General features: G+C 67.3%; 206 protein-coding genes, 1 tRNA gene, 1 other RNA gene and 1 pseudogene (2 of these 209 only partly in view). 85 read left to right on the top strand and 124 right to left on the bottom strand.

The features are described from left to right. The 5 genes from R9B84_RS03660 to grpE all read right to left on the bottom strand — a co-directional run. Positions 1-747, bottom strand: the 5' end (the start) of a protein-coding gene (locus R9B84_RS03660) for a chorismate-binding protein (RefSeq protein ID WP_423759241.1). It extends 1203 nt beyond the left edge of the window; 747 of the gene's 1950 nt are visible here — the first part of the coding sequence; the start codon lies at positions 745-747; its stop codon lies off the left edge, out of view. A 4-nt stretch (positions 748-751) separates the two neighbouring features. Next, a complete protein-coding gene (gene dnaJ, locus R9B84_RS03655; protein ID WP_423759240.1) occupies positions 752-1888 on the bottom strand; it encodes a molecular chaperone DnaJ in 1137 nt (378 codons plus the stop codon). Between the two features lie 264 nt (positions 1889-2152). Further along, entirely contained in the window at positions 2153-4108 is a 1956-nt protein-coding gene (gene dnaK / locus R9B84_RS03650) for a molecular chaperone DnaK (protein WP_423759239.1), read from the bottom strand. A 147-nt stretch (positions 4109-4255) separates the two neighbouring features. Then, positions 4256-4726 (bottom strand): thioredoxin family protein, encoded by a 471-nt coding sequence (locus R9B84_RS03645; RefSeq protein WP_423759238.1) that lies wholly within the window; start codon positions 4724-4726, stop codon positions 4256-4258. A 10-nt stretch (positions 4727-4736) separates the two neighbouring features. Further along, positions 4737-5282: a nucleotide exchange factor GrpE gene (gene grpE / locus R9B84_RS03640; RefSeq protein ID WP_423759237.1), complete on the bottom strand. Its 546-nt coding sequence runs from the start codon at positions 5280-5282 to the stop codon at positions 4737-4739. A 354-nt stretch (positions 5283-5636) separates the two neighbouring features. On the opposite strand from grpE, the gene R9B84_RS03635 reads away from it, so the two are divergent. Then, on the top strand, positions 5637-5798 hold the full coding sequence (locus tag R9B84_RS03635; RefSeq protein ID WP_006476841.1) for a hypothetical protein: 162 nt from the start codon (positions 5637-5639) through the stop codon (positions 5796-5798). Here the strand turns inward: R9B84_RS03635 and R9B84_RS03630 are convergent. The 3 genes from R9B84_RS03630 to hrcA all read right to left on the bottom strand — a co-directional run bounded on the left by R9B84_RS03630 (position 5770) and on the right by hrcA (position 8588). Further along, entirely contained in the window at positions 5770-6177 is a 408-nt protein-coding gene (locus tag R9B84_RS03630) for an RNA-binding S4 domain-containing protein (protein ID WP_423759236.1), read from the bottom strand. The genes R9B84_RS03635 and R9B84_RS03630 overlap by 29 nt on opposite strands. Before the next feature lie 188 nt (positions 6178-6365). Beyond that, the gene (hemH, locus tag R9B84_RS03625; RefSeq protein WP_423759235.1) at positions 6366-7430 is read right to left on the bottom strand and encodes a ferrochelatase; all 1065 of its coding nucleotides are present in this window, start codon (positions 7428-7430) and stop codon (positions 6366-6368) included. Positions 7431-7565: 135 nt separating this feature from the next. Then, a complete protein-coding gene (gene hrcA / locus R9B84_RS03620) occupies positions 7566-8588 on the bottom strand; it encodes a heat-inducible transcriptional repressor HrcA (protein WP_096472512.1) in 1023 nt (340 codons plus the stop codon). A 131-nt stretch (positions 8589-8719) separates the two neighbouring features. Here hrcA and R9B84_RS03615 point away from each other — a divergent pair, with 131 nt between their 5' ends. Together R9B84_RS03615 and recN are read left to right on the top strand one after the other, a co-directional pair. Beyond that, positions 8720-9622, top strand: coding sequence for an NAD kinase (locus R9B84_RS03615; RefSeq protein WP_423759234.1), 903 nt, complete (start codon positions 8720-8722; stop codon positions 9620-9622). An 18-nt stretch (positions 9623-9640) separates the two neighbouring features. Further along, the gene (gene recN, locus R9B84_RS03610) at positions 9641-11290 is read left to right on the top strand and encodes a DNA repair protein RecN (RefSeq protein ID WP_423759233.1); all 1650 of its coding nucleotides are present in this window, start codon (positions 9641-9643) and stop codon (positions 11288-11290) included. Between the two features lie 104 nt (positions 11291-11394). Here recN and glnE read toward each other — a convergent pair whose 3' ends face one another. Further along, positions 11395-14196 (bottom strand): bifunctional [glutamate--ammonia ligase]-adenylyl-L-tyrosine phosphorylase/[glutamate--ammonia-ligase] adenylyltransferase, encoded by a 2802-nt coding sequence (glnE, locus tag R9B84_RS03605; RefSeq protein WP_423759232.1) that lies wholly within the window; start codon positions 14194-14196, stop codon positions 11395-11397. 230 nt (positions 14197-14426) lie between these two features. On the opposite strand from glnE, the gene R9B84_RS03600 reads away from it, so the two are divergent. The 6 genes from R9B84_RS03600 to R9B84_RS03575 all read left to right on the top strand — a co-directional run bounded on the left by R9B84_RS03600 (position 14427) and on the right by R9B84_RS03575 (position 23311). Beyond that, a complete protein-coding gene (locus tag R9B84_RS03600; RefSeq protein ID WP_423759231.1) occupies positions 14427-18629 on the top strand; it encodes a YhdP family protein in 4203 nt (1400 codons plus the stop codon). 51 nt (positions 18630-18680) lie between these two features. Continuing rightward, positions 18681-19508 carry a carbon-nitrogen hydrolase family protein gene (locus R9B84_RS03595; RefSeq protein WP_423759230.1) on the top strand — a complete coding sequence of 276 codons (828 nt, stop codon included), beginning with the start codon at positions 18681-18683 and terminating at the stop codon, positions 19506-19508. Between the two features lie 85 nt (positions 19509-19593). Next, on the top strand, positions 19594-21060 hold the full coding sequence (gene tldD / locus R9B84_RS03590) for a metalloprotease TldD (protein WP_048242939.1): 1467 nt from the start codon (positions 19594-19596) through the stop codon (positions 21058-21060). 397 nt (positions 21061-21457) lie between these two features. Next, positions 21458-22531 (top strand): 3-deoxy-7-phosphoheptulonate synthase AroG, encoded by a 1074-nt coding sequence (aroG, locus tag R9B84_RS03585; protein WP_047899858.1) that lies wholly within the window; start codon positions 21458-21460, stop codon positions 22529-22531. A gap of 124 nt (positions 22532-22655) precedes the next feature. Next, positions 22656-22925 (top strand): type II toxin-antitoxin system Phd/YefM family antitoxin, encoded by a 270-nt coding sequence (locus R9B84_RS03580; RefSeq protein ID WP_423759229.1) that lies wholly within the window; start codon positions 22656-22658, stop codon positions 22923-22925. Continuing rightward, entirely contained in the window at positions 22922-23311 is a 390-nt protein-coding gene (locus R9B84_RS03575) for a type II toxin-antitoxin system VapC family toxin (protein ID WP_423759228.1), read from the top strand. Before R9B84_RS03580 ends, R9B84_RS03575 begins: the two co-directional genes overlap by 4 nt. Before the next feature lie 85 nt (positions 23312-23396). Here the strand turns inward: R9B84_RS03575 and hmpA are convergent, their stop codons facing one another. Both hmpA and R9B84_RS03565 read right to left on the bottom strand, forming a co-directional pair. Then, positions 23397-24605, bottom strand: coding sequence for an NO-inducible flavohemoprotein (gene hmpA, locus R9B84_RS03570; RefSeq protein ID WP_423759227.1), 1209 nt, complete (start codon positions 24603-24605; stop codon positions 23397-23399). A 94-nt stretch (positions 24606-24699) separates the two neighbouring features. Beyond that, entirely contained in the window at positions 24700-25251 is a 552-nt protein-coding gene (locus R9B84_RS03565) for a cob(I)yrinic acid a,c-diamide adenosyltransferase (protein WP_423759226.1), read from the bottom strand. Between the two features lie 137 nt (positions 25252-25388). On the opposite strand from R9B84_RS03565, the gene R9B84_RS03560 reads away from it, so the two are divergent. From R9B84_RS03560 to proC, 6 genes are all read left to right on the top strand, one after another. Further along, on the top strand, positions 25389-26798 hold the full coding sequence (locus R9B84_RS03560; RefSeq protein ID WP_423759225.1) for an FAD-binding oxidoreductase: 1410 nt from the start codon (positions 25389-25391) through the stop codon (positions 26796-26798). Positions 26799-26839: 41 nt separating this feature from the next. Further along, the gene (locus tag R9B84_RS03555) at positions 26840-28333 is read left to right on the top strand and encodes an FAD-linked oxidase C-terminal domain-containing protein (protein WP_423759224.1); all 1494 of its coding nucleotides are present in this window, start codon (positions 26840-26842) and stop codon (positions 28331-28333) included. A 183-nt stretch (positions 28334-28516) separates the two neighbouring features. After that, positions 28517-29605: a glycolate oxidase subunit GlcE gene (gene glcE, locus R9B84_RS03550; RefSeq protein WP_423759223.1), complete on the top strand. Its 1089-nt coding sequence runs from the start codon at positions 28517-28519 to the stop codon at positions 29603-29605. Between the two features lie 312 nt (positions 29606-29917). Beyond that, a complete protein-coding gene (gene glcF, locus R9B84_RS03545) occupies positions 29918-31144 on the top strand; it encodes a glycolate oxidase subunit GlcF (protein WP_423759222.1) in 1227 nt (408 codons plus the stop codon). 103 nt (positions 31145-31247) lie between these two features. Further along, positions 31248-31946 carry a YggS family pyridoxal phosphate-dependent enzyme gene (locus tag R9B84_RS03540; protein ID WP_423759221.1) on the top strand — a complete coding sequence of 233 codons (699 nt, stop codon included), beginning with the start codon at positions 31248-31250 and terminating at the stop codon, positions 31944-31946. Between the two features lie 51 nt (positions 31947-31997). Then, positions 31998-32810 (top strand): pyrroline-5-carboxylate reductase, encoded by an 813-nt coding sequence (gene proC / locus R9B84_RS03535; protein WP_423759220.1) that lies wholly within the window; start codon positions 31998-32000, stop codon positions 32808-32810. A 97-nt stretch (positions 32811-32907) separates the two neighbouring features. Here the strand turns inward: proC and ubiA are convergent, their stop codons facing one another. From ubiA to recG, 8 genes and pseudogenes are all read right to left on the bottom strand, one after another. Then, a complete protein-coding gene (gene ubiA, locus R9B84_RS03530; RefSeq protein ID WP_423759219.1) occupies positions 32908-33771 on the bottom strand; it encodes a 4-hydroxybenzoate octaprenyltransferase in 864 nt (287 codons plus the stop codon). Between the two features lie 253 nt (positions 33772-34024). Then, entirely contained in the window at positions 34025-34933 is a 909-nt protein-coding gene (locus R9B84_RS03525) for a patatin-like phospholipase family protein (protein WP_423759218.1), read from the bottom strand. Positions 34934-35286: 353 nt separating this feature from the next. Next, positions 35287-35475, bottom strand: a pseudogene (locus tag R9B84_RS03520) (DNA starvation/stationary phase protection protein); the annotation flags it as partial. Positions 35476-35529: 54 nt separating this feature from the next. Next, positions 35530-35694, bottom strand: a complete 165-nt coding sequence (locus tag R9B84_RS03515) for a hypothetical protein (RefSeq protein ID WP_423759217.1) — start codon at positions 35692-35694, stop codon at positions 35530-35532. A gap of 110 nt (positions 35695-35804) precedes the next feature. Next, the gene (gene katG / locus R9B84_RS03510) at positions 35805-37991 is read right to left on the bottom strand and encodes a catalase/peroxidase HPI (protein WP_423759216.1); all 2187 of its coding nucleotides are present in this window, start codon (positions 37989-37991) and stop codon (positions 35805-35807) included. A gap of 118 nt (positions 37992-38109) precedes the next feature. Beyond that, a complete protein-coding gene (locus R9B84_RS03505) occupies positions 38110-38238 on the bottom strand; it encodes a hypothetical protein (RefSeq protein ID WP_423759215.1) in 129 nt (42 codons plus the stop codon). Positions 38239-38632: 394 nt separating this feature from the next. Continuing rightward, positions 38633-39592 (bottom strand): hydrogen peroxide-inducible genes activator, encoded by a 960-nt coding sequence (locus R9B84_RS03500; protein ID WP_423759214.1) that lies wholly within the window; start codon positions 39590-39592, stop codon positions 38633-38635. A gap of 135 nt (positions 39593-39727) precedes the next feature. Further along, positions 39728-42073, bottom strand: coding sequence for an ATP-dependent DNA helicase RecG (gene recG / locus R9B84_RS03495; protein ID WP_423759213.1), 2346 nt, complete (start codon positions 42071-42073; stop codon positions 39728-39730). Positions 42074-42240: 167 nt separating this feature from the next. Between recG and queA the strand changes: the two genes are divergently transcribed. The 6 genes from queA to R9B84_RS03465 all read left to right on the top strand — a co-directional run bounded on the left by queA (position 42241) and on the right by R9B84_RS03465 (position 50096). Next, positions 42241-43308 (top strand): tRNA preQ1(34) S-adenosylmethionine ribosyltransferase-isomerase QueA, encoded by a 1068-nt coding sequence (gene queA, locus R9B84_RS03490; RefSeq protein WP_423759212.1) that lies wholly within the window; start codon positions 42241-42243, stop codon positions 43306-43308. A 176-nt stretch (positions 43309-43484) separates the two neighbouring features. Then, positions 43485-44672 (top strand): tRNA guanosine(34) transglycosylase Tgt, encoded by a 1188-nt coding sequence (gene tgt / locus R9B84_RS03485; RefSeq protein WP_423759211.1) that lies wholly within the window; start codon positions 43485-43487, stop codon positions 44670-44672. Positions 44673-44905: 233 nt separating this feature from the next. Next, positions 44906-45229, top strand: coding sequence for a preprotein translocase subunit YajC (gene yajC, locus R9B84_RS03480; protein ID WP_423759210.1), 324 nt, complete (start codon positions 44906-44908; stop codon positions 45227-45229). A gap of 106 nt (positions 45230-45335) precedes the next feature. Further along, complete coding sequence (secD, locus tag R9B84_RS03475) at positions 45336-47357, top strand: protein translocase subunit SecD (protein ID WP_047899843.1); 2022 nt, start codon at positions 45336-45338, stop codon at positions 47355-47357. A gap of 18 nt (positions 47358-47375) precedes the next feature. Continuing rightward, positions 47376-48326, top strand: a complete 951-nt coding sequence (gene secF / locus R9B84_RS03470) for a protein translocase subunit SecF (protein WP_059236052.1) — start codon at positions 47376-47378, stop codon at positions 48324-48326. Between the two features lie 219 nt (positions 48327-48545). Beyond that, positions 48546-50096 (top strand): S41 family peptidase, encoded by a 1551-nt coding sequence (locus tag R9B84_RS03465; RefSeq protein WP_423759209.1) that lies wholly within the window; start codon positions 48546-48548, stop codon positions 50094-50096. A gap of 19 nt (positions 50097-50115) precedes the next feature. Here R9B84_RS03465 and R9B84_RS03460 read toward each other — a convergent pair whose 3' ends face one another. The 4 genes from R9B84_RS03460 to R9B84_RS03445 form a co-directional block, all read right to left on the bottom strand. Continuing rightward, on the bottom strand, positions 50116-51393 hold the full coding sequence (locus R9B84_RS03460; protein WP_423759208.1) for an MFS transporter: 1278 nt from the start codon (positions 51391-51393) through the stop codon (positions 50116-50118). A 193-nt stretch (positions 51394-51586) separates the two neighbouring features. Next, entirely contained in the window at positions 51587-52168 is a 582-nt protein-coding gene (locus R9B84_RS03455; protein ID WP_047899840.1) for a YceI family protein, read from the bottom strand. 64 nt (positions 52169-52232) lie between these two features. Beyond that, entirely contained in the window at positions 52233-52793 is a 561-nt protein-coding gene (locus tag R9B84_RS03450) for a YceI family protein (RefSeq protein WP_423759207.1), read from the bottom strand. Between the two features lie 8 nt (positions 52794-52801). Continuing rightward, positions 52802-53362 carry a cytochrome b gene (locus tag R9B84_RS03445; protein ID WP_423759206.1) on the bottom strand — a complete coding sequence of 187 codons (561 nt, stop codon included), beginning with the start codon at positions 53360-53362 and terminating at the stop codon, positions 52802-52804. Between the two features lie 257 nt (positions 53363-53619). Here R9B84_RS03445 and R9B84_RS03440 point away from each other — a divergent pair, with 257 nt between their 5' ends. The 6 genes from R9B84_RS03440 (at position 53620) to R9B84_RS03415 (ending at position 61301) form a co-directional block, all read left to right on the top strand. Next, positions 53620-54294: a paraquat-inducible protein A gene (locus R9B84_RS03440; RefSeq protein ID WP_423759205.1), complete on the top strand. Its 675-nt coding sequence runs from the start codon at positions 53620-53622 to the stop codon at positions 54292-54294. Next, a complete protein-coding gene (locus tag R9B84_RS03435; protein WP_423759204.1) occupies positions 54291-54920 on the top strand; it encodes a paraquat-inducible protein A in 630 nt (209 codons plus the stop codon). The genes R9B84_RS03440 and R9B84_RS03435 overlap by 4 nt, the downstream gene beginning before the upstream one ends. Then, entirely contained in the window at positions 54913-56532 is a 1620-nt protein-coding gene (locus R9B84_RS03430) for an intermembrane transport protein PqiB (protein WP_423759203.1), read from the top strand. The genes R9B84_RS03435 and R9B84_RS03430 overlap by 8 nt, the downstream gene beginning before the upstream one ends. Then, positions 56529-57242, top strand: coding sequence for a PqiC family protein (locus tag R9B84_RS03425; RefSeq protein WP_423759202.1), 714 nt, complete (start codon positions 56529-56531; stop codon positions 57240-57242). The genes R9B84_RS03430 and R9B84_RS03425 overlap by 4 nt, the downstream gene beginning before the upstream one ends. A 479-nt stretch (positions 57243-57721) precedes the next feature. After that, positions 57722-59845 (top strand): site-specific recombinase, encoded by a 2124-nt coding sequence (locus R9B84_RS03420; RefSeq protein ID WP_423759201.1) that lies wholly within the window; start codon positions 57722-57724, stop codon positions 59843-59845. A gap of 154 nt (positions 59846-59999) precedes the next feature. Further along, a complete protein-coding gene (locus R9B84_RS03415; protein ID WP_423759200.1) occupies positions 60000-61301 on the top strand; it encodes a THUMP domain-containing class I SAM-dependent RNA methyltransferase in 1302 nt (433 codons plus the stop codon). 59 nt (positions 61302-61360) lie between these two features. Here R9B84_RS03415 and R9B84_RS03410 read toward each other — a convergent pair whose 3' ends face one another. Next, the gene (locus R9B84_RS03410; protein WP_423759199.1) at positions 61361-61825 is read right to left on the bottom strand and encodes an SRPBCC family protein; all 465 of its coding nucleotides are present in this window, start codon (positions 61823-61825) and stop codon (positions 61361-61363) included. Beyond that, positions 61818-62150 (bottom strand): ArsR/SmtB family transcription factor, encoded by a 333-nt coding sequence (locus tag R9B84_RS03405; RefSeq protein WP_423759198.1) that lies wholly within the window; start codon positions 62148-62150, stop codon positions 61818-61820. The genes R9B84_RS03410 and R9B84_RS03405 overlap by 8 nt, the downstream gene beginning before the upstream one ends. A gap of 169 nt (positions 62151-62319) precedes the next feature. On the opposite strand from R9B84_RS03405, the gene R9B84_RS03400 reads away from it, so the two are divergent. Continuing rightward, the gene (locus R9B84_RS03400; protein ID WP_423759197.1) at positions 62320-62724 is read left to right on the top strand and encodes a VOC family protein; all 405 of its coding nucleotides are present in this window, start codon (positions 62320-62322) and stop codon (positions 62722-62724) included. 73 nt (positions 62725-62797) lie between these two features. Further along, positions 62798-63484, top strand: coding sequence for a helix-turn-helix transcriptional regulator (locus tag R9B84_RS03395; protein WP_034182756.1), 687 nt, complete (start codon positions 62798-62800; stop codon positions 63482-63484). A gap of 91 nt (positions 63485-63575) precedes the next feature. Here the strand turns inward: R9B84_RS03395 and R9B84_RS03390 are convergent, their stop codons facing one another. Further along, the gene (locus R9B84_RS03390; protein WP_423759196.1) at positions 63576-64499 is read right to left on the bottom strand and encodes a carbon-nitrogen hydrolase family protein; all 924 of its coding nucleotides are present in this window, start codon (positions 64497-64499) and stop codon (positions 63576-63578) included. An 80-nt stretch (positions 64500-64579) separates the two neighbouring features. Between R9B84_RS03390 and R9B84_RS03385 the strand changes: the two genes are divergently transcribed. Then, positions 64580-65500: a LysR family transcriptional regulator gene (locus tag R9B84_RS03385; protein ID WP_423759195.1), complete on the top strand. Its 921-nt coding sequence runs from the start codon at positions 64580-64582 to the stop codon at positions 65498-65500. Positions 65501-65588: 88 nt separating this feature from the next. Here the strand turns inward: R9B84_RS03385 and R9B84_RS03380 are convergent, their stop codons facing one another. Genes R9B84_RS03380 through R9B84_RS03370 form a run of 3 tightly spaced genes read right to left on the bottom strand, consistent with a single transcriptional unit; the run spans position 65589 to position 68517 of the window. Next, positions 65589-67043 (bottom strand): NAD(P)(+) transhydrogenase (Re/Si-specific) subunit beta, encoded by a 1455-nt coding sequence (locus tag R9B84_RS03380; RefSeq protein ID WP_423759194.1) that lies wholly within the window; start codon positions 67041-67043, stop codon positions 65589-65591. Next, the gene (locus R9B84_RS03375) at positions 67040-67366 is read right to left on the bottom strand and encodes an NAD(P) transhydrogenase subunit alpha (protein WP_034182754.1); all 327 of its coding nucleotides are present in this window, start codon (positions 67364-67366) and stop codon (positions 67040-67042) included. Before R9B84_RS03375 ends, R9B84_RS03380 begins: the two co-directional genes overlap by 4 nt. An 11-nt stretch (positions 67367-67377) precedes the next feature. Then, positions 67378-68517, bottom strand: a complete 1140-nt coding sequence (locus tag R9B84_RS03370) for a Re/Si-specific NAD(P)(+) transhydrogenase subunit alpha (RefSeq protein ID WP_047899826.1) — start codon at positions 68515-68517, stop codon at positions 67378-67380. 286 nt (positions 68518-68803) lie between these two features. Here R9B84_RS03370 and R9B84_RS03365 point away from each other — a divergent pair, with 286 nt between their 5' ends. Continuing rightward, positions 68804-69313, top strand: a complete 510-nt coding sequence (locus tag R9B84_RS03365) for an NUDIX hydrolase (RefSeq protein ID WP_423759193.1) — start codon at positions 68804-68806, stop codon at positions 69311-69313. Then, on the top strand, positions 69310-70458 hold the full coding sequence (gene mnmA, locus R9B84_RS03360; RefSeq protein WP_423759192.1) for a tRNA 2-thiouridine(34) synthase MnmA: 1149 nt from the start codon (positions 69310-69312) through the stop codon (positions 70456-70458). Before R9B84_RS03365 ends, mnmA begins: the two co-directional genes overlap by 4 nt. Before the next feature lie 65 nt (positions 70459-70523). On the opposite strand, the gene R9B84_RS03355 is transcribed toward mnmA, so the two are convergent. Continuing rightward, positions 70524-70898 (bottom strand): winged helix-turn-helix transcriptional regulator, encoded by a 375-nt coding sequence (locus R9B84_RS03355; RefSeq protein WP_423759191.1) that lies wholly within the window; start codon positions 70896-70898, stop codon positions 70524-70526. A gap of 74 nt (positions 70899-70972) precedes the next feature. Between R9B84_RS03355 and R9B84_RS03350 the strand changes: the two genes are divergently transcribed. After that, a complete protein-coding gene (locus R9B84_RS03350; RefSeq protein ID WP_423759190.1) occupies positions 70973-71743 on the top strand; it encodes an NAD(P)H-dependent oxidoreductase in 771 nt (256 codons plus the stop codon). A gap of 191 nt (positions 71744-71934) precedes the next feature. Further along, positions 71935-73554 (top strand): FMN-binding glutamate synthase family protein, encoded by a 1620-nt coding sequence (locus tag R9B84_RS03345; RefSeq protein WP_423759189.1) that lies wholly within the window; start codon positions 71935-71937, stop codon positions 73552-73554. Positions 73555-73659: 105 nt separating this feature from the next. On the opposite strand, the gene R9B84_RS03340 is transcribed toward R9B84_RS03345, so the two are convergent. Continuing rightward, positions 73660-74271: a glutathione S-transferase family protein gene (locus R9B84_RS03340; protein WP_423759952.1), complete on the bottom strand. Its 612-nt coding sequence runs from the start codon at positions 74269-74271 to the stop codon at positions 73660-73662. A 185-nt stretch (positions 74272-74456) separates the two neighbouring features. Here R9B84_RS03340 and R9B84_RS03335 point away from each other — a divergent pair, with 185 nt between their 5' ends. The 9 genes from R9B84_RS03335 (at position 74457) to R9B84_RS03295 (ending at position 83705) form a co-directional block, all read left to right on the top strand. Next, entirely contained in the window at positions 74457-75842 is a 1386-nt protein-coding gene (locus R9B84_RS03335; protein ID WP_423759188.1) for an aminopeptidase P N-terminal domain-containing protein, read from the top strand. Between the two features lie 40 nt (positions 75843-75882). Continuing rightward, complete coding sequence (locus R9B84_RS03330) at positions 75883-77070, top strand: UbiH/UbiF/VisC/COQ6 family ubiquinone biosynthesis hydroxylase (protein WP_423759187.1); 1188 nt, start codon at positions 75883-75885, stop codon at positions 77068-77070. 136 nt (positions 77071-77206) lie between these two features. Continuing rightward, positions 77207-78274 carry a tRNA dihydrouridine synthase DusB gene (gene dusB, locus R9B84_RS03325; protein WP_096472471.1) on the top strand — a complete coding sequence of 356 codons (1068 nt, stop codon included), beginning with the start codon at positions 77207-77209 and terminating at the stop codon, positions 78272-78274. Then, entirely contained in the window at positions 78271-78504 is a 234-nt protein-coding gene (locus R9B84_RS03320) for a Fis family transcriptional regulator (RefSeq protein ID WP_006476892.1), read from the top strand. Before dusB ends, R9B84_RS03320 begins: the two co-directional genes overlap by 4 nt. A gap of 44 nt (positions 78505-78548) precedes the next feature. Next, positions 78549-80114 (top strand): bifunctional phosphoribosylaminoimidazolecarboxamide formyltransferase/IMP cyclohydrolase, encoded by a 1566-nt coding sequence (gene purH, locus R9B84_RS03315; protein WP_047899820.1) that lies wholly within the window; start codon positions 78549-78551, stop codon positions 80112-80114. Between the two features lie 151 nt (positions 80115-80265). Then, the gene (ruvC, locus tag R9B84_RS03310; RefSeq protein ID WP_034182746.1) at positions 80266-80808 is read left to right on the top strand and encodes a crossover junction endodeoxyribonuclease RuvC; all 543 of its coding nucleotides are present in this window, start codon (positions 80266-80268) and stop codon (positions 80806-80808) included. A gap of 158 nt (positions 80809-80966) precedes the next feature. Further along, complete coding sequence (gene ruvA / locus R9B84_RS03305) at positions 80967-81548, top strand: Holliday junction branch migration protein RuvA (RefSeq protein ID WP_423759186.1); 582 nt, start codon at positions 80967-80969, stop codon at positions 81546-81548. A 108-nt stretch (positions 81549-81656) separates the two neighbouring features. Next, on the top strand, positions 81657-82727 hold the full coding sequence (ruvB, locus tag R9B84_RS03300; RefSeq protein ID WP_262540982.1) for a Holliday junction branch migration DNA helicase RuvB: 1071 nt from the start codon (positions 81657-81659) through the stop codon (positions 82725-82727). Positions 82728-82751: 24 nt separating this feature from the next. Beyond that, positions 82752-83705: an oxygenase MpaB family protein gene (locus tag R9B84_RS03295; RefSeq protein ID WP_423759185.1), complete on the top strand. Its 954-nt coding sequence runs from the start codon at positions 82752-82754 to the stop codon at positions 83703-83705. 65 nt (positions 83706-83770) lie between these two features. Here the strand turns inward: R9B84_RS03295 and R9B84_RS03290 are convergent, their stop codons facing one another. Genes R9B84_RS03290 through tyrS form a run of 3 tightly spaced genes read right to left on the bottom strand, consistent with a single transcriptional unit; the run spans position 83771 to position 86153 of the window. After that, positions 83771-84433: a histidine phosphatase family protein gene (locus R9B84_RS03290; protein ID WP_423759184.1), complete on the bottom strand. Its 663-nt coding sequence runs from the start codon at positions 84431-84433 to the stop codon at positions 83771-83773. Positions 84434-84456: 23 nt separating this feature from the next. Further along, entirely contained in the window at positions 84457-84915 is a 459-nt protein-coding gene (dtd, locus tag R9B84_RS03285) for a D-aminoacyl-tRNA deacylase (RefSeq protein ID WP_011350959.1), read from the bottom strand. Then, positions 84912-86153, bottom strand: coding sequence for a tyrosine--tRNA ligase (gene tyrS / locus R9B84_RS03280; RefSeq protein ID WP_423759183.1), 1242 nt, complete (start codon positions 86151-86153; stop codon positions 84912-84914). The genes dtd and tyrS overlap by 4 nt, the downstream gene beginning before the upstream one ends. Positions 86154-86295: 142 nt before the next feature. On the opposite strand from tyrS, the gene R9B84_RS03275 reads away from it, so the two are divergent. After that, entirely contained in the window at positions 86296-87444 is a 1149-nt protein-coding gene (locus tag R9B84_RS03275; protein ID WP_423759182.1) for an anhydro-N-acetylmuramic acid kinase, read from the top strand. Positions 87445-87546: 102 nt separating this feature from the next. On the opposite strand, the gene erpA is transcribed toward R9B84_RS03275, so the two are convergent. The 3 genes from erpA to rplM all read right to left on the bottom strand — a co-directional run bounded on the left by erpA (position 87547) and on the right by rplM (position 88969). Then, positions 87547-87918: an iron-sulfur cluster insertion protein ErpA gene (erpA, locus tag R9B84_RS03270; RefSeq protein ID WP_034182738.1), complete on the bottom strand. Its 372-nt coding sequence runs from the start codon at positions 87916-87918 to the stop codon at positions 87547-87549. A gap of 219 nt (positions 87919-88137) precedes the next feature. Continuing rightward, positions 88138-88530, bottom strand: coding sequence for a 30S ribosomal protein S9 (gene rpsI, locus R9B84_RS03265; RefSeq protein WP_006476904.1), 393 nt, complete (start codon positions 88528-88530; stop codon positions 88138-88140). A gap of 10 nt (positions 88531-88540) precedes the next feature. Beyond that, on the bottom strand, positions 88541-88969 hold the full coding sequence (gene rplM / locus R9B84_RS03260) for a 50S ribosomal protein L13 (RefSeq protein ID WP_041490553.1): 429 nt from the start codon (positions 88967-88969) through the stop codon (positions 88541-88543). Between the two features lie 311 nt (positions 88970-89280). On the opposite strand from rplM, the gene R9B84_RS03255 reads away from it, so the two are divergent. Together R9B84_RS03255 and R9B84_RS03250 are read left to right on the top strand one after the other, a co-directional pair. Beyond that, entirely contained in the window at positions 89281-89586 is a 306-nt protein-coding gene (locus R9B84_RS03255) for a hypothetical protein (RefSeq protein ID WP_423759181.1), read from the top strand. A gap of 421 nt (positions 89587-90007) precedes the next feature. Beyond that, positions 90008-90472, top strand: coding sequence for an OsmC family protein (locus tag R9B84_RS03250; protein ID WP_072436316.1), 465 nt, complete (start codon positions 90008-90010; stop codon positions 90470-90472). A gap of 68 nt (positions 90473-90540) precedes the next feature. Here the strand turns inward: R9B84_RS03250 and rnpB are convergent. The 3 genes from rnpB to pyrC all read right to left on the bottom strand — a co-directional run bounded on the left by rnpB (position 90541) and on the right by pyrC (position 92904). Next, positions 90541-90952: RNase P RNA component class A (rnpB, locus tag R9B84_RS03245), an RNA gene on the bottom strand. Positions 90953-90964: 12 nt separating this feature from the next. Further along, the gene (locus R9B84_RS03240) at positions 90965-91843 is read right to left on the bottom strand and encodes a DUF3025 domain-containing protein (protein WP_423759180.1); all 879 of its coding nucleotides are present in this window, start codon (positions 91841-91843) and stop codon (positions 90965-90967) included. Beyond that, positions 91840-92904 carry a dihydroorotase gene (gene pyrC / locus R9B84_RS03235; protein ID WP_034182734.1) on the bottom strand — a complete coding sequence of 355 codons (1065 nt, stop codon included), beginning with the start codon at positions 92902-92904 and terminating at the stop codon, positions 91840-91842. The genes R9B84_RS03240 and pyrC overlap by 4 nt, the downstream gene beginning before the upstream one ends. Positions 92905-93117: 213 nt before the next feature. On the opposite strand from pyrC, the gene R9B84_RS03230 reads away from it, so the two are divergent. Beyond that, positions 93118-94029 carry a class II glutamine amidotransferase gene (locus R9B84_RS03230; protein ID WP_423759179.1) on the top strand — a complete coding sequence of 304 codons (912 nt, stop codon included), beginning with the start codon at positions 93118-93120 and terminating at the stop codon, positions 94027-94029. Positions 94030-94660: 631 nt separating this feature from the next. Then, positions 94661-99919, top strand: a complete 5259-nt coding sequence (locus R9B84_RS03225; RefSeq protein WP_423759178.1) for an autotransporter outer membrane beta-barrel domain-containing protein — start codon at positions 94661-94663, stop codon at positions 99917-99919. A gap of 82 nt (positions 99920-100001) precedes the next feature. On the opposite strand, the gene R9B84_RS03220 is transcribed toward R9B84_RS03225, so the two are convergent. The 6 genes from R9B84_RS03220 to R9B84_RS03195 form a co-directional block, all read right to left on the bottom strand. Continuing rightward, positions 100002-100727 carry an amino acid ABC transporter ATP-binding protein gene (locus R9B84_RS03220; protein ID WP_423759177.1) on the bottom strand — a complete coding sequence of 242 codons (726 nt, stop codon included), beginning with the start codon at positions 100725-100727 and terminating at the stop codon, positions 100002-100004. Further along, positions 100724-101401: a glutamate/aspartate ABC transporter permease GltK gene (gltK, locus tag R9B84_RS03215; RefSeq protein ID WP_111015304.1), complete on the bottom strand. Its 678-nt coding sequence runs from the start codon at positions 101399-101401 to the stop codon at positions 100724-100726. The genes R9B84_RS03220 and gltK overlap by 4 nt, the downstream gene beginning before the upstream one ends. Then, a complete protein-coding gene (locus R9B84_RS03210) occupies positions 101401-102141 on the bottom strand; it encodes an amino acid ABC transporter permease (RefSeq protein WP_423759176.1) in 741 nt (246 codons plus the stop codon). Before R9B84_RS03210 ends, gltK begins: the two co-directional genes overlap by 1 nt. 84 nt (positions 102142-102225) lie before the next feature. Beyond that, complete coding sequence (locus R9B84_RS03205) at positions 102226-103119, bottom strand: glutamate/aspartate ABC transporter substrate-binding protein (protein ID WP_423759175.1); 894 nt, start codon at positions 103117-103119, stop codon at positions 102226-102228. Positions 103120-103348: 229 nt separating this feature from the next. Next, positions 103349-104635, bottom strand: a complete 1287-nt coding sequence (locus R9B84_RS03200; protein ID WP_423759174.1) for a Glu/Leu/Phe/Val family dehydrogenase — start codon at positions 104633-104635, stop codon at positions 103349-103351. Between the two features lie 264 nt (positions 104636-104899). After that, positions 104900-105853, bottom strand: a complete 954-nt coding sequence (locus R9B84_RS03195; RefSeq protein ID WP_423759173.1) for a LysR substrate-binding domain-containing protein — start codon at positions 105851-105853, stop codon at positions 104900-104902. A gap of 231 nt (positions 105854-106084) precedes the next feature. On the opposite strand from R9B84_RS03195, the gene purB reads away from it, so the two are divergent. Further along, positions 106085-107473 (top strand): adenylosuccinate lyase, encoded by a 1389-nt coding sequence (gene purB / locus R9B84_RS03190; protein WP_423759172.1) that lies wholly within the window; start codon positions 106085-106087, stop codon positions 107471-107473. 69 nt (positions 107474-107542) lie between these two features. Here the strand turns inward: purB and R9B84_RS03185 are convergent, their stop codons facing one another. Continuing rightward, positions 107543-108964 carry an NAD(P)/FAD-dependent oxidoreductase gene (locus tag R9B84_RS03185; protein WP_423759171.1) on the bottom strand — a complete coding sequence of 474 codons (1422 nt, stop codon included), beginning with the start codon at positions 108962-108964 and terminating at the stop codon, positions 107543-107545. Between the two features lie 276 nt (positions 108965-109240). Between R9B84_RS03185 and R9B84_RS03180 the strand changes: the two genes are divergently transcribed. Beyond that, on the top strand, positions 109241-109888 hold the full coding sequence (locus R9B84_RS03180) for a TetR/AcrR family transcriptional regulator (protein WP_423759170.1): 648 nt from the start codon (positions 109241-109243) through the stop codon (positions 109886-109888). A 73-nt stretch (positions 109889-109961) separates the two neighbouring features. On the opposite strand, the gene R9B84_RS03175 is transcribed toward R9B84_RS03180, so the two are convergent. From R9B84_RS03175 to edd, 4 genes are all read right to left on the bottom strand, one after another. After that, positions 109962-110465 (bottom strand): gluconokinase, encoded by a 504-nt coding sequence (locus R9B84_RS03175; RefSeq protein ID WP_065500789.1) that lies wholly within the window; start codon positions 110463-110465, stop codon positions 109962-109964. 13 nt (positions 110466-110478) lie between these two features. Continuing rightward, positions 110479-111840: a GntP family permease gene (locus tag R9B84_RS03170; RefSeq protein ID WP_059687156.1), complete on the bottom strand. Its 1362-nt coding sequence runs from the start codon at positions 111838-111840 to the stop codon at positions 110479-110481. 220 nt (positions 111841-112060) lie between these two features. Further along, positions 112061-112687, bottom strand: a complete 627-nt coding sequence (gene eda / locus R9B84_RS03165) for a bifunctional 4-hydroxy-2-oxoglutarate aldolase/2-dehydro-3-deoxy-phosphogluconate aldolase (protein WP_423759169.1) — start codon at positions 112685-112687, stop codon at positions 112061-112063. A gap of 19 nt (positions 112688-112706) precedes the next feature. Beyond that, positions 112707-114563, bottom strand: coding sequence for a phosphogluconate dehydratase (edd, locus tag R9B84_RS03160; RefSeq protein ID WP_423759168.1), 1857 nt, complete (start codon positions 114561-114563; stop codon positions 112707-112709). 293 nt (positions 114564-114856) lie between these two features. Between edd and R9B84_RS03155 the strand changes: the two genes are divergently transcribed. Then, positions 114857-115705, top strand: a complete 849-nt coding sequence (locus R9B84_RS03155) for a MurR/RpiR family transcriptional regulator (RefSeq protein ID WP_423759167.1) — start codon at positions 114857-114859, stop codon at positions 115703-115705. A gap of 110 nt (positions 115706-115815) precedes the next feature. On the opposite strand, the gene R9B84_RS03150 is transcribed toward R9B84_RS03155, so the two are convergent. From R9B84_RS03150 to R9B84_RS03110, 9 genes are all read right to left on the bottom strand, one after another. Beyond that, positions 115816-116238, bottom strand: coding sequence for a CopD family protein (locus tag R9B84_RS03150; protein ID WP_006760213.1), 423 nt, complete (start codon positions 116236-116238; stop codon positions 115816-115818). A gap of 17 nt (positions 116239-116255) precedes the next feature. Continuing rightward, on the bottom strand, positions 116256-117527 hold the full coding sequence (locus R9B84_RS03145; RefSeq protein ID WP_423759166.1) for a glutamate-5-semialdehyde dehydrogenase: 1272 nt from the start codon (positions 117525-117527) through the stop codon (positions 116256-116258). A gap of 165 nt (positions 117528-117692) precedes the next feature. Continuing rightward, positions 117693-118787 (bottom strand): DNA polymerase III subunit delta, encoded by a 1095-nt coding sequence (gene holA, locus R9B84_RS03140; protein WP_047899794.1) that lies wholly within the window; start codon positions 118785-118787, stop codon positions 117693-117695. A gap of 18 nt (positions 118788-118805) precedes the next feature. After that, positions 118806-119357, bottom strand: a complete 552-nt coding sequence (lptE, locus tag R9B84_RS03135; RefSeq protein WP_423759165.1) for an LPS assembly lipoprotein LptE — start codon at positions 119355-119357, stop codon at positions 118806-118808. A 38-nt stretch (positions 119358-119395) separates the two neighbouring features. Further along, entirely contained in the window at positions 119396-121990 is a 2595-nt protein-coding gene (gene leuS / locus R9B84_RS03130) for a leucine--tRNA ligase (RefSeq protein WP_423759164.1), read from the bottom strand. 292 nt (positions 121991-122282) lie between these two features. After that, the gene (locus R9B84_RS03125) at positions 122283-122744 is read right to left on the bottom strand and encodes an ExbD/TolR family protein (RefSeq protein ID WP_423759163.1); all 462 of its coding nucleotides are present in this window, start codon (positions 122742-122744) and stop codon (positions 122283-122285) included. A gap of 24 nt (positions 122745-122768) precedes the next feature. Then, complete coding sequence (locus R9B84_RS03120) at positions 122769-123437, bottom strand: MotA/TolQ/ExbB proton channel family protein (RefSeq protein ID WP_262540904.1); 669 nt, start codon at positions 123435-123437, stop codon at positions 122769-122771. Positions 123438-123455: 18 nt separating this feature from the next. Further along, positions 123456-124253, bottom strand: a complete 798-nt coding sequence (gene dapB, locus R9B84_RS03115) for a 4-hydroxy-tetrahydrodipicolinate reductase (protein WP_321792922.1) — start codon at positions 124251-124253, stop codon at positions 123456-123458. A gap of 65 nt (positions 124254-124318) precedes the next feature. Beyond that, a complete protein-coding gene (locus R9B84_RS03110; RefSeq protein ID WP_423759162.1) occupies positions 124319-125137 on the bottom strand; it encodes an outer membrane protein assembly factor BamE in 819 nt (272 codons plus the stop codon). 142 nt (positions 125138-125279) lie between these two features. Here R9B84_RS03110 and fur point away from each other — a divergent pair, with 142 nt between their 5' ends. Next, positions 125280-125708, top strand: a complete 429-nt coding sequence (gene fur, locus R9B84_RS03105) for a ferric iron uptake transcriptional regulator (RefSeq protein WP_011350926.1) — start codon at positions 125280-125282, stop codon at positions 125706-125708. 172 nt (positions 125709-125880) lie between these two features. Here the strand turns inward: fur and R9B84_RS03100 are convergent, their stop codons facing one another. The 3 genes from R9B84_RS03100 to R9B84_RS03090 form a co-directional block, all read right to left on the bottom strand. Continuing rightward, a complete protein-coding gene (locus R9B84_RS03100) occupies positions 125881-126405 on the bottom strand; it encodes an ureidoglycolate lyase (protein ID WP_047899787.1) in 525 nt (174 codons plus the stop codon). Positions 126406-126419: 14 nt separating this feature from the next. Next, entirely contained in the window at positions 126420-127427 is a 1008-nt protein-coding gene (gene alc, locus R9B84_RS03095; protein ID WP_034182710.1) for an allantoicase, read from the bottom strand. A 155-nt stretch (positions 127428-127582) separates the two neighbouring features. Next, positions 127583-128905, bottom strand: coding sequence for a C4-dicarboxylate transporter DctA (locus R9B84_RS03090; RefSeq protein ID WP_047901131.1), 1323 nt, complete (start codon positions 128903-128905; stop codon positions 127583-127585). A gap of 216 nt (positions 128906-129121) precedes the next feature. Here R9B84_RS03090 and R9B84_RS03085 point away from each other — a divergent pair, with 216 nt between their 5' ends. Continuing rightward, a complete protein-coding gene (locus R9B84_RS03085) occupies positions 129122-129844 on the top strand; it encodes a FadR/GntR family transcriptional regulator (RefSeq protein WP_082146073.1) in 723 nt (240 codons plus the stop codon). A 90-nt stretch (positions 129845-129934) separates the two neighbouring features. Here R9B84_RS03085 and R9B84_RS03080 read toward each other — a convergent pair whose 3' ends face one another. Next, on the bottom strand, positions 129935-130993 hold the full coding sequence (locus R9B84_RS03080) for an L-idonate 5-dehydrogenase (RefSeq protein WP_423759161.1): 1059 nt from the start codon (positions 130991-130993) through the stop codon (positions 129935-129937). 10 nt (positions 130994-131003) lie between these two features. Further along, on the bottom strand, positions 131004-131777 hold the full coding sequence (locus tag R9B84_RS03075) for an SDR family NAD(P)-dependent oxidoreductase (protein ID WP_423759160.1): 774 nt from the start codon (positions 131775-131777) through the stop codon (positions 131004-131006). A 151-nt stretch (positions 131778-131928) separates the two neighbouring features. Here R9B84_RS03075 and R9B84_RS03070 point away from each other — a divergent pair, with 151 nt between their 5' ends. After that, positions 131929-132813 (top strand): LysR substrate-binding domain-containing protein, encoded by an 885-nt coding sequence (locus R9B84_RS03070; protein WP_423759159.1) that lies wholly within the window; start codon positions 131929-131931, stop codon positions 132811-132813. Between the two features lie 96 nt (positions 132814-132909). On the opposite strand, the gene gap is transcribed toward R9B84_RS03070, so the two are convergent. Both gap and tkt read right to left on the bottom strand, forming a co-directional pair. Beyond that, the gene (gene gap / locus R9B84_RS03065) at positions 132910-133920 is read right to left on the bottom strand and encodes a type I glyceraldehyde-3-phosphate dehydrogenase (RefSeq protein ID WP_006485712.1); all 1011 of its coding nucleotides are present in this window, start codon (positions 133918-133920) and stop codon (positions 132910-132912) included. 87 nt (positions 133921-134007) lie between these two features. Continuing rightward, positions 134008-136080, bottom strand: a complete 2073-nt coding sequence (tkt, locus tag R9B84_RS03060; RefSeq protein ID WP_423759158.1) for a transketolase — start codon at positions 136078-136080, stop codon at positions 134008-134010. Between the two features lie 216 nt (positions 136081-136296). Between tkt and speE the strand changes: the two genes are divergently transcribed. From speE to R9B84_RS03045, 3 genes are all read left to right on the top strand, one after another. After that, on the top strand, positions 136297-137154 hold the full coding sequence (speE, locus tag R9B84_RS03055) for a polyamine aminopropyltransferase (protein WP_423759157.1): 858 nt from the start codon (positions 136297-136299) through the stop codon (positions 137152-137154). A gap of 217 nt (positions 137155-137371) precedes the next feature. Beyond that, positions 137372-137788: a VOC family protein gene (locus R9B84_RS03050; RefSeq protein ID WP_047899779.1), complete on the top strand. Its 417-nt coding sequence runs from the start codon at positions 137372-137374 to the stop codon at positions 137786-137788. Positions 137789-137805: 17 nt separating this feature from the next. Continuing rightward, on the top strand, positions 137806-138573 hold the full coding sequence (locus R9B84_RS03045) for a 16S rRNA (uracil(1498)-N(3))-methyltransferase (protein WP_423759156.1): 768 nt from the start codon (positions 137806-137808) through the stop codon (positions 138571-138573). A gap of 118 nt (positions 138574-138691) precedes the next feature. Here the strand turns inward: R9B84_RS03045 and R9B84_RS03040 are convergent, their stop codons facing one another. The 4 genes from R9B84_RS03040 to R9B84_RS03025 all read right to left on the bottom strand — a co-directional run bounded on the left by R9B84_RS03040 (position 138692) and on the right by R9B84_RS03025 (position 143380). Beyond that, positions 138692-139369, bottom strand: a complete 678-nt coding sequence (locus R9B84_RS03040; RefSeq protein ID WP_423759155.1) for a hypothetical protein — start codon at positions 139367-139369, stop codon at positions 138692-138694. Between the two features lie 279 nt (positions 139370-139648). Beyond that, on the bottom strand, positions 139649-140212 hold the full coding sequence (locus tag R9B84_RS03035; RefSeq protein ID WP_047899777.1) for a barstar family protein: 564 nt from the start codon (positions 140210-140212) through the stop codon (positions 139649-139651). A gap of 16 nt (positions 140213-140228) precedes the next feature. Continuing rightward, positions 140229-140660 carry a ribonuclease domain-containing protein gene (locus R9B84_RS03030; RefSeq protein WP_034182701.1) on the bottom strand — a complete coding sequence of 144 codons (432 nt, stop codon included), beginning with the start codon at positions 140658-140660 and terminating at the stop codon, positions 140229-140231. Between the two features lie 377 nt (positions 140661-141037). Continuing rightward, positions 141038-143380 carry an NADP-dependent malic enzyme gene (locus tag R9B84_RS03025; RefSeq protein WP_423759951.1) on the bottom strand — a complete coding sequence of 781 codons (2343 nt, stop codon included), beginning with the start codon at positions 143378-143380 and terminating at the stop codon, positions 141038-141040. A 136-nt stretch (positions 143381-143516) separates the two neighbouring features. On the opposite strand from R9B84_RS03025, the gene thiL reads away from it, so the two are divergent. Genes thiL through R9B84_RS03010 form a run of 3 tightly spaced genes read left to right on the top strand, consistent with a single transcriptional unit; the run spans position 143517 to position 145588 of the window. Then, complete coding sequence (gene thiL, locus R9B84_RS03020; protein WP_423759154.1) at positions 143517-144515, top strand: thiamine-phosphate kinase; 999 nt, start codon at positions 143517-143519, stop codon at positions 144513-144515. Further along, a complete protein-coding gene (locus tag R9B84_RS03015) occupies positions 144505-145056 on the top strand; it encodes a phosphatidylglycerophosphatase A family protein (RefSeq protein ID WP_047899775.1) in 552 nt (183 codons plus the stop codon). Before thiL ends, R9B84_RS03015 begins: the two co-directional genes overlap by 11 nt. A 31-nt stretch (positions 145057-145087) precedes the next feature. After that, the gene (locus R9B84_RS03010) at positions 145088-145588 is read left to right on the top strand and encodes a CinA family protein (RefSeq protein ID WP_047899774.1); all 501 of its coding nucleotides are present in this window, start codon (positions 145088-145090) and stop codon (positions 145586-145588) included. A 101-nt stretch (positions 145589-145689) separates the two neighbouring features. Here the strand turns inward: R9B84_RS03010 and pyrF are convergent, their stop codons facing one another. From pyrF to mpl, 17 genes are all read right to left on the bottom strand, one after another. Next, positions 145690-146517: an orotidine-5'-phosphate decarboxylase gene (gene pyrF / locus R9B84_RS03005; protein WP_423759153.1), complete on the bottom strand. Its 828-nt coding sequence runs from the start codon at positions 146515-146517 to the stop codon at positions 145690-145692. A gap of 39 nt (positions 146518-146556) precedes the next feature. Further along, on the bottom strand, positions 146557-147618 hold the full coding sequence (locus R9B84_RS03000) for an aldose 1-epimerase (protein ID WP_423759152.1): 1062 nt from the start codon (positions 147616-147618) through the stop codon (positions 146557-146559). Between the two features lie 50 nt (positions 147619-147668). Next, positions 147669-148484: an SDR family NAD(P)-dependent oxidoreductase gene (locus tag R9B84_RS02995; protein ID WP_423759151.1), complete on the bottom strand. Its 816-nt coding sequence runs from the start codon at positions 148482-148484 to the stop codon at positions 147669-147671. Between the two features lie 24 nt (positions 148485-148508). After that, positions 148509-149525, bottom strand: a complete 1017-nt coding sequence (araH, locus tag R9B84_RS02990) for an L-arabinose ABC transporter permease AraH (RefSeq protein ID WP_072436350.1) — start codon at positions 149523-149525, stop codon at positions 148509-148511. A gap of 70 nt (positions 149526-149595) precedes the next feature. Next, the gene (gene araG, locus R9B84_RS02985; protein WP_423759150.1) at positions 149596-151107 is read right to left on the bottom strand and encodes an L-arabinose ABC transporter ATP-binding protein AraG; all 1512 of its coding nucleotides are present in this window, start codon (positions 151105-151107) and stop codon (positions 149596-149598) included. Between the two features lie 67 nt (positions 151108-151174). Then, positions 151175-152170 (bottom strand): arabinose ABC transporter substrate-binding protein, encoded by a 996-nt coding sequence (locus tag R9B84_RS02980; RefSeq protein ID WP_423759149.1) that lies wholly within the window; start codon positions 152168-152170, stop codon positions 151175-151177. A gap of 102 nt (positions 152171-152272) precedes the next feature. Continuing rightward, positions 152273-153052, bottom strand: a complete 780-nt coding sequence (locus R9B84_RS02975; protein WP_423759950.1) for an SDR family oxidoreductase — start codon at positions 153050-153052, stop codon at positions 152273-152275. After that, positions 153052-153729: a 2-dehydro-3-deoxy-6-phosphogalactonate aldolase gene (locus R9B84_RS02970; RefSeq protein WP_423759148.1), complete on the bottom strand. Its 678-nt coding sequence runs from the start codon at positions 153727-153729 to the stop codon at positions 153052-153054. Before R9B84_RS02970 ends, R9B84_RS02975 begins: the two co-directional genes overlap by 1 nt. A gap of 23 nt (positions 153730-153752) precedes the next feature. Further along, complete coding sequence (locus R9B84_RS02965; protein ID WP_423759147.1) at positions 153753-154778, bottom strand: 2-dehydro-3-deoxygalactonokinase; 1026 nt, start codon at positions 154776-154778, stop codon at positions 153753-153755. Next, positions 154775-155674 carry an IclR family transcriptional regulator gene (locus R9B84_RS02960; RefSeq protein ID WP_047899765.1) on the bottom strand — a complete coding sequence of 300 codons (900 nt, stop codon included), beginning with the start codon at positions 155672-155674 and terminating at the stop codon, positions 154775-154777. Before R9B84_RS02960 ends, R9B84_RS02965 begins: the two co-directional genes overlap by 4 nt. 349 nt (positions 155675-156023) lie before the next feature. Further along, positions 156024-156428, bottom strand: a complete 405-nt coding sequence (locus tag R9B84_RS02955) for an EF-hand domain-containing protein (RefSeq protein WP_423759146.1) — start codon at positions 156426-156428, stop codon at positions 156024-156026. 80 nt (positions 156429-156508) lie between these two features. Beyond that, a complete protein-coding gene (locus R9B84_RS02950) occupies positions 156509-158119 on the bottom strand; it encodes a S10 family peptidase (protein WP_423759145.1) in 1611 nt (536 codons plus the stop codon). Between the two features lie 426 nt (positions 158120-158545). After that, the gene (gene mtgA / locus R9B84_RS02945) at positions 158546-159283 is read right to left on the bottom strand and encodes a monofunctional biosynthetic peptidoglycan transglycosylase (RefSeq protein ID WP_423759144.1); all 738 of its coding nucleotides are present in this window, start codon (positions 159281-159283) and stop codon (positions 158546-158548) included. 14 nt (positions 159284-159297) lie between these two features. Continuing rightward, positions 159298-160164, bottom strand: a complete 867-nt coding sequence (gene aroE, locus R9B84_RS02940; RefSeq protein ID WP_423759143.1) for a shikimate dehydrogenase — start codon at positions 160162-160164, stop codon at positions 159298-159300. After that, positions 160161-162248: an RNB domain-containing ribonuclease gene (locus tag R9B84_RS02935; protein WP_423759142.1), complete on the bottom strand. Its 2088-nt coding sequence runs from the start codon at positions 162246-162248 to the stop codon at positions 160161-160163. The genes aroE and R9B84_RS02935 overlap by 4 nt, the downstream gene beginning before the upstream one ends. An 80-nt stretch (positions 162249-162328) precedes the next feature. Then, a complete protein-coding gene (locus R9B84_RS02930) occupies positions 162329-162898 on the bottom strand; it encodes a YqiA/YcfP family alpha/beta fold hydrolase (RefSeq protein ID WP_423759141.1) in 570 nt (189 codons plus the stop codon). Then, entirely contained in the window at positions 162895-164280 is a 1386-nt protein-coding gene (gene mpl, locus R9B84_RS02925; protein WP_423759140.1) for a UDP-N-acetylmuramate:L-alanyl-gamma-D-glutamyl-meso-diaminopimelate ligase, read from the bottom strand. The genes R9B84_RS02930 and mpl overlap by 4 nt, the downstream gene beginning before the upstream one ends. Positions 164281-164526: 246 nt before the next feature. Here mpl and R9B84_RS02920 point away from each other — a divergent pair, with 246 nt between their 5' ends. The 10 genes from R9B84_RS02920 to R9B84_RS02875 all read left to right on the top strand — a co-directional run bounded on the left by R9B84_RS02920 (position 164527) and on the right by R9B84_RS02875 (position 172773). Beyond that, entirely contained in the window at positions 164527-165171 is a 645-nt protein-coding gene (locus R9B84_RS02920) for a UDP-N-acetylmuramate--alanine ligase (protein WP_423759139.1), read from the top strand. Positions 165172-165178: 7 nt separating this feature from the next. Continuing rightward, positions 165179-165730: a TlpA family protein disulfide reductase gene (locus R9B84_RS02915; RefSeq protein ID WP_423759138.1), complete on the top strand. Its 552-nt coding sequence runs from the start codon at positions 165179-165181 to the stop codon at positions 165728-165730. Between the two features lie 194 nt (positions 165731-165924). Further along, positions 165925-166377, top strand: coding sequence for a type II 3-dehydroquinate dehydratase (aroQ, locus tag R9B84_RS02910; RefSeq protein ID WP_011350880.1), 453 nt, complete (start codon positions 165925-165927; stop codon positions 166375-166377). 66 nt (positions 166378-166443) lie between these two features. Beyond that, positions 166444-166914, top strand: coding sequence for an acetyl-CoA carboxylase biotin carboxyl carrier protein (gene accB / locus R9B84_RS02905; protein WP_065500821.1), 471 nt, complete (start codon positions 166444-166446; stop codon positions 166912-166914). Between the two features lie 85 nt (positions 166915-166999). Further along, positions 167000-168367 (top strand): acetyl-CoA carboxylase biotin carboxylase subunit, encoded by a 1368-nt coding sequence (gene accC / locus R9B84_RS02900; RefSeq protein ID WP_048251162.1) that lies wholly within the window; start codon positions 167000-167002, stop codon positions 168365-168367. A 2-nt stretch (positions 168368-168369) separates the two neighbouring features. Then, positions 168370-169272 carry a 50S ribosomal protein L11 methyltransferase gene (gene prmA / locus R9B84_RS02895; RefSeq protein ID WP_423759137.1) on the top strand — a complete coding sequence of 301 codons (903 nt, stop codon included), beginning with the start codon at positions 168370-168372 and terminating at the stop codon, positions 169270-169272. Positions 169273-169317: 45 nt separating this feature from the next. Next, positions 169318-170670, top strand: coding sequence for a DUF3426 domain-containing protein (locus R9B84_RS02890; protein WP_423759136.1), 1353 nt, complete (start codon positions 169318-169320; stop codon positions 170668-170670). A 73-nt stretch (positions 170671-170743) separates the two neighbouring features. Continuing rightward, entirely contained in the window at positions 170744-171247 is a 504-nt protein-coding gene (tpx, locus tag R9B84_RS02885) for a thiol peroxidase (protein WP_034182673.1), read from the top strand. 94 nt (positions 171248-171341) lie between these two features. Beyond that, complete coding sequence (locus R9B84_RS02880) at positions 171342-172280, top strand: carbohydrate kinase family protein (protein ID WP_423759135.1); 939 nt, start codon at positions 171342-171344, stop codon at positions 172278-172280. A gap of 19 nt (positions 172281-172299) precedes the next feature. Further along, positions 172300-172773, top strand: a complete 474-nt coding sequence (locus tag R9B84_RS02875; protein WP_047899750.1) for a glycine zipper 2TM domain-containing protein — start codon at positions 172300-172302, stop codon at positions 172771-172773. Between the two features lie 214 nt (positions 172774-172987). Here the strand turns inward: R9B84_RS02875 and R9B84_RS02870 are convergent, their stop codons facing one another. From R9B84_RS02870 to R9B84_RS02840, 7 genes are all read right to left on the bottom strand, one after another. Then, positions 172988-173644, bottom strand: coding sequence for a histone H1-like DNA-binding protein (locus R9B84_RS02870; protein WP_047899749.1), 657 nt, complete (start codon positions 173642-173644; stop codon positions 172988-172990). 28 nt (positions 173645-173672) lie between these two features. Beyond that, on the bottom strand, positions 173673-173999 hold the full coding sequence (locus R9B84_RS02865; protein ID WP_423759134.1) for a hypothetical protein: 327 nt from the start codon (positions 173997-173999) through the stop codon (positions 173673-173675). An 82-nt stretch (positions 174000-174081) separates the two neighbouring features. Further along, complete coding sequence (locus R9B84_RS02860) at positions 174082-175293, bottom strand: ribonucleotide-diphosphate reductase subunit beta (RefSeq protein ID WP_047899748.1); 1212 nt, start codon at positions 175291-175293, stop codon at positions 174082-174084. Between the two features lie 363 nt (positions 175294-175656). Beyond that, positions 175657-178650, bottom strand: a complete 2994-nt coding sequence (locus R9B84_RS02855; RefSeq protein ID WP_423759133.1) for a ribonucleoside-diphosphate reductase subunit alpha — start codon at positions 178648-178650, stop codon at positions 175657-175659. 452 nt (positions 178651-179102) lie between these two features. Continuing rightward, positions 179103-179693 (bottom strand): 1,6-anhydro-N-acetylmuramyl-L-alanine amidase AmpD, encoded by a 591-nt coding sequence (ampD, locus tag R9B84_RS02850; protein WP_423759132.1) that lies wholly within the window; start codon positions 179691-179693, stop codon positions 179103-179105. Further along, complete coding sequence (locus R9B84_RS02845) at positions 179690-179998, bottom strand: PP0621 family protein (protein WP_423759131.1); 309 nt, start codon at positions 179996-179998, stop codon at positions 179690-179692. Before R9B84_RS02845 ends, ampD begins: the two co-directional genes overlap by 4 nt. A gap of 13 nt (positions 179999-180011) precedes the next feature. Further along, complete coding sequence (locus R9B84_RS02840) at positions 180012-180905, bottom strand: cytochrome C assembly family protein (protein WP_027788432.1); 894 nt, start codon at positions 180903-180905, stop codon at positions 180012-180014. Between the two features lie 89 nt (positions 180906-180994). Here R9B84_RS02840 and ffh point away from each other — a divergent pair, with 89 nt between their 5' ends. Further along, complete coding sequence (gene ffh, locus R9B84_RS02835; protein WP_423759130.1) at positions 180995-182362, top strand: signal recognition particle protein; 1368 nt, start codon at positions 180995-180997, stop codon at positions 182360-182362. A 94-nt stretch (positions 182363-182456) separates the two neighbouring features. Further along, a complete protein-coding gene (locus R9B84_RS02830; protein ID WP_047899742.1) occupies positions 182457-183008 on the top strand; it encodes a hypoxanthine-guanine phosphoribosyltransferase in 552 nt (183 codons plus the stop codon). Between the two features lie 80 nt (positions 183009-183088). Here the strand turns inward: R9B84_RS02830 and R9B84_RS02825 are convergent, their stop codons facing one another. Both R9B84_RS02825 and R9B84_RS02820 read right to left on the bottom strand, forming a co-directional pair. Further along, positions 183089-183691 carry a MarC family protein gene (locus R9B84_RS02825; protein WP_096472392.1) on the bottom strand — a complete coding sequence of 201 codons (603 nt, stop codon included), beginning with the start codon at positions 183689-183691 and terminating at the stop codon, positions 183089-183091. 21 nt (positions 183692-183712) lie between these two features. Then, positions 183713-185449 (bottom strand): proline--tRNA ligase, encoded by a 1737-nt coding sequence (locus R9B84_RS02820; RefSeq protein WP_423759129.1) that lies wholly within the window; start codon positions 185447-185449, stop codon positions 183713-183715. A gap of 218 nt (positions 185450-185667) precedes the next feature. On the opposite strand from R9B84_RS02820, the gene R9B84_RS02815 reads away from it, so the two are divergent. Next, on the top strand, positions 185668-186315 hold the full coding sequence (locus R9B84_RS02815; protein ID WP_047899739.1) for an RNA pyrophosphohydrolase: 648 nt from the start codon (positions 185668-185670) through the stop codon (positions 186313-186315). Between the two features lie 13 nt (positions 186316-186328). Continuing rightward, positions 186329-186937 (top strand): CNP1-like family protein, encoded by a 609-nt coding sequence (locus R9B84_RS02810; protein WP_423759128.1) that lies wholly within the window; start codon positions 186329-186331, stop codon positions 186935-186937. Between the two features lie 96 nt (positions 186938-187033). On the opposite strand, the gene proB is transcribed toward R9B84_RS02810, so the two are convergent. From proB to rplU, 4 genes are all read right to left on the bottom strand, one after another. Further along, positions 187034-188152, bottom strand: a complete 1119-nt coding sequence (proB, locus tag R9B84_RS02805; protein WP_047899737.1) for a glutamate 5-kinase — start codon at positions 188150-188152, stop codon at positions 187034-187036. A gap of 90 nt (positions 188153-188242) precedes the next feature. Beyond that, a complete protein-coding gene (gene obgE / locus R9B84_RS02800; RefSeq protein WP_423759127.1) occupies positions 188243-189355 on the bottom strand; it encodes a GTPase ObgE in 1113 nt (370 codons plus the stop codon). A gap of 191 nt (positions 189356-189546) precedes the next feature. Continuing rightward, positions 189547-189810, bottom strand: a complete 264-nt coding sequence (gene rpmA, locus R9B84_RS02795; protein ID WP_006476999.1) for a 50S ribosomal protein L27 — start codon at positions 189808-189810, stop codon at positions 189547-189549. Positions 189811-189834: 24 nt separating this feature from the next. Continuing rightward, positions 189835-190146: a 50S ribosomal protein L21 gene (rplU, locus tag R9B84_RS02790; RefSeq protein WP_006025184.1), complete on the bottom strand. Its 312-nt coding sequence runs from the start codon at positions 190144-190146 to the stop codon at positions 189835-189837. A gap of 210 nt (positions 190147-190356) precedes the next feature. Here rplU and R9B84_RS02785 point away from each other — a divergent pair, with 210 nt between their 5' ends. From R9B84_RS02785 to R9B84_RS02745, 9 genes are all read left to right on the top strand, one after another. Further along, positions 190357-191352 (top strand): polyprenyl synthetase family protein, encoded by a 996-nt coding sequence (locus tag R9B84_RS02785; protein ID WP_034182656.1) that lies wholly within the window; start codon positions 190357-190359, stop codon positions 191350-191352. 181 nt (positions 191353-191533) lie between these two features. Further along, positions 191534-191610 (top strand) — tRNA-Pro (locus R9B84_RS02780). Positions 191611-191752: 142 nt separating this feature from the next. Beyond that, positions 191753-193045: an HlyC/CorC family transporter gene (locus R9B84_RS02775; protein WP_423759126.1), complete on the top strand. Its 1293-nt coding sequence runs from the start codon at positions 191753-191755 to the stop codon at positions 193043-193045. A gap of 361 nt (positions 193046-193406) precedes the next feature. Further along, on the top strand, positions 193407-194684 hold the full coding sequence (locus R9B84_RS02770; protein WP_423759125.1) for a GspE/PulE family protein: 1278 nt from the start codon (positions 193407-193409) through the stop codon (positions 194682-194684). 2 nt (positions 194685-194686) lie between these two features. Beyond that, the gene (locus R9B84_RS02765) at positions 194687-195892 is read left to right on the top strand and encodes a type II secretion system F family protein (RefSeq protein ID WP_423759124.1); all 1206 of its coding nucleotides are present in this window, start codon (positions 194687-194689) and stop codon (positions 195890-195892) included. Positions 195893-195939: 47 nt separating this feature from the next. Beyond that, a complete protein-coding gene (locus R9B84_RS02760) occupies positions 195940-196851 on the top strand; it encodes a prepilin peptidase (RefSeq protein WP_423759123.1) in 912 nt (303 codons plus the stop codon). A 1-nt stretch (position 196852) separates the two neighbouring features. Next, positions 196853-197461: a dephospho-CoA kinase gene (coaE, locus tag R9B84_RS02755; protein WP_423759122.1), complete on the top strand. Its 609-nt coding sequence runs from the start codon at positions 196853-196855 to the stop codon at positions 197459-197461. Between the two features lie 109 nt (positions 197462-197570). Further along, positions 197571-198326, top strand: coding sequence for a cell division protein ZapD (gene zapD / locus R9B84_RS02750; RefSeq protein ID WP_047899730.1), 756 nt, complete (start codon positions 197571-197573; stop codon positions 198324-198326). A gap of 28 nt (positions 198327-198354) precedes the next feature. Further along, positions 198355-198555 (top strand): DNA gyrase inhibitor YacG, encoded by a 201-nt coding sequence (locus R9B84_RS02745; RefSeq protein ID WP_175750257.1) that lies wholly within the window; start codon positions 198355-198357, stop codon positions 198553-198555. Positions 198556-198615: 60 nt separating this feature from the next. Here R9B84_RS02745 and R9B84_RS02740 read toward each other — a convergent pair whose 3' ends face one another. From R9B84_RS02740 to secA, 4 genes are all read right to left on the bottom strand, one after another. Next, positions 198616-199059, bottom strand: a complete 444-nt coding sequence (locus R9B84_RS02740) for an NUDIX domain-containing protein (RefSeq protein ID WP_423759121.1) — start codon at positions 199057-199059, stop codon at positions 198616-198618. Then, positions 199056-199925 carry an ATP-binding protein gene (locus tag R9B84_RS02735; RefSeq protein ID WP_423759120.1) on the bottom strand — a complete coding sequence of 290 codons (870 nt, stop codon included), beginning with the start codon at positions 199923-199925 and terminating at the stop codon, positions 199056-199058. Before R9B84_RS02735 ends, R9B84_RS02740 begins: the two co-directional genes overlap by 4 nt. A gap of 18 nt (positions 199926-199943) precedes the next feature. Continuing rightward, entirely contained in the window at positions 199944-201185 is a 1242-nt protein-coding gene (argJ, locus tag R9B84_RS02730; protein ID WP_423759119.1) for a bifunctional glutamate N-acetyltransferase/amino-acid acetyltransferase ArgJ, read from the bottom strand. 144 nt (positions 201186-201329) lie between these two features. Beyond that, positions 201330-204128 (bottom strand): preprotein translocase subunit SecA, encoded by a 2799-nt coding sequence (gene secA, locus R9B84_RS02725; RefSeq protein WP_423759118.1) that lies wholly within the window; start codon positions 204126-204128, stop codon positions 201330-201332. Between the two features lie 256 nt (positions 204129-204384). Here secA and R9B84_RS02720 point away from each other — a divergent pair, with 256 nt between their 5' ends. After that, positions 204385-204864 carry a DciA family protein gene (locus tag R9B84_RS02720; RefSeq protein WP_423759117.1) on the top strand — a complete coding sequence of 160 codons (480 nt, stop codon included), beginning with the start codon at positions 204385-204387 and terminating at the stop codon, positions 204862-204864. A 75-nt stretch (positions 204865-204939) separates the two neighbouring features. On the opposite strand, the gene lpxC is transcribed toward R9B84_RS02720, so the two are convergent. From lpxC to coq7, 18 genes are all read right to left on the bottom strand, one after another. After that, complete coding sequence (gene lpxC / locus R9B84_RS02715) at positions 204940-205857, bottom strand: UDP-3-O-acyl-N-acetylglucosamine deacetylase (RefSeq protein WP_047899723.1); 918 nt, start codon at positions 205855-205857, stop codon at positions 204940-204942. A 240-nt stretch (positions 205858-206097) separates the two neighbouring features. After that, the gene (locus tag R9B84_RS02710) at positions 206098-206604 is read right to left on the bottom strand and encodes a peroxiredoxin (protein ID WP_423759116.1); all 507 of its coding nucleotides are present in this window, start codon (positions 206602-206604) and stop codon (positions 206098-206100) included. A gap of 188 nt (positions 206605-206792) precedes the next feature. After that, positions 206793-207989, bottom strand: a complete 1197-nt coding sequence (gene ftsZ, locus R9B84_RS02705; RefSeq protein ID WP_006477012.1) for a cell division protein FtsZ — start codon at positions 207987-207989, stop codon at positions 206793-206795. Between the two features lie 111 nt (positions 207990-208100). Next, positions 208101-209333 (bottom strand): cell division protein FtsA, encoded by a 1233-nt coding sequence (gene ftsA, locus R9B84_RS02700; protein ID WP_034182640.1) that lies wholly within the window; start codon positions 209331-209333, stop codon positions 208101-208103. A gap of 26 nt (positions 209334-209359) precedes the next feature. Then, positions 209360-210112 carry a cell division protein FtsQ/DivIB gene (locus tag R9B84_RS02695; protein ID WP_047899721.1) on the bottom strand — a complete coding sequence of 251 codons (753 nt, stop codon included), beginning with the start codon at positions 210110-210112 and terminating at the stop codon, positions 209360-209362. A 19-nt stretch (positions 210113-210131) separates the two neighbouring features. After that, the gene (locus R9B84_RS02690; protein WP_048251126.1) at positions 210132-211073 is read right to left on the bottom strand and encodes a D-alanine--D-alanine ligase; all 942 of its coding nucleotides are present in this window, start codon (positions 211071-211073) and stop codon (positions 210132-210134) included. Position 211074: 1 nt separating this feature from the next. Next, positions 211075-212472: a UDP-N-acetylmuramate--L-alanine ligase gene (murC, locus tag R9B84_RS02685; RefSeq protein WP_423759115.1), complete on the bottom strand. Its 1398-nt coding sequence runs from the start codon at positions 212470-212472 to the stop codon at positions 211075-211077. After that, the gene (gene murG / locus R9B84_RS02680; protein ID WP_423759114.1) at positions 212469-213572 is read right to left on the bottom strand and encodes an undecaprenyldiphospho-muramoylpentapeptide beta-N-acetylglucosaminyltransferase; all 1104 of its coding nucleotides are present in this window, start codon (positions 213570-213572) and stop codon (positions 212469-212471) included. Before murG ends, murC begins: the two co-directional genes overlap by 4 nt. Continuing rightward, on the bottom strand, positions 213569-214852 hold the full coding sequence (gene ftsW / locus R9B84_RS02675) for a putative lipid II flippase FtsW (RefSeq protein WP_047899717.1): 1284 nt from the start codon (positions 214850-214852) through the stop codon (positions 213569-213571). Before ftsW ends, murG begins: the two co-directional genes overlap by 4 nt. Continuing rightward, complete coding sequence (gene murD / locus R9B84_RS02670) at positions 214849-216360, bottom strand: UDP-N-acetylmuramoyl-L-alanine--D-glutamate ligase (RefSeq protein ID WP_423759113.1); 1512 nt, start codon at positions 216358-216360, stop codon at positions 214849-214851. Before murD ends, ftsW begins: the two co-directional genes overlap by 4 nt. A 28-nt stretch (positions 216361-216388) precedes the next feature. Then, a complete protein-coding gene (mraY, locus tag R9B84_RS02665; protein WP_047899715.1) occupies positions 216389-217558 on the bottom strand; it encodes a phospho-N-acetylmuramoyl-pentapeptide-transferase in 1170 nt (389 codons plus the stop codon). Positions 217559-217574: 16 nt separating this feature from the next. Continuing rightward, positions 217575-218981, bottom strand: a complete 1407-nt coding sequence (locus tag R9B84_RS02660) for a UDP-N-acetylmuramoyl-tripeptide--D-alanyl-D-alanine ligase (protein ID WP_423759112.1) — start codon at positions 218979-218981, stop codon at positions 217575-217577. Continuing rightward, the gene (locus R9B84_RS02655) at positions 218978-220516 is read right to left on the bottom strand and encodes a UDP-N-acetylmuramoyl-L-alanyl-D-glutamate--2,6-diaminopimelate ligase (RefSeq protein ID WP_423759111.1); all 1539 of its coding nucleotides are present in this window, start codon (positions 220514-220516) and stop codon (positions 218978-218980) included. Before R9B84_RS02655 ends, R9B84_RS02660 begins: the two co-directional genes overlap by 4 nt. Continuing rightward, positions 220513-222360: a peptidoglycan D,D-transpeptidase FtsI family protein gene (locus tag R9B84_RS02650; protein WP_423759110.1), complete on the bottom strand. Its 1848-nt coding sequence runs from the start codon at positions 222358-222360 to the stop codon at positions 220513-220515. The genes R9B84_RS02655 and R9B84_RS02650 overlap by 4 nt, the downstream gene beginning before the upstream one ends. Next, positions 222357-222698, bottom strand: coding sequence for a cell division protein FtsL (ftsL, locus tag R9B84_RS02645; RefSeq protein WP_085042299.1), 342 nt, complete (start codon positions 222696-222698; stop codon positions 222357-222359). Before ftsL ends, R9B84_RS02650 begins: the two co-directional genes overlap by 4 nt. Next, complete coding sequence (rsmH, locus tag R9B84_RS02640) at positions 222695-223636, bottom strand: 16S rRNA (cytosine(1402)-N(4))-methyltransferase RsmH (RefSeq protein ID WP_342308585.1); 942 nt, start codon at positions 223634-223636, stop codon at positions 222695-222697. Before rsmH ends, ftsL begins: the two co-directional genes overlap by 4 nt. Before the next feature lie 23 nt (positions 223637-223659). Then, complete coding sequence (gene mraZ, locus R9B84_RS02635) at positions 223660-224088, bottom strand: division/cell wall cluster transcriptional repressor MraZ (RefSeq protein WP_006487094.1); 429 nt, start codon at positions 224086-224088, stop codon at positions 223660-223662. A 386-nt stretch (positions 224089-224474) separates the two neighbouring features. After that, positions 224475-225101, bottom strand: coding sequence for a 2-polyprenyl-3-methyl-6-methoxy-1,4-benzoquinone monooxygenase (gene coq7 / locus R9B84_RS02630; protein WP_423759109.1), 627 nt, complete (start codon positions 225099-225101; stop codon positions 224475-224477). A 276-nt stretch (positions 225102-225377) separates the two neighbouring features. Between coq7 and R9B84_RS02625 the strand changes: the two genes are divergently transcribed. After that, positions 225378-226535: a porin gene (locus R9B84_RS02625; RefSeq protein ID WP_423759108.1), complete on the top strand. Its 1158-nt coding sequence runs from the start codon at positions 225378-225380 to the stop codon at positions 226533-226535. Positions 226536-226795: 260 nt separating this feature from the next. Here the strand turns inward: R9B84_RS02625 and R9B84_RS02620 are convergent, their stop codons facing one another. Continuing rightward, positions 226796-228108, bottom strand: partial view of a long-chain fatty acid--CoA ligase gene (locus R9B84_RS02620; protein WP_423759107.1) — the 3' portion only. Its footprint extends 361 nt past the window's final position; 1313 of the gene's 1674 nt are visible here — the last part of the coding sequence; the start codon falls outside the window, past its right edge — the gene reads right to left on this strand; the stop codon is at positions 226796-226798.

Genomic DNA, 228108 nt, shown 5'->3' with positions numbered 1-228108 from the left:
GTCGTTGCGCAGCAGGTCGACGATCATCACGTTTTCCGCGCGGTTCTTCGGATCGCTCGCGAGGAACGCGGCGGCGGCTGCATCGTCGCGGGGATCGGCCGAACGCGGCGCGGTGCCCTTCATCGGGCGTGCGCGCAACACGTCGCCGTGCTTCTCGACGAACAGTTCCGGCGAGCACGACACGACCCACGGGCCGCCGGGCAGCGCGATCAGCGCGCCATAACGCACGGGCTGGCGCGCGCGCAGCCGCCGATACAGCGCGAGCGGCGTGCCGAATACGTCGAAATTCAGCCGGTATGTGTAGTTGATCTGGTACGAATCGCCTGCACGCAGCGCGTCGTGCACCGCGGCGATCGCTGCGTCGAACGCATCGCGCGACACGCTCTTCGCGACATGCGCAACGCCCGCGATCGACGGCGAGCCGCCACCGTCCTGCTGCGCGAGCCACGCGTCGACTTCGTCGCGCGACAGGTGCTCGCAGCGCGCAAACAGCAAAAAGCGCAGCGGGGCAGTGCCCGGCTGCGCCCGTTGCAGGTTGCGTCCGAATTCGTAAGCGCCGACGACCACCGCATGCAGCCCGTCGCGCAGGTCCTGCGCAACCGCCGCATCGATTTCGTCGAGCCGCGCCGGATCCGTGCACACGCGTTCGCGCACGAAGCCGGAATACAAGCGACTCGACCGCGCGAACGCGGTCGAGTCGCAATCGTCCAAGAGCGCGAACGACGCGCTCTCGCTGCCTTCAGTCATGCCATTACTCGAAGAAGCTCTTCACACGGTCGAACCAGCTCTTGCTCTGCGGGCTGTGACGTGCGCCGCCCTCGGCCAGCGACTTCTCGAACTGCTTGAGCAGTTCGCGCTGGTGGTCGGTCAGCTTCACGGGCGTCTCGACCTGCACATGGACGTACAGATCGCCCGCGATGCTCGAACGCAGCCCCTTGATGCCCTTGCCGCGCAGGCGGAACGTCTTGCCCGACTGCGTGCCTTCCGGCACCGGGAACGACGCACGGCCGGCCAGCGTCGGCACCTCGATCTCTCCGCCGAGCGCGGCGGTCGTAAACGGGATCGGCATCTGGCAGTGGAGATCGTCGCCGTCGCGCTCGAATACCGAGTGCGGCTTGATGTGAATCTCGACGTACAGGTCGCCCGGCGGCCCGCCGTTGATGCCCGGCTCGCCGTTGCCGGCCGAGCGGATCCGCATCCCGTCGTCGATCCCGGCCGGGATCTTCACTTCGAGCGTCTTGGTTTCCTTCACCTTGCCCGACCCGTGGCAGTGCACGCACGGCTCGGGGATGTAGGTGCCCGTGCCGTGACACTTCGGGCAAGTCTGCTGGATGCTGAAGAAGCCCTGCGACATGCGCACCGAGCCCTGGCCGTGACAGGTCGGGCAGGTTTCCGGCTTCGTGCCGGGCTTCGCGCCCGACCCGTGGCAGACCTCGCACGACACCCAGCTCGGCACGCGGATCTGCGTGTCGTAGCCGTGTGCGGCCTGCTCCAGCGTGATTTCCATGCTGTAGCGCAGGTCGGCGCCGCGGTACACCTGCGGGCCGCCGCGGCCGCCGCGCGCGGCACCGCCCGCGGCCTGGCCGAAGATGTCGCCGAAGATATCGCCGAACGCGTCCGCGAAGCCGCCGAAGCCCTGTGCGCCCGCACCGCCCATGTTCGGATCGACGCCCGCGTGGCCGTACTGGTCGTACGCGGCCCGCTTCTGGCTGTCCGACAGCATTTCATAGGCTTCCTTCACCTCCTTGAAATGCTCTTCCGCATCCTTGTTGTCCGGATTGCGGTCAGGGTGATACTTCATCGCAAGCTTGCGATATGCCTTCTTGATTTCGTCGTCGCCCGCATTCTTCGCGACGCCCAGAACCTCGTAGTAATCCCGTTTCGCCATATCGATTCACTGTGCCGCCACGCATCGCGCACGCGGCGGCTCCTTTCGCCTGCAGTAAAGTCTCTCGACTCGTCTGGCGCTGCGCCGTCCGCGGACGGCTCGCGCAGCACCCGCCAAAAAACAAATGTGCCCGGAGGGCCGCGAAGCCCGCCAGGCGTGGAGTCGATCCGGCCATCCGGAAGGAAAGACAGACCGCTTTTCAGTCACTTGGCACCTGCGCCGCGCGCGTTTGAGCGCGCGGCGCAGGTGCCATTGCAACCCGGCTCAGTCCTTCTTCACTTCCTTGAACTCGGCGTCGACGACGTCGTCGGCAGCCTGCTGTGCGCCACCCGCGTGGGCCGCGCCTTCCGCTGCACCCGCCGCGCCGGCAGCCGCGCCCGCCTGCTGGGCCTGCATGTCGGCGTACATCTTCTCGCCGAGCTTCTGCGAAACCTTGCCGAGTTCCTCGACCTTCGCGTCGATCGCAGCCTTGTCGGCCGACGTGTCCTTCAGCGCTTCCTCGAGCGACTTCAGCGACGTTTCGATCGCTTCCTTCTCGCCCGCGTCCAGCTTGTCGCCGTACTCGGCGAGCGCCTTCTTCGTGCTGTGGACCAGCGCGTCGCCCTGGTTGCGCGAATCGGCCAGCTCGCGCAGCTTGTGGTCTTCCGCTGCGTTCGCTTCCGCGTCCTTGATCATCTGGTCGATTTCAGCCTCGGACAGACCCGAGTTGGCCTTGATCGTGATCCTGTTTTCCTTGCCGGTCGCCTTGTCCTTCGCGCCGACGTGCAGGATGCCGTTCGCGTCGATGTCGAAGCTCACTTCGATCTGCGGCACGCCGCGCGGTGCCGGCGGGATGCCTTCGAGGTTGAACTCGCCGAGCAGCTTGTTGCCGGCCGCCATTTCGCGTTCGCCCTGGAACACCTTGATCGTCACGGCGCCCTGGTTGTCGTCCGCCGTCGAATACACCTGCGCGTGCTTCGTCGGGATCGTCGTGTTCTTGCTGATCATCTTCGTCATCACGCCGCCGAGCGTCTCGATGCCGAGCGACAGCGGGGTCACGTCGAGCAGCAGCACGTCCTTGCGGTCGCCCGACAGGACCTGGCCCTGGATCGCCGCGCCAACCGCGACGGCTTCGTCCGGGTTCACGTCACGGCGCGGATCCTTGCCGAAGAACTCCTTCACCTTCTCGAGGACCTTCGGCATGCGGGTCTGGCCGCCGACCAGGATCACGTCGTCGATGTCCGACACCTTGACGCCTGCGTCCTTGATCGCGATGCGGCACGGTTCGATCGTGCGCTCGACGAGGTCTTCCACCAGCGCTTCCAGCTTCGCGCGGGTGATCTTCAGGTTCAAGTGCTTCGGGCCCGATGCGTCCGCCGTGATGTACGGCAGGTTGATTTCGGTCTGCTGGCTCGACGACAGCTCGATCTTCGCCTTTTCGGCGGCTTCCTTCAGGCGCTGCAGCGCGAGCACGTCCTTCGACAGGTCGACGCCCTGCTCCTTCTTGAACTCGCCGATGATGTAATCGATGATGCGCTGGTCGAAGTCTTCGCCGCCGAGGAACGTGTCGCCATTGGTCGACAGCACTTCGAACTGCATTTCGCCGTCGACGTCCGCGATCTCGATGATCGACACGTCGAACGTGCCGCCGCCGAGGTCATACACGGCGATCTTGCGGTCGCCCTTCTCGGCCTTGTCGAGACCGAACGCGAGCGCGGCTGCCGTCGGCTCGTTGATGATCCGCTTGACTTCGAGGCCCGCGATGCGGCCGGCGTCCTTGGTTGCCTGGCGCTGGCTGTCATTGAAGTACGCCGGCACCGTGATCACGGCTTCCGTGACCGGCTCGCCGAGGTAGTCTTCGGCCGTCTTCTTCATCTTGCGCAGCACTTCCGCCGACACCTGCGGCGGCGCGAGCTTTTCGCCATGTGCCTCGACCCATGCATCGCCGTTGTCGGCCTTGACGATGGTGTACGGCATCAGGCCGATGTCCTTCTGGACTTCCTTCTCTTCGAAGCGGCGGCCGATCAGGCGCTTCACCGCGAACAGCGTGTTCTTCGGGTTGGTCACCGACTGACGCTTGGCCGGCGCGCCGACGAGCACTTCGTTGTCGTCCATGTAGGCGATGATCGACGGCGTGGTGCGCGTGCCTTCCGAGTTCTCGATGACCTTGACCTGGTTGCCTTCCATGATGGCGACGCACGAGTTCGTGGTGCCGAGGTCAATACCGATGATCTTTCCCATTTTTCCTAATCTCCAGAAATGCCTGTTTGCTGCGCGAAACCCCGCTTTTTTGGGCGGTTTCGCGCGCCAGAATTCAACTCTGTTCCCGAAATGCGTCCGTCCGGTCCGTTTTCAAGACCCGACAGGCGATGCGGATATTAAATTTTTTCAATCGCCGCCGGCTACCGGATCGCCGGTCGCCGGATCGCCGGCCGCCGGATCGCCGGCCGCCGGATCGCTGGCCGCCGGTTCATGGCTCGCCGCCGCGATCTTCGCGCGGGCCGCCGAAACGGCCGCCTGGAACTGCGCGAGACCATGCCAGCCCGTCGCGCGGCCGAGGCGCTTGCCGCGGTGGAAGAAGAACCACGTCGGCACGCCGTGCAGCCCGAAGCGGCGCCCGAGCTGATGGTGTTCGTACACGTTGCAATGGAACCACTTCAGGTCCAGCGCGCGGATCGCGTCGGGCTGGGCGAGCATCGCCTTCTTCGCGATCTCGCAGTTGAAGCAGTCGACGCCCCAGAAGAACACCACCGCGAGCGCGTCGCCCGCGCCTTCGATCCCCGCATCGAACGTGTCGGCGGCGAGCGCCTGCATGTCGAACGCGTCGAACGCGGCCGGATCGACGCCGGCGGGAACCATCGCGGCAGCCTTACTTCGGCTGCGCGACGGTGACGAGCGCCGGACGCAGCACGCGGTCGGCGATCGTATAGCCCTTTTGCAGCACCGCGACGACGGTGTTCGGCTCCTGCTCGGCCGGCACCATCGAAATTGCCTGGTGCTGGTGCGGATCGAACTTCTCGCCGACCGGGTTGATCGCGACGACGCGGCCCTTCTCGAGCGCGCTCGTCAGTTGGCGCAACGTCAGTTCGACGCCTTCGCGGACCTTGGCGATGTCGCCGGACGTGTCGCTGACCGCCGCTTCCAGGCTGTCCAGCACGGGCAGCAGGTGCTCCGCGAAGCTCTCGATCGCAAACTTGTGCGCCTTCGAGACGTCATCCTGCGCGCGGCGGCGCACGTTCTCGGTCTCGGCCTTCGCCCGCAGGAAGCTCTCCTGCAGCTCGGCGACCTTGGCTTGAGCCTCCGCGAGCGCCGCGTCGGCGGCTTCGGCGGCGGGCGCAGCGCCTTGCGCCGTCTGCTTCTCGCTGCCGATGTCTTCGGCCGATTGGGTAGCCGGGTTCTCTTGCGTGTTTTCCATGTCGCTGAAAGTCGATTAGAGGTTGAAGCCAAATCGGCAACCGCCGGACCGAATACCCGGCGGCACCGCACATTGTTGGTGCAAATAAGGGCGAAAACTGCGATTTCAAGAGGGTTATTCGCCGGCATTCGCCAATGCCGCGAAACAACCGCGCGTCTCGCCGGTGCATGCCCCGCAGCGTTCGCCAGACGGGGCGAAACGGCCTGTAACAACGCTTACCCGGCAAGTACTAGCTCGGCACAGCGCGGCTGCACTACACTCCACTCAAGCGTCGGAAAAGCGTGTTTACCCTAGCTGACCGTCGCCTTACATCCACCTGGCGCCATTTTCACCCGTCTTCTCGAGGGGAGTACCGTGAAACTGACCTTTGCGATATCGGTGGTCGCGCTGGTACTCATTGCCGGCACCACCACCATCTGCCTGTCGGGAGCCGTCACCGACCGCACGACCGAATACGGAAGCGCGCGGGCGACATTCGACCAGATGTTCAGCTCCCACCAGAAAATCTGTCGATGATGCGCCGGTCGCGCTTCGTCGGCCGGCCGTGCAGTTCAGACGCCGGCTCGCGATACGTGCGGCGCCGCTCCAGTTCGGCGAGCCGCGCGGCCCGCCCCGCTTCCGTTTCCGCGTAAAGCGTCTGCGCGACGCTCGCAGGCCCGCGCACGTCGCACACGCCCAGCACGGCAATGTGCCAGACGATGCCGTCGATCGCAATCTCGACCTCGTCGCCGACGCGCACCTCCTTCGCCGGCTTGATCGCCGCACCGCCGATCTTCACGTGCCCCTTGTCGACCGCATCAGTCGCGAGCGAGCGCGTCTTGAAGAACCGGGCCGCCCACAGCCATTTGTCGATGCGCAGCTTCGCGCCCGGTTCCGTGGAAATCTTGTAGTTCATGTCAGCCTCCGCCGGGCCGCTCCACACGCATAGGGAGAAGCCATCGGGAGATGGGGGGACTGCGTCCCCCCAAGCGAACGAAGTAAGCGTGGGGGTCGTTTCATGTCAGCCTCCGCCGGGCCGCCGCAACGAGGCCGACCGCCTCCTCGGGGCGCAGCGAATGAAGTGAGCGCGGGAGTCGTTCCATGTCAGTTCACCGTTTCGGGCTGCGCGGCCCTGACGGGCCAGCCCTGCAGGTTCTCGGCGACGATCTCGCCGATCGCGCCGAGCCACGCGGGCGCGCCGTTCAGGCATGGAATGCGGTGGAATGCCTTGCCGCCGCCGGCGAGGAATTCGTCGCGCACTTCCATGCCGATCTCCTCGATCGTCTCCAGGCAATCGGCCGTGAAACCGGGACAGAACACGTCGGCCCGCCGCACGCCGGCCTCGCCGAACTCGCGCAGCGTCGGCGCGGTGTACGGCTGCAGCCATTCGGCCTTGCCGAAGCGCGACTGAAAGGTGACGCGGCATTCTGTCGTCGACAGCCCGAGCACGGCCATCAGCAGCGCGCCCGTCTGCTGGCACTGGTCGTGATAGGGATCGCCGAGGTCGAGCGTGCGCTTCGGCACGCCGTGAAAACTCAGCACGAGCTTGTCGCCGGCCGCGAAGTCGGGCCGGCCGTGCTGCGCCCAGTACTGGCGCACCTGCTCGGCAAGCGCGTGGATATAGGCCGGATGGTCGGCGTAGTGCCGCACCGTGCGCACCTCCGGCTGGTTGCGCATGCGCGCGAGCGCGGCGAATGCGGCATCGAACGCGGTGGCCGTGGTCGACGCCGAGTATTGCGGATACATCGGCATCAGCAGCACGCGCTCGACGCCCGAGCGCTTGAACTGCGCGAGCGCCTGCGCAATGTTCGGGCTGCCATAGCGCATCGCGTAGTCGACGAGCACGTGATAGCCGTTCGACACGAGCAGGTGCCGCACGCCGTCGGTCTGGCGCTCGGTGTGCACGCGCAGCGGCGAGCCCTCGGGCATCCAGACGGCCGCATATTTCTTCGCGGACGCGCGGCCGCGCAGCGGCAGGATCAGCGTGCGCAGCAGCACCTGCCAGACGGCCTGCGGGATCTCGACGACCCGCGGATCCGACAGGAATTCGGCCAGATAGCGCCGCACCGCGCGCGGCGTGGGGGCGTCGGGCGTGCCGAGATTGATCAGCAGCACGCCGATGCGATGGGCAGCCGCGATGCTCGAAGGCGGCTCAAGATCGAAACGCATGGACAAGTACGTGCTCGGGGCACGGGACCGGACGGCTCTCAATTATAGCGGGCCGCCCCGCGCCGTTCGGCCGACTGTCGGCACAGGCGGCGCCGCGGCACGATGACGGGGCGGGATCGGGCTGGCGATCGCAGGTTATTGCTGGCTCAGCGTGAGCGACAGCAGGCGCGCGGTGATGTCGACGATCGGTATCACGCGGTTGTACGCCATGCGGGTCGGGCCGATCACGCCGAGCGTGCCGACGATCTGCCCGTTCACCTCGTAAGGCGCGGTGACGACGCTCATTTCCTCGATCGGCACGAGCGTCGATTCGCCGCCGATGAAGATCTGCACGCCCTGGGCGTGGCTCGACACGTCGAGCAGTTGCAGGAGGCCCGTCTTTTGGTCGAACACGTCGAACAGCTTGCGCAGCCGCGCCATGTCGGAGGAAAGATCCGCCACTTCGAGCAGGTTGCGCTCGCCGGAAATCAGCACGGTGTCCTCGGTGTCGGGCACCTCGGTGCTGGCCGTCACCGCCAGATGCATCAGTGCGGTCATGTCGCCGCGCAACTGGTCGATCTCGTCGCGCAGGCGGCGGCGCACCTCGTCGAACGACAGGCCGGCGAAATGCGCGTTGATGTAATTGGACGCCTCGGTCAGCTGCGACGGCGAGTAGTCGCGCGGCGTCGCGAGCATCCGGTTCTGCACGTCGCCCTCGGGCGTGACGATGATCAGCAGGATGCGCTTGTCCGACAGGCGCATGAACTCGATCTGCTTGAACACGTGGCTGCGCCGCGGCGTCAGCACGACGCCGGCGAACTGCGACAGGTTCGACAGCACGCTCGCGGCGGCCGCGACCACCCGCTGCTGCGGCTCGCCGGCCTGCAGCGTGTTCTGCACCTGCCGCGCGACGGCCTCGGCGTCGATCGGCGCCTCGACCGTCAGCATCGTATCGACGAACAGCCGGTAGCCGCGCGGCGTCGGCACGCGGCCGGCCGACGTGTGCGGGCTCGACACAAGGCCGAGCTCCTCCAGGTCGGACATCACGTTGCGGATCGTCGCCGGGCTCAACTCGAGCCCGGAATAACGAGACAACGTGCGCGATCCGACTGGCTGACCGTCGGCGATATACCGTTCGATCAGGGTTTTCAGGAGGGTTCGTGCGCGAGGATCTAGCATGGTGGAAAATTTTAGCGCAACCGCGCGACCGCGGCGAGTGGCGTCGGCCACCATTGCGCGGGCCGGCCCGATCCGGCCCCGCCGTCGCACAGCCGGTTCTTTTCGTCAACGAGCTATGGTGTAATGCCGGCATGAAAACCGGTAATCAGTTCAACACTGTCGCGCTCGTCGGCCGGAGCAACACGCCCGGCATCGCCGAGCCGCTCGCCACGCTGGCTGCCAGCCTGGCGAAGCTGGGCTTCGAGGTCGTCTTCGAAGGCGATACCGCGCGCGAATTCGGCATCGCCGGCTATCCGGCGCTCACGCCGGCCGAAATCGGGGCGCGTGCGGACGTGGCGGTCGTGCTGGGCGGCGACGGCACGATGCTCGGCATCGGCCGCCAGCTCGCGCCGTACCGGACGCCGCTGATCGGGATCAACCACGGGCGGCTCGGCTTCATCACGGACATCGCGGCGGCCGACATGCACGCGCTCGTCCCCGTGATGCTGGCGGGCAAGTTCGAGCGCGAGGAGCGCTCGCTGCTCGAGGCCAGGATCATGCGCGACGGCGAACCGATCTACCACGCGCTCGCGTTCAACGACGTCGTCGTGAACCGCAGCGGCTTCTCCGGGATGGTCGAGCTGCGCGCGTCGGTCGACGGCCGGTACATGTACAACCAGCGTTCGGACGGCCTGATCGTCGCCACGCCGACGGGCTCGACCGCGTACGCGCTGTCGTCGGCCGGCCCGATCCTCCATCCGCAGCTCCAGGGCATCGTGCTCGTGCCGATCGCGCCGCACGCGCTGTCGAACCGGCCGATCGTGCTGCCCGACGATTCGAAGATCGCGATCCAGATCGTCGGCGGGCGCGACGTCAACGTGAACTTCGACATGCAGTCGTTCACCGCGCTCGAACTGAACGACACGATCGAGGTGCGCCGCTCGAAGCACACGGTGCCGTTCCTGCACCCGGTCGGCTACAGCTATTTCTCGACGCTGCGCAAGAAGCTGCACTGGAACGAACACGCATCGAACGAAGACGACAAGGCGTTCTGACGCCCCTCCGCCGACACCATGCTCCGCCACCTCTCGATCCGCGACTTCGTCATCGTGGCCGCGCTCGATCTCGAATTCGACAGCGGCTTTTCCGTCTTTTCCGGTGAAACCGGTGCCGGGAAATCAATCCTGATCGACGCCCTCGCCCTCGCGCTCGGCGAACGTGCCGACGCGAGCGTCGTGCGCACCGGCTGCGGCCGCGCCGACATCACCGCCGAATTCACGCCGCACGACCGCGTCGCGCGCTGGCTCGACGAACACGCGTTCGACGCGGAGGACACCGTGATGCTGCGCCGCGTGATCGACGCGAACGGCCGTTCGCGCGCGTTCATCAACGGCACCAGCGCGACGCTCGCGCAACTGCGCGAACTCGGCGAGATGCTCGTCGACATCCACGGTCAGCACGCGCACCAGTTGCTGATGCGGCCCGATGCGCAGCGCGAGCTGTTCGACACGCACGCGGGGCTCGTCGCCGATGCCGCGAACGTCGCGCGCGCGTGGCGCGTCTGGCGCGATGCGACGCAGGCGATCGATACCGCGAAGGCGCACGAGCGCGAGCTGCAGCTCGAACGCGAAAAGCTCGCGTGGCAGCTCGCCGAGCTCGACAAGCTCGCGCCGCAAGCCGGCGAATGGGACGAAGTCAGCAACGAGCACAAGCGCCTGTCGCATTCGGCGAACCTGATCGAAGGCGTGCGCGGCGCGCTCAACGCGCTGTCCGAGTCCGACGACGCGATGCTCGCGCAGCTCGGCGCGATCGTGTCGAAGCTGCGCAGCCTCGCCGACTACGACACCGCGCTCGGCGACGCGCTCGCGTCGCTCGAACCGGCCGAGATCCAGCTGCAGGAAGCCGTCTATTCGCTGTCGCACTATGCGCAGCGCGTCGATCTCGATCCCGAGCGGCTCGCGCAGGTCGAAACGCGCCTCGACGCGCTGCACTCGACCGCCCGCAAGTTCCGGCTGCCGCCCGACACGCTGCACGAAGAACACGCGGCACGCCGCGCACAGCTCGCCGCGCTCGACGCGGCCGCCGATCTCGGCGCGCTCGAGGCGACGCAGGCCAAGGCGCGGGAAGCCTATCTCGCCGACGCAAAGCACCTGTCGAAGGCACGCGCGCAGGCCGCCAAGACGCTCGGCACGGCCGTCACGGCCGGCATGCAGGAACTGTCGATGGCGGGCGGGAGTTTCGAAGTCGCGCTCGTGCCGCTCGCCGACGGCGGCCCGCACGGGCTCGAGCAGGTCGAGTTCCGGGTCGCCGGGCACCCCGGCGTGCCGCTGCGGCCGCTCGGGAAAGTCGCGTCGGGCGGCGAGCTCGCGCGGATCAGCCTCGCGCTCGCCGTGATCGCGAGCGCGGCAAGCCCGACGCCGACGCTGATCTTCGACGAAGTCGATACGGGGATCGGCGGCGGCGTCGCCGAAGTGGTCGGTCGCCTGCTGCACCAGCTCGGGCGCGACCGCCAGGTGCTGTGCGTGACGCACCTGCCGCAGGTCGCCGCGCGCGGCGACCACCACTTCCAGGTCGCGAAGGGCGCCGACGATCGCGGCGGCACGGTGTCGACGGTCGTCGCACTCGACCGGGCCAACCGGATCGAGGAAGTCGCACGGATGCTCGGCGGGCTCGAGATCACGGCGACGACGCGCAAGCACGCGAAGGAAATGCTGGCGGCCTGACGCGGCCGTGAGACTGTCCCGTCCTCGCCGAACGGGCTTGCACCGTTCGGCTTTCAGGGCGGAGCGCCTGCGGATGAAGCGCCCGCAACCCGCCCCGCCTTCGTTCAAACGCCCGTTTCAACCGCCCCGAACACACGCGTCCACAGCGCCGTCACGGCCGCCCGCTCGTCGGCCACCGCGGCCGGCTCGACGCGCGCCTTCTCCATCCCGTCGAGCCGCAGCTTGTGCTGCAGCTTCCGGTACTTGCGGTAGGCCGCACCGACGCGTTCGGCCTCGTCCTCGCCCATCAGCCCGAAGCGCGCGACCTCGCGCAGCAGCGCGATGTTGCCCGTGTTGCGGATCAGCTCGGCGTCGCTCGACGCGTGCAGCAGCACCCAGTACTGGACGATGAATTCGATGTCGACCATCCCGCCGCGATCGTGCTTCAGGTCGAACAGCTCGGTCTGGTTCGGGTGGCCGGCAAACACCTTGCCGCGCATGTCGACGATCTCCTTCGCGAGCACGCCGCCGTCGCGCGGCGTCGTCAACACCTGCTGGCGGATCGCCTCGAAGTCCGCGCCGATCTGCGCATCGCCCGCGCTGTAGCGGGCGCGCGTCAGCGCCTGGTGCTCCCACACCCATGCGGTATTCGCGGCATCGCCCTCGCGCAACTGGTAGCGGCGGAACGCGTCGAGATCGGTGACGAGCAATCCGGCCTCGCCATTCGGCCGCAGCCGCAGGTCGATGTCGAACAGCGCGCCCGCGCCGGTCGCCGTCGTGAGCCACGTGATGAGCCGCCGCGTGAAGGTCGTGTAGACGTCCGCCGAGCGCTCGTCGGGGTCGTCGTACAGGAAGATCAGGTCGAGATCCGATGCGTAGCCGAGCTCCTTGCCGCCCAGCTTGCCGTACGCGATCACCGCGAACTTCGGCACGTCGCAATGGCGCTTCGCGAGCTGCGACCAGACGACTTCGATCGTCACGTCGAGCACCGCGTCGGCCAGCTCCGACAGCCGGTCGCTCACATGCTCGACCGACAGTTGCCCGGCGAGATCGATCAGCAGGATCCGGAACACCTCCGCGTGCTGCGCATGCCGCAGCAGGTCCATCTGCTGCTCGGGGCCGTCGGCCGCCGCGAGGCGCGCGCGCAGCGCGTCCTTGAACGCGGGCCAGTCGAACGGGCTCGCGATCGCCTCGTCGTCGAGCAGTTCGTCGAGCAGCTGCGGGTGGCGGATCAGGTAGCCGCCGCCCCAGCGCGTCGCGCCGAGCACCGACAGCACGCGGTCGAGCGCGGCCGGATATTCGGTCAGCAGCGCGAGATAGACGCCGCGCCGGCTGACCGTCTCGAGCAGGTCGAACAGGCGCACGATCGTGTCGTCGCGGCGCGCGGCGTCGATCCGCGGCGCGGCCTCGAGCGCGCGCTGCGCGACGCGGTCGAAGCGGTGCCGGCTCTTTTCCGGCAGGCCCGTGTAGCGCGACGATTGCCAGACCGCGCGCAGCCGCGCGAGCACCGCTGCCGGATCGGCGAAGCCGAGGCCGTCGAGGCGGGCCGCGAGCGCGTCGTCCTCGCCGTCGTCGGCGAGCGCGCCGCTCCAGATCCACGCGGCCGCCGTCTCTTCGCCCGCGCCGCAGGGCGCGCCGTTCACCTTGTCGGCGAAGATCTGGTCGAACTGCGCCTCGACGAAGTTCCGGTACTCGTCCAGCACCGTCATCAGCGCCGCATAGTCGGCAAAACCGAGCGACGCGGCCAGCGCCGCGCGTTCGTCGGGCTCGACCGGCATCGCGTGCGTCTGCGCGTCGTTGCGGTACTGCAGCCGGTGCTCGAGCGTGCGCAGGAAGTTGTAAGCGTCGGTCAGGCCCGCGCGCACGTCCTCGCCGATCAGCCCGCGCGCCTGCGCATGGCGCAGCACCGCGAGCGTCGGCCGCACGCGGAACTCCGCGTCCTGGCCGCCGCGGATCAGCTGGAACACCTGCGCGCTGAACTCGATCTCGCGGATCCCGCCGCGCCCGAGCTTGATGTCGTCGGCCTTGTCGGGCCGCATCGACGCGCGGCGCGCGGCTTCCTGCCGGATCTGCTGGTGCAGCGAACGGATCGCGCCGATCACGCCGAAGTCGAGATAGCGGCGGTACACGAACGGCTTGACGATCGACTCGAGCTGCGACTCCAGCCGCCGCGCCGCGTCGCTGTCGCCTTCCGACACGAGCCGCCCCTTGATCCATGCATAGCGCTCCCACTCGCGCCCCTGCACGTAGAAATATTCCTCGAGCATCCCGAGGCTGCACACGAGCGGCCCCGAATCGCCGTTCGGGCGCAGCCGCATGTCGACGCGAAACACGTAGCCGTCGGCCGTGACCTCGGACAGCACGCCGATCAGGCGCCGGCCGAGCCGCGTGAAGTATTCCTGCGTCGACAGCGGCGTGCGCGCGCCGCCGGTCGTCTCGCCGTCGTCCTCGTACACGAAGATCAGGTCGATGTCCGACGACACGTTCAGCTCGCGGCCGCCGAGCTTGCCCATTCCGACCACGCCGAGCACGACGCGCTGGCCGTCGGCGCCGCGCGGCTCGCCGTACAGCGCCTCGAGCTCGGCCGACAGCAGCGCAAGCGAGCGCTGCACGGCCACCTCGGCGAGATCGGTCATCGCGCCCGTCACCTCGGCGACGTCCGCCAGCCCGCGCAGGTCGCGCTCCGCGACCGCGCCGAACGCCTCGGCACGCAGTTGCCGCAGCGCGCGCTTCAGTTGCTCCTCGGACGGCGCGGCCGCGCCGGCCGGCATCGCGAGCAGTTCGGTGAGGCGCGCATCGAGCTGCGCGCGGGCGAGCGGCGCGGCGGCCCACGCGGCGACCTGTTCGGCCAGCGCGGGCCGCGCGGCGGCCGCGCGCGCGATATAACGGGAATAGGACGTGCTGATCAGGGCGGAAGCGTCGGTCATCGAGAAGCGGGCCTGGCGGTAAGGCCGGCCGGCGCGGGCAAACGCGTGCGCGCCCCGCTGCCGGCCGGCCCCATGGACTCGGCGCGGCATCGCGGGACGCGCGTGCGTCCGCCGCGAAACCGCGCGCCGGAAAGCCCGTGCCGCGCTGCCGCAACGGCCGCCGGCACGAACCCGTGTGATACATTTCAACGTCAATCTGCAAAACTACCATATCGTCGCCCTTCCGCCGCATGTCCGACCGTCAGGAATCCGCCGTAGCAGCGCCCGAAGCGGGACCTCCGAAGCACGATCATCCGGTCCTGCGTCGCGTGTTCAAGGTGACGCTGGCAGTCGGGATCGGCACCTACTTCGTTGCGGCCGGCACGTTCCTCGGGATGCGCTATGTGCTGCTGCCCCGCATCGACGAATTCCGCCCGCGCATCGAGCGCCTCGTGTCCGACAAGCTCCACGCGCAGCTTTCGATCGGCAAGCTTTCCCCGAACTGGTCCGGCATGCAGCCGGGCGTCGAACTCACGAACCTGACGATCCGCGGCCGTGACGGCAAGGTCGCGCTGTCGGTACCGCACGCAACGGCCGCGCTGTCGTGGATGTCGCTGCTGCGGCTGTCGCCCGCGCTGTCGAGCCTGATCGTCGATCAGCCCGACCTCGTTGTCGCGCGCGCGCCCGACGGCTCGCTGAGCGTCGCGGGCGTCGGCGTCGCGACGACCACCCACGGCGGCAACGACACGTTCGGCACGTGGCTGCTGAAGCAGGAAGCGATCGTGCTGCGTGGCGGCACGCTGCGCTGGCGCGACGCGCAGCACGACGCGCCGGAGCTCGTGCTGTCCGGCATCCGGATCGCCGTGCTCAACAACGGCCGCGTGCACCGGGCCGCGCTGCAGGCGCCCGCGAACGGCACGCTGCTGCTTGGCCCGCTCGATTTCCGCGCGCGCTTCACGCACAAGGCGCTCGCGCCGGTCGGCAAGCCGTCGAACTGGACCGGCGACGCGTACCTGTCGACCGGCCCCGTCGATCTGCAGACGCTCGCCCGCTACCTCGACATACCGCTCACGATCCACGCAGGCCGAATCGACAACGCGATCTGGGCAACCTTCCGCGATGGCCGGCTGCGCTCCGCGGGCGGCGACCTGCAGGGTGCCGACGTCACGCTGCGCGTGCGGCCGACGCAGCCGCGGCTCGACGTGCCGGCGGTCGGGTTCGGCTGGGACATGGCGATGGACACGGGGCACGACTACACGCTGCACCTGTCGCGCTTCCACGCGGAACTCGGCCAGCCGCCGCTCGACGACGGCACGCCGCTCGCCCGCTCGCTCGCGCTGTCGACGCTGACGGCCCGCTACCGCGTGCCGACGGCCGGCCAGGGGCAACTGATCAGCGTCGTCGGCGACCGCGTCGATCTCGGCATCCTCAGCGAATTCATCCGCGGCTTGCCGCTGCCGGCACGCCTGCGCAACGAGCTGATCAAGCTCGACCCGCGCGGGATGGTGTCGAACTATCACATCGAGGTCGAGCGCGCGAAGCCCGCGCGCGCGGACCTCGCGGAAGAGGAGCGCCGTACCGGCGCCGCGCCGATCGTCCGCTATCGCTTCCTCGCCGACCTGCAGGGCATCAGCGTCGCCGCGCAGGAGCCGCCGCCCGGGCTGTCGCCGCGCGGCCACCCGCGCGCGGGCTGGCCCGGCATCGAGAATCTGTGGGGCCGCGTCGACGCGACCGAAACCGGCGGCACCGCGAAATTCGATACGGTCAACGCCGCCGTCACGGTGCCCGGCGAGTTCGACGAGCCGCGCCTGACGTTCGACCGGCTGCGCGGCAACGCCAAATGGGTGATCACGCCGGCGCCCGGCGACAAGCATGCGCGCGTCGACGTGACGGTGCCCGACCTGCTGGTCGTGAACCCCGATGCAGAAATCGCGGTGTCAGGCTCGTACACGAACCCCGGCCATGGCCGCGGCTCGCTCGACCTGCGCGCCGAGTTCGCACGCGCGTCGGTGGCGCGCATTCCGCGCTACCTGCCGACCGGGATGTCCGAGCACCTGCGCGACTATCTCGGCCACGCGCTGCAGGACGGCAAGGTGACCAAGGGCGCGTCGATCGTCGCCCGCGGTCCGCTCGAGAAATTCCCGTTCGAACACGAGCCGGACGCCGGCGTGTTCCACATCGTCGCGCCGTTCACCGGCGGCCGCTTCGAACCGACGCCGTATCCGCCGCGCAAGCTCGCGAACGGCACGCCGAGCGTCTGGCCGGCGCTCGACGGCATCGACGGCGTGTTCGAGCTCGCGCAGAACAAGCTGCGCTTCGACATCGACCGCGCGCACTACAAGCGCGTCGCGCTGACCAAGGTCGCGGGCCGCATCGACGATCTCGGCAATCCGTCCCACTCGCCGCTCGTCATCGACGGCCATGCGCAGGGCCCGCTCGCCGACCTGATCGACTACGCGGACAACAGTTCGCTCGGCACGATGAGCGGGCATGTCGGCCAGCGGATCGATGCGCAGGGGCCTGCGTCGCTCGCGCTCAAGATCACGATTCCGCAGCACGTCCCGCATCCGCACACGCACATCGAAGGCGCGCTCGCGTTCGGCGGCAACACGCTGTCGACCAGCGGCGTGCCGCCGTTGTCCGCGCTGCGCGGCAGCGTCCGGTTCACCGAGGCCGGCGCGGCGCTGCACGACCTGTCGGGGCGCTTCCTCGGCGGCCCGGTGCGCGCAAACGGCAACTTCCAGTCGCACGGCCCGTACGCGGTGGACGTCGACGGCAAGCTCGCGCTCGACGCCGCGCGCGGCCTGAACCTGCACGGCGCGGCCGCAGCGCTGCTCGAACACGTGATCGGCGACGCGCCGTACAAGGTCGCCGTGCGCGGCGCGCCGGGCCGCCTGCCCGACATCACCGCGCGCTCTGACCTGACGGGCGTCGCGCTGAACTTCCCGGCGCCGTTCGCGAAGGCGGCCGGCACGCCGATGCCGTTCAGCTTCACGCTGCAGCCGGCGCCGCAGGCCGACGGCAAACGCCTCGAACACGCCGACCTGACACTCGGCCCGGTGACAGCGACCTACCTGCTCGACGCGACGCGCGGCCAGCCGCTGCGCGCGGTGCGCGGCGCGATGGGCATCCACCGGATGCCCGACATGCCGCAGGACGGCGTGAGCGCGGCCGTCGACGTCGACGAACTCGATGCCGACGCGTGGCTCGCGCTCGCCCGCACGCTGAAGTCCGACACGCCGCGCGCGCCGGAGCAGCTGGCGCCGTCGCGCGTCGATCTCGCGAGTTTCGCGCCGAAGCGCTTCGCGCTCCACTTCGGCACGCTGAAGCTGCTCAAGCGCAACTGGGAAAACGTGATCGTGGGCGCGTCGCACGTCGACGAGCTGTGGCAGGCGAACATCGCTTCGAACCAGGTGTCGGGCTACCTGTCGTGGGCGCCGGGCGGCGGCCACAACGGCGCGGGCGTACTGAACGCGCGGCTCGCGAAGCTCGTGATTCCGGACAGCGCGCAGCACGACCTGGTCGGCCGCGCGATGAACCTGCCGACGCCGACCGACCGCCCGATACCGTCGGTCGACCTGATCGTCGACCAGGTCGTCGCGCGCAACCACGACATCGGCCGCCTCGTCGTCAACGCACGCAACATCGACGAGGACGGCACGCCCGTGTGGCAGCTCGACAAGCTGGAACTGTCGAACCCGGCCGCGAAGCTGACGGCGACCGGCAACTGGCGCACGTCGCGCCGCGCGCTCGCCCGCGGCGCCGACGCAAACGACGCGCCGCGCCGCACCGTGTTCGACTTCAAGCTCGACATTGACAACGCGGGCGCGCTGCTCGACCGCGTCGGCCTGCCGCGCACGCTCGCGGACGGACACGGCACGGTAACGGGCAAGGTCGGCTGGCGCGGCGGCCCGACCGCGGTCGACTTCCCGTCGCTCGGCGGCCAGGTCGCAGTCGACCTCGAACACGGGCAGATCCTGAAAGTCGATCCGGGCGCGGCGAAACTCCTCGGCGTGCTGAGCCTGCAAAGCCTCGCGCGCTTCCTGACGCTGAATTTCCGCGACGTGGTCGGCAAGGGGCTGCCGTTCGACAAGATCACGGGCACCGGCCGGATCTCGAACGGCATCGCGCGCACCGACGACTTCTCGATGACGACGGCGCCCGCGAACGTGACGGTGCGCGGCGCGGTCGACCTCGGCACCGAGACGCAGGACCTGCACGCACACGTCGCGCCGAAGATCGGTGCCGGCACGGCGGCGATCGCGGCCGCGATCATCAATCCGCTGCTCGGCGTCGGCGTGCTGGCCGCGAACTACGCGCTGTCGGAAACGCTGTCGCACGCGTTCGCGCTCGACTACGCGATCACGGGCTCGTGGGCGCACCCGCACATCGAGCGGGTGCGGGGCGATCAGGGTAAGATGAATCACGGTCCGGCCGATGCGACGAGCCACTGAGTGCCGCGCGCTGCCGGGCCGCACCCCATTTATGACGCAACCGATCCCGCGATGACCGACCACACCCGTTCCGCCACGCCCTTCCGGGTCGCCGCGCTGCAGATGGTGAGCACGCCGGACGTCGCGCGCAATCTCGCCGAAGCCGGCCGCCTGATCGCGGAAGCGGCCGGCGAAGGCGCGCAGCTCGTGCTGCTGCCCGAGTATTTCTGCTTCATGGGCCACCGCGATACCGACAAGCTCGCGCTCGCCGAACCGTACCAGGACGGCCCGATCCAGCGCTTCCTCGCGGACGCCGCGCGCCGCCACGGGATCTGGGTGATCGGCGGCACGCTGCCGCTGAAGGCGCCTGAGCCCGATCGCGTCCTGAACACGACGCTCGTGTTCGATCCGTCCGGCAACGAGGCCGCGCGCTACGACAAGATCCACCTGTTCAACTTCGAGAAAGGCGACGAGTCGTTCGACGAGGCGCGCACCATCCGCGCGGGCGATACGGTCGTCGCGTTCGACGCGCCGTTCGGGCGGGTCGGCCTGTCGGTCTGTTACGATCTGCGCTTTCCCGAGCTGTATCGCAGGATGGGCGACTGCACGCTGATCGTCGTACCGTCGGCGTTTACGTATACGACGGGCCGCGCGCACTGGGAAACGCTGCTGCGCGCGCGGGCCGTCGAGAACCAGTGCTACGTGCTCGCGGCCGCACAGGGCGGCAAGCACGAGAACGGCCGGCGCACCTGGGGCCACAGCATGCTGATCGACCCGTGGGGCGAGATCGTCGCGGTCCGCGACGTGGGCGCAAGCGTCGTGCTCGGCGCGATCGATCCGCAGCGCATCGCCGACGTGCGCCAGAGCCTGCCCGCGTGGCGACACCGCGTGCTGACCTGAATCCGCTGCCCCGCTTGAAACGCCGCGCGGCCAACCCATCTGCCCAGAAGCACCCGACAACTTTTTGAGAAACCCCGATATCCGCATGAACATCATCGAACCCGGCATCCGCAACCTCGCGCTGGCGAAGGACATCCTGCTCACGCCGTACGGCCTCGACGAAAGCCTGCTCACGCGCACGATCGCCGACATCTTCACGCATCGCGTCGACTACGCGGACCTGTACTTCCAGGCAACCCGCAGCGAAGCGTGGAGCCTCGAGGAAGGCATCGTCAAGTCGGGCAGCTTCAGCATCGACCAGGGCGTCGGCGTGCGCGCGGTCGCGGGCGACCGCACCGCGTTCGCGTACTCGGACGACCTGTCGCCCGAAGCGATCGCGCAGGCGGCTGCGGCCACCAAGGCGATCGCGGCAGCCGGCGGCGGCCGGCAGAAGATCAAGGCGGCGACGTCGCTGAAGGGCATCTCGGGCCGCGACCTGTACCTGCCGTCCGATCCGCTCGCGTCGCTCGACGCGACGGCCAAGGTCAAGCTGCTCGAGCGCATCGAGCAGATGGCTCGCGGGCGCGACCCGCGCGTCACGCAGGTGATGGCGGGCCTCGCCGGCGAATACGACGTCGTGCTCGTCGCGCGCAGCGACGGCGCGCTCGCGGCCGACATCCGCCCGCTCGTGCGCGTGTCGGTCACGGTGATCGCCGAGCAGAATGGCCGCCGCGAGATCGGCTCCGGCGGCGGCGGCGGCCGCTTCGACTACGGTTACTTCACCGATGAAGTCCTGTCGCGCTACGTCGACGACGCCGTGCACGCGGCGCTCGTCAATCTCGATGCACGCCCCGCGCCGGCCGGCGCGATGACGGTCGTGCTCGGGCCGGGCTGGCCGGGCGTGCTGCTGCACGAAGCGATCGGCCACGGCCTCGAAGGCGATTTCAACCGCAAGGGTTCGTCGGCATTCGCCGGCCGGATCGGCGAGCGGGTCGCGGCCAAGGGCGTGACCGTCGTCGACGACGGCACGCTGCCGAACCGCCGCGGGTCGCTGAACATCGACGACGAAGGCAACCCGACGCAGTGCACGACGCTGATCGAGGACGGCATCCTGAAGGGCTACATCCAGGACACGCTGAACGCGCGCCTGATGAAGATGCCGGTCACGGGCAACGCGCGGCGCGAGTCGTACGCGGCGCTGCCGATGCCGCGCATGACGAACACGTACATGCTGAACGGCGACAAGGATCCGCAGGAAATCATCGCGTCGGTGAAGAACGGCCTGTACGCGGTGAACTTCGGCGGCGGCCAGGTCGACATCACGAACGGCAAGTTCGTGTTCTCGGCATCCGAGGCGTACATGATCGAGAACGGCAAGATCACGTACCCGGTGAAGGGCGCGACGCTGATCGGCAGCGGCCCCGAATCGCTGAAGTACGTGAGCATGATCGGCAACGACATGTCGCTCGACACGGGCGTCGGCGTGTGCGGCAAGGAAGGCCAGAGCGTGCCGGTCGGCGTCGGCCAGCCGACCCTGCGGATCGACAAGATGACGGTCGGCGGTACGGCATAACCGCATCGCGACGCAGACAATCCGCGCATTTTTAAGAAACCGCGCGGATTGTCCGCATTTTTGACGTTTCCCGGTTGCCAGCCGCACGGCGACCGGGTATAAATTCCGAATCAACTTTTTTGACGAACCGAATCCCCGTCATGTCCGCCAAGTTTTACTTTTACTTTTTTTGGTATCTCAGACCGCTGGCGGATCGAGAGGGTTGATGGCGCGTAAAGCGCAACCGAAATTCCCGAAAAAACCGCCGGCGAACCCGGCGGTTTTTTTTCGCCCTTCGCCACCCGGTCGCAGCCGCCGTGTCCCGCGGCCCCGACCGAAACCACTGAATCGCTTGAATTGATGAATCTGCCGCACGCGCACTGACCGAACGGCGCCCCGGAACACTAGGAGAAACAGCATGCCCCCGCACAATACCGACGACGTCCGCATTCGCGAACTCAAGGAACTGACGCCGCCCGCCCACCTGATCCGCGAATTCGCGTGCTCCGAAGCCGCGTCGGAGCTGATCTACAACTCCCGCCAGTCGATGCACCGCATCCTGCACGGGATGGACGACCGGCTGATCGTCGTGGTCGGGCCGTGCTCGATCCACGATACGAAGGCGGCGATCGAATACGCGGGCCGGCTCGTGAAGGAGCGCGAGCGCTTCAAGGGCGAACTGGAAATCGTGATGCGCGTGTACTTCGAGAAGCCGCGCACGACGGTCGGCTGGAAGGGGCTCATCAACGATCCGTACCTCGACAACAGCTTCAAGATCAACGAAGGGCTGCGCACCGCGCGCGAGCTGCTGCTGCAGATCAACGAGATGGGGCTGCCGGCCGCGACCGAATACCTCGACATGATCAGCCCGCAGTACATCGCCGACCTGATCTCGTGGGGCGCGATCGGCGCGCGCACGACCGAGTCGCAGGTGCACCGCGAGCTCGCGTCGGGGCTGTCGTGCCCGGTCGGCTTCAAGAACGGCACCGACGGCAACGTGAAGATCGCGGTCGACGCGATCAAGGCCGCGTCGCAACCGCACCATTTCCTGTCGGTGACGAAGGGCGGCCACTCGGCGATCGTGTCGACGGCCGGCAACGAGGACTGCCACGTGATCCTGCGCGGCGGCAAGACGCCGAACTACGACGCGGACAGCGTGAACGCCGCCTGCGCGGACATCGGCAAGGCCGGCCTCGCCGCGCGCCTGATGATCGACGCAAGCCACGCGAACAGCTCGAAGAAGCACGAGAACCAGATCCCGGTGTGCGCGGACATCGGCCGCCAGATCGCGGCGGGCGACGAGCGGATCGTCGGCGTGATGATCGAGTCGCACCTTGTCGAAGGCCGTCAGGACCTGAAGGAAGGCTGCCCGCTGACCTACGGCCAGAGCATCACCGATGCGTGCATCGCGTGGGACGACAGCGTGAAAGTGCTCGAAGGGCTCGCGGAATCGGTCAAGGCGCGGCGCGTGGCGCGCGGCAGCGGCAACTGACAAGCACGAGCGGGCCGAATCGCCGTGGCCCCGCCTGCCGGCATGCTGGCCATCCGGCCAGCATGCACCCGGCGTTCGGCCCTGCTAGACTAGCTAACGTAGACTAGCTAACCAGGAGTCGATCATGCCGATCGTCAACATGCACGATGCCAAGTCACGGCTCTCAAGCCTTGTCGAAGCTCTCGAGCTGGGGCGCGAATCCGAAGTCGTCATCGCTCGCAACGGCCATCCGGTCGCCCGAATCGTTCCCTACGCGGCACCAAAGCGGATCGGGGCGGCCCGCCAGTTGCTGGCCGGCCTGAACATCCCGACCACAGTGGAGGCGTTCAACGCCGGCGACGAATCGATCACCACCGACTTCGACACCAGCGCGGAGCGGGGGCTCGCGCCGTGAAGTTGCTGCTCGATACGCATATCGCGCTCTGGGCTGCCGAAGGCGCTTCCCAGTTGTCGCCAACTGCGGTCGCGCTGATCGAAGCTCCCGAGAACACGTTGTACGTCAGCGCCGCGTCCATCTGGGAAATCGCGATCAAGTACCGCAAAGGCAACCTTCCTGTTCATCCGCGCGACGCACGCTCGGCGTTCCGGCTCGCGGGCTTCGCGGAGTTGCCGATCAGCAGCGATCACGTCGAAGCAGTCGCCGCGCTGCCCGATTTCCCGGACCACGCCGACCCGTTCGACCGCGTGATGGTCGCGCAGGCGCTCCACGAAGGCATACCGCTCGTCAGCGCCGATCCGAAGGTGTGGCGCTACCACGCGACACTGATGTTGCGCGCCTGACGTCATTCGCGCGGCGTCGCAAGCGATGAAAAAAGCCCGGCTCGCGCCGGGCTTTTTCGTTGGCCGCAGTTCATCATTCAGCGCATCACTCGAGCGCGCCCGAGCCGAAGATTTCGGTATTGATGCGTTCCGGCGCGACGCCGAGCGCGACCAGCGCATCGCGTTGCGCCTTCATAAACGCGATCGGGCCGCAGATGTAGTAGTCGGCGTCCGGCACCAGCGCGAAGTCCTTCACGCGTTCCGGCGTGAGGCGCCCTTCGAGGTCATGGTCGACGCCAGCGCGATCGTTCGGGCCGACCAGTTCGTACACCACCGTGCGCTCGACGTTCGCGTGCTCGCGCACCGTATCGTTCAGCCAGTCGCGGAACGCGTGCACCGCGCCCGAACGGCATGCATGAACGAAGCGCACATCGCGCTTGCTGCCTTCCGACACCAGCGTCGATGCCATCGACACCATCGGCGTCAGGCCGACGCCGCCGGAGATCAACACGACCGGCGTATCGACGCCGCGCTTCAGCGAGAATTCGCCCATCGGCGCGGTCACTTCGACGACCGCGCCCTCCTCCACGCCGTCATGCATCAGCGTCGACACCTTGCCGGCCGGGATCGCTTCCGGCTGGCCGGCCTCGCGCTTCACCGAGATGCGCAGCCACTTGCCGTGCGGCGCGTCGGACAGGCTGTACTGGCGCGGCTGGTCGACGCCGAGGTCGCCGACGAAGCGCTTCACCGTGACGTACTGGCCCGGCTCGAAGGTCGGCGCCGTGCCGCCGTCGGCCGGGCTCAGGTAGAACGACGTGATCTCGTCGCTCTCGCGCACCTTGCGCACCACCTTGAACGGACGGAAACCGCTCCAGGCGGCGCCCGCGTACAGGTCGGCCTCGGCACCGATCAGGATCTGCGCGAGCTGGCCATACGCGACCCGCCACGCTTCGAGCGTGTCGGCATCGACCGCGTCGCCGAGTACCTCGACGATCGACGCGAGCAGGTTCTCGCCGACGATCGGGTAGTGCTCGGGGCGGATGTTCAGGCTCGCGTGCTTGTGCGCGATGTGCGACACCGCACCGCCGAGTGCGCCGAGGTTGTCGATGTTCGCCGCATACGCATAAACCGCCTTCGCGAGCGTTTCCGGCTGGCTGCCGGTCTTCTGGTGCGTCTGGTTGAACAGGTTTTTCAGTTCCGGATGGCGCGCGAACATGCGCTGGTAGAAATGCTTCGTGATCGTCGCGCCGTGCACGGCGAGGACAGGGGCAGTGGCCTTCACGCGAGCCATCTGGTCAGCGGTGATGTGGGTCATGTTCGTTCTCCGTTAAACATGCGCATACGATACATGTTTAAAAAAACGACTTCATCGGGCAAATTGTCGCAGTGTGCAAAAGCGCCGCGGCGCGCTAGCGGACGCGCCCGCGCTCCCACAGCACGTCCGCCCCGCCGTCGGCGCGGTTCAGCACGCGCGCCAGCACGAACAACAGGTCCGACAGCCGGTTCACGTAACGCCGCGGCGTATTGTTGAGCGTTTCGTTGCGGCCGAGCGCGACGATCGAGCGCTCCGCACGGCGGCACACGGTCCGGCACACGTGCGCGAGCGACGCCGCGCGCGAGCCGGCCGGCAGGATGAATTCCTTCAGCGGCGGCAGCGTCGCGTTGTAATCGGCGAGCCACCGGTCGAGTCGCGCGAGATGCGTGTCGTCGAGCACCGCATGGCCGGGGATGCACAGCTCGCCGCCGAGATCGAACAAGTCGTGCTGGATCGTGACGAGCGCCGTGCGCACGTCGTCCGGCAGCGTCTCGGCGAGCAGCACGCCGAGATTCGAGTTCAGTTCGTCGACGTCGCCGATCGCCGCGATCCGCGCGTCGTCCTTGCCGATGCGCCGTCCGTCGCCGAGGCCGGTGGTACCGTCGTCGCCCGTGCGCGTCGCGATCTTGCTCAAGCGGTGTCCCATGCGAATGTCCTCTCGTGCGCGGCCGCGATGCGGCCCGGTTGGGTTGGAACGCGATTATCGCAGCCCGCGGCGGGGCTGGCAGCAGGCGTTACAGCGTAGAATGGACCGAAAGTCCGACAAGCAGTCAGGAGACATTCGTGAATCACCCCGCCTCGCCAGCCGCCACGCGCCGCCCGCTGCCCCCCGCCATGCTCGATGCGCTGCGCGCCGCCTTCGGCGAACGCGTGTCGACCGCCGATGCGGTCCGCGCCCACCACGGCCGCGACGAATCGCCGTTCGATCCGCAACTGCCCGACGCCGTCGTGTTCGCGCACAGCGCGGACGACGTACGCGAAGTCGTGTCGCTGTGCTCGCTCTACAGTGTGCCGCTGATCCCGTACGGCGCCGGCTCGTCGCTCGAAGGCCACCTGCTCGCGGTGCGCGGCGGCATCTCGCTCGACCTGTCGGAAATGAACCGCGTGCTGTCGATCAACGCCGAGGATCTCACCGTGACGGTCGAGCCGGGCATCACGCGCAAGGCGCTCAACGAAGCGCTGCGCGACACCGGGCTGTTCTTCCCGATCGACCCGGGCGCCGACGCCAGCATCGGCGGGATGACCGCGACCCGCGCATCGGGCACCAATGCCGTGCGCTACGGCACGATGCGCGAGAACGTGCTCGGCCTGACCGCGGTGCTCGCCGACGGCCGCGTCGTGAAAACAGGCACGCGCGCCCGCAAGTCGTCGGCAGGCTACGACCTCACGCGCCTGTTCGTCGGTTCCGAAGGCACGCTCGGCGTGATCACCGAGATCACGCTGCGCCTGCACCCGCTGCCCGAAGCCGTATCGGCCGCGATCTGCACGTTCCCGACGATGGGCGACGCGGTGCGCGCCGTGATCGAGACGATCCAGATCGGCGTGCCGATCGCGCGCGTCGAATTCGTCGATTCGCTCGCCGTGCGCTCGATCAACCGCCACTCGAACCTGACGCTCACCGAAGCGCCGACGCTGTTCTTCGAATTCCACGGCACCGAGGCCGGCGTGAAGGAACAGGCCGAACTCGTGCAGGCACTCGCCGGCCAGAACAACGGCCAGGGCTTCGAATGGGCGACGCGCCCCGAGGACCGCAGCCGGCTCTGGGCCGCGCGCCACAACGCGTACTTCGCGATGCTGCAATTGAAGCCCGGCTGCCGTGCGGTGACGACCGACGTCTGCGTGCCGATTTCGCAACTCGCCGCATGCGTCGAGGAAACCGAAGTCGACCTGCGCGCGTCGTCGCTGCCCTGCCCGATCGTCGGCCACGTCGGCGACGGCAATTTCCACGTGGCGATCCTGATCGATCCCGACAAGCCCGAGGAACTCGCCGAAGCCGAGCACATCAACGACCGGATCGTCGAGCGCGCGCTGCGCCTCGGCGGTACCTGCACGGGCGAGCACGGCGTCGGGCTGCACAAGATGCGCTTCCTGCCGAAGGAGCACGGCGACAATGCGATCGACACGATGCGCGCGATCAAGCTCGCGCTCGATCCGCGCAACCTGATGAATCCCGGCAAGATTTTCACGTGCTGAGACGGCGGCGCGAGATCGCGCCCCGTGCTGCAGGAGACCCCATGAACGCTCCCGTCGAACTGTCGAGCGCGGCACGCGCGCAGCGCCAGCGCGAAGTCGTGCAGGCGCTGATGGCCGTGCTGCCGACGCACTGCCTGCTGTACCGCGACGAAGACACGGCACCGTACGAATGCGACGGCCTGTCCGCCTACCGCCGGCTGCCGCTCGTGGTCGCGCTGCCCGAAACGGAATCGCAGGTGCAGCGGATCGTGCAGATCTGCCGCCGCATGGAAGTGCCGATCGTGCCGCGCGGCGCGGGCACGAGCCTGTCGGGCGGCGCGCTGCCGATCGCGCTCGGCGTGGTGCTGTCGCTTGCGCGCTTCACGCGCATCGTCGAAGTCGACCCGTACGCGCGCACGGCGACCGTGCAGCCCGGCGTGCGCAACCTCGCGATCTCGGAAGCCGCCGCGCCGTACGGCCTGTATTACGCGCCCGATCCGTCGTCGCAGATCGCCTGCACGATCGGCGGCAACGTCGCGGAAAATTCCGGCGGCGTCCACTGCCTGAAATACGGGCTGACCGTGCACAACGTGATGCGCGTGCGCGCGGTGACGATCGACGGCGAGATCGTCGAGTTCGGCTCGCTCGCGCTCGACATGCCGGGCCTCGACCTGCTCGCCGTGATGATCGGCAGCGAGGGGATGTTCGCGATCGTCACCGAAGTCACGGTGCGGCTGATCCCGAAGCCGCAGACCGCGCAACTCGTGATGGCAAGCTTCGACGACGTCGTCAAGGGCGGCGAGGCCGTCGCGGCGATCATCGCGTCGGGCATCATCCCGGCCGGGCTCGAGATGATGGACAAGCCGGCCACGCAAGCCGTCGAGGCGTTCACGCATGCGGGCTACGACCTCGACGCGAAGGCGATCCTGCTGTGCGAATCGGACGGCACGCCGGAAGAAGTCGCCGAAGAGATCGTGCGGATGACGGCCGTGCTGCGCGAACACGGCGCGACGCGCATCCAGGTGTCGCGCAACGAACAGGAGCGGCTGCGCTACTGGTCGGGCCGCAAGAACGCGTTCCCGGCCGCCGGCCGCATTTCCGCCGACTATTACTGCATGGACGGCACCGTGCCGCGCCGCGCGATCGGCCCGCTGCTCGCGCGCATCGAACAGCTCGAAACGCGCTACGGGCTGCGCTGCATCAACGTGTTCCATGCGGGCGACGGCAACATGCATCCGCTGATCCTGTACAACGCGAACGATCCTGACGAGCTGCACCGCGCCGAGGAGTTCGGCGCGGAAATCCTCGAATGCTGCGTGGAATTCGGCGGCAGCGTGACGGGCGAGCACGGCGTCGGCATCGAAAAGCTCAATTCGATGTGCGTACAGTTCTCGCCGCAGGAGCGCGACGCGTTCTTCGCGGTCAAGCGCGCGTTCGACCCGGCCGGGCTGCTGAATCCCGACAAGGGCATCCCGACCCGCGCGCGCTGCGCCGAGTACGGCCGCCAACACGTGCGCGGCGGGCTGTTGCCGCACCCCGACCTGCCGCGCTTCTGAGCGTCGCGCGGGGCGCGGCGCGTGCCGGCGGCCGGTCCGCACCGCGCTGCCGTGCCCGCTCGGCCCGTTCGCACGGCGGTGAGGGCATGCGGTCCGCACTACCGGGCTTAGGGATAGTCGCGATGTGGAATCGCGCCACCCCGGTACAATCGACCGAACAACAAGTCGAGGCAGCAACGGAACATGGAAGAGGACGACATCGTCGCCGGATGGGCCGAGCGCATCCGCGCGGCCAGTGCCGATGGCCGGCCGCTGCGGATTCGCGGCGGCGGCACCAAGGACTGGTACGGCCAGGCGCTCGAGGGCGACATACTCGACACGCGCGCGTTTCAGGGCATCGTGTCGTACGACCCGGCCGAACTCGTCGTCACGGTCCGCGCGGGCACGCCGCTCGCGCAGCTTGAAACCGTCCTCGCCGAGTGCGGCCAGATGCTGCCGTTCGAGCCGCCGCACTTCGGCCGCGCGGCCACCGTCGGCGGCTGCGTCGCGGCTGGCCTGGCCGGCCCGCGCCGCGCCACCTGCGGCGCACCGCGCGATTTCGTGCTCGGCGTCACGCTGATGAACGGCCGCGGCGAAATGCTGCGCTTCGGCGGGCAGGTCGTGAAGAACGTCGCCGGCTACGACGTGTCGCGGCTGATGGCCGGTGCGCTCGGCACGCTCGGGCTGATGCTCGACCTGTCGATCAAGGTGCTGCCGATGCCTGTCGCCGAAGTCACGCTGAAGTTCGAGATGACCGCGACCGACGCGGTGCGCAAGCTCAACGAATGGGGCGGTCATCCGCTGCCCGTCAGCGCGAGCGCGTGGCGCAACGGCACGCTCGTGCTGCGCCTGTCGGGCGCCGAAGCGGCCGTGAAATCCGCGAAGACGCTGCTCGGCGGCGAGGTCGTCGACGCGGTCGAAGCCGAACGCTTCTGGGCCGGCCTGCGCGAGCATACCGACCCGTTCTTCAACGGCATCCCGCCCGGCTATGCGCTGTGGCGCCTCGCGCTCCCATCGATCACCGAACCGATGCACCTGCCCGGCACCCAGTTGATGGAATGGGGCGGCGCGCAGCGCTGGTGGATCACCGACGCCGATGCGCAGACCGTGCGCATGAGCGCGAAGCAGGCCGGCGGCCACGCGACGCTGTTCCGCGCGGGCGACGCGTACGACCGCAGTGCGGGCGTGTTCACGCCGCTGCCCGCCCCGATGATGAAAATCCACCGCGGATTGAAGGCCGCGTTCGATCCCGCGCGCATCTTCAACCGCGGCCGGCTCTACCCCGATCTTTAGGGTCTGTTTACCTATGGAACGCACATGCGAATGCCCGAAATCGCTCGTCCCCCAAGGGGACTTCCTGCGGGGCGTATGGCAAGAAGTGAGGAGCGCCGTTTGGCCGAGCCAAACAAGCGACGAGCGACGCCGCCATACGGGCGATTTCGGGCATTCCCGTGGATTGAATTTTTTAATTAGGGGTTGCCACGAGAACGGCCGCTCGCCGCGTTGCGCGCCTTGGCGATACGTCAGTATTCGCGGCGTCACGCGCCTCGCGAGCGGCCGTTCTCGTGGCAACGCATGCGCGCTCCATAGGTAAACAGACCCTAAATGCAAACGAACCTCGCCGATTTCATCCGCAACACGCCCGACGGCGACGAGGCCGACGCGATCCTGCGCAAGTGCGTGCATTGCGGGTTCTGCACGGCAACCTGCCCGACCTATCAACTGCTCGGCGACGAACTCGACGGCCCCCGCGGGCGCATCTACCTGATCAAGCAGATGGTCGAAGGCGCGACCGTCACGCGCAGCACGCAGCAGCACCTCGACCGCTGCCTGACGTGCCGCAGTTGCGAGACGACCTGCCCGTCCGGCGTCCAGTACGGCCGGCTCGTCGAGATCGGCCGCAAGCACGTCGAGGCGCAGGTGCGGCGCCCCGTGCAGCAGCGTCTCGTGCGCCGCCTGCTCGCGACCCTCGTGCCGAACGCCGCGCTGTTCTCGCCGGTGATGCGGCTCGGCCAGCACGTGCGGCCGCTGCTGCCGAAGCGGCTGCGCGACAAGGTGCCGCCGCGCACGCGGCTGCTCGAATGGCCGCACCGCACGCATACGCGCAAGATGCTGATGCTTGGCGGCTGCGTGCAGCCGTCGATGCTGCCGAACATCAACATCGCGACCGCACGCGTGCTCGACGCGCTCGGCATCGAGACGGTCGTCGCGCCCGACGCGGGCTGTTGCGGCGCGATCCGCCTGCACCTGAACTATCACGACGAAGCGCTCGACGACGCGCGCCGCAACATCGACGCGTGGTGGCCCCATGTCGAGCAAGGCGCCGAGGCGATCGTGATGAACGCGTCGGGCTGCGGCGCGACGGTGCTCGAATACGCGCACCTGCTGCGCGACGACCCGGTCTACGCGGAGAAGGCGCAGCGCATCGTCGCGCTGACGCATGACATCTCCGACGTGCTGCTCCCGTTCGAGGCCGAACTCGCGACGCTCGCGCGGCGCCGCGCGATCCATACCGTCGCGTACCACCCGCCGTGCACGCTGCAGCACGGCCAGCAGTCGCGCGGCAAGGTCGAACGCCTGCTCGAGACGCTCGGCATCGACGTGCGGCTGCCGGCCGACAGCCATCTGTGCTGCGGCTCGGCCGGCACCTATTCGCTGACGCAGCCGTCGCTGTCGTACCGGTTGCGCAAGCAGAAGCTGCTGAAGCTGCAGGCGCTCGAACCGCAGATGATCGTGTCCGGCAACATCGGCTGCATCGCGCACCTGCAAAGCGGCACGCAGATTCCGGTCACGCACTGGATCCAGCTCGTCGAGCATTTGCTGTACGGCTGAGGCGAGCCGCGCACGCGGCGTCCGTATAATGGGCGGATCGAAGCGCCGCGTGCCGCGGCGCTTCGGCTTCATGCCTGCTTCCGTGCCTGTCTTCGTGCCCGTCATGTCCGATCTCGTCGCCCGTCTCGAATCCGTTCATCGCCGCATCGCCGACGCCGCCCGCGCGGCCGGCCGCGATCCCGCCACCGTGTCGCTGCTTGCCGTCTCGAAGACGTTTCCCGCCGACGACGTGCGCGCCGCGCATGCGGCCGGGCAACGCGCGTTCGGCGAAAACTACGTGCAGGAATCGATCGACAAGATCGACGCACTCGCCGACCTGCGCGCGAGCCTCGAATGGCATTTCATCGGGCCGCTGCAATCGAACAAGACGCGCCCGGTCGCCGAGCGTTTCGACTGGGTCCATTCGGTCGACCGGCTGAAGATCGCACAGCGCCTGTCGGAACAACGCCCCGCGCACCTGCCGCCGCTCAACGTGTGCGTGCAGGTGAACATCAGCGGCGAGGCGTCGAAGAGCGGCGTCGCGCCGGCCGACGTGGCCGACGTCGCGCGCGCGGTCGCCGCGCTGCCGTCGCTGCGGCTGCGCGGCCTGATGGCGATTCCCGAACCGGCCGGCGACACCGAAGCGCAACGCGCGCCGCATCGCGCACTGCGTGCGCTGTTCGACGCATTGCGTGACGGCGGCCTGCCGCTCGACACGTTGTCGATGGGCATGTCCGCCGATCTCGACGCGGCCGTGCTCGAAGGCGCGACGATCGTGCGCGTCGGCACCGCGATCTTCGGCGCGCGCGATTACGCGCACTGAACGCCGCGCCCTTTCCGCCTTTCCGTTCACTCACTCGCTCAATCCGACATCATGAAAATCGCATTCATCGGCGGCGGCAACATGGCCGCGGCCCTGATCGGCGGCCTGATCAAGCGCGGCGTCGCCGCTGACGGCCTGTATGCCATCGACATCAACGAGGACGTCCGCGCGCGCGCCGCGCAGCAATTCGGCGTGCGCACCGGCGCAGCCGTCGACGCGACGCTCGCCGATTACGACGCGGTCGTGCTCGCGGTGAAGCCGCAGGTGCTGAAGGACGTCGCGCAGGCGCTCGCGCCGCACCTGAAGTCGCAGCTCGTGATCAGCATCGCGGCCGGCATCCGCGGCACGGACCTCGCGCGCTGGCTCGGCGACTACGCCCGCGTCGTGCGCACGATGCCGAACACGCCCGCGCTCGTCGGCATGGGCGTGACGGGCCTCGCCGCGCTGCCGGGTGTCGACGCGGCGGGCCGCGAACTCGCATCGAACGTGCTCGGCGCGGTCGGCGAGATCGTGTGGTTCGACGACGAAGCGCAGCTCGATGCCGTCACGGCCATTTCGGGCAGCGGCCCCGCGTACGTGTTCTATTTCATCGAAGCGCTGCAGGAAGCCGCGCGCCGCCTCGGCATGAACGACGAACAGGGTCGCGCGCTCGCGGTCGCGACGTTCGCGGGCGCCGCGCAACTCGCCGCGCAATCGGGCGAACCGGCGAGCGTGCTGCGCGAGCGCGTGACGTCGAAGGGCGGCACGACGGCCGCCGCGCTCGCGTCGTTCGACGCGCAGGGCGTGAAGGAAGCGATCGTGCGCGGCGCGCTCGCGGCCGAGGCGCGCGCGAAGGAAATGGGCGACGAGCTCGGTCGCGCGTAAACGTGCCCGTGGTGCCGGCTGCCCTGGCACCGGACGTAAAAAAAGCGGCCATCGAGCCGCTTTTTTATTGGCAATGCGCGCCGGCGCGCGGCGTCGTTCAGTTGCCGGTCAGCAGGTAATGCACGGCGATCCCCGCGAACAGCACGCCGCCGAGCCAGTTGTTGTGCCGGAATGCCGCGAAGCACGGCATCCGCTCGCGGTCCTTGATCAGCGTGTAGTGATACAGCGCGCAGCCGACCGCCGCCGCCCAGCCGGCCCAGTACGCGAGGCCGAAGCCGAGCGTCACGCCGATCCACACGTAGATGCCGAGCGTCGCCGCATAACACGCCATCACCGCCGCGACGTCGAAGCGGCCGAACGTCAGCGCGGACGTGCGGATGCCGATCTTGATGTCGTCGTCGCGATCGACCATCGCGTATTCGGTGTCGTACGCGACCGACCAGAAAATGTTCGCGACCAGCATCACCCACGCGATCGTCGGCACCGTGTCCTGCACGGCCGCGAACGCCATCGGAATGCCGAAGCCGAACGCGATGCCGAGATACGCCTGCGGAATCGCGAAGAAGCGCTTCATGAACGGGTACGAGCCCGCGACGAACAGCGCGACGACGGACAGCTCCTTCGTCAACGTGTTCAGCGGCAGGATCAGCAGGAACGCGATGAACGACAGCCCGACCGCGATCGCGACGGCTTCCCATGCATGGATCTTGCCGGACGTCAGCGGCCGGTCGGCCGTGCGCTTCACGTGGCGGTCGAAATCGCGGTCTGCGTAGTCGTTCATCGCGCAGCCGGCCGAGCGCATCAGCAGCGTGCCGAGCGTGAAGATCACGAGCAGCGGCCAGCGCGGATGGCCGTCCGACGCGATCCACAGCGCATTGAGCGTCGGCCAGAGCAGCAGCAGGCTGCCGATCGGCTTGTCCATCCGGACGAGCCGCAGATACAGGGGAAAGCGGGCAAGCATGGCGAAGCACCGGGAAGATAACCCCGGCATTTTAGAGCCGAGCGGCGCTTCGCGTCATGTCGGTGCGGCCCGCGGCTGGCAGCCGCCGGACGCGCACGGGGCGCCGGGGCCCGCTGCACACGACCGCACCGCGATGCACGCATATCAAGGGACAGATTCGAAGCGAACGCGGATCGAGCCGTTCGGCACACCGGCCGCGGTTTGGCCCGATACGGGCGGATCGGCCAGGGCCCGTGCCCGCGTTAGGCGGCCTCTACGCACCGGCATCGCAGGTCGGCCGCTCCGCCGAGTGCGTGTGCTCGTGCAACGCCCCCGGAATGAATGTCTGTTCGAGGCCGCCATCGCCGAGCCACGCGCGGGTCCGTTCGGCCGCGAGGTCGATCAAGTCCTTGCACCGGGTGTAGTCGTACGGCGAGACGTCGAGCGGACAGAGCGGCGGCACCACGCAAATCGTGGTGCGACTTTGGTAGAACTCCAGGTCGCGCACGAGCTGGCGCGCGATCACGAGCGTCAGCGCATGCATCGCCTGCGCGATGGCGCTTCCCGGCGGCTTGCGCAGCGCGCACGCGAAGCCGGCCGGCAGCACGACGATGCGCGTCGCGCCCCGCGCGACGGCAATCGAGATCGGCGTATTGTTCGCGACGCCGCCATCGACCATCAGCCGATCGTCGATCCGCACCGGCGGGAACACGCCCGGGATCGCCGCACTGGCGAGCACGGCGTCGACGACGAGGCCCGACGAAAGCACGATTTCGTTGCCGCTGAGCATGTCGGTCGCGACGACGTGCAGCGGCAGCGACGCCTGCTCCACGTACCGATACCGCAGATGCCTTTCCAGCAGCATTCGCAGCGCGGTCGCCTCGACGAGGTGTGCGCGGTTCTGCAGAACCGTCCTTAACAGGCCGAGCATCGAAAACGGCATGATGTCGCGCCGGCGGATGCTGCACCATAGCGCTTCGAGCTTCGCGACGCCGTCGCCGTCGGGCTGCCCGGCGAAATACGCGGCGTTGATCGCGCCGGCGGACGCGCCGACCACGAAGTCGGGCCGTTCACCGTGATTGAGCAGTTCGCGCAGCATGCCCACCTCGATCGCACCGAGGCTGCCCCCGCCTGCAAAGACGAACGCGGTCCGTTCCGGACGCGCGCTTCGATCGAGGGCCATGGTTGTCTCCCGTACCGGGCCGGCAGAGAAGGATGAACGCCGAAGTCTGCGATACAGATTCGCACAAATTGGCAGGCCGCTCAATGTAGACCATGCCGGCTCCGGTCAACGGCGTGCGAAGCCGCCGAGACACGACGCTCGTACCGACGAGCAGCCGGATGACGCAATTCCGTTCCCCGAATCACGCGGGTATGGCATCGACGACAGAGCCGGTTTGATTGCGGAGGAATACGAGCGGGAAACGGTGCCGTCTTGTGCCCGGATCGTCGGAAATGGCCCTCCGGCACCGCAAACTTACGGCCGGAACGTTGTTTTGCAGCGCTCATCGGTAGCGCAATCATGGGTACCGCAAGGGTCTTCAGGTACAGCAAGAACCTATCGGCCAGCAGGCGCGGCAGGCCATCCGCGATTTTCCGGCGGTCCTTGTCGCTGATGCCGAGGTCGATCAGCGCGGCGCTGCCCTTCCCGGTCGTCTTCGGGACTCGTCATTCAAAAGCTTGCCCCGGCGAAGATGTGTCGGGCCATCCGCATGCCGCGTTGATGCGGCATCAGTTGGCAGTTCGCCCGTGGCGCGTGGCGCGCGAAGCCAGGCGCGCTCAGTTGCCCGCAACCGGCGCGAGCGCGCGCAGCGCCTGCGCGACCAGCACGGCCGCGCCGCCGCCGGCGATCGCAAAGCCGACGAAGCGCCGCACGATCGCGGCCGGCGCCCGTGTCACCGGCACCGCGAATGCGGCGCGCATGTCCAGCATCATTTGCGTCATGGTCGTCACTCCTTCGACGAGACATCGGTTCCAGAAGAAACGGCCGGTCGTTCGACCGGCCGTTTCAAGTTGCTGCGTTACCGCACTACCGCATCAGGATGCGGCCAGGTTCATGCGAGGTCGAAGCGGTCGAGGTTCATCACCTTGTTCCAGGCCGCGACGAAGTCGCGTGCGAACTTCTCCTTCGCATCCGCGCTGCCGTACACCTCGGCCAGCGCGCGCAGTTGCGCGTGCGAGCCGAAGATCAGGTCGACGCGCGTGCCCGTCCACTTGACCTTGCCCGTCGCGCGATCGCGCCCTTCGAACACGTCGTTCGCGGCCGACACCGGCTTCCATTCCGTGCCCATGTCGAGCAGGTTCACGAAGAAGTCGTTCGTCAGCGCTTCCGGACGGTCGGTGAATACGCCGTGCTTCGCATCGCCGACGTTCGTGCCAAGCACGCGCAGGCCACCGACAAGCACCGTCATCTCGGGTGCGCTCAGCGTCAGCAGTTGCGCCTTGTCGACCAGCAGCGCCTCGGCCGGCGTCTTGTACGCGCTCTTCAGGAAGTTGCGGAAACCGTCCGCCAGCGGCTCGAGCACAGCCATCGCATCGATGTCGGTCTGCTCCGGCGACGCATCCGCGCGGCCCGGTGCGAACGGCACCGTCACCGCCACGCCCGCATTCTTCGCGGCCTGCTCGACGCCGGCCGCACCGGCCAGCACGATCAGGTCGGCGAGCGACACCTTCTTGCCGCCCGTCTGCGCGTCGTTGAACGCCTTCTGCACGCCTTCGAGCGTCGCGAGCACCTTCGCGAGTTCAGCCGGCTGGTTCACTTCCCAGTCCTTCTGCGGCGCGAGGCGGATGCGCGCACCGTTCGCGCCGCCGCGCTTGTCCGAACCGCGGAACGTCGCAGCCGACGCCCAAGCGGTCGACACGAGCTGCGACACCGACAGGCCCGATGCGAGCACCTTCGCCTTCAGCGCCGCGACGTCGGCATCGTCGATCAGCTTGTGGTCGACAGCCGGAATCGGGTCCTGCCACAGCAGCTGCTCCGCCGGCACGTCCGGGCCGAGATAGCGGGCGCGCGGGCCCATGTCGCGGTGCGTGAGCTTGAACCATGCGCGCGCGAACGCGTCGGCCAACTCGGCCGGGTTCTCGTAGAAGCGGCGCGCGATCTTTTCGTATGCCGGATCGAAACGCAGCGACAGGTCGGTCGTCAGCATCGTCGGGCGGTGCTTCTTCGACGCGTCGTACGCATCCGGAATCACGTCGCCGGCATCCTTCGCGACCCACTGGTGCGCGCCGGCCGGGCTCTTCGTGAGCTCCCACTCATAGCTGAACAGGTGCTTGAGGAAGTCGTTGCTCCACTGCGTGGGCGTCGACGACCACGTGACTTCCAGGCCGCTCGTGATCGCGTCCGCGCCCTTGCCGGTGCCGAACGTGCTCTTCCAGCCGAGACCCTGCTGCTCGAGGCCCGCGGCTTCCGGCTCGGCGCCGACGTTCGATGCCGGACCGGCGCCGTGCGTCTTGCCGAACGTGTGGCCGCCGGCGATCAGCGCGACCGTCTCTTCGTCGTTCATCGCCATCCGCGCGAACGTCTCGCGGATGTCAACCGCGGCCGCGACCGGGTCGGGGTTGCCGTCCGGGCCTTCCGGGTTCACGTAGATGAGGCCCATCTGCACCGCGGCGAGCGGGCTTTCGAGGTCGCGCTTGCCCGAGTAGCGGCTGTTCGGGCCGCCGCTCAGTTCCAGCCAGATCTTTTCCGAGCCCCAGTAGACGTCGTCCGGTTCCCACGTATCGACGCGACCGCCGCCGAAACCGAAGGTCTTGAAGCCCATCGATTCGAGCGCGACGTTGCCGGTCAGGATCAGCAGGTCGGCCCACGAGATGTTGCGGCCGTACTTCTGCTTGATCGGCCACAGCAGCCGGCGCGCCTTGTCGAGGCTCACGTTGTCCGGCCAGCTGTTGAGCGGCGCGAAGCGCTGCTGCCCGCCGCCCGCGCCGCCGCGGCCGTCGGCCGTGCGGTACGTGCCGGCGCTGTGCCAGGCCATGCGGATGAACAGGCCGCCGTAGTGGCCGAAGTCGGCCGGCCACCAGTCCTGCGACGTCGTCATCAGCGCGTGCAGGTCCTGCTTCACTGCTGCGAGGTCCAGTTTCTTGAATGCCTCGGCGTAGTCGAAATCCTTGTCCATCGGATCGGACAGCGCCGAGTGCCGGTGCAGGACGTTCAGGTTCAGTTGATTCGGCCACCAGTCCTTGTTCGTCGCGCCTGCGCCGGTGGCGTGGTTGAACGGGCACTTCGTTTCGTTCGACATGCGTTTTCTCCTTGGCTTGCTCGTATGCCTCCACCTGCTCGCTCCGGCAGCGTGCCGGACGGTCCGTGGAGTGTCATTGCGGGGATAAGAAACGGAACAGGTAGGTCCTCCTGTCGTACTACGGGATGTCGTGCGGGGCCTTCGGTGCGCATTCCCGCAGCGTGGCGCCGCAGGCGGGGCGCTCGGGAAACCGGCTGCCGGCAGGCGTCGCGCCGGTGAGGCGCGTGGTGTTGAAGCTTTCGGACATGCGATGCTTCCTCATGGCTTGACGGCGGGTAAAGCGGGGGCGCACGGGACCGGCATGCGGCGACGTTCATCCACCATACACACGGTCCGCCAGGTACGCGAACGCAATCGGACGCAGGCTGCAAATCGCCACCCGGGCGCGATGTACGACCTCGTCGCGCGACGGGATGTTCCGCTGCGCGTGCTGCAATACCGATCGCATCATGACACCCTCCTTTGACGCTTGCATTCCACGTGCAAATCGAACGTCGACACGACGCCGATCCACGTAGAGGATTCTAGTCACATCTATTAATTAATTGAAATTAATTAATTTTATCTATTAGATAGACAAAAATAAACGGGGTCGCAAGGCCCCGTTCATCGTGCCGCCACATGGGCATGCCGCAGTCCGCTCAGTTCATCGTTGCCGGCATGTCGAGCTTCGCGACACCCGGTAGCACACATGCGGCAATCGCGTCGCTGATCGCGTCGATCGCGGGCATCCGCGTAAAGCTCTTGCGCCACACGAGCACCACGCGGCGATCGGGCACCGGTTCGTTGAACGGCACGTACGACAGCAACTCGGCATCGGGGCCGTTCGCGCGCGGGCCGACCTCGGCGACCGACATCCGGGGCAGCACGGTGATGCCGACGCCGCTCGCGACCATGTGGCGGATCGTCTCGAGCGACGAGCCCTCGAAGGTCTTCTGGATGCCGTCGGCCGTCTGCGAGAAGCGCATCAGTTCCGGGCACACGCCGAGTACGTGATCGCGGAAACAGTGGCCGTTGCCGAGCAGCAGCATGGTTTCCTGCTTCAGGTCCTCGGCGTCGATCTCATGGCGCTTCTCCCACGGATGGCCGGCCGGCAGCGCGACGACGAACGGCTCGTCGTACAGCGGGCGCACCATCAGGCCGGTTTCCGGGAACGGAAGCGCCATGATCGCGGCGTCGATCTCGCCCTGCTTCAGCAGTTCGAGCAGCTTCAGCGTGTAGTTCTCCTGCAGCATCAGCGGCATCTGCGGGACACGCTGGATCATCTGCTTGACGAGCGTCGGCAGCAGGTACGGCCCGATCGTGTAGATCACGCCGAGGCGGAACGGGCCGACGAGCGGGTCCTTGCCCTGCTTCGCGATCTCCTTGATCGCGAAGGTCTGCTCGAGCACGCGCTGCGCCTGCGTGACGATCTGGTCGCCGATCGGCGTGACGCTCACTTCGCTCGCGCCGCGCTCGAAAATCTGCACGTTGAGCTCGTCTTCGAGCTTCTTGATCGCCACCGACAGCGTCGGCTGGCTCACGAAGCATGCTTCGGCCGCGCGGCCGAAATGCCGCTCGCGCGCGACCGCGACGATGTATTTCAATTCAGTCAGCGTCATTGTGGGTCAATCAGGGATATACAAGCGATAGGTTTAATTTATACACCCTCTGGCACCGGTTCGCCAAGTTTCTCTGCATCGCGATGCATCGATTGACGGTTTTGGCGCTTCGGGATCCGGCGCCAAACCGGTGGATCAGGCCTTCAGGTACTGCTCGCGCGCGCCGAGCCAGCGCGCGAGATGCTGCGTGACGACGTCGGGGTACGCGGCGATCAGCCGCGTCGCGGCCTCGCGCGCCGGGTCGATCAGCCAGCCGTCCGTCTCGAGGTTCGCAAAGCGCAGCATCGCCGCGCCCGACTGGCGCGCGCCGAGGAATTCGCCGGGGCCGCGGATTTCGAGGTCGCGCCGCGCGATCTCGAAGCCGTCGGTCGTCTCGCGCATCGTCTTCAGCCGCTCGCGACCGGTAATCGACAGCGGCCCCGTGTACAGCAGCACGCATACCGACGCCGCGGTGCCGCGCCCGACGCGGCCGCGCAACTGGTGCAGCTGCGCGAGGCCGAAACGCTCCGCGTGCTCGATCACCATCAGCGACGCGTTCGGCACGTCGACGCCGACTTCGATCACGGTCGTCGCGACGAGCAGCTGCACGTCGTTGCGCGTGAACGCTTCCATCACGGCCGCCTTGTCGGCCGTCGACAGCCGGCCATGCACGAGCCCGACCGTCAGCTCGGGGAGCGCCGCGACCAGCGTCTCGTAGGTCTCGACGGCTGTCTGCAGCTGCAGCGTCTCGCTCTCCTCGATCAGCGGGCACACCCAGTACACCTGGCGCCCGGTCAGCGCGGCCTCCCGCACGCGGGCGATCACCTCCTCGCGCCGCGCATCGCCGACGAGGCGCGTCAGCACGGGCGTGCGGCCCGGCGGCAGCTCGTCGATCGTCGACACCTCGAGATCCGCGTAGTACGTCATCGCGAGCGTGCGCGGAATCGGCGTGGCCGACATCATCAGCTGGTGCGGCTGGAAATCGCGCGCGCCGTTGGCCGCGTTCGCGGCCTTCGCGCGCAGCGCGAGACGCTGCTCGACGCCGAAGCGGTGCTGCTCGTCGACGATCACGAGGCCGAGCCGCGCGAATTCGACCGTGTCCTGGATGATCGCGTGCGTGCCGATCACGAGCTGCGCGGTGCCGAGCGCGGCCGCCTCGATCGCCGCGCGCTTCTCCTTCGCCTTCAGGCTGCCCGCCAGCCACGCCACCGTGACGCCGAGCGGCTCGAGCCATGCGCGCAGCTTGCGCGCGTGCTGTTCCGCGAGGATTTCGGTGGGTGCCATCAGCGCGGCCTGGTAGCCGGCGTCGATCGCCTGCGTGGCGGCCAGCGCCGCGACGACTGTCTTGCCGCTGCCGACGTCGCCCTGCAGCAGGCGCTGCATCGGGTGCGCGAGCGTGAGGTCGTGCGCGATCTCGTCGACGACGCGCGACTGCGCGCCGGTCAGCGTGAACGGCAGCGCCGCGTAGAGGCGCGTCGTCAGCGCGTCGGCATCGCTCGCGGTGCGGCGCGGCATCGCGGGCGCCGCGCGCGTGCGGCGCTCCTCGTGCGCGCGCTTGAGCGACAGTTGCTGCGCGAGCAGCTCCTCGAACTTGATGCGCGTCCACGCCGGATGCGAGCCGTCCATCAGCGCGGCTTCGTCGGAATCGACGCGCGGGTGGTGCAGGATGCGCACGGCCTGCTCGAGCGACGGCACGCCGAGCGGCTTCAGGTACGCGCGATCGATCTCGGGCGGCAGCAGCTCGGGCAGCGGCGTACGCTCGACCGCGTTCTCGATCGCCTTGCGCAGATACGCCTGCGACACGCCGGCCGTGCTCGGATAAACGGGCGTGAGCACCTGCGGCAGCGGCGCATCCGCTTCGACGACGCGCACCGCCGGATGCACCATCTCCATCCCGAAGAAGCCGCCGCGCACGTCGCCGCGCACGCGCAGCCGCTGGCCGACGGCCATCTGCTTGACCTGCGAGCCGTAGAAATTCAGGAAGCGCAGCACGAGGTGCTCGCCGTCGTCGTCCTGGATCTTCACGACGAGCTGGCGGCGCGGCCGGTACGCGACCTCGTTGTCGAACACGACGCCTTCGGCCTGCGCGATGCCGCCCGGCAGCAGCTCGCCGATCGGCGTGAGCGTGGTTTCGTCCTCATAGCGCATCGGCAGATGCAGCACGAGATCGATCGAGCGCGTGAGGCCGAGCTTCGCGAGCTTGTCGACGGTCTTCACGGGTTTGTCGGCGACCGCCTTCTTCTTGCGCTTCGGGCCGCTTGCGCCCGCTTCGTCGCTCGCGGCGCCGCCTTCGGCATCGGGCGCGGCGGCGGCCGGCTGCGCGAGCCGCCCGTCGGCGCCGCGCTTCGGGCCGGCCCGGCGCGGCGCGGCGCGCTGCGGCTCGGCATGCTCCGCTGCACCGCGCTCCCCTGCGCCATGCGCGGGCAATGCAACATCCTCCGTATCGAACGGATCGGCGGAATCGGCAACGGTGGCGGTGGAACGGCGTGGTGACACAGGCATCGGATCGTCTGGGTGCTTCGCAAGGCAAGTACAATAGCGGCTTTCACGTCGTCCGAACGAACGACGCCGGCCAGGCCGCGCATCCCGTCATGATAGCGGCTCGCGCGCCCCATTTACGCGTTTCCGCCCTGCCGGCGACGCCCGCCGGCCGCTTCGAACCAGCCCGCATGTTCACGCTTTCCGATTTCGATTTCAATCTGCCGCCCGAGCTGATTGCGCAAACCGCGCTGCCCGACCGCACCGCGAGCCGCCTGCTCGAGGTCGACCGCGCCGTCGAGCCCGCGCGCCTCGTCGACCGCCGTTTCGCCGAGCTGCCGTCGTGCATCGCGCCCGGCGACCTGCTCGTCTTCAACGATACCAAGGTGCTGAAGGCGCGTTTCTTCGGCCAGAAGGCCAGCGGCGGCAAGATCGAGGTGCTGATCGAGCGCGTGACGGGCACGCACACGGCGCTCGCGCAGATCCGCGCGAGCAAGTCGCCGGGCGCCGGCACGACGCTGCGGCTCGCCGATGCGTTCGACGTGACCGTCGGCGAGCGCGTCGAGCCGTTCTTCACGCTGCACTTCCCCGAGCCGTGCCTCGTGCTGATCGAGCAGTACGGCCGCCTGCCGCTGCCGCCGTATATCGAGCACGATCCCGACGCGACCGACGAGACGCGCTACCAGACCGTCTACGCGAACAATCCGGGCGCGGTCGCCGCGCCGACGGCCGGGCTGCACTTCGACCAGCCGCTGCTCGATAAACTCGACGCGATGGGCGTCGAACGCGCGACGCTGACGCTGCACGTCGGCGCCGGCACGTTCCAGCCGGTGCGCGTCGACAACATCGCCGAGCACAAGATGCACAGCGAGTGGTACGACCTGCCGCAGTCGCTCGTCGACAAAATTGCCGCGACCCGCGCGCGCGGCGGCAACGTGATCGCGGTCGGCACGACGTCGATGCGCGCGCTCGAAGCCGCCGCGCGCGCGGCCGACGAAGCGGGCCGCCCGCTCGCGGCGACGCAGGCCGAGACCGACATCTTCATCACGCCCGGCTATCGTTTTCGCGTGGTCGACCGGCTCGTCACGAACTTCCACCTGCCGAAGTCGACGCTGCTGATGCTGGTGTCGGCGTTCGCGGGTGTCGAGACGATCCGCGCCGCGTACCGGCACGCGATCGACGAACGCTACCGCTTCTTCAGCTACGGCGACGCGATGCTGCTCACGCGGCGCGACACGCCGGAGGCGGCGGGCGCGTAAGCGCGTCGACACGCGACACCGCGCACGGCCGCCGCGACGCCCGTCGACGGCAGGCCACCGCTCGCCCGCACCGCGCGCTACGATGGCGCGCATCCGTTTTTTTACCGTCGCCGGCAATCCGGCGGCATTTTTCAACTTGCGCCGGACTGTTTTCCGGTGGCCAGGAGCCATCCACGATGACCGAAGGTTCATCCCACGATACGCACGAGCACACGCACGCACGCCCGGCAAACGGGCTCGAATTCGAACTGCTGACGACCGACGGCCACGCGCGCCGCGGCCGCGTGAAGCTCAACCACGGCGTGGTCGAAACGCCGATCTTCATGCCGGTCGGCACGTACGGCACCGTGAAGGCGATCCAGCCGCGCGAGCTGCACGAGATCAAGGCCCAGATCATCCTCGGCAACACGTTCCACCTGTGGCTGCGCCCGGGCCTCGACACGATCGACGCGCACGGCGGCCTGCACGGCTTCATGGGCTGGAACAAGCCGATCCTGACCGACTCGGGCGGCTTCCAGGTGTTCTCGCTCGGCGACCTGCGCAAGATCACCGAGGACGGCGTCACGTTCGCGTCGCCGATCAACGGCGACAAGCTGTTCCTGTCGCCGGAAGTGTCGATGCAGATCCAGAAGGTGCTGAACTCCGACGTCGTGATGCAGTTCGACGAATGCACGCCGTACGCGACCGACGGCGTACCGACGACGCACAAGGAAGCGGCCGACTCGATGCGCATGTCGCTGCGCTGGGCGAAGCGCTCGCTCGACGAGTTCGACCGGCTCGGCAATCCGAATGCCCTCTTCGGGATCGTCCAGGGCGGGATGTTCGAGGACCTGCGCGACGAATCGCTTGCGGGCCTGTCGGAACTCGGCTTCCACGGCCTCGCGATCGGCGGGCTGTCGGTCGGCGAGCCGAAGGAAGACATGATGCGCGTGCTGCGGCACGTGGGACCGAAGCTGCCGGCCAACAAGCCGCACTACCTGATGGGTGTCGGCACGCCGGAGGATCTGGTCGAGGGCGTCGCCAGCGGCATCGACATGTTCGACTGCGTGATGCCGACCCGCAACGCGCGCAACGGCTGGCTGTTCACGCGCTTCGGCGACGTGAAGATCCGCAACGCGACGCACAAGAACTCGTTGAAGCCGCTCGATGCGAGCTGCACGTGCTACACGTGCCAGAACTTCTCGCGCGGCTACCTGCATCACCTGCACCGCGTCGGCGAAATCCTCGGCGCGCAGCTCAACACGATCCACAACCTGCACTACTACCTGCAGCTGATGAGCGAGATCCGCGACGCGATCGAGACCCATACGTTCGACGCGTTCCGCCAGCGCTTCGCGGAGGATCGCGCAAGAGGCGTCGACTGACGGGCCGGCCGGCCGCGCGGCGGTTCGTCACATGGGACGTGTACTAAATAACGCGCCCCAACTGCCGGACCCGACCGCCAAATATTACAATTACCTTTCCAAACAAGTCGCAATGGTGCTGGTTCGCGCTTTAACAGCTTGATCCGAAAGCGCATTTGCTGCGCCGTTTGCGCATGGGGCCGGTGGTAGAATAACCGGCTTATTTTTCGATCTTCCCCTACGGAGAGACCAACGTGCCGTTCATTTCCAATGCCTTCGCTCAAGGTGCCGGTGGCGCCGAATCGAGCCTGATGAGCTTCCTGCCGCTCATCCTGATGTTCGGCGTGCTCTACTTCATCATGATCCGTCCGCAGATGAAGCGTCAGAAGGAACACCGCAACATGCTCGCGGCCATGGCCAAGGGCGACGAAGTCGTCACGAGCGGCGGCGTCGTCGGCAAGGTGACGAAGGTCACCGAAGGCTACATCGGCGTCGAGATCGCCGAAGGCACCGAAATCACGGTGCAGAAGGCTGCGGTTACGACCATTCTGCCGAAGGGCACGATCAAGTCGCTGTAAGCCCTTCACCGAGCGTCCGGCTCCCCGCGCCGTGCCCGCCTGAGAGAGCGGGCCGCCGCGGCGCCGGACGCGACGCTTTCACGCCAACCACCCGTTCGGCCCCCTCATGAATCGTTATCCACTCTGGAAATATGTCGTGATGGTCGTGGCGCTCGCCATCGGCCTTCTGTACACATTGCCCAACTTCTTCGGCGAAGCGCCGGCGGTGCAGGTGTCGAGCGGCAAGGCCACGGTCAAGCTCGACTCGACCACGCTGACCCAGGTCGAATCGGCGCTCGCATCCGCGCAGATCACGCCGGACGACGTCACCTTCGAGAACACGGCGACCAACGCGAACATCCGCGTGCGCCTGAAGGACACCGATACGCAGCTGCGCGTCAAGGACCTGCTGCAGAAGTCGCTGAACGCCGACCCGAACGATCCGCAATACGTCGTCGCACTGAACTTGCAGAGCGCGTCGCCGCGCTGGCTGACTGCGCTGCACGCGCTGCCGATGTATCTCGGCCTCGACCTGCGCGGCGGTGTCCACTTCCTGCTCCAGGTCGACATGACGGGCGCGCTCACGAAGAAGCTCGACTCCGACGCATCCGACGCGCGCTCGCTGCTGCGCGACAAGAACATCCGCGACGGCGGCGTGAGCCGCGTCGACCAGTCCGTGGTCGTCAACTTCAGCGATGCGCAGACCGCGGAAGACGCGCGCAAGGTGCTCGCACAGTCGGTCACCGAACTGCAATGGGTAACCCAGCCCGGTGGCGGCGGCACGCAGGTCGTCGGCACGTTCACGCCGGCCGTGCAGAAGTCCGTCGAGGACGCCGCGCTCAAGCAGAACCTGACGACGCTCCACAACCGCGTGAACGAACTCGGCGTGTCGGAACCGATCCTGCAGCAGCAAGGCAGCGACCGCATCGTCGTCGAACTGCCGGGCGTGCAGGACACCGCGAAGGCGAAAGACATCATCGGCCGCACCGCGACGCTCGAGGCACGCCTCGCCGACCCGATCAACACGCACCCGAACCCGAACGACCCTGTGCCGCCGGGCGAGGAGCTGTTCACGCAGGGCATCCAGGCGCCCGTGCTGCTGAAGAAGGACGTGATCTTCACCGGCGACCGCATCATCGATGCATCGGCCGGCTTCGACGAACACCAGCGTCCGTCGGTCAACATCCGCCTCGACTCGGCCGGCGGCCGCGCGGTGCGCACGGTGTCGCGCGACAACATCGGCAAGCCGATGGCGATGGTGCTGTTCGAGAAGGGCAAGGGCGAAGTGCTGACGGTCGCGACGATCCAGTCCGAACTCGGCGACCGCTTCCAGATCACGGGCCAGCCGACGCCGCAGGCCGCGGCCGACCTCGCGCTGCTGCTGCGCGCCGGTTCGCTCGCGGCGCCGATGGACATCATCGAGGAACGCACGATCGGCCCGAGCCTCGGCGCCGACAACATCAAGATGGGCGTCCACTCGGTGATCTGGGGCTTCTGCGCGATCGCCGTGTTCATGATCGCGTACTACATGCTGTTCGGCGTGGTCTCGGTGATCGGCCTGTCGGTCAACCTGCTGCTGCTCGTCGCCGTGCTGTCGCTGATGCAGGCGACGCTGACGCTGCCCGGTATCGCCGCAATCGCACTCGCGCTCGGCATGGCGATCGACTCGAACGTGCTGATCAACGAGCGCGTGCGTGAAGAACTGCGCGCGGGCCAGCCGCCGCAGCTCGCGATCCAGGCCGGCTACGCGCATGCGTGGGCGACGATTCTCGACTCGAACGTCACGACGCTGATCGCCGGCCTCGCGCTGCTCGCGTTCGGCTCGGGCCCGGTTCGCGCATTCGCGATCGTGCACTGCCTCGGTATCCTGACGTCGATGTTCTCCGCGGTGTTCTTCTCGCGCGGGATCGTCAACCTCTGGTACGGCGGCCGCAAGAAGCTGAAATCGCTCGCGATCGGCCAGGTGTGGAGGCCGGAAGGCGCCGCTGCCCCCGCGTCGTTCACCGACGCGGACGAATCGACCGACACCGCGCGCGCCGCGAAGCTCGCCGCACCCGAGAAGGGCAATGCGCCGCGCGCCGGCAAGCCGCAACTGCGCAACCGCGCGCAGCAAGGCGTGTCGCCGAAGAAACCGGGCTCGACCCAATAAGGCCCCGGAGACGAGACCATGGAATTTTTCCGCATCCGTAAAGACATTCCGTTCATGCGGCACGCGCTGGTGTTCAACGTGATCTCGCTGGTCACGTTCCTCGCCGCCGTGTTCTTCCTGTTCCACCGCGGGCTGCACCTGTCCGTCGAATTCACCGGCGGTACGGTGATCGAGGTGCAGTACCAGCAGGCCGCGGAGCTCGAACCCGTGCGCGCGACGCTCGGCAAGCTCGGCTACGCCGACGCGCAGGTGCAGAACTTCGGCACGTCGCGCAACGTGCTGATCCGGCTGCAGCTGAAGGAAGGCCTCACGTCCGCGCAGCAGAGCGACCAGGTGATGGGCGCGCTGAAGGCGCAGAACCCGGACGTCACGCTGCAGCGTGTCGAGTTCGTCGGCCCGCAGGTCGGCCGGGAACTCGCGACCGACGGCCTGCTCGCGCTCGCGTGCGTCGTGATCGGCATCGTGATCTACCTGTCGTTCCGCTTCGAATGGAAGTACGCGGTCGCCGGCATCATCGCCAACCTGCACGACGTCGTGATCATTCTCGGCTTCTTCGCGTTCTTCCAGTGGGAGTTCTCGCTGGCGGTGCTCGCGGCGATCCTCGCGGTGCTCGGCTACTCGGTCAACGAGTCGGTCGTCATCTTCGACCGGATCCGCGAGACGTTCCGCCGCGAACGCAAGATGAGCGTGCAGGAAGTGATCAACCACGCGATCACGACCACGATGTCGCGGACGATCATCACGCACACGTCGACGGAAATGATGGTGCTGTCGATGTTCTTCTTCGGCGGTCCGACGCTGCACTACTTCGCGCTCGCGCTGACGGTCGGCATCATGTTCGGTATCTACTCGTCGGTGTTCGTCGCGGGCTCGCTCGCGATGTGGCTCGGCATCAAGCGCGAAGACCTGATCAAGGACAAGAAGACCGCGCACGATCCGGACGATCCGAACGCGGGCGCGCAGGTTTAAGCGCCGCGCCGTTTCGGCAAACGCAAGAAGGCCGGTCCTGTCGGACCGGCCTTTTTTCATGCGCGGGCCGCTGCCGTGCGGCGCGCGGCCAGCCCGACAGGCGCCGTCACGAGCGTCGGCTACAATCGTGCCCGCCCTGCTCCGTTGCATGCCGGCCGCGTGCCGGCGGGCAATCACCCTCGCCACCCGTCCGAACGTGCGGTCCCGATGATGCCTCCGATGTGTGTCGTTCGTCGCCTCGCCGTCTGCGCAGCCGTCGCGGCTGCGTTGCTGCCGTGCGCGCAACCTGCCGGCGCACAGTCGGCATCCGCTGCAGCGGATGCGCCGCCTGCGTCTGCGCCTGCCTCTCCCACCGCCGCACAGCCTGCCGCCGCATCGCCGTCGCCCTGCCCGCCCGACTGGGAGCCGCAGATCTGCGAACTGAAGGCTGCCGTCGAAGTGCTGAAGAAGCAGCACCTGACCGACGTCGACATCGGCGCGCTGCTCGACGCCGCGACCCACGACGGGATCAAGACGCTGCCGTACGCGCGCTTCTTCAACGCCAAGGAGGAGCAGGAACGGCGAGACGACGAGCGACGCGCGCGCGACGGCACGCCGGGCATCGGGATCGTGTTCGAGACGCGACCCGACGGGCTGCACATCATCGACGTGATTCCCGACGCACCGGCCGAAAAAGCCGGCGTGCGTCCCGACGACCTGGTCGTCGCGATGAACGACAGGAGCGTCGTCGACATCGACAACAGCGAGCTCGTGAAACTCGCGAAGGGCGACGCGGGCGTCCCGCTGAAGCTCACGGTGCAGCGCGGCCCGCAGCATGCGGTGCTGAGCTTCGCGCCGGTGCGCGCGATCGTCAAGCCGCACCCGGCGATCGCGAAGCGGCTCGACGGCGACATCCTGTACACGCGGCTGTCGAACTTCCCGGAGCCGGCGGTCGGCGACTACATCGACGCAGTGCAGGCCGCGCGCCGTGCGGGCCCGCCGGTGAAAGGGATGATTCTCGACCTGCGCATCAACGGCGGCGGCGCGCTCAATGCGGCGATCGGCATCGCCGCGCTGTTCGTCGGACGCGACCGCACCGCGATGGTGACGGTCGAGCGCGGCGACGCCCACCGCCGCCGCTTCTCGACCAACTGGCCCGACTACGAACTGCCGGTGATGCACGGGCAGGATCCGCTCGCGTCGCTGCAGGCCGACGACTGGTGGCGCACCGTGCCGCTCGTCGTGCTCGTCGACGGACAGAGCGCGTCGGCCGCCGAAGCGACCGCGGCGGCGCTGAAGGATCTCGGCCGCGCGAAACTGCTCGGCATGCCGACCTACGGGAAGGGGCTCGCGCAGACCGGCGTCGACCTGATCGACGGCACGCGCCTGAATTTCACGTTCGCGCGCAACCTGCGGCCGAACGGCTGCCCGATGGATGGCTACGGCGTCGTGCCGGACTGGCTCGTGCCGCCGCGCCGCGACTCGGACGTCGACGGCGTCCTGCTGTGGTATCGGGAAGTCGATCTCTCGCGCGCGCCCTATGCGGACCGGCTCACGCCCGACCCGTTCGAGCACGTGCGCAAGGAGCGGCAAAAGCTGCGCGAGCAGCGTGTGCGCGCGAAAGTCGATATGTCGAAGAGCGCGGCGCTGCCGCAGCGCGCGTTCGGCACGGCCGGCGACTGGCAGTTGCAGCAGGCGCTCGCCGCGCTCGCGGGGCGGCCCGTGCGGACCGTCGACGCGCCGGCGCAATTGATGCCGACGCAGCCCGTGTGCGAACAAGGCGGCAACTGACGCGCCGCCGCCCGCCCTTCTACCGGAAGCCGAACCGCCTGCGCAGCACAACCAGCGCCGCGAGGCTCAACACGGCCGCGAACATCAGGTAGAAGCTCGGCGCGGTCTTCATCCCGGTCGCGCGGATCAGCCACGCGATGATGAACGGCCCGAAGCCGCCGAAGATCGTCACCGCGACGTTATACGCGAGCGACATCCCGGTCGTGCGCGTCTGCACCGGAAACACCTCGGACAGCAACCCCGGCAGCGCCGCGAAGTAGCCGGTCATCAGGAATGCGAGCAGCACCTGCAGCGCGATCAGCGTGCCGAAGCCCGGATGCGCGACGAGATACGCGAAGGCCGGATAGATCAGCACGAGGATGCCGATGGCCGGTGCGATCATCACGCGCACGCGGCCGTAACGATCCGACCAGTGGCCGACGAGCGGCGCGAACGCCATCTGGATCACGCCGACGACGAGGATCGCCGCGAACGCGGCAGACGGTGCGAGGCCGAGCTGCTTCACGCCGTAGGTCGGCATGAACAGCACGAGATAGGTCGCGACGGTGCCGAGCACGACCACGCCCATCGCCGCGACCAGGCGCGCCTTGTGCGATGCGAACGTGTCGCGCAGCGGGTTCGCGGTGCCTTCGGCCGCGAGGAATTCGGGCGTCTCGTCGACCTTGGTGCGGATGTAGTACGCGACGGGCCCGAGCAGCAGGCCGAAGAAGAACGGCACGCGCCAGCCCCACGCAGCCATCTGCGCGGCCGACAGCTGCGCGTTCAGCACGGTGCCGAAGCCGGCGGCGAGCAGCGTCGTGAGCCCCTGGCTCGCGACCTGCCAGCTCGCGAAGAAACCGCGCCGGCCCGGCACGTGTTCGGCAAGGAACGCGGTCGCGCTGCCGAACTCGCCGCCGGCAGAGAAGCCCTGCATCAGCCGCGCGGCGACGAGGATCACCGGCGCCGCGACGCCGATCGTCTCGTAGGTCGGCAGCACCGCGATGACCAGCGTGCCGGCCATCATCAGCAGGATCGACAGCGTGAGCGCGGCCTTGCGGCCCGCGCGGTCGGCATACGCGCCGAGCACGATCGCGCCGAGCGGCCGCATGAAGAACGACACGCCGAACGTGCCGAGCGTGAGCAGCAGCGACACGGTGTCGTTGCCGGCCGGAAAGAACAGCTTCGAGATCGTCACCGCGAAGAAGCCGTAGACGACGAGATCGAACCACTCGAGCGCATTGCCGATCGACGCGGCGACCACCGCGCGCCACACGCGCGGCGACGAGGCAATGGAACGGGACTGCGTGGCGGCATGCATCGGCGATCTCCTTGTCGTTGTACGTTCTGTTCGAAGCGGCCGCGGCCGCGCTCGCGCCGTCGGCCCGCCGGGCGCCGCGGACGGCGCTCGGGCGATTATAGGCGCGCAAAAAAAAACCGCCGCGCCCCCGGTAACGGGAACGCGGCGGTTGGCTCGCGGCGGGCCGGCGAAGCGGCAGGCCCGGCCGACGGCGTTACTGCTGCTTGACGGCTTCGGCCGAGATCAGCAGCTTCGTCTTCATCTTGAAGCCGTACTGCTTGCCGTAGTCGAGGCCGAAATCGTCGCGGCTGAATTCGCCGACCGCGTCGACGCCGCACACTTCACGCTTGAGCATCGGGTGCGGCATGCACTTGAACGAATCGATCTTCAGCGTCATCGGCTTCGTGACGCCATGCAGCGTCAGGTTGCCGACCACCGACACCGGCTTGTCGCCGTCGAACTTGATCGTGCCCTTGTAGTTCGCCTGCGGGAACTTCGCGACATCGAAGAATTCGTTCGTCTGCAGGTGCTCGTCGAGCTTTGCGCTGCCCGTCTGGATCGACGCGACGTCGGTCGTCACGTCGACGGTGCCCGTCTTCGCCGCGCGGTCGAGCGTCACGGTGCCGCTCGACTTGTCGAACTTGCCGCGCCAGACCGACAGGCCGCCGAAGTGGTCGGCCTCGAAGCTCGGGTACGTGTGGCTCGGGTCGAACTGGTACGTTGCGCTTTCGGCGAATGCCGAGAACGACAGCGACGCTGCCAGCGCGCCCGCGGCGATCATCAGATGCTTTTTCAACTCTCTCTCCTTGGAACGGCGCCGCGCCCTCGCGCGGCATTCAGGTGATGCGATAGCCCGCCGCTTACTTCGTGGCGACGAGATGGAACTTGATCTGCACTTCGTCGGCGACGATCGACGTGTCCTTCCACTCGCCGGTGCCGACGTTGAACGCCGAACGCTTGATCGGCAACACGCCGTCGAACGTCTGCGTCGCGCCGCTCTGCGCGACCGTGACGGGCACCGTGACGGTCTCGGACTTGCCCTTGATCGTCAGCTTGCCGGTCACGTTGTACTTGTTGCCGCCGGCCGGCGCGATCGCCGACGACACGAACGTCGCCTGCGGATACGCCTTCGCGTCGAACCAGTCCTTGCCCGCGACCTGGTCGTTGTACATCTTGTCGCCGAGGTCATAGCTCGCAATGTCGATCGTCATTTGCGCGCTGCCCTGCGCGGCCTTCGCCGAATCGAACTTCACCTGCGCGGAAAACTTCTTGAACGCGCCCTCGGTCGGCACGTTCATCTGCTTCGACACGGCGGACACCTTGCTCTTCGCGAGATCGACATCGGCGAGCGCCGCGCCCGACGCGACAAGTGACACCGCGGCGAACGCGGTCAGCATGGAGCGGGAGAAAGACACTTTCATGGGATCCTTCATTTGGCAAAGGGAAGCATCCGCGACAGCAGGCCGTCGCGGTCCAACAACTGGTGCTTGAGCGCCGCGAGCACGTGCAGCGACACGAGCGCAAGCAGAATGTAATTCAAAGATACGTGGAGCGTCTTGAAGGTTTCCTTGAGTACCGGATCGGGGTCGATCAGCCGCGGCAGCGGCACGATGCCGAGGTACACGACCGGGATGTTCGACGCCGAGCTGTACAGGTAGCCCGTCACCGGAATCACGAGCATCAGCACGTACAGCACGATGTGCACGCCGTGCGACGCCGCCCGCTGCCACAGCGGCGTGCCGCCCGGCAGCGGCGGCGGCACGTGCGTCGCGCGCCACAGCACGCGCACCACGGCCAGCGCGAACACCGTCACGCCGATCCACTTGTGCCACGAGAAGTACTTCAGCTTCGTCGGCGTGAAACCGGGGATGTCCGTCATCACCCAGCCCAGCGCGAAGGCGCTGACGATCAGCAGCGCGATCAGCCAGTGCAGCGCGATCGCGCTCTGCGTATAGCGTACCGGCTTGGCCGGCAGCGAATTCGATGCCATCTTGGATTCCTCAGTTCAGCGAACAGCAGCGCCGGCCATGAGTCCGACGCTTGTCAAGGGCGCCATGCTACCGCAACCTTTTGACCTGCGCGGACTCTGAGGACGGGCTTGTCAGCCCGCTGCCCGCTTCCCGCCATGTTACCGATCGGTCACCGAACATGCGATCGTTGACACAGCAAAAAAGGCGTTTTGGTAAGATTGGCGCGGGTTCCGGCCCCGTCGACGCGTCCTCCCGCCGTCGCACAACCGCTTTTTCCATGCAACGAAACGACCTGATTGCCTGTCACGAGTGCGACGCACTGTTGCACAAACCGCGCCTCGGCTGCCGCGAAATCGCGCGCTGTCCGCGCTGCGACGCACTGCTCTATCGCGACAGCACCACGCAGATCGAGCGGATCTGCGCGCTCGCGCTCGCGGCGCTGATCACGTTCACGATCGCGCAGGCGTTCCCGATCCTCGAAATGGACTTGAACGGCACCCGCGTGCAGACGACGCTGATCGGCGCGATCGACTCGCTGTGGCACCAGGACATGGCGGTCGTCGGCGTGATGGTGTTCTGCTCGACCGTGCTGTTCCCGCTCGTCGAGATGGCCGCGCTACTGTACCTGCTGCTGCCGATCCGGCGCGGCGTCGTGCCGCCCGGTTTCAACCTGGTGCTGCGCGCGATCGAGCTCGTGCGGCCATGGGGCATGATCGAGGTGTTGATGCTCGGGATCATCGTGACGATCGTGAAGATGGTAAGCCTCGCACGTGTCGTTCCCGATGCCGCGCTGTTCGCGTTCGCCGCGCTCACGCTGATGATCGCCGTCGTGCTGATGTTCGATCCGCGCACGCTGTGGGACATGGCCGACGACCTGCGCGCCGGGCGCCGGCCCGGACAGCCGGAGCCGCCCGACGACGCCGCGCCGCTGCCCGAGGCCGCCCGCCGATGACGACGCCGACCGCCGCCCGCGAGGGCTATGCGAGCTGCCACACGTGCGGACTCGTGCAGACGCTCGACCGGCCGCATGCGCACTGCGCGCGCTGCGGCAGCGCACTGCATTTCCGCATCCCGAACAGCATCATGCGCACGTGGGCACTGCTGCTCGCGGCCGCGATCCTCTACATTCCGGCGAACCTGCTGCCGATCCTGCACACCGCGTCGATCGTCGGCTCGCAGGAAGACACGATCATGAGCGGCGTCATCTATTTCTGGGTGTCGGGCGACTGGCCGCTCGCCGTCGTCGTGTTCGTCGCGAGCATCCTCGTGCCGATGCTCAAGCTCGGCGTGCTGCTGATCCTCGTGATCAGCGCGCAGCGCCGCTCGCCGTGGCGGCCGATGCAGCGCACGCGCCTGTTCCGGATCGTCGAGCGCATCGGCCGCTGGTCGATGCTCGACATCTTCGTCGTGACGCTCACCGTCGCGCTCGTCCATTTCCGTTCGCTCGCCACCATCACGGCCGGCCCCGGCGCGCTCGCGTTCGGCTCGGTCGTGATCCTGACGATGCTCGCGTCGATGCAGTTCGATCCCCGCCTGATCTGGGATCCAGTCGAAACCTCAGGGAATCACCATGAATAGTCCGCAAGGCCCGCAGCACGACCAGCCCCGGCCGCCCGATCCGACGATCTCGACGAAAAGCGGCTGGCTGCCGTCGCTCGTCTGGCTCGTGCCGCTGATCGCCGCGCTGATCGGCATCGGCCTCGTGATCAAGTCCGTGCGCGAGCGCGGCCCGGAAATCACGCTCAGCTTCCACAGCGCCGAAGGCCTCGAGCCCGGCAAGACCCAGGTCAAGTACAAGGACGTCGAGATCGGCATGGTCAAGACGATCAAGCTGTCGAAAGACCTGTCGCGCGTGCTCGTCCAGGTGCAGCTCAAGAAGGAAGCCGAGGACTTCGCGGTCAAGGGCTCGCGCTTCTGGATCGTGCGGCCGCGCATCGGCGCGACCGGCGTGTCGGGGCTCGGCACGTTGCTGTCCGGCGCGTATATCGGCGTCGACGCCGGCCACGGACAGGATACGCAGACCGACTTCATGGGCCTCGAGACGCCGCCCGCCGTCACGGGCGACCAGAAAGGCACGCAATACGTGCTGCGCGGCGATTCGCTCGGCTCGGTCGACATCGGCTCGCCCGTCTACTACCGGCGCGTGCAGGTCGGCCAGGTGGTCGGCTTCTCGCTCGACAAGGACGGTACGGGCGTCACGTTCAACGTGTTCGTCACTGCGCCGTACGACCAGTACGTCGGCGTGAACTCGCGCTGGTGGCAGGCGAGCGGCGTCGACCTGCGACTCGATTCGAGCGGCCTGAAGCTGAACACGCAGTCGCTCGCGACGGTAATCCTCGGCGGCATCGCGTTCCAGACGCCGCCGAACCAGGGCAGCGGCGCGACGGCGCCGAACAACACGACGTTCCGCCTGGGTTCCGACGAAGGCGACGCGATGCGCGACCCGGACGGCCTGCCGCTGCAGGTCGTGATGAACTTCAACCAGTCGCTGCGCGGGCTCGCCGTCGGCGCGACGGTCGACTTCCGCGGCATCGTGCTCGGCGAAGTGACGAACATCGGCATCGACTTCGATCCGAAGACGAAGAACTTCCTGATGCCGGTGACGATGAACGTGTATCCGGAGCGCCTCGGCCGCCGCTTCCGCGAGACGATCGAGAGCAAGGGCGAACCGGCCCGCCGCGAGATCGTCGAGCGGCTCGTCCAGCACGGGCTGCGCGGCCAGCTGCGCACCGGCAACCTGCTGACGAGCCAGCTGTACGTCGCGCTCGACTTCTTCCCGAAGGCGCCGGTCGTGAAGATCGACACCACGCGCCAGCCGCTCGAGCTGCCGACCGTGCCGAACACGCTCGACGAACTGCAGCTGCAGGTCGCCGACATCGCGAAGAAGCTCGACAAGGTGCCGTTCGACCAGATCGGCGCGAACCTGAACAGCGCGCTGTCGAACGCCGACAAGCTGTTCAAGCAGCTCGACACGCAGGTCGCGCCGGAAGCGCGCGACACGCTGTCGGCCGCGAAGCAGACCTTCTCGACCGCCGAGGCGACGCTGCAGCAGGATTCGCCGCTGCAGTCCGACGTGCGCGGCGCGCTGAAGGAGCTCACGCGCACGCTGCAGTCGCTGAACGCGCTCGCCGATTATCTGGAGCGTCACCCCGAATCGCTGCTCAAGGGCAAGCCAGGAGATCAACCATGACGACACGCGTGAACGGTTTCGCGAGCGGCGCGGCGGCGGCCATCGCCGCACTCGCGCTCGCCGCGTGCAGCTCGCCGCCCGCGCGGTTCTACACGCTCAGCCCGGCCGACGCCGCGGCCCCGGTGCGCACCGCGCCGGCCAACCCGGCGTTCCTGATCGAGGTGCCGTCCGTCGGCGTGCCCGAGCAGGTCGCGAAGAACCAGCTGGTCGTGCAGAAGAACGCCGCGCAGGTCGACGTGCTCGAGCAGGAACGCTGGGCGGCGCCGCCCGCCGACGAGATCCGCCGCGCGCTGTCGGACGATCTCGCCGCGCAGCTCGGCACGATCGACGTCGCGAATTCCGCGTACCCGCCGGGCGTGCCCGTGTATCGCATCAGCGTGAACGTGCAGCGCTTCGAGTCGTGGCCCGGCAAGCGTGCCGCGGTCGACGCCGTGTGGAGCGTGCGCCCGCTCGGCACGCAGGCCGTGATGACCTGCCGCACGAGCGTCGCGGAACCGGTCGCCGACGGCTACGATGCGCTCGTCGCCGGCCACCGGCGCGCGCTCGACGTGATCGCCACGCAGGCCGCGGCCGGCGTGCGCGCGATGGCCGCACGCCGCGGCACGACGCCCGCGGCCGGCAGCAAGACGGCCGCCGCGCCGGTCGTGCCGTGCCCGGCCAACCCGACGTCCGGCGGCGACGCCGGCTCGACGGGCAAGCCCGGCGCATAAACGGGCAGCGCGCAGGCGAACGTCTGAAACAGCGTTCGCCGGCGCGGCTTCGTCCGGTGCGGCTTCGTCCGGTGCGGCGCGTCCGCCGGCAGCCGCTTGCATGACGCTGCCACAGCCGATCGCACCGCGGCTTCATCGGCCGAACGGCAGCTTTGCATTGTTTGTCAAAGTCGGCCGGAACCGGCGCCATGCAACGCGGTCGGCTTGCGTTTTCCGGCCCGATTGACGATCCTACGCACTTTCACGCTCGCGCCGCTCGTCGTGCGCGCGAGCCGGCGGCGCCGGGCCGCGTTCGGCCCGACCGCCGGGCCTCCCGGCGCCCGCACGCGATCGGCGTGCACCGCAGCGGGGCAGCCGCATCGCAGGTCGCCGCGCATCGTCCGGCAACCGGCCCCGTCTCACCCGTTCTCCCCGGCGCCGCGCCGATTTCCCGGCAGGCATCCCGAACCCGCCCGTCCAGGGCTTTCGCTATTCCGTTTATGTTTCGTTCCCTGACGACCCTGATCAAGAAGTGGCGCGCGTCGCGCAATGCCGGTCACCAGCTCGATGCGCTGCTCGCGCACGCCGACGCCGATGCGTCGTACGCCGAGCGCAGCGAATGGCTGATCGAGCTCGCGCACTGGCTGCGCCGCAACGGCACGATGCAGGCCGCGCAGGACCCGGCGGCCGAGCATGACGCCGACACCCGCGCGTATCCGGCCCATGCGCGGCTGCGCTACCTGTTCCACGTGCTCGATCGCAACCCCGCATGGAAAGCGCACGCCGCGCGGATCCTGCGCGGCATCCTGCGCGAGTGCGACGGCATCTCGCTGCTGTGCGACGCCGGCATGCCCGTGCATTCGGGTTTCTTCGGCGCGCTGTTCGAGCGGATCGACTCGTCGCTGATCCCGCCCGCGCCGAACCGCCGCGAGCTGTCGGCGCTGTTCACGCTGATGTTCCCGGCACCCGGGGACGCGCAATGGATCGACGCGCTGCCCGACGACCTGCTCGCGCGCCTCGCCGAGCTGTTCTCGTTCGACGTCACCGACGAAGAGCGCCACGAACCGGGTTCGTTCTCGCGCGACCTGCTGGCCGCGCTGCACAACCTGACCTGCCAGATCAGCTCGACCGGCCTGTCGCAGACGGTGCGCAGCCGGCTGTCCGACGACGATGCGCGCCAGCCGCTGGAAACGCAGCCGTTCTACCGCCTCACGCGCGCGATGCTTGCGGTCGAGACCGCGCACGCGGCCGTCGAGGACGGCGGCGACCCGAGCAAGCTGCTGCACGAGGTGAACTACCTGCGCGTGCTGCTCGACGAATGCCGGATCGCGGTCGACAACGTGTTCTCGCACCTGTACCAAAACGGCGTGTCGGTCGACATCGTGTTCCAGGTCGAACGGATGCGCATGCGCATCCTGCGCGCCGAAATGCTGCTGAACGCGTGGATGGCACGCGACGACCTGCACGGGATGGCACGCCTGACGGCCGAGCTCGTCGACGCGAACCAGAACAGCCAGAGCGTCACGCACCTCGTGCGCAGCAACTTCTCGCTGTTCGCGCGCAAGCTCGTCGAGACCAACGCGGACACCGGCGAGCACTACATCTCGCGCGGCCGCGCCGAGTACCTGAAGATGCTGCGGATGGCCGCGGGCGGCGGCCTCGTCACGGTCGTGACCGTGTGCGTGAAGTTCGCGATCACGGGCGCGCACCTGCAGTCGATGCTCGAAGGGCTGCTCGCGGGCATCAACTACGCGGCCAGCTTCATGCTGATGCACTTCCTGCACTTCACGCTCGCGACCAAGCAGCCCGCGATGACCGCGCCGACGCTCGCGCGCGAACTCGACGACACCGGCCACGACGAAGGCGTGAAGGCGTTCGTGGCGTCGGTGATCGCGTTGATCCGCACGCAGGCGGCCGCGATTTCCGGCAACGTGCTCGTCGTGCTGCCCGTGTGCCTGCTCGTGCAACTGTTCGCGGGCAACGTGCTGCACGCGAACCTGATCTCGCCGGAAAAGGCGCACACGACGCTGCACTCGTTCTCGCTGCTCGGGCCGACGCCGCTCTACGCGGCACTGACCGGCGTGCTGCTGTGGGCGTCGAGCCTGCTCGCGGGCTGGGCCGACAACTGGTTCGTGCTGCACCGGGTCGGCGACGCGCTCACGTACAACCGCCGGCTGCGCCTGACGCTCGGCGCGGCCGGCGCGGCGAAGCTCGCGCACTTCTGCCGGTCGAACGTCGCGGGCGTAGTCGCGAACGTCGGCCTCGGCCTGATGCTCGGCCTCATTCCGGCGATCGTCACCGTGTTCATGTTCCCGTTCGAGGTGCGGCACGTGACGCTGTCGGCCGGCTCGATCGGGATCGCGCTCGGCGTGCTGGGCAAGGGCGCGCTCGGGACACCCGAGCTGTGGTGGGCCGGCGCCGGCGTGCTCAGCATGGCGATCCTCAACGTGCTCGTGAGCTTCGCGCTCGCGTTCACGATGGCCGTGCGCTCGCGCAGCCTGCGCCCGACCAAGGTGCGCGCGCTCGTCGGCGCGATCGTCCGCACGGTGCTGTCCAATCCGCTCGCGCTGTTCTGGCCGGCCGGCGGCCAGGCCGCGCGCACCGGCCAGCCGGGCGCACACTGAGCCTGCGGCGGCGTGGCGGTGCCCGGCCGGGCGCCGCTGCGCCCGCCTCCTCGCGCGAGCGCGGCCGTCACGCCGGCGTCTGCCCGCCGAAACGCCGGCCCCGGTCGCGCGCGCCGCGTACAATGGTGGACTTTTGCACGTCCTCTCCCGCCTTATGTCCTCGCCCACCCTGTACGAATTCTTCGCCCCCTGCCCGCGCGGCCTCGAAGCGGCGCTTGCCGCCGAGCTGGCCGAAATCGCCGGCCGCCACCTGAACGGCGCGCCGTTCACCGCGGGCGCGCAGGTGCCGGGCGGCGTCCATTTCAGCGGCGGCTGGGCCGCCGGCATGGCCGCGAACCTCCATTCGCGGATCGCGAGCCGAATCCTGCTGAAGATCGCGCACCGCGCGTACCGCAACGAGCAGGACGTCTATGCGCTCGCGCTTGAGCAACCGTGGGAGCGCTGGTTCGCGTCGACGCAGACGCTGCGCGTCGACATCACCGCGATCAAGTCGCCGCTGAAAAGCCTCGAATTCGCGACGTTGCGCGTGAAGGACGCGATCTGCGACCGGATGCGCGACAAGACCGGCGCGCGCCCGAGCATCGATACCGGTGCGCCGGACGTGCGCGTATTCGCGTTCCTGACGGCCAACGAGTGCACGCTGTACCTCGACACGTCGGGCGAGCCGCTGTTCAAGCGCGGCTGGCGTCTCGACAAGGGCGCGGCGCCGCTGCGCGAGAACCTCGCGGCCGGCATCCTGCGCCTGACGGGCTGGACGCCCGGCACGGCGCTGTACGACCCGATGTGCGGCAGCGGCACGTTCCTCGCGGAAGCCGCGCAGATCGCGCTCGGCGTGGCGCCCGGCGTCGAACGCCGGTTCGGCTTCGAAAAACTCAAGCAGTACGACATCACCGCGTGGCAGGGGCTGAAGGTCCCGGCGCTGGACGCGAAGCGCGCGACGCGCGGCAAGCGCGGCGACGCACTCGGCGTGTACGGCAGCGACATTTCCGGCGACATGCTCGAGAAGGCGCGCGCGAACCTCGAACGCGCGGGCGTGCCGTCGGTGTGGCTCAAGCAGGTCGACGCTCGCGGGATGACGCCGCCGTGCGACGGGCCGGGCATCATCCTCGCGAACCCGCCGTACGGCGAGCGGATCGAAGTGCGCGGCCGCAGCGCGCGCGGCGAGGTGCGCGAAACCGGCCGCAACCGCGGCAACGACGACGCGTTCCGCCGCACGCACACCGACGCGCCGGACAGCGAGTTCTTCAACGCGCTCGGCGATGCGCTGAAACAGCGCTTCACGGGCTGGCAGGCGTTCCTGCTGACGTCCGACCGTTCGCTGCCGGGCCAGTTGCGGCTGCGCGAATCGGCGAAGACGCCGCTGTTCAACGGCGCGCTCGAATGCCGGCTGTTCCGCTTCGACCTGATCGCCGGCAGCGTGAAGGCGCGCCCGGCCGCGCCGGAAGGCGACGCGTAAGCAACACCATCGCGCAGGGTCGCCATCGCGGCGCCCGCGCGCTCCTCCCCGGGCGCGGGTCAGTGCTTCGACTTCGACCAGCGCGCCATCGTGAACGGCAGTGCGTGCCCCGTCTCGAGCAGCGTCTTCAGGCTCGACAGCACGACCGGCCACCCGCCGCGAATCCCGCGATCCATCTCCGAACCCGGCACGAGCCCGTCGTGCGTGACGGTCAGCTTCACGACGCCCTCGTGCGGCTCGACGAGATAGGTCACGCGCGATTCCTCGCCCTCTCCCGACGGCGTACGCCACGTGACGACCAGCCGGCGTGGCGGATCGTGCTCGACCACTTCGCCGACGATGTCGACCCGCGACGGATCGTCGTAATCCTGATGTTCCCATCGCGAGCCCGGCCGCCAGTCGGGCGACGCGTTGCGATGCCGTACCCAGTAGTCCTTCGTCAGTTCGGCGTTGGTCAGCGCGTCGAACACGCGCTCGGGCGTCGCTGCGATGAAGGTCACGTACACAAAGGCGGGATTACCCATCGTCGTCTCCTGTGCCGCGGGCCGCTTCCAGCCCGCGCTTGAGATCCGCCAGCGCCTGCAGGCGCTGACGCTCGAATTTGCCGATCCAGCGTTCCGCGATGTCGTGGATCGGCACCGGATTCAGGTAATGCAGCTTCTCCCTGCCGTGCCACGTCGTCGCGACGAGGTTCGCGGCCTCGAGCAGCGCGAGATGCTTGCTCACGGCCTGCCGGCTCATCGCGAGTCCGTCGCACAGCCCGGACAGGGTCTGGCCGCTTTTCGCATGCAGCAGGTCGAGCAACTGACGGCGCGTGCCGTCGGCCAGCGCCTTGAAAACGAGATCCATGCCGCTCCCGGGTCAATGGCTTTATTATGCAACCAAACGGTTGCATGTCAAGGGCGACAACTCTACTGACAATACGGTGTCAGCAGGCGGCGATCACACTGCAATCCCGGCGCAATGCAACGCCGGTTTCCGCACCGAACCCGAATAACAACGCAACAAGGAGCTCGTCATGACGTCCGCAACTGCCACCGCAACCCTGGAACGCGCGATCGCGTGGTTCGACATTCCGTCCCTCGATTTCGACCGCGCGATCCGCTTTTACGAAACCGTGCTGCAAACCACGCTGCAGCGCGAAGTCATCGGCGGCGTGCCGATGGCCGTGTTCGATCACGAGACGTCGAGCACGGGCGGCAGCATCGTGTTCGATCCGCAGCAGATGAAGCCGAGCGCGAACGGCGTGCTCGTCTACCTGAACGCCGGCGACTCGGTCGTCTCGGCGCTCGAACGCGCGAAGCGCGCGGGCGGCGTCGTGCAGGGTTCGGTCGTCGAATTGCCGAACAACTACGGCTACATCGGCTACCTGATCGATACCGAAGGCAACCGCGTCGGCCTGCACGCGCCGAAATGCCACTGAGCACGTCGGCCATCGGGCCGGCGCGGCGCTATCATCGCGAAGTCCCCTTCGCCGTTGGAGTCGAGGTGCTGTCATGACGCGCCGTGCCGACCGCCTGTTCCAGATCGCCGAGCTGTTGCGCGGGCGCCGTCTCACGACCGCGCAGCAGCTGGCCGACTGGCTGTCGGTGTCGCCGCGCACGGTCTATCGCGACGTGCGCGACCTGCAACTGTCAGGGGTGCCGATCGAAGGCGAAGCCGGCATCGGCTACCGGCTGAACCGCAACGCGAGCCTGCCGCCGCTCACGTTCACGGCCGAGGAGCTCGCGGCGCTCGCCACCGGCGCGCGCATGCTCGAGACCTGGGGCGGTGCGCGCTTCGCGAGCGGCGCCCGCTCGGCGCTCGCGAAGATCGCGTCGGCGATGCCGGCCGACAAGCGCACGGCGCTCGACCGCCTGCCCGTGTTCGCGCCGTCGTTCCACATCGACGAGACGTTTTGCGCGAAGGTCGACGCGATCCACCAGGCCATCGATACGCGCCACATCGTCAGCTTCGGCTACCGCGACCGGCTCGGCGCGCATTCGCAACGCCGCGTGTGGCCGCTCGGGCTCGTCTACTGGGGCGGGCGCTGGACGATCGGCGCGTGGTGCGAGCTGCGCGACGATTTCCGCACTTTCGATATCGCGCGGATGGGCGACATCACCGTGCACGAGCAGTTTCCGGACATGGAAGGACGGCGGATCGCCGACTACATGCGGATCGCGGAAGCGCCGATGCGTTGATGCGGCACGACGGCGGGCACGCACCGCGTGTGGCTGCACGCCGCCGCCGTTCATTCCCCGGGCCACCGCGTGGCGCCCGGCCCGCCTTTCCCTATGCGCCGAACACCACCGGCCGCTTCGGCCGCTCGTCGACATGCAGCGAAAACACGTCGGCACGCGCATAGTGGCCGACGACGTCGAAGTCGTAGCGCGCCCGTACCAGCTCGTCGGTATCGATGCGCGCGGTCACTAGCCCGGCCTCGCCGATCAGCGGTTCCGTCAGCAGGTCGCCGAGCGGCCCGACGATCACGCTGCCGCCGCGGATCAGCGGCCGCTCGGGATCCCAGCCTGGCACGTCGATGCCGAGCGCGCGCGGCGACGGCTGCACCTGGCACGCGCTCACGACGAAGCAGCGCCCCTCGTGCGCGATGTGCCGCATCGAGCTCTGCCACAGGTCGCGCTCGTCGACGGTCGGCGCACACCAGATCTGCACGCCTTTCGCGTACATCGCGCAGCGCAGCAGCGGCATGTGGTTCTCCCAGCAGATCGCGGCGCCCGCGCGTCCCGCGGCCGTGTCGACGACGGGCAGCGTCGAGCCGTCGCCCTGCCCCCAGATCAGCCGTTCGGTGCCGGTCGGCATCAGCTTGCGGTGCTTCGCGACGAGCCCGTCGCGCGGATCGAAGAACAGCGCCGTGCAGTACAGCGTGCTGCCGCCGCGCTCGATCACGCCGACCACGAGGCTCGCGCCCGTGCGCTGCGACAGCGCGGCCAGCTCGTCGGTTTCGGGCCCCGGCACGTCGATCGCCTGCGCGGCGTAGCGCGCATACGCGTCGCGGCCTTCGGGCAGCCGGTAACCGAGCCGCGTGCCGAAGATTTCGCCTTTCGGATAGCCGCCGAGCACGGCCTCGGGCAGCACGACGAGCGACGCGCCGCTGTCGCGGATCGCGGTTTCGTAGCCAAGGATCGTGTCGAGCGTGGCGCGCGTGCCGGCGGGCGATGCGCCGATCTGCAGCGCGGCGATGACGGATGTGGACATGAAGGCGTCTCCGGTGAATGGGATGCCGCCATCTTTATCGATAAGATGTCATCGATCAAATCGATAAAACGATAACTGTCATGAATGCGGATGATATCGCCGGCCTCGACCTGAACCTGCTGAAGGTATTCGAGGCGCTGTACGAGGAAGGCGGCGCAAGCCGCGCGGCGCTGCGGCTCGATCTCACGCAGTCGGCCGTCAGCGCGGCACTCGCGCGGCTGCGCGTGATCTATGCCGATCCGCTGTTCGTGCGCACCGGCCGCGGGCTCGCACCGACGCCGCGCGCGGACGAGCTGAAGCCGATCCTGTCCGACGCGCTCGACCGCTGCCGCGAAAGCCTCGCGATCGCTGCCGACAGCGGCGACCGCGTCGGCCGCACGATCTCGATCGGGCTGTCGGACGACTTCGAGATCGCGCTCGGCCGCGCGCTGATCGACGCGGTCGCGCGAGAGGCCGCCGGCATCCGGCTGATCTTCCGGCAGACCCACAGCGGCATCGCCGGCGACGCGCTGTTGCGGCACGGTGTCGATCTCGCAATCGCGTCCGGCGGATTCTCGGCGAACGGGCTCAGCCGGCGCGCGGTCGCGACGGGCGGCTACGCGTGCCTGATCGATCCGGCCGCCCGTGCGCGGCCGCCACGCACGCTCACGCTCGCCGATTTCCTGCAGCGCGACCACTTGCTCGTGTCGTCGGGCGGCGTGATCGGGATCGTCGACGAGGCGCTGGCCGCGCTCGGCCACAAGCGCCGCGTCGCGGCATCGACCACGCATTTCGCCGCGTTGCCGTACCTGCTCGCCGGCTCCGACGCAGTGGCGACGATTCCCGCGCACGCGGCACGCGCGATCGCGCAATCGGCCCCGCTGCGCGCGCTCGCGTGCCCGGTCGAGCTGCCGCGCTATCCGGTGGAAATCGGCTGGCGCACGAGCACGCAGCGCGACCCGGCGATCGTGCGCGTGCGGGACACGATCGCCGCGTGCATCGCGAACCTCGTCGCGCCATGAAAAAGGCCCGGCCGGCTTGCGCCGGTCGGGCCTGTCCGGTCGGGCCGCCCCTGCATTGAAGCAGGCGCCCGGGTTGCCGGTACGCGCGTTAATCGACGGCCTTCACCATGTCCTCGATGACCTTCTTCGCATCGCCGAAGACCATCATCGTCTTGTCCATGTAGAACAGGTCGTTGTCGAGGCCCGCGTAGCCGGCCGCCATCGAACGCTTGTTGACGATCACCGTACGCGCCTTGTACGCCTCGATGATCGGCATCCCTGCGATCGGCGATTTCGGATCGTTCTTCGCGGCCGGGTTCACGACGTCGTTCGCGCCGAGCACGAGCACGACGTCGGCCTGGCCCAACTCGCCGTTGATGTCCTCCATCTCGAACACAATGTCGTACGGCACTTCCGCTTCCGCGAGCAGCACGTTCATGTGCCCCGGCATCCGCCCGGCAACCGGATGGATCGCATAGCGCACGTCGACGCCCTTCTCGATCAGCTTGTCGGTCAGCTCCTTCAGCGCGTGCTGCGCGCGGGCGACCGCGAGGCCGTAGCCCGGCACGATCACGATCGATTCCGCGTTGCCGAGCATGAACGACGCATCCTCGGCCGAGCCCGACTTCACCGGCCGCTGCTCCTGCGCGCCCGCCGCGCCGCCGGCCGACGCGTCGCCGCCGAAGCCGCCGAGGATCACGTTGAAGAACGAGCGGTTCATCGCGTGGCACATGATGTACGACAGGATCGCACCCGACGAGCCGACCAACGAGCCGGCGATGATCAGCATCGCGTTGTTCAGCGAGAAGCCGATGCCGGCTGCCGCCCAGCCCGAGTACGAGTTCAGCATCGACACGACCACCGGCATGTCCGCGCCGCCGATCGGGATGATGATCAGCACGCCGAGCACGAACGCGATCGCCGTCATGATGATGAACGGCAGCCACGCCTGCGTGATGACGAACAGGGCGCCGAAGCCGAGCATCGCGATCGCGAGCATCAGGTTGATCAGGTGCTGGCCGGCGTACACGACCGGCGCGCCCTGGAACAGCCGGAACTTGTACTTGCCCGACAGCTTGCCGAACGCGATCACCGAGCCGGAGAACGTGATCGCGCCGACGAACGTGCCGATGAACAGCTCGACGCGATTGCCGTACGGGATGAAGTTCGACGCGACGGCGTCCTGCGGCACGAGCCCGAACGCTTCCGGCTCGGACACCACCGCATACGCGATGCACACGGCCGCGAGACCGATCAGCGAGTGCATCGCCGCGACGAGTTCCGGCATCTTCGTCATCTCGACGCGCGCGGCGACGAACGCACCGACACCGCCACCGACGATCAGCGCGCCGAGCACCAGCGCGAGGCCGAGCGGCAGGTTCGCGCCGAGCCAGGCCGCCTGCTTGACGATCAGCGCGACCGTTGTGAGGATCGCGATGGCCATGCCGACCATCCCGAACAGGTTGCCGCGGCGCGCGCTCTTCGGGTTCGACAGCCCCTTCAGCGCCTGGATGAAGCACACCGATGCGACGAGGTACAGCAGCGTAACGACGTTCATGCTCATCGCGCGCCCTCCTTGCCGCCCTCGACACGCTTGGGCTCCTTCTTGCGGAACATCTCCAGCATTCGCCTCGTCACGAGAAAGCCGCCGAACACGTTGACGGCCGCGAGCGCGACCGCGAGCGTGCCGAAGAACTTGCCGGTCACGCCGACGGTGAGCGCCGCCGCGAGCATGGCACCGACGATCACGATCGCCGAGATCGCGTTGGTCACGGCCATCAGCGGCGTATGCAGCGCCGGCGTGACGTTCCAGACGACGTGGTAGCCGACGTACACCGCCAGCACGAAGATGATCACGTTGATCACCGTGTGATTGATGACTTCCATGGTCTCCTCCGTTATTTGCGCGTGACTTCGCCGTCGCGGCACAGCAGCGTCGCGGCGACGATGTCGTCGGTCAGGTCGATGTTCAGCGTGCCTTCCTTCGCGACGATCAGCTTCATGAAGTCGAGCAGGTTGCGCGCGTACAGCGCCGACGCGTCCGACGCGACCATCGATGCAAGGTTCGTGTAGCCGGCGATCGTCACGCCGTTGTGCACGATCACCTGGTCGGCGACCGTCAGCGGGCAGTTGCCGCTCTTCCTGCCGTCGAATTCCGGGCCGCGGCCGGCCGCGAGATCGACGAGCACCGAGCCCGGCTTCATCGACTGCGCGGTTTCGACCGAGATCAGCGTCGGCGCCGGGCGCCCGGGAATCAGCGCGGTGGTGATCACGATGTCGGCCTGCTTCGCGCGCTCGTGAACGAGCGCGGCCTGGCGGCCGAGCCACGACGGCGGCATCGGGCGCGCATAACCGCCGACACCCTGCGCGGCTTCGCGCTCCTCGTCGGTTTCGAACGGGACGTCGAGGAATTTCGCGCCGAGCGACTCGATCTGCTCCTTCACGGCCGGCCGCACGTCGGATGCCTCGATCACCGCGCCCAGCCGCTTCGCGGTCGCGATCGCCTGCAGACCCGCGACGCCCGCGCCGAGAATCAGCACGCGCGCGGCCTTCACCGTGCCCGCGGCCGTCATCAGCATCGGAAAGAAGCGCGGATACAGCGCCGCCGCGACGAGCACGGCCTTGTAGCCCGCGATGTTCGCCTGCGACGACAGCACGTCGAGACTCTGCGCGCGTGTCGTGCGCGGCGCGGCTTCGAGCGCGAAGCCCGTCACGCCGGCCGCCGCGAGTTTCGCCGCCTGCTCGCCGTTGAACGGCTCGAGCATGCCGACCAGCACGGAGCCGCGCTTGAGCAATGGCAGTTCGGTGTCGGTGGGCGCCTGGACCTTCAGCACGACGTCGGCATCAAAAGCAGCCGACTGGTCGGTCAATTCGGCACCGGCGGCCGCATAGGCTTCGTCGGGATAACTGGCTGCGCTGCCGGCCCCTTTCGCGATACTGACGCGATGGCCGGCAGCCGCGTATTTCTTCACGGTTTCCGGCGTCGCAGCCACACGCGCCTCGTTCGCCCGCGTCTCAGCAGGCACTCCAATATGCATCGTCAGTTCCTCCAGTCATTGTCAGTATTTCTTTTCTTGCGATTTTTACTGCACAACGAGCCGGACAGGCTGACTTACCGGCTCACGGGCAACGGCGTTCACGCTGCACTTTAACCGAAAGCGATGGTTGCGCCAGCACATTCCGCACGATCGTGCGCGAATGCGACATTAGCCTGGCCTGCACCGCCGCGCATCGGCGGGACGGATGACTTGCGAGGGTCGGATTCGTCTATCGTCTGATCGGACGACGGGCAGCGTTCGGGCGCAACCGGTAAAATGCCGAACCATGAAACCCGAAATCTGGACCCCGCATGTGACGGTCGCCGCGCTCGTCGAGCACGCCGGCCGTTTTCTCGTGATCGAGGAAGAAACCTCGACGGGCCTGCGCATCAACCAGCCGGCCGGTCATCTCGAAGCCGGCGAAACGCTGGCCGACGCCGTGATCCGCGAGACGTTCGAGGAAACCGCGCACCCGTTCACGCCCGATGCGCTCGTCGGCGTCTATCTCGCGCACTACGACCGCCCCGGCACCGCCGGTGCGACCTACCTGCGCTTCACGTTCTGCGGCACGGCCGGCGAGCCGGTCGCGGGCCACGCGCTCGACGACGGCATCGTTCGCACGCTGTGGATGACGGCCGACGAACTGCGCGCCTGCAGCGAGCGCCATCGCTCGCCCGCGGTGATGCGCTGCGTCGACGACTATCTCGCCGGGCGGCGCATTCCGCTCGATTTCGTGCACACGCATTCGGTCGCGCCGCGCCCCGAGGCATTCGAACGTCAGGCGGTCAACAAATGAGCAAGCGCCGTGTAGTGGTGGGCATGTCGGGCGGCGTCGATTCGTCGGTGACCGCGTGGCTGCTGAAGGAACAGGGCTACGACGTGGTCGGCCTGTTCATGAAGAACTGGGAAGACGACGACGACGGCGAATACTGCTCGACGCGCCAGGACTGGATCGACGTCGTGTCGGTAGCCGACCTGATCGGCATCGACGTGGAAGCCGTCAACTTCGCGGCGGAATACAAGGACCGCGTGTTCGCCGAGTTCCTGCGCGAATACTCGGCCGGCCGCACGCCGAACCCCGACGTGCTGTGCAACGCCGAGATCAAGTTCAAGGCGTTCCTCGATCACGCGATGTCGCTCGACGCGGAAATGATCGCGACCGGCCACTATGCGCGCGTGCGCGAGCGCGCCGGGCGTTTCGAACTGCTGAAGGCCTTCGATCATACGAAAGACCAGTCGTACTTCCTGCACCGGCTGAACCAGGCGCAACTGTCGAAGACGATGTTCCCGCTCGGCGAGATGCCGAAGACGAAGGTGCGCGAGATCGCCGCGCAGATCGGGCTGCCGAACGCGAAGAAGAAGGATTCGACCGGCATCTGCTTCATCGGCGAACGGCCGTTCCGCGATTTCCTGAACCGCTACCTGCCGACGAAGCCCGGCCCGATGAAGACGCCCGACGGCAAGGTCGTCGGCGAGCACATCGGCCTCGCGTTCTACACGTTCGGCCAGCGCAAGGGCATCGGCCTCGGCGGCAGCAAGAGCGGCAGCGGCGAGCCATGGTTCGTCGCCGCGAAGGACATTCCGTCGAACACGCTGTACGTCGTGCAGGGCCACGATCATCCGTGGCTGCTGTCGCGGCAGCTCGTCGCCGGCAACGTGAGCTGGGTCGCCGGCGAGCCGCCGGCCGAAGGCTTCGCATGCGGCGCGAAGACGCGCTACCGGCAGGCCGATGCGGCGTGCACGTTCGGCGGCGCCGCGCCCGGCCCGGAAGGCGAAGCACGCTTCTCGCTCGCGTTCGACGACGCGCAGTGGGCCGTCACGCCCGGCCAGTCGGCCGTGCTGTACGACGGCGAGATCTGCCTCGGCGGCGGCATCATCGAAAGCGCGACGACCGGCGACCGGCAGGTGCTCGACGCGCCCGCGCTCGCGGACGCACGCTGACGCGCCACCGGCGCCGCGCGGGCGGCGCCGACTGACAGCGGTCGCGCCCGCGGCCGCCCGCCTTTTCAACGCATGCGCTGCACGGCCGCATCGTAGCGCTCGCGCGCGGCGTCGAGCTCGGCGAAATGCCGCTCGGCCCAGCGGTCGAGCGCCACGAGCGTATCCACCAGCGATCCCGCCACCGGCGTCAGCCGGTATTCGACATGTACGCGCCGCGCGGCGATCGCGGTGCGTTCGATCAACCCGTTGCGCTCCAGCTCGCGCAGCGTCTGCGTGAGCACCTTCTGCGAGATTCCGCCGATGCGCCGCAGCAACTCGCCGTTGCGCAGCGGCCGCTCGGCCAGTGCCGGCAGGATCAGCAGCGTCCATTTGCCGGCGATCAGCGCGAGCGCGTCGCGCGCCGAGCAGTCCGCCGCATAGACGTCGCCGGGAAAAGCCATGGTTACCTCCGGGTGCGTGATTGCGCGGCCCCACCGCCGCCCGCCATCATCGTCGCACACTCACGGAGCCCGCCATGCAAGCGCTGATCGTCGTCGCCCATCCCGAACCGCAATCGTTCAACGTTGCCCTCGCCCATGCGGCGGCCGACGCATGGCGTGCGACGGGCCACGCCGCGACGGTCGCGGACCTGTACGCCGACGCGTTCGACCCGCGCGAGGCGCCGCGCCACTACGCGAGCCGGCTCGACGCGGCGCGCTTCGACGCGCAACGCGAGCAGCGCCATCACTGGGAACGCGGCATGCTCGCGCCGGAGGTCGCACATCACGTCGGCTTGCTGCAACAGGCCGACGCGCTGATCCTGCAGTTCCCGCTATGGTGGTTCGGCGCACCCGCGATCGTGAAGGGCTGGATGGATCGCGTATTCGTCTACGGCGGCCTCTACAGCAGCAGCCGGCGCCACGACCGCGGCGTGCTGCACGGGCGCCGCGCGCTGCTGAGCGTGACGACCGGATCGTCGGCCGCCGCCTGCGCGCCCGACGGCCGCGAAGGCGACACGCGCCTGCTGCTGTGGCCGATCATGTACGCGCTGCGCTACGTCGGCTTCGACGTGCTCGAACCGCACCTGATCCACGATGTCCGCGGCGATCTTGCCGGCGACACCGCGCGCCACCGCGACGCGCGCCTCGCGCAAGCGCTCGCGGACTACCGCGCGCAGCTGGGCGACTGGCACGCGTGGCCGCAGGTGCCGTTCAACCGCGACGCGGACTTCGAGGCCGGCGTCCGGCTGAAGCGCGACGCGCCCGCCTACGGCCCGTTCATCCGCCACACCGGCGCCGGACGCTGAGCGCCGGCTCGGCAACGCGAGCTTCACGGGACCCGTAGTAGACTCTCGACCATCGTGGGCGCCGGCGGCGGCCAGGCACGGCACGGGCGCCACGCCCGCCGGCCCGGCGCGACGCTGCGGGCGCCGACCTGCCAGCCGCCGGGCGACCGCTCGCGCGCGGCGGCCATCCGAATAATTACGATGGAGTCCCCATGTTTTCCCGACGCTATCTCGCGATGTGGTGCGCGGTCCTGCTGTTCGTGGCCGTCGCGGCACTCGCCGCGCGGCACGCGATCGCGTGGCTGTGGATCCTGATCCCCGCCGCCCTCGTCGCGCTCGGCCTGTACGACCTGAAACAGGACCGCCACGCGATCCTGCGCAACTACCCGCTCTGGGGCCACTTCCGCTTCCTGTTCGAGTTCATCCGCCCCGAGATCCGCCAGTACTTCGTCGAAGACGACACCGACGAGAAACCGTTCTCGCGCGCGCAGCGCAGCCTCGTCTACCAGCGCGCGAAGAACGTCACCGACAATCGCCCGTACGGCACCGAGCTGAACGTGAAGGCCGTCGCGCACGAATGGATCAGCCATTCTCTCGCGCCGACCAAGCTGCCGAACCACGATTTCCGCATCCGCGTCGGCGCGAATCGCGCGCAACCGTATGACATTTCGATCTTCAACATCTCGGCGATGAGCTTCGGCTCGCTGTCCGCGAACGCGATCCGCTCGCTGAACCTCGGCGCGAAGAAAGGCGGTTTCGCGCACGACACCGGCGAAGGCTCGCTGTCGAAGTACCATCGCGAGAACGGCGGCGACATCATCTGGGAAATCGCGTCGGGCTACTTCGGCTGCCGCAACGACGACGGCACGTTCAACCCCGACAAATTCGCGAAGCAGGCCGCCGATCCGCAGGTCAAGATGATCGAGGTGAAGCTGTCGCAGGGCGCGAAGCCCGGCCACGGCGGCGTGCTGCCGGCCGCGAAGATCACGCCGGAAATCGCCGAGACGCGCGGCGTGCCGATGGGCAAGGACTGCATCTCGCCCGCGACGCACTCGGAATTCTCGACACCGCGCGGGCTGCTCGAATTCGTCGAGCGGCTGCGCACGCTGTCGGGCGGCAAGCCGACCGGCTTCAAGCTGTGCGTCGGCCATCCGTGGGAATTCTTCGGGATCGCGAAGGCGATGATCGAGACGGGCATCGTGCCGGACTTCATCGTCGTCGACGGCGCGGAAGGCGGCACGGGCGCGGCGCCGCTCGAATTCACCGACCACGTCGGCGTGCCGCTGCAGGAAGGGCTGCTGCTCGTGCACAACACGCTCGTCGGGATCGGCGTGCGCGACCGCGTGAAGCTCGGCGCGAGCGGCAAGATCATCACCGCATTCGACGTCGCGCGCACGCTCGCGATCGGCGCGGACTGGGTGAACTCGGCGCGCGGCTTCATGTTCGCGGTCGGCTGCATCCAGGCGCAGACCTGCCACACGGGCCGCTGCCCGACCGGCGTCGCGACGCAGGATCCGGTGCGCCAGCGCGCGCTCGTCGTGCCCGACAAGGCCGACCGCGTGTACAACTTCCACCGCAATACGCTGCACGCGCTGCAGGAACTCGTGCAGGCGGCCGGCCTCGCGCATCCGTCCGAGCTGCGCGCGCATCACATCGTGCAGCGCATCGCGCCGCACGAGGTCCGGCTGATGTCGCAGTTGCTGAAGTACCTGAAGCCCGGCGCGCTGCTCGACGGCCACACCTGCGGCTTCACGCTGTACGACAAGTGGTGGCCGATCGCGCGCAGCGATTCGTTCACGCTCGGCGAGGCCGTGTACGCGTCGATCGAATAACGCTCGCGACCGCCCCGCTGCCGGGCGGCCCGGCAAAAAGAAAAGCGCCCCGCGGGGCGCTTTTCTTTCGTCTGCCGAATGCGTGAATGCGTAGCCGGCAGCGGCTCAGTTCTGCGGCAGCGTGTCGGCGAACGATTGCCGCTGCAGCAGCTTCACGAAGTGCTTGTCGAGGTTCGGGTGGCGATCGCGCCAGTTGACCTCGGGCATCCGGAAGTCGAGATAGCCGAGCGCGCAGCCGAGTGCGATGTCGGCGAGCGAGTAATGATTACCGACGCACCACGTCTTGCCACCGAGACCCTGCGACATCGCAACGAGCGCATCGTCGATCTTGCGCTGCTGGCGCGCGATCCAGCTCGCGCTGCGCTGCACCTCGTCGCGCATCGTGTGTTCGAGACGAATCGCGACCGCCGCGTCGAGCACGCCGTCGCCCAGCGCTTCCCAGCAGCGCACTTCGACGCGCTCGCGGCCCGACTGCGGAATCAGCTTGCCGACCGGCGACAGCGTATCGACGTATTCGCAGATCACGCGGGAATCGAACACCGCGGCACCATCTTCCATCACGAGGCACGGGACCTTGCCGAGCGGATTCGATGCATGAATATCCGTATCCGGCACCCACACGTTCTCGAGCTCCAGCTTGTAGTCGATCTTCTTTTCAGCGAGCACGATCCGCGCCTTTCGGACGTACGGGCTGCTGAGCGAACCGATTAATTTCATCATCTGCCTTTTTAAGGGAACCGCCGAGAGTATACGTTGTCGCCGATCATAACCGGCCAGCGTCGCGCGGTAGAAAATCGCCCGGCCGGCCTGTGGATGGTTTGCAACAGCCGCCGTGCGGGCCTTCCGGCGCGGCTTCCCGCCCCTCTCTCACGCGCCGCGTCCCGCGGCGCTACAATCGCACGATGAATGCGCCCCTCGAAACCGCCATCGCCGTCGACGTCTACCGCCAACGCCGTGAACGCGTGCTTGCCGCACTGCGCGCCGCGGGCGGCGGCGTCGCCATCGTCCCCACCGCGCCGGAACTGCTGCGCAACCGCGATACGGCCTACCCGTACCGGCACGACAGCTACTTCCACTACCTGACGGGCTTCACCGAGCCGGATGCCGTGCTCGTGCTGAACGCGGCCGCGCCGCACGGCGCGCCGGAGTCGGTCCTGTTCTGCCGCGGCAAGAATGCCGACCGCGAGATCTGGGAAGGCTTCCACTACGGGCCCGAAGCCGCGCGCGACGCGTTCGGTTTCGACGCGGCGTTCGCGGTCGACGTGATCGACACCGAAATGCCTCGCCTGCTCGCCGACGCGGGCACCGTGCACTACCGGTTCGGCGCATCGGCCGACTTCGACCGCCAGCTCGCGGGCTGGATCGACGCGGTGCGCGCGCTGGCGCGCACGGGCGTTGCCGCGCCGGACGCGATGCTCGACCTCACGCCGCTCGTCGACGACATGCGGCTCGTGAAGGACGAACACGAACTCGCGATCATGATGCGCGCCGCGCACATCTCCGCGCTCGCGCACCGCCGCGCGATGCAGGTGTGCCGCCCCGGCATCCGCGAATACGAACTCGAGGCCGAGCTGCTGTATACGTTCCGCAAGCACGGCGCGCAGGCGCCCGCGTACGGCTCGATCGTCGCGGCCGGTGCGAACGCGTGCGTGCTGCACTACCCGGCCGGCAACGCGGCCGCGCAGGACGGCGACCTGATCCTGATCGACGCCGCGTGCGAACTCGACGGCTACGCGTCGGACATCACGCGCACGTTCCCGGCCAACGGGCGCTTCTCGCCCGCGCAGCGCGCGCTGTACGACATCGTGCTCGCCGCGCAGCAGGCCGCGATCGATGCGACGCGCGCAGGTGTGCCGTTCGAGGCGCCGCACGATGCGGCCGTGCGCGTGCTCGCGCAGGGGCTGCTCGACACCGGCATCATCCCGAAAGCGCGCTTCTCGAACGTCGACGACGTGATCGCCGAGCGCGCGTACACGCGCTTCTACATGCACCGCACGGGCCACTGGATCGGCATGGACGTGCACGACTGCGGCGACTACCGCGAGCGGCTCGCCGAGCGCGACGGCAACGGCGCGCTGCCGTGGCGCACGCTGAAGCCCGGCATGACGCTGACGGTCGAGCCCGGCCTGTATGTGCGCGCCGCCGACGACGTGCCGCCCGAGTACTGGAACATCGGCATCCGCATCGAGGACGACGCGATCGTGCGCGAGCAGGGTTGCGAGCTGATTACGCGCGGCGTGCCCGTCGAAGCCGCCGAGATCGAAGCGCTGATGCGCGCGGGCGCATGACCGGCCGCCGCCGACCGTTACCTCCGTTTCACGAATCAAGATGACGACCGCTTCCTTCCCGGCCACGCCGGACTACGACCTCGCCATCGTCGGCGCGGGCCCCGTCGGGCTCGCGCTCGCCGGCTGGCTCGCGCGCCGCAGCGCAACGCAGCACGCGTCGATCGCGCTGATCGACGCGCGCGAACCGGCCGCGAGCGCGAGCGACCCGCGCGCGATCGCCGTCTCGCACGGCAGCCACGTGCTGCTCGACACGCTCGCGTGGCCTGCCGACGCGACGCCGATCGAACATATCCACGTGTCGCAGCGCGGCCATTTCGGCCGCACGCTGATCGATCGCGACGAGCACGACCTCGCCGCGCTCGGCTATGTCGTGCGCTACGGCTCGCTCGTGCAGGCACTCGCGGGCGCCGTGCGCGGCATGCGCGTCGACTGGCTCACGTCGACCACCGCGCGCGCACCGCAACAGGACGCCGACGGCGTCACGCTGACGCTCGACGGCCCGCAGGGCGAGCGTACGCTGCGCGCGCGCATCGTCATCAACGCCGAAGGCGGGCTGTTCCACGAACAGCAGGCCGATACGGCCAAGCATCGCCGCGACTACGGACAGACCGCGCTCGTCGGCACGGTCACGGTATCGGCACCGCGCCCGAACGTCGCATGGGAGCGCTTCACGCACGAAGGCCCGCTCGCGCTGCTGCCGCTCGGCGGGCCGCGCCAGGCCGACTACGCGCTCGTCTGGTGCTGCACGCCGGACGAAGCGGCGCGCCGCGCCGCGCTGCCCGACGACGCGTTCCTGCGCGAGCTCGGCAGCGCGTTCGGCGAACGCATGGGCCGGTTCGTCGCGATCGCTGGCCGCGCGTCGTTTCCGCTCGGGCTGAACGCCGCGCAGACGCTCGTCAGCGGCCGCGTCGCGATCGTCGGCAATGCCGCACAAACGCTGCACCCCGTCGCGGGCCAGGGGCTCAACCTCGGGCTGCGCGATGCACATACGCTCGTCGACACGCTGTCCGCGCAAGGCTTCGAAGCAACCGCACTCGCGACCTTCAACGCGCGCCGCGCACTCGACCGGCGCTTCACGATCGGCGCGACCGACACGCTTGCGCGGCTGTTCACGATCGACGCGGGCCCGCTCCCGCTGCTGCGCGGCGCCGCGCTCACCGCGCTCGAATTCGTGCCGCCGCTCAAGAAGGCGATCGCCCGCCAGATGATGTTCGGCCAGCGCAACTGACGCACGGCGCACCGTGCGGTGCGCCCGGCCGGACCACACAAACCGGGTCAAATCGGCGGGGCTTGGGAATACGGTAAAATGCGCGTTTCCCTCCGCCCTTTTCATGCCCGCGCCGGTCGCGGGCGGTGCCATTGCGATGCCCGTTATCGGCTCTCACGTATTGCGTAACAACCTGTTCGTCGCCCCGATGGCCGGGGTGACGGATCGTCCGTTCCGTCAGCTGTGCAAGCGGCTGGGGGCCGGTTACGCCGTGTCCGAGATGGTCGCGTCCAACGCGCAGCTGTGGAAAAGCGCGAAGACGATGCGGCGCGCGAACCACGAAGGCGAAGTGGAGCCGATCGCGGTGCAGATCGCCGGCGCCGATCCGGCGATGATGGCCGAAGCGGCCCGCTACAACGTCGACAACGGCGCGCAGATCATCGACATCAACATGGGTTGCCCGGCGAAGAAGGTCTGCAACGTCGCGGCCGGCTCCGCGCTGCTGCAGAACGAGCCGCTCGTGCAGCGGATCGTCGAGGCTGTCGTCGCGGCGGTCGGCACGGGGCCCGATGCGGTGCCCGTCACGCTGAAGATCCGCACCGGCTGGGACCGCGAGCACAAGAACGCGATCACGGTCGCGCGTCTCGCCGAAGCCGCCGGCATCTCGATGCTCACCGTGCACGGCCGCACGCGCGCCGACCTGTACCGCGGCGATGCCGAATACGACACCATCGCGGCCGTGAAGGCGGCCGTGCGGATTCCGGTGGTCGCGAACGGCGACATCACGTCGCCCGCAAAAGCGAAGGCCGTGCTCGATGCAACGGGTGCCGACGCACTGATGATCGGTCGTGCCGCGCAAGGTCGGCCGTGGTTGTTCCGTGAAATCGATCATTTCCTGCAAACCGGCGAGCTGCTGCCTCCGCCGCTGATCGACGAGATCCAGCAGGTGATGAACGAACACCTGGAAGACCACTACGCGTTCTATGGCGAATTCACGGGCGTCCGTACTGCGCGCAAGCACATCGGCTGGTACACTCGCGGCCTTTCCGGTGCCAACGGGTTCCGGCACCGGATGAACACGCTCGATTCCTCCCGCGAGCAGCTCGCCGCCGTCAATGCATTCTTCGAGGCGCAAAAAGCGCTGTCGGACCATCTCGTCTACGTCGACGACGAAGAGGAAAACGGCCAGGGCGAGTCGGACGACCATAACCAGTTAGCAGCATGAGCAAGCACAACATCGAACAATGTGTCCGCGAGAGCCTGGACGTGTATTTCCGGGATCTAGACGGCTCCAATCCGCACGACGTCTATGAAATGGTGATGTCCTGCGTCGAAAAGCCGATGCTCGAGGTCGTGCTCGTACAGGCAGGCGGCAACCAGTCGCTCGCCGCGGAGTACCTCGGCATCAACCGCAACACGCTGCGCAAGAAGCTGCAGCAGCACGGCCTGCTGTAGTCGGCCGTCCCGTCCCCGTTTCCCTGGCTATTGGTGGTTCCATCATGATCAAGCAAGCGCTCATTTCCGTTTCCGACAAGACCGGCATCGTCGACTTCGCGAAGTCGCTGTCCGACCTCGGCGTCAAGCTGCTGTCGACGGGCGGCACCGCGAAACTGCTCGCCGACGCGGGCCTGCCCGTTACCGAAGTGGCCGACTACACGGGCTTTCCGGAAATGCTCGATGGGCGCGTGAAGACGCTCCACCCGAAGGTGCACGGCGGCATCCTCGCCCGCCGCGACCTGCCCGAGCACATGCAGGCGCTGGAACAGCACGGCATCCCGACGATCGACCTGCTCGTCGTGAACCTGTATCCGTTCGTCGCGACGATCGCGAAGGACGACTGCACGCTCGCCGACGCGATCGAGAACATCGACATCGGCGGCCCGACGATGCTGCGCTCGGCCGCGAAAAACCACCGCGACGTGACGGTCGTCGTCGATCCGGCCGACTACGCGGTCGTGCTCGACGAGATGAAGGCGAACGGCAACACGGTCGGCTACCCGACCAACTTCCGCCTCGCGACGAAGGTGTTCGCGCACACCGCGCAATACGACGGCGCGATCACGAACTACTTGACGAGCCTGACCGACGAGCTGAAGCACGCATCGCGCAATGCGTACCCGGCGACGCTGAACATGGCGTTCGACAAGGTGCAGGACCTGCGCTACGGCGAAAACCCGCACCAGAGCGCGGCGTTCTACCGCGATGTCGCGCCGCAAGCCGGCGCGCTCGCGAACTACCGCCAGCTGCAGGGCAAGGAACTGTCGTACAACAACATCGCGGATTCGGACGCGGCATGGGAATGCGTGAAGACGTTCGACGCACCGGCCTGCGTGATCATCAAGCACGCGAACCCGTGCGGCGTCGCGGTCGGCAACGATTCGGCCGACGCGTACGCGAAGGCATTCCAGACCGACCCGACCTCCGCGTTCGGCGGCATCATCGCGTTCAACCGCGAAGTCGACGAAGCGGCCGCGCAGGCTGTCGCGAAGCAGTTCGTCGAAGTGCTGATCGCACCGTCGTTCTCCGACGCCGCGAAGCAGGTGTTCGCCGCGAAGCAGAACGTGCGCCTGCTCGAAATCGCACTCGGCGACGGCCATAACGCATTCGACCTGAAGCGCGTGGGCGGCGGCCTGCTCGTGCAGTCGCTCGACTCGAAGAACGTGCAGCCGCACGAACTGCGCGTCGTCACGAAGCGCCACCCGACGCCGAAGGAAATGGACGACCTGCTGTTCGCCTGGCGCGTCGCGAAGTACGTGAAGTCGAACGCGATCGTGTTCTGCGGCAACGGCATGACGCTCGGCGTCGGCGCAGGCCAGATGAGCCGCGTCGATTCCGCGCGCATCGCGAGCATCAAGGCGCAGAACGCGGGCCTGACGCTGGCCGGTTCGGCCGTCGCGTCGGATGCGTTCTTCCCGTTCCGCGACGGCCTCGACGTCGTCGTCGCCGCCGGCGCGACCTGCGTGATCCAGCCGGGCGGCTCGGTGCGCGACGACGAAGTGATCGCCGCGGCCGACGAGCACAACATCGCGATGATCCTGACGGGCGTGCGCCACTTCCGTCACTGATCGCATGCGGCCCGCGCGGCTGCAACACGAAAACCCGGCGGCGTCGCACCCGCCGGGTTTTTTATTGCGCGGCGCCCTCGCGCGCAACCGCGCGCCCGGCTCGCCGCACCGTTCGTTGTAGTATCGCTGCATCAGGCAACTCTCCTCACTCATGCGAATTCTCGGCATCGACCCCGGCCTGCGCGTCACCGGCTTCGGCGTCATCGACGTCAGCGGCCACCGGCTCGCCTATGTCACGAGCGGCGTGATCCGCACGCCGACGGCCGACCTGGCCACCCGGCTCGGCACGATCTTCCAGGGCGTGTCGACGATCGTGCGCGAACATGCGCCCGACCAGGCCGCGATCGAAAAGGTGTTCGTCAACGTGAACCCGCAGTCGACGCTGCTGCTCGGCCAGGCACGCGGCGCCGCGATCTGCGGCCTCGTCGCGGGCGGGCTGCCGGTCGCCGAATACACGGCGCTGCAGCTCAAGCAGGCCGTGGTCGGCTACGGCCGCGCGACCAAGACCCAGATGCAGGAAATGGTCACGCGACTGCTCAACCTCTCCGGACAACCGGGCTCCGACGCGGCCGACGCGCTCGGCATGGCGATCTGCCACGCGCACGGCGGCAACACGCTCAGCACGCTCGGCGGCCTCGCGCCGGCGCTCGCGAAGAAAGGGCTGCGCGTGCGGCGCGGGCGGCTGGTCGGCTGATGCCGGCGCGCGCTGTCGCCCGGCACACCGGCTCGACCGTTTTGCCCACACGCAACGCACGCATGACACGCGTCGCTTCGGCCTGACGGCCAAGGCCATCGGATTTGCGCCGCGCGTGCGCTACACTCGCGCTTTCTTCCTCGCATCCCGCCCCCCCCATGATCGGTCGCATCGCCGGCATCCTGCTCGAAAAGAACCCGCCTCACCTGCTCGTCGACTGCAACGGCGTCGGCTACGAAATCGACGTGCCGATGAGCACCTTCTACAACCTGCCGCAGACGGGCGAGCGCGTCGTGCTGCTCACGCAGCAGATCGTCCGCGAGGACGCGCACCTGCTGTACGGCTTCCTGACGGCGCAGGAGCGCACGACCTTCCGCGAGCTGCTGAAGATCACCGGCATCGGCGCACGCATGGCGCTCGCCGTGCTGTCCGGCATGAGCGTGCAGGAGCTCGCGCAGGCCGTGACGATGCAGGACGCCGCGCGCCTCACGCGCCTGCCCGGCATCGGCAAGAAGACGGCCGAGCGCCTGCTGCTCGAACTGAAGGGCAAGCTCGGCGCCGACCTCGGCGCGCTCGCCGGCGCCGCATCGGCGTCCGACCACGCGACCGACATCCTCAACGCGCTGCTCGCGCTCGGCTACTCCGAAAAGGAAGGCCTCGCCGCGATCAAGAACGTGCCGGCCGGCACCGGCGTGTCCGAGGGCATCAAGCTCGCGCTGAAGGCGCTGTCGAAGGCGTAACGCACGGTCAGACCGGCCGTTGAAGCCAGTGTCGCGCGGCCGCGCGGCGCTCGCCAGTCGGCCGTTCGGCCAGTTCGGGCGTGCAGCGTCGCGCGGTACAATGGCCGCATGATTGAAACCGACAAACTCGCCACCGAGCAGCGGATCATCGCCGCCACGCCCACCTCGTCGCACGAGGAGGTGTTCGAACGCGCGCTGCGGCCGCGCCAGCTCGACGACTACGTCGGCCAGGAAAAGGTGCGCGGCCAGCTCGAGATCTTCATCGAAGCCGCCAAGCGCCGCTCCGAGCCGCTCGACCACGTGCTGCTGTTCGGGCCGCCGGGTCTCGGCAAGACGACGCTCGCGCACATCATTGCGCGCGAGATGGGCGTGAACCTGCGTCAGACGTCGGGCCCCGTGCTCGAGCGCGCGGGCGATCTCGCCGCGCTGCTGACGAACCTCGAAGCGAACGACGTGCTGTTCATCGACGAGATCCACCGGCTGTCGCCGGTCGTCGAGGAAATCCTGTATCCGGCGCTCGAGGATTACCAGATCGACATCATGATCGGCGAAGGTCCGGCCGCGCGCAGCGTGAAGCTCGACCTGCAGCCGTTCACGCTCGTCGGCGCGACCACCCGCGCGGGGATGCTGACCAACCCGCTGCGCGACCGTTTCGGGATCGTCGCGCGCCTCGAGTTCTACGACGCCGAGCAACTGTCGCGCATCGTGCGGCGCTCCGCATCGCTGCTGAACGCACAGATCGATCCGCACGGCGCGCTGGAAATCGCAAAGCGCTCGCGCGGCACGCCGCGGATCGCGAACCGGCTGCTGCGCCGTGTGCGCGACTTCGCGGAAGTGAAGGCCGACGGCCAGATCACCGCGGCGGTGGCCGATGCCGCGCTCGCGATGCTCGACGTCGATCCGGTCGGCTTCGACCTGATGGACCGCAAGCTGCTCGAAGCGATCCTGCACAAGTTCGACGGCGGCCCGGTCGGCATCGACAACCTCGCGGCGGCGATCGGCGAGGAGCGCGACACGATCGAGGACGTGCTCGAACCGTACCTGATCCAGCAGGGCTTCCTGCAGCGCACGCCGCGCGGGCGCGTCGCGACGCTGCTGACGTACCGCCACTTCGGGCTTTCCGCGCCCGACGCCGGCAGCACCGAACGCGGCATGTGGGATACACCCGCCGGGAAGTAACCGGCCGCCCGAGCCACGCCAGCCATGACGACGCCGCCTAGCCGCCACCCCGCCGCACCCGCACCGGGCCCGCGCTGGGCCGAGCCGATCCGCAAGCGGCTCGTGGCCGGCATCACGCACCTGACGGCGGGCGGCGGCGGCCCGTCGCTCGATCTCTCTTCACCGCCCGGAGATCCGGGGCTGTTCGGCCCCGACGCCGTCTGCTGGCGCGTGCATGCCGACTTCACGTCGATGATGACCGGCGGCATCGCCGCGCTGCTGCTGCAGGCGCTTCATCCGCTCGCGCTCGCGGGCGTCTGGGATCACTCGTCGTTTCGCACCGACATCCTCGGCCGCTTGCGGCGCACCGCCACGTTCATCACGGGCACGACGTTCGGCAGTCGCGCGGACGCACTCGCACTGATCGAACGCGTGAAAGCAATCCACGCGCGCGTAACGGGTACCGCGCCCGACGGTCGGCCGTACCGCGCCGACGATCCGGCGTTGCTGACCTGGGTCCATATCGCGGAAGTGTCGAGTTTCCTCGCCGCGCATCTGTGCTACGTGAATCCGGCGCTGTCGGGCGAGCTTCAGGACCGCTATTACGCCGAAACGGCCTTGGTCGCCGAACTGCTCGGCGCACACGAAGTGCCGCGTTCGCGCGTCGAGGTCGCCGCGTATCTCGCACGCATGCAGCCCGAACTCGAAGCCGGGCCGCATACCTTCGAGGTGATGTCCATCCTGCTGAATGTCCCGGTCGCGAAGCCGGCGCTGCGGCCGGCCGCGTCGCTGATGGTGCATGCCGGGATCGACCTGCTGCCGCCGTGGGCGCAGCGCATGCTCGGCGTGTCGACGTTCGCGCCGTTGCGACGCGCGGTGGTCCGGCCCGGCGTACGGGCCGTCGCCCCCGTGCTGCGCTGGGCGCTCGTCAACGGCGCGTCGAAGCGTGCGCGCCGTCGCGCGACCGCGCCCCCGCCGGACGGCGCGCCGCCCGCCTGACGATTCGTTTCTCGCGCACGAAGAAGGGGAATCCCGGCCGGCCATGCCGGACGGGCCCCGCGTGCTCAGAGCACCTTGCGATAGCCGTCGTCGTCGCTCTCGGCGTCCAGGTGCGACACGTCGGCCCACTGCACGACCTGCGCGCGGCCATCGACGTAATCGACGACGTTGATGCTCGTATTGAGCAGTTGGTAATTGCGCGGCGCCGACAGCTCGAGACCGTTCGCAAAACGGTACACGCAATCGAGCACGCCACCGTGCGCGACGCACGCGATCCGGCCACCCGGATGCGCGGCGACGATCGGCTCGAGCGCATGCAGCACGCGGTGATAGAACGCGCGCTGCGACTCGCCGCCTTCCGGCGCGAAGCCCGGATCGCGCGTCTGCCAGGCTGCATACGCGTCCGGAAACAGCGTCTCGATCTCGGTGCTGTCGTGCCCCTGGAACGCGCCGTACGAGCGTTCGCGCAACCCGTCGCGCAACTGCAGCGGCAGCCCGAGCGCATCGGCGAAGGGTTGTGCGGTCTGCTGCGCGCGCATCAGGTCGCTCGAATAGACCGCATCGATCCGTGCGCCGTCGCGCGCCTCGTGCGCGAGCCGCCCGGCCAGCCGCTGCGCCTGCGCGAGCCCCGTGTCGGCCAGCGGGATGTCGATATGCCCCTGGATGCGCTTGATGCGGTTCCAGGCCGTCTCGCCATGGCGGATGAAAAGAATCTGCGTGGTGGCCATCGCGAGGCGTCTCCGGGGAAGCATCAGGGCCGCACTTGCAGCCAGAACGTGACGGGGCCGTCGTTGACGAGCGACACCTGCATGTCGGCGCCGAACTCGCCCGTCTCGACGACGGGATGGCGCGCCCGCGCGGCCGCGACGAAATAGTCGAACAGCCGCGCGCCTTCGTCGGGCGGCGCGGCCGGCGTGAAGCTCGGGCGCAGCCCGCTGTTGGTATCGGCCGCCAGCGTGAACTGCGACACGAGCAGCAGGCCGCCTGCGCGGCCCTCGCCGTCGATATTCGACACCGGCAGGTTCATCTTGCCCGCTGCATCGCTGAACACGCGGTAGCCGAGCATCTTCGCCAGCAGCTTGTCGGCAGCCGCGTCGGTGTCGCCGCGCTCCGCGCAGACCAGCGCGAGCAGGCCCGCGCCGATCTCGCCCGTCGTGCGGTCGCCGACGCGCACGTCGGCGCGCTTCACGCGCTGGATCAGCGCAATCATGCGGTCAGCGTGACGCGCGCGAAGCGGCGCTTGCCGACCTGCACGACGAACTCGCCGGCCTCGACCTTCAGGCCCTTGTCCGACACGGTCGCGCCGTCGATCTTCACGCCGCCCTGCTCGATGTTGCGCAGCGCCTCGCTGGTCGACGGCACGAGGCCGGCCTGCTTCAGCAGCTGGCCGATCGCCAGCGGCGCGCCTGCAAGCGTGACCGACGGAATGTCGTCCGGCACGCCGCCCTTCGCGCGATGGTTGAAGTCTTCGAGCGCACGCTCGGCGTCGGGCTGCGAGTGGAACCGCGCGACGATTTCCTGCGCGAGCAGCACCTTGAAGTCGCGCGGGTTGCGGCCCGCTTCGATCTCGCGGCGGAAGCCAATGATCTCGTCCATGTTGCGGAACGACAGCAGTTCGAAGTAACGCCACATCAGCGTGTCCGAGATGCTCATCAGCTTGCCGAACATGTCGGTCGGCTTCTCGCTGATGCCGACGTAGTTGCCCTTCGACTTCGACATCTTCTCGACGCCGTCGAGACCTTCGAGCAGCGGCATCGTCAGGATGCACTGCTGTTCCTGGCCGTACTGCTTCTGCAGTTCGCGGCCGACCAGCAGGTTGAACTTCTGGTCGGTGCCGCCGAGTTCGAGATCGGCGTTCAGCGCGACCGAATCGTAGCCCTGCATCAGCGGGTACAGGAATTCGTGGATCGAGATCGGCACGCCGCCCTGGAAGCGCTTCGTGAAGTCCTCGCGCTCGAGAATCCGCGCGACCGTGTAGCGCGACGCGAGCTTGATCATCCCGTCCGCGCCGAGCGGCATCGACCATTCGCTGTTGTAACGGATCTCGGTCTTTTCGCGATCGAGCACGAGTGCGGCCTGCTCGAAGTAGGTCTTCGCGTTCGACTCGATCTGCTCGCGCGTGAGCGGCGGGCGCGTCGCGTTGCGGCCCGACGGATCGCCGATCAGCGACGTGAAATCGCCGATCAGGAAGATCACCGTGTGGCCGAGATCCTGAAGCTGACGCATCTTGTTCAGCACGACCGTATGGCCGATGTGGATGTCGGGCGCGGTCGGGTCGAGGCCGAGCTTGATGCGAAGCGGCGTGCCGGTGGCCGCGCTGCGCGCGAGCTTCTGCGCGAACTCTTCCTCGATCAGCAGTTCGTCGACGCCGCGCTTCGTGACGGCGAGCGCATGCCGGACTTCGTCGGTGATCGGGAAAACGGGCTTGGAACTGGGTTCGGTGCTCATCGGTGCCAGGAAGAATGTCGCAAAAACAGGGATTTTCCCATAACTTGCGCGCGCATCGCTTAACGGCGCGTCACGTTGCGCGGATAATCGGGCGCAAGGTGCGCGGCACGGGCCCGCGCCGTACGATCCAGGAGAACCCAACGTGCCGCAACGACAGCCGCAAAACGCCCATCCGGCCGACGGCATCTACTTCGGGCTGATGTCGGGAACCAGCATGGACGGCGTCGACGGCGTCGCCGTGCGTTTCGAGGCCGGCAAGGCGCCGGCCGTGCTCGCGGAAGCATTCGTCGGCTTCGCGCAGTCGCTGCGCGACGCGTTGTTCGCGCTGCAGCAGCCCGGCGACAACGAGATCGACCGCGAATCGCTCGCGGCGAACGCACTCGTCGCGCGCTACGCGGTGTGCTGCCACGAATTGCAGCGCACCGCCGGGCTGTCGCGCGACGAGATCCGCGCGATCGGCGTGCACGGCCAGACGGTGCGCCATCGCCCCGAGCGCGGCTATACGCGGCAACTCAACAACCCGGCGCTGCTCGCCGAGCTGACCCAGGTCGATGTGATCGCCGATTTCCGCAGCCGCGATGTGGCCGCCGGCGGCCACGGCGCGCCGCTCGCGCCGGCGTTCCATGCGACGGTATTCGGTGCGCCGGGCGAGACGCGCGTCGTCTGCAACCTCGGCGGAATCAGCAACATCACGATCCTGCCCGGCGAAGGCGGCGACGTGCGCGGCTTCGACTGCGGCCCCGCGAACGCGCTGATCGACGCGTGGGCGACCCGCCATCTCGGCAAACCGTACGACGACGGCGGCAAATTCGCCGCGCGCGGCACCGTGCACGCACCGCTGCTCGATGCGCTGCTCGACGAACCGTATTTCGCCGCGCCGCCGCCGAAAAGCACCGGACGTGACCTGTTCAATCCCGCGTGGCTCGACGCGAAGCTCGCCGCATTCGCGCAGGTTGCGCCGGAGGACGTGCAGGCGACCCTCACGGCGCTCACCGCCGTGTCGGTCGCACGCGAAATCGCGCAGCACGCGCCCGGCTGCAAGGCCGTCTTCGTGTGCGGCGGCGGTGCGCGTAATCCGGTGCTGCTCGACGCGCTCCGCCACGCACTGCGCGAGGCCGGCGTGCCGGCCACGGTCGATACGACGGCCGCGCTCGGCGTGCCGCCGCAACAGGTCGAGGCGCTCGCGTTCGCGTGGCTCGCGTACCGCTTCGTCGCGCGCCAGCCCGGCAATCTCGCGACGGTCACCGGTGCGGCCGGCAACCGCGTGCTCGGCGCGCTCTACCCGCGCTGACGCGACACCTGCCGCGCGGCGGGCGCCGCGCACAGGCGCAAAAAAACGGGGCATAAAGCCCCGTTTTTCATTCCGGCGAACCGGCGCGGATCTGCCTTGCGCTCAGACCGAGAACGACGAGCCGCACCCGCAGGTGGTGGTCGCGTTCGGGTTCTTGATCACGAACTGGGCGCCGTTGATGTCGTCCTTGTAGTCGATCTCGGCGCCGACCAGGTACTGGTAGCTCATCGAGTCGATCAGGAGCTGGACGCCGTTCTTGTTCATCACGGTGTCGTCCTCGTTGACTTCCTCGTCGAACGTAAAGCCATACTGGAAGCCGGAGCAGCCGCCACCCTGCACGAACACGCGCAGCTTCAGGTCGGGATTGCCCTCTTCGTCGATCAGTTGCTTGACCTTGTCGGCCGCTGCGTCGGTGAAGACGAACGGAAGCGGCATTTCGGTCGTCGTTGCTGCGGATTCGGTAACAGCGTTCATTGCGAACTCTCCAAAAAGCTTTAGCCGCTATTGTAGGGCCGATCAGAAGATCGTGCTGAAGTCCATGAAATCAATAGGTTCTTGTCGATTTCATCGAACCTGCCCGCGCGAGCCGCCCGCAGCATGGGCCTGAAAGCGGGCATAAAAAAACCGCCAGCGCGAAAGCTGGCGGTTTTTCCGGCGGACGCCGCCCGGAAGCGGCGCGGCCATGAAGCGGAATTAACGCTTCGAGAACTGCTTGGCGCGGCGTGCCTTGCGCAGACCGACCTTCTTACGCTCGACTTCACGCGCATCGCGCGTCACGAAGCCTGCGCTCGACAGCGACGGCTTCAGCGTCGCATCGTAGTCGATCAGTGCACGGGTGATGCCGTGGCGCACTGCGCCTGCCTGACCCGTTTCACCGCCACCGTTCACGTTCACCTTGATGTCGAACGTCTGGCCGTGGTTCGTGAGTTCCAGCGGTTGACGCACGATCATCAGCGACGTTTCGCGCGAGAAGTAGTCAGCGATGGGCTTGCCGTTGACGATGATGTCGCCCTTGCCAGCCTTGATGAAGACACGTGCGACTGCGCTCTTGCGGCGGCCCGTACCGTAGTTCCAGTTACCGATCATGTGGGTCCCCTTAGATCTCGAGCGCCTTCGGCTGTTGCGCCGAATGCGGATGCGTCGCTTCTGCGTAGACCTTCAGCTTCTTGATCATCGCGTAGCCGAGCGGGCCCTTCGGCAGCATGCCCTTGACCGCCTTCTCGAGCGCGCGGCCCGGGAAGCGTTCTTGCATCTTGCCGAACGTCGTTTCATAGATACCGCCCGGGTAGCCCGAGTGACGGTAGTACTTCTTGTCCAGCGTCTTGTTGCCCGTGACCTTCAACTTGCTCGCGTTGACGATGATGATGAAATCACCAGTGTCGACGTGCGGGGTGAACTCAGGCTTGTGCTTGCCGCGCAGACGGCGTGCCACTTCGCTGGCAACACGGCCGAGAACCTTATCCGTCGCGTCAATCACGTACCATTCGCGCGTCACCTCATGGGCTTTTGCGGAAAACGTCTTCATGATCGATCCAAAAAAAATGCTTTGCCCGATGTGTTCGTCCTGCTTGTCTGTGTGCGCTTCGAGGCGCGGTGCAGGCTCTCCCTGTTCTTTTTCCGTGGGCATGAATGCGGAAAAGCCCTGAATTATAAAGGAAATACGGTGACGCGGTCAAAGGGAATCCACGTCCCGTGTCCGCGGCGCCCGAAATGGGCCAAAATTCGGTCGTGCCCCGACCAACCAGGCGAACCGAGCGCCCGGGGAGGCACCCATCGACGCGCGGTACATGACCTTGCCGCGCCAGACCGGCCGAACACGGAAAACAACAAACAAGCATGATGAAACAACCACTTACGCCCTTCTTCGCGGCCGCGTTGCTGGCCGCCGCGGCGCCTGCCGTCGCCGCCCAGGTCGGCTGCGAAGCCAAGCTCGACGCGCTCGATGCGCGCATTGCCGAAGCCCGGACCGCCCATGCCGAAGATCGCGTCGCCCGTCTGCGCGCGGTGCGCGAACGCGTACGCCACTTCTGCTCACGCGGTCACGGCCATGCGTCGGCCGTGCACGCGCCGGCACCCGATGCACGCGCGCGCGGCACGCCGCCCGACGCGACATCGCAGCCGGTCGCGCGACAGCCTGCGTGACGGATGCCGGGGCGCGCAAGCCGCGCGCCGATGTTTGCATCGGACGAAAAAAAGCCCGAACGGCTGGTTCGGGCTTAATCCACCTTAGGAGGAGGGTGGAGGAGACATTCGGAGGTTGCCGCAGCGCGACAACCAATGAGGCTCATTATACGAACGCACCGCTGGCTCCACAAGAAAATTTGCATTACGAAATCTAACTCCATAATGCGAAATTTCGTGCAATCTGCCATATAAATTGATTTCCCCTTTAAAATCAATCGCCTGAACCTGATCAGGGCGAGAGAAAATAGTCCACCCCTAGAGTAAAACCCCTAAATTCAGCACGGAAATTGCCGTTCGGCACGCTGTTGCGCGCCGCTCGGGCGGCTCCGGCGTTGCACGTCGTGCACCGCATCAGCCGGCCGAAGCGCTGCGGGCTACAATGCCGGATCGAATCCGAATCAGGCAACGCTGGAGTGCAAGCATGGAATGCAAAGTAAGCTGGATGGGTCAGGACGGCATGGCATTTTCCGCCCAGACCGGAAGCGGGCATCTCGTCACGATGGACGGCGCGCCCGAAGGCGGCGGCCATAACCTCGCGCCGCGCCCGATGGAAATGGTGCTGCTCGGCACCGGCGGCTGCACGGCCTATGACGTCGTGCTGATCCTGAAGAAGAGCCGCCAGGAAGTCACCGGCTGCTCGGTCACGCTGAAGGCCGAGCGCGCGAGCGAAGACCCGAAGGTGTTCACGAAGGTGCACTTCCACTTCACCGTCACCGGCCGCAACCTGAACCCGGCCACGGTCGAACGCGCGATCAACCTGTCGCACGACAAGTACTGCTCCGCGTCGATCATGATCGCGAAGACGGCCGAACTCACGCATTCGTTCGACATCGTCGCCGCCTGAACGCACGGCGCGCGCACAAAAAAAGGGCCGGCGCTCCGCCAGGAGACGCCGGCCCTTTCGCATTCGAACGGCAAAGCAGGCCGATAAGCCGGATTCTGTGCACGCTGCGCGCCGAAGCGCACAACGCGTGGCAGCCATTCCTCTAGGCGCGCCATTGCTGACGCGCTCAAGCTTCCTACCCGCAGACGAGACGGGGGCCCCATCCTGCATCCGAAGATGCGCGCCTGCCTACTTGGAATTGCTCCGGGTGGAGGTTACCGTGCCGGCGAACGTCGCCGTCGCCGCGGTGCGCTCTTACCGCACCGTTTCACCCTTACCTGATCCCGGCTTGCGCCGGGCCATCGGCGGTTTGCTTTCTGTTGCCCTGTTCCGCGTGTCGCCACGGATGGCCGTTAGCCATCACCCTGCCCTGTGGAGTCCGGACTTTCCTCGCCCCCGCACGCCCGAAGGCGGCGAGGCCGCGACTGCCTGGCCTGCTTTGCGACGCGCATTCTAGCACTGCGCGCCGCCGCCGGCTGCACACACGCGGCGGCCGCTGCGGAATACGGCCGGATCGTCGTAGAACGCGACGTCGACATTCGCGCCCCACCAGCCCGGTACGCCAAGCACCGGAAGCGGCGAGAAATCGCGGCTCGTCAACGCGCGCGTCGCGAGTTCGGCGGCGACACGCGCATCGACATGCGCAATGCGTTGCGCGTCGGGCCACGAAAAATAGTCGGCGCTCACTTCGACGATCCACGTGTGCGCGGTGCTGGACTTGTAAGGCACGACGAGCTTCTCGAGCAGCGCATGGCCGACGAGCCGCGCTTCGCAGCGCGTGCCCCACGCATCGCGCGCGTCGACCAGCAGCCGCGGCCAGTCGAAGCCGCGCAGCGCATCGGCGAGCGCGCGGTCGGCCGTCACGAACAGCGCGGCATTCTCGTCGAACAGCGTGAGCGCATCGCGCAACGTGCCGCGAAAGGGCCCGACGCCGCCCGCCGCGTCGATCGCGGCGGCCTGGCGCGCGTTCAACGCGGCCTTGATGCGCGGATACGCGAACCAGACGAGCGCATTGAAGAAGTCGTGAAGATTGTGGCGGGTCGGCACGCCGCCGGTGCCGGCGATATGGGTCTCGTACGCGACACCGGGCGGCAACTCGGCCTGCGGCACGAACCGCAGCGGCCTGCCGCGACCGCTGACGCGCCCGCCGTCGCGCAACGCGCCGTTCAGCGCGTCGAGCAGCGCGGCATCGCCCGCCCGTGCGGCCGCCTGCGCGGCGCGGCCCGGCTCCGCATACGGCGCAAGCCACGGCGCGGACCAGTCGATCCGCGCAAAATCCGCCGCCCCGCTGCCGGCCGCGTGGCCGGCTTCGCGCGGCGGCGCGCCGCTCACACGAGTTTCCAGCCGATCGTCTCGCCGCCGCGCAGCGGCACGACCGGCGTGTCGCCCGCGAAGATCTCGCGCGGCAGTTCCCACGCCTCGCGGCGCAGCGTGACCGTCTCGGCGCTGCGCGGCAGCCCGTAGAAATCGGCGCCGAAGAAGCTCGCAAAGCCTTCCAGCTTGTCGAGCGCGCCGGCGTGGTCGAACGCTTCCGCATACAGTTCGAGCGCATGCAGCGCCGTGTAGCAGCCTGCGCAGCCGCACGCGGTTTCCTTCGCGCCGCGCGCATGTGGCGCGCTGTCGGTACCGAGGAAGAAGCGCGGGTTGCCCGACGTCGCGGCCTCGACCAGCGCGACGCGATGCGTCTCGCGCTTCAGCACGGGCAGGCAGTAGTAGTGCGGGCGAATCCCGCCGACGAACAGCGCGTTGCGGTTGTACAGCAGGTGATGCGCGGTGATCGTCGCGCCGAGCAGGCCCGGCGCCGCATCGGCGTCGCGCACGTAGTCGGCCGCGTCCTTGGTCGTGATGTGCTCGAACACGACCTTCAGGCCCGGGAAATCGCGACGCAGCGGCGTCATCACGCGGTCGATGAAGACCTTCTCGCGGTCGAACAGGTCGATCGACGCATCGGTCACCTCGCCGTGCACGAGCAGCGGCATGCCCGTTTCCTGCATCGCTTCGAGCGTCTTCGCGCATTTCGCGAGATCGGTGACGCCGTGGTCGGAGTTCGTCGTAGCTCCTGCCGGATACAGCTTCACGCCGTGCACGAAACCGCTTTCGCGCGCGCGGCGGATCTCGTCGGGCGGCGTGTTGTCGGTCAGGTACAGCGTCATCAGCGGTTCGAACGTCATCCCGGCCGGCAGCGCGGCGAGGATGCGCTCGCGATAGGCCTGCGCCTGTGCGGTGGTCGTCACCGGCGGCTTCAGGTTCGGCATGACGATCGCGCGGCCGAACTGGCGCGCGGTGTGCGGCAGCACGGCGGCCAGCATGTCGCCGTCTCGCAGGTGCAGGTGCCAGTCGTCGGGACGGGCGAGCGAAAGCGTCGCCGGGGAGGAAGCGTTCGAGGCAGTCATAGGAGGCGTCGTGAGGAACGGACTGGCCATCAGCGGGGCCGGAACACGCGTGCGCGGGCCGACTGACGGCAAACCGCAACACGAGGCCTTTGGCCAGCGGAATCCGCTTTTTACCGCTCAGGGCTCGGTGATATGCTAGAAACCGCATTGTACCGGGGTTCGCCCGGTTCGTTACCCGTCGTTACCCCGCTTCAGCCTGCCGCCCCAAGTAAAATGTGCCAACTCCTAGGAATGAACTGCGCCGCGCCGACGGACGTCACATTCTCCTTCACAGGTTTCGCGGCCCGGGGCGGGCTCACCGACCACCATGCCGACGGCTGGGGCATCGCCTTCTTCGAAGACAAGGCCTGCCGCCTGTTCATCGATCACCAGGCATCGGCCACGTCGCCGATCGCCGAGATGGTGAAGCGCTACCCGATCAAGTCCAAGAACACGATCGCGCACATCCGCAAGGCGACGCAAGGGCACATCCTGCTCGAGAACAGCCATCCGTTCATGCGCGAGCTGTGGGGCCGGCACTGGATCTTCGCGCATAACGGCGACCTGCAGGACTATGCGCCGAACATGGACGGCAGCGTCTACCACCCGGTCGGCACGACCGACAGCGAACAGGCGTTCTGCGTGCTGATGCAGGGGCTGCGCGAGGCATTTCCCGGCGCACAGCCGCCGCTGCCCGAACTGTTCGAGCGCGTCGGCGAGCTGACGCGCGGCATCACCGATCACGGCGTGTTCAACTTCCTGATGTCGAACGGCCAGGCGCTCTTCGCGCACTGCTCGACGCGGCTGCACTATCTCGTGCGGCGCTGGCCGTTCTCGACCGCGCATCTCGTCGACGAAGACCTGTCGATCGACTTCGCGAAATACACGACGCCCGAGGATCGTGTCGCGGTGATCGCGACGCAGCCGTTGACCGACAACGAGGTCTGGACCGCGTTCGAGCCGGGCGAGCTGATCATGTTCCAGTGCGGCGACGTCGCCGCGCGGATGCAGATCCCGGTGCCCGAACGCGTGCTCGAGAAGCTGCGCAACCCGGCGCTCGACGCGTCGGCCTCCGCGCCGCGCGACGCACGCGAGGCGCTCGCCACCGCCGCCGACGGCGATTCCGACGACACGATCGACTTCTGAGCGCGGCGCACCGGCGCCCTTCCCGCTTTCCATTTCCCGCACGGCAAGACCGTCGCCCGCAACGTTCGGGCGTGGCGGGCGATTTCGCGCGCACGCGATGCGGCGACTTTCATCGCTGGAGAAAATCGCGTGCCGGTTCCGTTTCATCCGGACCACATTCCGGCACACCAATTCAATGCAGTACAACATTCGCTTGATTTTATTAATTTCCAAGCGAAAATAACTCAAATCCGAAATAAATAAACAAGGCAATCCGGAGCACATATAATCCGGAAACCGCATTATAACGCACCGCCCCGATGCGAACCGTGCGCCACCCCACCGATCCGGTAATCACGCATTCGCGCCGATTAAATCGGCAAAAACCTTACCCATCAATACCTTCAGTTCGATTCATCACACAATAGAAAAATACCGAATGAAATCGGCATTATCGCCACATTCATTATTTTTTGATAATCGGCTGCCATCTCGGTCAGTAGACTCCGTCCATCCTCGGTGTAACGAATCACGATTGGCGCAGAAACGGCCATGGCCGCTGCACGCCCACTCAGGCCATTTTTCCACCGCGGATTGCGATTTCACTGCACCGCGGTGAATACCACTTCAAAAAAAGAGAGAGGGGCTTGTCGTGAATCACTCATTTCGATCGATATGGAGCGAAACCGCCGGCTGCTGGGTCGCGGTTGCGGAAACGGCACGGGCGCGCGGCAAGCGTTCGGGCAGCGAATCCGGCGCAAGCCGTGGCGCTGCTCACACGGCGACACGCCGGTCGCCGCTTCGCGTCGCCGCGCTCGGCGCCGCGCTGGCCGCGCTGTCGGCCGGCTCCGCGTATGCATCGACCTGCGGCAGCGGCGGCGCCGTCGCGAGCGGCGGCACCTGCGCGCTCGGCAGTTTCAGCCCGACCGTCAACGACAACCTGGCCGGCGCAACCACCGTGTCCGGCGGCGACACGGTCGGCGTGACGGGCGCATGGACCGGCGTCGGCGGCGACCCCGGCTACACCCTCACGCCGATCGGCAACGCGACCGTCGTATCCGGCAACCCGAATCAGCCGATGCTGTCGCTCGGCGGCAAGACGCAGAGCATCAGCACGCCCGACTCGATCACGGGCACCCGGTCGTCGGTCGCCACCTACAACTCGTCCGCGTTCTCCGCGTCGACGGCCGGCTCGACCAACGTGCCTGTCTACCATGACGTGAACGGCAACCAGTACGTCAACGCGCGGATCGGCACCGTCGACACCTCCGGCGGCACGCTGAACGTGTCGATCGGCAATCCGGCGAACGCGCCCGACGCGGCCGGCAACGCGATCTCGATCGCGCCGAAGCAGACCGACCTGACGTTCGCGGACGGCACCGGCGCGGCGAAAAGCGTCGTCAACTGGAATTCGCGCAACCAGATCTGGCTCGGCACCGGCGACTATCTCGCGAGCGGCGGCCCGGTCGGCAGCATCCAGCTCGACGTGCCGGCCTACGCGGGCAAGTTCACCGCGTTCGACGGCAGCACCTGGAGCGTCACCGATGCCGCTTCGCTTGCCGCCTACAACGACTTTCTCGTGCGCTCGGTGCAAAGCGGCGCGCTCGGCTCGCAAGCGGCCTACGACAGCGCGTTCGGCCAGGCCGTCACGTTCTCGCAGCAGACCTTCCAGTACGCGAACAACGTATCCGCGGGCGACAAGAACACGCTGCCGATCGATCACCTGTCGGTGATGCACGGCACCGGCGCGAATGCGACGCTGCACATCGGCAAGGACGGCCAGATCGACTTCCGCGGCGCCAGCACGATCGACTCGAGCTCGGCGGTCCTCGCGGAAAACGGCGCGCACTTCGTCAACGATGGCCGCCTGTCGGGCGACTTCACGCTCGTGCGCCTGCTGACCGGTGCGAGCGGCGTCAACAACGGCGCGATCTCGTCGGGGTACGCATCCGGCGACAACGTCAATACGGGCGGCAGCGCGCAACCGGGCAATTTCGACTTCCATGCGTACACCGAGGGCAACGGCGTATATGCGAATGGCGCGGGCACGACGTTCGTCAACAACGGCGTGATGAACGTCGGCGCATGGAACCTCGTCGGCAACCGCCCCGACCTGCAGAACTACGCGGTGGCCGCGACGGACGGCGCGAGCGGGTCGAACGCCGGCACGATCAACGTCGGCGTCAACGCAACGACGCTCGACAGCCAGGTGATCGGCGGCCTCGTCGCCGGCGGCAGCTTCACGAACGAAGCCGGCGGCACGATCTACCTCGGCCGCGCGGCCCAGTACGATGCCGCGTCGCCCGAGGCCGCGAACGACGTCGCGCTGTCCGCGCACGCGTACGGCATCCTGCTCGGTGCATCGGGCACCGCGAGCAACCACGGCACGATCGTGATCGGGTCGCAGACGCAGAACGGCGCCGCGCTGGCAAGCATCGGCTCGTCGTCCGGCACGCTGACCAACGCGGGCTCGATCGTCGTCAACGGCGCGGCGCCCGGCACGCCGCTCGCGAACGTCGGCATGCTTGCGGCCGATACCGCCGCGACCGTGACCAACACGGGCACGATCACGCTGAATGGCGTGAACGGTATCGGCATCATGGTCGTCGGGACCGGCACGAAAGCGACGGCCGCGACGTCGACCGGCACGATCAACGTGGCCGGCGGCCTCGATCCGGTATCGGGCACGCGCAACTACGGCGTCTGGGCCGAGGGGCCGCTCGCGAAGGCCACGCTCGACGGCGCGCTCAACCTGACGGGCCCCGGCGCGATCGGCGTGCATGCGCGCTCGGGCGCGACGATCGACGTCGGCGCCAACGCAGTGCCGGCCTTCACGTCCGGCACGAACCAGATCGGCTTCTACGCGTATGGCGCGGGCTCGAAGATCAACGTCGCCGCGCAGCACCTCGGCGTCGACACCGACAACTCGACGCTGTTCCGCGTCGCGGGCGGCGCGACCTACACGGGCGCGTCGGCGGCCGGCGCGCTGACGACCGACGTCAACGGCCAGCGTGCGCACGGCGTGCTCGCGACCGACGCCGGCACCACGCTGTCGACCGGCAACGCGATCTACAACGTCAACGGCGCGAACGGCATCGCGATCGCGGTCGAAGGCGGCGCGAAGGGCACGATCGATGCGGGCGCGACGATCAACCTGAACGCGGCCGGCGCGATCGCGGGCGTCGTCGACGGCCAGGCGCACGACCTCGCCGGCGCGAACGCCGGCGCGCCGGTTGCGACGACGCTGATCAACGACGCCGCCGTCACGTCGTCGACGGCCGGCGTGACGGGCTTCGTCGCGCAAAACCTCGGCACGCTGGAGAACCGCGACACGGTGCTGCTGACGGGCGCCGGCTCGACGGGCATCGTGGCCGGCACGCTCGGCACGGTGAACAACGCGTCGACGATCCGCGTGGCCAACGGCACCGGCGCGCTCGTGCAGGGTGCATCGGCGACGCTCGCCAACACGGGTTCCATCGAAGCCGACGACGGCATTGCAGGCGTGCGCCTGACGGGTGCCGGCGCATCGGTCGCGCTGTCGGGCGCGGGCACCGTCGTCGCGAACGGCAGCGCCGACGGCGTGCTGATCGACTCGACCGTATCGGGCGGCGGGCTCGCGGCCGGCGCGACGTCGATCGCGGTCGGCGGCTCGGGAAGCGGGATCCACAACCTCGGCGCGAATACGGCGATCGCGTTGTCCGGCACGCAGGTCGCGACCACCGGCAACGGCGCCGACGGCCTCGCGTCGACGGGCACGGGTGCGCGCATCGCGACCGATGCGGCAACGGTCGTCCGCACCGCCGGCGCGAACGCGCGCGGCCTATTCGTATCGGGCGCGGATTCGACGCTCGCGGCCAACGGCACGACCGTCGCGACGACGGGCGCCGGCGCGCATGCGATCGTCATGGACGGCGGCGCGACGGCGCTGCTGTCGGGCGCGAAAGTCACCGCGTCGGGGGCCGCGGCCGACGGCGTCGTCGCGCGCAACGGCGGCCGCATCGGCGATACGGGATCGTCGCTCGCCAGCGCAGCCGGCAACGGCGCGACGGCGGACAGCGGCGGCGTGCTCGCGTTGACCGGCACGACGCTCAAGGGCGCGACGGCCGGCGTGCTGACATCCGACACGCTCGCGAACGGCGCGACGAGCTCGGTGCTCGTCGACGGCGGCAGCGTGACGTCCGCCGCCGGGCCGGCATTCGCCGCGCGCGGCGGCACGGCCGACATCGCGGTGCGCAACGGCGCGGTCGTGACGGCCGGCAACGGCACGCTGCTCGATCTCACGAACGGCAGCAACGTGACCTTCAACGCATCGGCGGTGAACCTCACCGGCGACATCGTCTCCGACGCGTCGAGCACCGGCAACGTGTTCCTCGCGAACGGCACGACGCTGACCGGCAGGATCGACCCGGTCGCGCTGACGGTCGACGGCACGAGCACGTGGCGCATGACGGGCAGCTCGGTGCTGAGCCGCCTGAACAACGCAGGCCTCGTCGCGTTCACCGCGCCGGCCGGCTCGCCGGCGCTCACGGGCAGCTACAAGACGCTGACGACCGGCAGCTACATCGGCAACGGCGGCACGATCGCGCTCAACACGTATCTCGGCGCCGATGCATCGCCGACCGACCGGCTGATCGTGAACGGCGGCACCGCGAGCGGCACGACCGGCCTGAAGATCGCCAATACGGCCGGCACCGGCGCGAAGACGACCGGCGACGGGATTCCCGTGGTCGTCACGGCCAACGGCGGCACGACCACCGCGTCGGCATTCCATCTCGCGGGCCCGGTACAGGCCGGCGCATACGAATACCGGCTCTATCGCGGCGGGCAAAGCGACGCGAACGGCTGGTACCTGCGTTCGCAACTCGATCCGACGGACCCCGGCAACCCGATCCACCCGTCCGGCGGCGGCGACGGCAGCGGGAATGGCGACGGCGGCACGCTCGCATACCGTCCGGGCGTCGCCGGTTATGCGCTGACGCCGCTCCTGAACGCCGACTACGGCTTCTCGACGCTCGGCAAGCTGCACGAGCGCGTCGGCGACATCTACAACCTCGCGAAGCAGCAGCCCGGCAACCGCGACGGCGTGTGGGGGCGCATCGGCGGCCAGAGCCTCGACGCGAACGCGGGCCGCTTCGCGGCCGACGAGCGCACGTTCTTCGCGCAGTTCGGCAAGGACTGGACGCTCGACCAGACGCCCGGCGGCAGCAGCACGCATGCGGGCGTGACGGCCAGCATCGGCGTGTCGAACGCGAGCTTCAGCGACATGGCGCGCGCGGACTCGCAGACCCTGTCGACGTCGACGGGCTCGGTCGAGATGCACGCGCAGAGCGTCGGCGGCTACTGGACGCGCTATCTGTCCGACGGCACGTATTTCGACAGCGTCGGGCAGGTCACGCACTACGGCAACCGCTATCGCGACAGCTACGGCAACGAGGCGTCGCAGAACGGCTTCGGCATCGCGCTGTCGCAGGAGGTCGGCAAGCCGTTCGGCATCGGCGGCACGCCGATCGCGATCGAGCCGCAGGCGCAGCTGATGTACCAGTACCTGAAGCTCAACGGGTTCAACGACAACGTGTCGGCCGTGTCCGGCACGACGACGAACGCGCTGCGCGGCCGCGTCGGCGTGCGCCTCTTCCGGCCGAACCTCGAGGCGAACTCGGGCGGCGGCGCCGCGACGCCGTACTTCACGGCCGACGTGCTGCACGACTTCCTGTCGCCGGGCCAGACCGTCGTCGGCGGCACGCCGTTCGCGACGCATCTCGGCCGCACGTGGTACGAGCTCGGCGTCGGCGTGACCGCGGGTTTCGGCAAGTCGGGAGAGCTGTACGCGAACGTGAAATATGCGCGCAACATCGGCGGCGACTACCGGCGCGGCGTCACCGGGCAGGTCGGCTACCGCTACAGCTGGTAACGGCGGACGAAAAAAAACCGCCCGGCGCTCGGCCGGGCGGTTTCGCATTGGCGCACACGAAGCGCACGCAGTGCGCGAACGCTCAGTGCAGGATCTTCGCGAGGAAGTCCTTCGCGCGTTCCGATTTCGGATTCGAGAAGAAATCGTCCTTGCGGTCGTCCTCGACGATCGCGCCCTTGTCCATGAAGATCACGCGATGCGCGACCTTCTTCGCGAAGCCCATCTCGTGCGTGACGACCATCATCGTCATCCCTTCCTGCGCGAGTTCGACCATCACGTCGAGCACTTCGTTGATCATCTCGGGATCGAGCGCGGACGTCGGTTCGTCGAACAGCATCGCGATCGGGTCCATCGACAGCGCGCGCGCGATCGCGACACGCTGCTGCTGGCCGCCCGACAGCTGGCCCGGATACTTGTGCGCATGCGCCTTCAGGCCGACGCGATCGAGCAGCTTCATGCCCTTCTCGGTCGCTTCGTCCTTGCCACGGCCGAGCACCTTGATCTGCGCGAGCGTCAGGTTCTCGGTGATCGACAGGTGCGGGAACAGCTCGAAATGCTGGAACACCATCCCGACCTTGGAGCGCAGCTTCGACAGGTTCGTCTTCTTGTCGCCGACCGACTGGCCGTTCACGAGGATCTCGCCCTGCTGGAACGGCTCGAGGCCGTTGACGGTCTTGATCAGCGTCGACTTGCCGGAGCCCGACGGGCCGCACACGACGACCACTTCGCCTTTCTTGACCTCGGTCGTGCAGTCGGTGAGAACCTGAAACTGCCCGTACCACTTGGAAACGTTCTTGATGGAAATCATCGTGTGACCTTTTTCTGGAGACTCTTGACGAGAACAGACGCCAACGAGCAAATCACGAAATAGCATGCGCCGGCGAACAGGACCATCTCGACGGTCGTGCCGTCGCGATCGCCGACGTTGGCGGCCGTGCGGAAGAAGTCCGCGAGACTGATCACGTACACGAGCGACGTATCCTGGAACAGGACGATCGCCTGCGTGAGCAGCAGCGGCACCATCGCGCGGAACGCCTGCGGCAGGATCACGAGGCGCATTGCGTGCGAGTAGTTCATGCCGAGCGCGAACGCGGCGTTCACCTGCCCGCGCGGCACGGACTGGATGCCGGCGCGGATGATCTCGGAATAATACGCGGCCTCGAACAGCGAGAACGCGACCATCGCCGACGCGAGGCGGATGTCGATCGTCGGCGACAACCCGAGCACGCCCTGCAGCAACTGCGGCACGATCAGGAAGAACCACAGCAGCACCATCACGAGCGGGATCGAGCGGAACACCGTCACGTAGCCCTGCGCGAACCACGCGAGCGGCTTGACGCCCGACAGCCGCATCAGCGCCAGCAGCGTGCCCCACACGATCCCGATGACGATCGCGATCAGCGTGATCTGCAACGTGACGATCGCACCCGTCCACAGCGTCGGCAGCGCGCCGGGAATACTACTCCAGTCGAACTGATGCATCACTTGCCTCCGATATAGCCGGGCAGCCGCGTACGGCCTTCGATCCAGCGCATGAGCGCCATCACGACGAGGTTGATCAGCACATACGCGAGCGTGACCGCGATGAACGACTCATAGGTCTGCGCGGTGTAGTCGACGAGCTGGCGCGCCTGCGCGGACAGGTCGAGCAGGCCGATCGTCGACGCGACGGCGGAGTTCTTGAAGATGTTCAGGAATTCCGACGTGAGCGGCGGCACGATGATCCGGTACGCAACGGGCAGCAGCACGTAGCGGTACGTCTGCCATTGCGTGAAGCCCATCGCGAGGCCGGCGGCGCGCTGGCCCTTCGGCAGCGCGTTGATCCCCGAGCGCACCTGTTCGCACACGCGCGCGCCCGTGAACAGCCCGAGGCAGACGATCGACGCGGTAAAGAACTGCGTGCCGGGCGGCAACTGCTTGATCCAGGTGCCGATCGACGCGGGCAGCAGTTCGGGTATCACGAGATACCAGACGAAGAACTGCACGATCAGCGGAATGTTCCGGAAGATCGACACGTACACGGTGCCGATCGCGGACAGCCTTTTGTCCGGCACCGTGCGCAGCACGCCGAACAGCGAACCGACGATCAGCGCGATGACCCAGGCGGCGAGCGACACTTCGATCGTCACCCGGAAGCCGGACATCAGCCATCCGAAATAAGTCGTCGGCTCGCCGGTTGACACGGGGCTCAGGAAGATGCCCCAGTTCCAGTGGTAAGACATGGGCAAGACTCCAGCAAAAAGAGACGGAAGAAGCGTGGCCTCTTCCGTCTCATTAGCGTCATTTCTGCATCAACGGCCGTATGGTCAGTCGAGCGCCTTGTCGTTCGGGTTCGCGTACAGCTTCTTCATCGAATCGGACAGCGGGAAGTTCAGGTTCAGCCCCTTCGGCGGGATCGGGTTCTCGAACCACTTCGCGTAGATCTTCGCGGCTTCGCCCGACTTCTCGACTTGCGAGATCGCGTCGTCGACGACCTTCTTGAAGTCCGCATCGCCCTTGCGCATCATGCAGCCGTACGCTTCTTCCGATTGCGGCGTGCCGACGATCACCCACTCGCCCGGCTGCTTCGCCTTCGCGCGCTCGCCCGCGAGCAGCGCGTCATCCATCATGAACGCAACCGCGCGGCCCGATTCCAGCGTGTTGAACGAATCGCCGTGATCCTTCGCGCTGATGATGTTCATGCCGAGCTGCTTGTCGTTGTTCATCTTGCGCAGCAGGCGCTCGGACGTCGTGCCGGCAGTGGTCACGACCGTCTTGCCCTTCAGGTCCGCGAAATCCTTGACGCCCGAATCCTTCTTCGTCATCAGGCGCGTGCCGATCACGAAGATCGTGTCGGAGAACGCAGCCTGCTGCTGACGCTCGGTGTTGTTGGTCGTCGAGCCGCACTCGATGTCGACCGTGCCGTTCTGCACGAGCGGAATGCGGTTCTGCGACGTGACCGGGATGTTCTTCACCTGCAGGTTCGGCAGGTTCAGCTTCTTCTTCACCGCGTCGACCACCTTCAGCTGGAATTCGCGCGAATAACCGACTACCTGCTGGCTCTGGTCGTAGTAGGAGAACGGGATCGACGATTCGCGGTGGCCCAGCGCGATCACGCCCGTGTCCTTGATCTTCTTCAGCGTGCCCGTCTCCTGAGCATGCGCGCCGCTTGCGAACGCGCAGAGCGCCGCGAACATCAGGACTGCCTTGTGGTATTTCATTTTGGTCATCTCCTTGGCTAAAACCCGCGCCAGTGTATCAAAGTAATATTTTTGAAAGTACTGGTTGTTTTCCGAACTACGAATCGCGCTGGCCGGCGCCTCCCTCCCGGCCCCGGGCACCCTTTTCGCGCCCCAATGCGCGCGCGGGCGGCACCGGATTCGGCACCGCCCGCGAGGGTTCATGTACGCAACCGGATGGATTGCGTCATGGCTAGATCATAGTCGACGATCAGGGATACAGGCCGCGCATTTCGCGCGCCATCAGGATGCGCTTGCATGCGACGATGAACGCCGCCGTACGCACCGTCACCTTGTGCTCTTCCGAGACCGCCCACACGCCGGCGAACGCTTCGCGCATCACGCGCTCGAGACGGTGGTTGATCTCGTCTTCCGTCCAGAAGAAGCTCGAGAAATCCTGCACCCATTCGAAGTACGACACGGTCACGCCGCCCGCGTTCGCGATCACGTCGGGGATCACGAGCACGCCGTTCGCGCTCAGGATGTCGTCCGCCGCCGTCGTCGTCGGGCCGTTCGCGCCTTCGACGATGATCTTCGTGCGGATCTTCGCTGCGTTCTTCTCGGTGATCTGGTTTTCCAGTGCCGCCGGGATCAGGATGTCGGTCTCGACCGTCCAGAACTCGTCGTTCGGCATCGGCTCCGCGCCTTCGAAGCCCGCGACGCCGCCCGTGCGTGCGACGTGGTCGAGCAGCTTGTTCGAATCGAGGCCGGCCGGCTGGTAGATCGTGCCCGTGTGATCCTGAACCGCGATCACCTTCGCGCCCGCTTCCTGGAACAGCTTCGCCGCGATGCCGCCGACGTTGCCGAAGCCCTGCACCGCGATACGTGCGCCTTCGATCTCGAGGCCCTTCTTCTTCGCCGCTTCGCAGCCGACGACGAACACGCCGCGGCCCGTGGCTTCCTTGCGGCCGAGCGAACCGCCGAGCGCGATCGGCTTGCCGGTCACAACGCCGGTCGACGTCTGGCCCTGGTTCATCGAGTACGTGTCCATCATCCACGCCATCACCTGTTCGTTGGTGTTGACGTCCGGCGCCGGAATGTCGGTGTTCGGCCCGATGATGATGCCGATTTCGCTGGTGTAGCGGCGCGTCACGCGCTCGAGCTCACCACGCGACAGCTTGCGCGGGTCGACGCGGATACCGCCCTTCGCACCGCCGTACGGCACGTTCACTGCTGCGTTCTTCACGGACATCCATGCGGACAGTGCCATCACTTCCGACAGCGTCACGTCCTGGTGGTAGCGCACGCCGCCCTTGCCCGGGCCGCGCGACACGTTGTGCTGCACGCGATAGCCTTCGAAGTGCGCGACGGTGCCGTTGTCGAGCTCGATGGGGCAGTCGACGATCAGGATGCGCTTCGGACGCTTCAGCGTTTCGAGCCAGCGCGACAGCGAACCGAGGTACGGCGCGACGCGATCGACTTGCTGAAGATAGTTGCCCCACGGGCCGAGATCGTCAGCGTGCAGGTAGGACGGGATGGACTGCAATTGCGAAGACATGGATGCTCCAACGGTCAACAGGTGCGCACATTGTCGAAAAACCCGTTTTTTTTATCCAATGCCGTTTGCTTATTCGATTATGCGTTTCTTGCATGATCGCGATTTTTCGCAAATCTGCGGTCGATTTGCGCAAGAACGCACGCGATCGGTCGTGCATCGCGTCCGCGAAAAATCGTGTTGAGCGTGCGCGGACCGGCCGCCGGACAGCCGTCCGACAGGTGCGGCAAGCTCGCCGTCAGCCGGTCGCAGTCGATCGCGCGCAGTCTAACCGTCGGTATCGCGCAGTTCGTCGCGCACGACCTCCCACAGCGCGCGCACGAGCTTCTGCCGCGGATCGTCGCCCTGCAGCGCGAGCTTGTCGCAGTACAGCCGGATCTCCATCGTCAGCGTGAACGGATGCGCGCCGCCGCGCACCGAACGGTCGAGCCGGATCAGCCGGCCGGCCGCGACCGCGTCCTCGACCGCGCTGTGCGGCAGGAACGCGACGCCGTGCCCCGCGAGCGCCATCGCCTTCAGCCCTTCGGCCATGTCGGTTTCGTAGACGCGATCGAGGAACAGTCGCGTCGGCGCGTTCGCGACGATGACTTCCGTCATCCGGCCGAGATACGCGTTCGGCGTATACGACAGGTACGGCACGCGCGCGTCGGCCGTGCCGGGCAGCGTATAGCGAGGCCGGCCCGCGCGGCCGGGCGCCGAGAACGGGCTGATCGGCTCGCTGCCGAGGATCAGCATGTCGTAGCGCGCCGGATCGAGCGCGACCGGATGGCTCGGGTGGTGGTAGCCCATCACGAGATCGCAGCCGCCCTCGACGAGCGACAGCACGGCGTCGTGCACGTTCAGCGCGCGCAGCCGCGTGTGGACCTGGCCCATCTTCGCCTCGATCCGTTGCAGCCAGCGCGGGAAATACGTGAGCGACAGCGTGTGCGGCACCGCGAACTCGATCGTCGGCACCGGCGCGCCGACGTGGCCGCGCAGCAGCGTGCGTGCCTCGTGCGCCTGCGACAGCATCGTCAGCGCCTGCTCGTAGAAGATCTGCCCGGCCTGCGTGAGCCGCGTCGGATAGACCGAACGATCGATCAGTTCGGTCGCGAGCCACGCTTCGAGCGCCTGGATGCGCCGCGAAAACGCGGGCTGCGACACGTGCCGCAGTTCGGCGGACCGGCTAAAGCTGCGCGTTTCCGCGAGCGAAACGAAGTCTTCGAGCCATTTCAGTTCCATGCAGGCGGGCGCGGCGGGCGGCGGTCGGGAAGAAGCCTGCATTCTACCGGCGGGCGGGCCCGGCCGGCGGCGACGCGCGCGGCCCGGCGGCCCGCTGCGCACCCGTGCCGGGGCGGCGTCGGCACGCGGCGGCGCCCGCCGGCCGCGCGCGGCCGGGATCGTCGCGCGCCAATGGTAAAATGCCGGATTCTCCCTCCCCTCGCTCGACCCGGCCCCAAGGCCCGCCCGATCATGTCCGACACTCGTCCCGATACGCTTTTCGCCCTCACCGCGCTCTCGCCCATCGACGGCCGCTACGCCAGCAAGACCGAAGCGCTGCGCGACTGGCTCTCCGAAGCCGCCTTCATGCGCCACCGCGTCACCGTCGAGGTGCACTGGCTGATCGCGCTGTCGCGCGCCGGCTTCGCGGAAGTCCCGCGCTTCTCCGATGCATCCGAGCAGTTCCTGCTGCAGCTCGCCGAGCGCTTCACCGCGCACGACGCCGCACGCATCAAGGAAATCGAGCGCGTGACGAACCACGACGTGAAGGCCGTCGAATACTGGCTGAAGGAATCGGTGAAGGGCCAGGCCGAACTCGAGAAGGCAAGCGAGTTCATCCACTTCGCGTGCACGTCCGAGGACATCAACAACACGTCGCACGGGATGATGCTCGCCGGCGCGCGCGAACACGTGATCGTGCCGGCGCTGCGCACGGTCTACCAGCGCCTCGTCGCGCTCGCGCACGCGCACGCCGAACAGCCGATGCTGTCGCGCACGCACGGCCAGCCGGCCAGCCCGACGACGCTCGGCAAGGAACTCGCGAACGTCGCCGCGCGTCTCGCGCGTGCGATCGCACGCATCGAGAAGGTCGAGATCCTCGGCAAGATGAACGGCGCGGTCGGCAACTTCAACGCGCATCTTTCCGCGTATCCGGAATTCGACTGGGAAGCGTTCTCGCGCGACGTGATCGAAAACCGCCTGAAGCTCACGTTCAACCCGTACACGATCCAGATCGAGCCGCACGACTACATGGCCGAGCTGTTCGACGCGGTCGCACGCGCGAACACGATCCTGCTCGACCTCGACCGCGACGTGTGGGGCTACATCTCGGTCGGTTACTTCAAGCAGAAGACGAAGGCCGGCGAAATCGGCTCGTCGACGATGCCGCACAAGGTCAACCCGATCGACTTCGAGAACTCGGAAGGCAACCTCGGCCTCGCGAACGCGACGCTGCGCCACCTCGCCGACAAGCTGCCGGTGTCGCGCTGGCAGCGCGACCTCACCGACTCGACGGTGCTGCGCAACATGGGCGTCGCGCTCGGCTACTCGCTGCTCGCGTACGACTCGCTGATCCGCGGCCTCGACAAGCTCGAAGTGAATCCGCAGCGCCTGAACGACGATCTCGACAACTGCTGGGAAGTGCTCGCCGAGCCGGTGCAGACGGTGATGCGCCGCTACGGCATCGAGAACCCGTACGAGCAGCTGAAGGAACTGACGCGCGGCAAGGGCATCACGCGCGAAGCACTGCAGCAGTTCGTCGGCACGCTCGCGATCCCGCAGGACGCGAAGGACCGCCTGCTCGCGATGACGCCCGCGTCGTACATCGGCAAGGCCGTCGAACTCGCGAAGCGGATCGCGTAAGCGCCGCCGTCGCCGGACGAACCAAAGCCCGATGCGAGCAATCGCATCGGGCTTTTTCCTTTTGGACGCTCAGAACGAAATCATCCGGCCCGGGTTGAGCGCACTCATCACGCTCATCGCGGCTTTCGCTGCGGGAATCGCGATCGGCGACAACTGCCGGCCGAGCGGAATCTCGCGATGGTCGATGCCGGTCAGCATCGAGAAATCGTCGTTGTGGCCGACGAAATCGTCGCAGATCGCCTTGCCGATCCGCACCGTCTGCGCGACGCCGTGGCCGCTCCAGCCCTGCACCATGTACATCGGCACGCGGCCGTCGGTCTTGCGGCTGTCGGTGGCGCCGTTCAGCGTGAAGTCGCTGACGCCGCTCCAGCAGTAGTCGAGCGCGAAGCTGCCGTCCGCCTGCGGAAACACCGTGTTCAGCCGCGTCAGCAGATACGCGTTGACGTCGGGCTGCGCCCAGCAGGTGCCGGTGCCCTGCCCGCCGAACAGCAGCCGGTTGCCGCGCACCGGCCGGTAGTAGTCGATCTGGAACTGCGTGTCGTACACGGGCATGCCGGCCGGCATCAGCGTCGCGACATCGATGTCGAGCGGCGCCGTCACGCTCACGTACGTGAAGAACGGCACGGTCGTCGCGGCGCCGTCGTCGAGCAGCCGGAACGTCGTGTTGTGCAGCGCGAGCACGACGCCCTTGCGCGCGGTGATCGTGCCGCCCGGCGTCGTCGCGACGACGCCCGCCGGCGTCTCGTCGAGCTCGAGCACCTCGGTGCCCTCGAACAGCGCGCCGCCGTTCAGCCGGAAGCCGTGCACGAGGCCGCGCACGAGCGCGAGCGGATGGATCTGGCCGCCGAGCGCGTCGATCGCCGCACCGTGGTACAGCCCCGAGCGCACGTATTCGTCGTGCAGTTGGTGGCGGCCGACGAGCGTCACGCCTGCATCGCCGAGATGACGGCGTGCATCCGCGCCGTCGAGCAGCGCGCTCATGTGGCCGGGGTGGACGGCTGCCGTGATGTGGCCGCGCTTGCGGTCGAGATCGAGTGCGTAACGCGCGCCGATCGCATCGATCAGGTTCATCGATTCGGTCGACGCGAAGCGCCACAGCCGTTTCGCATCGGCATGCGACAGGTGGTCGATCATGTCGGCCGCTTCCCAGCGCGCGAGGCCGGGCGTCAACTGGCCGCCATTGCGGCCCGATGCGGCCGAGCCGACGTGATGCTTGTCGACGAGGATCGTGTCGACGCCCGCTTCCGCGAGATGCAGCGCGGCCGACGCGCCGAGCAGGCCTGCGCCGATCACGAGCACGTCGCATACGGCGTCGTGCGCGAGCGGCGCGGTGTTCGCGTGGGGCGACAGCGACGCCTCGTACCAGTTGGCCGGGCGCTCGCCGTCGTAGCGGGCCGGGTCGCACCAGTTCCAGTTGTCTTTTTCGATGTTCAGTTGCGTTTGCTCGAAACGCGATTCGCCCTGGATCAGGGGTTGATTGCTGGAGATCATGATTGCACTTGCATGGTCTTGGGCCGCCTGTCGAAGAGCCTTCTGGCTTTGCGTGTGGGGCAGCCGGTTCCACATGGGTGTCAACGAGAAAAGAGGCGCGGTGGCCCGTGTTGACGGCGGACACGCTCGTGCCGCCTGGATCCCGGACTGTGCGAAAGCACGTATTGAAAGGTGCCGGGACACCCAATTTCTACATCGCAGAAATAATTCTACAGTGTAGAATATGCTTTGGTCAAGTTTACGGCCGGACCCGCTCCGGCATGCCAGCCCGCATCGATGAAAGACAAACCCGCCCAGGGCCCGCGCGGCCTCGACAAGGACGCGATCGTCGCGGCCGCGCTCGCGCTGCTCGAAGACGTCGGCGAAGCCGCGTTCAGCGTGCGCAAGCTCGCGCAGTCGGTCGGCTGCGACCCGATGAGCGTGCTGTATCACTTCAAGTCGAAGGACGGCCTGAGCCGCGCGATCGCAAACGCGCTGTCGCGCTCGCTCGTGCCGGTCGACGATGCGCTGCCGTGGCGCGAGCGGCTGCGCGACCTCGCGCGCCAGTACCGCGCGCTCGCGCTGCGCCACCCGGCCGCGTTCGCACTCCTGCAGCGCCACATGAGCACGGGGCCGGCCGATCTCGCGCACATCGAGGCCGTGCATCGCGCACTGGCCGACGCCGGCATCCCGCGCGCGGCACTGCCGTCGGTGTGCGTCGGCTGGTATGCGAGCGTGATCGGGCTCGCCGCCGCTGAGGCTGGCGGTCTCACGCGGCCCGCGAACGACGTGGAGCTGGCGGAAATGAACGCACTGTCGGACACCGAGCATCCGCTCGTCCGGTCGGCCGCCCCGCTCTATGCGCAGCTCGATCCGGAGATCGTGCACGACACGATGCTCGACGTGCTGCTCGACGGCATCGCGAAGCGCGCGCACGCGGCCTGACCGGCTGGCGCGCCGCCAACGAAAAAGGCGCCCCGAAGGGCGCCTTTGTCATGACGATTGCCGCGAACTGCGCTCAGTGCTGATGCGCGATGTCGATCTTCAGCATCACCTGATCGACGATCTGTTCGGGCGTCAGCTCGATGCTGACCACGATCGCTTCGTCCGGGCCCGGCTCCTCGAGCGTGTCGAGCTGGCTCTTCAGCAGCGACGGATCGAAGAAATGGCCGGTGCGGGTCTTCAGGCGCTCGTGCAACACCTCGAACGAACCCTTCAGATATACGAACCGCACGTCGGTGTCGGTGCCGCGCAGCACGTCGCGGTACGAACGCTTCAGCGACGAGCACGTGAACACGGCCGTCTCGCCCGCGCGCTGCTTTTCCTCGATGGCCTCGCGGATCGAGCGCAGCCACGGCCAACGGTCGTCGTCGGTCAGCGGAATGCCGTTGTGCATCTTTTCCTTGTTCGCCGCGCTGTGAAACGCGTCGCCGTCGGTATAGCTGCACGACAGGCGTTCCGCCAGCATTTCGCCGATTCGCGACTTGCCCGCGCCTGACACGCCCATTGCGATCAGAATCATTGACTACCCCTTGTTACAAAACCATGCTCAGCAGCAGCGTGAAGCTCAGGCCGAGCACCGAGATGATCGTTTCGAGCAGCGTCCACGTCTTGAACGTCTGGCCGACCGTCATCCCGAAATATTCCTTGATCAGCCAGAAGCCGCCGTCGTTCACGTGCGAGAAGATCAGCGAGCCCGAGCCCGTCGCGAGCACCAGCAGTTCCGGACGGACCGCCGCGCCCGATGCCGCCGCGATCGGTGCGACGATGCCGCAGGCCGTCGTCATCGCGACCGTTGCCGAGCCCGTGGCCAGACGAATCAGCGCGGCGACGAACCAGCCGAGCAGCAGCGGCGACAGGTGCGCCTGCGTGGCGGTTGCGACGATCTGCTGCGAGATCCCGCTATCACGCAGGATACCGCCAAAGCCGCCGCCCGCGCCGACGATCAGCGTGATCCCGGCGATCGGTGCCAGGCACTCGCCGCAGAACTTCTGGATCTGGTCGCGGTTGAAGCCCTGCAGCTTGCCGAACGTGAAGAAGCTCACGAGCACGGCGATCAGCAGCGCGACGTCCGAGTTGCCGGCAAAACGCAGCAGATTGTTCGGCAGCGTCTTCGGCGCGAACAGCAGGTCGGCCCAGCTGCCGACCAGCATCAGGATCACCGGCAGCAGGATCGTGAACAGCGTGATACCGAAGCCCGGCAGCTCGCGCTTCTTGCCTTCGGTGTGCGTGTCGACGAATTGCGCGGCGAGCGGATTGTTCTCCGGCAGCTTCACGAACTTCGAGATCGTCAGCGCGAACAGCGGGCCCGCGACGATCGCGGTCGGCACGCCGACGATCAGGCCGAATGCGATCGTCTTGCCGATATCGGCGCCGTACTGCTGGACCGCGAGCAGCGCGGCCGGGTGCGGCGGGATCAGCCCGTGCACGACCGACAGGCCGGCCACCATCGGCAGGCCGACGACGAGCAGCGACTTGCCGGTGCGCTTCGCGACGTTGAACGCGATCGGGATCAGCAGCACGAAGCCGACTTCGAAGAACACCGGCAGGCCGACGATGATCGCGACGAACATCATCGCCCAGTGGATGTTCTTTTCACCGAACCAGTCGATCAGCGTGGTCGCGATCCGTTCGGCGCCGCCCGATTCGGCCATCATCTTGCCGAGCATCGTGCCGAGGCCGACGACGATCGCGATGTGGCCGAGCGTATTGCCATTGCCCGTCTCGAACGACTTGACGATCTTGTCCATCGGCATCCCGACCACCAGGCCGAGGCCGAGCGACACGATGATGAGCACCAGGAACGGATAGATCTTGAACCGCGCGATCATCACGATCAACGCCACGATCGCGATCACGGTATAGATGAGCAGCATGCTGCCTTGGACAGCCCCCATGTGGACTCCTCCTTGGGATTATTCGAACCGGGCGGATCGTTGCGAGTATGCCCGGCTATGCAGGTCTCCGAAACAGCGGGGAGACCCCCACCGTCAGGACGCTGAATTTTACTTATCTTTACGGTCCGCGGATAGAACCGGTTCCATCAGCAAAAACCCTCAGTAAAACAAGCATTAAGCGCTTGTTTCCCGAGGGTCGGACTACCATTTAGTACAAGTCTTAACGGGGGAGCTGGCTCGCGGCTTGCGCGAGGCGCGTGACTTCGACCCAGTCCTGCGCGGCGAGCGCCGCCTTCGGCGTGAGCCACGAGCCGCCGACGCACACGACGTTCGGCAGCTTCAGGAAATTCGGCGCGGTGTCGACCGTGATGCCGCCCGTCGGGCAGAACTTCAGCGCCGGGAACGGGCCGTGGAACGCCTGCAGCATCGGCACGCCGCCGGCCTGCTGCGCGGGGAAGAACTTCACGATCTCGTAGCCGAATTCGAGTGCCTGGATGATGTCGCTCGGCGTCATCACGCCCGGCAGCAGCGGCAGGCCCGCGTCGAGCGACGCGAGGTGCAGATCCTTCGTCAGGCCCGGCGACACGCCGAACTTCGCGCCGGCCTTCTTCGCCTGCGCGCAATGCTCGGGCTTCGTGATCGTGCCGACACCGACGACGATGTCGTCCGCGAGCTGGCTCGCGCGCTGGATCGCCTCCAGGCCGGCCGGCGTACGCAGCGTGATCTCGAGGACCTTCACGCCGCCCGCGTGCAACGCACGCGACACGTGTTCGCCCTGCTCGACCGAGTCGAATGCGAGCACCGGAATGACCGGGCCCAGCTTCACGATTTCAGCAATCGTCTTCATCAAATTCGCTCCTTGAAATTCATGCGTCGACGCGGACGGCCGTTTCGCCGACCAGCGCCCCGAAAACCGATGCGCCCTGCTCGGCCGGCGCCGCGGCCGCGCGGAACACGCCGAACAGTTCGCGCCCGAAACCGACCTCGTTCTCGGCCTGGTGCAGCGGCTGCGCGACCGGGCGCGCCTGCCACTCGGCGTCGTCGACCTCGATGTCGAGCACGCCGGCTTCCGCGTCGATCACGAGCGTGTCGCCCGTCTTCACCTTGCCGAGCGGGCCGGCCAGCAGCGCTTCCGGCGACACGTGGATCACGGCCGGCACCTTGCCCGATGCGCCCGACATGCGACCGTCGGTCACCAGCGCGACGTGGAAGCCCTGATCCTGCAGCACGCCGAGCAGCGGCGTCAAACGGTGCAGTTCGGGCATCCCGTTCGCGCGCGCGCCCTGGAAGCGCACAACCGCGACGAAATCGCGCTTCAGCTCGCCGCGATCGAACGCTTCCTGCACGGCTTCCTGCGAATCGAACACGATCGCGGGCGCCGTCACCTTGCGGTGCTCGGGCGCGACCGCCGAAATCTTGATCACGCCGCGGCCAAGCCGGCCCTGCATCAGGCGCAGGCCGCCGTCCGGCTGGAACGGATCACCGATGCCGCGCAGCACCTTCGTATCGTGGCTCTCGGCCGCGCCGTCGACCCACGTCAGCTTGCCGTCGATCAGCTTCGGCTCCCTCGTGTAGTGCGACAGCCCCTTGCCGGCGACGGTCGTCACGTCCTCGTGCAGCAGCCCGCCTTCGAGCAGGTTGCGCACCAGGAACGCGACGCCGCCCGCCGCGTGGAAGTGGTTCACGTCGGCCTTGCCGTTCGGGTAGATCTTCGCGAGCAGCGGCACGGCGGCCGACAGCTCGTCGAAATCGTCCCAGTCGATCAGGATGCCGGCCGCGCGCGCGATCGCGACGAGGTGCAGCGTATGGTTGGTCGAGCCGCCCGTCGCGAGCAGCGCGACGATCCCGTTGACGATCGCCTTCTCGTCGATCACATGGCCGATCGGCGTGTAGTGGCCGCGCTCGACGGTCAGGTCGAGCACGCGGCGCGCGGCCTCGGCCGTCAGCGCGGCGCGCAGCGGCGTGTGCGGATGGACGAACGCCGAACCCGGCAGGTGCAGGCCCATCAGTTCCATCAGCATCTGGTTGCTGTTCGCGGTGCCGTAGAACGTGCAGGTGCCGTGGCCGTGATACGCGGCCGATTCGGCTTCGAGCAGCGCGTCGCGGCCGACCTGGCCGGTCGCGAACTGCTGGCGGATCTTCGCCTTGTCGTCGTTCGACAGGCCGCTCGTCATCGGGCCGGCCGGCACGAAGATCGTCGGCAGGTGGCCGAACTGCAGCGCGCCGATCAGGAGGCCCGGCACGATCTTGTCGCAGATGCCGAGGCAGAGCGCCGCGTCGAACATGTTGTGCGTGAGCGCGATCGCCGTGCCCATCGCGATCGCCTCGCGCGAGAACAGCGACAGCTCCATCCCCGGGTTGCCCTGCGTGACGCCGTCGCACATCGCCGGCACGCCGCCCGCGAACTGCGCGACACCGCCGTTCTCGCGCGCGGCGACCTTGATGATGTCGGGGAAATCCTTGTACGGCGCATGCGCGGACAGCATCTCGTTGTACGAGGACACGATGCCGATGTTCGGCTCGCGGATCGTCTTGATCGCGAACTTGTCGCTGCCCTCGAGGCCCGCGAAGCCGTGCGCGAGGTTCGCGCAGGACAGCGCGCCGCGCGCCGGGAACTTGCCCTGCGCGCCGTCGATGCGCTGCAGATAGGCGGAACGGGTCGATTGGCTGCGGGCGATCACGCGTTCGGTGACCTTCGCCAGAGTGGGGTGCAGCGACGTCATGCTGGGCGCTCCTGTATGCCGGCCGACACCGGCGGTTGGAATCGTGGGGACGGTCGAATGCATCGACTGAACGAAGCCAGTCTAGTAGAAAAACTACAAGCATGCAATGCGGATCGATTCACGCGAAACCCTTATTCCCGCCACCAGCATGGCTTTACCTAGTGAAAACCCTAACCACCACCCCCCTCGCTACGCCGAAAGCATCACGATAGCGCTAGTAATTTCTTGTAGATTTTCTACAATTCGATTGCGATACACTCGCTCATCCGAACCCGATTTCCATCTGCCGTCCCATGCTGCCTCGCATTGAAGCGATCCGCGCCGAGTTGCGCCCGTCCGAGCGCAAGCTCGCCGACTACATCCTCGCCGCGCCGCGCGAGGTGCTCGACCTCGCAATGACCGAGCTGTCGACGCGCGCGGGCGTCAGCCAGCCGACGATCGCGCGCTTCTGCCAGGCGCTCGGCTGCAGCGGCTTTCGCGAATTCAAGATCCGGCTCGCGCAGAGCGTCGCGCCGGGCGTGTCGTCGGTGTATCGCGACGTCGAGCCCGACGAACCGGCGCCCGGCATCATCGGCAAGGTGTTCGACCGCACGATCGGCGCGCTGATCGAGGTGCGCAACAGCCTGTCCGCGGGCAGCGTCGCCGATGCGATCGCGCTGCTGTCGAACGCGTCGCGGATCGAGTTCTACGGCGCCGGCGGCTCGGGTATCGCCGCGCAGGACATCCAGCACAAGTTCTTCCGGCTCGGCGTGCCGAGCGTTGCGTATTCGGATCCGCACACGTTCTCGATGTCGTCGGCGCTGCTCGGGCCGCACGACGTCGTCGTCGCGATCTCGAACACCGGCCGCACGCGCGACATCGTCGACGCCGCGCGCTCCGCGCTCGCGTGCGGCGCGAAGGTCGTCGCGATCACGCAGAGCCATTCGCCGCTCGCGAAGCTCGCGACGGTCAGCCTCGCATCGAACGTCGCCGAGGAAACGGACGTGTTCTCGCCGATGACGTCGCGGATGTCGCATCTCGCGATCGGCGACATCCTCGCGGTCGGCGTCGCGCTGTCGCGCGGCCCCGCGCTGATGGAACGGGTCGGCCGCGCGAAGGAAGCGATCACGCGCCGGCGGATCGACGACGGCTCGAAGGATTGAAAAGCGCCGCGCAGAACCGCGCGTAAACGACAAACGGCGCCCCGCAGGGCGCCGTTGCGCATGAATCAGCGGCGACGTGCTCGCCGGCCGCACCTAGCCGGCCGCACCGCTCAAAATGGCTTGATCACGACCAGCGCGACCGCCGCGAGCATGCCGAGCACCGGCAGCTCGTTGAACACGCGATACCACTTGTCGGTGCGGCGGTTCTCGCCGCGCTCGAAGACCCGCAGCAGGTGCCCGCAGTATGCGTGGTAGATGACGAGCAGCAGCACGACCGTCACCTTCGCATGGATCCAGCCCTGCCCCTGCCCGATGCCGATCACGAGCCAGAGCCACAGCCCGCAGGCCAGCGCCGGCACCGCGATCATCGTCATGAAGCGGAACAGCTTGCGCGCCATCAGCAGCAGGCGTCGCACGGCGGCCGGATCGGTTTCCATGGCCAGGTTCACGTAGATGCGCGGCAGGTAGAACAGCCCGGCGAACCACGCGGCGATCAGAACGATATGGAACGTCTTGACCCAGAGCATTGCCATCGGTTGTGCGCCTCGCTTTACTGGCGGCCTTCGCCGTGTCCGAGCACGACGTACTTCAGCGACGTCAGCCCTTCCAGGCCCACGGGGCCGCGTGCGTGCAGCTTGTCGTTCGAGATGCCGATTTCCGCGCCGAGGCCGAATTCGAAGCCGTCCGCGAAGCGCGTCGACGCGTTGACCATCACGCTCGCCGAATCGACCTCGCGCAGGAAACGCATCGCGCGGTCGTGATCCTCGGTGACGATCGCATCCGTGTGATGCGAGCCGTAATGGTTGATGTGCTCGATCGCAGCATCGAGGCCGTCGACGACCTTGATCGCGAGCACCGGCGCGAGATATTCGGTGTGCCAGTCTTCCTCGGTCGCATCGACGAGCGGACCGACGCCCGCATCGGCGAGCACCGCGCGCGCGGCCGCATCGACGCGCAGCTCGACCTGCTTGTCGCGATACAGCTTGCCGAGCGGCGGCAGCAGCTTCGCCGCGACACCGCTCGCGACGAGCAGCGTCTCCATCGTGTTGCAGGTGCCGTAGCGGTGCGTCTTCGCGTTGTCGCAGACGGTGAGCGCCTTGTCGAGATCGGCGCGATCGTCGACGTACACGTGGCAGATGCCGTCGAGGTGCTTGATCATCGGCACGCGCGCCTCGTTGATCAGGCGTTCGATCAGGCTCTTGCCGCCGCGCGGCACGATCACGTCGACGTATTCGGTCATCGTGATCAGCTTGCCGACCGCCGCGCGATCGGCCGTCGCGACGACCTGCACCGCGTCCTGCGGCAGGCCGGCGGCGGCGAGACCCTCGCCGATCAGCTTCGCGAGCGCCGTGTTCGATTCGAGCGCTTCGGAGCCGCCGCGCAGGATCGTCGCGTTGCCCGACTTCAGGCACAGCGCGGCCGCGTCGATCGTCACGTTCGGGCGCGATTCGTAGATGATGCCGATCACGCCGAGCGGCACGCGCATCTGGCCGACCTGGATCCCGCTCGGGCGGTACTTGAGATTGCCGATCTCGCCGATCGGATCGGCCAGCGACGCGACCTGGCGCAGGCCTTCGACCATCGTCGTCAGCGCCTTGTCGGACAGCGTCAGGCGGTCGACGAATGCTGCATCGAGCCCTTTTTCACGGGCGCGGGCGACGTCGCGCGCGTTCGCGTCCTTCAGCGCCTGCGCGTCGCGTTCGATCGCGCGGGCCACGGCGTCGAGCGCCGCGTTCTTCGCGGCCGTGCTGGCGCGCGCCATCGCGCGGGAAGCGTGCCGGGCGCGACGGCCCAGGTCGGTCATGTACTGATCGATATCCATCGTGTGACTCGAGAAGCGAGCCGCGCTGGGCGGCATGAATTCGTGGGGAAGCGTGGGGCGGCCATCCGTGGGGCGGCCATCCGTGGGCGGCGGCCGGATGGCGGCCCCGACCATCGAAGCATTGTAAGCGGGTTGCGCAGCGCGCGCTGAAGGCCCGACCGGGGCTTAGCGTCGCACGCGACCCGCGGTCGGCGGTCGCTCGCCGCGCGCGCCCGCGACCGTCATTGCAAGCTGGAACAGGCCGTCCCACGGATCGGGCGGCGGTTCGTCCTGCGTGCGGCGGCCCGGCACGACGGCCGTGAGCCCCTTGACCTGCCGGTCGAGCTTCGCGGCGAATGCGAGCGCCTTCTCGAGCACGGGTTCCGACACGCGGTTCAGCGCGGGGCCGATCAGCCGCTCGCGCGGGCCCCACACGCGGTTCTCGCGCAGCAGCGTCGCCAGCGGCTTGCCGGCCGTCGCGCCGCGCTTGATCCGCAGCAGCGTGCGCAACTCCTCGACGACGGCCCACATCACGAGCACGATCGCCTCGCCCTCGCCCTTCAGCCCGTCGATCATCCGCGCGAGCCGCGCGGCGTCGCCGGCGAGCATCGCTTCGTTCAGCTTGAACACGTCGTAACGCGCGACGTTCAGCACCGCATCGTGCACCTGCTCGAACGACAGCGCGCCCTGCGGATACAGCAGCCCGAGTTTCTGGATTTCCTGGTGCGCGGCAAGCAGGTTGCCTTCGACGCGCTCCGCGATGAACTGCAGCGCGCGCCGCCCGTCGTCGCCGGCCGCGACGCGCTGGCCCTGCATCGACAGACGCTGGCCGATCCAGTTCGGCAGTTGCGCGCGGTCGACCGGATCGATCTTCAGCGCGACGCCGCCGTTCTGCAGCGCGGTAAACCACGCGGATTTCTGCGTGGCCGCGTCGAGACGCGGCAGCGTGACGAGCATCAGCGCGTCGGGATTGGGCGTGGCCGCGAGCGTCTTCAGCGCGTCGGCGCCTTCCTTGCCGGGCTTGCCCGACGGAATGCGCAGCTCGATCAGCTGGCGCTCGCCGAACAGCGACATCGCCTGGGTCGCGCCGAGCAGCACGCTCCAGTCGAAGCCGCGCTCGACCGTATGCACCGACCGCTCGGTGAAGCCGGCCGCGCGCGCGGCCGCACGAATGCGGTCGCACGCTTCCTGCGCGAGCAGCGGCTCGTCGCCGTAGACGGTATAGAGCCCGGCCAACCCCTTCGCGAGGTGCGGCTCCAGCGCATCAAGTCGCAATTGCATCGGTGCGTGCGCCGTCGATCAGAGCGGCGGCGGCGGCAGCGGCGCGCGCGGCGAGACGCCCGGCACCACGTCCTCCGGCGCCGGCGTCAGCGAGTGGACGATCGCGAGACGCCGCATCAACTGGTCGACCGCATCGTTCTGCATGTCGCCGTACAGGATGTCTGCTTCCTGCGCCTTCGCATTCGTGTACTTGTCGCTGTACGTCATCGCGCGGTTCAGCGCGATCACGCTCGGCGGGATCAGCACGGTGCCGTCCTTGCTCGTCAGCGTGTAGTTCAGCGTATAGAACAGCGCGTACTCCTGCGCCGAACCGTACTTGTTGAGCGTCAGCGTGTTCTGTCCGCGCGACTCCCACATGTGCAGCACGGCGTCGGCGTCGTCCGCCGACTTGACGATCTTCGTGTCGCTGCCGGCCTCGACGAGGCGCGTCAGCCGCGCCTCGGCGGATGCCGGCGCGCCGGCCACCAGCAGGTGCTTGAACGCATAGTCCTGCTGGCCGCGCAACTGGAAGCCGCATGCCGACAGCGCGACCGCGCTGCCGACGAGCATCAAAAACGATCTGCGGATCACCTTCGCTCCTTCTGGGTACGTCCGACGGCCGGCGGCCGTCAGACGACGATGTTCACGAGGCGGCCCGGCACGACGACGATCTTCTTCGCCGGCTTGCCGTCGCTGAACTTCGCGAACGCGTCGTCGGCCACCGCTGCGGCTTCGATCGCCTCGCGGCTCGCGTCCTTCGCGACCTTCAGCGCGCCGCGCACCTTGCCGTTCACCTGCAGCACGAGTTCGATCTCGGCCTGCTCGAGCGCGGCCTCGTCGACCTTCGGCCACGGTGCATCGAGCAGCGGGCCGAATTCGTCCGCGTAACCGAGCGCCTTCCACAGCTCGAACGTGACGTGCGGCACGACCGGGTACAGCACGCGCAGCAGCACGCCATACGTTTCGCGCAGCACGCCGGGCGTTGCGCCCTTCGCGCCGTCGACCGCGTTCAGCATCTTCATCGCGGCCGACACGACCGTGTTGTACTGCAGGCGCTGGTAGTCGAAATCGGCCTGCTTCAGCACGCTGTAGATCTCGCGGCGCAGCGCCTTGTCGGTTTCGCCGAGCGCGGCCGCATCGAAGCCCGCGCGCGCGGCGAGCGCTTCGCGGTTCGCATGGCCGAAGCTCCACACGCGGCGCAGGAAGCGGCTCGCGCCCTCGACGCCCGCGCCCGACCACTCGAGCTGCTGCTCGGGCGGTGCGGCGAACATCGTGAACAGGCGCGCGGTATCGGCGCCGTACAGGTCGATCAGCACCTGCGGATCGACGCCGTTGTTCTTCGACTTCGACATCTTCTCGATGCCGCCGAGCACGACCGGCTGGCCGTCCGCGTTCAGCGTCGCGCCGACCGGGCGGCCCTTCTCGTCGAACGTGACCGTCACGTCGGCCGGGTTGTACCAGGTCTTCTTGCCCGATGCGTCTTCGCGGTAGAACGTCTCGTTCAGCACCATCCCCTGCGTGAGCAGGTTCTTCGCCGGCTCGCCGAACTTCACGAGGCCGAGGTCGCGCATCACCTTGGTCCAGAAGCGCGAATACAGCAGGTGCAGGATCGCGTGCTCGATGCCGCCGATGTATTGATCCATCGGCATCCAGTAATCGGTGCGCGCGTCGACCATCGTCTCGGCGTCCGGCGCCGTGTAGCGCGAGAAGTACCACGACGAATCGACGAAGGTATCCATCGTGTCGGTTTCGCGCTTCGCGGCCGTGCCGCACTTCGGGCACGTGCAGTTCAGGAACGCTTCCGACTTTGCGAGCGGGTTGCCCGAGCCGTCCGGCACGAGGTCTTCCGGCAGCACGACGGGCAGATCCTGCTCCGGCACCGGCACGTCACCGCACGACGGGCAGTGGATGATCGGGATCGGCGTGCCCCAGTAGCGCTGGCGCGATACGCCCCAGTCGCGCAGGCGCCACGTGACCTGCTTGTCGCCGTAACCGCCGGCCTTCAGGTCGGCCGCGATCGCGTCGACCGCCGCGCCGTATGCGAGGCCGTCGTACTTGCCGCTGTTCACGCAGGCCGCGACTTCCTTGTCGCCGTACCACTCCTGCCACGCGTCGAGCGAGTACGTCTGGCCTTCGGCCGCGATCACCTGCTTGATCGGCAGGTCGTATTTCTTCGCGAACGCGAAATCGCGCTCGTCGTGCGCGGGCACGCCCATCACCGCGCCTTCGCCATAGCTCATCAGCACGTAGTTGCCGATCCACACCTCGACGGGCTCGCCCGTCAGCGGATGCGTGACCGAGAAGCCCGTCGCGACGCCCTTCTTCTCCATCGTCGCGACGTCGGCCTCGGCGACGCCGCCGCGCTTGCATTCGTCGATGAACGCCAGCAGCTCGGGCTTGTCCTGTGCAAGACGCGTGGCGAGCGGGTGCTCGGCCGCGACCGCGCAGAACGTGACGCCCATGATCGTGTCGGCACGCGTCGTGAACACGCGCAGCAGCTTTTTCTCGCCGTCGAGTTCGTACGGGAAGCCGAAGTTCACGCCGAAGCTCTTGCCGATCCAGTTCTGCTGCATGATCTTCACGCGCTCGGGCCAGCCGAGGCCGTCGAGATCGTTCAGCAGCTCATCCGCGTACTGCGTGATCCGCAGGTAGTACATCGGGATCTCGCGCTTTTCGACGAGCGCGCCCGAACGCCAGCCGCGGCCGTCGATCACCTGCTCGTTCGCGAGCACGGTCTGGTCGACCGGATCCCAGTTCACGGTGCCTGTCTTCTTGTACGCGATGCCCTTCTCGAGCATCTTCAGGAACAGCCACTGGTTCCACTTGTAGTAGTCGGGCTTGCACGTCGCGATCTCGCGCGACCAGTCGATCGCGAGGCCCATCGACTGCATCTGGCCCTTCATGTAGTCGATGTTGTCGTAGGTCCACTTCGCGGGCGGCACGCCGTTCGCCATCGCGGCGTTTTCGGCCGGCATCCCGAACGCATCCCAGCCCATCGGCATCAGCGTGTTGTAGCCGTTCATCCGCAGATAGCGGTACATCACGTCGTTGATCGTGTAGTTGCGCACGTGACCCATGTGCAGCTTGCCGGACGGGTACGGCAGCATCGACACGCAGTAGAACTTCGGCTTCTGCGAATCTTCCTTCGTCTTGTAGGCATCGGCTGCGCGCCAGTCGCCCTGGGCGGCGGCTTCGACGTCGGCGGGTACGTATCTCTCGTGCATGGTGTGGTTCGGACTAGGCTTTAAGCGGCGCGACGGCTCGCGCGCAGGTGTGGATCGAAAATCGTGCTTGCCCGGCGGACCTGCAGGTTCGCTGTTGCCGGACCTGTTCGCGGTTTCCGGGCATTTTCCGGGTAACCCGCAGCATGCCCGGGTAGCCTGAAAATTCCGGGTTACCTGAAAAAGCCTGCCAACCGGGAAAAACGTTGATTATACCGCCCGCGGCGGGCCATTCGGCCGGTCATGCGGCGGTCGGCCGATCCCGCGGCGGGCGCGGACCGGCCGGAAGATCCGCTCAGCGGTTCGCCGGCGCGGCAGACGGCGCAGCGGAACCGCCCGCCTGCGGCGGCACATCGGTCACGAAGCCGATTCGCGTGAGGCCCGCGGCCTGCGCGGCGCCCATCACCTGCGCGATCACGTCGTAACGCGTCGCGCGCGACGCGCGCAGCCGCAGCTCGGGCGGCGCGCCGCCCGCGACGGCGGCCCGGAAGCGCGCGGGCAGCACGTCGAGCGCAACCGGCGCGTCGTCCCAGTACAGCTTGCCCGCGTCGTCGATCGACAGCGTGACGGATTGCGGCGTGTCGCGCGCGACGCTGGCCGCGACCTTCGGCAGGTCGAGCCGGATCGCGTGCGTCATCAGCGGCGCGGTAATGATGAAGATGACGAGCAGCACGAGCATCACGTCGATCAGCGGCGTCATGTTGATCTCCGCCATTGGTGCCGAGGTCTTGTGGTGCTCGAGTCCGCCGAATGCCATGGTCGTTCCCCCCGGGCCGGCGCGTCAGGCGTCCTGCGCGCACACGAATACGTGCAGGTCGCGCGCGAAGCCGTCGAGTTCCTCGGCGAGCTGCCGCACGAGCCGCCCGAGGATGTTGTAGGCCAGCACGGCCGGAATCGCGACGACGAGCCCGAACGCGGTCATGATCAGCGCCTCGCCGACCGGCCCCGCGACGTTCTCGATCTGCGCCTGCCCGCTCGCGGCGATGCTGCCGAGCGCGTGGTAGATGCCCCACACGGTGCCGAGCAGCCCGACGAACGGCGCGGTACTGCCGATCGACGCGAGCAGCACCTGGCCGAATTCGAGACGCCGCTGCGAGCGCAGCATCGCGTGGCGCAACGCGCGCAGCACGCGTTCGCTACGCTCGACGCGCGCGGCCAGCGCGGCCGGATCGTGGTCGTCGGCCGCGTCGCGCGCGGCTTCGGCGAGCGGCACGAACACGCGCTCGCGGTCGGCGCCGGCGAGCGCGGCAATGCCCGCGTCGAGCGACGGCGCACGCCAGAACGCGGCGAGCGCACGCGGCCCCTGCCGCTTCGCGCGGACCAGCAGCCAGGCTTTCATGAAGAGGAAGCACCAGCTGGCGACGGACATCGCCAGCAGCACATAGGCAACGGCATGCGTGATCGCATCGCCGCTTTCGAGGTAGTGGACAACGCCGGTGGGAATCGCCATCGGAGTTTCCCCGTTGTGTCAGCGCAGGCCGAGCACGTCCTGCATGTCGAACAGGCCGGCGCCGCGCGCCGACAGGAAGCGGACCGCGCGCAGCGCGCCCTGCGCATACGACACGCGGCTCGACGACTTGTGCGTGATCTCGATGCGCTCGCCGATCCCGGCGAACAGCACGGTGTGATCGCCGACGATGTCGCCGCCGCGCACCGCGGCAAAGCCGATCGACGACGGATCGCGTTCGCCCGTCACGCCGTGGCGGCCGTACACCGCGCAATCGTCGAGCGAGCGCCCGAGCGCGCCGGCGACGGCTTCGCCCATCATCAGCGCGGTACCCGACGGCGCGTCGACCTTGTGGCGATGATGCGCCTCGATGATCTCGATGTCGTAGCCGTGCGAGAAATGCTTTGCCGCGAATTCGAGCAGCTTCAGCGTGACGTTCACGCCGACGCTCATGTTCGCCGCGAACACGATGCCGATCTTGCCCGCAGCGGCCTGCAGTTCGGCCTTCTGCTCGGCGGTGAAGCCGGTCGTGCCGATCACGAGCTTCACGTCGTGGCGCAGCGCGGCCTCGATGTGCGCGATCGTGCCTTCCGGACGCGTGAAATCGATCAGGTAGTCGGCCTGCGCAAACACGGCGTCGAGGTCGTCGGTCAGCTTGATCCCGGTTTCCTTGCCGAGGAACGCGCCGGCGTCCTGGCCGAGGAACGGCGAATCGGCGCGATCGAGCGCGCCGACGAGCTGTGCGTCGGAATCGTTGAGAACGGCTTCGATCAGCATCCGGCCCATTCGGCCCGATGCGCCGGCAATCGCAATCTTCATGGCTTTCTACACGACAGGTCTAAAGGCGGGCGGCGCAAGCCGCCCCGTTTCCGCACGCCGGCCGCTTACTGCGACTGGGCCGGCGCGGTGATCGGCTGGTTCTGCAGCGTGTCCGAGCCTTGCGGGCCGACCGGCGGCGACGCCTCGCTCGACACGTTCGGCTGCGGCGGACGATGGAACTGGAACTGCGGCTGGATCGCCGGCACCGCGCCCGGCGGCTGGCCGCCTGGCACCGGCGCACCGCCGGCAGCCTGCGTGGACGGCGCGAAGCGGCGCGCGCTCGAGCCTTGGCCCGACACCTGGTTGGTCGCGCGGTTCGCTGCACGTGCGGCCTGCGCGTTCGCATCCTGGTCGACCACCGCGCCGGACGCCGGCACGGCGGACGGGCTGGCGACAGCCTCCGGCGCAGGCGCGCTCGCCGCTTGCGCAGCGCGTGCGGCAGCAGCCTCGGAAGCGGCCTTCGCCGCCGCGGCCGCCTTCGCCTTCCTGCCGCCGCGGTCGCCGTCGATGTCGGCCAGCAGGTCGAGCTCGGACGGCAGGTTGTCGGCGCCGGTCCAGCCCGCGAGGCGATCGCCCGCGAAGGTCACGACGAGATCGCGCTGCTGGACGATCGCCGTCGAGCCGCGCTTGAAGTAGAAGAGGTAATCCCAGCGGTCGGCGTGGAACATGTCCGCCAGCAGCGGCGTGCCGAGCAACGCGCGCACCTGCTCGCGCGTCATGCCGACCTGCAGTTGTGCGGCCTTCTCCTGCGACACGAAGTTGCCCTGCACGACGGTGATCCGATAGGGCGTGATGCTCTGCGCGATGCGCTGCGTCACGCTGTCGTACGACGAACAACCAGCCAGCGCCGCAACGGCGGCGGCAGCGATGATGGCACTCCGCATGCGACTCCTCTGAAAGTGCGAAAGCGTTTCTGGGATCATTTCCTTCACCGTGCTGGCCCGCGTTGCAGGCCGCGCGTGTATCTGGAACGGCGAAAAGCCGGTAACATTGAAGCCCTGCATTGTACTCTAGGGATGCCTAGCCATGACCAATCCGACGGATCTCAAGAATATCGGGCTAAAGGCCACCCTACCGCGCCTCAAGATTCTCGAGATTTTCCAGCAAAGCCCCGTGCGCCACCTGACGGCCGAAGACGTGTACCGGAACCTGCTCAACGAGCAGCTCGACATCGGGCTCGCCACGGTCTACCGCGTGCTGACGCAGTTCGAGCAGGCCGGCCTGCTCACGCGCAGCAACTTCGAATCCGGCAAGGCCGTGTTCGAACTGAACGAAGGCTCGCACCACGACCACCTCGTGTGCCTCGATTGCGGCCGCGTCGAGGAATTCTTCGACGCCGAGATCGAAGGCCGCCAGCAGGCGATCGCGAAGGAGCGCGGCTTCCGGCTCCAGGAGCACTCGCTCGCGATGTACGGTTCCTGCACGACCGAGAACTGCCCGCACCGCAAGCACTGAATCGCGCCACCCGCGCACGAAGCACGGCCCGGCCGGCATCTCGCCGCCCGGGCCGTGTTCTTTTCGGGATCGTGCCGCGCGCCGCGCGCGGGCCGGTTCGGAACGCTTGCGAAAACCCTTCGGCGCCCGCGCGAAACCGGCGCCCGGAACCGGACACCGGCTGCACGCCGCGTCAGGCCGTGCTCGCGCAGGCCGGCTCGAACTCGAGCGCCCACGCGCGGTCGAGCGGGATCTCGTCGCAGTTCGGCTGCGGGCCGCCGCGATCGACGATCACGAAATCGCTGACCGCGTCGAGCGCGAGCAGCGGATGGTGCCAGACGCCCTTTGCATAATTCACGCCCTGCCAGCCTTCAGCCAGGAACGCGCGCATCGCGTCGGGCCGGAATTCGCCGGCCGGCGCAACGACAATCGCGTAGCGCGACACGGCCGCGAGCGGGATGAACGCCTGGCTGCCGTGCGGATGGCGCTCCATCAGCGTGACCGCGACCGGCAGCGCGCGCGGCTGCGCGCGAAACACGCTGACGAGCGGCCGGCCGCCGTCCGCGCAGACGTCGATCGTCGCGAGATCGTGGAAACGCTCGGTCGTGCCGCCGTTGATCGGGAAATGCCGCGCGCCTTCGAGCGCGATCACGTCGCCGAACGGCGCGAACGCTTCGCGGGTCAGGCGCTCGACGCGCAGGATGTGGGGTCCGCTCATGCCATTGCCCTCCTTCAAGCCGGCTCGCCCCACAGACGCAGGCGCGACACGCCGCCGTCCGGGAAGATGTTGAAACGCACGTGCGTGACGGGGCCGAGCGCCGCGAGCTGGTCGAACGTATGCACGTGATCCATCGACAGCTTCTGCTCGCCGAGCAATTCGGCCCAGAACATCGCCTGCGTGACCAGCGAATCGTCGGTGCCGCCCGCGACCCGCGCGGCCTGCAGCGAGCAGCGGTCGGGGAAATTGCCCTTGAAGAACGCCGTATCGACCTCGACGCGCCGGATGATGCCCGGCCGCGCGAGCGCGACGATCGCCCAGTCGTTGCCGGGCTCGCGGCGGCGCCGCGTTTCCCAGCCGTCGCCCATGTTCGCGCCGCGCCCCGGCATCAGCATCTGCGATGCCGGGCCGAAGTGCTGGTTGTTCGCGGCCACCAGATAACCGCCGTTCTCGATCGCGGCGAGATCGACGAGTTCGCCGGCCGGCACATGTCGCCAGTCGCGCTGCGGCTGGCCGTACACGCGCAGCCGCGCGAGCCCGCCGTCCGGATACAGGTTCACGCGCAGGTGCGTGACCGGCTGTGCGTCGTCGACGCTCACGTAGTGATGCGAATTGCCCTGCAGCGTCGTCGCGGGGACGATCGTGCGCCACTCGGCGTCGTCGGGCGGCGTGTCGCCGTCGGCGACGCACGCCTCGATCGACGCGGCCGGCGGGAAGTTGCCGGTGAAGTGGCTCGTATCGAGATCGACGCCGAAAATCACGCCCGGCCGCGCGAGGCGCACCACGCAGAAGTCGTGGCCGGTCGTGCGCTTGCGGCGCGTTTCCCAGCCGTCCATCCACTTGCCGTGGTCGTCGTACTTGCCGGGAATGAACACGGCCGGCTCGGGATTCAGCATGCGCTCTTTCGGCGCGAAGAATTCGTCGCTCGCAAACAATGCCTGCGCACCGAGGCGCGGGTCGGCGAGGTTCATGTAACGCCGCGTAAACGCCGGCGCGTTCGGATCGAGGATGGGGGCTGCCATGTTGTCTCCTGTCGATGGGAGTTAGCGCTTCAGCGCTTACTCCCATCCCATGCAAAGCAATTTCTGATGAACTGCCGGCGCATCGAGGCGCCGGCCGCAGGTAAATCGATCGCGCGGGTCAACCGGGGGCGCAGATGCCCCGCGCGACACCGCGCTCAGAGCGCGTGGGCCTGGTCGCCGGCAACCGGCGCCGCGTTGCCTTCCTCTTCGGCCGGCACGTAGCGCAGCTCGCGGTTCAGCACGCGCTTCGCGCGCACCTTGTCGATATCGTTCTCCCACACCGCGACGACGACCGTCGCGACGCAGTTGCCGATCAGGTTGGTCAGCGCACGGGCGATGCCGACGAACCAGTCGACCGGCAGGATCAGCACGAGGCCGAGCACCGGAATCGCCGGGATCGCCGACAGCGTCGCCGCGAGGATCACGATCGCCGAACCCGGGATGCCGTGCGCGCCCTTCGACGTGACGAGCGATACGAGCAGCACGACGATCAGGTCATGCGTCGACAGCGGCGTGTTGGTGGCCTGCGCGATGAACAGCACGGCGAGCGTCAGGTAGATCGAGAAGCCGTCGAGGTTGAACGAATAGCCGGTCGGGATCACGAGGCCGACCGTCGAATCCTTGACGCCCATGTATTCGAGCTTGCGCATCACCTGCGGCAGCACCGCATCCGACGACGCCGTGCCGAGCACGATCGACAGTTCCTCGCGCAGGTAGCGGATCAGCTTGAACACCGAGAAACCCGCGAGCCGCATCACGATGCCGAGCACGACCGTGACGAACACGATGCAGCTCAGGTAGAACACGGCGACCAGGTAGCCGAGCTGCTTGAGCGACGAGACGCCGTACTTGCCGGTCGTGAACGCGATCGCGCCGAGCACGCCGAGCGGCGCGAGCTTGATGATGAAGCCGATGATGCGGAAGAACACGTGCGACAGTTCCTCGATCAGCGAGTTGACGCGCTGCGCCTTGTCGCCGAGCAGCGACAGCGCGGAGCCGAACAGCACCGCGAACACGAGGATCTGCAGGATGTCGCCCTTCGCGAATGCGTCGATCGCGGTGTCGGGGATGATCTTCATCAGGTAGCCGGCCGTGTCCTTCAGGCTTTCGGCGTTCTTCGCGTACGACGCGAGCGACGACGCGTCGAGCGAATGCAGGTCGATGTTCATCCCGACGCCCGGACGCGTGACCCACGCGAGCACGAGCCCGATGCCGAGCGCGAGCGTCGTCATGATCTCGAAGTAGATGACGGCCTTCAGGCCGACCCGGCCGACCTTCTTCAGGTCGCCCGCATTGGCCATCCCGCTGACCACGACGCAGAACACGATCGGGCCGATGACCATCTTGATGAGCTTCAGGAACCCGTCGCCGAGCGGTCGCAACGACTCGGCGAAATGCGGGAAGAACGCGCCGAGCGCGACCCCCAGGATCAATGCGACGACTACTCGGCCAAACAGCGAATTGAGGAATTTCGACACGGCGCTCTCCCGATCCAACGGTTGCAGTTTCGTCTGTTCATACTGGTAAGACCAGTGATGTTATGGTGGATAGTAGGAAGCCGATATAGTGACGTCAAGGACGGTCAGAATAGGGATTTCCCGCCCCCCTCTTCGCACACGTCCGGCGGCCCCGAAAGCGGGCCTGATCGTGGCTTTCCCGTAGTGCGGTCATGCACTGCGCATGTGCGGATTACAATGCCGGTCAGACCGGCCATCGTTCACATCATGAAAAATGTTCCGCATACCGTGACCGACGCCGCCATCGCGACGATCCGCGACCGGATCGAGGCAGGCGTTTATCCGGTCGGCAGCCTGCTGCCGGCCCAGCGTCAGCTCTCCGAGGAGCTGGAGATCAGCCGTGCGTCGCTGCGCGAGGCGCTGTCGACGCTCGAGGCGCTCGGGATGCTGCGCATCCGCGCGGGCAAGGGCGTGTACGTCGAAAGCGCGCAGGCGACGGACGCGCACGCGTGGCGGTTCGCCGAGCAGTCGTCACCGCCCGACACGTACCAGATGCGCTACGCGCTCGAAGGGTTCGCCGCGCGGATGGCCGCGCACGTCGTCAGCGACGACGACATCGCGTGGTTCGAGGACAACCTCGCCGACCTGCACGTCGCGCTGACGGAAAGCGCGCTCGACGAAGCGTCGCAGCTCGACTTCGACTTCCACATGCGGATCATCCATCTCGCCGGCAACGCGGCGATCGAATCGATCCTGCGCGGCAGCGCGGACATCATGAAGGAAAGCCAGCGCATGCCGTTCTACCGGCGCGAGCTGCTGCTGTCGACGTGGCACGAACACCGCGCGATCGTCGATGCGCTGATCGCGCGCGACGCGGCCGCCGCGGGCACCGCGATCGAAACGCACATCGCGAACGCCGCGCAGCGCGCGGGCATCTTCTTCCCGACGCCGGGCGCCTGACGGCCGGGCGGTGCGCGCCGCACGCGCATCACACCGCAGCGATCGGATTCGCGTCGATCGCGAAACAAGGCACGCGCTTGCGCCGGACGCTCAGGCGGCCTCGTCCGCGAAATCGATCAGCACCTTCATCGCGCGCTGCCGGTCGCCGGCCAGTTCGAACGCGAGGTTCGCGTCGCGCATCGGGAACACGCGCGTGACGGCCGGCCGCAGGTCGACGCGCCCCGCGTTGATCAGTTGCACCGCGAGCGCGAACTCCGCATGGAAGCGGAACGATCCGCAGATCGACAACTCCTTCGCGACCACGACGTTCTGCGGCAGGCTGACATCGCCGCCGAGCCCGAGCTGCACGACGACCCCGCGCGGACGCATCACGTCCAGCCCGTCGCGCAGCGCGCGCGCATTACCCGAACACTCGATCATCACGTCGAACGTGCCCTTGTCGGCGCCGTAGCGCGCGACCCATCCGGCATCGGCCGCCGCATTGATCGTATGGTCGGCGCCGAGTGCACGGGCCACTTCCAGCGGTGCTTCGACGACGTCGGTCGCGACGATCTCCGCCGCGCCATGCACGCGCGCCGCCGCGACCGCCAGCACGCCGATCGGCCCGCAGCCCGACACGAGCACGCGCTTGCCGATCAGCGAGCCCGCGCGCGACACCGCATGCAACCCGACCGCGAACGGCTCGGCGAGCGCCGCGAGCGACAGCGGCACGTGATCGGCGACCTTCACGCACTGCGCCGCGTCGCACACGAGCGCGTTGCGAAACGCGCCCTGTACGTGCGGCATCCGCATCGCGCTGCCGTAGAAGCGCATGTCCAGACACTGGTTCGGCAAGCCTTCGAGGCAATAGCGGCACGTACCGCACGGCCGGCTCGGATTGACCGCGACGCGATCGCCGACCTTCACCGACGTCACGTCGGGCGCGACCTCCGCGACCGTGCCGGCGACCTCGTGGCCGAGCACCATCGGCTGCTGCAGCCGGATCGCACCGAAGCCGCCGTGCCGGAAGTAATGCAGGTCGGACCCGCAGATACCGCCCATCGCGACATCGACGCGCACCTGGCCCGGGCCGATCTCGCCCGCGTCCTGTTCTTCGACCCGCAGGTCGTTCGGCCCGTGGATCACGACACACATGCAACGCATACGCATACCTGCCTCCCTATACGGCGCTGGTCAGCCCGCCGTCGACGAACAGCGTCTGGCCGTTCACGAAATCGGATGCGGCCGACGCGAGGAAGATTGCCGCGCCGCACAGCTCGTCGACGCGCCCCCAGCGGCCGGCCGGCGTGCGCTTGCACAGCCAGTCGGAGAACGCCGCGTCGTCGACCAGCGCGCGATTCAGTTCGGTCTCGAAATAGCCGGGCGCGAGGCCGTTGGCCTGGATGCCGTGACGTGCCCAGTCGGCGCACATCCCTTTGGTCAGCATCCGCACCGCGCCCTTCGTCGCCGCATACGGCGCGATCGTCGGCCGTGCGAGCTCGCTCTGCACCGAACAGATGTTGATGATCTTCCCGTGGCCGCGCGCGATCATGTGACGCGCGACGGCCTGCGCGACGTTGAACACGCCGTCGAGATTCACGCGCATCAGCGCATGCCAGTCGTCGGGCTCGAATGCGTCGAGCGGCGCGCGGCGCTGGATGCCCGCGTTGTTCACGAGGATGTCGATCGCGCCGACGCGCGCCTCGAAATCGTCGATCGCCGCGCGCACCTGCGCATGCTCGGCGACGTCGAACACCGCATGATCGGCCGCGAAGCCTTCATCGCGGAAATGGCGTGCGAGCGTCGCGGCCTTCTCTTCATTGCGATCGTTGATGACGATCGCCGCGCCGGCTTCCGCGAGCCCGCGGGCGAGCGTCAGCCCGATCCCGCGTCCGGAACCCGTGATCAGTGCGCGGCGGCCGTCAAGGCGGAACCGGTCAAGCGCGTTGGTCATGCATGTCTCCTCGTGCCAGTAGCGCCGGCTGCCCGTCGCGGCCGGTCTCGCGTTGACGGTATCTTCGGCCGCCGGCCCGATGCCGCGCCAATGGTCATTTTTGATCCGGTTATCATGAAATCTGATTACCGCCCTCTCCTGCCCGCCGCCCATGGAACTCAAGCAATTGCGCGCCTTCGTCACGCTCGCGGAAGAGCTGCATTTCGGGCGCGCGGCGCAGCGCCTGTTCATTGTGCAGCCCGCGCTGAGCATGCAGATCAAGGCGCTCGAGGAAGAGCTCGGCGCGCGGCTGTTCGAGCGGGACCGGCACAAGGTCGAACTGAGCGACACGGGGCGCGTGTTCCTGCCTGAAGCGCGGGCCACGCTGCAGCAGGCCGCGCGCGCGGAACAGATGGCGCGGCTGTCGAGCCGCGGCGAGATCGGCACGCTGCGGATCGCGTTCGTGTCGTCGGTGCTGCCCGCGCTGCTGCCGGCCGTGCTGCGCACGATGCGCGAGCGCTATCCGCTGATCGCGCTGGAACTGAAGGACATGCCGACGCCCGACCAGATCGCCGCGCTGCGCGACCGGCGGATCGATTTCGGGATGATCCGGCTGCCGGCCGCGTATGCGGGCATCGACACGCGCGTGGTGCTCGAGGAGGGCTTCGTCGTCGCGCTGCCGCTTGACCATCCGCTCGCCGCACACGACACGATCCCGCCGGCCGCGCTGCGCGGCCAGCCCGCGTTTGTGCTCGCGCGCCGCTACGCGCCCGGCTTTCACGACGACATGCTGCTCGCGCTGAGCCGCGCGGGCACGACGCTCGAAATCGCGCAGGAGTTCGGGGAATTCACGACGATGCTCGCGCTCGTCGCGGCGGGGATGGGCATCGGGCTGATCCCGGCGGAGGCTGCCAGCGCGCTGCCGCCGAACGTGCTCGCGCGGCCGCTCGACCTGGCCGGCCACCGGACCGGCATCGGCCTCGCGTGGACCGACCTGGACAGCCCGCTGAAGCGTGCGTTCGTCGACGCGCTCGAACAGGTGACGGCGGACCGGTGACCACGCATTCCGGGCAACAAAAAAGCCCGGCCGGAAAACCGGGCCGGGCTCGTTCGCCGCGCGTGCCGCGTTGCCGCGGCCGCGCAACGTGCGGGATTACTTCGCGTTCGCGAACGCGACAGCCGTATCCAGCATGCGGTTCGAGAAACCCCACTCGTTGTCGTACCAGCTCGACACCTTGACGAGGCGGCCCGACACCTTGGTCAGCGTCGCGTCGAACGTCGACGAAGCCGGATTGTGGTTGAAGTCGATCGACACCAGCGGTGCATCGTTGTAGCCGAGGATGCCCTTCAGCGCGCCTTCCGATGCTTCCTTCATGATCGCGTTGACTTCCTCGACCGTCGTATCGCGCTTCGCGATGAACGACAGGTCGACGATCGACACGTTGATCGTCGGGACGCGGATCGCGTAGCCGTCCAGCTTGCCGTTCAGTTCCGGCAGCACGAGGCCGACGGCCGAAGCAGCGCCCGTCTTCGTCGGGATCTGGCTGTGCGTGGCCGAACGCGCGCGGCGCAGGTCTTCGTGGTAGACGTCCGTCAGAACCTGATCGTTCGTGTACGCGTGGATCGTCGTCATCAGGCCGGTTTCGAGGCCGATCTTGTCGTTCAGCGGCTTGACGAGCGGCGCGAGGCAGTTCGTCGTGCACGATGCGTTCGAGATCACGGTGTGCTCGGCCTTCAGCACGTCGTGGTTCACGCCGTAGACGATCGTCGCGTCGACGTCCTTGCCGCCCGGCGCCGAGATGATCACCTTCTTCGCGCCGCCCTTCAGGTGCGCGCTCGCCTTTTCCTTGGTCGTGAAGAAGCCCGTGCATTCCATCACGACGTCGACGCCGAGCTCGCCCCACGGCAGTTCCGCCGGGTTGCGGTTCGCCAGCACGCGGATCTTGTCGCCGTTCACGACGAGGTAGTCGCCGTCGACCGACACTTCGCCCGGGAACTTGCCGTGCGCGGTGTCGTACTGGGTCAGGTGCGCGTTGGTCTTCGCATCGCCCAGGTCGTTGATCGCGACGATCTCGAGATCGTGCTTCTTGCCGTTTTCATAAAACGCGCGCAGCGTGTTGCGGCCGATACGGCCGTAGCCGTTGATTGCGACGCGAATCGTCATGGTCTATCTCCTGATGGCTGAAAAAATTCGTTTCGTGCAGCTTCACGGTGCGACGCGCGCGACGGGTGGCGCGCGTCGCGAATGCTTTTAGGCCAGCACGGCCTTCGCGGTCTCGACGACGTGCTCGACGGTGAAGCCGAAGTACTTGAACAGCACGCCGGCCGGCGCCGATTCGCCGAACGTGTCGATCCCGACGACGCCGCCTTCGAGGCCGACGTACTTGTGCCAGAAGCTCGTCACGCCCGCTTCGATCGCGACGCGGCGCACGCCGTGCGGCAGCACGCGTTCGCGGTATTCGGCGTCCTGGCGGTCGAACACGTTGGTCGACGGCATCGACACGACGCGCGCCGCGATGCCCTGCTGCGCGAGCGGCTCGACGGCCTTCATCGCGAGCTCGACTTCCGAACCCGTCGCGATCAGGATGATCTTGCGTGCGACGATTTCTTCGTCCCAGTCCTTCAGTACGTAGCCGCCCTTCTCGACATTGGCGATCTGCGCGTCGGTACGCGGGTTGAACGCGAGGTTCTGGCGGCTGAAGATCAGGCTCGACGGACGATCCGCGGCGACTGCGTGCGTCCATGCAACGGCCGTCTCGACCGTGTCGGCCGGACGCCACACGTCGTGGTTCGGGATCAGGCGCAGGCTCGACACGTGCTCGATCGACTGGTGCGTCGGGCCGTCTTCGCCGAGGCCGATCGAATCGTGCGTGAACACGAAGATCGACGGCACCTTCATCAGCGCAGCCACGCGCAGCGCGTTGCGGCTGTAGTCGGAGAACGTCAGGAACGTGCCGCCGAACGGCTTGTGGCCGCCGTGCAGCGCGAGGCCGTTGATCGCGGCGCTCATGCCGAATTCGCGCACGCCGTAGTTGATGTGGTTGCCCAGCACGACGCCCGCGCCTTCCGGATTCGCGCGAACCGCCTTCGATGCCTTCCAGTTGGTCAGGTTCGAGCCGGTCAGGTCGGCCGAGCCGCCGAGCAGCTCGGGCAGCGCGGCTGCCAGCCCTTCGATCGCCTGTTGCGACGCCTTGCGGGTCGCGACCGTCTCGGCGCGCTCGTTCGCGCCGGCGATGATCGCCGCGGCCTTCTGGGCCCAGTCGGCCGGCAGCTTGTTGGCCATCCGGCGCTCGAATTCGGCGGCTTCTGCCGGGAACTTCGCGCGATATTGCGCGAACGTTGCGTCCCAGTCGGTCTCGGCACGCTTGCCGGCTTCCTTCGCGTCCCATGCCGCATAGACTTCCTGCGGAATCACGAACGGCTCCCACTTCCAGCCGAGCGCTTCGCGCGTCTTCGCGATTTCTTCCGCGCCGAGCGCAGCGCCATGCACGTCGTGGCCGCCGGCCTTGGTCGCCGCGCCCTTGCCGATCACCGTCTTGCAGCAGATCAGCGTCGGCTTGTCCGACAGCTTCGCCTTCGCGATGGCCGCGTCGACCGCGTCGACGTCATGGCCGTTCACGTTCGGGATCACGTTCCAGCCGTACGCTTCGAAGCGCTTCGGCGTATCGTCGTGGAACCAGTTCACGACGTCGCCGTCGATCGAGATGCCGTTGTCGTCGTACAACGCGATCAGCTTGTTCAGCTTCAGCGTGCCCGCGAGCGAGCAGGCTTCGTGCGAGATGCCTTCCATCAGGCAGCCGTCGCCGAGGAACACGTACGTGTGGTGATCGACGATCTTCGCGCCGTCGCGGTTGAACTCGTCGGCCATCAGCGCTTCGCCGAGCGCCATGCCGACCGCGTTCGCGAGACCCTGGCCGAGCGGGCCGGTGGTCGTCTCGACACCCGGCGTGATCCCGTATTCCGGGTGGCCCGGCGTCTTCGAGTGCAGCTGGCGGAAGTTCTTCAGCTCTTCGATCGGCAGGTCATAGCCGGTCAGGTGCAGCAGCGAGTACAGCAGCATCGAGCCATGGCCGTTCGACAGCACGAAGCGGTCGCGGTCTGCCCAGTGCGGGTTCGTCGGGTTGTGCTTCAGATGGCGCGACCAGAGCGCGACGCCGATTTCGGCCATGCCCATCGGCATGCCGGGGTGGCCGGAGTTCGCTTGCTGGACGGCGTCCATCGCGAGCGCACGGATCGCGTTGGCCATCAGGGTGGTGGAGGCGGGAGACGAAGTCGTCATGTCGAGTCCGGAGAACGAGTCGAGGAAACGGGGGCACGGCGGCATCCGGAAGCTCGAGCGTCAATCGTTCCCGGCGCGCGGTGCGGCGCCTGACGGACGCGAAGCGGACGGAGCCTACGGACGGGGCTGCAAAGCTCGTCATTTTAACAGATGGGCCGACATTTCCCTTGTCTGCGCGTGGTGTTCCGGCACGGTTTTCCGTCAAACCGTGCGCCTCCTATAATTCAGACGTCAGAACCGACTGCCCTTGGCGCCCCGCCCGTGAGCACCACGCTACTCTTTCACCCTACGCCCGACGCCACCTACGGCTTCCCGAATGCACGGAGGCTCGCGTGCGTCGCGTCGCCGCACCAGCAGATCGAAGTCTGGGAAACCCCGCAGCTCGGCCGGCTGTTTACGCTGGACGGCCAGCCGATGACGTCGGTCGGCGACGAGTACGTCTATCACGAGTGCATGACGCACCCGGCCGCGCTCGCGCATCCGTCGCCGAAGAAGGCGCTCGTGCTCGGCGGCGGCGACGGCGGCGCGGCACGCCAGTTGCTCAAGCACGCGTGCATCGAGCGGATCGTGATCGCGGAACTCGACGACGAGGTGGTCGGAATGGCGCGTCGTTATCTCGACGACGTGCACCAGGGCGCGCTCGACGACCCGCGCGTCGAGGTCGTGATCGGCGACGCCGCGCATTTCGTCGACTCGACCGTCGAGCATTTCGATCTCGTCGTGTTCGACCTCACGCCGCCCGATTCGCCGGCGGCCGGCCTCTATACGCGTGCGTTCTACGCGCGGCTCAAGCGGATCCTCACGCCGTGCGGCGCGATCTCGATGCATCTCGGCTCGCCGGTATTCCACGCGGCGCGCATCGCCGCGCTGCTCGACGACCTGCGCGCGAGCTTCGCGGTCGTCGATCCGTTGTCCGCGCACGTGCCGCTGTACGGCTCGCAGTGGCTGATGGTGATCGCGAGCGACACGCTCGATGCGGCCGCGCTGTTCGCGCACGACGTCGACGAACGGCTCGCCGCGCGCCACGTCCAGGGCTTGCGCTACTACGACGCGCGGTTGCATGCGTCCCTCTTTGCCCTGCCGCACACGCTGCGCGATACACTGGGCATTCGCCGCTGAGCGTCCGGGCGGCCGCATCGTTCCTTGTTTCCTTCGAGGCTTCGCATGGTTCGCCGTGCGAAACGCGGGATCGGAACGCCCCGGATGCAGTGCCAACCCTCTGGCCGACCGCAAAGCACGGAACCCGATGCAAAGCATGGGGTTCGGTAAGGGCTGAAGCGCTTACTCGGTCCGACATGAGCGCTGAAGCGCCAACACTGTTCGACAGGAGATTTTCATGACCGATCCACGTCCGGCCGACGTGCCTTGGTTGACGCCGTATCTGGCCGTGCGCAACGCGCGCGCGGCCATCGATTTCTTCAAGGCCGCATTCGGCTTCGAGCTGCGCGACGTGCACGACGAGGACGGCGCGATCATGCACGTCGAGATGGCCTACCGCGGCCAGTTGATCGTGATGTTCGCGCCCGAAGGCGCGTTCGGCTCGACCGCGCTCACGCCGAAGAGCGCGAACGCGACCGCGCCGCAGTCGTTCTATCTGTATGTCGACGACGTCGACGCCACCTGGCAGCGCGCGCTCGACGCGGGCGCGAAATCGCTGACCGCGCCGCAGGACCAGTTCTGGGGCGACCGGTTCGCGCAGATCGAGGATCTCGACGGCTACCGCTGGGCGCTCGCGCGCCATCTCGACGCATGAACGAAACCGCCACACGCATGAACGAAGCCACCACCACCGCGGCCGTGCCGCGCTTTTTCGTCGACGCGGCACTGCGCGCCGACGTCACGCTCTCTCTGCCGGCCGATGTCGCACGCCACGCGCAGGTGCTGCGCCTGCAGCCCGGCGACGTGCTCGCGCTGTTCGACGGCACGGGCGGCCAGTACCGCGCACGGCTCGTCGAGATCGACAAGCGCAGCGCGCTCGCGCAGATCGACGCGTTCGAGCCGGCCGAGGCCGAGCCGCCGTACCGCGTCACGCTTGCGCAGGGGATCGCCGGCGGCGACAAGATGGACTGGGTAATCGAAAAGGCCGTCGAGCTCGGCGTCGCGGCGGTCGTGCCGCTGTCGACCGCGCGCGGCGTCGTGAAGCTCGCCGGCGAACGCGCGGACAAGCGCGTCGCGCACTGGCGCGGCGTCGTGCGCGCATCGTGCGAACAGTGCGGGCGCAACCGCTTGCCTGACGTCGCGCCGGTACGCGGCTTCAACGCGTGGCTCGATGCGCTGCCGGCCGCGCCGGCCGACGGCGAACTGCGGCTGCTGCTGTCGCCGCGCGCGAGCATCCCGTTCGCGTCGCTGCCCGACACGCCGCCCGCGGCACCCGTCACGCTGCTGATCGGCCCCGAAGGCGGCCTGTCGCCCGACGAGGAAAACGCGGCGCGCGCACGCGGCTTCACCGCGCTGTCGCTCGGGCCCCGCGTGCTGCGCACCGAGACGGCCGGCGCGGCCGTGCTCGCGGCGCTGGCGGCGCGGTGGGGCGGGTGGTAACGGGATGGGCGTGCCGCCGCGAGGTGGCACGCCCCTTCCCGGCCCACCCGTCACCCTGCCGCGGCGCGATATGCGGCCGGCGTCACTGCAGGAATGCGGCGCGTTTCCACGCTGCGGCTTATCGCGACTTGTCGCGCGACGATCCGTGCGGCATTGAATCGGACAACGCATCGAGAACCGGTGTCAGCACGTCTTGCGGGCTTCCGGTCGCCCAGCCTCCGTCCAGGCTGTAAAGGTCGATCTTGCCCGTCACGGGGTGCGTCACCGGTGCCGCGTCCAAAACCTGCGCCATGCCGGAGAAGATCGCCTTGAACGCAGCAATCCGTGCCGCGTCATTCTTCAGGCGACCGTTGCCCAGCTTCGCCTCCAGCGCCTTCCCGCCGGGCCCGGCATCCGGGACGCGGCACGCGAATTCGACCGTCGCGACCATCTGGCCCTCGATGGCCGAGTTCGGTTGCTGCGACGAGCCGGTCGCCTTGCACGCCGAGCGATTGAGCGCGCGCTGATACGCCGCGGCCATGCTCTCGACCGACGGACGCAACGCAGCACTCACCTTCGGCGGTATCGGCGCCAGCATCCCTTCGGCCATATCCTTGCGCATCGACTCGCCAAGCGTCGACAGAACGTCGACGTTGAGCGCGTCCTTCCCTTCATAACTCGGGCGTACCGCGTCGTTGAACACGCGGGCTTTCGATACGTCGCCATTGACGAACGCGCCGATATAAAGATCGACGGTCTGCTCGGGCGTGAGCGGCGCAGCCTGCGCGGCGCCCGCCGCAACCAGCAGGGACAGCACGGCGGCACGCGCAAACGGGATACGCGCGCCGGCGCGTGCGGAACGGGAAATAGTCATGGGAAGACAGCCCTCTCTCGATGATTTGTTTTTCGCACCCGACGCGACGGCTGCCGCAACCAGGCCGGCCGAGATTGTCTCGAAAAAAGGTGTCCGATGAAAGGCCGGTGTCAGCGAGCGACGTGCCGCGCCGGCCCGTACGCATCGCGCACACGCAAAAAAGCCCGCTCGAAGCGGGCTTTTCGCCGGGCCGGCCTCGGAGAGCCGCGGGCCGATCCGCGCTTACGCGAACGAGTAGAACACGCGAAACGCGACCTTGCGCTCGGCCCAGAACTCGGCCGCCTCGCGGAACACGTCGAGCAGCGTCTCGCGCCCTTCCTTGTCGAATTTCTGCGCGATCGGCAGCCCTTCGAGGACGATCACGAAACCGGGCTGCGCGCCGGCCTTCGCGACAAGGTCGGTCAGGCAGTCGTACAGCGCGTCGTAGTTCTTCCCGAAATGCTTCGGGAACAGGAACGACGTCGCGATCGTTTCCATCACTTCCTGCTTCGACTGCGCGGCGCCGCAATACGCATACAGGAAGTGCTGGCCGAGCCGGCCGGCTTCGTCGGCAAGATCCTGCACGCGGAACGCGCGGATCGACTGCACGAGATTGGGTCGCACGGTCGTGAAAAGGCTCATAGGCTCCTCGTTCGATGAAAGCCCGGACTCGGCTTCCTGTTGCTCCGGCGCGCCGACGGCCTGCGCCGCCGCGTTCAATTGAATCACGCGCTGAAACAGGTTGCCGTCGCCGGCCGCGAACAGTTCCGCCGCCGCCGTATCGTGCGCGTAGATGGAGTCGCTCATGCCATTCGTCCCGAAGTCATTCAACAATACGTTTAAAACTGTTGTAGTGGTCGCCCGTGTAATAACAGTTGTCGATCCGGCGCAAGGGCCCGCCACAGACGATCCGGCGCGCGCCGCGATTGCGGGCACGCGGCGTCGGCACCGTGTACTCATGGTAGTAGCCGCGCTTCGCCTTCGGCAGGATCCGCTCGCGGTTGCCGAACACGACGCCGTCTTTCTCGTACGGATAGGGGCCGCCTGCGCCGATCAGGCCCAGCGTGGTCACGGCCTCGCGCGGAAGACGGGCGGTCGGGATCGTATCGAGCCCGCTGGCGGCCACGTCGGCCGAAACGGCCTCCCGTGCGTAAGCGGCGGAAACCAGACTGCCCGTCGGCGTGCCGACGATACCCATCGCGAACATCGCGAAGACGGACGCGAGCGCGCCGTTGCGGAGCCACTTGCGTGCCATGAACCAGGGTTCCCGCTGTTAAATCAAGTAGTTGACGACCAACAAAGGCGTTAGCGTAGCGTTATTGGCCGCGCGAATCAATGTCCGTTTGGGAATCGAAAGGCTGACGACGCTCGGATTTGCGTATTTCTTACCGAAATCACTCTACATTTATCTTACATAGGATAAAATGCGGGCGGCATCTCTCGTTTGGCAAGACCCTGCCTCCTTGCCACGCTCTTTACCCGGAGTGGAGAGATGCTGCTGTTGCTTTGAGGGAAGCGCGTTTGCGCCCTGCCCGACGGCGTGCCCATGACGGGCACGCCTCTTTTTGCGTTTGTTTACAATTTCGCCCGACGCGCCACGCCGATTCGACCGGCCTGGCGCGTTCGTTTTGCTCAGCGCGCGGCGTTCACGTCGGCGACCAGCAGCGCCGCCATGTTGACGATGCGGCGAACGGTTGCCGATTCGGTCAGCACGTGCACCGGCTGGGCCGCGCCCAGCAGGATCGGGCCGATCGCGATGTTGTTGCCGGCAGCCGTCTTCAGCAGGTTGTACGCGATGTTCGCGGCGTCGATGTTCGGCAGGATCAGCAGGTTCGCGTCGCCTTCCAGCGTCGATTCCGGCAGGATTTCCTTGCGCAGCGCCGCGTCGAGCGCGACATCGCCATGCATCTCGCCGTCGACCTTCAGCTCCGGTGCGCATTCCTGCAGGATCGCGAGCGTATCGCGCATCTTCTTCGCCGAAGGTGCGTTGCTCGTGCCGAAATTCGAATGCGACAGCAGCGCGACCTTCGGCTCGATGCCGAAGCGGCGCACTTCTTCCGCAGCCATGATCGTGATCTCGGCCAGTTGCTCCGGGGTCGGATCGACGTTCACGTGCGTATCGACGAGGAAAATCTGGCGGCCCGGCAGCACGAGGCCGTTCATCGCCGCGTACACGCTGCAACCGTCGCGCTTGCCGATCACCTGGTCGATGAAGTGCAGGTGGCGGTGCGTGGTGCTGATCGTGCCGCAGATCATCCCGTCCGCTTCGCCCTTCTTCACCAGCATCGCGCCGATCAGCGTCGTGCGGCGGCGCATCTCGACGCGCGCGAGCTGTTCGCTGATGCCCTTGCGCGCCATCAGCTTGTAGTACGTCTGCCAGAAGTCGCGGTAGCGCTCGTCGTGGTCGGTGTTGACGACCGTGAAGTCGACGCCCGGATTCAGGCGCAGGCCGTAGCGCTGGATACGGTGCTCGATCACCGACGGGCGGCCGATCAGGATCGGCGTCGCGAGTTTTTCGTCGACGATGATCTGAACGGCACGCAACACGCGCTCTTCTTCGCCTTCCGCGAACACCACGCGCTTCTTCTCTTCCGGCGCAGCGCGCGCGATCTGGAAGATCGGCTTCATCGTCGTGCCGCTGTGATACACGAACTGCTGGAGGTGGACGCGGTACGCGTCCATATCCTCGATCGGGCGCGTCGCGACGCCGCCGTCCATCGCGGCCTGCGCGACGGCCGGCGCGATCTTCACGATCAGGCGCGGATCGAACGGTTTCGGAATCAGGTATTCAGGCCCGAACGACAGGTCCTGGATGCCGTATGCGGTCGCGACGATGTCGCTCTGCTCGTGCTGCGCGAGCTCGGCGATCGCGTTGACGGCGGCGATCTCCATTTCACGCGTGATCGTCGTCGCGCCAACGTCGAGCGCGCCGCGGAAGATGAACGGGAAACACAGGACGTTGTTGACCTGGTTCGGGTAGTCGGTACGGCCGGTCGCGAGAATCGCGTCGGGACGCACTTCGAGCGCCGCTTCCGGCAGGATTTCCGGCGTCGGGTTCGCGAGCGCGAGGATCAGCGGGCGCTCGGCCATGCCCTTCACCATCTCCGGCTTCAGCACGCCGGCAGCCGACAGGCCGAGGAAGATGTCCGCGCCGTCGATCACTTCGGCCAGCGTCCGCGCTTCCGTTTCGCGTGCGAAACGCTCCTTGTCCGGGTCCATCAGTTCGGTGCGGCCCTTGTAGACCACGCCGGCCAGGTCGGTCACCAGGATGTTCTCGATCGGCAGGCCGATGTCGACCAGCAGGTCGAGACACGCGAGCGCGGCCGCGCCCGCGCCGGACGCGACGAGCTTCACCTTCTTGATGTCCTTGCCGACGACCTTCAGGCCGTTCGTGACGGCCGCGGCCACGACGATCGCGGTGCCGTGCTGATCGTCGTGGAACACCGGGATCTTCATCCGCTTGCGGCACTCGCGCTCGACGATGAAGCAGTCCGGCGCCTTGATGTCTTCCAGGTTGATCCCGCCGAAGGTCGGCTCCAGCGCGGCGATCACGTCGACGAGCTTGTGCGGATCCGACTCGTTCAGCTCGATGTCGAACACGTCGATGCCGGCGAACTTCTTGAACAGCACGGCCTTGCCTTCCATCACCGGCTTCGACGCGAGCGGGCCGATGTTGCCGAGACCGAGCACCGCCGTGCCGTTCGTGACGACGCCGACCAGGTTGCTGCGCGCGGTGAAACGCGCCGCGTTGAGCGGGTTCTCGACGATCTCCTCGCACGCATACGCCACGCCCGGCGAATACGCGAGCGCGAGGTCGCGCTGGTTGATCATCTGCTTGGTCGGGGCGATCGCGATCTTCCCGGGGGTCGGGAATTCGTGATAGTCGAGCGCGGCTTCGCGGAGCTTGGCTTTGGAAGAGGATTGGGTGGACATGTGTCTCGTGACGTGCGGATTAGAATAACTGTTCGACGGCATTGTAGCGCCAATCGAAAGCCGCCAGACCGGCGATTCGGGTGCGACAGCCGCGACAAAAATGAACCGAACGGTGCAGGAACACCCGCCGTTCGCCTCGTACAATGCCGTTCCCTCAACCGAATCGGATCCACCCGCCGTGCCAGCCGCCCTCTCCGAGTTTTCGCTGATCGATCGCTTCTTCGCGCGCCGCGCGGCACAGGGTGCACGCGCGTCGACGCTCGGCATCGGCGACGATTGTGCGCTGATCGCACCTCGATCCGGGAAATTGCTGGCCATTTCGACGGACATGCTGGTCGAAGGCCTCCACTTCTTCCCCGACGTCGCGCCCGACGCGCTCGGCCACAAGACGCTCGCGGTCAACCTGTCCGACCTCGCGGCGATGGGCGCCGAGCCGCGCGCATTCACGCTCGCGTGCGCGCTGCCGCGCGCCGACGCGGCGTGGCTCGAGGCATTCAGCAACGGGCTGTTCGCGCTTGCCGAGCGGTTCGGCTGCGAGCTGATCGGCGGCGACACGACGAGCGGGCCGCTGAACCTGTGCGTGACCGTATTCGGCGAAGTCGCGCCCGACGCGGCGCTGCGGCGCGATGCCGCGCGCGACGGCGACGACGTCTGGGTGTCCGGCACGCTCGGCGACGCTCGCGCCGGCCTCGGCGTCGCACGCGGCGAATGGGCGGCCGGCGCGAACGAAGCGGCCGCGTTCCGGCGCGCGCTCGAGCGCCCCGAGCCGCGCATCGCGCTCGGCCTCGCGCTCGCAGGCGTCGCGCACGCGGCGCTCGACATCTCGGACGGCCTCGCCGGCGACCTGCAGCACATCCTGGCACGCTCGAACGTGCGCGCCGAGATCGACGCCGACGCGGTGCCGCGCTCGGCCGCGCTCGCGACGCTGCCGCCCGACGTGCAGCGCCGCTGCACGCTGGCGGGCGGCGACGACTACGAACTGTGCTTCACGGCACCGGCTGCGGCCCGCGCGGCGGTCGAAGCGGCCGGCGCGACGGCCGGCGTGCCGGTCACGCGAATCGGTACAATACGCGCGTTGTCCGCTCCCTCGGAGCGGCCCGCGATCGCGTGGCGCGACGCCGCCGGCGCGCCCCTGGCTCTCACGTTGCACGGCTTCGACCACTTCCATGCAGACTGACCCGACGTCCGCGCACGGCGCAGCCGAGCCCGGCGCCGCACCGAACGGGAACGCGCCGAAGCGCGCGAGCGCGCGCTTCATGCTGTCGCACCCGGCGCACATCGTGTCGCTCGGCTTCGGCAGCGGGCTCGCGCCGATCATGCCCGGCACGTTCGGCTCGTTGTTCGGCTGGCTCACGTTCGTCGTGCTCAACCGCTACCTGACGGTGCCCGAATGGTGGGTGCTGATCGCGGCCGGCTTCGTGGCGGGCACGTGGATCACCGGTTTCACCGCGAGGAAGATGGGTACGTCCGATCCGGGCGCCGTCGTCTGGGACGAGATCGTCGCGATCTGGCTCGTGATGCTGTTCGTCACGCCCGCGACCTTCGTCGGCCAGTTGTGGGCGTTCGTCGCGTTCCGCTTCTTCGACATGCTCAAGCCGCCGCCGATCCGCTATGTCGACCGTCGCCTGAAAGGCGGGCTCGGCATCATGGCCGACGACCTGGTCGCCGCGTTCATGACGCTGCTCGTGATCGCCCTGTGGCGCTCCGTCGTCGGCTGACCGATTTCCCGACTCCCGTTTCCCGACGCGCATGCCAACCGATTCCGTCGTCCACCAGCTTGCGATCCGCGCAGGCAACAAGCTGCGTGACGAGCACCTGACGCTCGCCACCGCCGAATCCTGCACCGGCGGCATGATCGCCGCGGCGATCACCGACATCTCCGGCAGCAGCCAGTGGTTCGAGCGCGGCTTCGTCACGTATTCGAACCAGGCCAAGATCGAGATGATCGGCGTGCCGCCCGACCTGATCGACAAGCACGGCGCCGTCAGCGAGCCCGTCGCGCGCGCGATGGCCGAAGGCGCGCTGCGCAACAGCCGCGCGCAGGTCGCGCTGTCCGTCACGGGCATCGCGGGCCCGGCGGGCGGTAGCGAGAAGAAGCCGGTCGGCACCGTGTCGTTCGGCTGGAGCAACCGGCTCCATACCGACGTCGAGACGCTCGTGTTCAAGGGCGACCGCGAACAGATCCGCACGCAGGCGGCCGCGCATGCGCTGCGCGGGTTGCTGAAGCTGCTCGACGAACGCGAGCGCTGACCAGGCAGGCGGACGAAGCGGGAAAGTTACGCGGGAACGCGGCACGGACCCGCCGGCGCGGGCCTGCCGGAGTCGGCCGCCCGGACGGGCGGCCGGAGCGATCAGCGATGCGCGTTGATCGTATCGCGGGTCTTTTGCGCGGCGAGCGCCGCGGCTTCGGCGAAATCCTCGCCGTTGCTCGCGTACAGGATCGCGCGCGACGAGTTGATCATCATGCCCGTGCCGTCGGCCGTGCGGCCCGCGTTGACGGTCGCCTGCACGTCGCCGCCCTGCGCGCCGATGCCGGGGATCAGCAGCGGCATGTCGCCGACGATCCCGCGCACGATCTCGATTTCCTTCGGGAACGTCGCGCCGACCACGAGGCCAAGCTGGCCGTTCCTCGCATTCCACTTGTTCGCCGCGAGATCCGCGACGACCTGGTACAGCGGCCGGCCGTTCGTATCGAGGAACTGCAGGTCGGAACCGCCCGGGTTCGACGTGCGGCACAGCACGATCACGCCCTTGCCTTCGTGCTCGAAGTACGGCTCGACCGAGTCGTAGCCCATGTACGGGTTCACCGTGACCGCGTCCGCGCGATAGCGCTCGAACGCTTCGCGTGCGTACTGCTCGGCCGTGCTGCCGATGTCGCCGCGCTTCGCGTCGAGGATCACGGGCAAGCCCGGATGCTGGAGGTGGATGTGCGCGATCAGCCGTTCGAGCTGGTCTTCCGCGCGATGCGCGGCGAAGTAGGCGATCTGCGGCTTGAACGCGCTCGCGTACTGCGCGGTCGCGTCGACGATCTGCCGGCAGAATTCGAAGATCGCGTCGGGCTGGCCGTCGAACTGCACGGGAAAGCGCGACGGCTCGGGATCGAGGCCGACGCACAGCAGCGAATTCGTGCGCTGCCACGCGGCGCGCAGCGATTCAATGAAAGTAAGCGGGGAAGACATGGCGGATACTCGCGGCAAACCGTTGGTAGACCGCGTATTTTACCCGCGTCTCCGGCGCGCCTCGCGTGTCGCGGCATTGCCGCGCGCATCGGCGCGCTCGACGGTGAACGCGAAACGCCGTGTGAGCCGCTCGCCCGGCGCAAGCAGCGTCATCCCGTGAGCAGCCGCGCCGCCCGGCAGGTTCACCGCATTGATCGGATGATCGACCGGCTCGAAGCAGAAGAAATCCTCGCCGGGCGGCGTATAGAGCACATACGCGTCGGCGTCGGCCGCAACGGTCAGCGACAGCCCGCGGCGCGGCCAGCTCACCGTCGCGTGGCCGCCCCAGCCGGTAAACGCGTGATTGACGAGCGCGGCCGGCAGCGGATACGCGACGCCGAACTGCCACGCCGGCGGCACGCTGACGTGCCGCACCGGCAGGAAATCGGCGCCCGACAGCCACAGCCCGCCGGCCGCCGCGGCCAGCTCGGTCACCGCGTCGCGCACGAGGAACGGATGCACGCCGAGCCCGAACGGCAGCCGGGCGCGCCCCGCGTTCTCGATCGTCAGCGCGATCGACAGCGTCGTGTCGTCGAGTTCGAACGACTGGATCGCGCGGAACGCATACGGTGCACCGCCCGCGCGATCGAGCGACAACTGCAGCGTCGTGTCGGTCGCATCGTCCACCTGCCACGGCGCGAGCCAGCCGTCGCCGTGGATCGGCAGCGGCTCGTCGCGGCGGTTGCGCGGCACCGCGACCTTGCGCCCGTCGCATTCGAAGCGCGCGCCGCCGATCCGGTTCGAGTAAGGCAGCAGCGGATAACACGCGAGCTCGTTCGGGTCCGTCGCCGTCTCCGGATGCTCGCAGCGGCGGAACACCGGCATCAGCGCACCGTTGTCGCCGCGCCAGTCGAAGCGTGCGATGCCGCCGCCCAGGTGCGGCAGCACGTCGAGCCTCAGCGACGCGTTCGTCAGCGAGACGGCCGCCGCATGCGCGGCGCCCACGCCCTGCGCGAATGCGGCCGTCTGCGGGCCCGGGCTGACCGGCTGCGCGGCAGCGGCCAGGCGGGCACGGCGCGACTGGCTCGTGGACGACGCTGCGGGCGATGACGTGGCGGTCATGATGAGCTCCTTTCCTTCGTCGAAGAAACGATGCTGGTCGGTACGAACGGTCAGGCCCAGCCGCCGTCGACGATCACGTCCTGCGCGGTGATCATCCGGCTGTCGTCGGCCGCGAGGAACAGCGCCATCCGCGCGAGATCGGCGGGCAGCAGTTCGGCGTCGAGGCACTGGCCGGCCTTGATCGACGCACGGCCCGCGTCGTCGAGCCACAACCGGCGCTGCTTGTCGGTCATCACCCAGCCGGGCACCAGCGAATTCACGCGGATGCCGAACGGGCCGAGGTCGCGCGCGAGGCCGCGCGTCAGGCCCTGCACGGCCGCCTTCGCCATCACGTAGACGGGATAACCGCCGTTCTTCAGCATCCAGCTGATCGAGCCGAGATTGACGATCGCGCCACCGCCCTGCTGCTTCATGTCGTCGATCACCGCCTGCGCGGCGAAGAACTGGTGGCGCAGGTTCACCGCGATGCCCGCGTCGAACGACGCGGGCGTCACGTCGCCGATCGAATGGCGCGTGTCGTTCGCCGCGTTGTTCACGAGCACCGCGATCGCGCCGATGCGCGCGCGGATCGCGTCGATCGCATGGCGCAATGCGTCGATGTCGGTCAGGTCGCACTGGATGAACAGCGGCGCATGACGTACGTGCGGCGCATGCGCGAGGCTTTCCGCCAGCGCGGCGCCGGCAGCCGCATCGAGGTCGACGAACGCGACGCGCGCGCCCTGCTGCGCGAAGTGCTCGACGAACGACGCGCCGATGCCGGTCGCGCCGCCCGTGATCAGCACCGCGCGATCCTCGAGGCTCGGGTATCGCGCAAAGCGCTCAGGGCTCGCGGCGTGCGGGTCGTGCGCGGAAGTGTCGATGGTCATGCGGTTCGTCTCCGTGAAATCTGGTCAGTCGCGTACGCCGCGGTTCTTCAATTGGTCGAGCAGCACGGCCGCGAGCAGGATCGCACCGCGCACGAGGTACTGGTAGAACGCGTCGATGTTCAGCAGGTTCATCACGTTCTCGACGGTGCCCATGATCAGCACGCCGATCACGACGCCCGAGATCGTCGCGCGGCCGCCCATCAGCGACACGCCGCCGAGCACGCACGCGGAGATCACGTTCAGCTCGAAGCCCTGCGCGGCGTTCGGCTGGCCCGACGTGATGCGCGACGCGAGGATCACACCCGCGAGCGCGGTCACCGCGCCCTGGATCAGGAAGATATACACACGCGTGCGTTCGACGTTGATCCCCGCGAGCCGCGATGCCTCGGGGTTGCCGCCGATCGCGAGCGTGTTGCGGCCGTACACGGTCTGGTTCAGCAGCACGCCGAACGCGATGAAGCACAGCAGCGTGACCCAGATCGGCAGCGATACGCCGAACAGCGACAGCCCGCCGAGCGCGATGAACGTGTCCGACGACACGCCGACCGCCTGCCCCTTCGACACGATGAAGCCGAGCCCGCGCACGATCTCCATCGTCGCGAGCGTCGTGATCAGCGCGTTGATGCGCAGGTACGCGATCACCGCGCCGTTCACGAAGCCGATCGCGGCGCCGGCCGCAACCGCCGCGACGATCGCGACGAACGTGTTGTCGGTCGCGTTCAGCACCATCGCGCACAGCACGCCGGAGAACGCGACGGTCGAGCCGATCGACAGGTCGAAATCGCGCGACGCGAGACAGAACATCATCGTGCACGCGACCATGCCGATCTGCGAGATCGACAGCGCGAGGCCGAGCATGTTGTCGATCGAGAAGAAGTGATCGACCGTCAGCGACATCGTGATGAACATCACCGCGAAGATCGCGATGAGGCTGTATTCGGTGAGGTGCTGCCACCACTTCTGCCGGTCGCTTTGCTGCGGAACCAGCGCGTCGGCCGACTGCTTCACGGCTGCGCCGGCGAGGTTTTCCCTGACTTGCATGATTGTGTCTCCTGCTCCTGCATCGCGCGGCCCACGCCGCGCCTGGTCGATTCGAATATCGTGCGCCGCGTCAGGCCGCCTGGGCGGCGCTCGTCTGCGGCAGCGCGAGGTTCAGCACCGCGTGCTCGTTCGCCTGTTCGCGCGGCAGCTCGCCCGCGATCCGGCCTTCGCGCATCACGACGATGCGATCGGACACGCCGAGCACTTCCGGCAATTCCGACGACACCATCACGATCGCGCAGCCGCGCTCCGCGAGGCGGTAAATCACGTCGTAGATCTCGTGCTTCGCGCCGACGTCGATCCCGCGCGTCGGCTCGTCGAGGATCACGACCTTCAGGTCGGGCTCCGCGAGCCAGCGCGACAGGATCGCCTTCTGCTGGTTGCCGCCCGACAGGAAGCGGATCTTCTGCCGCCGGTTCGGCGTCTTGATCTTCAGCCGCTGGATGAAGCGGTCGGCCGTTTCGCTTTCGGTCTTGCGATCGATGAACAGCCCCGCGCGCAGCGAATGGCGGCGGCAACTGATGTTGATGTTCTCCGCGACCGACGCGATCGCGATGATCCCTTCTTCCTTGCGGTCCTCGGGGCACAGCACGATGCCGTGGCGGATCGCGTCGCCGGTGCGCTTCACGTCGATGCGCGCGCCGTCGAGCGTCAGCACGCCCGCGCGCCGGCGGTCCGCGCCGTACACGAGCCGCATCAGTTCGCTGCGGCCCGCGCCGACGAGCCCGAAGAAGCCGACGATCTCGCCCGCGCGCACCGAGAAGCTCGCGGGTTCGCGCAGCGCCGGGCCGTCGACGCCTTCGGCGGCAAACCGCACGTCGCCGAGCGCGCGCGGCGCGTAATGGTAGATGTCCGAAATCTCACGCCCGACCATCTCGGCGACGAGCCGCTCGCGCGGCACCTCGGCGAGCGAATCGTGCGACGCGATCTTGCGCCCGTCGCGGAAGATCGTGCACGCATCGCACAGCCGGTAGATCTCGTCCATCCGGTGCGAGATGTAGATCAGCGCGCGACCCTGCGCGCGCAGGTCGTCGACGAGCTTGAACAGCACCTCGGTCTCGCGATGCGACAGCGAGCTGGTCGGTTCGTCGAGCGCGATCACGCGCGCATTGCGCATCAGCGCCTTGCAGATCTCGACCATCTGCCGCTGCGCGATCGACAGCCGCCCAAGCTTCGCATCGGGATCGAGATCGACGCCCATCGCGGCGAGCCGCTCGCGCACGTAGCGCTTCGCCTCGCGCTTTTTCACCCAGCCGAACGCGTTCGGCAGGCGGCCGAGCAGCAGGTTTTCCGCGACCGTCAGGTCGGGCACGTACTGCAACTCCTGGTGAATCACCGCGATGCCGGCCGCGATCGACGCCGCCGCACTCGCGAACTGCACGGGCTGGCCGTCGACCAGCACGCTGCCCGCATCGGGCTGGTATTCGCCGCCGAGAATCTTCAGCAGCGTCGACTTGCCCGCGCCGTTCTCGCCCATCAGGCCATGCACTTCGCCCGCATGCACGTCGAACGAGATGCCGTCGAGTGCGCGCACGCCGGGAAATACCTTGCCGATATTGTCAAAACGCAGTGCCGCTGACACGTCGTCTCCCTACTTCCGGATCGATCGACCGCCGGCCGCCGCATCGCCGCGGCAGCCGGCGGGCCGCTTACTTCGACGCGAGCCCCATCTCCTCGCGCACCTTCGACACGTTGTCGCGCGTCGCGAGCATGCCCGTCGTCAGCGTCAGCGCCGGCGGGGCCTTGCCCTGCGTGATCCACGCGTACATCAGGTCCGAGGTTTCCTCGCCGTGGCGCTTCGGGCTGATGATCACGGTGCCGTAGAAGCCCGTCGGCTGCGGCTTCTTGAACTCGTTCAGCGCCGACTCGGAACCGCCGATGCCGATACCGATCATGTTGTCCGCCTTGAAGCCGCGCCCTTCCGCCGCACGCACCGCGCCGAGCACGGCCTCGTCGTTCAGGCCGTACGCAACCCAGTGCTTGAACTGCGGGTTCTTCGTGAGCGCGATGTTCGCCGCGTTGAACGCGTTCTCGGTGTCGGTCTTCGCCTGCGGCGCCGCGATCACGTTCGCCTTCGGAAAGCCGGCGGCCACCAGCGCGTCGGTCGCGCCGCTCGTGCGGTCGTGCGCGGTCGGCAACTGCTCGTAGGTGATGTCGATCGCGCCGACATCCTTCATGTCCCAGCCGCGCTTCTTGATCTCGGCCGCGATGCCGTCGCCGACCTGCTTGCCGATGTTGTACGCGGAGATCCCCATGTGCGGCACCGCCTCGATCGGCTTGCCTGCGCCGTCGACGAGGCGGTCGTCGACCGTCATCATCTTCAGGTTGTGCGACTTCGCCTTCGCGACGATGCCCGGCCCGAGCTTCACGTCGGGCGTGCAGATGATGAAACCCTGCGCCTTCTGCGCGGACAGGTTGTCGATCGCGCTCATCACCTTCTCGCCCGACGGTGCGCCGATCTTCACGAGCGTGAAGCCCTTCTGTTTCGCCGCCGTCTCGGCGAACTTCCACTCGTCCTGGAACCACGGCTCTTCCGGCTGCTTCACCAGAAAGCCGATCTTGACCGGGTCGGCCGCATGCGCGACCGGGCTGCCCATCACCACCGCTGCCGCGGCGGCCAGCGTTACGAACGTTCTGCGTTTCATCTCCAGTGTCTCCTTGTTTTCATCGAACAGGATGTAGCCGCTTGTTGGTTTCGACGCAGCGTGCGCGCGGCCGTCGCACGTGCGGTCTTTCGAATCGTTGTGTCAGTCGTGATACAGCGCCGCGCGCCCGCCGTCGACGGTGATGCACGCGGCATTGATGAACGGCGCCTCGTCGGACGCCAGAAACACGGCCGTCATCGCGACCTCGTCAGGCCGGCCGATCCGCTTCATCGGCTGCAGCGCGAGCGTCTCGGCGCGCGCGGCGGCCGGATCGGGCTGCGCATCCCACCAGTCGCGCGTGAGCTGCGTCTCGATATAGCCCGGCGCGATCGCGTTCACGCGCACGTTGCGCGCCGCGTATTCGATGCCGAGCGCACGCGTGAGCCCCAGCACGCCGTGTTTCGCGACCGGGTACGGAAAGCAGCCCGGGATGATCCGGAACGCATGCGTCGACGCAATGTTCACGATGCTGCCGCGGCCGCGCGCGACCATGCCTTCCAGCGCCGCGCGGCAGCCGTGCCACACGCCGTCGAGGTCGACCGCGAAGCAGCGGCGCCAGTCGTCGTCGGTCATCGTCAGCGGATCGGCAAACACGTTGATGCCCGCGTTGTTCACGAGCACGTCGAGCGGGCCGAATGCCGCTTCGGCCTGCGCGAGCGCATCGCGCACCGCATCCTGCCGCGCGACGTCCGCCTGCAGCGGCAGCACGCGCGCGCCGTCGAGGTCGTGCGCGATCGCGGCGGCCGTGTGCTGCGCCTGCGGGAAGTCGAGATCGACGAGCGCGACGGCCGCGCCTTCGCGCACGAACGCGCGAGCGATCGCGGCGCCGATTCCGCGGCCCGCGCCCGTCACCATCGCGACCTTGCCCGCGAGGCGGCCCATCATGCGGCTCCGCCGCGCGCGACGCGCAATCCGGCCTGGAACGCGCGCGCGTTCGCCGCGGTCGCGTCGGCCGGCTGGCCGGGCCGGTACAGCGCCGAGCCGAGCCCGAAGCCGTTCGCGCCGGCCGCGAGGAACGGCTGCATGTTGTCCGGCGAAATCCCGCCGACCGGGATCAGCGGCACCGCGCGATCGATCACCGCGCGCCACGCCTTCACGATCGTCACACCGAGCTGCTCGGCCGGGAACATCTTCAATACGTCGGCGCCGTTCGCGAGCGCCGAGAACGCTTCGGTCGGCGTCGCGACGCCCGGTGCGCTCGCGAGGCCGCGCTCGCGTGCGCGGCGGATCACGGCGGCGTCGCTGTGCGGCATCACGATCAGCGCGCCACCCGCGTCCTGCACGCGATCGACATACTCGGCGCGCAGCACGGTGCCCGCGCCGACGATCGCGTCGTCGGGCAACGCGCGCCGCAGCGCCGCGATGCTGTCGAACGGATCCGGCGAGTTGAGCGGCACCTCGACGATCCGGAAACCGGCTTCGTACAGCGCATGGCCGTGGTCGGCCGCGTCGGCGGGCGTGATCCCGCGCAGGATCGCGATCAGCGGGCACGCGTCGAACGCGCGCATCAGGGCGGCGTGTGGGGTGTACGGCGCGGGCAACGTGAGGTCGGACGGCATGACTGGGTTCCTCTGCAATCGATTCATTGGTCGGCCAGGACAGGCTCGCCGTCCGCGCGCACGAGCCCGGCGCGCGACGCGATCCACCACAGGCCGCGCTCGGTCGCATGCGCGACGACCCGCGCGTGCGTGTGGCCGAATACGTGGAGCGCATCGACGTAGCGCGCGCACAGGCTGCCATCGCCGATCAGCAGCAGCGGCTGGTCCGCGAGCGCAATGCCGCGCTCCGCGAGCATCGCGTCGAGCGCATTGAGTTCATGGCCGATCAGCAGGCCGGACAGGTAGTCGCCCTGCGCATCCGGTGCGAGCCGGTCGGTCAGGCCGAGCGTGCGCGTGCTGAAGATCGTCGCGAGCAGCCCCGTGCGCTGCGCACCGCGCGCGACCGACACGCCGCGCACGAACGCCGCGCGGTCGGGCGACGCGCCCGCGCGCATCGTACGGCCGAGGATCGTGTGGTCGCGCAGCACCGCGAACAGCTCGCCCGTCATGAAGGTCTGGAAGCGCTCGATGAGCCCGTCCTTCACCCACGCCCATTTCGCATGCGTACCCGGCAAGCCGATCAGTACCCCTGAACGATCGGCGCCAAGCGTGGGATCGCTCGCGAGCGCACCGAATATCTGGGTTTCTTCGCCGCGCATCACGTCGGGCAATTCGCCCGTCGCGATCACGCCCGGCACGATCGATACCGTCGCGCCACGCGACGTCGTCACCGTGATGAGGCCCGCGACGAGCGCGTCGGCGCCGGCCGGCACCGCGACGTACGGCGCCTCGCGCCAGCCCTGCACGCTGCCGACCATCCCAGCGGCGAGCACCGGCAGGCCGGGCGTGCGGTCGAGCCAGTCGCCGCAGGCTTCCTCGAACACCGCGTCGAACGCGCGCGCGCCGCCGCCCGGCACATGCATGACGCCCGCCGCGCGGCTGCGCGTGTCGATGAGCGTGCCGTGCGCGTCATACAGATAGGCGCGCAGCGACGTCGTGCCCCAGTCGAGCGCGATCAGCGACGGGGGGGCGGAGCTGGCATCCGGAACGGTCCGGGTCGAAGTCGTCATCGTTTGATCCTGCGGGTACCCTGCGGCGGGCTCCAGCCCAGTTCCGCGGAAATGGCTCGCGCTTCGCGCTGCACGAGCGGAATCAGTTCGTCCATCCGGTCGTGCGGCATGTACGGAATCGTGCTCGCGACCGACACGGCCGCGACGACCGCACCCGATGCGTCGCGGATCGGCGCGGCCACGCAGCGGATCGACGCCTCGTTCTCCTCGAGGTCGAACGTGTAGCCGCCGGCTGCGTAATGGGCCATGCGCTGCAGGAACGCGCTCGTCTCCGGCCGGTTGTCGGGCTTGAAATTGACGCCGGCCAGCGCGCGCCGCGCGGCCTCGAACAGCGAGCGCCACAGGTCGGGATCGAGGTCGAGCATCATCGCCTTGCCGATGCCCGTCGATGCGAGCGGCATCCGGTGGCCGACGCGCGAGCGCATCTCGAGGCCGCGCGTGCCGGGAATCTTGTCGATGTACAGCACGTCGTCGCCGTCGCGCACGCCGAGATGGATCGTGTCGAGCGTCGCTTCCGCAAGCGCTTCGAGATGCGGGCGCGCCACCGCGGTGAGCGGCATCTGCTCGAGCGCGATCGTACCGAGCTCGATCAGCTTCGGGCCGAGCAGGTAACCGCCCTGCACCTGGCGCAGGTAGCGCGCCTGCACGAGGCTGCTGACGAGGCGGTGCGTCGTGCTGCGCGTCGTGCCGAGCGCGGCACCGATCGCACGCATGTCGCGCGCGCCGTTCGCGATCGCCTCGAGGATCGCGAGACCGCGCAGCAGCGTCTGCGTGCCGGCCTGCTGCGCGGCGAGATCGAGCGGGGTGCTGGTCGCGCCGATGCTGTCGGTCAGCGACCCATCGTCCGGCGTCGCGCGCCGGGCGTCGAGGGCAAGGGAATCGGGCATCTTGGTCATGGGGCGGGCTTCTTCAACGGATTCGGTGAAGCCGCTCGCGCGGCGCCGGAACTGCGTCCGGCGTCGCGATGAGGCGGCGGTCGATGCACCGAGTAAAGCGCCCGGCGAACTTCATGGAATGTGTCTCCGTGTGCGTCGGGCGCCATGCGATGCGTGGGTCCGAAGCTGTCGATGTGCTTCGGATTGTAGGAGCGCACGCACTCTCCTCCAATATTTGAATGCGTTGCCCAGATACTGAGAGTTCAGGCGGAATCCGCGCTGTACGCGACGCAACGGCCGCACCATGTGCACGGGGGCGGAACCCGCTGCGCAGCAGGTTCCGCCCCCGTTTGTTCACCCCGCGCCGCGCTTACTGCTGGCTCGTGCTGCGTGCCTGCATGTAGCGCTGCACGTCGGTGAACGACACGCGGCCGCTGCCGCCCGAATCGATCTGCCGGAAGTGGTTCGCGACATAACCGAGCCCGGCCGAGCGCGCCTGCGCCTCGGTGATCGAACCCGTGCTCTGCGTATCGGCCGCGTCGAACTGCCGCGCGAGCTTGCGCACCACCTGCGCATGCAGCGCGGCGCCCGTCGTCTGCGTGCCGGCGGTCGGCTTGCGCGCGGCCGGCGGCACGTACGGATCGCCGAGCTGCGCCTGGCGCGCGCGCGCCGGTGCGGCGGCGTCGCTCGCCTGTGCGAACGCGGATGCGGATACGGATGCTGCGGCGCCGGCACAAACGAGCGCGGCGGCAACGACGATGAAACGATTCTTCATATCAGGCTCCAGTCTGGAATGAGGTCGTCGACGGCAGGCGAGGCGCCGCCGGGGGCGCCATTCGCCGGCCTGGCGCAGCATCAGTGCGCGGCCGCGTTGTAGAAGGTCACGAGGTCGGCTTTCTCCTGCGGACGCGACGTATCGTCGAGATAGACCATGTGTCCGCCCTGGTAGTCCTTGATCGTCAGGTTCGGTTGCGTCCCGAGCCGCGCGAGGTCGAGCTCGGTCTGGTAGAACGGCGTCGCGATGTCGTGATACCCGTTCAGCGACAGCACCTTCAGCGCCGGATTCAGCGTCAGCGCCGCGGCCAGATCGGGGATCGTATCGGGCATCGCGAGGCCGTCGTGCGTCCAGTCCCACGTGTTGATCGCATTGCTGCTCAACGAGTAGGCCGACTGCGCGGTGTACTTCAGCTCGTTCGGCAGGTAGCTGCCGATCGTGTCGGTGAACGGCTTCGTGATGAACAAGCTCGACGGATCGCCGTCCGCCGCGAGCGGGCTCGACACGGGCACGTTCACGCGCGCGTCGTAACGACCGATCAGCGTGCCCGGGATCAACGACAGCTGGAAGCTGTTGTCGAAGAAAGTCGGGATCACGTTGAAGTTCGCGTTCCACAGCCCCTGCTTCACGCCGGTCGAATTCGCCATCGTCGTGACGAGATTCGGCGGCGGCGGCGTATGGCTCGCCAGGTACGCATTCACAGCAGGCGCGTAGCTGCCGGCCGTCAGCAGGCGCATCTGGTCCGCATACTGCGGCAGGTTCGACGGGTTCGGATTGTCGAGCTGGTAGTACGCGCCGACGGTGCCGTAGGACGGCACGAAGCCCGCGCAGCTCACCGGGCTCGACCCGTTGTTCGAGTTGCCGACATAGTCGCTCGCCATGTCGCAGTTCGTGTTGTAGTTCAGGATCGACGACTGCAGCACGATGCCGGCAAGCTTCACGCCGGCCGTCTCGAGCAGGTTCGCGAGCACGTCGGTGCGCGGCGTGCCGTACGACTCGCCGAACAGGTATTTCGGCGAATCGTTGCGCTGGTTCACGGTCAGGTAGCGCGTCACGAAATCGCGGAACGCGCCGGCGTCCTGGTCGACGCCCCAGAACGTCTGGTTCGTGTTCGGTGCAATCGCTTCCGAGAAGCCGGTGCCGATCGCATCGACGAACACGAGGTCGGTCGTGTCGAGCAGGCTTTCCTGGTTGTCGACGAACGGGAACGTCGACGCGTTCGCATTCGGATCGCCGGTCTGGACCCGCCGCGGGCCGAACGAGCCGAGGTGCAGCCACACCGATGCCGAGCCGGGGCCGCCGTTGTACAGGAACGTGACGGGCCGCTTCGCCGCGGGCTGGTTGTCGGCCGTGTAGGCGACGTAGAAGTACGACGCTTCGGGCGCGCCCGTCTGCGGATTGCGCGCGACGAGGTGGCCGGCCGTGGCCGTGTAGCGGATCGTCTTGCCGTTCAGCGTGATCTGGTGATGCGTGACGGCGGCCTTTTCAACCGCGGCGGATGCGTCGAGCGACGCGTTCGCGCTCGACGAATAACTGTTCGGATCGTTGTACGCCCTGTCCACCTGACTGGCGGGATCGGCTGAGCTGTTGGCGCTTGCAGCAGCGGACGGTGTCACGTCGTCGTTGCAGGCCGTCAGAATCAGCGAAGAAAAAACCACCCCCAACAACAGCTTCGCTTTGCTCGCTGGCATCGTTGCTTTCCTTCTCTCGGATGTTTTTTGTGTCGAGCAGCCGGATAAGCCGCCCCCCGCCTCGATTGCGGCCGATAAGCCGAGGCGCTGGCCAATATACGCGAGCCCGTCAGCTTTGAAAAATTTTGAAATATTTGGCCGGCAGCCGGTGCGGCGCACACCTTTCAGGAATGCTTCGATTCGCGAAACGTCGCATTTCACGTGCCTTTCATCGACTTTCGCGTTTACCCGGGAATACTAAAAAAGCGCGGATTTCGTGCCATATCGGCAAACAAAATCGCGCGGTCACCGGCATTGCTCAGCAAAGCGAAATAGACGAATTCGTCTAAAGGATGTGGCCCGAAATGCGCGCGACACGAATGCGCTGCAGCGCACCAATCGCGCCTTGGCGGCGGAACGGACAATGCAACGGCGCGAGCGCGCCGTTCACTCCGATTGCGGAAGCGCGGCCGCGCCCATCCGGCGCGCAATGATTGCCGCGCGCTGGGCCTGGTAGGCCGAGCCGCGATGCGCGTCGAACCAGCGCGGCTTCGGCAGCATCACCGCGAGACGCGCCGACTGCCACGCGCCGAGCCGGCTCGCGGGAATCCTGTAGTAATAGCGCGCGGCCGCTTCGGCGCCGTACACGCCGCGGCCCCATTCGACGGAATTCAGGTAGATCTCGAAGATCCGCTCCTTGTCGAGCACCGTTTCGAGCATCCACGTGATGATGAGCTCCTGCCCCTTGCGGATGTAGCTCTTCTCGCGCGACAGGAACAGGTTGCGCGCGAGCTGCTGCGTGATCGTCGAACCGCCCGCGACGATCCGGCCGCGCGCCTTGTTCTTCTCCCACGCCTGCAGGATCGCGTCGACGTCGTAGCCGTTGTTGGTCGCGAAGGTGGCGTCTTCGGATGCGATCAGCGCACGCTTCAGGTTGCGCGAGATCTGGTCGTACGGCACCCACTGGTGCTGGATCTGCGCGGGTGGCTTGTCGCGCGACAGCCACCATGCGTCGGTGCGCATGAACGCGGTCGATCCCGGGTTCACGAACGACCACAGCGCGATCTGCGCGAGGTAGAACAATTGCGTCGCGAGCCACGCGCCCGCGAACACCGCACCCGCGTAGACGATCCAGCGGGCCGGGCTCACCGTCCGCGTGCGCTGCGTGCCGCTTACCGCCGCCACCTGCCGTGCCCCGTTCAGCTCGCCGCGAGCGCCTGGCGCAGCGCGGCAAGCACCGGTGCGCCGTCCGGCCGCACACCGCGCCAGATGAAGAACGATTCGGCCGCCTGCTCGACGAGCATCCCGAGCCCGTCGGCCGTGCGTGCGCCGAGCGACGCCGCATGCTGCATGAACACGGTCGGCTGCGCGCCGTACATCATGTCGTACGCCAGCGTGCCCGCGCCGAACGCGGCCGCGTCGCACTCCGGCAGCGCGGCGTCGAGGCTGCCGGCCGTCGCATTGATAACCAAGTCGTACGGCTCCGCGCGCACCACGTCGGGACCGCCGCCCGCGAGCGTGCAGCCCGCATCGTGCGCGGCCTGCATGAACTGGCCGACGAGCGCCTCGGCCTTGCTTGCGGTGCGGTTCACGATCGTGATCGACAGCGGCGCGCGGTCGAGCAGCGGCAGCACGACACCGCGCGCGGCACCACCCGCACCGAGCAGCAGGATGCGCGCGCCCGCGAGCGACACGCCGAGATTCGCTTCGATGTCGCGCACGAGGCCGACACCATCGGTGTTGTCGCCGTGGATGCGGCCGTCGGCATCGATGCGCAGCGTATTCACCGCGCCCGCCGCCGCCGCGCGCGGCGACAGCGTGTCGGCAAGCGCATGCGCTTCGAGCTTGAACGGCACCGTCACGTTCGCACCGCGACCGCCTTCGGCGACGAACGCCCGCACCGCCGCTTCGAAGCCGTCGACCGGCGCGAGCCGGTGCACGTACTCGATCGCCTCGCCGGTCTGCGCGGCGAACTGCGCGTGGATGAACGGCGACTTGCTGTGCGCCACCGGGTTGCCGAACACTACGTAGCGGTCGGCGCCGCTCGTCGACGCTACCGCATTCATGATGCGCGCCCCTCTTCGCTGTCGTTGCCGCTCGCGGCTTCGCCGCCCTCGCCTGCCGCCGCGCCGTCCGCTTCGGCCAGCGCTTCCGCCTCGGTTTCCGCCGTGGCGTCTTCCGCGTCGATCAGCGTGTCGTCGCCGCCTTCGGCGTCATCCTCTTCCTCGGCCACATCGCCGCTCGTCACGGTCGGCGCGTCGAGCACGTTCAGCAACCGCACCGATGCCTCGATCGTCAGCTCGTCGAGCGACATCACGTCGAGCAGCACGCGCGTGCCGCGCGCATGCACGCCGAGCCCCGGCACGTGCAGCAGCAGCGGAATTTCCTCGAGGCGCACGAGATCGCCCTTCACGACGCTCGCGACGACCTGCTTCTTCCGCTCCTGCGCGAGCCAGCGCAGGCACCAGAAATATTCCATCCGGCGCTGGTAGTCGGCGTAGGCCGTGTAGGTGTCGTCGAAGCCCTGCACGACCGCGTACAGGTCGGCGTCCTTCGGTTTGAACGGCGCGGCGAGCTTGGCGGTGACGCCATGCTGCACGCATGCGAGCAGTTGCCACTGGTTCACGAGGTCGACGTAGCGGCGCAGCGGCGACGTGCTCCATGCGTACTGCGGCACGCCGAGGCCTTCGTGCGGCGCGGCCGACGTCTGCATCCGCGTGCGCTTCGGGCCCGGTGCGCCGAAACCGCGCTGCGAGCGGTAGATGCCGGGCACCGTGTGGTCGTGCAGGAACGCGCCCCAGGTCGAGTTCGCGAGGATCGCGAGCTCCGACACGATCAGGTCGAGCGGCGAACCGCGACGGCGCGGCGTGATCGACACGCGCTCGCCATCGACGTAGAAGTTGTAGTCGGTGTTGCGCTGCACTTCGCGCTTCAGGCCGTAGCCCGCGCGCGCGAGCTGGCGCTTCTCGAACAGCGCCTGCGCGAGCGGCCACAGCACGGCGATGTCGTCCTTGTGCGGATAGTCGCCGGTGCCGGCCGCGAGCGTCTCTTCGTTGACGAGCTCGTCGAGCGTGTTGTGACGCAGGTTGTTCTTCACGAACACGAGTTCGGCGCGCGTCTCGTTCGCGACGATGTCCTGCGTTTCGCGATTGACGATGATGTACAGCGACAGCGCCGGGCGGTAATCGCCCTCTTTCAGCGTGAACACGTCGACGACGTCGTCCGGCAGCATCGTGATCTTGTCGCCCGGCATATAGACGGTCGACAGGCGCGTGCGCGCGATCGCGTCGACCGCGTCGCCGCGCACGATGCCGAGCGCCGGCGCCGCGATGTGCACGCCAATCCGCACACGGCCGTCGGACAGGTGTTCGACCGAGAACGCATCGTCGATTTCGGTCGTCGTGATGTCGTCGATCGAGAAAGCCTCGACGTTCGCGCGCGGCAGGTCGTCCGGCAGCGCGCCGACCGCGACGGGCGGAAAGCCCGTGCCGTGCGGGAAGAACTCCGCGAGGAACCGCGCCTCGTGCAACGCACGCGGCGACGCGATGCCGCCGCAGTCGAGCATCAGCCGCGCGGGCGACACGCCGCGTGCGCCGGCCGCCGCTTCCATCGCCTTGTATTCGATCGCGTTCTTGTCCGGCCGCGTCAGCAGCCCGAGCACCTTGCCCGCGAACGCTTCCGGCAGCTTGCCGGCCTTCAGTTCCTCTTCGTACTGCGCCTGGACGAGGCCCTGCTGGCGCTTGCGCTCGAGCGACGCGAGCGCCATCTTGAGCTGCTCTTCCGGCGCGCGCTGATACTGGCCGCGCCCCTTGCGGCGGAAGTAGACGGGCGAGCCATGCAGCCGCAGCACCAGCGCCGCGCGCTCGACCGGGCCGTACGCCGCGCCGAAGTAATCCTCGGCCAGCGCCGTATACGCGAACTCGTCGGCCGGCGCGCATTCCCACAGGAAATCCAGATCGATCTGCTGCGCGGCCGTGTCGGCCTCCTGCATCAGTTCGCCCGCGGCCGGCTTGTCGAATTCGATCAGCACGTCTTTCGCGCGCACCTTCGCACGCCGCCCGCCGGGCAACTCGACCTGAAATGCGTCGCCCTGGCGCGACAGCACGCTGCCCGCCTTGAAACTGCCCGATTCCTCGAAGAAAACGTTCACTCAGTACTCTCGTTCAGACTGCCGGGCGCCGCGTCGGCGGCGCCGCATGATGATAGGGATTCGATCGGCTCGCGGCCGGTTTATCGCGCTTTTCCGTCGCAAAACGCGAGAACGTCGTCGACATAGTCGGCAAATTCGCTGATGCCGTGATCGCTGCCTTCGATCACGCGCGTTTTCGCACCCGGGTAATGGGCCAGCATCTCGCGGTAATCGAGCACTTCGTCGCCGGTCGCCGCGAACAGATAGTAGCGTTCGGCACGCGTGATCGCCGGCACGCGCAGTGCGTCGAGCTCGTGCAGGTGATGGCGTTCGACGACGATCGTGCCGCCGCCGTGCCACAGCGGCTGTTCGCCCAGATGCTGCTCGAGATCGCGCTGCGGCACGATGGCCGGATTCAGCAGCACGGCCTTCCAGCCGTGCTTTTCGGCGAGCCACGTCGCGTAATAGCCGCCGAGCGAGCTGCCGATGACGGTCACGTTGCGCGCACCGGCAACCTCGGCTTCCGCGACGGCGATCGCGTCGAGCGGCGACACGGACAGCGACGGGCACCGCCACTCGTCCGTGCGGCCGAGTTCGGCCATGCGTGCGGCGAGCAGCTGCGATTTCTGCGATTCCGGCGACGACCGGAAGCCGTGCAGATACAGGATCACGTGCGGCTCCCGAGCGCATCGAGCAGCTTCTGGTGCACGCCGCCGAAGCCGCCGTTGCTCATCACGAGCACGTGGTCGCCCGGACGCGCGGCCTCGACGACAGCCTTCACCAGCAGGTGCAGATCGTCGTACGCGCGCGCTTTGTCGCCGAGCGGCGCGAGCGCCTCGCCGAGATTCCAGCCGAGCGCGTCGCGCCCGGTCGGCGCGCCGTAGCCGAACACGAGATCGGCATCGGCCAGGCTCGCCGGCAATTGCGACTTCATCACGCCCAGCTTCATCGTGTTCGAGCGCGGCTCGAGTACCGCGAGGATGCGGGAATTCTGAGTGCCGATGCGCGCACGAAGGCCTGCGATCGTGGTGTCGATCGCGGTCGGATGGTGCGCGAAGTCGTCGTAGACGGTCACGCCGTCCACGCTGCCGCGCACTTCCATGCGGCGCTTCACGTTGCGGAACGATGCGAGGGAGACGGCGGCCTGTGCGGGCGGCACGCCGACGTGGCGCGCGGCGGCCATCGCCGCGAGCGCGTTCATCCGGTTGTGGTCGCCCTGCACCTGCCACGCGACTTCGCCGACGCGCTCCGCGTGCGAATAGACGGCGAAGCGCTCGTCGACCGGCACGCCGTCCTCGGCCGGCAGCGCCTGCCAGCCGCCGTCGACGCCGAACCGCTCGACCTCGCTCCAGCAGCCGCGCGTCAGCACGCGTTCGAGTGCGTCCGAGCGACCGTTCGTGACGATCCGGCCAACACCGGGCACGGTGCGCACGAGGTGGTGGAATTGCGTCTCGATCGCAGCGAGATCCGGGAAGATGTCGGCGTGATCGAACTCGAGGTTGTTCAGCACCGCGGTGCGCGGCCGGTAGTGGACGAACTTCGAGCGCTTGTCGAAGAACGCCGTATCGTATTCGTCGGCTTCGATCACGAAGAAGCTCGAATCGGTGAGTCGCGCCGACACGCCGAAATTCAGCGGCACGCCGCCGATCAGGAAGCCCGGGTTCAGGCCCGCGTCTTCCAGCAGCCACGCAAGCATCGACGACGTGGTCGTCTTGCCGTGCGTGCCCGCGACCGCGAGCACCCATTTGCCGGCCAGCACGTGCTCGCCGAGCCACTGCGGGCCCGACACGTAAGGCAGGCCGCGATCGAGGATCGCCTCCATCAGCGGATTGCCGCGCGTGACGACGTTGCCGATCACGAACAGGTCCGGTTTCAGGTCGATCTGTTCCGCGCCGTAGCCCTCGATCAGCGTGATGCCCTGCGCCTCGAGCTGCGTGCTCATCGGCGGATAGACGCCCGCGTCGCAACCCGTCACCGTGTGGCCCGCCTCGCGCGCGAGTACGGCGAGACCGCCCATGAAGGTGCCGCAGATGCCAAGAATGTGGATGTGCATAGATGAATGCTTTCGCGCCGCCGGGCGCCGTCGATTCGGAAAAGATGCGTCTGCGGCGCGCCGGACAGGCCGTGCGACCGGCGCCCAGCCAACGACTTTTGCCGCGACACAAAGAGCGCTATTGTAACTGACGGCCTGCCGTGCCCGGCGGCCCGAACGATGCGTGCAAACGCCGCCGGTACGCCGGGCGGCAGGCCGCCGCAGCCGCGTTCGGGCGCCGCGGCGATCTAGTATGATTGCCGGATTATGTCTCGCAAACCTCTTGTCGACCCGCGGCGTGTCCGCGAGGAAATCGCCCAGTCCGCCGCCCGCCTGATCGCGGAGGACGGGTTGGACTACGCCAGCGCGAAACGCAAGGCCGCGCGCCAGTTGCTGGGCGATTCTCGCGTTGCCGGTGAATGGCTGCCGGATAACGACCAGATCGAGGAAGAACTGCGCGAGTACCTCGCGCTGTTCCAAAGCGACACGCAGCCGGACGAACTGCGCCTGCTGCGCGAGATCGCGCTCGACTGGATGCGCCGGCTCGCCGAGTTCCGTCCATATGTTACGGGCGCCGTGCTGAACGGCACCGCGAACGCGCATTCGGACATCTATTTGCAGGCGTTCCCCGACAACCCGAAGGATGTTGCGATCTACCTGCTGAACCAGAACATCCAGTACGACGTGTCCGAGACGCGGCACTTCGCGGGCCGCGCCGACGTCGAGACACTGAGCTTCCTGTGGCGCCCGCGGCGCGACGTGGACGCGATCGGCATCCACCTCGCGCTTTATGCGAGCGACGACCTGCGCGGCGCGGTCAAGGCCGACTCGCGCGGCCGTGTCGCCCGCGCGGATGCCGCCGCGCTGCGCGCGCTCGTCGAAGCAGGCAAAGCCCCTTCCGAACCGGAATGATTCAACGATGATGATGAAACGCATGTTGGCGCTCGCGGTGGTCGCGGCTGCCGCCGTCGCCGGCGGAGTCGCCGCCGGTCATTGGTTCCGCGGCACGGCCGACGACGGCGTCGCCGTCGCCGCGCCCGCCGCACAGGGCAGCCCGGTCGATCAGCTGTGGGCGGCGTCGCTGACGAGTGTCGACGGCAAGCCGGCCACGCTGGCCGCCTTCAAGGGCCAGAAGGTCGTCGTCAATTTCTGGGCGTCATGGTGCGGCCCGTGCGTCGAGGAGATGCCCGAGCTCGTCGCGCTGTCGCATCAATACAAGCAGAAAGGCATCCGTTTCATCGGGATCGGCGTCGATTCCGATCAGAACGTGAAGAACTTCCTGCAGAAAGTGAAGGTCGACTACCCCATCTTCGTCAGCGGTTATGCAGGCGCAGATCTGGCCCGTAATTTCGGAAATACCGCCGGCGCGTTGCCGTTTACGGTCGTCATCGACGAAACCGGCAAGATTCGCGAGACAAAATTAGGACAAATCCAGCCGGCCGAGCTGAAAAAGACCCTCGACGCGCTGTAACTTGCCCGAACAGCGGCCCGCACGTTGGCGGCGATTTGTCCGTCGATCGCCGCAATTTCGCGTGAATTCGCCGATACTTTGCGTCCGCACCGGTAATTCTTGCGGGTCCGGCGCGCCCGGCCGTTCGGCAAAACTAGACAAATTTCTCTAAATAGCGCTAAAGTTCGCGCAATTCCGCAGAAATAGAAGCGACCATGACACGATTGCTGGTGCTGCACGGCCCCAACCTGAACCTTCTCGGCACCCGGGAACCGGAGGTGTACGGCCGCGTCACGCTGGCGCAGATCGATCAGGCGCTTGCCGCGCGCGCCCGGGAAGCCGGCGCCGAACTGTCGTCGTTCCAGAGCAACCATGAAGGCGCGCTGGTCGACCGCATCCAGGCCGCGCGGGAGGAACAGACCGATTTCATCCTGATCAATCCGGCCGCGTATACGCACACGAGCGTCGCGATCCGGGACGCGATCGCCGGCGTTGGCATCCCGTTCGTCGAGGTTCATTTGTCGAACGTGCATCGCCGCGAAGCGTTCAGGCACCACTCCTACTTTTCCGACCAGGCCGAAGGCGTGATCTGCGGGCTCGGCTGGAAAGGTTATCTGTACGCGCTCGAGTACGCGCTGGACAAGCTGCAAGGCACGTCGCGCGGCTGAATTCGCGATCTAGATTCAGCGCCGGCTCCTAACCGGCGCTTTCACGTATTGAAAGGGGAATTCCCGATGGATCTTCGTAAGCTGAAAACTCTGATCGACCTCGTCTCCGAATCCGGCATCTCCGAGCTGGAAGTGACGGAAGGCGAAGGCAAGGTGCGCATCGTCAAGAACGCGCCGCCGGTCTACGTGCAGCCGACGGCTGGGTATGCCCCGCAATTCAGCGCGCCCGCTCCGTCGGTCGCGCTGCCGGCCGAAGGTGCCGCTGCGCCGGCAGTCGGCGCCGCAGCACCGGCCGTCCCGCAGGGCCACGTCGTGACGTCGCCGATGGTCGGCACGTTCTATCGCGCGCCGTCGCCGGGCGCGGACCCGTTCGTCCAGGTCGGCGACACGGTCAAGGAAGGCCAGACGATCTGCATCATCGAAGCAATGAAGCTGCTCAACGAGATCGAGTCGGACAAGGCCGGCGTGATCAAGGAAATCCTCGTCGAGAACGGCCAGGCCGTCGAATACGGCCAGCCGCTTTTCGTGATCGGCTAAGCCCGCCGCGCGGCTAAGCCAGCCGCGCGCCGCCGATGCTCGCCAGGCGCCGTTCGCGCGCCCCTCGAAGAGACGAATACTCGCTATGTTTGAAAAAATCCTCATTGCCAATCGCGGTGAAATCGCGCTGCGCATCCAGCGCGCGTGCCGCGAGCTCGGCGTCAAGACGGTGGTCGTCTACTCGGAAGCCGACAAGGAAGCCAAGTACGTGCGCCTCGCGGACGAAGCCGTCTGTATCGGCCCGGCCCCGTCGAACCTGAGCTACCTGAACATGCCGGCGCTGATCAGCGCCGCGGAAGTCACCGATGCCGAGGCGATCCACCCCGGCTACGGCTTCCTGTCGGAGAACGCCGATTTCGCGGAACGCGTCGAGCAGTCGGGCTTCACGTTCATCGGCCCGCGCCCGGAAACGATCCGCATGATGGGTGACAAGGTCACCGCCAAGCAGACGATGATCAAGACCGGCGTGCCGTGCGTGCCGGGCTCGGAAGGCGCGTTGCCGGACGATCCGAAGGAGATCGTGAAGATTGCGCGCGCGATCGGCTATCCGGTCATCATCAAGGCGGCCGGCGGCGGCGGCGGGCGCGGGATGCGCGTCGTGCACACCGAGGCTGCGCTCGTCAACGCGGTCAACATGACCCGCGAGGAAGCCGGCCGTGCGTTCGGCAACCCGCAGGTGTACATGGAGAAGTTCCTCGAGAACCCGCGCCACATCGAGATCCAGGTGCTGTCCGACGCGTACAAGAACGCGATCTGGCTCGGCGAGCGCGACTGCTCGATGCAGCGCCGCCACCAGAAGGTGATCGAGGAAGCGCCGGCACCCGGCATTCCGCGCCGCCTGATCGACCGCATCGGCGACCGCTGCGCGGACGCATGCAAGAAGATGGGCTACCTCGGCGCGGGCACGTTCGAATTCCTGTACGAGAACAACGAGTTCTACTTCATCGAGATGAACACGCGCGTGCAGGTCGAGCACCCGGTATCGGAGCTGATCACGGGCGTCGACATCGTGCAGGAACAGATCCGTATCGCGGCCGGCGAGAAGCTCACGCTGCGCCAGCGCGACATCCAGTTCCGCGGACATGCGATCGAATGCCGGATCAACGCAGAAGATCCGTTCAAGTTCACGCCGTCGCCGGGCCGGATCACGTCGTGGCATACGCCGGGCGGCCCCGGCGTGCGCGTCGATTCGCACGCCTACAATGGCTATTTCGTGCCGCCGAACTATGATTCGATGATCGGCAAGCTGATCACCTACGGCGCGACCCGCGAGCAGGCGATCAGCCGGATGCGCATCGCGTTGTCGGAGATGGTCGTCGAAGGCATCCAGACCAACATCCCGCTGCACCGCGAGCTGATGATCGATTCGAAGTTCGTCGAAGGCGGCACCAGCATCCACTACCTCGAAAACCGGCTCGCGCAGAAGCAGCAGGTCGCACCGGAAGAAGCGTAAGCATGAGTTATCGCGAACTCGTCGTCGAACTGGCCCGTGAGCATGCGGAGGCACTGTCCGACGCGCTGCTCGACCTCGGCGCGCTGTCGGTGTCCGTCGAGGACGCCGACGCCGACACGCCCGACGAACAGCCGCTCTTCGGCGAGCCCGGCCTCGTGCCCGATCGCACCGCGTGGCAGCACTCGCGCGTGGTCGCACTGCTGTCGCCCGACCATGAGCCGGCCGTGCTGCTCGCGGCCGCCGCGAACGAGATCGGCCTCGCCGGCGCGCCGAAGTTCGACGTCCGCGAAGTCGAGGAACAGGACTGGGTGCGGCTCACGCAATCGCAGTTCGAGCCGATCCCGATCGGCGAGCGGATCTGGGTCGTGCCGTCGTGGCACGACGCGCCCGATCCCGACGCGCTCGTACTCGAACTCGACCCCGGCCTCGCGTTCGGCACCGGCAGCCATCCGACCACGCGCCTTTGCATGGAATGGCTCGAACAGTCGGTGAAGCCCGGCCAGTCGGTGCTCGACTACGGTTGCGGCTCCGGCATTCTCGCGATCCTCGCGAAGAAATGCGGGGCGAACCCCGTGATCGGCATCGACATCGATCCGCAGGCGGTCGAATCGGCGCGGCAGAACAGCGAGCGCAACCGAGCGGAAGTCACGTACGGGCTGCCCGATGCGTGCCCGGACGGCGAATTCGACATCGTCGTCGCGAACATCCTGTCGAACCCGCTGAAGCTGATGGCATCGATGCTGGCGTCGAAGGTCAAACCGGGCGGGCGCATCGCGCTGTCGGGCGTGCTCGCGCGCCAGGCGGACGAAGTCGCGGCCGTCTATGCGCGCTACGTCGACATCTCGGTCTGGCGCGAACACGAAGGTTGGGTATGCCTCGCCGGAACCCGGCGGGAAAGCCATTAGAATAGCGCTGTCCTTCACTCTGGCCAGCAGGCCGCCCGGCTCGACATGCTTCTTGCGACGCGCTGCCCTCATTGCGAAACCGTCTTCCGGCTGCAGCAGGAACAGCTCTCGCTGCATGAAGGGCTCGTGCGCTGCGGGCATTGCCACGAAGTCTTCAACGCGTCGGAATCGCTCGTCCCCGAGCACGCCCGGCAGCCCGAACCGGCCTTGACCGAAACGGCTGCCGCGCCGCACGACGGCGACGCGCACCACCCGGCCGCGCCCGCACGACTGTTCACGGCCGACGCGCCGGCCGGGTCGCCGTCCGACCTCGACTACAAGCCTGAAGGCTGGGACATGTGGGCGCCTTGGCTCGACGCCAGCGTCGATCCGTCGTTGCAGCACAACGTGCAGACCGTGCGCACCGAGCCGCTGGTACCGCTCGCGCTCCCGTCCACCGACGCCGGCGTCGTTCACCTGTCTGGTACGCCCGCGTCGTTCCCGTCCCCGGCCGAGCTGGACGCATCGGCTGACGCCGCGCAACCGACCGAACCGCATTCGAAGCAGACGGAACGGGAAAGCGAAGCATCGCCCGCGCCGGTCGTATCTCCCGTCGAGCGCGACCCGCGTGAGCCCCGCTTCGTCGCTCACATTCCGGCGGACGCAGAAACCGCTACCGACGCTGCCGAACCCGTGGGCAGCACGCACTTCGCAGTGCCGGACGACGAGCGCGCTCCGCGCGAACCGCGTTTTGCGTTCACGCCGGCGCCGGCCGTAACCGCACCCGAAACCGGATCGGAACCCGATGCCGTCACCCGGCACGAAAACACGCCTGCCGCGCCCACCGACACGCCCGCCGCGCCGTTCCCGGCCGCGCTGACCGACGACGATCGCCCGCACTTCGCCATCACGCGCGAAACGCGCGCGCCGCAGCGGCGCGGGTTGCTCGGCGGCTTTTTCGGCGGCCTCGTCGCCGCGGCGCTGGCCGTGCTGCTCGTCGCGCAACTCGCGTGGTGGCAACGTGAAACACTGATGATCTACTGGCCCGTGACGCAGGGCTGGTTCCGTCAGGCCTGCGCGCCGCTCGGCTGCACGGTCGCGCCGCCGCGCGCGATCGACGGCCTGCGGCTCGACGCAACCGACCTGCGCCAGCTCGACGGCCCGCGCGTGCTCGAGCTGAAGGTACCGCTGACGAACCGCTACCACGTCGCACTCGCGTACCCGTCGCTCGAACTGACGCTGCTCGACGACACCAATCACGTCACCGTGCGCCGCGTGCTCGCGCCGCGCGACTACGTGCGCCCGGGCACGCCGATCGACGCCGGGCTGCCGCCCGGCACGACGCAGACGATGGTCGTCCGCCTCGAAACGAACGGCGCGCCCGCCTCGAATTTCCGCGTCCAGATCTTCTATCCGTGACGCGCCGCGGCGCGCGCCTGCGCGCCCGTCTCAACCCGCGCGCCCGAGCGGCGCGCTATTTCGGAGCACGAACATGAGCAAAGTTACGCTGGGTGGCAACCCGATCGATCTCGCCGGCACGTTCCCGGCCGTCGGCGCCCAAGCCGCCGATTTCAAGCTGGTCGGCAAGGATCTCGCCGACCTGTCGCTCGCCAGCTTCGCCGGCAAGCGCAAGGTGCTGAACATCGTGCCGAGCCTCGACACGCCGACCTGCGCGACGTCGACCCGCAAGTTCAACGAAGCCGCGTCGTCGCTCGACAACACGGTCGTGGTGGTCGTGTCCGCCGACCTGCCGTTCGCCGCCACGCGCTTCTGCACGACCGAAGGCCTCGCGAACGTCGTGACGGCTTCGACGTTCCGCACCGGCCGCGCATTCGCGAACGCATACGGCGTCGACGTGACGAGCGGCCCGCTGAACGGCCTGACCGCACGTGCCGTCGTCGTGCTCGACGCGCAGGACAAGGTGATCCACGCGGAACTCGTCGGCGAAATCAAGGACGAGCCGAACTACGACGCCGCGCTCGCCGCACTGAAGTAACCCGCTGCCGCCCGGCCCTGCCGCGCGAGGCCCGACGGGCCATCCGCGCCGGCCGGGCGGCCGCTTCCCTTTGCTCTCTACAGGAACGCACGCCTTGACTACGCTGATTTGCGGCTCGCTCGCCTACGACAACATCATGACCTTCGAAGGTCGGTTCCGCGAGCACATCCTGCCCGACCAGGTTCACCTTCTCAACGTGAGCTTCCTCGTGCCGACGATGCGACGCGAATTCGGCGGTTGCGCGGGGAACATCGCCTACGCGCTCCACATGCTCGGCGGCGACGCGCGCATCATGGCGACGGTCGGCGCGAACGACGCGGACCGCTATCTCGAACGACTCGACAGCCTCGGCCTGTCGAAGGCAAGCGTGCGCGTGGTGCCGGAAACGCACACCGCGCAGGCGATGATCACGACCGATCTCGACAACAACCAGATCACCGCATTCCACCCGGGCGCGATGATGCAGTCGCACCTGAACCGCGCGGACGAAGTGGCGGGCGTGAAGCTCGGCATCGTCGCGCCGGACGGCTTCGACGGGATGGTCCAGCACGCCGAACAGTTCGCGAAGGCCGGCATCCCGTTCGTCTTCGATCCGGGCCAGGGCCTGCCGCTGTTCGATGGTGCAACGCTGCGCCGCATCATTGAACTCGCGACGTTCGTAGCGGTCAACGACTACGAAGGCAAGCTCGTCAGCGACAAGACGGGCTGGTCCGAACAGGAAATCGCCAGCCGGGTTCAGGCGTTGATCATCACGCGCGGCGAGCACGGCTCCACCATTCTTCATAAAAACGGCGAAGAACAGATTCCCGTCGTGGGTGCCGAGCGTGTCGTCGATCCGACCGGCTGCGGCGATGCCTTCCGGGGCGGCCTGCTGTACGGCATCGAGAATGGCCTCGACTGGGCAACCACGGGCCGCCTCGCGAGCCTGATGGGCTCGATCAAGATCGCCCACCAGGGGCCCCAGACTTACGTACTGACGCGCGCCGAAATCGATGCGCGCTTCGAGGCTGCATTCGGTTACAGTCTCAAATGAATATTGTGGGAGAGCAAAGATGTTGACGAAAAAAACCCTCACGCTCGCGGCCATGCTGACGGCCACGCTGACCCTCGCCGGCTGCTTCACGGCCCCCGGCTCGGCAGATGTCTATAGCGTCGGCCAGGCGCAGCGCGAGCAGACGGTCCGCATGGGCGTGGTCGAAAGCGTCCGTGCGGTGCGCATCCAGTCCGACGGCGGCGGCAGCGCGATCGGCACGCTCGGTGGCGGCGCACTTGGCGCAGTCGCAGGTAGCGCGATCGGCGGCGGCAAGGGATCGATCCTGACGGCGATCGCCGGCGGCCTCGTCGGCGCGGTCGCGGGCAACGCGGTCGGCGAAAACCTCAGCACGGCGAACGGTGTCGAAATCACCGTGCGCCTCGACAATGGCGACCTGCGCTCGATCACGCAGGCAGCGAGCGGCGAAGCGTTCCGCGCCGGCGAGCGTGTGCGACTGCTGTCGAGCGGCGGCGTCACGCGCGTCACGCACTAACCAGGTACCTCAGCACGCGGCGCAAGCCGCGGTCGAACGCATGTGCGAAGCTGCACATGCGTTTTTTTTCGTCCGCACTCGCCGCGGCCGGCACATGAGCGAATACGGACGAAAAAAAATCCCGCCACCTGAGCCAGATGGCGGGACTGATTGAGTAGCGCTACTCAACCCACGGACACCACGTGAGTGTCCGGGTGGTGCTGGTCAGCCGCGATTACGGACGGCTGCCGGTCGGGAACGGCCATGCCGCTGCCGGATTGAGCGCGGTCTTCACGCCCGATGCCGGCGCAACCGATGCGGTCGACGCGGTCGTTGCCGGCGCAGCTTTCTTCACGACGGCCTTCTTCGGAGCAGCAGCCTTCTTCGCAGGCGCAGCAGCCTTCGTCGCCGGAGCGGCAGCCTTCTTCGCAGGGGCAGCCTTCTTGGCAGGCGCAGCCTTCTTCGCAGCAGCCTTCTTCGCAGGCGCAGCCTTCTTCGCGGCGGCCTTCTTAGCAGGCGCGGCCTTCTTCGCAGCAGCCTTCTTGGCCGGTGCGGCCTTCTTCGCAGCAACCTTCTTCACTGCGACTTTCTTGGCTGCAACCTTCTTCGCAGCGGCCTTCTTGGCCGGCGCTGCCTTCTTCGCAGCAACCTTCTTCACTGCGACTTTCTTGGCTGCGACCTTCTTGGCTGCAACCTTCTTCGTTGCGACCTTCTTTGCAGCGGCCTTCTTCGCCGGTGCCGCCTTCTTCGCGGCAACCTTCTTCACCGCGACCTTCTTCGCAGCAACCTTCTTCACTGCAGCGGCCTTCTTCGCCGGAGCAGCAGCCTTCTTCGCAACGGTCTTCTTGGCAGCAACCTTCTTAGCAGCCGGTTTCTTCTTGGCGGTAGCCATGTTGTTCTCCTTCAGGTTCAGATGAGAGTCAGTTCAAACTACACCCTTCGTCAAAACCCGCTTCCCGCGGACGCTGTTCAGGTCGTGCGCTTCGAAGCGGGCTATTCATCGGCGTACGCGGATACCGCGCGCTTACGCTAATGAATACGGTATGGCGCGCGTGACCACATGGCCTCGCGCGCCAAATCAAGTCGGTAGCCGGCGCACCTCGCGCCGCTACCCCTAATCGCTTGATCAAGCGGACCGCCACACGGCTGTCCGCTTTATCCGGAGGGAAGTTTGCCCATCCCACTGAAGGGTTCGCAAAGTGCCGGTCGTATCGTTGGGCCGCTAAGGCACCGGGCATGCTTTGCATCAGGCGTTCTTGCTCCTAAACCTTGGGCCGGGGCCGAGAGGCCGCCGGCTGCTCCATCATGTAACGGGTTCGCTGCTGCGGGTCATTCCCAGGACAGCGCGCCCCCCGTCTGATACTCGATCACACGCGTCTCGAAGAAGTTGCGCTCCTTCTTCAGGTCGATCATCTCGCTCATCCACGGGAACGGGTTTTCCTCGTTCGGGTACAGCGGATCGAGGCCGATCTGCTGACAACGGCGGTTGCTGATGAAACGCAGATAGCTCTTGAACATCGACGCGTTCAAGCCCAGCACGCCGCGCGGCATCGTGTCCTCGGCGTAGCGGTATTCGAGTTCGACAGCCTGCTTGAACAGCTCACGGATCTCGGCGCGGAATTCCGCGGTCCAGAGATGCGGGTTCTCGAGCTTGATCTGGTTGATCAGGTCGATACCGAAGTTGCAGTGCATCGACTCGTCGCGCAGGATGTACTGATATTGCTCTGCAGCACCCGTCATCTTGTTCTGGCGGCCGAGCGCGAGGATCTGCGTGAACCCGACATAGAAGAACAGGCCTTCCATGATGCAGGCGAACACGATCAGCGACTTCAGCAGCTTCTGATCCGCTTCGAGCGTGCCGGTCTTGAAGGCCGGATCCGTCAGCGTGTGGATGAACGGAATCAGGAATTCGTCCTTCGCGCGGATCGACGTGACCTCGTGGTACGCGTTGAAAATCTCGCCTTCGTCGAGACCGAGCGATTCGACAATGTATTGGTACGCGTGCGTGTGGATCGCCTCTTCGAACGCCTGGCGCAGCAGGAACTGCCGGCACTCGGGCGCCGTGATGTGGCGGTACGTGCCGAGCACGATGTTGTTCGCCGCGAGCGAATCGGCCGTCACGAAGAAGCCGAGGTTGCGCTTCACGATGCGGCGCTCGTCCTCGGTCAGACCGTTCGGGTCCTTCCACAGAGCGATGTCGCGGGACATGTTGATTTCCTGCGGCATCCAGTGGTTCGCGCAACCGGCCAGATACTTTTCCCACGCCCACTTGTACTTGAACGGCACCAGCTGATTGACGTCAGTCTGGCCGTTGATGATGCGCTTGTCGGCGACATTGACCCGGGCTTCCGAACCGCCGGCGGGAACAGCCGATGCCTGCGGCGGCACCGCAAGATCACCTTCGAAAATGTCGCGGACCTGATGGGCGGCAGGCGACGCAGCCTGCATTCCGACAGCCACTCCTGCGGGGGCGCGCATCGCGTTGTGCTGCGCTCCGCTCGCGGGAGTTACGGCAGTCTTCTCGTCATCCCAGTTGAGCATAAATTCTCACCATCAATTTAGAACGGTTTGTACCATCTTTTCCTGAGCGATAAAAGGGTTCGCTCACGAAAAATCCTTTTTTCGATTCGCGTTGCGACCTCGATACAACACTTTGAGCAACGCATCGTCGTTCATGCAGAGCGCGACGTGTGTCGCGCATGTATCGCGAGGTGCGCTCGACGCATCGAACGCTGATCGAAACGCGACGTCGTCGGGGATGTTTCGATCGCTTGTCACTGCCTGCAACGCAGGTGCCGCGTTACAGATTCCTTATCATTTTTTTAGTTGAGAGCGGCGCACACTTCAACCTCGATCGGTCTTCGTGTGCGCCGCCCGGCACATCTTCAGGTCAGGCGCGCTGCGTTACTGGCACGCTTCGCATTCGTCGAAGCCCGGATCGCCCGGACGCATCGTGCACACCGGACCGTCGGCCTCGACCGGCGCGAGTGCCGCCGCCGCACCGATCGCGCCCGACGACGCATCGCCACCTGCCGCACCGAAGCCGCCTGCCGCGCCTTGCGCGCCGCCGCTGCTCGAACCGCCACCCGTCGGCACCGCGTTCAGCGCGCCGTGTGCGACCGTCGACTTCTCGACGTGCGTCGCCGCCATCGTGCGGAGGTAGTAGGTCGTCTTCAGGCCGCGCAGCCATGCGAGCTTGTAGACCTCGTCGAGCTTCTTGCCCGACGCGCCGCCCATGTAGATGTTCAGCGACTGCGCCTGGTCGATCCACTTCTGGCGACGCGATGCCGCTTCGACCAGCCACGTCGGATCGACTTCGAACGCGGTCGCGTAGATCGCGCGCAGGTCGGCCGGGATGCGGTCGATGCGCGACAGCATGCCGTCGAAGTACTTCAGGTCGGCGACCATCACTTCGTCCCACAGGCCGCGTTCCTTCAGGTCGCGAACGAGGTACTCGTTCACCACCGTGAATTCGCCCGACAGGTTCGACTTCACGTACAGGTTCTGGAAGGTCGGCTCGATACATGCCGACACGCCGATGATGTTCGAGATCGTCGCCGTCGGCGCGATCGCGACGCAGTTCGAGTTGCGCATGCCGTGCGCGGCGATCCGCGAACGCAGCGTCGTCCAGTCGAGCGACTCGGACGTGTCGACCTCGACGTAGCCGCCACGCGCTTCGGCCAACAGCTTCAGCGTGTCCTGCGGGAGGATGCCGCGATCCCACAGCGAGCCGCGGTAGCTCGAGTAGCGGCCGCGCTCTTCGGCCAGTTCGGTCGACGCGTGGTACGCGTAGTAGCAGACCGCTTCCATCGAACGATCGGCGAACTCGACCGCCGCTTCCGACGCGTACGGCGTGCGCAGCAGGTGCAGGCAGTCCTGGAAGCCCATGATGCCCATGCCGACCGGACGGTGCTTCAGGTTCGAGTTACGCGCCTTCGGCACCGCGTAGTAGTTGATGTCGATCACGTTGTCGAGCATGCGCATCGCGACGCTGATCGTGCGCTTCAGCTTGTCGTGGTCGAGCGCGTAGCTGCCGTCGGCCTGCTTCACCAGGTGAGCGACGAGGTTCACCGAGCCGAGGTTGCACACCGCGATTTCGGTGTCGCTCGTGTTCAGCGTGATTTCCGTGCACAGGTTCGACGAGTGGACGACGCCGACGTGCTGCTGCGGCGAGCGCACGTTGCACGGATCCTTGAACGTGATCCACGGGTGGCCCGTCTCGAACAGCATGCCGAGCATCTTGCGCCACAGCTGCGCCGCCGGGATCTTCTTGAACAGCTTGATCTCGCCGCGCGCGACCTTGTCTTCGTAGGCCGTGTAAGCCTTCTCGAAATCGGCGCCGAACTTGTCGTGCAGGTCCGGGCAGGTCGACGGCGAGAACAGCGTCCAGTCGGCGCCTTCCATCACGCGCTTCATGAACAGGTCGGGAATCCAGTTCGCCGTGTTCATGTCGTGCGTACGGCGGCGATCGTCGCCCGTGTTCTTGCGCAGCTCGAGGAATTCCTCGATGTCGAGGTGCCAGGATTCGAGGTACGCGCAGACCGCGCCCTTGCGCTTGCCGCCCTGGTTGACCGCGACGGCCGTGTCGTTCACGACCTTCAGGAACGGCACCACGCCCTGCGACTTGCCGTTCGTGCCCTTGATATGCGAGCCGAGTGCGCGCACGCGCGTCCAGTCGTTGCCGAGACCGCCGGCGAACTTCGACAGCAGCGCGTTTTCCTTCAGCGCTTCGTAGATGCCGTCGAGATCGTCCGCGACCGTCGTCAGGTAGCACGACGACAGTTGCGAGCGGTGGGTGCCCGAGTTGAACAGCGTCGGCGTCGAGCTCATGAAGTCGAAGCTCGACAGCACGTTGTAGAACTCGATCGCGCGCGTTTCGCGGTCGATCTCGTTCAGCGACAGGCCCATCGCGACGCGCATGAAGAATGCCTGCGGCATTTCGATGCGGGTGCCTTCGACGTGCAGGAAGTAACGGTCGTACAGCGTCTGCAGGCCGAGGTAGCCGAACTGCAGGTCGCGATTCGCGTCGAGCGCTGCGCCGAGGCGCACCAGGTCGAACTGCAGCAGCTTGTCGTCGAGCAGGCCGGCGTCGACGCCGCGCTTCAGGAACTGCGGGAAGTATTCCGCGTAACGGGCCGACATTTCGGCCTGCACCACTTCCTCGCCGAGGATCTCGCGACGGATCGTGTGCAGCAGGATGCGGGCCGTGACCTGGCTGTACGCCGGATCCTTCTCGATCATCGTGCGCGCAGCGAGGATCGCCGAGTCGTAGACCTGGCTCATCGGCACGCCGTCGTACAGGTTCTTCACCGTCTCCGCGACGATCGGCTCAGGGTTAACCGCAGCGCCGAGACCATCGCACGACGACACGATCAGCGCGCGCAGCGCGTTCAGGTCGAGCGGACGCGAAACGCCGTTGTCGACGACGTTGATGCCGGTGCCCGATTCGCCGCCTGCCGCCGCTGCTTCCTCGCCCGCATGCTGGCGCTCGAGGTGACGCTTCTCGCGATACAGCACGTACGCACGCGCGACGTTGTGCTCGCCGCCGCGCATCAGCGCGAGTTCGACCTGGTCCTGGATGTCTTCGATATGGAACGTACCGCCGTTCGGGCGGCTGCGCACGAGCGCGCGCACGACGCTGTGCGTCAGTTGTTCGACCTGCTCGCGCACGCGCGCCGATGCCGCGCCCTGCCCGCCGTTGACGGCCAGGAAAGCCTTGGTCACCGCGATCGCGATCTTCGAAGGCTCGAACGATACGACGCTGCCGTTGCGGCGGATCACCTTGTAGTCGGCGAACGTGGCCTGCGGCGCGAGCGCCTTCGCGCCCTGTTCGGTCCCGCCGAGCGGACGGCTCGAGGCGCTCTCGTACTGGGACGTCGCGTTGTCGGTGGTTTGCATGTGCAAAGCTCCTGGTGTTGGATGGTGCGGAGAGAACCGCGGATTAAAACGAACGCTGCGCAATGCGGTGCGCGAGCGGTAAGAGGCGAGCGATACGCCGGGGAAGCCGGTTCGGTCGATGCGCGACAACCGAGCCGGTCGTGTGCTTCGTCATGTGTACCCTGCCCCGTCGAAGTTCGCTGCGCTGATCGCGACGCCCGGACCGCCCGGCCTGACGCGCCGCCCTGAGAACCCTGTCCGCCGGCGTTGCCCGCCGGCCGGTGCCGCTCGGGTTTTCCCCTGCGACACACACTATATCTAGTGCAGAACTGCTCAACTGGCACCAAGTATAGTGGACATTCGGACGACGTCCAAACGGATAATTTGCGATGAAGGTCTTGACATCGCTCACGCGCCGACACGACAAGGCATTGGTCGGAGAAAAAACTTTCTCCGGTCAAAAAACCCCGCGATCAGTGCTGACGGAAAGGAAAGTATCCGGCGGAAAAACCGGCATCGCTCGCGAAGCGTTGCCAATCGAAGTGCGGGCCCGGGTCGGTCTTGCGGCCCGGCGCGACGTCCGAGTGCCCCGCGAATGCGTCGACCGGATAACGTGCGGCGAGCGCACGGGAGAGCGCGGCGAGCATCGCGTACTGCGCGTCGTCGAACGGCACATCGTCCGCGCCTTCGAGCTCGATGCCGATCGAGAAGTCGTTGCAGCGCGGCCGGCCGAAGAACTCGGACGAGCCCGCATGCCACGCGCGCTCGTCGCACGACACGAACTGCACGAGTTCGCCGCTGCGACGGATCAGGAAATGCGCGGACACGCGCACGCCGCGCAGGTGGCTCTGGTAATAGGGGTGTGCATCGCAGTCGAGGCGATTCAGGAACAGCGCCTCGATCGCGTCGCCGCCGAATTCGCCGGGCGGCAGGCTGATGTTGTGGACGACCACGAGCGTCGGCACCGCACCCGCGGGTCGCGCCTCGAAGTTCGGCGACGGCGCATGGCGCGCTTCGCGCACCCAGCCGTTCGCGTCGACCGACAACGGCGGCACGTCGCTCATCGTGCGTCGTGACCGCTCGCGCGCGCGGCGTGGCGCTGTGCGTGCTCTGCGCTGCAGAAGTATTCGCCGCCCGCGACGACGGCGTCGCCCTTCGGCGCATGCACGCCGCATTCGGCGCAGCGCACCATCGGTTCGGGCAGCGACCGCGCGCCGCCGTTCGGGCGCGCAGCGCCGGCACCCGGCGCACCGTCGTCACCCGCACCGCGGCCGGTGCGCGCCTGCGCGTGCTCCTGGGCCTGGCGCACCTTGCGTGCGAGCCACGAGCCGGCGAAGAAGAGAAGAATCAGGAGAAGAATCTGTCGCATCGGAAACCTGCGGTCAAACCACGGAACGGTGCAGCAGCACCTCGAAAACGAACCGGCTGCCGACATACGCGAGCAGCAGCGCGGCGAACGACACGAGCACCCAGCGCGCGGCACCGCGCCCGCGCCAGCCCGACGTCTTGCGGGCGACCAGCAGGCCGCCGAACATCAGCCACGACAGGATCGCGAACACGGTCTTGTGATCGAGCCGCAGCGCGCGCGCGTCGACCTGCTCGCTGAACAGGATGCCCGACGCGAGCGTCAGCGTGAGCAGCACGAAGCCGGCGCCGATCAGGCGGAACAGCAGCTTCTCGAGCGTGAGCAGCGGCGGCAGCGTTTCGAGCCAGCTCGCGATCCAGCCCGTCGAACCGTCGCGCCCGCCGCTGCGCAGCGACTGCAGGCGCCGCTCGACCATCAGCATCAGGATCGCGTGCAGCGCGGCGATCGCGAACAGGCCGTACGCGATGTTCGCGATCAGGAAGTGCAGCTTGAACAGCGGCGCTGCGGCATATGGAAGCACCCGCACGCCGCCGAACACGAGCGGCAGCAGCGACGCGCCGCACGCAAGCGGCAGCACCAGCAGGCGCAGGCTGTCGAGCGGAAAGAAAAAGCTCTCGATCCAGTAGATGCCGGCGCCGAGCCAGAACATCGCGGACAGCGCGAACGCGAAACCGAACACCATCGCGTCGTGCGGAAAAATCGTCGTGTGGAGCAGCACGCCGTGCGCGACGAGCGCGGCGAACAGCAGCGCACGACCGGCCCCGCTCATCCCCGACGCGGCGGACGCGGGAACCGGCACGGCCGGCACGCTCGCGACGAGCGGCGTCGCGCCCTGGCGGTGCGTGCGCCAGCCTGCGACGGCGAGGCCGCCGTACAGGAATGCGGTGAGGGCATACAGTACAATATCCATGTTCGAAGTTTACACTAGGCCCCCTTCCCGCGACGGCTCCCTTTGTTCGGTTCCGCCGCGCCTTCGGGCCCCACTGTCCATCGCTCCCCATGCTCGACAATCTCACTCAACGGATGGCGCGCGTCGTCAAGACGCTGCGCGGCGAGGCCCGCCTCACCGAGGCGAACACGCAGGAGATGCTCCGCGAGGTGCGTCTCGCGCTGCTGGAAGCCGACGTCTCGCTGCCGGTCGTCCGCGAATTCATCGCCAAGGTCAAGGAAAAGGCGCTCGGCGAAGACGTGATCAGCAGCCTGTCGCCGGGTCAGGCGCTCGTCGGCGTGGTCCAGAAGGAACTGACCGCCGTGATCGGCGGCGACTACGAAGGCAAGGCCGCCGAGCTGAACCTCGCGGTCACGCCGCCCGCCGTGATCCTGATGGCCGGCCTGCAGGGCGCGGGCAAGACCACGACCGCCGGCAAGCTCGCGAAGCTGCTGCGCGAGAAGTACAAGAAGAAGGTGCTGACCGTGTCGTGCGACGTATATCGCCCGGCCGCGATCATGCAGCTGAAAACGGTGAGCGAACAGGTCGGCGCCGACTTCTTCCCGTCGACGCCGGACCAGAAACCCGTCGACATCGCGATCGCGGCCGTCGACTGGGCGAAGCGCCACTACCATGACGTGCTGATCGTCGATACGGCCGGCCGCCTCGGCATCGACGAGGCGATGATGCAGGAAATCGCCGCGCTGCACGGCACGCTGAAGCCGGCCGAAACGCTGTTCGTCGTCGACGCGATGCTCGGCCAGGATGCGGTCAACACCGCGAAGGCGTTCAACGACACGCTACCGCTCACCGGCGTCGTGCTGACCAAGCTCGACGGCGATTCGCGCGGTGGCGCCGCGCTGTCGGTGCGCCACATCACGGGCAAGCCGATCAAGTTCGTCGGTGTCGCCGAGAAGCTCGACGGCCTCGAGGTGTTCCACCCCGACCGGATGGCGAACCGGATCCTCGGCATGGGCGACATCCTCGCGCTCGTCGAGGAAGCGCAGCGCGGCGTCGACGTGCAGGCCGCTCAGAAGCTCGCCGACAAGGTCAAGAAAGGCGGCGACTTCGACCTGAACGATTTCCGCGCGCAGATCTCGCAGATGAAGAACATGGGCGGCCTGTCGTCACTGATGGACAAGCTGCCCGCGCAATTCCAGCAGGCGGCGGCCGGCGCCGACATGGGCCAGGCCGAGAAGCAGATCCGCCGGATGGAAGGGATCATCAGCTCGATGACGCCCGCCGAGCGCGCGAAACCCGAAATCATCAAGGCGACGCGCAAGCGCCGCATTGCGGCCGGCGCGGGCGTGCCGGTGCAGGAAGTCAACCGGATGCTGAACCAGTACGACCAGATGCGTACGATGATGAAGAAGCTGAAGGGCGGCAACATGCAGAAGATGATGCGCGGCCTGAAGGGCATGATGCCCGGCATGCGCTGATTCCGCCCGTCGGCCGGCGCGCGGGTTTTTGCTGTAGCGCGCGCCGTCCGTTCTGCTTCATTCTTATTTGTATACCGACTGCCCGCCAGAACACATGAACCGCGAAGAAGCCCTCCACATTTTCGACCACTCCGAAGAGATCGTCTCGGCCGACGCCGTCAATGCGTCGATCGCCCGGATGGCCGACGCGATCCGCGCCGAGATCGGCGATGCGTTCCCGCTCGTTCTCTCGGTGATGGGCGGCGCCGCGGTGTTTACCGGGATGCTGCTGCCGCATCTCGATTTCCCGCTCGAATTCGACTACATCCACCTGACCCGCTACCGCAACACGACGCAGGGCAGCCCGGAGATGCACTGGCGCGTGGCACCGCGCGAATCGGTGAAGGACCGCATCGTGCTCGTGCTCGACGACATCCTCGACGAAGGCGAGACGATGGCCGCGATCCGCGACCGCATCCTCGACATGGGCGCGCAGCGTTTCATGTCGGCCGTGCTGTGCGAGAAGACGCTCGCGAAGGCCAAACCGCTGCACCCCGATTTCTGCGGCTTCTCGGTGCCGGACCGCTACGTGTTCGGCTGCGGGATGGATGCGAAGGGCTACTGGCGCAACCTGCCGACGATCCGCGCGCTGACCACGAACGTCTGATCGCCGCCCTGCCCGCCGTATAAATAGAAAGCGGCGCTCCGGTTTCCCGGAGCGCCGCTTTTTTTCGTGCGCGCGCCGCCCTACAGCTGGTGCACGAACGCGCGGATGCCGGCCAGCAGCATCTCGACCGAAATCGCGACGAGCACGAGGCCCATCAGCCGCTCGAACGCCGCGACCGTCCGCTCGCCGAGCCACTGCTGAATCCGTTCGGCCAGCACCAGCGTGATCGCGCAGACGATCATCGTGACCGTCAGCGCGCCGACCCACTCGAACATCTTGCCCGGCGCCTGCGACGTCAGCAGCATCACCGTCGCAAGCGCCGACGGCCCGGCGAGTGCCGGAATCGCGAGCGGCACGATGAACGGTTCGCCGCCCGCGCGCGGATCGCTGCCGAGCGCGCCGTCCGGATGCGGGAAGATCATCCGCAGCGCGATCAGGAACAGCACGATCCCGCCGCCGAGCCGCAACGACAGATCGGTGAGGTTCATCATCCGCAGGAAGCGGTCGCCGACCACCATGAAGAACAGCAGGATCACGAACGCGATCCCCACTTCACGCAGGATCAGCTTCACGCGCCGCTCGCGCGGCACATCCCGCATCGCCGTAATGAACAACGGGATGTTGCCGAGCGGATCGGTGATCAGCACCAGGAGCACGGTGGCCGACAGGAACGTGTATTCCATCGTGTCCTCCGGTCGCCGGGCTTAGTGCGCGAGCGCGGCGCGGATCTTCTCCGCGACCGTCGCCGCAGCCGCGTCGGCCGGCAGCAGCGTTGCTTCGGCGTCGCGGCGGCCCTGGTACTCGATCTTGCCTTCCTTCAGGCCGCGCTCGCCGATCACGAGGCGATGCGGCACGCCGATCAGTTCCCAGTCGGCGAACATCACGCCCGGGCGCTCGCCGCGATCGTCGAGGATCACGTCGATGCCGGCCGCGGCGAGTTCCGCGTACAGCTTGTCGGCGGTCTCGCGCACCATTTCGCTGCGGTCATAGCCCATCGGGCACAGCACGACCTCGAACGGCGCGATCGACTCGGGCCAGATGATGCCGCGATCGTCGAAGTTCTGTTCGATCGCCGCGCCGAGAATGCGCGTGACGCCGACGCCGTAGCAGCCCATCAGCATCGGCTGCGGCTTGCCCGACTCGTCGAGGAACGTCGCGCCCATCGCTTCCGAGTACTTGGTGCCGAGCTGGAACACGTGGCCGACCTCGATGCCGCGGCAGATGTCGATCACGCCCTTGCCGTCCGGCGACGGGTCGCCCTTCTGCACGTCGCGCACGTCGGCGACGTCCGGCTCCGGCAGGTCGCGGCCCCAGTTCACGCCCGCGATGTGATAGTCGACCTCGTTCGCGCCGACGACGAAGTCGCTCATGTTCGCGACCGTGCGGTCCGCGATCACCTTCACGGGCTTCTTCGTGCCGACCGGGCCGAGATAGCCCGGCGGCGTGCCGAACCACTCGACAATTTCCTGCTCGGTCGCGAAGCGATGGTTCTTCAGCCCCGGCAGCTTCGACACCTTGATCTCGTTCAGGTCGTGGTCGCCGCGCAGCATCACGAGCCAGATGGTCGGCTCGGCGCCTTCGTTGTCGGTCGCGAGCACGATCGACTTGATCGTGCGCTCGAGCGGGATGGCCAGCAGTTCGGCGACAGCTTCGCACTTCGCCTTGCCGGGCGTCGCGACCTTTTCCATCGCTTCTGCCGGCGCGGCGCGCGCGGCAATCAGCGGCAGCGCTTCGGCCGCCTCGATGTTCGCCGCGAACTCGGACGTCGGGCAGTAGGCGATCGCGTCTTCGCCGGTGTCGGCGATCACGTGGAACTCGTGCGAGAAGTTGCCGCCGATCGAGCCGCTGTCGGCCGCGACCGCACGGAATTCGAGGCCGAGACGCGTGAAGATACGCACGTACGCGTCGTACATCTTGCGATACGACTCGTTCAGGCCCGCCGCATCCTTGTCGAACGAATACGCGTCTTTCATGATGAATTCGCGGCCGCGCATCACGCCGAAGCGCGGCCGGATCTCGTCGCGGAACTTCGTCTGGATCTGGTAGAAGTTCACCGGCATCTGCCGGTAGCTCTTGATCTGGTTGCGCGCGATGTCGGTGATGACTTCCTCGTGCGTCGGCCCGATCACGAAGTCGTTGTCCTTGCGGTCCTTGAAGCGCAGCAGCTCGGGGCCGTACTGTTCCCAGCGGCCCGATTCCTGCCACAGCTCGGCCGGCTGCACGGCCGGCATCAGCAGCTCGATGGCGCCCGCCCGGTTCATCTCCTCGCGCACGATCGCCTCGACCTTGCGAATCGAACGCAGGCCGACCGGCAGGTAGTTATAGATGCCGCCGGCGACGCGACGGATCATGCCGGCGCGTACCATCAGCTTGTGGCTGACGATCTCTGCGTCGGCGGGTGCTTCTTTCAGGGTGCCGATAAAGAAACGGGAAGCTTTCATGCGGACGGTTCCAAAAACGGCGCCCCCAGGCGGGGCGCCCGAAAAAGTTTCAAGGTGAAAAAGCTGCGCGCGACGAACGACGATGGCGCAGATGACGTAGCAGACTAATCAGGGACAATTCAGCCGGCGCGCCCCGCGCGGATTCGCTCCGTCACGGTGCGCAGCGCCCGTTATCTGTTTATAATCAAAGCAATTTTAAAGGATTCGAAGGTGGTTGTATGCTGGATCGTGAAGGCTTTCGCCCGAACGTCGGCATCATCCTCTTGAACGCGCGCAACGAGGTGTTTTGGGGCAAGCGGCTCCGCGAGCACTCCTGGCAGTTTCCTCAAGGTGGGATCAAGTACGGCGAGACCCCCATGCAGGCGATGTACCGGGAACTGCACGAGGAAACGGGCCTGCATCCGGAACACGTCAAGATAATCGGCCGCACTCGCGACTGGTTGCGTTACGAGGTGCCTGACAAGTTCATCAAACGCGAAGTACGCGGTCATTACCGCGGCCAGAAGCAGATCTGGTTCCTGCTGCGGATGGTTGGACGCGATTGCGACATTTGCTTGCGCGCGACCGATCACCCGGAGTTCGATGCGTGGCGCTGGAACGAGTACTGGGTGCCGCTCGATGCGGTGATCGAGTTCAAGCGGGATGTCTATCAGTTGGCGCTGACGGAACTGTCGCGCTTCCTGCGCCGCCCGGCGCAGCGAGCCGAAAAGCCGCGCGGGCCGCGTCTGTCGCGCTATCCGCGCGTCATTGGCGCACAGGCCCAGCAGACGTTGACGATTGTCGACACATCGGTAGTCTGTTCGGAGATCGAAGTGGAAGCGAGCACGCTCGACGCGATGCCGCCCCACGTGATCGTCGGCAAATGACGAGTCGGACTGCATGACCGGGCGCGACCTTGGTGTCGCGCCCTTTTTTTACGAGGAATGCATATTGAAAGCGATTGCTCTCGCGCTCGCATCGATTGCCGCGGCGGCCACGCTGGCCGGTTGCGCGAATTCGAAGACGCCGACCAACAAGGATGACAGCGAGTTCGTGTATCTGCTGGACCGCCAGGGTACCTGGAAGGAAAACACGGTCGACACGCTGCCGCCTATGCCGCAGACGAGCGACCTGCTGCCGTTCAACGTATCGCAGAACACGCCGCTCAAGTTCTTCGTCGACGCAAAGTCGCTCGCGGTCGGCACCGATGGCGTCGTGCGCTACGCCGTCGTCATCACGAGCCCGGCCGGCGCGCGCAATGTGAACTACGAAGGCATCCGCTGCGACACCTACGAATGGCGCCAGTACGCCGGCCTGAATTCGGATCACGACGGCTGGGACCGCACGGTCGAGAACGACTGGCGGCGCATCGAGAACGGCGAACTGAATGCGTACCACTCGTCGCTTTATCAGGACTACTTCTGCGCGAACAAGATGCCGCAGGGCTCGACCCAGCAGATCCTGGAGAACATCCGGTTTCACCGCACCGCGATGAACCAGTTGCGCTGACGGCGTACGGGACGGGCCGCCTGCCAGCCCCGCCGCATGAAAAAAGCCCGCGTGACGCGGGCTTTTCTATTTGGCTATCTGAACCGGAACGGGCAATCACACCAGCACGAGGTTGTCGCGGTGGATCAATTCAGGCTCCAGCATGTAGCCGAGCACGCTCTCGATCTCGCCGCTCGGCTTGCGCTGAATCAGCTTCGTTTCCGAGCTGCTGTAGTTCGTGAGCCCGCGCGCCACTTCGCGCCCGTCGGGGCCGACACACGCGATCACCTCGCCGCGCGCGAACGCGCCCTGCACGTCGGTCACGCCGATCGGCAGCAGGCTCTTGCCGCCAGCCGTCAGTTTCTCGACCGCGCCCGCGTCGATCACGACATGGCCGCGCACCTGCAGGTGGTCGGCCATCCATTGCTTGCGCGCCGCCATCCGCGCCGTACGTGCGATCAGTTGCGTGCCGATCGCCTCGCCGGCCGCCAGACGCACGAGCACGTCTGACTCCCGGCCGCTCGCGATCACGGTGTTCGCGCCGCTGTGCGCCGCACGCTTCGCCGCGAGGATCTTCGTCAGCATCCCGCCGCGGCCGAGGCTCGAGCCCGCGCCGCCCGCCATCGCCTCGAGTTCCGGCGCGCCCGCGTTGGCCTCGGCAACGAGCGTCGCGTTCGGATCCTTGCGCGGATCCGCCGTGAACAGCCCCGACTGGTCGGTCAGGATGATCAGCGCATCGCCTTCGATCAGGTTCGCGACGAGCGCACCGAGTGTGTCGTTGTCGCCGAACTTGATTTCGTCGGTAACGACCGTGTCGTTCTCGTTGATGATCGGGACGACGCCGAGCCGCAGCAGCGTGAGCAGCGTCGAACGCGCATTCAGGTAACGCTCGCGGTCCGCCAGGTCGGCGTGCGTGAGCAGGATCTGTGCGGTACGGATGTCGTGTTCGGTGAAGCGGCTCTCATAGACCTGCGCGAGCCCCATCTGGCCGACTGCGGCGGCGGCCTGCAGCTCGTCGATTTCCCGCGGTCGCTTGCTCCAGCCGAGCCGCTGCATCCCTTCGGCGATCGCCCCCGAACTGACGAGCACGACTTCCTTGCCCTGAGCACGCAGTGCGGCGATCTGGGCGGCCCAGCGGCCGATTGCAGCATGATCGAGCCCTTTGCCGTCGTTGGTCACGAGGCTGGAGCCCACCTTCACCACCAATCGCTTCGAATCCGCGATGATCGAACGCATCCTGCACTGTCTCCTGTATCTGATGCCTGCCCGGCCGGGCGCAATTGAACGCCGGCGCCGGGCGGCACGCCCGGCGCGTTCCGGAACCGCTCAGGCGTCGTCGCCCGGTGCTGCACCGCCGTTCGCAGGCGGCGCATCGCGGAAACGCACGTCCGCCGCGAGATCTTCCGCTTCCGCCGCGCGATGCGCGTCCGAATGCTGGGACAGGTAATCGAAGATCGCGTAGCACAGCGCTTCACAGCCTTGGCCCGTCAGCGCCGAAATCTCGAACACGGGGCCGTTCCAGCCGAAGCGGTCGAGGAAATCCGCGACGCGCGCTTCGCGCTCGTCTTCCGGCACCATGTCGAGCTTGTTGAGCACGAGCCAGCGCGGCTTCTCGTAGAGCGCCTCGTCGTACTTGCGCAGCTCGCCGACGATCGCGGTCGCTTCCGCGACCGGATCGACGCTTTCGTCGAACGGGGCGAGATCGACAAGATGCAGCAGCACGCCGGTGCGCTGCAGGTGACGCAGGAACTGATGGCCGAGGCCCGCACCTTCGGCGGCGCCCTCGATCAGCCCCGGGATGTCGGCGATCACGAAGCTCTTGCTCGGGCCGACGCGCACCACGCCGAGATTCGGCGCGAGCGTCGTGAACGGGTAGTCGGCGATCTTCGGTCTCGCGTTCGACACCGACGAAATGAACGTCGACTTGCCCGCATTCGGCATGCCGAGCAGGCCGACATCGGCGAGCACCTTCAACTCGAGCCTCAGCATGCGCCGCTCGCCGGGCTTGCCGTCCGTCTTCTGGCGCGGCGCGCGGTTCGTGCTCGACTTGAAATGCAGGTTGCCGAGGCCGCCGGAGCCACCCTGTGCGAGCATCACCTGCTGGTCGTGCTCGGTCAGGTCGGCGATCAGCTCGCCGGTATCCATGTCGTTGATGATCGTGCCCACCGGCATACGCAGCGTGACGTCGTCGCCGCCCTTGCCGTAGCAATCCGAGCCGCGACCGTTTTCGCCGTTGCGCGCCAGGTGCTTCTTCGCGTAACGGTAGTCGATCAGTGTGTTGATGTTGCGGTCGGCGATCGCGTAGACGCTACCGCCCCGGCCGCCGTCGCCGCCGTCCGGCCCGCCGAACGGGACGAATTTCTCGCGGCGCATCGACGCGCTGCCATCGCCTCCGTCGCCGGCGATGACTTCGATTCGTGCTTCGTCAATGAACTTCATTCGTCACTCCGCCCAGTATTTCCACTATTGTGCCGCGCGCCGGTGCGCTTGAACAATCTGCCGTTCGGCCGATCGTACGCCGGTTGCGCGACGGTCGCCGGAGCGCACATGCGCCCGGCGGCCAAATAAAAAAAGGCCCCGCGAAGACTGCGGGGCCTTTCGGCTTCGAAGCCCTTGGTACCTAAATAAACTTAGGCAGCCGCCGGGACGACGATGACCAGATGCTTCTTGTCCGCGCCCTTCGTCGCGAACTTCACGTGACCGTCGACCAGCGCGAACAGGGTGTGATCCTTGCCCATGCCGACGTTCTCGCCTGCGTGCATGCGCGTGCCGCGCTGACGCACGATGATGCCGCCGGCATTGATTGCCTGGCCGCCGTACACCTTCACGCCGAGACGTTTCGACTCGGAGTCGCGGCCGTTCCGGGAAGAGCCGCCTGCCTTTTTGTGTGCCATCTGATTGCTCCTTTACCGAGGCGCTTACGCGTTGATCGCGTCGATGCGCAGCTCAGTGTAGTTCTGGCGGTGGCCGCCGTGCTTTTGGTAGTGCTTCCGGCGACGCATCTTGAAGATGGTGACCTTGGCATGACGACCGTGCGACACAACGGTGGCCTTGACGGAAGCCCCACTGACCAGCGGCGTACCGAACTTAATCGATTCGCCTTCGCCCACTGCGAGAACCTGGTCGAGCGTGATTTCAGCGTCAATGTCAGCCGGTATCTGTTCTACTTTGAGTTTTTCGCCAACGGCAACCTTGTACTGCTTGCCGCCGGTTTTTATGACCGCGTACATTGAGAACCTCACTCTGGATCCAAATTTTCCGCACACCACGCGCGGAAAACACGTGATTATACATGGGGTTAGCACCGAAGTCAAAACCGATCGACGATTGCCGCGCACGGGCCTCGGCCGGACGGCCAAAATCGCGGCTGCGGCGCGTGCGACAGACCGGGAGATCTCGGATTCGACTTATAATCCGCGGCATCACCCAATTCCATCATCATGTCGTCGTCCACCGCCTCCCCCACCCTCAGCGCCGCCCACCTGCTCGCCCCGATCACCAGCGACATGGAGCAGGTGAATCGCGTTATCCGGCAAAGCCTCGCGTCCGACGTGCTGCTGATCAACCAGATCGCCGAGTACATCATCGGCGCGGGCGGCAAGCGGCTGCGTCCGGCGTTGCTGCTGCTCGTCGCCGGCGCGCTCGGCGAAACGTCGCACCAGCGGCACGTGCTGGCCGCCGTCGTCGAGTTCATCCACACGGCCACGCTGCTGCATGACGACGTCGTCGACGAATCCGAGCTGCGCCGCGGCCGCCAGACCGCCAACGCGCTGTTCGGCAACGCGGCGAGCGTGCTGGTAGGCGATTACCTCTATTCGCGCTCGTTCGAGATGATGGTCGGCGTCGGCAAGATGCGCGTGATGGAGATCCTGTCCGAAGCGACAACGATCATTTCCGAAGGCGAGGTGCTGCAGCTCCTCAACATGCACGACGCGGACGTCGACGAAACGCGCTACATGCAGGTGATCCGCTACAAGACGGCCAAGCTGTTCGAGGCGTCGGCGCGCCTCGGCGCGGTGCTCGCGGGCGCCGATGCGCCGACCGAAGCAGCCGCCGCCGAATACGGCCGCCGGATCGGCACCGCGTTCCAGATCATGGACGACTGGCTCGACTACGCGGGCACCGTCGAGGCGATGGGCAAGAATGCCGGCGACGACCTGCGTGAAGGCAAGCCGACGCTGCCGCTCATCTACCTGATCGAACGCGGCACGCCCGAACAGTCGGCGCTTGCACGCGAAGCGATCGAACAAGGCGGCACCGATCGCTTCGACACGATCTTCGAAGCGATCACGCGCTCGGGCGCGCTGGATCACACGCTCGAATGTGCACGTCAGGAAGCGCAGGCGGCCGCGGCAGCGATCGCCGCGTTCCCCGATTCGATCTACAAGGAGAGCCTGCTCGCGCTGTGCTCGTACTCGACGTCGCGGCAGTCGTAAGCGCATTGCGTGCGTCGTCGCCACTGCTGCGACGACGCACGTTCGACACGGTGCGATTCCCGTGTCTTGAAAAATTTCTTCGCCAAGGTATTCCATTTTCGAAGAAACGTCGTTATAGTTATGTTCTTGCTCGACGACGCAGCGGTCTTGAAGAAGACTGCGAAATCGGAAGAGTCCAAATCGGGGTGTAGCTTAGCCTGGTAGAGCGCTACGTTCGGGACGTAGAGGCCGGAGGTTCGAATCCTCTCACCCCGACCAGATTTGTAAAAAACCGTGCACGATGTGCACGGTTTTTTTTCGTCCAGCCGCTGCGGGCCCATCGTGTCGCGCACGACACATCGCGGTCGCCGGCCTCTGCTATATTCCCTCCATCCCTGTCCTTCACTGCCCTTTCCGACGCGTGGACCAAATTCCCTTATGGGCGCAAATCGGCGCCGTCTTCCTGCTTCTCCTCTGTTCCAGCTTCTTTTCCATTTCCGAGACTGCGATGATGGCGCTCAATCGCCATCGGCTGAAGCATCTCGCCGGCCAGGGCGCGCTCGGCGCAAAGACCACGCAGGGGCTACTCACGCGTACTGACCTGCTGCTCAGCGTGATCCTGATCGGCAACAACCTGTTCAACACGATCATCCCGGTCCTGACGACGTCGCTCGCGCTTCATACGTTCGGCCGCAACAACCTCGCGCTGTCGATCGCGACCGGCATCGTCGCGTTCCTGATCATCGTGTTCGCGGAAATCGCGCCGAAGATCGTCGGCGCAACCTTCCCCGAACGCATCGCCTTGCCCGCGAGCCTCGTGATCGCGCCGCTGATGCGCGTGTTCAAGCCGGTCGTCTGGTTCGTCAACGCACTCGCGAACGGCGTGCTGTGGGTGCTGCGCATCAACACGAAGAAGGGCCGCGACCAGCGGATGTCGACCGACGAGCTGCGGGCCATCGTGCTCGAGTCGAGCAGTTTCATGCCGACCAAGCACCGCAGCATCCTGCTCAACCTGTTCGACCTCGAGAACATCACGGTCGACGACGTGATGGTGCCGCGCCGCCAGATCGAGTCGCTCAACTTCTACGCGCCGCTCGACGATGTCCTGCACGAGCTCGAAACCTGCTATCACAACCGGCTCGTCGTCTACGAGGGCGACATCGACAAGGTGCTCGGCGTGCTGCACGTGCGCAAGACGCTGACCGCGCTGCACAACCAGGAGTTCGACCGCGAAACGCTGCGCTCGCTGCTCGCCGAACCGTACTATGTGCCGTCGGGCACGCCGGTGGTTCAGCAGCTCCAGTATTTCCAGGAGACCCGGCAGCGTACCGCGCTCGTCGTCAACGAATACGGCGAGCTCGAAGGGCTCGTCACGCCCGAAGACATCATCGAGGAACTGATCGGCGAATTCACGACGTCGATGCCGCGCAGCGAACGCGCGGGCGGCTGGGACGAGAACGGCGAATGCATCGTCTCGGCCAGCATGCCGCTGCGCGAACTGAACCGCTGGCTGCACCTGAAGCTGCCGACCAACGGGCCGAAGACGCTGAACGGGCTGATTCTCGAAATCCTCGAGGAAATTCCGGAAGACGACGTGTGCCTGAAAATCGGCGACGTGATGCTCGAGGTGATGCGCAGCGACGACCAGGCCGTGCGCACCGTCAAGCTCTTCAAGCCGCGCGGCACGCGCACCGCGCGCACCGCCCTGCGCTAGGGCCTGTTCCGGCTAATAACGGGCTTGCGCTGGCCCCCAGGAGGGCCGAGCGCAAGGAGCATGACGCAGCGATCGGCCCTTCTGGTGGTCAGCCCCGCAAATGACTTTCTCCAATCAGGGGAACGTGCCTTTCCGCCCGCATTGCGGCGTCGTTCGACGTTGCAATAGCTACGGCTATTGCGCCTCCTTTCTCCTTGCACGCGCCCAAGGGAAGTCTCCTTGGGGGACGGGCGGAAAGGCACGTTCGCAAGCCCGTTATTAGCGGAAACAGGCCCTGGCCGAACAGCCGACTGCCGGCGCCGCCCGCGACGCGCGACCATCTGCAGGTCACGTTCAACAGGCGGCCTACGCGCCGGCTCACATGCATTTCCCTCCTCCCGGGGCGCCGCTGCGCACGCAGCCGACGCCCGTCCACTCCGATGCGTCGTCCGCCGCCGCACCACACGCGCTCGACGCGGCCCAGCTCGACGACGCACCGGCCGTGCGGCTGCTGACCGACACGCTTCACGCGGCACGCGTGCGCGACGCATCCGACATCCACGTCGAACCGTTCGAAGCCGGCTGGCGCATCCGGCTGCGCATCGACGGCGTGCTGCACGAACATGCGCGGCCGCCCCTGCACCTGCGCGACGCGCTCGTCACACGGATCAAGGTCCTCGCGCGCATGGACATCGCCGAGCGGCGGCTGCCGCAGGACGGCAGGCTGCGCATCGCAATCGACGGCGGCACGCGCGGCGACTACCGCGTCAGTTCGCTGCCCACGCTGTTCGGCGAGAAGCTCGTGCTGCGGCGCCTCGAAACGCTGCCGCCCGATCTCACGCTCACCCGCCTCGGCTTCGACGCGCAGCAGGCGGCCGCGATGGAGGCGGCGATACGCGCACCGCACGGCCTCGTGCTCGTCACGGGCCCGACCGGCAGCGGCAAGACGCTGTCGCTCTACTGCGCGCTGCAGATGCTCGATCGCGACGCGCACAACGTCTGCACGGTCGAGGATCCGGCCGAGATCCAGCTCGACGGCATCAGCCAGGTCGGTGTCGCCGAAAAGGCGGGGCTCACGTTCGCGACGGCGCTGCGCGCGTTGCTGCGGCAGGATCCGGACATCATCATGGTCGGCGAGATTCGCGACGCGGAGACGGCCGACGTCGCGATCAAGGCCGCGCAGACCGGCCATCTCGTACTGTCGACGCTGCACACGAACGACGCGCCGGCCGCCGTCGCGCGGCTGCTCGACATCGGCGTCGCGCCGTACAACCTCGCGGCCGCGCTGCACCTCGTCACCGCACAGCGCCTCGTCCGGCGCTTGTGCGTCGCCTGCCGCGTCCACTCGGACGCACCGGTGCGCGTGCTGCGGGAAGCCGGCTGCGACCCGGCGGCCCTGGCAGCCGGATGGCGGCCGTTCGTCGCGCGCGGCTGTTCCGCGTGTCACGGTATCGGCTATCGCGGCCGCATCGGCCTGCATCAGACGATGCCGGTATCGCCCGAGCTGGCGGAACGCATCGTCGCGCGGGCGAGCGTCGGCGAACTCGCGCAGTGCGCGGCAGCCGAAGGCGTGCGCAATCTGCGTGACGCGGCCTTCGCGCGCGTCCGGGACGGCACGACGAGTATCGCGGAAGCCGTCGCCGCGACACCGGCGGCGTGAGCATGCGCACGCCGCCGCGTGAAACCCGCTTCGCATGGCGCGGCCGCCGCCGCGACGGCACGCCGCGCCGCGGGACCATCATCGCCTTCGACGCCGCGGCTGCGCGCGCCGCACTCGCGCGCGACGGCATCGCTGTAACGTCGCTCGACGTCCGCGGGCCGGCCCGGCCGCCGGCGGCCGGCGCACGGGACATCACGCGCTTCACGCGCCAGCTCGCGAGCCTGCTGCAGGCCGGGCTGCCGCTCGCGCCGTCACTCGAGATGCTCGCGCGTACGCGCACGCGCGACGGCGTACCGCGCATCGCCGCGGGCCTCGCCCGCGAGATCGTCGGCGGGCAACGCTTCGCCGACGCGCTCGCACGCTATCCAGGGCAGTTCGGCACGCTGTATCGCCAGTTGATCGAAGTCGGCGAAGCGTCCGGCTCGCTCGGCATCGTGCTGACACGGGTCGCGGAACACCGCGAGCGCGCCGACGCGCAGTGGCGCAAGCTGCGTGCCGCACTCGCGTATCCGGCGGCCGTCATCCTGTTCGCGCTCGCGATCTCGGCTGCGTTGATGGTGTGGGTCGTGCCGACGTTCCGGCAGATCTTCGACGGTTTCGGCACCGCACTGCCGGCGCCGACCCGCGCATTGCTTGCGCTATCCTCCGCGCTGTCGGCGTGGGGCGGTGTGCTCGTGGCCGGTGCTGCAGCTACGGGGTTTGCCGCCCATCACGCGCTTCGGCGGTCGGCGCCGCTGCGCCATACGGTCGCGCGGCGCCTGCTGCACGCCCCGCTCGCGGGCAGCGCGCTCACGCGGTTTGCCGCGGCACGCTGGTGCCGCTCGCTTGCGACGCTGCTCGGCGCCGGCGTCCCGCTCGCCGACGCCTTCGCGACACTCGAGCGCACGGCCGGCCATCCGGTGTTCGAGCAGGCCACCGCGCACATCGCGGCACGCGTGCTGCGCGGCGCGCGTCTCGCCGACGCAATGCAGTCGGCCGGCTGCTTTCCGGACGACGTCGTGCAACCGATCGCCGTCGCCGAGGAGACCGGCGCGCTCGACACGATGCTCGCCGACCTCGCCACGCTGTGCGAACGCCAGCTCGACGCGCGCCTCGATACGCTCGCGGCGCTCGGCGAACCGCTGATCGTGATCGTATTGGGCGCCCTCGTCGGCGGCCTCGTGATCGCGATGTACCTGCCCATCCTTCAGCTCGGCAACGTGGTGTAGCATCGCAACCGATTCTGTCGCCTTTTAAAGTCCGAACCTTGAGCCTCATGACGCCCGCGCCCCTGTACGCCGTTCCCGATTCGCCCGAGAGCACGCTGCTCGCACTGGCGATGCTGCCGCCCGCGCTGCAGTATGCGTTCGCGGTCGTCATCGGCCTTTGCGTCGGCAGCTTCCTGAACGTGGTCGTGCACCGGCTGCCCGTGATGATGCAGCGCGCATGGCAGGCCGAGATCGCCGAAGCGACCGGCAACGCCGGCACCGCCCCGGACGACGGCTATCCGCCGCGCTACGATCTGTGGCACCCGCGCAGCGCATGCCCGCATTGCGGCCACGTGCTGCGCGCGTGGGAAAACATCCCCCTCGTCAGCTACCTGATGCTGCGCGGGCGCTGCCGCCGCTGCGGCCACGCGATCGGCATCCGTTATCCGCTCGTCGAGCTCGCGTGCGCGCTGCTCGCCGCCGGCTCGCTCGCCGCGTTCGGCCCGACCGTTGCCGCACTTGCCGCCTTCGCGCTGTGCGCCGCGCTGCTGGCGATGAGCGCGATCGATATCCGCACCGGCTACCTGCCCGATTCGATGACGCTGCCGCTCCTTTGGGCCGGGCTCGTGCTGAATCTCGGCGGCACGTTCACGTCGCTACGCTCGGCCGTGATCGGCGCAATGGCCGGCTACCTGTTCCTGTGGTCGATCTACTGGCTGTTCAAATGGTTGCGCGGCATCGAGGGCATCGGCTTCGGCGACCTGAAGCTGCTCGCCGCGCTCGGCGCGTGGATGGGCTGGGCCGCACTGCCGCAGGTCGTGCTGTTCGCCGCGGTGACGGGCGCGGTCGTCGGGCTCGTCGCGACCTGGCGCGGCCGCATGCGCTTCGAGGAGCCGATTCCGTTCGGCCCGTTCCTCGCGGCGGGCGGCGTCGCGACGCTGTTTTTCGGCACCCCTTTCTATGCGGCGCTCGGAGGCTGACATGTTCGCAGTAGGACTCACCGGCGGCATCGGCAGCGGCAAAACGACCGTCGCCGACCTGTTCGGCGCCCGCGGCGCATCGCTCGTCGATACCGATCTGATCGCCCACCGCATCACCACACCGGGCGGTCTCGCGATGCCTGCGATCGAACAGGCGTTCGGCCGCGGCTTCGTTGCCGCGGACGGTTCGCTCGATCGCGCGAAGATGCGCGCACTGATTTTCAGCGACGACGACGCGCGCCGGCGCCTCGAGGCGATCACGCACCCGCTGATTCGCGCGGAAACCGATCGCGAGGCGCGCGAAGCGCAGGGCCCGTATGTGATGTTCGTCGTGCCGCTGCTCGTCGAGTCGGGCAACTGGAAGGCACGCAGCAATCGCGTGCTCGTGGTCGACTGTCCGGTCGAAACGCAGATCGCGCGCGTGATGCGGCGCAACGGGTTCACGCGCGCGCAGGTCGAGGCGATCATCGCAAGACAGGCGACGCGCGAGGCCCGTCTCGCGGCGGCCGACGATGTGATCGTCAACGACGCGACGACGCCCGATGCGCTCGCCGCGCAGGTCGATGCACTGCACCAGCGCTATCTCGGGTTCGCGGCCGCCGCGCAGTGAGCCTCGGGCGCAATCGTGATGGCGTACGAAATTGGTGCGTTGCTAGGGTAGAGAGTGAGCATTAGAATGTCCTGCATTGTTTCAATCCCTACCCAAGAGGCGAGCGCGCTTGATTCTTTACGAGTATCCGTTCAACGAGCGAATTCGCACGCTGTTGCGCCTCGAAGACCTGTTCGAGCGCTTCGCGTTCTTTTTGGCTCAGGAGGACCCGCGTGAACACCACGTCGCGCTGACGACGCTGTTCGAAATCGCCGAGGTAACCGGCCGCGCGGACCTGAAATCGGATCTGATGAAGGAGCTCGAACGTCAGCGCCAGACGCTCGCCCCCTTTCGCGGCAATCCGGGCATCGAGCAGAACGCGCTCGAAGCCGTGCTCGGCGAAATCGAGCAGACGCTCGCGAATCTCGCGCAGATGCAGGGCAAGACCGGGCAGCACCTCGTCGACAACGAGTGGCTCGCCAGCATCCGCAGCCGCGCGGTGATTCCCGGCGGCACCTGCAAGTTCGACCTGCCTTCGTACTATGCGTGGCAACAATGGCCCGCCGAGCAGCGGCGCCAGGACATCGCGAAGTGGATCATGCCGATGCTGCCGCTGCGCGACGCCGCGTCGATCGTGCTGCGCCTCGCGCGCGAATCGGGTCAGGCGTCGAAGGTCATGGCGATGCAGGGCAGCTACCAGCAGATGCTGTCCGGCCGCACGTACCAGCTGATGCAGGTGCGCGTGCCGCCGGAGTTGCGCGTCATTCCCGAAGCGAGCGCGAACAAATACATGCTGTGGGTACGGTTCACCATGCAGGACGGCGATGTGCGGCCGCGCGCGGTGGACATCGACGTGCCGTTCCACCTGACACTGTGCAATCTGTAACGGCCGCGTGCCGGATCGACGCTTTCGTATGACTACCGTTGTGAAATGCCCGTCGTGCGGCGCCGAAGTGCGCTGGACACCTGAAAATCAGTTCCGCCCGTTCTGTTCGGCCCGCTGCAAGCAACTCGACCTCGGCGCCTGGGCTGCGGAAAAGTACCGGATCGGTGGTACGTCCGACGAAGGCCCTTCGTCGGAAGAAGACGGCACGGACGACCGCCGCGACAGCTGAGCGGCGCGCGACACCGCCCGTCGGCGATATGGCCCGCCTTTCCGGCAGGCCGACGCGGCATCAGTGCGACGCCGCTTCCTTCTCGAGCAATTCGAGCACCGGCAGCGCCGCCGGCAGCAGCGGCGCGACGTCGACCGGCAGTTGCTGCCACACGAACGCCTGCCCTTCCTTGCTGTGCGGCTCGCCCGTCCAGCCCGTCACCTTGCAGAAATAAAGCCGCACGTACGCGTGCGGATAATCGTGCTCGAGCGTGTGCCAGCGGTGGCTGGCCGTGACAACGATGCCGAGTTCCTCGTGCAGTTCCCGCGCCAGCGCGTCCTCGACGCTCTCGCCGGCTTCCAGCTTGCCGCCCGGAAACTCCCAGTAGCCTTCATACGGCTTGCCCTGCAGCCGCTGCGCGAGCAGATAGCTACCATCCGGCTGCACCATCACGCCAACCGCGACTTCCGTCACCTTGCGGCCATCCGGCGCCCGGACGGCGCCCTGTGCGAGATCCACGCTCATGCCTGCTCCTTGCGGCCCGACCAGTCGCGCGCGAACTGCCACGCCACGCGTCCCGACCGCGAACCGCGCTCGAGCGCCCACACGAGCGCGTCGCCGCGCGCGGACTCGATCTCTGCATCCGCGCAGCCGAAATGACGCAGCCAGTGCGCGACGATGCCGAGGTAGTCGTCCTGCTTGAACGGGTAGAAGCTGACCCACAGGCCGAAGCGCTCCGACAGCGAGATCTTCTCCTCGACGACTTCGCCGGGGTGAATCTCGCCGTCCGGGAGATGCTTGTACGACTCGTTGTCGCTCATGTACTCGGGCAGCAAATGGCGGCGGTTCGACGTCGCGTAGATCAGCACGTTGTCCGACTGCGCGGCGATCGAGCCGTCGAGCGCGACTTTCAGCGCCTTGTAGCCCGATTCGCCTTCCTCGAACGACAGGTCGTCGCAAAACACGATGAACCGCTCCGGACGCTGCGAGATCAGCTCGACGATGTCGCCGAGATCGTGCAGATCATCCTTGTCGACTTCGATCAGGCGCAGCCCGTCCGTCGCATATGCGTTCAGGCACGCCTTGATCAGCGACGACTTGCCGGTGCCGCGCGCGCCGGTCAGCAGCACGTTGTTGGCCGGCTTCTGCTGCACGAACTGCCGCGTGTTCTGTTCGATCAACCCTTTCTGGCGATCGATGTTGTGCAGGTCGCCGAGCGTGATCGACGACACTGCCGGCACCGGCTGCAGGTAGCCGCGCCCCTGGCGCTTGCGCCAGCGGAACGCGTGCGCGGCGTTCCAGTCGATGGCCGCCGGCGCGGGCGGCAGCATCCCCTCGAGGCGGCCGAGCAGCGCTTCCGCGCGCGTCAGAAACTGTTCAAGCTTGTCCATGTCGTTCGAACGCTCCGATCAGGAGCGGTAATCCGCGTTGATGCTCACGTAATCGTGCGACAGGTCGCACGTCCACACGGTTGCCTGCGCGTCGCCGCGGCCGAGCAGCACACGGATCGTGATTTCGCTCTGCTTCATCACGCGCTGGCCGTCCTCTTCCTGGTAGGCCGGGTTGCGGCCGCCCGCCTTCGCGACGAGCACGTCGTCGAGATAGAGGTCGATCTTGCCTACGTCGAGATCCGCGACGCCCGCATAACCGATCGCCGCGAGAATCCGGCCGAGGTTGGGGTCGGATGCGTAGAAGGCCGTCTTCACGAGCGGCGAATGGCCGATCGCGTACGCGATCTGACGGCATTCGGCGACGCTCTTGCCGCCTTCGACCTGCACCGTCATGAATTTCGTTGCGCCTTCGCCATCGCGCACGATCAGTTGCGACAGCACCTGTGCGACTTCCGTCACCGCATCGCGCAGCGCCGCATAGGCCGGCGAATCGGTCGACGTGATCGCGGGCAGCGTGCTCTTGCCCGACGCGATCAGGATGAACGAGTCGTTCGTCGACGTGTCGCCGTCGATCGTGATGCAGTTGAACGAGCGGTCGGCGACTTCCTTCACGAGCGTGTCCAGTACCGGCTGCGCGACGTTCGCATCGAACGCGAGGAAGCCGAGCATCGTCGCCATGTTCGGCTTGATCATGCCGGCGCCCTTGCTGATGCCCGTCAGCGTGACCGTGTGGCCGTCGATCGCGACCTGGCGCGACGTGGCCTTCGGCAGCGTGTCGGTCGTCATGATCGCCTGCGCGGCGTCGAACCAGTTCGCGGCCTTGCGGTTCTCGAGCGCGGCCGGCAGGCCGGCCTTCAGGCGGTCGATCGGCAGCGGCTCGAGGATCACGCCGGTCGAGAACGGCAGCACCTGCGCCGGCTCGATGCCCGCGAGGCGTGCGAGTTCCGTGCAGGTCTCGCGGGTGTTCACGAGGCCCGGCTCGCCGGTGCCCGCGTTCGCATTGCCCGTGTTCACGACCAGTGCACGGATGCCCGCGCCGCCCGCGCGCACCTTCGCCAGGTGCTCGCGGCACACGGTGACCGGCGCGGCGCAGAAACGGTTTTCGGTGAACACGCCCGCGACCGTCGCCCCTTCTTCGACGGAGATCACCAGCACGTCCTTGCGATTCGGCTTGCGGATGTTCGCTTCCGCCCAGCCGAGCGTGACGCCGGCGACGGGATGCAGTTGGGCGGGATCGATCGACGGAAAATTGACAGCCATGGGGCACACCTGCCGGATGGAAAATGCCGGCACGTGCCGGCATCGATTGGAAGAACCGGCGGCCGCGCACGCGGGCCGCCGCAACTCACATCACTCACTCGAAGCTGCGAACGAAGCGGCACGCGTGACGCATGCCGCCGTCGATCATGACAGCTTCCCGTGACAGTGCTTGTACTTCTTGCCGCTGCCGCACGGGCACGGATCGTTACGGCCGACCTTCGGCATCTCGCCGCCGGGGCCGCTGTGGAGCATCGCGCTGTCGACCATGTCGGCTGTCGCCGCCGCGGCCGCGACGGCCGCCCCGCCGGCCACCGGCGCGGCGGCTTCGGCGAACTCGGCGTGCTGGTACTCGACGTTCTCGAGATGGCTGCTGCGCTCTTCGATCTGCTCGGCCGCTTCCTCGAGCTGCTCCGGCGACTGGATCTGCACGTTCATCACGACCCGCGTGACTTCCTGCTTGATCGCCTCGAGCATCGCGGCGAACAGCTCGAACGCTTCGCGCTTGTATTCCTGCTTCGGGTTCTTCTGCGCATAACCGCGCAGGTGGATGCCCTGACGCAGGTGGTCGAGCGCCGCGAGGTGTTCGCGCCACAGGCGGTCGACCGTCTGCAGCATCACCGAACGCTCGAACGCGCTGAACGATTCGCGGCCGACCATCGCGACCTTGCCATCGTACTGCTCGTCGGCGGCCGTCATCACCGCGTCGAGAATCTCCTCGGCCGTGATCGACGACGACTCGTTCACCATTTCCTGGATCGCGAGGTCGAGCTGCCAGTCGTTGCGCAGCGCTTCCTCGAGCTCGGGCACGTCCCACTGCTCCTCGATGCTGCCTTCCGGCACGAACTGGCGGACGACCTCGGCAATCACGCCGTGGCGCATCGCGGTGATCGTCTCGGTGATGTCGTGTGCTTCGAGCAGTTCGTTGCGCTGCTGGTAGATGACCTTGCGCTGGTCGTTCGACACGTCGTCGTATTCGAGCAGCTGCTTGCGGATGTCGAAGTTGCGCGCTTCGACCTTGCGCTGCGCGGACTCGATCGAACGCGTGACGATGCCGGCCTCGATCGCCTCGCCTTCCGGCATCTTCAGGCGATCCATGATCGAGCGCACGCGGTCGCCCGCGAAGATGCGCAGCAGCGGATCGTCGAGCGACAGGTAGAAGCGCGACGAGCCCGGATCGCCCTGGCGGCCCGCTCGGCCGCGCAACTGGTTGTCGATCCGGCGCGATTCGTGGCGCTCGGTGCCGATGATGTGCAGGCCGCCCGCGGCCTTCACCTGCTCGTGCAGCGTTTCCCACTCGTCGTGCAGCTGCTGGATGCGGCGCGCCTTTTCGTCGGCCGGGATCGCTTCGTCGGCCTCGATGAACGCAGCCTGCTTCTCGGCGTTGCCGCCGAGCACGATGTCGGTGCCGCGGCCGGCCATGTTGGTCGCGATCGTCACGCGGTTCGGACGGCCGGCTTCCGCGACGATCGCCGCTTCACGCTCGTGCTGCTTCGCGTTCAGCACTTCGTGCGGCAGGCCGGCCTGCTTCAGCAGGTGCGACAGCAGCTCGGAGTTCTCGATCGACGTCGTGCCGACCAGCACCGGCTGGCCGCGCTCGTAGCAGTCGCGGATGTCGCGGATCACCGCGTCGTAGCGCTCCTTGGCCGTCTTGTAGATCTGGTCCTGCTTGTCGATCCGCTTCGGCGGACGGTTGGTCGGGATCACGACCGTCTCGAGACCGTAGATCTCGTTGAATTCGTACGCTTCGGTGTCCGCGGTACCCGTCATGCCCGCGAGCTTCGCGTACATCCGGAAGTAGTTCTGGAACGTGATCGATGCGAGCGTCTGGTTCTCGCTCTGGATCTTCACATGCTCCTTCGCCTCGACGGCCTGGTGCAGGCCGTCGGACCAGCGGCGGCCGGCCATCAGGCGGCCCGTGAATTCGTCGACGATGACCACTTCGCCGTTCTGCACGACGTAGTGCTGGTCCTTGTGGAACAGCGTGTGAGCGCGCAGCGCCGCGTACACGTGGTGCATCAGCGTGATGTTCTGCGGCGCGTACAGGCTCTCGCCATCGCCGATCAGGCCCCATTCGGCGAGCAGCCGCTCGGCCTTCTCGTGGCCCAGTTCCGTCAGGAACACCTGGCGCGACTTCTCGTCGAGCGTGTAGTCGCCCGGCTTCTCGACGCCCGTGCCGTCCGCCTTCTCCTCGCCGATCTGGCGCTCGAGCAGCGGCGGCAGCGCGTTCATCCGCACGTACAGCTCGGTGTGATCCTCGGCCTGGCCCGAGATGATCAGCGGCGTGCGCGCCTCGTCGATCAGGATCGAGTCCACTTCGTCGACGACCGCGAAGTTCAGTGCCCGCTGCACGCGTGCGTCGGTCTCGTAGACCATGTTGTCGCGCAGGTAGTCGAAGCCGAACTCGTTGTTCGTGCCGTACGTGATGTCCGCCGCGTACGCCTGCTGCTTCTGGTCGTGCTCCATGCCGGACAGGTTGATGCCGACCGACAGACCGAGGAAGTTGTAGAGGCGCGCCATCCATTCGGCGTCACGCTGCGCGAGGTAGTCGTTGACGGTCACGACGTGCACGCCGCGCCCGGCCAGCGCATTCAGGTACACGGGCAGCGTCGCGACGAGCGTCTTGCCTTCGCCGGTGCGCATTTCCGCGATCTTGCCGTAGTGGAGCACCATGCCGCCGATCATCTGCACGTCGAAGTGCCGCATCTTCAGCACGCGGCGGCTCGCCTCGCGACAGACCGCGAACGCTTCGGGCAGCAGCTTGTCGAGTGACTCGCCGGCCGCAACCCGCTGGCGGAATTCGTCCGTCTTGCCGCGCAACTGGTCGTCCGTCAGCTTCTCGATCTGCGTTTCGAGCGCATTGATCGTCGTGACGGTCTTTTGGTATTGCTTGACGAGCCGCTGGTTGCGGCTGCCAAAAATTTTCTGGAGAAAACCGGTTGTCATCGGATCGGATCCTGCGTCGCAGCACCGGCGCCCGGCGCGTGTTGCGCGCCCCGACGCCCGAGCCTCGGCGGCTTAGCGAATTAGTGGACTCAAACGGTGAATTTTAGCACGCGGGAACGCGTGCGCCCGTGTCTCGGCCGGACGGGCATTGCGCGCCGACGGCCGGGCGGACCGGGCGAAAGCCGCCCGTGGGCAGGCCGGCGCGGGTACAATCGGCGTCAACGTCCGCGCGCGTGCGCGCCCGAAGAATGCCTCGATGAACCGATTTTCCAAGCGTTTCGGCCCGCTCGCCGCGCATCGCCCGCAACCCGTGTCCGAAGTGCTCGGCCGCACCGACGCGTTCACGGCGCTGCGCGCCGGCGTCGAGCAAATCGCGTCGCTGCAGCGCGATCTGTCCGCGCTCCTGCCCGACTATCTTGCGAATCATGTCGATCCGGGCTTCATCAAGGACGGCACCCTGACCCTCTTTGCCGCGCACAATGCGCTGGCCGCGCGACTGCGGCAGGTCGAGCCGCGGCTGCTCGGCGATCTCCAGAAGCGCGGCTGGCCCGTCGCGACGCTGCGCGTGCGCGTACGTCCGAAGGACGCGCCGGAGCCGCCGCACGTGAAGCAGGCGCGGATGACCTCGGTCGGTGCCGCCGCATTGCGCGACCTCGCCGATCACCTCGAACAGTCGCCGCTGCAGGCCGCGCTCGCGCGAATGGCGGCCCGGCACGGCGCGAAATCGCCGCGCTGAGCGCGCCGCCGCCGGCAGCCTGCCAATAAAAAAACGGCCCGCAGGCCGTTTTTTATCGCTGATGCGGAACGCCGGTCAGGCGAACGCAGTCTGCGCGTCGAACGCGAAGCCGCTCGGCGCAGCCTGCGGATCGTCGAACGTGACGATCTCGTATGCGTCTTCGTGCGCGAGCAGCTCGCGCAACAGCGCGTTGTTCAGCCCGTGCCCCGACTTGTATGCGGTGTACGACGCCAGCAGCGGATGGCCGACCACGTACAGGTCGCCGATCGCGTCGAGCATCTTGTGCTTCACGAACTCGTCGTCATAGCGCAGCCCGTCGTTGTTCAGGATCCGGTATTCGTCGAGCACGATCGCGTTGTCCATGCTGCCGCCGCGCGCCAGGCCCAGCTCGCGCAGCATCTCGGCTTCGTGCGCGAAGCCGAACGTGCGTGCGCGCGCGATTTCGCGCACGTACGACGTATTCGCGAAGTCGACCTCGAGCTCCTGGCCGGTCTTGTCGACGGCCGGGTGGCGGAAGTCGATCGAGAACTTCAGCTTGAAGCCGAAATACGGATCGAGACGTGCGAACTTGTCGCCGTCGCGGATTTCAACCGGCTTCGTCACCTTGATGAAGCGCTTCGGCGCGTTCTGCTCCTCGATGCCGGCGGACTGGATCAGGAACACGAAGGTCGCCGCGCTGCCGTCCATGATCGGGATTTCCTCGGCCGTCACGTCGACATAGAGGTTGTCGATGCCGAGGCCGGCGCATGCCGACATCAGGTGCTCGACCGTCGACACGCGCGCACCATCCTTCTGCAGCACCGACGCGAGCCGCGTGTCGCCGATCGACATCGCCGATGCGGGAATGTCGACGGGCGTAGGCAGGTCGATGCGCGAGAAGACGATGCCCGTGCCCGGCGCGGCGGGACGGAGCGTCAGTTCAATCTTGCGGCCCGAGTGGAGACCGATACCCACGGTCTTCACGATCGATTTGATGGTGCGCTGCTTCAGCATGGTGTTCTTCGTCTTGATTGAAGATATCAATCAGGAGTTATATTCGATAGACGGGATTATAGCGTAATTCCCTATTCAACGCTGTTTGAAACTGCGTATCAATCTGTTTCGGCAGTTTACCCGCGCCGATACGGGACGGGCCGATGCCCGGAACGGAGGCGTTTCCGGTCATCAGCCCGTGTTACAACTGCCCTGAGGCCGGTGAGCAGCGTTGCCGGCAGGCAACGGCGCACCGCACGATCAGGACGTCAACGTCGCGAGAACACTCGCCGCATCGCTCACTTCGAATTTGCCCGGCGCCTCGACGGCCAGCGTCTTGACCACACCGCCGTCAATCACCATCGCGTAGCGCAGGGAACGAATTCCCATGCCACGCGCGGACAAATCCTGCGTCAGCCCCAGCGCATGAGTGAAAGCCGCGCTACCGTCCGCCATCATGCGCACCTTGCCCGCGGTGTGCAGATCACGTCCCCATGCGCCCATCACGAATGCGTCGTTGACGGACACGCACCAGATCTCGTCGATACCCGCCGAGCGCAGTTGCTCGGCGTGTTCGACGTAGCCCGGTACATGCTGCGCCGAGCAGGTCGGCGTGAAAGCGCCCGGCAATCCGAAGATCACCACCCGCTTTCCCGCAACCTGGTCGTGCACGCTGAAGGCATTCGGCCCCAGCGTGCACCCTTCGCGCGCGTCGTCGATGAACTCGAACAACTGCGCGTCGGGCAGCGCGTCGCCCACTTGAATCATGGCTGGTCCCTCATAGCGATACGGTTTTTCAGCGTGTTGCGGACAGCACGGCCCATCCCGCCCCGCTTGAGCGAAGAGGGCACGTTTCCCGGCCCGGCGTCGCATCCGACGCGGCCTGTCGTGGTCCGTAGCATCCGTCACGCCGGCGATACCGCGGCGATTTCGCCGCGGCTTCGCCTGTGTTTGCGTCAGTCAGCCTGCTTGCGCAGGAAAGCCGGGATGTCGTACGTGTCGACACCCTTCTCCTGCAGCGCCTGCACGTGCGATGCCGCGGTTTCGCGCGAGTTGCGCCACACCGCCGGCGTATCGAGCGCGCCGTAGTCGGCCGTGCTGACGTGATGCGGCTGCGCATAGCCGTGCGACACCGCGCTGACCGGCTGGTTGTCCGTACCCGTGCGCAGCAGCGTCATCGGAGCCGACTGCTGCTTCTTCGCCGCACGGCCCAGACCCGTCGCCACGACCGTCACGCGCAACGCATCGCCCATCGCGTCGTCGTACACCGCACCGAAGATCACCGTGGCATCTTCCGCCGCGTAGCTCTTGATCGTGTTCATCACTTCGCGCGTTTCCGACAGGCGCAGCGAACGGCTCGACGTGATGTTGACCAGCACGCCGCGCGCGCCCGACAGATCGACGCCTTCGAGCAGCGGGCTCGCCACGGCCTGTTCCGCCGCGAGGCGTGCGCGATCGACGCCGGCGACCGTCGCCGTGCCCATCATCGCCTTGCCCTGCTCGCCCATCACCGTCTTCACGTCTTCGAAGTCGACGTTCACGAGGCCATCGACGTTGATGATTTCAGCGATGCCTGCGACCGCGTTGTTCAACACGTCGTCCGCGCACTGGAAGCACTTGTCCATCTCGGCGTCGTCGCCCATCACGTCGAACAGCTTGTCGTTCAGCACGACGATCAGCGAGTCGACGTGATCCTCCAGTTGCTGCGAACCTGCTTCGGCGACGCGCATGCGCTTGCCGCCTTCGAACTCGAACGGCTTGCTGACGACACCGACCGTCAGGATGCCCATCTCTTTCGCGATCTGCGCGACCACCGGTGCCGCGCCCGTGCCCGTACCGCCGCCCATGCCGGCCGTAATGAACACCATGTGCGCGCCGCGCAGTGCGTCGGCGATGCGCTCACGCGCTTCTTCCGCTGCCGCACGGCCCATTTCCGGCTTCGCACCGGCGCCGAGGCCCGTGTTGCCAAGCTGGATCACCGACGATGCGCGCGAACGCGACAGCGCCTGGGCGTCCGTGTTCATCACGATGAAGTCGACGCCCTGCACGCCGCGGTTGATCATGTGCTGTACGGCATTGCCGCCAGCGCCGCCAACGCCGACCACCTTGATGATGGTGCCGTTGGTCTCGGTTTCCAGCATTTCGAATTCCATGTTGCCTCCGTCAAGAGAATGACTGCTAATCGGCCGTTATTCGGCAGGAGATCGGGCAACCCCCTGTCGCGCGCCAGCCGCCGGCACCAGCGCGAATTTCGATTCGGTTCGTCAGAAGTTGCTCAGGAACCATTCCTTCATCCGCGAGAACACCTGCCCCGCGTTGCCGGACTGCACGGCGACCTTGCGGCCACGCATGCGCTGGGCACTGCCTTCGACGAGCAGCCCCATCGCCGTCGAGTAGCGCGGATTGCGCACGACGTCGGAGAGGCCGCCTGCATACTCCGGCGCGCCGATGCGCACCGGTTTCAGGAAAATGTCTTCGCCGAGCTCGACCATGCCCGGCATCATCGCGGCACCGCCGGTAATGACCACGCCGGAGCTCAGCAGTTCTTCGTAACCCGACTCGCGCACGACCTGCTGCACGAGCGAGAACAGCTCCTCGACGCGCGGCTCGATCACGGCCGCGAGCGCCTGGCGCGACAGCGTGCGCGGGCCGCGCTCGCCGAGACCCGGCACTTCGACCATCTCGTCCGGATCGGCGAGCGCCTGCTTCGCGATCCCGTAGCCGACCTTGATGTCTTCCGCATCCGGCGTCGGCGTGCGCAGCGCCATCGCGATGTCGCTCGTGATCTGGTCGCCGGCGATCGGAATCACCGCGGTGTGGCGGATCGCGCCTTCGGCGAAGATCGCGATGTCCGTCGTGCCGCCGCCGACGTCGACCAGCACCACGCCGAGATCCTTCTCGTCTTCCGTCAGCACGGCCAGCGACGACGCGAGCGGCTGCAGGATCAGGTCGTTCACTTCCAGCCCGCAGCGGCGCACGCACTTGACGATGTTCTGCGCGGCGCTCACCGCGCCCGTCACGATGTGCACCTTCACCTCGAGGCGGATGCCGCTCATCCCGATCGGCTCGCGCACGTCTTCCTGGCCGTCGATGATGAATTCCTGCGTGAGGATGTGCAGCACCTGCTGGTCGGTCGGGATGTTGATCGCCTTCGCGGTCTCGATCACGCGTGCGACGTCGGTCTGCGTGACTTCCTTGTCCTTGATCGCGACCATCCCGCTCGAGTTGAAGCTGCGGATGTGGCTGCCCGCGATCCCCGTGAACACGTTGGTGATCTTGCAGTCGGCCATCAGCTCGGCTTCCTCGAGCGCGCGCTGGATCGACTGCACGGTGGCCTCGATGTTGACCACCACACCTTTCTTCAGACCCTTCGACTCGCTCTGGCCGAGACCGATCACCTCGTAGTGACCCTCGCCCTTCAGCTCGGCGACGATGGCCACCACCTTCGACGTGCCGATGTCGAGGGAAACCAGCAGATCCTTGTAGTCTTTGCTCATAAAGTGCTCTTGCGTGTGATCTCTCGTTACTTCTTGCGCTTGTCGGTATCGGTCAGGAACCGCATGCCTGCCGCGCGAATCGCGAATCCGTTCGGATAGCGCAGGTCCGCGTACTCGATGTCGTTGCCCCAACGCTCCGTGACGGCCGGCCAGGCGGCGACAAGGCGCTGGCTCCGGTCATGCAGCGATTCGCTGTTGCGCTCCTTGCCCAGCTCGACCTGCATGCCGTTCGACAGCTTCACCGTCCACGCGTACCGCGCCGACAGCGTCACTTCTTCCGGCGCCGCCTTCAGCGGCGCAAACCATTTCCCGAAGTCGCGATACCGCGTGACGACTTCCTTCGCACTGCCCTCCGGACCGTCGAACGCCGGCAGTTCCTTGTCCAGTTCGCCCTGGTTCGCGGTGAACAGTTCGCCGTCGACGCTCACGAGCTGGTCGCTGCCCCAGGTCCCGAGCGGTTTGTACTCCTCGAGCGTGACAGCCAGCGCATTCGGCCACACCCGGCGCACGCTCGCATGGCGCACCCACGGCATCTGCTCGAACGCGGCGCGCGCCGTGTCGAGATCCACCGTGAAGAAATTGCCCTTCAGCCGGCCGACCACGCCCGCGCGCACCGTCGGCGAGTTGATGTGTTCGGTGTCGCCGTCGATCCGGATTTCCCGCAGCGCGAACGTCGGGCGCTGGATCAGCCAGTAGCAGCCGGCCGCCGCCAACACGAGCAGCAGCAGCGCGTACAGCGCGCTGGCGGCAAGGTTGAGTTGGCGAACGTTGTTCCACATACGTCGTTCCGTTCCTGCGTCAGTCGTTGAGCGTGAGCGACAGCACCTTCACGACCAGCTCCGAATAGCTGATGCCGACCGCGCGCGCGGCCTTCGGCGGCAGCGAGTGGTCGGTCATCCCGGGGGCCGTGTTCACTTCCAGGAAATACGCATTGCCGGCCGCGTCGAGCATGAAATCCGCGCGGCCCCAGTCGGTGCAGCCGAGCACGTCGAACGCGCGGCGCGCGATGCGCTTCAGCTCCGCTTCCTGTTCGGCCGGCAGGCCGCACGGGATCAGGTACTGCGTATCGTCGGCGACATACTTCGCGTGGTAGTCGTAGAACTCGCCCGCCGGCACGATCTTGATCAGCGGCAGATCGAGATCGCCGGCGATGCACGCGGTGTATTCGCCACCGCCTTCGATGCTCTTCTCGACGATCACGATCTTGTCGTGCGTCGCGGCTTCCTCGAGCGCGGCCGGCAGCGCGTCGGCCGTCTTCACCTTCAGCACCGCGACGCTCGAGCCCTCGCTCGCCGGCTTCACGAACAGCGGCAGGCCGAGCTTCGCGACGATTTCCGGCGCGCGCGCCGCGAGGTCGTCGCCGCGCATCACCGTCTCGAACGGCGGCGTCGGCACGCCCGTCTGCTGCCACACGAGCTTCGTGCGGAACTTGTCGAGGCCGAGCGCCGACCCGAGCACGCCGCTGCCCGTGTAGCGGATCCCGTAGAAATCGAGCGCACCCTGAATCTGGCCGTTCTCGCCGTAGCCGCCGTGCAGCGCGTTGAACGCACGCACGAAACCTTCGTCCTTCAGCGCCGACAGCGGCCGCTCGGCCGGGTCGAACGGATGCGCATCGACGCCCGCGTCACGCAGGCCCTGCAGCACGAGCCGGCCCGAGGTGAGCGACACCTCGCGCTCGGCGGACTCGCCGCCGAACAACACCGCCACCTTGCCGAAACGTTTCGGATCGATCCCGCTCATGTCATGCCTTCTGTTGTGTGTGTTGCACGAGCTTCGCCGGCACGCCGCCGATCGAACCCGCGCCCATCGTGATCACCACGTCGCCGTTCTGCGCGACCTTCGCCAATGCGTCCGGCACGTCGTCGACCGTCGCGACGAACACCGGGTCAACCTTCCCGACCGCGCGCAGCGCACGCGACAACGCGTCGCCGTTGGCCGTCGGGATCGCGGCCTCGCCGGCCGCGTAGACTTCCGTCAGCACCAGCGCATCGACCGTCGACAGCACGTTGACGAAATCGTCGAAGCAGTCGCGCGTGCGCGTGTAGCGGTGCGGCTGGAACGCCAGCACGAGGCGGCGGCCCGGGAACGCGCCGCGCGCGGCCGCGATCGTCGCGGCCATCTCGACCGGGTGATGGCCGTAATCGTCGATCAGCGTGTACTGGCCGCCGTCCGCGGTCGGCACCTCGCCGTAACGCTGGAAGCGCCGGCCGACACCGTTGAATTCCGCCAGCGCCTGCTGGATCGCGTCGTCCGCCACGCCGAGGTCGGTCGCGATCGCGATCGCCGCGAGCGCGTTCTGCACGTTGTGCAGGCCCGGCATGTTCAGCACGACCGCGAGCGGCGCGCGCCCTTCGCGGATCACCGTGAAATACATCCGGCCGTCGCGCGCATCGATGTCTTCCGCGCGCACCTGCGCGTCCGGCGACAGGCCGTAGCGCACGACCGGCTTCGAGATGAACGGGATGATCTGCCGCACGTTCGGATCGTCGACGCACACGACCGCGCTGCCGTAGAACGGCAGGCGCTGCGTGAATTCGATGAACGCCTGCTTGAGCCGCGCGAAATCGTGGCCGTAGGTGTCCATGTGATCGGCGTCGATGTTCGTGATGACTTCGATAACCGGATACAGGTTCAGGAACGACGCATCCGACTCGTCGGCCTCGGCGACGATGAAATCGCCGGTGCCGAGCCGCGCGTTCGCGCCTGCGCTGATCAGCCGCCCGCCGATCACGAAGGTCGGATCGAGGCCGCCCGCCGCGAGCACGCTCGCGACGAGGCTCGTCGTCGTGGTCTTGCCGTGCGTGCCGGCGATCGCGATCCCCTGCTTCAGGCGCATCAGCTCCGCGAGCATCACCGCGCGCTGCACGATCGGCACGCGCTGGTGGCGCGCGGCCAGCACTTCCGGGTTGTCCGAGCGCACGGCCGTCGACACGACGACCGCGTTCGCGCCCTCGATGTTCGCCGCGTCGTGGCCGATCGCGATCCGTGCGCCGAGCGCCTGGAGACGATCGGTCACCGCGTTGCGCGACAGGTCCGAGCCACTGACCTCGTAGCCGAGGTTGACGAGCACTTCGGCGATGCCGCTCATGCCCGCGCCGCCGATTCCGACGAAATGAATGTGTTTGACGATGTGTTTCATTGCAATATTTCCAGGTTCGCGCCGGCCACTTTCGCGCAAATGCGCGCGACTTCATCGGTGGCCTCCGGCTTCGCCAATGAGCGCGAACGTTCCGCCATGTCCGCGAGCGATGCCCGCGTCTGGCCGCGCAGCCAGTCGGCGAGCAAATCCGCCGACAGGTCGCGTTGTTGCACCAGCACCGCCGCGCCCGCATCGGCGAGGAACGCGGCGTTGGTCGTCTGGTGATCGTCGACCGCATACGGGAACGGCACGAACAGCGCTGCCACGCCCACCACCGCGATCTCCGACACCGTCATTGCGCCCGACCGGCAGATCACGAGATCCGCCGCCGCATACGCGGCCGCCATGTCGTCGATGAACGGTACGAGCCGCACGTCCTCGCCGGCCGCGAAACCGGCCGCTTCGTAATTCGCCTTCAGCGCGTCGATATGCTTCGCGCCCGCCTGGTGCACGATCCGCGGGCGTTCGCCCGGCGCCAGCATCGCCAGCGCGCGCGGCACGACTTCATTCAGCGCGGCCGCGCCGAGGCTGCCGCCGACGACCAGCACGTTCAGCGAGCCACTGCGCGATGCATAGCGTGCTTTGGGCGGTTCCGTGCGCGCAAGTTCCGTGCGAATCGGGTTGCCGGTCCATTCCGCGTGCGGCAGTGCGCCAGGGAACGCGACGAGCACGCGTTTCGCGAATTTCGCGAGCACCTTGTTCGTCAGGCCCGCGATCGAATTCTGTTCGTGCAGCACGAGCGGACGGCCCGACAGCGCGGTCATCACGCCCGCCGGGAACGTGATGTAGCCACCCATCCCGAGCACGACGTCCGGCCGCACGCGGCGCAACGCGCCGAGGCTCTGCCAGCACGCGCGCAGCAGGTTGAGCGGCAGCGTCAGCTTGGTCTTCAGGCCCTTGCCGCGCAGTCCGCCGAACCGCACGTACTCCATCGGGATGCCGTGCTTCGGCACGAGCGTCGCCTCCATCCCGGCCGGATTGCCGAGCCACACGACGCGCCAGCCCGCCGCTTCCATCCGGTGCGCGACAGCGAGCCCCGGGAACACGTGGCCCCCGGTGCCGCCTGCCATCACCATCAGCGTGCGTCGCGACGCGGTCATACCTTCCCTCCCCGCATCAGCACCCGGTTCTCATAGTCGACCCGCAGCAGCACCGCGAGCGCAACGCAGTTCAGCAGAATGCCGGAACCGCCGTAGCTCACCAGCGGCAGCGTCAGGCCCTTGGTCGGCAGCAGCCCGAGGTTCACGCCCATGTTGATGAACGCCTGCGCGCCAAACCAGATACCGATGCCCTTCGCCGTCAGCCCCGCGAACGTGCGGTCGAGCGCGAGCGCCTGACGGCCGATCTCGAACGCACGGCGCACGATCCAGTAGAACAGCAGGATCACGACCATCACGCCGATGAAACCGAGTTCCTCGCCGATCACCGCGAGGATGAAGTCGGTATGCGCTTCGGGCAGGTAATTGAGCTTCTCGACGCTGCCGCCAAGGCCGACGCCGAACCATTCGCCGCGGCCGAACGCGATCAGCGAGTGCGTGAGCTGGTAGGCCTTGCCCTGCGCGTAGCGCTCGTCCCACGGGTCGAGATACGCGAAGATCCGCTCGCGACGCCACGGCGACAGCCATACGAGCATCGTGAACGTGCCGACCGCCGTTGCGACGAGGCCGCCGAACAGCTTGCCGTTCACGCCACCGAGGAACAGCACGCCCATCGCGATCGCAGCGATCACCATGAATGCACCCATGTCCGGCTCGAGCAGCAGCAGCGCGCCGACGAGGCCCACCGCGCAAGCCATCGGCAGGAAGCCCTTCGCGAAGCTCTGCATGTATTCCTGCTTGCGCACCGTGTAGTTCGCCGCGTAGATCGTCACCGCGAGCTTCATGACTTCCGACGGTTGCATGTTCGTGATGCCGAGCGGAATCCAGCGGCGTGCGCCGTTCACGCCCTTGCCGACGTGCGGGATCAGCACGATCACGAGGCTGACGAGCGCGATCAGGAAGAGATGCGGTGCGTACTTGTCCCACGTCGACACGGGCACGCGGAACGCGATCACCGCCGCGATGAACGCGACGACGAGCGACACGCAGTGGCGCATCAGGAACGCGTAATCGTGATACGACGCGTATTTCGGCGAATCGGGCATCGCAATCGACGCCGAGTACACCATCACGACGCCAAGCCCGAGCAACGCGATCGCCACCCACAGCAGCGAGTAGTCGAAATCGAGCATCCGCGAACGGCTCGGGCGCACGCCATTGACGACGCTCGCGAGGCCGCCCGTCGCGGCGCGCGTGGCCGACGCGACGCGGCCGCCCGCGGCGTTGCCGCCGGCATCGCGCCGATCGTTGAAACGGGAGACGAGGCGATCGGACCAGCTCATGGCGTCGCTCCTTTGTCGATGGCGATTTCGTCGACCGCCGCACGGAATACATCCGCGCGATGGGCGTAGTTCCTGAACATGTCGAGGCTCGCGCACGCGGGCGACAGCAGCACCGCGTCACCCGGCTCCGCCAGGTCGGCCGCCGCGTGCACCGCGCCTTCGAGCGTCGCATGATCGGCGAGCGGCACGCCCGTTTCGGCGAGCGTGTCGCGAATCGCCGGTGCGTCGCGGCCGATCAGCATCACCGCGCGGCACCAGCGCGCGACCGGCGCGACCAGCGGCGCGAAATCCTGACCCTTGCCGTCGCCACCGGCGATCAGCACGATCTTCTGCGCGAGCCCGTCGAGTGCGGCAACCGTCGCGCCCACGTTCGTGCCCTTGCTGTCGTCGACGTAGTCCACGTCGTCGATCGTCGCGATCACTTCGACGCGATGCGCCTCGCCGCGGTATTCGCGCAGCGCGTGCAGCAGCGGCGCGGCCGGCAGGTCGATTGCACGCGCGAGTGCGAACGCGGCCAGCGCGTTCGCCGCGTTGTGCAGCCCGCGGATGCGCAGCGCATCGGCCGGCATCAGGCGCTTCTGCGCGATGTCGGGCGTATGCGCGGCATCGCGCTTGCGCCGACGGGTCGGCGCCGCTTCATCCGGCGCGTCGCGATCGACGGCTTCCACCAGCCACGCAATGCCGTTGTCGCGCGACAGTCCGTAGTCGCCGTCCTGCGTCGGCTCGTTCAGGCCGAACGTGACCGTGCGCGGCGCGTCTGCCACGCCCGCTGCCGGCGCGGACTTCATCACGGCTGCATCGTCGCGGTTCAGCACGCGCGTCGTCGTCGCGCCGAAGATCCGGCCCTTTGCCTGCGCGTACGCATCGAAGCTGCCGTGCCAGTCGAGGTGGTCCTGCGTGATGTTGAGGATCGCGGCCGCATCCGGCGCGAACGTGCGCGCGGTCTCGAGCTGGAAGCTCGACAGTTCGAGCACCCACACGTCGGGCAGCGCCGTTTCGTCGATCGCGCCCGCGAGCCGGTCGAGCATCGCCGGGCTGATGTTGCCTGCGACGGCGACCTGCTTGCCCGCGCGCTGACACAGCAGGCCCGTGAGGCTCGTCGTCGTGGTCTTGCCGTTGGTGCCGGTGATCGCGAGCACCTTCGGCTGGTAGCCGCTCGTGCCGAGCGCGCGCAGCGCCTGCGCGAAGAATTCCAGCTCGCCCCACACCGCGATCCCGCGCTCGTTCGCGGCCGCGACCAGCGCCGCGAGCGCCGGCTCGAGCGGCGACAGGCCAGGGCTCAGCCCGACGATCTCGACGCCGCCGTCGAGCAGCGCGGGCGCGAACGCCCCGCCGACGAATTCCGCATCGATGCCTTCGGCCTGCAGCGCGGCAAGGTTGGGCGGCGCCTCGCGGGTATCGGCAATTCGCAGCCGGCACCCGTGCCTCGCGCACCATCGCGCGATCGCGAGACCCGATTCCCCGAGCCCCAGTACGAGCACCATCGGCCGTTGCCGATCTCCAAACATCTCGCCAGACATCCTTGTTACCTTTCCTTTACCGCAACTTGAGGGTGGTCAGACCGAACAGGCACAGCATCAGCGTGATGATCCAGAAACGCACCACCACCTGCGTTTCCTTCCAGCCGGACAATTCGAAATGGTGATGCAGCGGCGCCATCTTCAGCAGGCGCCGCCCTTCGCCGTAGCGCTTTTTCGTGTACTTGAACCACGAAACCTGCAGCATCACCGACAGCGTTTCCGCGACGAAGATGCCGCCCATGATGAACAGCACGATTTCCTGGCGCACGATCACCGCGACCGTGCCGAGCGCGCCGCCGAGCGCCAGTGCGCCCACGTCGCCCATGAACACCTGCGCGGGGTGCGTGTTGAACCAGAGGAACGCGAGCCCTGCCCCGCCCATCGCGGAACAGAAAATCAGCAGTTCGCCCGCGCCCGGGATGTGCGGGAACAGCAGGTATTTTGAATAGACCGCGCTGCCCATCACGTACGCGAACACACCGAGCGACGCACCGACCAGCACGACCGGCATGATCACGAGACCGTCGAGGCCGTCGGTCAGGTTCACCGCGTTGCTCGCGCCGACGATCACGAAGTAGGTCAGCACGATGAAGCCCCATACGCCGAGCGGGTAGCTGATCGACTTCAGGAACGGCAGCATCAGGTCGGCGCGTGCCGGCAGCCCCATCGACAGGCCACTCCTCACCCACGCCATGAACAGGTCGAACACGCGCACGTTGTTCGCCTCGGACACGCTGAATGCGAGGTAGACGGCCGCGAACAGCCCGATCACCGACTGCCAGAAATACTTCTCGCGCGACGACATCCCGCGCGGGTCCTTGTGGACGACCTTGCGGTAATCGTCGACCCAGCCGATCACACCGAAACCGAACGTGACGAGCATCACGATCCAGATGAAACGGTTCGTCAGGTCGCCCCACAGCAGCGTCGCGACCGCGATGCCGATCAGGATCAGCACGCCGCCCATCGTCGGCGTGCCGGACTTGACGAGGTGAGTCTGCGGGCCGTCCTTGCGCACGGCCTGCCCGACCTTCATTTGCGTCAGCTTGCGGATCACCCACGGTCCGCACACGAGCCCGATCCCCAGCGCGGTGATGGTGGCCATCACCGCCCGGAACGTGAGGTACGTGAACAAGCGCAAAAAGCTTGCGTCTCCTTGCAGCCATTGCGCCAGCGCCAGCAGCATGCTTCCTTCCTTCTACTCAGTGTGCAGCGGGCGCCGTGCCCGCCGCGGGTTGGTTCGTCAGCGCGTCGACCACGCGCTCCATCTTCATGTACCGCGAGCCCTTCACGAGCACCGTTGCCTGCGCGTCGTAGCCCGCCGCGAGCAGCGCCGATACGAGCGCGCCGACGTCGCCGAAACGGCGGGCCGTGTCGCCGTATGCCGTACACGCATCGCGCGATGCATCGCCAAGCGCGAACAGCGCGTCGATCCCGCGCTCGCGCGCGTATGCACCGATCTCGCGATGGAATGCCGGCCCTTCGTCGCCGACCTCGCCCATGTCGCCGATCACCAGCACGCGCGGCGCCGGATGCGCTGCGAGCACGTCGATCGCGGCGCGCATCGAATCGGGGTTCGCGTTGTACGTATCGTCGACGACCGTCGCGCCCGCGAGACTGCCCGCGATCGCGTGCTTCACCTGCAGCCGGCCCTTGACCGGTTCGAACGATTCGAGGCCCTGCCTGATTGCCGACAGCGCGACGCCGGCGCCCAGCGCCGCGGCCGTCGCGGCCAGCGCGTTGCGCGCGTTGTGCTCGCCGAGCGCACGCAGCCGCACCGTGACGGCGCCGGCCGGCGTGTCGATCGCGAGTTCGCCGCCGTGAAGACGGCCCGTGACCTGTGCGTCGTTCTGCCGTTCGGCATCGTGCAGCGCGAAATCGAGGATCCGGTTGCCGGTCGCCGCGACGCGCCAGATGCCCGCGTACGCGTCGTCGGCCGGGAACACCGCGACGCCGTCCGGCGGCAGTGCGTGAATCACGGCCGCGTGTTCGAGCGCGACGGCTTCGACCGTCGCCATGAATTCCTGGTGCTCGCGCTGCGCGTTGTTGACGAGCGCGACCGTCGGCGCCGTGAGGCGCGCGAGGATCTCGGTCTCGCCCGGGTGGTTCATCCCGAGTTCGATCACCGCGAGGCGATGCGCGGCCGACAGGCGCAGCAGCGTCAGCGGCAGGCCGACGTCGTTGTTCAGGTTGCCGGCCGTCGCGAGCCGCGCGTCGGCGCCGACCGCCGCCGCGAAGATCGACGCGATCATTTCCTTGACGGTCGTCTTGCCGTTGCTGCCCGTCACCGCGACGAGCGGCACCGGGAATCGTTTGCGCCAGCCGTGCGCGAGCGCGCCGAGCGCGGCACGCGTTTCGCCGCCTTCGATCGCCGGCATCGCGAGGCCCGCCGGCACGTGCGCGACCAGCGCCGCGGCAGCGCCGCGCGCGGCGACATCGCCAAGGAAGTCGTGCGCATCGAAGCGCTCGCCTTTCAGCGCGACGAACAGGTCGCCCGGGCCGACCGTGCGGCTGTCGGTCGACACTCGGTCGAACGTGACGGTCGCATCGCCGTGAACGGTTGCGCCGGGAATCAGGCGGGCGGCTTCGCCGAGACTGAGCATCGTCATTCGCCGCCTCCCTTGCCGTGCGTCGCTCGCGCTGCCAGCGCGAGCCGCGCGTGATCCTGGTCGGAGAACGTACGCTTCTTGCCCATGATTTCCTGCGTTGCTTCGTGGCCCTTGCCGGCCAGCACGACGACATCTTCGCGTGCGGCGCCCCGCACGGCCTGCAGGATCGCGCTCGCGCGATCCTCGATCCGGCGTGCGTGATCGGGCGCGGTCATGCCCGCGACGATCTGGTCGATGATGCGCTGCGGATCTTCGCTGCGCGGGTTGTCGCTCGTGACGACGATTTCGTCGGCGAGCCGTTCCGCGATCGCGCCCATCAGCGGCCGCTTCGTCGCATCGCGATCGCCGCCGCAGCCAAACATGCAGACAAGCCGGCCACCACGCGCCGCGGCGATCGGGCGCAGCGCGTCGAGCGTCTTCTCGAGCGCGTCGGGCGTGTGCGCGTAGTCGATCACGACGAGCGGTTCGTCGTTCTGCAGCCGGCCGCCGAGCCGCTGCATCCGGCCGTTGACGGACTCGAGCCGTTCGATCTCGGCAAGCGCCGCGTCGAATGGCACATCGGCCGCGAGCAGCGAGCCGAGCACGGCGAGCAGGTTGCTGACGTTGAACGTGCCGAGCGTGCCGACTTCGACGTCAGCGTCGCCCCACGACGAACGCAGCCGGAATGCCGTGCCGGTCGCGGTGGCGCGCACGTCGAGCGCGACCAGTTCGCGATCGGCGTCGGGCGCCTGCGCGTCGCCGATCCCGTACGCGATCGTGCGTACGCGGCCGGCCAGTTTCTCGAGCAAGCGCTGGCCGGCTGCGTCGTCGCGGTTGACGACCGCCGCGCGCAGGCCGCGCCATGCGAACAGCTTCGCCTTCGCGGTCTCGTACGCGTCGAACGTGCCGTGATAGTCGAGGTGATCCTGCGTGAGATTCGTAAATACCGCGATGTCGAACGCGGTACCGTTCACGCGCCCCTGATGCAGCGCGTGCGACGACACCTCCATCGCCACGGCCTTCGCACCCGCGTCGCGCAACTGCGCAAGGCTGCGCTGCAGTTGCGGCGCGTCGGGCGTCGTGAAGCCCGTCGGCACGAGCTGGCCCGGCATCCCGCTGCCGAGCGTGCCGATTACGGCGCACGGCTGGTGCAGCGCCGTCAGCGCGGCGGCAATCCATTGCGTGCACGAGGTCTTGCCGTTCGTGCCCGTTACACCCACCGCAAGCAGGCTGTCGCTCGGATCGCCGTACCAGCCGCTGGCGATCTCGCCGGCGAGCTGGTCGAGCGCCGGCACCGCCAACGCGACGGGCACGGCCGGCGCGGCGGCCAGCCCTTCCGGCTGATACAGCACGGCGGCCGCACCGCGTGCGACGGCGTCGACAATGAAGGCGCGGTTGTCTGCCCCGTCGACCGCATACGCGACAAACACGTCGCCAGCCTTGAGGCTGCGCGTGTCGGCATGCAGTTGCGCGGCGGGGGCCACATGCTGACGCAGCCACGCAAGCGCGGCTGCGATCTGCTGATGCGCCGGATGGGAACTGCGGGCGGCGCTCATCGAACAACTCCTGGTGAATTACGCGTCGTGCTGGACACGATCATATGCTTCGCACCGCCACCCGCGGCCAGCTTTTGCGGCCCCGGTGCGGCAGGTGTTGCCGGCGAATCGTCAGACACGACGAGCTGCTTGATCGGCATGTTCGGCGGCACGTTCAGCGCACGCATCGTGTCGCCGGCGATCGCCGAGAATACGGGGCCGGACACCTGGCCGCCGAAGTGGCTGCCGGCGGTCGGTTCGTCGACCGACACCGCGACGACGATACGCGGATTCGGCATCGGCGCCATGCCAACGAACGATGCGCGGTACTTGCGCGTATAGCCATGGCCTTCATGCTTGTACGCGGTACCGCTCTTGCCACCGACGCGATAGCCCGGCACCGCCGCGTCCGGCGACGTGCCGCCGGGCGCGACCACCGTCTCGAGCATCGCGCGCACTTCGCGCGCGGTGGTCGGGTTGAACACCTGCGTGCCCACGACCTGCTGGTTGGGGTCAGTCTTGAAAATGGTCACGGGCATCAGCTCGCCGTCGTGCGCGATCGCCGTGTACGCCCGCGCGAGCTGGAACAGCGACACCGACAGGCCGTAGCCGTACGACATCGTCGCCTGCTCGATGCGCCGCCAGCTCTTCCACGGCCGCAGGCGGCCGGCCACCGCGCCCGGGAAGCCGACCTTCGGCGCCTGACCGAGGCCGATGCCGGTATACATATTCCACATTTCCTCGGGCCGCATCGTCATCGCGATCTTCGTCGCGCCGATGTTGCTCGACTTCTGGATCACGCCCCCGACCGTCAGCGTGCCGAAACCCGCGTCGTCGGTAATCGGCGCGCCGTCGAGCACGAAATGCCCGTTGCCCGTCTCGACGAGCGTGTTCGGCGTCACGCGATGCAGGTCGAGCGCGAGCGACACCGTGAACGGCTTCATGATCGAACCCGGCTCGAACACGTCGGTCATGATCCGGTTGCGCAACTGCTCGCCCGTCATGCGCGAGCGGTCGTTCGGGTTGTAGGTCGGGTAGTTGACGAGCGCGAGCACCTCGCCGGTGCGCACGTCGACGACCATCGCCGCGCCGGCCTTCGCCTTGAATTTCTCGACGGCGGCCTTGAGGTTCGCGTACGCGATGTACTGGATCTTGCTGTCGATCGACAGGTCGACGTCGGTCCCGTTGTGCGGCGGGATCTGCTCGGCGACGTCCTCGACGATGTGCCCCATCCGGTCCTTGATCACGCGGCGCACGCCCGACGTGCCGGACAGCATCTTCTGGTCGCCGAGCTCGACGCCCTCCTGCCCTTCGTCCTCGACGTTCGTGAAGCCGATCAGGTGCGCGGTGATCTCGCCTTCCGGATAAAAGCGCTTGTATTCGTTGCGCTGGTAGATGCCCGGAATATCGAGCGCAGCGACCTTGTCCGCGATGTCGATCGGCACCTGGCGCTTTACGTAGACGAAACCCTTGTCCTCCGACAGCTTCACGCGCAGTTCCTTCGGCGTCATGCCGAGGAGCTTGCCGAGCTGGTTGACCTTGTCGGCGTCGAGGTCGTCCGGCACCGCGTCGGGAATCGCCCAGATCGCGCGTACGGGCAGGCTCGTCGCGAGCACGAGCCCGTTACGGTCGAGGATCTTGCCGCGCGTCGCGGGCAGCTCGAGCGTGCGCTGGTAGCGGCTTTCGCCCTGCTTCTGGTAGAACGCGTTGCCGGGCCCCTGGATCCAGAACGCCCGTGCGGCCAGCGCGACGAACGCCATGAACAGCATGAACACGACGAGCTTCGAGCGCCACATCGGCAGATGCACGCCCAGCACGGGGCTCGACGTAAATTTCACGTTCTGGCGCTTTTGCGACGGCTTCATCGCGCGCCCCCCTTGCCCTTGCCGGCCGCGTCGGCGGAAGCAGGGATCGGCGCGTCGATCGCCTTCGCGGCGCCCGGCGGCAGCGTCAGGTATTGCGTGCGGCCGGTCGTGATCGGCTGCATCTTCAGCGAGTCGTTCGCGAGCTGCTCGATGCGCGACGTCTTCGACAGCGCGCTCTGCTGATATTGAAGCTGCGCGTAGTCCTGCTGGAGCTGACGCTCCTGCGACTGCGCGCGCTGCAACTGGATGAAGATCTGCCGCTGCTGGTTCGTCGAGTTGACGACCGACAGCGCGCAGCCCATCACGATGATCAGCAGGAAGATATTGAAGCGGCTCATGGCGTGACGCGCTCCGCAATGCGCATCACGGCGGACCGGGCGCGCGGATTCGCGGCGACTTCCGCTTCACTCGGAAACTGGCGACTGATGATCTTGAGCGGCGGGCTCGGGAGGTCGACGGCACGGATCGGCAGGCGACGATCGACCGCGGGCGCACTGGCGTGTGCCTGCATGAATCGCTTGACGATCCGGTCCTCGAGTGAATGAAAGCTGATGACCACCAGCCGCCCCCCTTGCTCCAGCAACGACAGTGCCGCGTCTAGTACGACTTGCAGGTCCGCAAGCTCTTGATTGACGTGAATCCGTATAGCCTGAAAGGTGCGGGTTGCCGGATCCTTGCCCTTCTCACGGGTTTTGACGACGTGACCCACGATTTGGGCAAGCTCGCCCGTGGTGTCGAGAGGCCCAAGACGGTCGGACTCTGCCCGGCGAGCAACAAGCGCCTTTGCAATCTGAAAAGCAAACCGTTCTTCCCCATAATCTCGTATCACCTCCGTCAATTCCTGCACCGAAGCCCGCGCGAGCCATTCGGCCGCCGACTCGCCACGCGTCGGATCCATTCGCATGTCCAGTGGACCATCGGCGCGGAAGCTGAAGCCGCGCGCCGGATCGTCCACCTGCGGCGAGGACACGCCCAGGTCCAGCAACACACCCGACACCTTCTCGACGCCGCGCGCCGCAAGCGCGTCGCGCATCGATGCAAAGCTGTCATGCACGATCGAGAAGCGCGCATCCGCGATGCCCTGCGCCGTCTCGATCGCCCTCGGATCCTTGTCGAACGCGATCAACCGCCCGGTCGGCGCCAGCCGCTCAAGCACCGCGCGGCTGTGACCGCCGCGCCCGAACGTGCCGTCGACATAAACGCCATCCGGCCGCGTCACGAGCGACTCGACCGCTTCATCCAATAGCACTGTCCGATGCTGCAATTCGTTTCCCATCGCGGGCGTCTCCGTCACCGCAATCAGAACGTGAAATTCTTCAGCGCGTCGGGCATGCCCTGCGCCATCGCTGCCTGCTCCTTCGCGTTGTAGGTCTGCGAATCCCACAGCTCGAAGTGACTACCCATTCCCAACAACATGACTTCCTTTTCCAGTCCGGCTGCCATGCGCAGCTCGGGCGATACAAGAATCCGGCCCGCGCTGTCGAGATCGACGTCCATCGCATTGCCGAGAAAAATTCGACGCCACCAGTGCGCGTCCATCGGCAGCGCGGCGATCTTGGCGCGGAACACTTCCCATTCGGGGCGCGGAAACAGCAACAGGCAGCCGTCCGGGTGCTTGGTCACAGTCACCCGTCCTTCTGCCTGTCCTTGCAGCGCTTCGCGATAGCGAGCCGGCACCGACATCCGCCCTTTCGCATCGAGCGTCAGCGCCGACGCCCCTTGGAACACTTTCCGCTCTCCCGTTCAGGGCACCGAAGTACCCGACCAATGCTGAGAATTTAGCCGGAATAGCCCGCCAAATCACACAAAAATACACTTTCTCACACTGTCTCCCACTTTAGAGGAAGGGTGTGGCACGGTCAAGGGAGCGGCCCGCTTTTTTGACGAATTTTGTTAGTTAGAACAAGGACTTACGCGCACATGCTCATGCGGCCCCTCATTCCAAAAACCGTTATAAATGAATGAGCTAGTGCAACTTGTGAAGGTGATACGTGAGAAAGACGAGCCAGACGGGCGTGCCGACGGGGCTTTCGGGGGCGGGAAAACGTGGAATAAACGGGCGGTATCGGGGGCGGCGAATCGGGGCGACGTCACGCGTCGCCCCGGCGCAAATCTCACAGATAGTACGCAGTGCTCGTCATGACTTTCGACGCGGCGCGCATCAGCATCCGCGCGGGCAGCGGCAGTTCGATCCCGCCGGCGTCGGTCGCGGCTTTGCCGTGCTTCACTTCGTCGATACGCATCTGGTCGACGATCGCGCGCGACGCGGTGTCGGCCGCCGGCAGCTCCGACATATGGCCTTCCAGGTGATTTTCGACCTGCCGCTCCGTCTCGGCCATGAAACCGAGGCTGACCTTGTCGCCAAGCGTGCCGGCCGCCACGCCGATCGCAAGCGCGCCGGCATACCACAGCGGGTTCAGCAGGCTCGGGCGCGAATCGAGCTCTTTCAGACGGTGCGCGGTCCACGCGAGGTGGTCCTCCTCCTCACGCGCGGCCTCCTCGAACATCGCCTTCGCCGAAGCCGTGCGCGCGGTGAGTTTCTGCGCCTGGTAGAGTGCCTGCGCGCAGACTTCGCCGACGTGGTTCACGCGCATCAGCCCGGCGGCATGCTTACGCTCCGCGGGCGTCAACTCGACGTCCGGCGCGTCGGCCGGCGCGGGCACCGGCCGGCTCATCCGGCTGATGCCGGTCAGCGATCGCAGGCCGCGATCGAATTCGTTGATCAGTTCGTCCAACACCATCCTGTTCTCCTGGCTGCATGTGCCGCTGCGAGCGGCAGGGGCACGAGTCCGCTGCGTAACCGACTTGATTATTCAGCGGAAATTGCGGTTAACCCGTGATTTTAACCATTGTTGCATAAAGGAAACATGGCGGCCTTGAGCTGCGGCATTTCGCTTTGTGGCAAAAAACGGTTTTGCTACATTACGTGCGACTTCTTGTGAAGTTGATGGGGCCCGTCGACAGAACATAACTATCCGCCCCGCCAAAAAAATTCAGTGATTCTTGGAGATCCGTTAATGAAAAAGTCGCTTCTCGCGCTCGTCGCGCTGGGCGCGTTCGCTGGCGCTGCCCATGCGCAAAGCAGCGTGACGCTTTACGGCATCATCGATGAAGGCCTGCTCTTCAACAACAACGCGGGCGGCAAGCACCTGTACAGCATGGCAAGCGGCGTGATGCAAGGCAGCCGCTTCGGCCTGCGCGGCACCGAAGACCTCGGTGGCGGCCTGAAAGCGATCTTCACCCTCGAAAACGGTTTCGACGTGAACAGCGGCAAGCTCGGCCAGGGCGGCCTGATGTTCGGCCGTCAGGCTTACGTCGGCCTGTCGAGCCAATACGGTACGGTCACGCTGGGTCGTCAGTACGACTCCGTCGTCGACTTCGTCGGCCCGCTCGAGGCAGGCGACCAGTGGGGCGGCTACATCGCGGCTCACCCGGGCGACCTCGACAACTTCAACAACGCCTACCGCGTGAACAACGCGGTCAAGTTCACGAGCACGTCGTACGGCGGCTTCACGTTCGGCGGCTTGTACAGCTTCGGCGGCCAAGCAGGCCAGTTCTCGAAGAACCAGGTCTGGTCGCTCGGCGCAGGCTACAACAACGGCCCGCTGGTCTTGGGTGTCGGCTACTTGAACGCACGCACGCCGGGCAACTTCGGCGGCATGTTCAACAACGGCTCGACGGCTGCGACGACGGCAGTATCGTCGCCGGTCTACGGCGCATACGCGAACAACGCGAACACGTACCAGGTTATCGGCGCAGGCGGCGCTTATACGTTCGGCGCAGCGACGATCGGCGCGACGTACTCGAACACGAAGTTCAAGGGCTTCTCGGTCGGTCCGTTCGTGAACCAGACCGCGACGTTCAACAACGGCGAAATCAACTTCAAGTATCAGTTGACCCCGGCGCTGATTCTCGGCGCAGCGTACGACTACACGCAAGGCAGCAAGATCGACGGCAACTCGGCAGCCAAGTACCACCAGGGCTCGCTGGGCGTCGACTACTTCCTGTCGAAGCGCACCGACGTCTACGTGATCGGCGTGTACCAGCACGCTTCGGGCAACGCGCTCGACGCCAAGGGCGATGTCGTTCAGGCAACGGCAGCGATCAACGGTCTCGCAGGTTCGAGCACCAGCAACCAGGTCGCAGCACGCGTCGGCATCCGTCACAAGTTCTAATCAGCTTGCCTGACAAGCCGCAGCATATTGAAGGCGCCTTCGGGCGCCTTTTTCTTTTCCGGTGCGGCGGCAAAGCCGGAGTGCGGCGGATCGACTGATCGCGCATCACGCGTCGCCGGGGCTCCGCGTCCGTCCGCCGCGTAGAAACTCGCGATCCGCCCGCGAAACCACCTCTTCCGCCCCCCACACTCGCTCTGCAAACAAAAAAAGCCCGGCACAAGCCGGGCTCTTCCGTTCAACCGCGCCGCTACGCGCGTCCGTTACGCGCGCCCGTCGCGCAACTCGCGCCGCAGGATCTTGCCGACGTTCGTTTTCGGTAGCTCGGTGCGGAACTCGACCAGTTTCGGCCGCTTGTAACCGGTGAGCCGCTCCTTGCAGTAAGCAAGGATGTCCTTGTCGGTGAGCGCCGGGTCCTTCTTGACGACGAACAGCTTCACGGCTTCGCCGGAATGCTCGTCCGGCACGCCGACCGCCGCCACCTCGAACACGCCCGGATGCGACGCCACCACGTCCTCGACTTCGTTCGGATACACGTTGAAGCCGGATACGAGAATCATGTCCTTCTTCCGGTCGACGATCTTCACGTAACCGCGCGCATCCATCACGCCGACGTCGCCCGTCTTGAAGAAGCCATCCGGGAACATGACCTTCTCGGTCTCGTCCGGCCGGTTCCAGTAGCCGGCCATCACCTGCGGCCCGCGGATGCAGATCTCGCCGGGCTCGCCGAGCGCAACGTCGTTGCCGGCGTCGTCGCGAATCGCCACTTCGGTCGACGGCAGCGGCAGGCCGATCGTCCCGCTGTATTCGGTCGCCGTCACCGGGTTGCAGGTCGCCACTGGCGACGTCTCGGACAGCCCGTATCCTTCGATGATCGCGGTATGGGTCTTCTCATACCAGCGCTTCGCGACACCCTCCTGGATCGCCATGCCGCCGCCGTTGGCGATCACGAGCTTGGACAGGTCGAGCTGATTGAATTCGGGATGGTTCAGCAGTGCGTTGTACAGCGTATTGACGGCCGGAATCGTCGAGATCTGATAGCCCTTCAGCTCCTTGATCATGCCGGCGATGTCGCGCGGGTTCGGGATCAGGATGCCCATGCCCCCCGTGCGCATCGTCAGGAAACCGCAGACGGTCAGCGCGAACACGTGATACAGCGGCAACGCGACAACCGTCACGAACTGTTTCACCTCCGGGAACTTCTCATGAGCCGGATGATGCCAGGCGCCGGCCTGCAGCACGTTCGACACGATATTCCGGTGCAGCAGCGTCGCGCCCTTCGCGACGCCGGTCGTGCCGCCCGTGTATTGCAGGAACGCGACGTCGTCGGGGCCGATCTTCTGCGGCTTGAACGCCTGCCTCGCGCCCTCCGACAGCGCGGCCTTGAAGCGCGTGAACGACGGCAACTGCCATGCAGGCACCATCTTCTTCACGTTGCGCACGACGTAATTGACAAGCCATCCCTTGATGCCCAGCAAGTCGCCCATCGATGCGACGACGACATGCTTGACGGCCGTATTGGCGATGACAGCTTGCAGCGTCGACGCAAAATTCTCGAGGATGACGATCGCCTCGG

Origin of the sequence: Burkholderia sp. NLJ2 (assembly GCF_049487195.1) — a bacterium.
GTDB classification, from domain to species: Bacteria; Pseudomonadota; Gammaproteobacteria; order Burkholderiales; family Burkholderiaceae; genus Burkholderia; species Burkholderia pyrrocinia.
Note: the sequence above shows the minus strand (reverse complement) of the source record. Positions and strands in the feature narration are given on the sequence as shown.

What these genes read in the sequence shown, in the direction of transcription:
- dnaJ (WP_423759240.1), bottom strand. Translation starts at nt 1,888, where the DNA reads ATGGCGAAACGGGATTACTACGAGGTTCTGGGCGTCGCGAAGAATGCG.
- dnaK (WP_423759239.1), bottom strand. Translation starts at nt 4,108, where the DNA reads ATGGGAAAGATCATCGGTATTGACCTCGGCACCACGAACTCGTGCGTC.
- R9B84_RS03645 (WP_423759238.1), bottom strand. Translation starts at nt 4,726, where the DNA reads ATGGTTCCCGCCGGCGTCGATCCGGCCGCGTTCGACGCGTTCGACATG.
- grpE (WP_423759237.1), bottom strand. Translation starts at nt 5,282, where the DNA reads ATGGAAAACACGCAAGAGAACCCGGCTACCCAATCGGCCGAAGACATC.
- R9B84_RS03630 (WP_423759236.1), bottom strand. Translation starts at nt 6,177, where the DNA reads ATGAACTACAAGATTTCCACGGAACCGGGCGCGAAGCTGCGCATCGAC.
- hemH (WP_423759235.1), bottom strand. Translation starts at nt 7,430, where the DNA reads ATGCGTTTCGATCTTGAGCCGCCTTCGAGCATCGCGGCTGCCCATCGC.
- hrcA (WP_096472512.1), bottom strand. Translation starts at nt 8,588, where the DNA reads ATGCTAGATCCTCGCGCACGAACCCTCCTGAAAACCCTGATCGAACGG.
- R9B84_RS03615 (WP_423759234.1), top strand. Translation starts at nt 8,720, where the DNA reads ATGAAAACCGGTAATCAGTTCAACACTGTCGCGCTCGTCGGCCGGAGC.
- recN (WP_423759233.1), top strand. Translation starts at nt 9,641, where the DNA reads ATGCTCCGCCACCTCTCGATCCGCGACTTCGTCATCGTGGCCGCGCTC.
- glnE (WP_423759232.1), bottom strand. Translation starts at nt 14,196, where the DNA reads ATGACCGACGCTTCCGCCCTGATCAGCACGTCCTATTCCCGTTATATC.
- R9B84_RS03600 (WP_423759231.1), top strand. Translation starts at nt 14,427, where the DNA reads ATGTCCGACCGTCAGGAATCCGCCGTAGCAGCGCCCGAAGCGGGACCT.
- R9B84_RS03595 (WP_423759230.1), top strand. Translation starts at nt 18,681, where the DNA reads ATGACCGACCACACCCGTTCCGCCACGCCCTTCCGGGTCGCCGCGCTG.
- tldD (WP_048242939.1), top strand. Translation starts at nt 19,594, where the DNA reads ATGAACATCATCGAACCCGGCATCCGCAACCTCGCGCTGGCGAAGGAC.
- aroG (WP_047899858.1), top strand. Translation starts at nt 21,458, where the DNA reads ATGCCCCCGCACAATACCGACGACGTCCGCATTCGCGAACTCAAGGAA.
- R9B84_RS03580 (WP_423759229.1), top strand. Translation starts at nt 22,656, where the DNA reads ATGCCGATCGTCAACATGCACGATGCCAAGTCACGGCTCTCAAGCCTT.
- hmpA (WP_423759227.1), bottom strand. Translation starts at nt 24,605, where the DNA reads ATGACCCACATCACCGCTGACCAGATGGCTCGCGTGAAGGCCACTGCC.
- R9B84_RS03565 (WP_423759226.1), bottom strand. Translation starts at nt 25,251, where the DNA reads ATGGGACACCGCTTGAGCAAGATCGCGACGCGCACGGGCGACGACGGT.
- R9B84_RS03555 (WP_423759224.1), top strand. Translation starts at nt 26,840, where the DNA reads ATGAACGCTCCCGTCGAACTGTCGAGCGCGGCACGCGCGCAGCGCCAG.
- glcE (WP_423759223.1), top strand. Translation starts at nt 28,517, where the DNA reads ATGGAAGAGGACGACATCGTCGCCGGATGGGCCGAGCGCATCCGCGCG.
- glcF (WP_423759222.1), top strand. Translation starts at nt 29,918, where the DNA reads ATGCAAACGAACCTCGCCGATTTCATCCGCAACACGCCCGACGGCGAC.
- R9B84_RS03540 (WP_423759221.1), top strand. Translation starts at nt 31,248, where the DNA reads ATGTCCGATCTCGTCGCCCGTCTCGAATCCGTTCATCGCCGCATCGCC.
- proC (WP_423759220.1), top strand. Translation starts at nt 31,998, where the DNA reads ATGAAAATCGCATTCATCGGCGGCGGCAACATGGCCGCGGCCCTGATC.
- ubiA (WP_423759219.1), bottom strand. Translation starts at nt 33,771, where the DNA reads ATGCTTGCCCGCTTTCCCCTGTATCTGCGGCTCGTCCGGATGGACAAG.
- R9B84_RS03525 (WP_423759218.1), bottom strand. Translation starts at nt 34,933, where the DNA reads ATGGCCCTCGATCGAAGCGCGCGTCCGGAACGGACCGCGTTCGTCTTT.
- R9B84_RS03515 (WP_423759217.1), bottom strand. Translation starts at nt 35,694, where the DNA reads ATGACGCAAATGATGCTGGACATGCGCGCCGCATTCGCGGTGCCGGTG.
- katG (WP_423759216.1), bottom strand. Translation starts at nt 37,991, where the DNA reads ATGTCGAACGAAACGAAGTGCCCGTTCAACCACGCCACCGGCGCAGGC.
- R9B84_RS03505 (WP_423759215.1), bottom strand. Translation starts at nt 38,238, where the DNA reads ATGTCCGAAAGCTTCAACACCACGCGCCTCACCGGCGCGACGCCTGCC.
- R9B84_RS03500 (WP_423759214.1), bottom strand. Translation starts at nt 39,592, where the DNA reads ATGACGCTGACTGAATTGAAATACATCGTCGCGGTCGCGCGCGAGCGG.
- recG (WP_423759213.1), bottom strand. Translation starts at nt 42,073, where the DNA reads ATGCCTGTGTCACCACGCCGTTCCACCGCCACCGTTGCCGATTCCGCC.
- queA (WP_423759212.1), top strand. Translation starts at nt 42,241, where the DNA reads ATGTTCACGCTTTCCGATTTCGATTTCAATCTGCCGCCCGAGCTGATT.
- tgt (WP_423759211.1), top strand. Translation starts at nt 43,485, where the DNA reads ATGACCGAAGGTTCATCCCACGATACGCACGAGCACACGCACGCACGC.
- secD (WP_047899843.1), top strand. Translation starts at nt 45,336, where the DNA reads ATGAATCGTTATCCACTCTGGAAATATGTCGTGATGGTCGTGGCGCTC.
- secF (WP_059236052.1), top strand. Translation starts at nt 47,376, where the DNA reads ATGGAATTTTTCCGCATCCGTAAAGACATTCCGTTCATGCGGCACGCG.
- R9B84_RS03465 (WP_423759209.1), top strand. Translation starts at nt 48,546, where the DNA reads ATGTGTGTCGTTCGTCGCCTCGCCGTCTGCGCAGCCGTCGCGGCTGCG.
- R9B84_RS03460 (WP_423759208.1), bottom strand. Translation starts at nt 51,393, where the DNA reads ATGCATGCCGCCACGCAGTCCCGTTCCATTGCCTCGTCGCCGCGCGTG.
- R9B84_RS03450 (WP_423759207.1), bottom strand. Translation starts at nt 52,793, where the DNA reads ATGAAAGTGTCTTTCTCCCGCTCCATGCTGACCGCGTTCGCCGCGGTG.
- R9B84_RS03445 (WP_423759206.1), bottom strand. Translation starts at nt 53,362, where the DNA reads ATGGCATCGAATTCGCTGCCGGCCAAGCCGGTACGCTATACGCAGAGC.
- R9B84_RS03440 (WP_423759205.1), top strand. Translation starts at nt 53,620, where the DNA reads ATGCAACGAAACGACCTGATTGCCTGTCACGAGTGCGACGCACTGTTG.
- R9B84_RS03435 (WP_423759204.1), top strand. Translation starts at nt 54,291, where the DNA reads ATGACGACGCCGACCGCCGCCCGCGAGGGCTATGCGAGCTGCCACACG.
- R9B84_RS03430 (WP_423759203.1), top strand. Translation starts at nt 54,913, where the DNA reads ATGAATAGTCCGCAAGGCCCGCAGCACGACCAGCCCCGGCCGCCCGAT.
- R9B84_RS03425 (WP_423759202.1), top strand. Translation starts at nt 56,529, where the DNA reads ATGACGACACGCGTGAACGGTTTCGCGAGCGGCGCGGCGGCGGCCATC.
- R9B84_RS03420 (WP_423759201.1), top strand. Translation starts at nt 57,722, where the DNA reads ATGTTTCGTTCCCTGACGACCCTGATCAAGAAGTGGCGCGCGTCGCGC.
- R9B84_RS03415 (WP_423759200.1), top strand. Translation starts at nt 60,000, where the DNA reads ATGTCCTCGCCCACCCTGTACGAATTCTTCGCCCCCTGCCCGCGCGGC.
- R9B84_RS03410 (WP_423759199.1), bottom strand. Translation starts at nt 61,825, where the DNA reads ATGGGTAATCCCGCCTTTGTGTACGTGACCTTCATCGCAGCGACGCCC.
- R9B84_RS03405 (WP_423759198.1), bottom strand. Translation starts at nt 62,150, where the DNA reads ATGGATCTCGTTTTCAAGGCGCTGGCCGACGGCACGCGCCGTCAGTTG.
- R9B84_RS03400 (WP_423759197.1), top strand. Translation starts at nt 62,320, where the DNA reads ATGACGTCCGCAACTGCCACCGCAACCCTGGAACGCGCGATCGCGTGG.
- R9B84_RS03395 (WP_034182756.1), top strand. Translation starts at nt 62,798, where the DNA reads ATGACGCGCCGTGCCGACCGCCTGTTCCAGATCGCCGAGCTGTTGCGC.
- R9B84_RS03390 (WP_423759196.1), bottom strand. Translation starts at nt 64,499, where the DNA reads ATGTCCACATCCGTCATCGCCGCGCTGCAGATCGGCGCATCGCCCGCC.
- R9B84_RS03385 (WP_423759195.1), top strand. Translation starts at nt 64,580, where the DNA reads ATGAATGCGGATGATATCGCCGGCCTCGACCTGAACCTGCTGAAGGTA.
- R9B84_RS03380 (WP_423759194.1), bottom strand. Translation starts at nt 67,043, where the DNA reads ATGAGCATGAACGTCGTTACGCTGCTGTACCTCGTCGCATCGGTGTGC.
- R9B84_RS03375 (WP_034182754.1), bottom strand. Translation starts at nt 67,366, where the DNA reads ATGGAAGTCATCAATCACACGGTGATCAACGTGATCATCTTCGTGCTG.
- R9B84_RS03370 (WP_047899826.1), bottom strand. Translation starts at nt 68,517, where the DNA reads ATGCATATTGGAGTGCCTGCTGAGACGCGGGCGAACGAGGCGCGTGTG.
- R9B84_RS03365 (WP_423759193.1), top strand. Translation starts at nt 68,804, where the DNA reads ATGAAACCCGAAATCTGGACCCCGCATGTGACGGTCGCCGCGCTCGTC.
- mnmA (WP_423759192.1), top strand. Translation starts at nt 69,310, where the DNA reads ATGAGCAAGCGCCGTGTAGTGGTGGGCATGTCGGGCGGCGTCGATTCG.
- R9B84_RS03355 (WP_423759191.1), bottom strand. Translation starts at nt 70,898, where the DNA reads ATGGCTTTTCCCGGCGACGTCTATGCGGCGGACTGCTCGGCGCGCGAC.
- R9B84_RS03350 (WP_423759190.1), top strand. Translation starts at nt 70,973, where the DNA reads ATGCAAGCGCTGATCGTCGTCGCCCATCCCGAACCGCAATCGTTCAAC.
- R9B84_RS03345 (WP_423759189.1), top strand. Translation starts at nt 71,935, where the DNA reads ATGTTTTCCCGACGCTATCTCGCGATGTGGTGCGCGGTCCTGCTGTTC.
- R9B84_RS03340 (WP_423759952.1), bottom strand. Translation starts at nt 74,271, where the DNA reads ATGAAATTAATCGGTTCGCTCAGCAGCCCGTACGTCCGAAAGGCGCGG.
- R9B84_RS03335 (WP_423759188.1), top strand. Translation starts at nt 74,457, where the DNA reads ATGAATGCGCCCCTCGAAACCGCCATCGCCGTCGACGTCTACCGCCAA.
- R9B84_RS03330 (WP_423759187.1), top strand. Translation starts at nt 75,883, where the DNA reads ATGACGACCGCTTCCTTCCCGGCCACGCCGGACTACGACCTCGCCATC.
- dusB (WP_096472471.1), top strand. Translation starts at nt 77,207, where the DNA reads ATGCCCGTTATCGGCTCTCACGTATTGCGTAACAACCTGTTCGTCGCC.
- R9B84_RS03320 (WP_006476892.1), top strand. Translation starts at nt 78,271, where the DNA reads ATGAGCAAGCACAACATCGAACAATGTGTCCGCGAGAGCCTGGACGTG.
- purH (WP_047899820.1), top strand. Translation starts at nt 78,549, where the DNA reads ATGATCAAGCAAGCGCTCATTTCCGTTTCCGACAAGACCGGCATCGTC.
- ruvC (WP_034182746.1), top strand. Translation starts at nt 80,266, where the DNA reads ATGCGAATTCTCGGCATCGACCCCGGCCTGCGCGTCACCGGCTTCGGC.
- ruvA (WP_423759186.1), top strand. Translation starts at nt 80,967, where the DNA reads ATGATCGGTCGCATCGCCGGCATCCTGCTCGAAAAGAACCCGCCTCAC.
- ruvB (WP_262540982.1), top strand. Translation starts at nt 81,657, where the DNA reads ATGATTGAAACCGACAAACTCGCCACCGAGCAGCGGATCATCGCCGCC.
- R9B84_RS03295 (WP_423759185.1), top strand. Translation starts at nt 82,752, where the DNA reads ATGACGACGCCGCCTAGCCGCCACCCCGCCGCACCCGCACCGGGCCCG.
- R9B84_RS03290 (WP_423759184.1), bottom strand. Translation starts at nt 84,433, where the DNA reads ATGGCCACCACGCAGATTCTTTTCATCCGCCATGGCGAGACGGCCTGG.
- dtd (WP_011350959.1), bottom strand. Translation starts at nt 84,915, where the DNA reads ATGATTGCGCTGATCCAGCGCGTGAAGCGCGCCGACGTGCGCGTCGGC.
- tyrS (WP_423759183.1), bottom strand. Translation starts at nt 86,153, where the DNA reads ATGAGCACCGAACCCAGTTCCAAGCCCGTTTTCCCGATCACCGACGAA.
- erpA (WP_034182738.1), bottom strand. Translation starts at nt 87,918, where the DNA reads ATGAACGCTGTTACCGAATCCGCAGCAACGACGACCGAAATGCCGCTT.
- rpsI (WP_006476904.1), bottom strand. Translation starts at nt 88,530, where the DNA reads ATGATCGGTAACTGGAACTACGGTACGGGCCGCCGCAAGAGCGCAGTC.
- rplM (WP_041490553.1), bottom strand. Translation starts at nt 88,969, where the DNA reads ATGAAGACGTTTTCCGCAAAAGCCCATGAGGTGACGCGCGAATGGTAC.
- R9B84_RS03255 (WP_423759181.1), top strand. Translation starts at nt 89,281, where the DNA reads ATGATGAAACAACCACTTACGCCCTTCTTCGCGGCCGCGTTGCTGGCC.
- R9B84_RS03250 (WP_072436316.1), top strand. Translation starts at nt 90,008, where the DNA reads ATGCCGGATCGAATCCGAATCAGGCAACGCTGGAGTGCAAGCATGGAA.
- pyrC (WP_034182734.1), bottom strand. Translation starts at nt 92,904, where the DNA reads ATGACTGCCTCGAACGCTTCCTCCCCGGCGACGCTTTCGCTCGCCCGT.
- R9B84_RS03230 (WP_423759179.1), top strand. Translation starts at nt 93,118, where the DNA reads ATGTGCCAACTCCTAGGAATGAACTGCGCCGCGCCGACGGACGTCACA.
- R9B84_RS03220 (WP_423759177.1), bottom strand. Translation starts at nt 100,727, where the DNA reads ATGATTTCCATCAAGAACGTTTCCAAGTGGTACGGGCAGTTTCAGGTT.
- gltK (WP_111015304.1), bottom strand. Translation starts at nt 101,401, where the DNA reads ATGCATCAGTTCGACTGGAGTAGTATTCCCGGCGCGCTGCCGACGCTG.
- R9B84_RS03210 (WP_423759176.1), bottom strand. Translation starts at nt 102,141, where the DNA reads ATGTCTTACCACTGGAACTGGGGCATCTTCCTGAGCCCCGTGTCAACC.
- R9B84_RS03205 (WP_423759175.1), bottom strand. Translation starts at nt 103,119, where the DNA reads ATGAAATACCACAAGGCAGTCCTGATGTTCGCGGCGCTCTGCGCGTTC.
- R9B84_RS03200 (WP_423759174.1), bottom strand. Translation starts at nt 104,635, where the DNA reads ATGTCTTCGCAATTGCAGTCCATCCCGTCCTACCTGCACGCTGACGAT.
- R9B84_RS03195 (WP_423759173.1), bottom strand. Translation starts at nt 105,853, where the DNA reads ATGGAACTGAAATGGCTCGAAGACTTCGTTTCGCTCGCGGAAACGCGC.
- purB (WP_423759172.1), top strand. Translation starts at nt 106,085, where the DNA reads ATGTCCGACACTCGTCCCGATACGCTTTTCGCCCTCACCGCGCTCTCG.
- R9B84_RS03185 (WP_423759171.1), bottom strand. Translation starts at nt 108,964, where the DNA reads ATGATCTCCAGCAATCAACCCCTGATCCAGGGCGAATCGCGTTTCGAG.
- R9B84_RS03180 (WP_423759170.1), top strand. Translation starts at nt 109,241, where the DNA reads ATGAAAGACAAACCCGCCCAGGGCCCGCGCGGCCTCGACAAGGACGCG.
- R9B84_RS03175 (WP_065500789.1), bottom strand. Translation starts at nt 110,465, where the DNA reads ATGATTCTGATCGCAATGGGCGTGTCAGGCGCGGGCAAGTCGCGAATC.
- R9B84_RS03170 (WP_059687156.1), bottom strand. Translation starts at nt 111,840, where the DNA reads ATGGGGGCTGTCCAAGGCAGCATGCTGCTCATCTATACCGTGATCGCG.
- eda (WP_423759169.1), bottom strand. Translation starts at nt 112,687, where the DNA reads ATGAAGACGATTGCTGAAATCGTGAAGCTGGGCCCGGTCATTCCGGTG.
- edd (WP_423759168.1), bottom strand. Translation starts at nt 114,563, where the DNA reads ATGACGTCGCTGCACCCCACTCTGGCGAAGGTCACCGAACGCGTGATC.
- R9B84_RS03155 (WP_423759167.1), top strand. Translation starts at nt 114,857, where the DNA reads ATGCTGCCTCGCATTGAAGCGATCCGCGCCGAGTTGCGCCCGTCCGAG.
- R9B84_RS03150 (WP_006760213.1), bottom strand. Translation starts at nt 116,238, where the DNA reads ATGGCAATGCTCTGGGTCAAGACGTTCCATATCGTTCTGATCGCCGCG.
- R9B84_RS03145 (WP_423759166.1), bottom strand. Translation starts at nt 117,527, where the DNA reads ATGGATATCGATCAGTACATGACCGACCTGGGCCGTCGCGCCCGGCAC.
- holA (WP_047899794.1), bottom strand. Translation starts at nt 118,787, where the DNA reads ATGCAATTGCGACTTGATGCGCTGGAGCCGCACCTCGCGAAGGGGTTG.
- leuS (WP_423759164.1), bottom strand. Translation starts at nt 121,990, where the DNA reads ATGCACGAGAGATACGTACCCGCCGACGTCGAAGCCGCCGCCCAGGGC.
- R9B84_RS03125 (WP_423759163.1), bottom strand. Translation starts at nt 122,744, where the DNA reads ATGGCATTCGGCGGACTCGAGCACCACAAGACCTCGGCACCAATGGCG.
- R9B84_RS03120 (WP_262540904.1), bottom strand. Translation starts at nt 123,437, where the DNA reads ATGGCGATTCCCACCGGCGTTGTCCACTACCTCGAAAGCGGCGATGCG.
- dapB (WP_321792922.1), bottom strand. Translation starts at nt 124,253, where the DNA reads ATGAAGATTGCGATTGCCGGCGCATCGGGCCGAATGGGCCGGATGCTG.
- R9B84_RS03110 (WP_423759162.1), bottom strand. Translation starts at nt 125,137, where the DNA reads ATGCGGAGTGCCATCATCGCTGCCGCCGCCGTTGCGGCGCTGGCTGGT.
- fur (WP_011350926.1), top strand. Translation starts at nt 125,280, where the DNA reads ATGACCAATCCGACGGATCTCAAGAATATCGGGCTAAAGGCCACCCTA.
- R9B84_RS03100 (WP_047899787.1), bottom strand. Translation starts at nt 126,405, where the DNA reads ATGAGCGGACCCCACATCCTGCGCGTCGAGCGCCTGACCCGCGAAGCG.
- alc (WP_034182710.1), bottom strand. Translation starts at nt 127,427, where the DNA reads ATGGCAGCCCCCATCCTCGATCCGAACGCGCCGGCGTTTACGCGGCGT.
- R9B84_RS03085 (WP_082146073.1), top strand. Translation starts at nt 129,122, where the DNA reads ATGCCGGTCAGACCGGCCATCGTTCACATCATGAAAAATGTTCCGCAT.
- R9B84_RS03080 (WP_423759161.1), bottom strand. Translation starts at nt 130,993, where the DNA reads ATGCGTATGCGTTGCATGTGTGTCGTGATCCACGGGCCGAACGACCTG.
- R9B84_RS03075 (WP_423759160.1), bottom strand. Translation starts at nt 131,777, where the DNA reads ATGACCAACGCGCTTGACCGGTTCCGCCTTGACGGCCGCCGCGCACTG.
- R9B84_RS03070 (WP_423759159.1), top strand. Translation starts at nt 131,929, where the DNA reads ATGGAACTCAAGCAATTGCGCGCCTTCGTCACGCTCGCGGAAGAGCTG.
- gap (WP_006485712.1), bottom strand. Translation starts at nt 133,920, where the DNA reads ATGACGATTCGCGTCGCAATCAACGGCTACGGCCGTATCGGCCGCAAC.
- tkt (WP_423759158.1), bottom strand. Translation starts at nt 136,080, where the DNA reads ATGCCGCCGTGCCCCCGTTTCCTCGACTCGTTCTCCGGACTCGACATG.
- R9B84_RS03050 (WP_047899779.1), top strand. Translation starts at nt 137,372, where the DNA reads ATGACCGATCCACGTCCGGCCGACGTGCCTTGGTTGACGCCGTATCTG.
- R9B84_RS03045 (WP_423759156.1), top strand. Translation starts at nt 137,806, where the DNA reads ATGAACGAAGCCACCACCACCGCGGCCGTGCCGCGCTTTTTCGTCGAC.
- R9B84_RS03035 (WP_047899777.1), bottom strand. Translation starts at nt 140,212, where the DNA reads ATGAGCGACTCCATCTACGCGCACGATACGGCGGCGGCGGAACTGTTC.
- R9B84_RS03030 (WP_034182701.1), bottom strand. Translation starts at nt 140,660, where the DNA reads ATGGCACGCAAGTGGCTCCGCAACGGCGCGCTCGCGTCCGTCTTCGCG.
- R9B84_RS03025 (WP_423759951.1), bottom strand. Translation starts at nt 143,380, where the DNA reads ATGCCGTCGAACAGTTATTCTAATCCGCACGTCACGAGACACATGTCC.
- R9B84_RS03015 (WP_047899775.1), top strand. Translation starts at nt 144,505, where the DNA reads ATGCAGACTGACCCGACGTCCGCGCACGGCGCAGCCGAGCCCGGCGCC.
- R9B84_RS03010 (WP_047899774.1), top strand. Translation starts at nt 145,088, where the DNA reads ATGCCAACCGATTCCGTCGTCCACCAGCTTGCGATCCGCGCAGGCAAC.
- pyrF (WP_423759153.1), bottom strand. Translation starts at nt 146,517, where the DNA reads ATGTCTTCCCCGCTTACTTTCATTGAATCGCTGCGCGCCGCGTGGCAG.
- R9B84_RS03000 (WP_423759152.1), bottom strand. Translation starts at nt 147,618, where the DNA reads ATGACCGCCACGTCATCGCCCGCAGCGTCGTCCACGAGCCAGTCGCGC.
- R9B84_RS02995 (WP_423759151.1), bottom strand. Translation starts at nt 148,484, where the DNA reads ATGACCATCGACACTTCCGCGCACGACCCGCACGCCGCGAGCCCTGAG.
- araH (WP_072436350.1), bottom strand. Translation starts at nt 149,525, where the DNA reads ATGCAAGTCAGGGAAAACCTCGCCGGCGCAGCCGTGAAGCAGTCGGCC.
- R9B84_RS02980 (WP_423759149.1), bottom strand. Translation starts at nt 152,170, where the DNA reads ATGAAACGCAGAACGTTCGTAACGCTGGCCGCCGCGGCAGCGGTGGTG.
- R9B84_RS02975 (WP_423759950.1), bottom strand. Translation starts at nt 153,052, where the DNA reads ATGGGCCGCCTCGCGGGCAAGGTCGCGATGGTGACGGGCGCGGGCCGC.
- R9B84_RS02970 (WP_423759148.1), bottom strand. Translation starts at nt 153,729, where the DNA reads ATGCCGTCCGACCTCACGTTGCCCGCGCCGTACACCCCACACGCCGCC.
- R9B84_RS02965 (WP_423759147.1), bottom strand. Translation starts at nt 154,778, where the DNA reads ATGACGACTTCGACCCGGACCGTTCCGGATGCCAGCTCCGCCCCCCCG.
- R9B84_RS02960 (WP_047899765.1), bottom strand. Translation starts at nt 155,674, where the DNA reads ATGACCAAGATGCCCGATTCCCTTGCCCTCGACGCCCGGCGCGCGACG.
- R9B84_RS02955 (WP_423759146.1), bottom strand. Translation starts at nt 156,428, where the DNA reads ATGAAGAATCGTTTCATCGTCGTTGCCGCCGCGCTCGTTTGTGCCGGC.
- R9B84_RS02950 (WP_423759145.1), bottom strand. Translation starts at nt 158,119, where the DNA reads ATGCCAGCGAGCAAAGCGAAGCTGTTGTTGGGGGTGGTTTTTTCTTCG.
- aroE (WP_423759143.1), bottom strand. Translation starts at nt 160,164, where the DNA reads ATGAATGCGGTAGCGTCGACGAGCGGCGCCGACCGCTACGTAGTGTTC.
- mpl (WP_423759140.1), bottom strand. Translation starts at nt 164,280, where the DNA reads ATGCACATCCACATTCTTGGCATCTGCGGCACCTTCATGGGCGGTCTC.
- R9B84_RS02920 (WP_423759139.1), top strand. Translation starts at nt 164,527, where the DNA reads ATGTCTCGCAAACCTCTTGTCGACCCGCGGCGTGTCCGCGAGGAAATC.
- R9B84_RS02915 (WP_423759138.1), top strand. Translation starts at nt 165,179, where the DNA reads ATGATGATGAAACGCATGTTGGCGCTCGCGGTGGTCGCGGCTGCCGCC.
- aroQ (WP_011350880.1), top strand. Translation starts at nt 165,925, where the DNA reads ATGACACGATTGCTGGTGCTGCACGGCCCCAACCTGAACCTTCTCGGC.
- accB (WP_065500821.1), top strand. Translation starts at nt 166,444, where the DNA reads ATGGATCTTCGTAAGCTGAAAACTCTGATCGACCTCGTCTCCGAATCC.
- accC (WP_048251162.1), top strand. Translation starts at nt 167,000, where the DNA reads ATGTTTGAAAAAATCCTCATTGCCAATCGCGGTGAAATCGCGCTGCGC.
- prmA (WP_423759137.1), top strand. Translation starts at nt 168,370, where the DNA reads ATGAGTTATCGCGAACTCGTCGTCGAACTGGCCCGTGAGCATGCGGAG.
- R9B84_RS02890 (WP_423759136.1), top strand. Translation starts at nt 169,318, where the DNA reads ATGCTTCTTGCGACGCGCTGCCCTCATTGCGAAACCGTCTTCCGGCTG.
- tpx (WP_034182673.1), top strand. Translation starts at nt 170,744, where the DNA reads ATGAGCAAAGTTACGCTGGGTGGCAACCCGATCGATCTCGCCGGCACG.
- R9B84_RS02875 (WP_047899750.1), top strand. Translation starts at nt 172,300, where the DNA reads ATGTTGACGAAAAAAACCCTCACGCTCGCGGCCATGCTGACGGCCACG.
- R9B84_RS02870 (WP_047899749.1), bottom strand. Translation starts at nt 173,644, where the DNA reads ATGGCTACCGCCAAGAAGAAACCGGCTGCTAAGAAGGTTGCTGCCAAG.
- R9B84_RS02865 (WP_423759134.1), bottom strand. Translation starts at nt 173,999, where the DNA reads ATGCAAAGCATGCCCGGTGCCTTAGCGGCCCAACGATACGACCGGCAC.
- R9B84_RS02860 (WP_047899748.1), bottom strand. Translation starts at nt 175,293, where the DNA reads ATGCTCAACTGGGATGACGAGAAGACTGCCGTAACTCCCGCGAGCGGA.
- R9B84_RS02855 (WP_423759133.1), bottom strand. Translation starts at nt 178,650, where the DNA reads ATGCAAACCACCGACAACGCGACGTCCCAGTACGAGAGCGCCTCGAGC.
- ampD (WP_423759132.1), bottom strand. Translation starts at nt 179,693, where the DNA reads ATGAGCGACGTGCCGCCGTTGTCGGTCGACGCGAACGGCTGGGTGCGC.
- R9B84_RS02845 (WP_423759131.1), bottom strand. Translation starts at nt 179,998, where the DNA reads ATGCGACAGATTCTTCTCCTGATTCTTCTCTTCTTCGCCGGCTCGTGG.
- R9B84_RS02840 (WP_027788432.1), bottom strand. Translation starts at nt 180,905, where the DNA reads ATGGATATTGTACTGTATGCCCTCACCGCATTCCTGTACGGCGGCCTC.
- ffh (WP_423759130.1), top strand. Translation starts at nt 180,995, where the DNA reads ATGCTCGACAATCTCACTCAACGGATGGCGCGCGTCGTCAAGACGCTG.
- R9B84_RS02830 (WP_047899742.1), top strand. Translation starts at nt 182,457, where the DNA reads ATGAACCGCGAAGAAGCCCTCCACATTTTCGACCACTCCGAAGAGATC.
- R9B84_RS02825 (WP_096472392.1), bottom strand. Translation starts at nt 183,691, where the DNA reads ATGGAATACACGTTCCTGTCGGCCACCGTGCTCCTGGTGCTGATCACC.
- R9B84_RS02820 (WP_423759129.1), bottom strand. Translation starts at nt 185,449, where the DNA reads ATGAAAGCTTCCCGTTTCTTTATCGGCACCCTGAAAGAAGCACCCGCC.
- R9B84_RS02815 (WP_047899739.1), top strand. Translation starts at nt 185,668, where the DNA reads ATGCTGGATCGTGAAGGCTTTCGCCCGAACGTCGGCATCATCCTCTTG.
- R9B84_RS02810 (WP_423759128.1), top strand. Translation starts at nt 186,329, where the DNA reads ATGACCGGGCGCGACCTTGGTGTCGCGCCCTTTTTTTACGAGGAATGC.
- proB (WP_047899737.1), bottom strand. Translation starts at nt 188,152, where the DNA reads ATGCGTTCGATCATCGCGGATTCGAAGCGATTGGTGGTGAAGGTGGGC.
- obgE (WP_423759127.1), bottom strand. Translation starts at nt 189,355, where the DNA reads ATGAAGTTCATTGACGAAGCACGAATCGAAGTCATCGCCGGCGACGGA.
- rpmA (WP_006476999.1), bottom strand. Translation starts at nt 189,810, where the DNA reads ATGGCACACAAAAAGGCAGGCGGCTCTTCCCGGAACGGCCGCGACTCC.
- rplU (WP_006025184.1), bottom strand. Translation starts at nt 190,146, where the DNA reads ATGTACGCGGTCATAAAAACCGGCGGCAAGCAGTACAAGGTTGCCGTT.
- R9B84_RS02785 (WP_034182656.1), top strand. Translation starts at nt 190,357, where the DNA reads ATGTCGTCGTCCACCGCCTCCCCCACCCTCAGCGCCGCCCACCTGCTC.
- R9B84_RS02770 (WP_423759125.1), top strand. Translation starts at nt 193,407, where the DNA reads ATGCATTTCCCTCCTCCCGGGGCGCCGCTGCGCACGCAGCCGACGCCC.
- R9B84_RS02765 (WP_423759124.1), top strand. Translation starts at nt 194,687, where the DNA reads ATGCGCACGCCGCCGCGTGAAACCCGCTTCGCATGGCGCGGCCGCCGC.
- R9B84_RS02760 (WP_423759123.1), top strand. Translation starts at nt 195,940, where the DNA reads ATGACGCCCGCGCCCCTGTACGCCGTTCCCGATTCGCCCGAGAGCACG.
- coaE (WP_423759122.1), top strand. Translation starts at nt 196,853, where the DNA reads ATGTTCGCAGTAGGACTCACCGGCGGCATCGGCAGCGGCAAAACGACC.
- R9B84_RS02745 (WP_175750257.1), top strand. Translation starts at nt 198,355, where the DNA reads ATGACTACCGTTGTGAAATGCCCGTCGTGCGGCGCCGAAGTGCGCTGG.
- R9B84_RS02740 (WP_423759121.1), bottom strand. Translation starts at nt 199,059, where the DNA reads ATGAGCGTGGATCTCGCACAGGGCGCCGTCCGGGCGCCGGATGGCCGC.
- R9B84_RS02735 (WP_423759120.1), bottom strand. Translation starts at nt 199,925, where the DNA reads ATGGACAAGCTTGAACAGTTTCTGACGCGCGCGGAAGCGCTGCTCGGC.
- argJ (WP_423759119.1), bottom strand. Translation starts at nt 201,185, where the DNA reads ATGGCTGTCAATTTTCCGTCGATCGATCCCGCCCAACTGCATCCCGTC.
- secA (WP_423759118.1), bottom strand. Translation starts at nt 204,128, where the DNA reads ATGACAACCGGTTTTCTCCAGAAAATTTTTGGCAGCCGCAACCAGCGG.
- R9B84_RS02720 (WP_423759117.1), top strand. Translation starts at nt 204,385, where the DNA reads ATGAACCGATTTTCCAAGCGTTTCGGCCCGCTCGCCGCGCATCGCCCG.
- lpxC (WP_047899723.1), bottom strand. Translation starts at nt 205,857, where the DNA reads ATGCTGAAGCAGCGCACCATCAAATCGATCGTGAAGACCGTGGGTATC.
- R9B84_RS02710 (WP_423759116.1), bottom strand. Translation starts at nt 206,604, where the DNA reads ATGATTCAAGTGGGCGACGCGCTGCCCGACGCGCAGTTGTTCGAGTTC.
- ftsZ (WP_006477012.1), bottom strand. Translation starts at nt 207,989, where the DNA reads ATGGAATTCGAAATGCTGGAAACCGAGACCAACGGCACCATCATCAAG.
- ftsA (WP_034182640.1), bottom strand. Translation starts at nt 209,333, where the DNA reads ATGAGCAAAGACTACAAGGATCTGCTGGTTTCCCTCGACATCGGCACG.
- R9B84_RS02695 (WP_047899721.1), bottom strand. Translation starts at nt 210,112, where the DNA reads ATGTGGAACAACGTTCGCCAACTCAACCTTGCCGCCAGCGCGCTGTAC.
- R9B84_RS02690 (WP_048251126.1), bottom strand. Translation starts at nt 211,073, where the DNA reads ATGAGCGGGATCGATCCGAAACGTTTCGGCAAGGTGGCGGTGTTGTTC.
- murC (WP_423759115.1), bottom strand. Translation starts at nt 212,472, where the DNA reads ATGAAACACATCGTCAAACACATTCATTTCGTCGGAATCGGCGGCGCG.
- murG (WP_423759114.1), bottom strand. Translation starts at nt 213,572, where the DNA reads ATGACCGCGTCGCGACGCACGCTGATGGTGATGGCAGGCGGCACCGGG.
- ftsW (WP_047899717.1), bottom strand. Translation starts at nt 214,852, where the DNA reads ATGAGCTGGTCCGATCGCCTCGTCTCCCGTTTCAACGATCGGCGCGAT.
- murD (WP_423759113.1), bottom strand. Translation starts at nt 216,360, where the DNA reads ATGTTTGGAGATCGGCAACGGCCGATGGTGCTCGTACTGGGGCTCGGG.
- mraY (WP_047899715.1), bottom strand. Translation starts at nt 217,558, where the DNA reads ATGCTGCTGGCGCTGGCGCAATGGCTGCAAGGAGACGCAAGCTTTTTG.
- R9B84_RS02660 (WP_423759112.1), bottom strand. Translation starts at nt 218,981, where the DNA reads ATGACGATGCTCAGTCTCGGCGAAGCCGCCCGCCTGATTCCCGGCGCA.
- R9B84_RS02655 (WP_423759111.1), bottom strand. Translation starts at nt 220,516, where the DNA reads ATGAGCGCCGCCCGCAGTTCCCATCCGGCGCATCAGCAGATCGCAGCC.
- R9B84_RS02650 (WP_423759110.1), bottom strand. Translation starts at nt 222,360, where the DNA reads ATGAAGCCGTCGCAAAAGCGCCAGAACGTGAAATTTACGTCGAGCCCC.
- ftsL (WP_085042299.1), bottom strand. Translation starts at nt 222,698, where the DNA reads ATGAGCCGCTTCAATATCTTCCTGCTGATCATCGTGATGGGCTGCGCG.
- rsmH (WP_342308585.1), bottom strand. Translation starts at nt 223,636, where the DNA reads ATGGGAAACGAATTGCAGCATCGGACAGTGCTATTGGATGAAGCGGTC.
- coq7 (WP_423759109.1), bottom strand. Translation starts at nt 225,101, where the DNA reads ATGGTGTTGGACGAACTGATCAACGAATTCGATCGCGGCCTGCGATCG.
- R9B84_RS02625 (WP_423759108.1), top strand. Translation starts at nt 225,378, where the DNA reads ATGAAAAAGTCGCTTCTCGCGCTCGTCGCGCTGGGCGCGTTCGCTGGC.